Annotated in this window: 215 protein-coding genes and 10 pseudogenes (2 of these 225 running past the window's edge); 122 read left to right on the top strand and 103 right to left on the bottom strand. The window is 65.6% G+C overall.

What is annotated here, in order from left to right:
- The 7 genes and pseudogenes from QF050_RS09100 to QF050_RS09070 all read right to left on the bottom strand — a co-directional run.
- A protein-coding gene (locus QF050_RS09100) for an o-succinylbenzoate synthase (protein WP_308930157.1) crosses the window boundary here: on the bottom strand, positions 1-397 show its beginning. 641 nt of this gene lie to the left of the window's left edge; 397 of the gene's 1,038 nt are visible here — the first part of the coding sequence; it begins with the start codon at positions 395-397; the stop codon falls past the left edge of the window.
- Positions 398-421: 24 nt separating this feature from the next.
- A complete protein-coding gene (locus tag QF050_RS09095; RefSeq protein ID WP_308930156.1) occupies positions 422-1,885 on the bottom strand; it encodes an ornithine decarboxylase in 1,464 nt (487 codons plus the stop codon).
- Positions 1,886-1,976: 91 nt separating this feature from the next.
- Positions 1,977-3,329, bottom strand: coding sequence for an Nramp family divalent metal transporter (locus QF050_RS09090; RefSeq protein ID WP_308930155.1), 1,353 nt, complete (start codon positions 3,327-3,329; stop codon positions 1,977-1,979).
- 111 nt (positions 3,330-3,440) lie between these two features.
- Complete coding sequence (locus tag QF050_RS09085; RefSeq protein WP_308932136.1) at positions 3,441-4,457, bottom strand: magnesium and cobalt transport protein CorA; 1,017 nt, start codon at positions 4,455-4,457, stop codon at positions 3,441-3,443.
- 282 nt (positions 4,458-4,739) lie between these two features.
- Positions 4,740-4,847: pseudogene (locus QF050_RS09080) on the bottom strand (hypothetical protein); the annotation flags it as partial.
- Between the two features lie 98 nt (positions 4,848-4,945).
- Positions 4,946-6,568, bottom strand: a complete 1,623-nt coding sequence (locus QF050_RS09075; RefSeq protein ID WP_308932135.1) for a hypothetical protein — start codon at positions 6,566-6,568, stop codon at positions 4,946-4,948.
- A 1-nt stretch (position 6,569) separates the two neighbouring features.
- Complete coding sequence (locus QF050_RS09070; RefSeq protein ID WP_308930154.1) at positions 6,570-7,562, bottom strand: ABC transporter ATP-binding protein; 993 nt, start codon at positions 7,560-7,562, stop codon at positions 6,570-6,572.
- 52 nt (positions 7,563-7,614) lie between these two features.
- Between QF050_RS09070 and QF050_RS09065 the strand changes: the two genes are divergently transcribed.
- A complete protein-coding gene (locus QF050_RS09065) occupies positions 7,615-8,793 on the top strand; it encodes an MFS transporter (protein WP_308930153.1) in 1,179 nt (392 codons plus the stop codon).
- Between the two features lie 36 nt (positions 8,794-8,829).
- Positions 8,830-9,735, top strand: coding sequence for a phosphatase PAP2 family protein (locus tag QF050_RS09060; RefSeq protein WP_308930152.1), 906 nt, complete (start codon positions 8,830-8,832; stop codon positions 9,733-9,735).
- 18 nt (positions 9,736-9,753) lie between these two features.
- Here QF050_RS09060 and QF050_RS09055 read toward each other — a convergent pair whose 3' ends face one another.
- Together QF050_RS09055 and QF050_RS09050 are read right to left on the bottom strand one after the other, a co-directional pair.
- Positions 9,754-10,065, bottom strand: a complete 312-nt coding sequence (locus QF050_RS09055; RefSeq protein WP_308930151.1) for a hypothetical protein — start codon at positions 10,063-10,065, stop codon at positions 9,754-9,756.
- Between the two features lie 300 nt (positions 10,066-10,365).
- Positions 10,366-10,749, bottom strand: a complete 384-nt coding sequence (locus QF050_RS09050) for a VOC family protein (RefSeq protein ID WP_308930150.1) — start codon at positions 10,747-10,749, stop codon at positions 10,366-10,368.
- A gap of 152 nt (positions 10,750-10,901) precedes the next feature.
- Here QF050_RS09050 and QF050_RS09045 point away from each other — a divergent pair, with 152 nt between their 5' ends.
- Complete coding sequence (locus tag QF050_RS09045; protein WP_308930149.1) at positions 10,902-11,033, top strand: hypothetical protein; 132 nt, start codon at positions 10,902-10,904, stop codon at positions 11,031-11,033.
- 64 nt (positions 11,034-11,097) lie between these two features.
- On the opposite strand, the gene QF050_RS09040 is transcribed toward QF050_RS09045, so the two are convergent.
- From QF050_RS09040 to QF050_RS09030, 3 genes are all read right to left on the bottom strand, one after another.
- Positions 11,098-11,223, bottom strand: coding sequence for a hypothetical protein (locus tag QF050_RS09040; RefSeq protein WP_308930148.1), 126 nt, complete (start codon positions 11,221-11,223; stop codon positions 11,098-11,100).
- Positions 11,224-11,410: 187 nt separating this feature from the next.
- A complete protein-coding gene (locus QF050_RS09035) occupies positions 11,411-12,088 on the bottom strand; it encodes a response regulator (RefSeq protein ID WP_308930147.1) in 678 nt (225 codons plus the stop codon).
- Positions 12,072-13,712, bottom strand: coding sequence for a sensor histidine kinase (locus QF050_RS09030; RefSeq protein WP_308930146.1), 1,641 nt, complete (start codon positions 13,710-13,712; stop codon positions 12,072-12,074). Before QF050_RS09030 ends, QF050_RS09035 begins: the two co-directional genes overlap by 17 nt.
- 256 nt (positions 13,713-13,968) lie before the next feature.
- Between QF050_RS09030 and QF050_RS09025 the strand changes: the two genes are divergently transcribed.
- The 3 genes from QF050_RS09025 (at position 13,969) to QF050_RS09015 (ending at position 16,838) form a co-directional block, all read left to right on the top strand.
- Positions 13,969-14,754: an ABC transporter ATP-binding protein gene (locus QF050_RS09025; RefSeq protein WP_308930145.1), complete on the top strand. Its 786-nt coding sequence runs from the start codon at positions 13,969-13,971 to the stop codon at positions 14,752-14,754.
- Positions 14,751-15,635 (top strand): ABC transporter permease, encoded by an 885-nt coding sequence (locus QF050_RS09020; protein ID WP_308930144.1) that lies wholly within the window; start codon positions 14,751-14,753, stop codon positions 15,633-15,635. The genes QF050_RS09025 and QF050_RS09020 overlap by 4 nt, the downstream gene beginning before the upstream one ends.
- Positions 15,636-15,728: 93 nt before the next feature.
- Entirely contained in the window at positions 15,729-16,838 is a 1,110-nt protein-coding gene (locus QF050_RS09015; protein ID WP_308930143.1) for an ABC transporter substrate-binding protein, read from the top strand.
- A 90-nt stretch (positions 16,839-16,928) separates the two neighbouring features.
- Here QF050_RS09015 and QF050_RS09010 read toward each other — a convergent pair whose 3' ends face one another.
- A complete protein-coding gene (locus QF050_RS09010) occupies positions 16,929-17,585 on the bottom strand; it encodes a TetR/AcrR family transcriptional regulator (protein WP_308930142.1) in 657 nt (218 codons plus the stop codon).
- Between the two features lie 100 nt (positions 17,586-17,685).
- On the opposite strand from QF050_RS09010, the gene QF050_RS09005 reads away from it, so the two are divergent.
- Complete coding sequence (locus tag QF050_RS09005; RefSeq protein WP_308930141.1) at positions 17,686-18,792, top strand: NAD(P)-binding domain-containing protein; 1,107 nt, start codon at positions 17,686-17,688, stop codon at positions 18,790-18,792.
- On the opposite strand, the gene QF050_RS09000 is transcribed toward QF050_RS09005, so the two are convergent.
- From QF050_RS09000 to QF050_RS08985, 4 genes are all read right to left on the bottom strand, one after another.
- A complete protein-coding gene (locus QF050_RS09000) occupies positions 18,761-19,462 on the bottom strand; it encodes an alpha/beta hydrolase (RefSeq protein WP_308930140.1) in 702 nt (233 codons plus the stop codon). The genes QF050_RS09005 and QF050_RS09000 overlap by 32 nt on opposite strands.
- A gap of 23 nt (positions 19,463-19,485) precedes the next feature.
- Positions 19,486-20,703: an MFS transporter gene (locus tag QF050_RS08995; RefSeq protein WP_308930139.1), complete on the bottom strand. Its 1,218-nt coding sequence runs from the start codon at positions 20,701-20,703 to the stop codon at positions 19,486-19,488.
- An 80-nt stretch (positions 20,704-20,783) separates the two neighbouring features.
- Positions 20,784-21,221, bottom strand: coding sequence for a hypothetical protein (locus QF050_RS08990; RefSeq protein ID WP_308930138.1), 438 nt, complete (start codon positions 21,219-21,221; stop codon positions 20,784-20,786).
- A 138-nt stretch (positions 21,222-21,359) separates the two neighbouring features.
- Positions 21,360-21,881 carry a PAS and ANTAR domain-containing protein gene (locus QF050_RS08985; protein ID WP_308932134.1) on the bottom strand — a complete coding sequence of 174 codons (522 nt, stop codon included), beginning with the start codon at positions 21,879-21,881 and terminating at the stop codon, positions 21,360-21,362.
- Between the two features lie 277 nt (positions 21,882-22,158).
- Here QF050_RS08985 and QF050_RS08980 point away from each other — a divergent pair, with 277 nt between their 5' ends.
- Positions 22,159-22,500, top strand: a complete 342-nt coding sequence (locus QF050_RS08980) for a hypothetical protein (RefSeq protein WP_308930137.1) — start codon at positions 22,159-22,161, stop codon at positions 22,498-22,500.
- 29 nt (positions 22,501-22,529) lie between these two features.
- Here the strand turns inward: QF050_RS08980 and trxB are convergent, their stop codons facing one another.
- Positions 22,530-23,507: a thioredoxin-disulfide reductase gene (gene trxB / locus QF050_RS08975; RefSeq protein ID WP_308930136.1), complete on the bottom strand. Its 978-nt coding sequence runs from the start codon at positions 23,505-23,507 to the stop codon at positions 22,530-22,532.
- Between the two features lie 205 nt (positions 23,508-23,712).
- Here trxB and QF050_RS08970 point away from each other — a divergent pair, with 205 nt between their 5' ends.
- The 3 genes from QF050_RS08970 (at position 23,713) to QF050_RS08955 (ending at position 25,808) form a co-directional block, all read left to right on the top strand.
- Positions 23,713-24,036 (top strand): hypothetical protein, encoded by a 324-nt coding sequence (locus QF050_RS08970; RefSeq protein WP_308930135.1) that lies wholly within the window; start codon positions 23,713-23,715, stop codon positions 24,034-24,036.
- Positions 24,037-24,574: 538 nt separating this feature from the next.
- Positions 24,575-25,333, top strand: coding sequence for an ANTAR domain-containing protein (locus QF050_RS08960; RefSeq protein WP_308930134.1), 759 nt, complete (start codon positions 24,575-24,577; stop codon positions 25,331-25,333).
- Positions 25,334-25,661: 328 nt separating this feature from the next.
- The gene (locus tag QF050_RS08955; RefSeq protein ID WP_308930133.1) at positions 25,662-25,808 is read left to right on the top strand and encodes a hypothetical protein; all 147 of its coding nucleotides are present in this window, start codon (positions 25,662-25,664) and stop codon (positions 25,806-25,808) included.
- A 28-nt stretch (positions 25,809-25,836) separates the two neighbouring features.
- Here the strand turns inward: QF050_RS08955 and QF050_RS08950 are convergent, their stop codons facing one another.
- From QF050_RS08950 to QF050_RS08940, 3 genes and pseudogenes are all read right to left on the bottom strand, one after another.
- Positions 25,837-27,036 carry an MFS transporter gene (locus QF050_RS08950; protein WP_308932133.1) on the bottom strand — a complete coding sequence of 400 codons (1,200 nt, stop codon included), beginning with the start codon at positions 27,034-27,036 and terminating at the stop codon, positions 25,837-25,839.
- A gap of 28 nt (positions 27,037-27,064) precedes the next feature.
- Positions 27,065-27,568: an FtsW/RodA/SpoVE family cell cycle protein gene (locus QF050_RS08945; protein ID WP_308932132.1), complete on the bottom strand. Its 504-nt coding sequence runs from the start codon at positions 27,566-27,568 to the stop codon at positions 27,065-27,067.
- Positions 27,564-28,310, bottom strand: a pseudogene (locus QF050_RS08940) (FtsW/RodA/SpoVE family cell cycle protein); the annotation flags it as partial. The gene QF050_RS08945 and the pseudogene QF050_RS08940, both read right to left, overlap by 5 nt.
- A gap of 199 nt (positions 28,311-28,509) precedes the next feature.
- Between QF050_RS08940 and QF050_RS08935 the strand changes: the two are divergent.
- Entirely contained in the window at positions 28,510-30,042 is a 1,533-nt protein-coding gene (locus QF050_RS08935) for an LCP family protein (protein WP_308930132.1), read from the top strand.
- Between the two features lie 50 nt (positions 30,043-30,092).
- Here QF050_RS08935 and QF050_RS08930 read toward each other — a convergent pair whose 3' ends face one another.
- A complete protein-coding gene (locus QF050_RS08930) occupies positions 30,093-31,004 on the bottom strand; it encodes an alpha/beta hydrolase (protein WP_308930131.1) in 912 nt (303 codons plus the stop codon).
- Positions 31,005-31,145: 141 nt separating this feature from the next.
- Between QF050_RS08930 and QF050_RS08925 the strand changes: the two genes are divergently transcribed.
- From QF050_RS08925 to QF050_RS08915, 3 genes are read left to right on the top strand one after another with little or no spacing between them, the layout of a single operon-like run.
- Positions 31,146-31,472 carry a winged helix-turn-helix domain-containing protein gene (locus tag QF050_RS08925; RefSeq protein WP_308930130.1) on the top strand — a complete coding sequence of 109 codons (327 nt, stop codon included), beginning with the start codon at positions 31,146-31,148 and terminating at the stop codon, positions 31,470-31,472.
- Positions 31,472-32,179 (top strand): cation transporter, encoded by a 708-nt coding sequence (locus tag QF050_RS08920; protein ID WP_308930129.1) that lies wholly within the window; start codon positions 31,472-31,474, stop codon positions 32,177-32,179. Before QF050_RS08925 ends, QF050_RS08920 begins: the two co-directional genes overlap by 1 nt.
- A 3-nt stretch (positions 32,180-32,182) precedes the next feature.
- Positions 32,183-33,106: a cation diffusion facilitator family transporter gene (locus tag QF050_RS08915; protein ID WP_308930128.1), complete on the top strand. Its 924-nt coding sequence runs from the start codon at positions 32,183-32,185 to the stop codon at positions 33,104-33,106.
- 58 nt (positions 33,107-33,164) lie between these two features.
- Here the strand turns inward: QF050_RS08915 and QF050_RS08910 are convergent, their stop codons facing one another.
- Entirely contained in the window at positions 33,165-34,334 is a 1,170-nt protein-coding gene (locus tag QF050_RS08910) for an acyltransferase (RefSeq protein WP_308930127.1), read from the bottom strand.
- A gap of 142 nt (positions 34,335-34,476) precedes the next feature.
- On the opposite strand from QF050_RS08910, the gene QF050_RS08905 reads away from it, so the two are divergent.
- Positions 34,477-35,214, top strand: a complete 738-nt coding sequence (locus QF050_RS08905) for a GAF and ANTAR domain-containing protein (RefSeq protein WP_308930126.1) — start codon at positions 34,477-34,479, stop codon at positions 35,212-35,214.
- A gap of 310 nt (positions 35,215-35,524) precedes the next feature.
- On the opposite strand, the gene QF050_RS08900 is transcribed toward QF050_RS08905, so the two are convergent.
- Positions 35,525-36,997 carry an FAD-dependent monooxygenase gene (locus QF050_RS08900; RefSeq protein ID WP_308930125.1) on the bottom strand — a complete coding sequence of 491 codons (1,473 nt, stop codon included), beginning with the start codon at positions 36,995-36,997 and terminating at the stop codon, positions 35,525-35,527.
- Positions 36,998-37,612: 615 nt separating this feature from the next.
- Here QF050_RS08900 and QF050_RS08895 point away from each other — a divergent pair.
- From QF050_RS08895 to QF050_RS08880, 4 genes are all read left to right on the top strand, one after another.
- Positions 37,613-37,945 carry a hypothetical protein gene (locus QF050_RS08895; protein WP_308930124.1) on the top strand — a complete coding sequence of 111 codons (333 nt, stop codon included), beginning with the start codon at positions 37,613-37,615 and terminating at the stop codon, positions 37,943-37,945.
- A 145-nt stretch (positions 37,946-38,090) separates the two neighbouring features.
- Complete coding sequence (locus QF050_RS08890; RefSeq protein ID WP_308930123.1) at positions 38,091-38,426, top strand: YciI family protein; 336 nt, start codon at positions 38,091-38,093, stop codon at positions 38,424-38,426.
- Positions 38,426-39,694 (top strand): DUF6596 domain-containing protein, encoded by a 1,269-nt coding sequence (locus tag QF050_RS08885; RefSeq protein ID WP_308930122.1) that lies wholly within the window; start codon positions 38,426-38,428, stop codon positions 39,692-39,694. Before QF050_RS08890 ends, QF050_RS08885 begins: the two co-directional genes overlap by 1 nt.
- A 302-nt stretch (positions 39,695-39,996) precedes the next feature.
- A complete protein-coding gene (locus tag QF050_RS08880) occupies positions 39,997-40,626 on the top strand; it encodes a TMEM175 family protein (protein WP_308930121.1) in 630 nt (209 codons plus the stop codon).
- Positions 40,627-40,638: 12 nt separating this feature from the next.
- Here the strand turns inward: QF050_RS08880 and QF050_RS08875 are convergent, their stop codons facing one another.
- Genes QF050_RS08875 through pdhA (QF050_RS08865) form a run of 3 tightly spaced genes read right to left on the bottom strand, consistent with a single transcriptional unit; the run spans position 40,639 to position 44,569 of the window.
- Entirely contained in the window at positions 40,639-42,231 is a 1,593-nt protein-coding gene (locus tag QF050_RS08875; RefSeq protein ID WP_308930120.1) for a dihydrolipoamide acetyltransferase family protein, read from the bottom strand.
- 2 nt (positions 42,232-42,233) lie between these two features.
- Positions 42,234-43,346 (bottom strand): alpha-ketoacid dehydrogenase subunit beta, encoded by a 1,113-nt coding sequence (locus QF050_RS08870; RefSeq protein ID WP_308930119.1) that lies wholly within the window; start codon positions 43,344-43,346, stop codon positions 42,234-42,236.
- On the bottom strand, positions 43,343-44,569 hold the full coding sequence (gene pdhA, locus QF050_RS08865; RefSeq protein ID WP_308930118.1) for a pyruvate dehydrogenase (acetyl-transferring) E1 component subunit alpha: 1,227 nt from the start codon (positions 44,567-44,569) through the stop codon (positions 43,343-43,345). The genes QF050_RS08870 and pdhA (QF050_RS08865) overlap by 4 nt, the downstream gene beginning before the upstream one ends.
- Positions 44,570-44,912: 343 nt before the next feature.
- Here pdhA (QF050_RS08865) and QF050_RS08860 point away from each other — a divergent pair, with 343 nt between their 5' ends.
- The 6 genes from QF050_RS08860 to QF050_RS08835 all read left to right on the top strand — a co-directional run bounded on the left by QF050_RS08860 (position 44,913) and on the right by QF050_RS08835 (position 50,467).
- Positions 44,913-45,140 (top strand): hypothetical protein, encoded by a 228-nt coding sequence (locus tag QF050_RS08860; protein ID WP_308930117.1) that lies wholly within the window; start codon positions 44,913-44,915, stop codon positions 45,138-45,140.
- A 182-nt stretch (positions 45,141-45,322) separates the two neighbouring features.
- Positions 45,323-45,784 (top strand): Lrp/AsnC family transcriptional regulator, encoded by a 462-nt coding sequence (locus QF050_RS08855; RefSeq protein WP_308932131.1) that lies wholly within the window; start codon positions 45,323-45,325, stop codon positions 45,782-45,784.
- 399 nt (positions 45,785-46,183) lie between these two features.
- Complete coding sequence (locus QF050_RS08850) at positions 46,184-46,630, top strand: hypothetical protein (protein ID WP_308932130.1); 447 nt, start codon at positions 46,184-46,186, stop codon at positions 46,628-46,630.
- Positions 46,631-46,708: 78 nt separating this feature from the next.
- Positions 46,709-47,845 carry a hypothetical protein gene (locus QF050_RS08845; protein WP_308930116.1) on the top strand — a complete coding sequence of 379 codons (1,137 nt, stop codon included), beginning with the start codon at positions 46,709-46,711 and terminating at the stop codon, positions 47,843-47,845.
- 1 nt (position 47,846) lies between these two features.
- On the top strand, positions 47,847-48,335 hold the full coding sequence (locus tag QF050_RS08840; RefSeq protein WP_308930115.1) for a hypothetical protein: 489 nt from the start codon (positions 47,847-47,849) through the stop codon (positions 48,333-48,335).
- On the top strand, positions 48,332-50,467 hold the full coding sequence (locus tag QF050_RS08835) for an OmpL47-type beta-barrel domain-containing protein (RefSeq protein WP_308930114.1): 2,136 nt from the start codon (positions 48,332-48,334) through the stop codon (positions 50,465-50,467). The genes QF050_RS08840 and QF050_RS08835 overlap by 4 nt, the downstream gene beginning before the upstream one ends.
- A gap of 311 nt (positions 50,468-50,778) precedes the next feature.
- Here QF050_RS08835 and QF050_RS08830 read toward each other — a convergent pair whose 3' ends face one another.
- A complete protein-coding gene (locus tag QF050_RS08830) occupies positions 50,779-51,480 on the bottom strand; it encodes a GntR family transcriptional regulator (protein WP_308930113.1) in 702 nt (233 codons plus the stop codon).
- A 311-nt stretch (positions 51,481-51,791) separates the two neighbouring features.
- Here QF050_RS08830 and QF050_RS08825 point away from each other — a divergent pair, with 311 nt between their 5' ends.
- Genes QF050_RS08825 through QF050_RS08800 form a run of 6 tightly spaced genes read left to right on the top strand, consistent with a single transcriptional unit; the run spans position 51,792 to position 55,550 of the window.
- On the top strand, positions 51,792-52,622 hold the full coding sequence (locus tag QF050_RS08825) for an ABC transporter substrate-binding protein (RefSeq protein ID WP_308930112.1): 831 nt from the start codon (positions 51,792-51,794) through the stop codon (positions 52,620-52,622).
- Position 52,623: 1 nt separating this feature from the next.
- Positions 52,624-53,079: a hypothetical protein gene (locus tag QF050_RS08820; protein ID WP_308930111.1), complete on the top strand. Its 456-nt coding sequence runs from the start codon at positions 52,624-52,626 to the stop codon at positions 53,077-53,079.
- Positions 52,979-53,590, top strand: coding sequence for an amino acid ABC transporter permease (locus tag QF050_RS08815; RefSeq protein WP_308930110.1), 612 nt, complete (start codon positions 52,979-52,981; stop codon positions 53,588-53,590). The genes QF050_RS08820 and QF050_RS08815 overlap by 101 nt, the downstream gene beginning before the upstream one ends.
- Complete coding sequence (locus QF050_RS08810) at positions 53,587-54,351, top strand: amino acid ABC transporter ATP-binding protein (protein WP_308930109.1); 765 nt, start codon at positions 53,587-53,589, stop codon at positions 54,349-54,351. The genes QF050_RS08815 and QF050_RS08810 overlap by 4 nt, the downstream gene beginning before the upstream one ends.
- On the top strand, positions 54,257-55,036 hold the full coding sequence (locus tag QF050_RS08805) for an alpha-hydroxy acid oxidase (protein ID WP_308930108.1): 780 nt from the start codon (positions 54,257-54,259) through the stop codon (positions 55,034-55,036). Before QF050_RS08810 ends, QF050_RS08805 begins: the two co-directional genes overlap by 95 nt.
- Positions 54,987-55,550, top strand: coding sequence for an alpha-hydroxy acid oxidase (locus tag QF050_RS08800; RefSeq protein ID WP_308930107.1), 564 nt, complete (start codon positions 54,987-54,989; stop codon positions 55,548-55,550). The genes QF050_RS08805 and QF050_RS08800 overlap by 50 nt, the downstream gene beginning before the upstream one ends.
- A gap of 124 nt (positions 55,551-55,674) precedes the next feature.
- Here QF050_RS08800 and QF050_RS08795 read toward each other — a convergent pair whose 3' ends face one another.
- Entirely contained in the window at positions 55,675-57,495 is a 1,821-nt protein-coding gene (locus QF050_RS08795) for a transglycosylase domain-containing protein (RefSeq protein WP_308930106.1), read from the bottom strand.
- Between the two features lie 70 nt (positions 57,496-57,565).
- Positions 57,566-57,643 (bottom strand): annotated as a pseudogene (locus QF050_RS08790) (hypothetical protein); the annotation flags it as partial.
- A 490-nt stretch (positions 57,644-58,133) separates the two neighbouring features.
- Between QF050_RS08790 and QF050_RS08785 the strand changes: the two are divergent.
- Together QF050_RS08785 and QF050_RS08780 are read left to right on the top strand one after the other, a co-directional pair.
- Positions 58,134-59,207, top strand: coding sequence for a glucose 1-dehydrogenase (locus QF050_RS08785; protein ID WP_308930105.1), 1,074 nt, complete (start codon positions 58,134-58,136; stop codon positions 59,205-59,207).
- Positions 59,204-60,205 (top strand): aldose 1-epimerase family protein, encoded by a 1,002-nt coding sequence (locus tag QF050_RS08780; protein ID WP_308930104.1) that lies wholly within the window; start codon positions 59,204-59,206, stop codon positions 60,203-60,205. Before QF050_RS08785 ends, QF050_RS08780 begins: the two co-directional genes overlap by 4 nt.
- Here QF050_RS08780 and QF050_RS08775 read toward each other — a convergent pair.
- A complete protein-coding gene (locus tag QF050_RS08775; protein WP_308930103.1) occupies positions 60,183-60,665 on the bottom strand; it encodes a MarR family transcriptional regulator in 483 nt (160 codons plus the stop codon). The two genes, QF050_RS08780 and QF050_RS08775, sit on opposite strands and share 23 nt — an antisense overlap.
- An 87-nt stretch (positions 60,666-60,752) precedes the next feature.
- Here QF050_RS08775 and QF050_RS08770 point away from each other — a divergent pair, with 87 nt between their 5' ends.
- The 8 genes from QF050_RS08770 (at position 60,753) to QF050_RS08735 (ending at position 70,427) form a co-directional block, all read left to right on the top strand.
- Positions 60,753-61,220, top strand: coding sequence for a hypothetical protein (locus QF050_RS08770; protein ID WP_308930102.1), 468 nt, complete (start codon positions 60,753-60,755; stop codon positions 61,218-61,220).
- Complete coding sequence (locus QF050_RS08765; protein WP_308930101.1) at positions 61,217-61,870, top strand: gluconate 2-dehydrogenase subunit 3 family protein; 654 nt, start codon at positions 61,217-61,219, stop codon at positions 61,868-61,870. The genes QF050_RS08770 and QF050_RS08765 overlap by 4 nt, the downstream gene beginning before the upstream one ends.
- Positions 61,867-63,519, top strand: a complete 1,653-nt coding sequence (locus QF050_RS08760) for a GMC family oxidoreductase (RefSeq protein WP_308930100.1) — start codon at positions 61,867-61,869, stop codon at positions 63,517-63,519. The genes QF050_RS08765 and QF050_RS08760 overlap by 4 nt, the downstream gene beginning before the upstream one ends.
- A 2-nt stretch (positions 63,520-63,521) precedes the next feature.
- Entirely contained in the window at positions 63,522-65,312 is a 1,791-nt protein-coding gene (locus tag QF050_RS08755; protein WP_308930099.1) for a thiamine pyrophosphate-requiring protein, read from the top strand.
- Positions 65,313-65,315: 3 nt separating this feature from the next.
- Positions 65,316-66,422 carry an enolase C-terminal domain-like protein gene (locus tag QF050_RS08750; protein WP_308930098.1) on the top strand — a complete coding sequence of 369 codons (1,107 nt, stop codon included), beginning with the start codon at positions 65,316-65,318 and terminating at the stop codon, positions 66,420-66,422.
- Positions 66,423-66,447: 25 nt separating this feature from the next.
- Positions 66,448-67,041: a hypothetical protein gene (locus QF050_RS08745; RefSeq protein WP_308930097.1), complete on the top strand. Its 594-nt coding sequence runs from the start codon at positions 66,448-66,450 to the stop codon at positions 67,039-67,041.
- Positions 67,028-68,848, top strand: coding sequence for a glycoside hydrolase family 15 protein (locus tag QF050_RS08740; protein WP_308930096.1), 1,821 nt, complete (start codon positions 67,028-67,030; stop codon positions 68,846-68,848). The genes QF050_RS08745 and QF050_RS08740 overlap by 14 nt, the downstream gene beginning before the upstream one ends.
- 313 nt (positions 68,849-69,161) lie before the next feature.
- Positions 69,162-70,427 carry a serine protease gene (locus QF050_RS08735; protein ID WP_308930095.1) on the top strand — a complete coding sequence of 422 codons (1,266 nt, stop codon included), beginning with the start codon at positions 69,162-69,164 and terminating at the stop codon, positions 70,425-70,427.
- A 19-nt stretch (positions 70,428-70,446) separates the two neighbouring features.
- On the opposite strand, the gene QF050_RS08730 is transcribed toward QF050_RS08735, so the two are convergent.
- On the bottom strand, positions 70,447-72,915 hold the full coding sequence (locus tag QF050_RS08730; RefSeq protein ID WP_308930094.1) for a hypothetical protein: 2,469 nt from the start codon (positions 72,913-72,915) through the stop codon (positions 70,447-70,449).
- Positions 72,916-72,921: 6 nt separating this feature from the next.
- A complete protein-coding gene (locus tag QF050_RS08725; RefSeq protein WP_308930093.1) occupies positions 72,922-73,602 on the bottom strand; it encodes a peptidoglycan-binding protein in 681 nt (226 codons plus the stop codon).
- 369 nt (positions 73,603-73,971) lie between these two features.
- Between QF050_RS08725 and QF050_RS08720 the strand changes: the two genes are divergently transcribed.
- The 3 genes from QF050_RS08720 to QF050_RS08710 all read left to right on the top strand — a co-directional run bounded on the left by QF050_RS08720 (position 73,972) and on the right by QF050_RS08710 (position 77,912).
- The gene (locus tag QF050_RS08720; RefSeq protein WP_308930092.1) at positions 73,972-75,036 is read left to right on the top strand and encodes a sodium:calcium antiporter; all 1,065 of its coding nucleotides are present in this window, start codon (positions 73,972-73,974) and stop codon (positions 75,034-75,036) included.
- A gap of 46 nt (positions 75,037-75,082) precedes the next feature.
- On the top strand, positions 75,083-75,997 hold the full coding sequence (locus tag QF050_RS08715) for a multidrug DMT transporter permease (protein WP_308930091.1): 915 nt from the start codon (positions 75,083-75,085) through the stop codon (positions 75,995-75,997).
- A gap of 118 nt (positions 75,998-76,115) precedes the next feature.
- The gene (locus tag QF050_RS08710) at positions 76,116-77,912 is read left to right on the top strand and encodes a molybdopterin-dependent oxidoreductase (RefSeq protein ID WP_308930090.1); all 1,797 of its coding nucleotides are present in this window, start codon (positions 76,116-76,118) and stop codon (positions 77,910-77,912) included.
- A 26-nt stretch (positions 77,913-77,938) separates the two neighbouring features.
- Here the strand turns inward: QF050_RS08710 and QF050_RS08705 are convergent, their stop codons facing one another.
- The 4 genes from QF050_RS08705 to QF050_RS08690 form a co-directional block, all read right to left on the bottom strand.
- Entirely contained in the window at positions 77,939-78,301 is a 363-nt protein-coding gene (locus tag QF050_RS08705) for a DUF488 family protein (protein ID WP_308930089.1), read from the bottom strand.
- 94 nt (positions 78,302-78,395) lie between these two features.
- Positions 78,396-78,596 carry a hypothetical protein gene (locus QF050_RS08700; RefSeq protein WP_308930088.1) on the bottom strand — a complete coding sequence of 67 codons (201 nt, stop codon included), beginning with the start codon at positions 78,594-78,596 and terminating at the stop codon, positions 78,396-78,398.
- A gap of 180 nt (positions 78,597-78,776) precedes the next feature.
- Positions 78,777-79,289 (bottom strand): hemerythrin domain-containing protein, encoded by a 513-nt coding sequence (locus QF050_RS08695; RefSeq protein ID WP_308930087.1) that lies wholly within the window; start codon positions 79,287-79,289, stop codon positions 78,777-78,779.
- Positions 79,290-79,431: 142 nt separating this feature from the next.
- Complete coding sequence (locus QF050_RS08690; RefSeq protein WP_308930086.1) at positions 79,432-79,938, bottom strand: hypothetical protein; 507 nt, start codon at positions 79,936-79,938, stop codon at positions 79,432-79,434.
- Between the two features lie 176 nt (positions 79,939-80,114).
- Between QF050_RS08690 and QF050_RS08685 the strand changes: the two genes are divergently transcribed.
- The 5 genes from QF050_RS08685 to QF050_RS08665 all read left to right on the top strand — a co-directional run bounded on the left by QF050_RS08685 (position 80,115) and on the right by QF050_RS08665 (position 84,455).
- On the top strand, positions 80,115-80,825 hold the full coding sequence (locus QF050_RS08685; RefSeq protein WP_308930085.1) for a response regulator transcription factor: 711 nt from the start codon (positions 80,115-80,117) through the stop codon (positions 80,823-80,825).
- A gap of 12 nt (positions 80,826-80,837) precedes the next feature.
- Positions 80,838-82,310 (top strand): HAMP domain-containing sensor histidine kinase, encoded by a 1,473-nt coding sequence (locus QF050_RS08680; RefSeq protein WP_308930084.1) that lies wholly within the window; start codon positions 80,838-80,840, stop codon positions 82,308-82,310.
- Positions 82,311-82,584: 274 nt separating this feature from the next.
- A complete protein-coding gene (locus QF050_RS08675; protein ID WP_308930083.1) occupies positions 82,585-83,172 on the top strand; it encodes a signal peptidase I in 588 nt (195 codons plus the stop codon).
- 42 nt (positions 83,173-83,214) lie between these two features.
- On the top strand, positions 83,215-83,874 hold the full coding sequence (locus QF050_RS08670; protein ID WP_308930082.1) for a TasA family protein: 660 nt from the start codon (positions 83,215-83,217) through the stop codon (positions 83,872-83,874).
- A gap of 38 nt (positions 83,875-83,912) precedes the next feature.
- On the top strand, positions 83,913-84,455 hold the full coding sequence (locus QF050_RS08665) for a hypothetical protein (protein ID WP_308930081.1): 543 nt from the start codon (positions 83,913-83,915) through the stop codon (positions 84,453-84,455).
- A 403-nt stretch (positions 84,456-84,858) separates the two neighbouring features.
- Here the strand turns inward: QF050_RS08665 and QF050_RS08660 are convergent, their stop codons facing one another.
- A complete protein-coding gene (locus QF050_RS08660) occupies positions 84,859-85,332 on the bottom strand; it encodes an ATP-binding protein (RefSeq protein ID WP_308930080.1) in 474 nt (157 codons plus the stop codon).
- Between the two features lie 1,080 nt (positions 85,333-86,412).
- Here QF050_RS08660 and QF050_RS08655 point away from each other — a divergent pair.
- Positions 86,413-87,726, top strand: coding sequence for an EAL domain-containing protein (locus tag QF050_RS08655; RefSeq protein WP_308930079.1), 1,314 nt, complete (start codon positions 86,413-86,415; stop codon positions 87,724-87,726).
- 307 nt (positions 87,727-88,033) lie between these two features.
- Here QF050_RS08655 and QF050_RS08650 read toward each other — a convergent pair whose 3' ends face one another.
- The 3 genes from QF050_RS08650 to QF050_RS08640 all read right to left on the bottom strand — a co-directional run bounded on the left by QF050_RS08650 (position 88,034) and on the right by QF050_RS08640 (position 92,342).
- Positions 88,034-89,284 carry a MinD/ParA family protein gene (locus QF050_RS08650; RefSeq protein WP_308930078.1) on the bottom strand — a complete coding sequence of 417 codons (1,251 nt, stop codon included), beginning with the start codon at positions 89,282-89,284 and terminating at the stop codon, positions 88,034-88,036.
- Positions 89,285-89,625: 341 nt separating this feature from the next.
- Positions 89,626-89,772: a hypothetical protein gene (locus QF050_RS08645; RefSeq protein WP_308930077.1), complete on the bottom strand. Its 147-nt coding sequence runs from the start codon at positions 89,770-89,772 to the stop codon at positions 89,626-89,628.
- 107 nt (positions 89,773-89,879) lie between these two features.
- The gene (locus QF050_RS08640) at positions 89,880-92,342 is read right to left on the bottom strand and encodes an EAL domain-containing protein (protein ID WP_308930076.1); all 2,463 of its coding nucleotides are present in this window, start codon (positions 92,340-92,342) and stop codon (positions 89,880-89,882) included.
- Positions 92,343-92,621: 279 nt separating this feature from the next.
- Here QF050_RS08640 and QF050_RS08635 point away from each other — a divergent pair, with 279 nt between their 5' ends.
- The gene (locus QF050_RS08635; RefSeq protein ID WP_308930075.1) at positions 92,622-93,398 is read left to right on the top strand and encodes a response regulator transcription factor; all 777 of its coding nucleotides are present in this window, start codon (positions 92,622-92,624) and stop codon (positions 93,396-93,398) included.
- A 39-nt stretch (positions 93,399-93,437) separates the two neighbouring features.
- Here QF050_RS08635 and QF050_RS08630 read toward each other — a convergent pair whose 3' ends face one another.
- From QF050_RS08630 to QF050_RS08615, 4 genes are all read right to left on the bottom strand, one after another.
- A complete protein-coding gene (locus QF050_RS08630; RefSeq protein WP_308930074.1) occupies positions 93,438-93,851 on the bottom strand; it encodes an Hpt domain-containing protein in 414 nt (137 codons plus the stop codon).
- Positions 93,852-94,208: 357 nt separating this feature from the next.
- Entirely contained in the window at positions 94,209-95,348 is a 1,140-nt protein-coding gene (locus tag QF050_RS08625) for a WxL protein peptidoglycan domain-containing protein (RefSeq protein WP_308930073.1), read from the bottom strand.
- Between the two features lie 50 nt (positions 95,349-95,398).
- Entirely contained in the window at positions 95,399-95,977 is a 579-nt protein-coding gene (locus tag QF050_RS08620) for a hypothetical protein (protein ID WP_308930072.1), read from the bottom strand.
- 121 nt (positions 95,978-96,098) lie between these two features.
- On the bottom strand, positions 96,099-96,635 hold the full coding sequence (locus QF050_RS08615) for a WxL domain-containing protein (RefSeq protein ID WP_308930071.1): 537 nt from the start codon (positions 96,633-96,635) through the stop codon (positions 96,099-96,101).
- 587 nt (positions 96,636-97,222) lie between these two features.
- Here QF050_RS08615 and QF050_RS08610 point away from each other — a divergent pair.
- Together QF050_RS08610 and QF050_RS08605 are read left to right on the top strand one after the other, a co-directional pair.
- Positions 97,223-98,497, top strand: a complete 1,275-nt coding sequence (locus QF050_RS08610) for a glycosyl hydrolase (RefSeq protein ID WP_308930070.1) — start codon at positions 97,223-97,225, stop codon at positions 98,495-98,497.
- A 298-nt stretch (positions 98,498-98,795) separates the two neighbouring features.
- Positions 98,796-100,361 (top strand): DUF1565 domain-containing protein, encoded by a 1,566-nt coding sequence (locus QF050_RS08605; RefSeq protein WP_308930069.1) that lies wholly within the window; start codon positions 98,796-98,798, stop codon positions 100,359-100,361.
- Between the two features lie 113 nt (positions 100,362-100,474).
- Here the strand turns inward: QF050_RS08605 and QF050_RS08600 are convergent, their stop codons facing one another.
- The gene (locus QF050_RS08600) at positions 100,475-100,855 is read right to left on the bottom strand and encodes an Hpt domain-containing protein (protein WP_308930068.1); all 381 of its coding nucleotides are present in this window, start codon (positions 100,853-100,855) and stop codon (positions 100,475-100,477) included.
- Between the two features lie 302 nt (positions 100,856-101,157).
- Positions 101,158-101,895, bottom strand: a pseudogene (locus QF050_RS08595) (glycosyltransferase family 2 protein); the annotation flags it as partial.
- Positions 101,896-102,428: 533 nt separating this feature from the next.
- Between QF050_RS08595 and QF050_RS08590 the strand changes: the two are divergent.
- A complete protein-coding gene (locus QF050_RS08590; protein ID WP_308930067.1) occupies positions 102,429-102,647 on the top strand; it encodes a hypothetical protein in 219 nt (72 codons plus the stop codon).
- 16 nt (positions 102,648-102,663) lie between these two features.
- Here the strand turns inward: QF050_RS08590 and QF050_RS08585 are convergent, their stop codons facing one another.
- The 7 genes from QF050_RS08585 to QF050_RS08555 all read right to left on the bottom strand — a co-directional run bounded on the left by QF050_RS08585 (position 102,664) and on the right by QF050_RS08555 (position 111,148).
- Entirely contained in the window at positions 102,664-103,047 is a 384-nt protein-coding gene (locus QF050_RS08585; RefSeq protein WP_308930066.1) for an Hpt domain-containing protein, read from the bottom strand.
- A gap of 846 nt (positions 103,048-103,893) precedes the next feature.
- Positions 103,894-105,384 (bottom strand): hypothetical protein, encoded by a 1,491-nt coding sequence (locus QF050_RS08580; protein ID WP_308930065.1) that lies wholly within the window; start codon positions 105,382-105,384, stop codon positions 103,894-103,896.
- A 341-nt stretch (positions 105,385-105,725) separates the two neighbouring features.
- Positions 105,726-105,878, bottom strand: a complete 153-nt coding sequence (locus tag QF050_RS08575) for a hypothetical protein (protein WP_308930064.1) — start codon at positions 105,876-105,878, stop codon at positions 105,726-105,728.
- Between the two features lie 194 nt (positions 105,879-106,072).
- On the bottom strand, positions 106,073-107,461 hold the full coding sequence (locus tag QF050_RS08570; protein WP_308930063.1) for a hypothetical protein: 1,389 nt from the start codon (positions 107,459-107,461) through the stop codon (positions 106,073-106,075).
- Positions 107,458-108,546: a glycosyltransferase family 1 protein gene (locus tag QF050_RS08565; RefSeq protein WP_308930062.1), complete on the bottom strand. Its 1,089-nt coding sequence runs from the start codon at positions 108,544-108,546 to the stop codon at positions 107,458-107,460. The genes QF050_RS08570 and QF050_RS08565 overlap by 4 nt, the downstream gene beginning before the upstream one ends.
- Before the next feature lie 235 nt (positions 108,547-108,781).
- Positions 108,782-109,879, bottom strand: coding sequence for an acyltransferase (locus QF050_RS08560; protein WP_308930061.1), 1,098 nt, complete (start codon positions 109,877-109,879; stop codon positions 108,782-108,784).
- Positions 109,880-110,320: 441 nt separating this feature from the next.
- A complete protein-coding gene (locus tag QF050_RS08555; protein ID WP_308930060.1) occupies positions 110,321-111,148 on the bottom strand; it encodes an MBL fold metallo-hydrolase in 828 nt (275 codons plus the stop codon).
- An 891-nt stretch (positions 111,149-112,039) separates the two neighbouring features.
- Between QF050_RS08555 and QF050_RS08550 the strand changes: the two genes are divergently transcribed.
- The 14 genes from QF050_RS08550 (at position 112,040) to QF050_RS08490 (ending at position 128,473) form a co-directional block, all read left to right on the top strand.
- A complete protein-coding gene (locus QF050_RS08550; protein ID WP_308930059.1) occupies positions 112,040-113,551 on the top strand; it encodes a polysaccharide biosynthesis tyrosine autokinase in 1,512 nt (503 codons plus the stop codon).
- Positions 113,552-113,731: 180 nt separating this feature from the next.
- Positions 113,732-114,748, top strand: coding sequence for a glycosyltransferase (locus tag QF050_RS08545; protein WP_308930058.1), 1,017 nt, complete (start codon positions 113,732-113,734; stop codon positions 114,746-114,748).
- Positions 114,749-114,828: 80 nt separating this feature from the next.
- The gene (locus QF050_RS08540) at positions 114,829-116,004 is read left to right on the top strand and encodes a glycosyltransferase (RefSeq protein WP_308930057.1); all 1,176 of its coding nucleotides are present in this window, start codon (positions 114,829-114,831) and stop codon (positions 116,002-116,004) included.
- Positions 115,992-116,576, top strand: coding sequence for a putative colanic acid biosynthesis acetyltransferase (locus tag QF050_RS20330; protein WP_374121512.1), 585 nt, complete (start codon positions 115,992-115,994; stop codon positions 116,574-116,576). Before QF050_RS08540 ends, QF050_RS20330 begins: the two co-directional genes overlap by 13 nt.
- Positions 116,573-117,709: a glycosyltransferase gene (locus QF050_RS08535; RefSeq protein ID WP_308930056.1), complete on the top strand. Its 1,137-nt coding sequence runs from the start codon at positions 116,573-116,575 to the stop codon at positions 117,707-117,709. The genes QF050_RS20330 and QF050_RS08535 overlap by 4 nt, the downstream gene beginning before the upstream one ends.
- A gap of 25 nt (positions 117,710-117,734) precedes the next feature.
- Positions 117,735-118,841 carry a glycosyltransferase gene (locus tag QF050_RS08530; RefSeq protein ID WP_308930055.1) on the top strand — a complete coding sequence of 369 codons (1,107 nt, stop codon included), beginning with the start codon at positions 117,735-117,737 and terminating at the stop codon, positions 118,839-118,841.
- Between the two features lie 52 nt (positions 118,842-118,893).
- Entirely contained in the window at positions 118,894-120,129 is a 1,236-nt protein-coding gene (locus QF050_RS08525) for a glycosyltransferase (protein WP_308930054.1), read from the top strand.
- 45 nt (positions 120,130-120,174) lie between these two features.
- A complete protein-coding gene (gene gmd / locus QF050_RS08520) occupies positions 120,175-121,203 on the top strand; it encodes a GDP-mannose 4,6-dehydratase (RefSeq protein WP_308930053.1) in 1,029 nt (342 codons plus the stop codon).
- Complete coding sequence (locus tag QF050_RS08515) at positions 121,203-122,177, top strand: GDP-L-fucose synthase (RefSeq protein WP_308930052.1); 975 nt, start codon at positions 121,203-121,205, stop codon at positions 122,175-122,177. The genes gmd and QF050_RS08515 overlap by 1 nt, the downstream gene beginning before the upstream one ends.
- A gap of 49 nt (positions 122,178-122,226) precedes the next feature.
- On the top strand, positions 122,227-123,663 hold the full coding sequence (locus tag QF050_RS08510) for a sugar transferase (protein WP_308930051.1): 1,437 nt from the start codon (positions 122,227-122,229) through the stop codon (positions 123,661-123,663).
- 42 nt (positions 123,664-123,705) lie between these two features.
- Positions 123,706-125,019 carry a UDP-glucose/GDP-mannose dehydrogenase family protein gene (locus QF050_RS08505; RefSeq protein ID WP_308930050.1) on the top strand — a complete coding sequence of 438 codons (1,314 nt, stop codon included), beginning with the start codon at positions 123,706-123,708 and terminating at the stop codon, positions 125,017-125,019.
- 89 nt (positions 125,020-125,108) lie between these two features.
- Complete coding sequence (locus QF050_RS08500; protein ID WP_308930049.1) at positions 125,109-126,881, top strand: DUF4012 domain-containing protein; 1,773 nt, start codon at positions 125,109-125,111, stop codon at positions 126,879-126,881.
- A 173-nt stretch (positions 126,882-127,054) separates the two neighbouring features.
- Entirely contained in the window at positions 127,055-127,648 is a 594-nt protein-coding gene (locus tag QF050_RS08495) for an LPXTG cell wall anchor domain-containing protein (protein ID WP_308930048.1), read from the top strand.
- 417 nt (positions 127,649-128,065) lie between these two features.
- Positions 128,066-128,473: a VanZ family protein gene (locus QF050_RS08490; RefSeq protein WP_308930047.1), complete on the top strand. Its 408-nt coding sequence runs from the start codon at positions 128,066-128,068 to the stop codon at positions 128,471-128,473.
- A gap of 10 nt (positions 128,474-128,483) precedes the next feature.
- Here the strand turns inward: QF050_RS08490 and galU are convergent, their stop codons facing one another.
- The 8 genes from galU to QF050_RS08450 all read right to left on the bottom strand — a co-directional run bounded on the left by galU (position 128,484) and on the right by QF050_RS08450 (position 135,920).
- Positions 128,484-129,374 (bottom strand): UTP--glucose-1-phosphate uridylyltransferase GalU, encoded by an 891-nt coding sequence (gene galU / locus QF050_RS08485; protein WP_308930046.1) that lies wholly within the window; start codon positions 129,372-129,374, stop codon positions 128,484-128,486.
- 93 nt (positions 129,375-129,467) lie between these two features.
- Positions 129,468-130,250: an enoyl-CoA hydratase/isomerase family protein gene (locus QF050_RS08480; RefSeq protein ID WP_308930045.1), complete on the bottom strand. Its 783-nt coding sequence runs from the start codon at positions 130,248-130,250 to the stop codon at positions 129,468-129,470.
- Positions 130,251-130,275: 25 nt separating this feature from the next.
- The gene (gene paaE / locus QF050_RS08475) at positions 130,276-131,502 is read right to left on the bottom strand and encodes a 1,2-phenylacetyl-CoA epoxidase subunit PaaE (protein WP_308930044.1); all 1,227 of its coding nucleotides are present in this window, start codon (positions 131,500-131,502) and stop codon (positions 130,276-130,278) included.
- A gap of 9 nt (positions 131,503-131,511) precedes the next feature.
- A complete protein-coding gene (paaD, locus tag QF050_RS08470) occupies positions 131,512-132,036 on the bottom strand; it encodes a 1,2-phenylacetyl-CoA epoxidase subunit PaaD (RefSeq protein ID WP_308930043.1) in 525 nt (174 codons plus the stop codon).
- A 5-nt stretch (positions 132,037-132,041) separates the two neighbouring features.
- Positions 132,042-132,965 carry a 1,2-phenylacetyl-CoA epoxidase subunit PaaC gene (gene paaC, locus QF050_RS08465; RefSeq protein WP_308930042.1) on the bottom strand — a complete coding sequence of 308 codons (924 nt, stop codon included), beginning with the start codon at positions 132,963-132,965 and terminating at the stop codon, positions 132,042-132,044.
- Positions 132,962-133,342, bottom strand: coding sequence for a 1,2-phenylacetyl-CoA epoxidase subunit PaaB (gene paaB, locus QF050_RS08460; protein WP_308930041.1), 381 nt, complete (start codon positions 133,340-133,342; stop codon positions 132,962-132,964). Before paaB ends, paaC begins: the two co-directional genes overlap by 4 nt.
- Positions 133,339-134,334: a 1,2-phenylacetyl-CoA epoxidase subunit PaaA gene (paaA, locus tag QF050_RS08455; protein WP_308930040.1), complete on the bottom strand. Its 996-nt coding sequence runs from the start codon at positions 134,332-134,334 to the stop codon at positions 133,339-133,341. Before paaA ends, paaB begins: the two co-directional genes overlap by 4 nt.
- 548 nt (positions 134,335-134,882) lie before the next feature.
- Positions 134,883-135,920, bottom strand: a complete 1,038-nt coding sequence (locus QF050_RS08450; protein WP_308930039.1) for a LacI family DNA-binding transcriptional regulator — start codon at positions 135,918-135,920, stop codon at positions 134,883-134,885.
- A 166-nt stretch (positions 135,921-136,086) separates the two neighbouring features.
- Between QF050_RS08450 and QF050_RS08445 the strand changes: the two genes are divergently transcribed.
- From QF050_RS08445 to QF050_RS08410, 8 genes are all read left to right on the top strand, one after another.
- Entirely contained in the window at positions 136,087-137,022 is a 936-nt protein-coding gene (locus tag QF050_RS08445) for a dihydrodipicolinate synthase family protein (RefSeq protein WP_308930038.1), read from the top strand.
- A gap of 116 nt (positions 137,023-137,138) precedes the next feature.
- The gene (locus QF050_RS08440; RefSeq protein ID WP_308930037.1) at positions 137,139-138,536 is read left to right on the top strand and encodes an MFS transporter; all 1,398 of its coding nucleotides are present in this window, start codon (positions 137,139-137,141) and stop codon (positions 138,534-138,536) included.
- A gap of 291 nt (positions 138,537-138,827) precedes the next feature.
- A complete protein-coding gene (locus QF050_RS08435) occupies positions 138,828-140,417 on the top strand; it encodes a S53 family peptidase (protein ID WP_308930036.1) in 1,590 nt (529 codons plus the stop codon).
- 134 nt (positions 140,418-140,551) lie between these two features.
- A complete protein-coding gene (locus tag QF050_RS08430; RefSeq protein WP_308930035.1) occupies positions 140,552-141,307 on the top strand; it encodes a phosphatase PAP2 family protein in 756 nt (251 codons plus the stop codon).
- A gap of 9 nt (positions 141,308-141,316) precedes the next feature.
- Positions 141,317-141,991: a VTT domain-containing protein gene (locus tag QF050_RS08425; RefSeq protein ID WP_308930034.1), complete on the top strand. Its 675-nt coding sequence runs from the start codon at positions 141,317-141,319 to the stop codon at positions 141,989-141,991.
- A gap of 5 nt (positions 141,992-141,996) precedes the next feature.
- Entirely contained in the window at positions 141,997-142,668 is a 672-nt protein-coding gene (locus tag QF050_RS08420) for a response regulator transcription factor (RefSeq protein ID WP_308930033.1), read from the top strand.
- Entirely contained in the window at positions 142,665-143,771 is a 1,107-nt protein-coding gene (locus QF050_RS08415; RefSeq protein ID WP_308930032.1) for a HAMP domain-containing sensor histidine kinase, read from the top strand. Before QF050_RS08420 ends, QF050_RS08415 begins: the two co-directional genes overlap by 4 nt.
- Before the next feature lie 249 nt (positions 143,772-144,020).
- Positions 144,021-144,992 (top strand): type IV toxin-antitoxin system AbiEi family antitoxin domain-containing protein, encoded by a 972-nt coding sequence (locus QF050_RS08410; protein WP_308930031.1) that lies wholly within the window; start codon positions 144,021-144,023, stop codon positions 144,990-144,992.
- Between the two features lie 432 nt (positions 144,993-145,424).
- Here the strand turns inward: QF050_RS08410 and crcB are convergent, their stop codons facing one another.
- The 4 genes and pseudogenes from crcB to QF050_RS08390 all read right to left on the bottom strand — a co-directional run bounded on the left by crcB (position 145,425) and on the right by QF050_RS08390 (position 148,059).
- Positions 145,425-145,802, bottom strand: coding sequence for a fluoride efflux transporter CrcB (gene crcB, locus QF050_RS08405; protein ID WP_374121511.1), 378 nt, complete (start codon positions 145,800-145,802; stop codon positions 145,425-145,427).
- Positions 145,799-146,386 carry a CrcB family protein gene (locus QF050_RS08400; protein ID WP_308930030.1) on the bottom strand — a complete coding sequence of 196 codons (588 nt, stop codon included), beginning with the start codon at positions 146,384-146,386 and terminating at the stop codon, positions 145,799-145,801. The genes crcB and QF050_RS08400 overlap by 4 nt, the downstream gene beginning before the upstream one ends.
- The gene (locus tag QF050_RS08395) at positions 146,386-146,934 is read right to left on the bottom strand and encodes a universal stress protein (protein WP_308930029.1); all 549 of its coding nucleotides are present in this window, start codon (positions 146,932-146,934) and stop codon (positions 146,386-146,388) included. The genes QF050_RS08400 and QF050_RS08395 overlap by 1 nt, the downstream gene beginning before the upstream one ends.
- Before the next feature lie 242 nt (positions 146,935-147,176).
- Positions 147,177-148,059 (bottom strand): annotated as a pseudogene (locus QF050_RS08390) (helix-turn-helix domain-containing protein).
- An 86-nt stretch (positions 148,060-148,145) separates the two neighbouring features.
- Between QF050_RS08390 and QF050_RS08385 the strand changes: the two are divergent.
- The 3 genes and pseudogenes from QF050_RS08385 to QF050_RS08375 all read left to right on the top strand — a co-directional run bounded on the left by QF050_RS08385 (position 148,146) and on the right by QF050_RS08375 (position 150,950).
- Positions 148,146-149,033, top strand: coding sequence for an aldo/keto reductase (locus tag QF050_RS08385; protein ID WP_308930028.1), 888 nt, complete (start codon positions 148,146-148,148; stop codon positions 149,031-149,033).
- A gap of 11 nt (positions 149,034-149,044) precedes the next feature.
- Positions 149,045-150,074, top strand: a pseudogene (locus tag QF050_RS08380) (aldo/keto reductase).
- A 45-nt stretch (positions 150,075-150,119) separates the two neighbouring features.
- On the top strand, positions 150,120-150,950 hold the full coding sequence (locus tag QF050_RS08375; protein WP_308930027.1) for an oxidoreductase: 831 nt from the start codon (positions 150,120-150,122) through the stop codon (positions 150,948-150,950).
- A gap of 34 nt (positions 150,951-150,984) precedes the next feature.
- On the opposite strand, the gene QF050_RS08370 is transcribed toward QF050_RS08375, so the two are convergent.
- The 7 genes from QF050_RS08370 to QF050_RS08340 form a co-directional block, all read right to left on the bottom strand.
- The gene (locus QF050_RS08370) at positions 150,985-151,677 is read right to left on the bottom strand and encodes a PASTA domain-containing protein (protein WP_308930026.1); all 693 of its coding nucleotides are present in this window, start codon (positions 151,675-151,677) and stop codon (positions 150,985-150,987) included.
- A 76-nt stretch (positions 151,678-151,753) separates the two neighbouring features.
- Positions 151,754-151,975 (bottom strand): hypothetical protein, encoded by a 222-nt coding sequence (locus tag QF050_RS08365; protein WP_308930025.1) that lies wholly within the window; start codon positions 151,973-151,975, stop codon positions 151,754-151,756.
- Positions 151,976-152,466: 491 nt separating this feature from the next.
- Positions 152,467-153,015, bottom strand: coding sequence for a DinB family protein (locus QF050_RS08360; protein ID WP_308930024.1), 549 nt, complete (start codon positions 153,013-153,015; stop codon positions 152,467-152,469).
- 38 nt (positions 153,016-153,053) lie between these two features.
- Positions 153,054-154,421 (bottom strand): FAD-dependent oxidoreductase, encoded by a 1,368-nt coding sequence (locus QF050_RS08355; protein WP_308930023.1) that lies wholly within the window; start codon positions 154,419-154,421, stop codon positions 153,054-153,056.
- Positions 154,422-154,433: 12 nt separating this feature from the next.
- Positions 154,434-154,844: an arsenate reductase ArsC gene (locus QF050_RS08350; RefSeq protein WP_308930022.1), complete on the bottom strand. Its 411-nt coding sequence runs from the start codon at positions 154,842-154,844 to the stop codon at positions 154,434-154,436.
- A complete protein-coding gene (locus tag QF050_RS08345) occupies positions 154,841-155,542 on the bottom strand; it encodes an aquaporin (RefSeq protein WP_308930021.1) in 702 nt (233 codons plus the stop codon). Before QF050_RS08345 ends, QF050_RS08350 begins: the two co-directional genes overlap by 4 nt.
- On the bottom strand, positions 155,539-155,889 hold the full coding sequence (locus QF050_RS08340; protein ID WP_308932128.1) for a metalloregulator ArsR/SmtB family transcription factor: 351 nt from the start codon (positions 155,887-155,889) through the stop codon (positions 155,539-155,541). The genes QF050_RS08345 and QF050_RS08340 overlap by 4 nt, the downstream gene beginning before the upstream one ends.
- 146 nt (positions 155,890-156,035) lie before the next feature.
- Between QF050_RS08340 and map the strand changes: the two genes are divergently transcribed.
- Positions 156,036-156,809 (top strand): type I methionyl aminopeptidase, encoded by a 774-nt coding sequence (map, locus tag QF050_RS08335; RefSeq protein WP_308930020.1) that lies wholly within the window; start codon positions 156,036-156,038, stop codon positions 156,807-156,809.
- 7 nt (positions 156,810-156,816) lie between these two features.
- Here map and QF050_RS08330 read toward each other — a convergent pair whose 3' ends face one another.
- From QF050_RS08330 to QF050_RS08310, 5 genes are all read right to left on the bottom strand, one after another.
- Positions 156,817-157,716 carry an SGNH/GDSL hydrolase family protein gene (locus QF050_RS08330; protein WP_308930019.1) on the bottom strand — a complete coding sequence of 300 codons (900 nt, stop codon included), beginning with the start codon at positions 157,714-157,716 and terminating at the stop codon, positions 156,817-156,819.
- Between the two features lie 144 nt (positions 157,717-157,860).
- Positions 157,861-158,379, bottom strand: a complete 519-nt coding sequence (locus tag QF050_RS08325; RefSeq protein ID WP_308930018.1) for an N-acetyltransferase family protein — start codon at positions 158,377-158,379, stop codon at positions 157,861-157,863.
- Between the two features lie 49 nt (positions 158,380-158,428).
- The gene (locus QF050_RS08320; protein WP_308930017.1) at positions 158,429-159,505 is read right to left on the bottom strand and encodes a tartrate dehydrogenase; all 1,077 of its coding nucleotides are present in this window, start codon (positions 159,503-159,505) and stop codon (positions 158,429-158,431) included.
- Positions 159,502-161,007: an aldehyde dehydrogenase family protein gene (locus tag QF050_RS08315; RefSeq protein WP_308930016.1), complete on the bottom strand. Its 1,506-nt coding sequence runs from the start codon at positions 161,005-161,007 to the stop codon at positions 159,502-159,504. Before QF050_RS08315 ends, QF050_RS08320 begins: the two co-directional genes overlap by 4 nt.
- Positions 161,008-161,015: 8 nt before the next feature.
- A complete protein-coding gene (locus tag QF050_RS08310; RefSeq protein ID WP_308930015.1) occupies positions 161,016-162,998 on the bottom strand; it encodes an FAD-dependent oxidoreductase in 1,983 nt (660 codons plus the stop codon).
- Positions 162,999-163,404: 406 nt separating this feature from the next.
- Between QF050_RS08310 and QF050_RS08305 the strand changes: the two genes are divergently transcribed.
- Both QF050_RS08305 and QF050_RS08300 read left to right on the top strand, forming a co-directional pair.
- Complete coding sequence (locus QF050_RS08305) at positions 163,405-164,331, top strand: ABC transporter substrate-binding protein (RefSeq protein ID WP_308930014.1); 927 nt, start codon at positions 163,405-163,407, stop codon at positions 164,329-164,331.
- 47 nt (positions 164,332-164,378) lie between these two features.
- Positions 164,379-165,269 carry an amino acid ABC transporter permease gene (locus QF050_RS08300; RefSeq protein ID WP_308930013.1) on the top strand — a complete coding sequence of 297 codons (891 nt, stop codon included), beginning with the start codon at positions 164,379-164,381 and terminating at the stop codon, positions 165,267-165,269.
- On the opposite strand, the gene QF050_RS08295 is transcribed toward QF050_RS08300, so the two are convergent.
- Entirely contained in the window at positions 165,241-165,456 is a 216-nt protein-coding gene (locus tag QF050_RS08295; protein WP_308932229.1) for a hypothetical protein, read from the bottom strand. The two genes, QF050_RS08300 and QF050_RS08295, sit on opposite strands and share 29 nt — an antisense overlap.
- Here QF050_RS08295 and QF050_RS08290 point away from each other — a divergent pair.
- The 6 genes and pseudogenes from QF050_RS08290 to QF050_RS08265 all read left to right on the top strand — a co-directional run bounded on the left by QF050_RS08290 (position 165,374) and on the right by QF050_RS08265 (position 171,355).
- Positions 165,374-166,070 (top strand): annotated as a pseudogene (locus QF050_RS08290) (amino acid ABC transporter ATP-binding protein). The gene QF050_RS08295 and the pseudogene QF050_RS08290 overlap by 83 nt on opposite strands.
- 2 nt (positions 166,071-166,072) lie before the next feature.
- A complete protein-coding gene (locus QF050_RS08285; RefSeq protein WP_308930012.1) occupies positions 166,073-167,206 on the top strand; it encodes an FAD-dependent oxidoreductase in 1,134 nt (377 codons plus the stop codon).
- A 28-nt stretch (positions 167,207-167,234) separates the two neighbouring features.
- Complete coding sequence (locus QF050_RS08280) at positions 167,235-168,488, top strand: aspartate aminotransferase family protein (protein WP_308930011.1); 1,254 nt, start codon at positions 167,235-167,237, stop codon at positions 168,486-168,488.
- 84 nt (positions 168,489-168,572) lie between these two features.
- Positions 168,573-170,024, top strand: a complete 1,452-nt coding sequence (locus QF050_RS08275) for an NAD-dependent succinate-semialdehyde dehydrogenase (protein ID WP_308930010.1) — start codon at positions 168,573-168,575, stop codon at positions 170,022-170,024.
- A gap of 32 nt (positions 170,025-170,056) precedes the next feature.
- Positions 170,057-170,746 carry a GntR family transcriptional regulator gene (locus QF050_RS08270; protein WP_308930009.1) on the top strand — a complete coding sequence of 230 codons (690 nt, stop codon included), beginning with the start codon at positions 170,057-170,059 and terminating at the stop codon, positions 170,744-170,746.
- Between the two features lie 147 nt (positions 170,747-170,893).
- On the top strand, positions 170,894-171,355 hold the full coding sequence (locus QF050_RS08265) for a hypothetical protein (protein WP_308930008.1): 462 nt from the start codon (positions 170,894-170,896) through the stop codon (positions 171,353-171,355).
- Here QF050_RS08265 and QF050_RS08260 read toward each other — a convergent pair.
- The 5 genes from QF050_RS08260 to QF050_RS08240 all read right to left on the bottom strand — a co-directional run bounded on the left by QF050_RS08260 (position 171,324) and on the right by QF050_RS08240 (position 180,353).
- Positions 171,324-173,300: an amino acid transporter gene (locus QF050_RS08260; RefSeq protein ID WP_308930007.1), complete on the bottom strand. Its 1,977-nt coding sequence runs from the start codon at positions 173,298-173,300 to the stop codon at positions 171,324-171,326. The genes QF050_RS08265 and QF050_RS08260 overlap by 32 nt on opposite strands.
- Positions 173,301-173,442: 142 nt before the next feature.
- Positions 173,443-174,126, bottom strand: coding sequence for a response regulator (locus QF050_RS08255; RefSeq protein ID WP_308930006.1), 684 nt, complete (start codon positions 174,124-174,126; stop codon positions 173,443-173,445).
- Positions 174,123-176,696, bottom strand: coding sequence for a DUF4118 domain-containing protein (locus QF050_RS08250; RefSeq protein WP_308930005.1), 2,574 nt, complete (start codon positions 176,694-176,696; stop codon positions 174,123-174,125). The genes QF050_RS08255 and QF050_RS08250 overlap by 4 nt, the downstream gene beginning before the upstream one ends.
- A gap of 70 nt (positions 176,697-176,766) precedes the next feature.
- Positions 176,767-178,446, bottom strand: a complete 1,680-nt coding sequence (locus QF050_RS08245) for an ROK family transcriptional regulator (RefSeq protein WP_308930004.1) — start codon at positions 178,444-178,446, stop codon at positions 176,767-176,769.
- On the bottom strand, positions 178,443-180,353 hold the full coding sequence (locus QF050_RS08240) for a hypothetical protein (RefSeq protein WP_308930003.1): 1,911 nt from the start codon (positions 180,351-180,353) through the stop codon (positions 178,443-178,445). The genes QF050_RS08245 and QF050_RS08240 overlap by 4 nt, the downstream gene beginning before the upstream one ends.
- Before the next feature lie 146 nt (positions 180,354-180,499).
- Here QF050_RS08240 and QF050_RS08235 point away from each other — a divergent pair, with 146 nt between their 5' ends.
- The 4 genes from QF050_RS08235 (at position 180,500) to QF050_RS08220 (ending at position 183,389) form a co-directional block, all read left to right on the top strand.
- Positions 180,500-181,246, top strand: coding sequence for an ABC transporter permease (locus tag QF050_RS08235; protein ID WP_308930002.1), 747 nt, complete (start codon positions 180,500-180,502; stop codon positions 181,244-181,246).
- A 111-nt stretch (positions 181,247-181,357) separates the two neighbouring features.
- Positions 181,358-181,945: a hypothetical protein gene (locus tag QF050_RS08230; protein WP_308930001.1), complete on the top strand. Its 588-nt coding sequence runs from the start codon at positions 181,358-181,360 to the stop codon at positions 181,943-181,945.
- 146 nt (positions 181,946-182,091) lie between these two features.
- Positions 182,092-182,841, top strand: a complete 750-nt coding sequence (locus QF050_RS08225; RefSeq protein ID WP_308930000.1) for a YcnI family protein — start codon at positions 182,092-182,094, stop codon at positions 182,839-182,841.
- Entirely contained in the window at positions 182,838-183,389 is a 552-nt protein-coding gene (locus QF050_RS08220; protein WP_308929999.1) for a copper resistance protein CopC, read from the top strand. Before QF050_RS08225 ends, QF050_RS08220 begins: the two co-directional genes overlap by 4 nt.
- A gap of 81 nt (positions 183,390-183,470) precedes the next feature.
- Here the strand turns inward: QF050_RS08220 and QF050_RS08215 are convergent, their stop codons facing one another.
- Positions 183,471-184,016 (bottom strand): YceI family protein, encoded by a 546-nt coding sequence (locus tag QF050_RS08215; RefSeq protein ID WP_308929998.1) that lies wholly within the window; start codon positions 184,014-184,016, stop codon positions 183,471-183,473.
- 160 nt (positions 184,017-184,176) lie between these two features.
- Here QF050_RS08215 and QF050_RS08210 point away from each other — a divergent pair, with 160 nt between their 5' ends.
- Complete coding sequence (locus tag QF050_RS08210; protein WP_308929997.1) at positions 184,177-184,587, top strand: hypothetical protein; 411 nt, start codon at positions 184,177-184,179, stop codon at positions 184,585-184,587.
- A gap of 74 nt (positions 184,588-184,661) precedes the next feature.
- Positions 184,662-185,423 (top strand): CDP-alcohol phosphatidyltransferase family protein, encoded by a 762-nt coding sequence (locus QF050_RS08205; protein ID WP_308929996.1) that lies wholly within the window; start codon positions 184,662-184,664, stop codon positions 185,421-185,423.
- 147 nt (positions 185,424-185,570) lie between these two features.
- Here QF050_RS08205 and QF050_RS08200 read toward each other — a convergent pair whose 3' ends face one another.
- A complete protein-coding gene (locus QF050_RS08200) occupies positions 185,571-185,987 on the bottom strand; it encodes a DUF302 domain-containing protein (protein WP_308929995.1) in 417 nt (138 codons plus the stop codon).
- Between the two features lie 45 nt (positions 185,988-186,032).
- Entirely contained in the window at positions 186,033-186,290 is a 258-nt protein-coding gene (locus tag QF050_RS08195; RefSeq protein WP_012630939.1) for a metal-sensitive transcriptional regulator, read from the bottom strand.
- A gap of 124 nt (positions 186,291-186,414) precedes the next feature.
- Between QF050_RS08195 and QF050_RS08190 the strand changes: the two genes are divergently transcribed.
- The 6 genes from QF050_RS08190 to QF050_RS08165 all read left to right on the top strand — a co-directional run bounded on the left by QF050_RS08190 (position 186,415) and on the right by QF050_RS08165 (position 191,381).
- On the top strand, positions 186,415-187,029 hold the full coding sequence (locus QF050_RS08190; RefSeq protein ID WP_308929994.1) for a rhodanese-like domain-containing protein: 615 nt from the start codon (positions 186,415-186,417) through the stop codon (positions 187,027-187,029).
- Positions 187,026-187,784 (top strand): sulfite exporter TauE/SafE family protein, encoded by a 759-nt coding sequence (locus QF050_RS08185; protein WP_308929993.1) that lies wholly within the window; start codon positions 187,026-187,028, stop codon positions 187,782-187,784. Before QF050_RS08190 ends, QF050_RS08185 begins: the two co-directional genes overlap by 4 nt.
- Positions 187,785-187,810: 26 nt before the next feature.
- Entirely contained in the window at positions 187,811-188,152 is a 342-nt protein-coding gene (locus QF050_RS08180; RefSeq protein WP_308929992.1) for a rhodanese-like domain-containing protein, read from the top strand.
- 52 nt (positions 188,153-188,204) lie between these two features.
- Positions 188,205-188,501: a rhodanese-like domain-containing protein gene (locus QF050_RS08175; RefSeq protein ID WP_308929991.1), complete on the top strand. Its 297-nt coding sequence runs from the start codon at positions 188,205-188,207 to the stop codon at positions 188,499-188,501.
- Positions 188,502-188,602: 101 nt separating this feature from the next.
- On the top strand, positions 188,603-190,003 hold the full coding sequence (locus QF050_RS08170) for an MBL fold metallo-hydrolase (RefSeq protein WP_308929990.1): 1,401 nt from the start codon (positions 188,603-188,605) through the stop codon (positions 190,001-190,003).
- 103 nt (positions 190,004-190,106) lie between these two features.
- Positions 190,107-191,381: an MFS transporter gene (locus QF050_RS08165; RefSeq protein ID WP_308929989.1), complete on the top strand. Its 1,275-nt coding sequence runs from the start codon at positions 190,107-190,109 to the stop codon at positions 191,379-191,381.
- Between the two features lie 9 nt (positions 191,382-191,390).
- Here the strand turns inward: QF050_RS08165 and QF050_RS08160 are convergent, their stop codons facing one another.
- The 9 genes from QF050_RS08160 to QF050_RS08120 are packed head-to-tail and all read right to left on the bottom strand — an operon-like array spanning position 191,391 to position 200,492.
- On the bottom strand, positions 191,391-191,633 hold the full coding sequence (locus QF050_RS08160; protein WP_308929988.1) for a phosphopantetheine-binding protein: 243 nt from the start codon (positions 191,631-191,633) through the stop codon (positions 191,391-191,393).
- A 28-nt stretch (positions 191,634-191,661) separates the two neighbouring features.
- A complete protein-coding gene (locus tag QF050_RS08155; RefSeq protein ID WP_308929987.1) occupies positions 191,662-193,197 on the bottom strand; it encodes a 2-oxo acid dehydrogenase subunit E2 in 1,536 nt (511 codons plus the stop codon).
- On the bottom strand, positions 193,190-194,170 hold the full coding sequence (locus QF050_RS08150) for an alpha-ketoacid dehydrogenase subunit beta (RefSeq protein WP_308929986.1): 981 nt from the start codon (positions 194,168-194,170) through the stop codon (positions 193,190-193,192). Before QF050_RS08150 ends, QF050_RS08155 begins: the two co-directional genes overlap by 8 nt.
- Complete coding sequence (gene pdhA, locus QF050_RS08145) at positions 194,167-195,204, bottom strand: pyruvate dehydrogenase (acetyl-transferring) E1 component subunit alpha (RefSeq protein ID WP_308929985.1); 1,038 nt, start codon at positions 195,202-195,204, stop codon at positions 194,167-194,169. Before pdhA (QF050_RS08145) ends, QF050_RS08150 begins: the two co-directional genes overlap by 4 nt.
- Entirely contained in the window at positions 195,201-197,078 is a 1,878-nt protein-coding gene (gene acsA / locus QF050_RS08140; protein ID WP_308929984.1) for an acetate--CoA ligase, read from the bottom strand. Before acsA ends, pdhA (QF050_RS08145) begins: the two co-directional genes overlap by 4 nt.
- Before the next feature lie 21 nt (positions 197,079-197,099).
- On the bottom strand, positions 197,100-198,431 hold the full coding sequence (locus QF050_RS08135; protein ID WP_308929983.1) for an erythromycin esterase family protein: 1,332 nt from the start codon (positions 198,429-198,431) through the stop codon (positions 197,100-197,102).
- Positions 198,428-199,768, bottom strand: a complete 1,341-nt coding sequence (locus QF050_RS08130) for a phosphoribosyltransferase family protein (protein ID WP_308932127.1) — start codon at positions 199,766-199,768, stop codon at positions 198,428-198,430. The genes QF050_RS08135 and QF050_RS08130 overlap by 4 nt, the downstream gene beginning before the upstream one ends.
- Positions 199,769-199,773: 5 nt before the next feature.
- Complete coding sequence (locus tag QF050_RS08125; protein WP_308929982.1) at positions 199,774-200,124, bottom strand: CU044_2847 family protein; 351 nt, start codon at positions 200,122-200,124, stop codon at positions 199,774-199,776.
- A gap of 11 nt (positions 200,125-200,135) precedes the next feature.
- Entirely contained in the window at positions 200,136-200,492 is a 357-nt protein-coding gene (locus tag QF050_RS08120) for an SPW repeat protein (protein ID WP_308929981.1), read from the bottom strand.
- Positions 200,493-200,683: 191 nt separating this feature from the next.
- On the opposite strand from QF050_RS08120, the gene QF050_RS08115 reads away from it, so the two are divergent.
- The 11 genes from QF050_RS08115 (at position 200,684) to QF050_RS08065 (ending at position 211,226) form a co-directional block, all read left to right on the top strand.
- Positions 200,684-201,037, top strand: coding sequence for a PadR family transcriptional regulator (locus QF050_RS08115; protein ID WP_308929980.1), 354 nt, complete (start codon positions 200,684-200,686; stop codon positions 201,035-201,037).
- Positions 201,034-201,399: a DUF1048 domain-containing protein gene (locus QF050_RS08110; protein WP_308929979.1), complete on the top strand. Its 366-nt coding sequence runs from the start codon at positions 201,034-201,036 to the stop codon at positions 201,397-201,399. Before QF050_RS08115 ends, QF050_RS08110 begins: the two co-directional genes overlap by 4 nt.
- A 27-nt stretch (positions 201,400-201,426) precedes the next feature.
- Positions 201,427-202,248, top strand: coding sequence for an ABC transporter ATP-binding protein (locus QF050_RS08105; RefSeq protein ID WP_308929978.1), 822 nt, complete (start codon positions 201,427-201,429; stop codon positions 202,246-202,248).
- Positions 202,248-203,012, top strand: coding sequence for an ABC transporter permease (locus tag QF050_RS08100; protein WP_308929977.1), 765 nt, complete (start codon positions 202,248-202,250; stop codon positions 203,010-203,012). Before QF050_RS08105 ends, QF050_RS08100 begins: the two co-directional genes overlap by 1 nt.
- Before the next feature lie 164 nt (positions 203,013-203,176).
- Complete coding sequence (locus tag QF050_RS08095; protein WP_308929976.1) at positions 203,177-204,364, top strand: alkaline phosphatase family protein; 1,188 nt, start codon at positions 203,177-203,179, stop codon at positions 204,362-204,364.
- 1 nt (position 204,365) lies between these two features.
- Complete coding sequence (locus tag QF050_RS08090) at positions 204,366-206,069, top strand: alkaline phosphatase family protein (RefSeq protein WP_308929975.1); 1,704 nt, start codon at positions 204,366-204,368, stop codon at positions 206,067-206,069.
- Between the two features lie 75 nt (positions 206,070-206,144).
- Positions 206,145-206,867 carry a VIT family protein gene (locus tag QF050_RS08085; RefSeq protein ID WP_308929974.1) on the top strand — a complete coding sequence of 241 codons (723 nt, stop codon included), beginning with the start codon at positions 206,145-206,147 and terminating at the stop codon, positions 206,865-206,867.
- A gap of 203 nt (positions 206,868-207,070) precedes the next feature.
- Positions 207,071-208,120: an iron ABC transporter substrate-binding protein gene (locus QF050_RS08080; protein ID WP_308929973.1), complete on the top strand. Its 1,050-nt coding sequence runs from the start codon at positions 207,071-207,073 to the stop codon at positions 208,118-208,120.
- 4 nt (positions 208,121-208,124) lie between these two features.
- Positions 208,125-209,714: an iron ABC transporter permease gene (locus tag QF050_RS08075; RefSeq protein WP_308929972.1), complete on the top strand. Its 1,590-nt coding sequence runs from the start codon at positions 208,125-208,127 to the stop codon at positions 209,712-209,714.
- The gene (locus QF050_RS08070) at positions 209,711-210,868 is read left to right on the top strand and encodes an ABC transporter ATP-binding protein (protein WP_308929971.1); all 1,158 of its coding nucleotides are present in this window, start codon (positions 209,711-209,713) and stop codon (positions 210,866-210,868) included. Before QF050_RS08075 ends, QF050_RS08070 begins: the two co-directional genes overlap by 4 nt.
- A 115-nt stretch (positions 210,869-210,983) precedes the next feature.
- Complete coding sequence (locus QF050_RS08065; protein ID WP_308929970.1) at positions 210,984-211,226, top strand: hypothetical protein; 243 nt, start codon at positions 210,984-210,986, stop codon at positions 211,224-211,226.
- A gap of 53 nt (positions 211,227-211,279) precedes the next feature.
- Here QF050_RS08065 and nhaA read toward each other — a convergent pair.
- Positions 211,280-212,633 (bottom strand): annotated as a pseudogene (gene nhaA / locus QF050_RS08060) (Na+/H+ antiporter NhaA).
- An 86-nt stretch (positions 212,634-212,719) separates the two neighbouring features.
- Positions 212,720-213,394, bottom strand: a complete 675-nt coding sequence (locus QF050_RS08055; RefSeq protein WP_308929969.1) for a PAS and ANTAR domain-containing protein — start codon at positions 213,392-213,394, stop codon at positions 212,720-212,722.
- Between the two features lie 268 nt (positions 213,395-213,662).
- On the opposite strand from QF050_RS08055, the gene QF050_RS08050 reads away from it, so the two are divergent.
- The 7 genes and pseudogenes from QF050_RS08050 to QF050_RS08020 all read left to right on the top strand — a co-directional run bounded on the left by QF050_RS08050 (position 213,663) and on the right by QF050_RS08020 (position 222,241).
- The gene (locus QF050_RS08050) at positions 213,663-215,807 is read left to right on the top strand and encodes a heavy metal translocating P-type ATPase (RefSeq protein ID WP_308929968.1); all 2,145 of its coding nucleotides are present in this window, start codon (positions 213,663-213,665) and stop codon (positions 215,805-215,807) included.
- A 16-nt stretch (positions 215,808-215,823) separates the two neighbouring features.
- Positions 215,824-216,450 carry a DUF305 domain-containing protein gene (locus QF050_RS08045; protein WP_308929967.1) on the top strand — a complete coding sequence of 209 codons (627 nt, stop codon included), beginning with the start codon at positions 215,824-215,826 and terminating at the stop codon, positions 216,448-216,450.
- 145 nt (positions 216,451-216,595) lie between these two features.
- Positions 216,596-217,247, top strand: a pseudogene (locus QF050_RS08040) (low molecular weight phosphatase family protein).
- 125 nt (positions 217,248-217,372) lie between these two features.
- Positions 217,373-218,485: an LCP family protein gene (locus tag QF050_RS08035; RefSeq protein ID WP_308929966.1), complete on the top strand. Its 1,113-nt coding sequence runs from the start codon at positions 217,373-217,375 to the stop codon at positions 218,483-218,485.
- A 223-nt stretch (positions 218,486-218,708) separates the two neighbouring features.
- Positions 218,709-220,406 (top strand): alkaline phosphatase D family protein, encoded by a 1,698-nt coding sequence (locus tag QF050_RS08030; RefSeq protein ID WP_308929965.1) that lies wholly within the window; start codon positions 218,709-218,711, stop codon positions 220,404-220,406.
- 112 nt (positions 220,407-220,518) lie between these two features.
- Complete coding sequence (locus QF050_RS08025) at positions 220,519-221,340, top strand: histidine phosphatase family protein (RefSeq protein WP_308929964.1); 822 nt, start codon at positions 220,519-220,521, stop codon at positions 221,338-221,340.
- Positions 221,309-222,241: an NAD(P)H-hydrate dehydratase gene (locus tag QF050_RS08020; RefSeq protein ID WP_308929963.1), complete on the top strand. Its 933-nt coding sequence runs from the start codon at positions 221,309-221,311 to the stop codon at positions 222,239-222,241. The genes QF050_RS08025 and QF050_RS08020 overlap by 32 nt, the downstream gene beginning before the upstream one ends.
- Positions 222,242-222,611: 370 nt before the next feature.
- Here the strand turns inward: QF050_RS08020 and QF050_RS08015 are convergent, their stop codons facing one another.
- The 3 genes and pseudogenes from QF050_RS08015 to QF050_RS08005 form a co-directional block, all read right to left on the bottom strand.
- On the bottom strand, positions 222,612-223,424 hold the full coding sequence (locus QF050_RS08015) for an FAD-dependent monooxygenase (protein ID WP_308929962.1): 813 nt from the start codon (positions 223,422-223,424) through the stop codon (positions 222,612-222,614).
- 253 nt (positions 223,425-223,677) lie between these two features.
- Positions 223,678-224,208 (bottom strand): annotated as a pseudogene (locus QF050_RS08010) (FAD-dependent oxidoreductase); the annotation flags it as partial.
- 10 nt (positions 224,209-224,218) lie between these two features.
- Positions 224,219-224,788, bottom strand: coding sequence for a hypothetical protein (locus QF050_RS08005; protein ID WP_308929961.1), 570 nt, complete (start codon positions 224,786-224,788; stop codon positions 224,219-224,221).
- Between the two features lie 149 nt (positions 224,789-224,937).
- Between QF050_RS08005 and QF050_RS08000 the strand changes: the two genes are divergently transcribed.
- On the top strand, positions 224,938-227,160 hold the full coding sequence (locus QF050_RS08000) for a S9 family peptidase (RefSeq protein WP_308929960.1): 2,223 nt from the start codon (positions 224,938-224,940) through the stop codon (positions 227,158-227,160).
- Between the two features lie 92 nt (positions 227,161-227,252).
- Here QF050_RS08000 and QF050_RS07995 read toward each other — a convergent pair whose 3' ends face one another.
- On the bottom strand, positions 227,253-227,438 hold the full coding sequence (locus tag QF050_RS07995; RefSeq protein ID WP_308929959.1) for a hypothetical protein: 186 nt from the start codon (positions 227,436-227,438) through the stop codon (positions 227,253-227,255).
- 19 nt (positions 227,439-227,457) lie between these two features.
- Positions 227,458-227,706, bottom strand: coding sequence for an SRPBCC family protein (locus QF050_RS07990; RefSeq protein ID WP_308929958.1), 249 nt, complete (start codon positions 227,704-227,706; stop codon positions 227,458-227,460).
- Between the two features lie 162 nt (positions 227,707-227,868).
- Here QF050_RS07990 and QF050_RS07985 point away from each other — a divergent pair, with 162 nt between their 5' ends.
- Together QF050_RS07985 and QF050_RS07980 are read left to right on the top strand one after the other, a co-directional pair.
- Positions 227,869-228,075, top strand: a complete 207-nt coding sequence (locus QF050_RS07985; RefSeq protein ID WP_159630919.1) for a DUF2945 domain-containing protein — start codon at positions 227,869-227,871, stop codon at positions 228,073-228,075.
- 4 nt (positions 228,076-228,079) lie between these two features.
- Positions 228,080-228,920: the 5' portion of an FAD/NAD(P)-binding oxidoreductase gene (locus tag QF050_RS07980; protein ID WP_308929957.1), read on the top strand. Its footprint extends 356 nt past the window's final position; the window shows 841 of its 1,197 coding nt (coding positions 1-841); the start codon lies at positions 228,080-228,082; its stop codon lies off the right edge, out of view.

The following is a 228,920-nucleotide window of genomic DNA, read 5'->3' as shown; positions in this document are numbered from 1 at the left end:
GCGACTGTCCACGCTCGGCAACCTTGACCTTCACCGCGTCCACCCGGCCGAACCGGGCCAGTACCTCCGGCACCCGGTCCGCGGAAACGGCCGGCACGGTGGCGTTGACCGGCACGGACGTGCGCAGCGGCGCCGGGAAGCCCTGCCAGCCCGCTTCGATCGCGGCTGCCAGCCAGCGGGAAGCCTCGGCGTCGCCGTACTCCGGGAACGGGCAGAATTCGCCCCACCCGGCCGGCCCGTGGAGCAGCAGGGATTCCCGTTCCATGATGCCGCGGAACTTCACCCGCATGGGCAGGCTGACCACGCGCGCTCCTGCCAGCAGTTCGTCCAGCGGGGGAACGCCGTTGGAGGAGGCAGCGGGCACGGTCACGGAGGGCGGGAGGCCATGGGCGGGCATGCCGTTTACTGTAGCCGCACTTCGCTACTGCTCCCGGACCACCCGGATGGTGCCCAGTGACGGGTCCGCAGGATCGGGCAGCACCATGCCGGCTTTCAGCCCCGATTCCAGGTACTCGATGACGGCCTGGTTGATCCTCTCCCCCGGGACGAGCACCGGGATGCCCGGCGGGTAAGGGGTGATCTGCTCCGCTGCCACCCGTCCTGCCGCTTCGCTTCTGGGTACATCCTCCGTGGGGCCGAAGAACGCGTCCCTGGGAAGGGCCACGGTCTCCAGTTCCAGGTCCGACGGCGAGGGCAGGTTCACCTGCGGAGGCTCGGGAAGTGCCGGGGCCGCTTCGATGAGGGCCTGCAAAGCCTCCAGGAGGCGCCGGGCAGAGGCGTCGTCGTCGGCCATGGAGAGAGTGGCCATGATGCGGACGTGGTCGCTGAGGCCCATGTCCACGTTGCGGTTTTCGCGCAGCCAGTCGGCGGCCTGGTAGCCGCTGATGCCCAGCCCCGAGAGGTCCATCAGGATCTGCAGCCGGTCCAGGTCGTGTGAGGATTCGGCCGCCAGCAGTTCGTCCTCGAGCACATGGATGCCCGGGAGCGCGTCGATGTCCCGGCGCAGTTTCTTGGCCAGGTCCAGCGCGTTGCCGAGGAGTTCGGCCCCGTGCTGGACCATCTGGCGGCGCCAGCCGTCGATGGCGGAGTACAGGATGGCGTTCGGACTGGTGGTCATCAGCAGGTCCGCGCATTGGGACAGATGCGCAGGATCCACCAGGTCGCCCTGCAGGTGGTAGACGGAGCCCTGTTCGAAGCCGGCACCCATCTTGTGCACGGAGACCACGCAGATGTCGGCGCCCGCACTCATCGCCCAGGTGGGAAGGTCCTCGTGGAAAGGCAGGTGCGCACCCCAGGCCTCGTCCACGATCAGGGGCTTGCCGCGGTCGTGGCATATCTTGGCGATGGCGGCAATGTCCGCGCACGTCCCGTAAGGCGTGGGGCTGACGATCAGCGCCCCGGCGGCGTCCGGGTAGCGGTCCCACATTTCCTCGATGTCCGCGGCCGACGGCGGGTGGGCCAGATGCAGCTTGGGGTCCCAACGGGGACGGATCCAGCGGGGCTGGATGCCGGAGAAGACCAAGCCGGCGGTGATGGATTTATGGGCGTCGCGGCTGACCAGCAAATCACCTTTGCCGGCCGCCACGGCGATGACGGCGGCCTTTACCGAAAGGGAGCTGCCGCACGTGGAGAAGAAGGCCTGTTCTGCGCCCACGGCGTCCGCCATCAGCTGCTCTGCCTTTTTCAGGTAGCCGCCGGAGGATGACCGGTCGTCAAGGCCGGCCGAGGCAAGGACGTCAGCGCGGAAGGTATCGGCCCCGAGGATGTCCCGGACACGCGGATCCGCCCCACGGCCCTGCCTGTGGCCCGGCGGGGTAAAGCCGTAGCGGTCCAGCTTGTGGTAGCGGTCCAGGGCATCCAGCAGTGGCGCTTCGTTGTGGTCCATAGTGACTCACTTTCGGTCGGTCGGTCAGGAAGGTTTGCTAAAGGGCTGCTTGCGGAAACGATCGCCGGCGGCAGTCCCGCGGGGGGTCACCCTAGGCTCCGGTAAGGGTCGTCCAGACACCGATGCCACCCGCCACCACCATGACGGCGGCCGTGAACCAGCCCAGGGAGGCAGCCAGCCGGCCGTTCCTGTAATCGCCCATGATGGCCTTGTCCCTGGAGATCAGCATGGTGACCACGAGGAACGGGGCCGCGGCGATGCCGTTGACGGTGGCGCTGAAGACCAGGAGCCCGACGGGGTCTGCGGAAAAGAAGCTGATGAGGACACCGGCAACCATTCCCACCCCCAGCAAGCTGTAGAACAAGGGGGCCCGCCGCGGGCTGAGGTCAAGGCCCCAGTCCTTGCCAAGCAGGCCGGCCAGTCCGGCCGCACCGGAGGCTGCGAGCACGGGGACGCCCAGGATGCCCGTGCCGATGAACCCCGCCGCGAACAGGAATGTGGCAGCCGGCCCAGCCACCGGTTGCAGTGCTTTTGCCACGTCGGCTGCCGTATCCACTTCCGTCCCGTCCCTCCCCAGGGTTGCCGCCGTAGCCGCCATGATCGAGAACATGACCAGGACGGAAAAGACCATGCCGATGAAGACGTCCGCCCGCGCCTTCCGCAGGGTGTGGGCAGAAGCAGCCGGGTCCGGACGGTCGTTCAGGCCTACGGCCTCGTCCCCGCCATGTTCCTCCGCGCGCAGTTCCTGGACCCGGTGGGCGCTTTGCCAGAAGAACAGGTACGGCGAGATGGTGGTGCCCAGGACAGCGACGATCAGGCCCAGGTACTGCGGAGCGAAGCTGAACTTCATTCCCAGCAGGCCTTCCAGGACGTCAGGCCAGTTGACGTTGGCGACGAACAGGACCGCCACATATGCCAACAGCGTGACGCACAGCCACTTGAACACTTTGGCGATGACGGTGAACGAACCGCTCATGAGCGCAACGGCGATGCCGATCCCGGCAACGGCGCTCCACAGGTGGTCAGGCCCGGCACCGAGCATCTGCATCCCCTGCCCGATCGCCATCAGGTCCGCGGCGGCGTTGAGGATGTTGCCCACGAGGAGGGCGATGATCAGCACGGCAATCACCAACCGCGGGCGGCGGGAGAACTTGCGCCGCGCGAGCCTTCCCAGGCTCTCGCCGGTGGCCAGCGCCGTGCGGTCGCAGATCTCCTGGACGGCCATCATCATCGGCAGTGTCACCGGGGCGGTCCACAGCATGCCATTGGAGAACGTGGCACCCGCTTTTGCGTAGGTTGCTATCCCTGACGGATCGTCATCCGCGGCTCCGGTCACCAGCCCGGGCCCCAGCAGCGACCCGAAGCGGCGCAGGCGGGACCTGCGCGCTGCACGGAAGGCCGTGCCGCCGTTTGGCGACCGTCCGGTTGTTTCGGCCCTAGTCATCCAGTTATCTCCACTTACCATCGGTTGTAAGCCCGCCAACTGCTAAGCAAGCTTATTAGTAGGAGCCCATGGTAGAGCATGAATCTGAAAGCCAGACCTGCCCGGGAGCGCTCAGATCCACTTGTTGTGCTTGAACGCCAGGTAGAGGACAAGGCCCATGGCCACCATCAGGCCCAGCGCGTAGGGGTAGCCGTAGGTCCAGGACAGCTCGGGCATATTGGCGAAGTTCATGCCGTAGATGGATGCCACCAGGGTCGGGGCGAACAGGATGGCCGCCCAGGAGGAAATGCGTTTGACCTGCTCGTTCTGTTCGAAACTGGACTCGGTCATCCGCTGCATCTCGTCGTTCTGCCGTTGGGCCACCAGGGCGGCGTTAACCGCGAGCGCGTTCTGCAGCAGGGCCCTGAAGGAGGCCACCCGCTCGTTGAGCCGGATGACGTGGTCCAGGACGTCCCGGTAGTGGTCCCGAAGCTCGGTGGCATCGCCACGGTCCGGAGCGCCGGCCATCAGGGCCTGCAGGATCCCGGCCAGCGGACTGGTGGCACGCTGGAACATGATCACCTGGCGGGAGAGTTCGTAGATGCGGCGGGATACCTCGGGATCCGCGCCGAAGAGGTCGTCCTCGATCTCATCGATGTCGTTTTCCAGCCCGGCGGCCACGGGTTCGTATTCGTCCACTACCTGGTCCAGGATGCCGTAGAGCACCGCGTCCGGGCCGAGGGCCAGGAATTCCGGCATCGCCTCCATCCGCCGCCTGACCCTGGCCAGGTCCGGGGACTCGGCGTGCCGGACGGTGACCACATATTCTTCGCCGACAAAAACATGGATCTCGCCGAAGTCCACCTTCTCGACGTCGTCCCGGTACCGTGCCGGCCTCAGCACAAGGAACAGGCACTCACCATAATGTTCCAGCTTGGCGCGCTGATGGCCTGCGAGCGCATCCTCCACGGCAAGGGCGTTGAGGTCGAATTCCTCGCCGACGGACTCCAGTTCCGCGGCGTCCGGCCGGTAGAGCCCGATCCAGGCCATCCCCTCGCGTTGCCGCAGCAGGAAGTAGGTCTCGTCCAGGTCTTCCGGGTCCTGTGTCCGTACGCCATTCACGTAGACCGCGTTGTCAATGATGGTCACGGCTGCGCCTCCCGCTCCTTTTCCCCAGTCGTCCAGCAACTCCGGCATCCTCGATTTCAGGAAGCGGTAGAAGCGGGCCATCTCGGCCACGCGGGCACGTGCTGCTGAGCCCTCCGGGAGTGCTTCGGCAGTGGCATCCGTCAGGTCGGCCAATTTCTCGTAAATGGGACTGTTCCGCATGGACACCACGTACCACTCGTCGTCGTGCAATGCGTAAAGGTCGCGGCGGCTGCCGGGCTGGGAGACCCGGTGCACGAACCCCACGGTCTGCAGGTAACGCACCGCCCCGGACACGGCGGCGGCGCTTGCCCCCAGCCGCTCCGCGAGCTCGGCAGCCGTGAGGCTCCCCTGCTCGGATGACACCAGGGCCAGCAATGTCCGGGCGGGCATCTTGGGGAAACCGGCCGCAGCGAATGCAGCCGCGGTCCGTTCAGCGGCTGCGGCCGCCACCCCGGCGTCCCGGGCCGCAGCCAGTTCGGCGTCAGCGCTCATGCGGACCCCACCTCCCGCCGTCGCATCGCCGTGACGGCCAGCGCGCCCGCAATGACCGCGATGGCCAGCATCCACCACGCCCCGCTCCAGTCGGTTGCGTCGCCGTGCGGGACCGGGGTGTGGGTAAACGGGGACAGGTCGCGGATGCTTTGATCCAGGCCCAGCATGCCGCCGAAGATCCCCAGGAACACCCCGAGCCCCAGCAGGGACCAGCCGGCACCGATGGTTGCCGCGGGCCACAGGACGAAGACCAGGGCGGGCACGGCCAGGTAGATCAGTGCCGCCGGCAATTGGGCCACGGCGGTTTCCCAGAGCGCGTCGGCGGGCATTCCCTGGTCTCCGGACCCGGTCAGCGTGATCCACGCGCCCACACCCGTCAGGCCGATCACCAGCACGACTGCCGCGGCCCCGAGCACCAGGTAGCCGGCCAGCCAGCGGATTCGTCCCACCGGAGCGGCGAGCAGCAGTTCCGCGGTTCCTGCGGCTTCTTCCTGCCGCAGCCTGATGACGGCCTGCAGCGCGCAGGCAGCGGCAAGGATCCCGGCCATCGAGAACAGGACCGAGACCATGAGCTGGGTCAGGGAGGTGCCCTGCGACTCGAGGATGGACCTCAGGACGGCGGTGATGTTGGTATCAGGGGTATCGACGGCGGCAATCGCCTTTCCCAGCGACCCCGCCAGCAGGCCCAGGGCCAGGCCACCCAGGCCCCAGCCGATGACGGAACCGGCCTGCAGGCGCAGGGCAAGCGCGACAGGGCTGCGAAGACCGGGCCGGGCGGCGGTGCGGCCCGGCCGTGCACCCCACACACTGGCTCCGCTGTCCCGGGTGCCCAGGATGGCCCATGCCGCTCCAAGGCAGGCGACGCCGAGCCCCACCGGCAGCCACAACGGCCAGGCGCGGTTGCCGGAGAAGGCGAACGTCTGCTGGCCCCAGCCGATGGGCGAGAACCAGCTGGCGGCGCCTTCGGTCATGGACGTTCCGTCCGCGTGCGGGGTTCCGGTGGCGTCGCCAATCCCGCGCAGCACATAGGCCAGGACAACCAGGGCGGAGGAGACGCCGTTCGCGCCGCGCGACGTGCTCATGAACTGGGCCACCAGGATTCCCACGCCAAGGAAGGCAAACCCGACGGCGCCCGTGGCGGCGCCCGCGAACAGGCTTCCCTGCACGTCCAGGCCCTGGACGGTGAGTCCGGCGCAGACGGCAAGCGCCGCCAGGACATTGGCTGCTGCGCCGTGCAGGACGGTGGCAATGGTGGGCAGCAGCCGGCCGGCAGGTGTTGCCGCGACCAGTTCGGCGGCACCGGTTTCCTCGTCGGCGCGGGTGTGGCGCACGGCCAGGAAGGTGCTCATCAGTCCGGCCAGCAGGGCCAGGAAGGCGTAGACCAGGAAGAACGTGAAGGCGCCCTGGTCTGCGCCGCGGGGCAGGCCGCGCAGCATCAGGATGGCCGGGGTGGCGATGGCCACTTGGAGGATCTCGGCGCGGCTGGCCGCGTTGCCGTAGGTCTGGCTGACGGAGGAGGCGGCGAACAGGGCGAAGGCGCCAATTCCCAGGATCCAGCTCAGAAGCTGCCAGCGGTCCCGGCGCAGACGCTGGCCCCAGAGGATCATGAGGATGGGCATGTCAGCCACGTCCCCTGGCACCCAGCAGGTGCCGGCGCGCACCGTGCCGGTGGTCCCCGTTGCCGGCCCCAGCCGCGGGCTGGGCTCCCACCGTGGTATCGCCGTAGTGCCGCAGGAACAGCTCTTCGAGCGAGGGCGGCGTGATGGTCAGCCCCTTCACGGCCAGGGCCCCAAGGGTGGGAAGCACCTCCGCCACCCGGTCCGATTCGGCGCTGAACTTGACCCGGCCGGCGTCGAACGTCAGGTCATGCACGGCACCCAGCCGTGCCAGGGCGTCCGTGTCCATGCCGTCCGCGGCGAAGGATATCTCGGTCCTGGTGAGGTGGCGCAGGGAGTCCAGCGTGCCGCCGTCCACAATCCTGCCGGCGCGGATGATGCTCACCCGGTGGCACAGCACCTCCACCTCGGTCAGGATATGGCTGGAGAGGAGTACGGTGGCCCCGCGCTCGACGGCGGCGAGCAGCTCCCTGCGGAAGACCGCCTCCATGAGCGGGTCAAGGCCGCTGGTGGGCTCGTCGAGCAGGTAGAGCTCGGCGTCCGTGGCGAGGGCGGCGATCAGTGCCACCTTCTGCCGGTTGCCCTTGGAGTAGGCACGCCCTTTCTTGGCCGGATCAAAGTCGAAGGCCTCGCACAGGCGGTCCTTGCTGCGGCGGTATCCGGCACCGTCCGCTGTTCCGCCGCGAAGCCGGGAGAGCAGGTCGATGGTTTCGCCGCCGGAGAGGTTGGGCCACAGCCGGACGTCGCCGGGGACGTAGGCCAGGCGCCGGTGCAGTTCAACGGCCCGGGTCCACGGGTCCAGTCCAAGGACGGTGGCGGATCCGGACGTTGCCTTGGCCAGGCCCAGCAGGATGCGCAGGGTGGTGGATTTTCCGGCGCCGTTGGGTCCCAGGAAGCCGTGGATCTCCCCCGCCTGGACGTCGAGGTCGAGTCCGTCCAGGGCCCGGACCCTGCCGAAGTCCTTGTGCAGGCCCCTAGTTTGGATGACGGTGTTCATGGCTTAATTTTCGGAGTTTTCACAAGTTTGTGAAGGTACTAAAGTCCCAATCATGAGCACTGATGGCCAGGCTGCCCGCTCTTCCTCGGCGCCCCTGTATGCAGCGGGATTTGTCACAGCCTTCGGCGCCCACAGCATCGCGGCCGCACTGGGCTCGCAGAGTGGGAATATCGGCCTGACGCTGCTGAACCTCGGCATCCTCCTGGCCCTGTACGACGTCGCCGAGGTGTTCCTCAAGCCCGTCTTCGGTGCGCTCAGCGACCGGATCGGGGCCAAACCCGTCGTCGTGGGCGGGTTGCTCGCGTTCGCCGCGCTGTCGCTGATCGGACTTGGCGCGGCCGACCCCCTGGTCCTTGCCCTGGCACGGCTGGGACAGGGGGCGGCGGCGTCGGCCTTCTCGCCGGCGTCGTCCGCGATGGTGGCCAGGATGGCACGCGGGGGGAAGGCCGGCACCTACTTTGGCCGGTACGGATCCTGGAAGAGCCTCGGCTACATCATCGGGCCGCCGCTGGGCGCGGGGCTGATTGCGGCGGGCGGTTTCCCGCTCTTGTTCGGCGCCCTGTCCGCCCTGGCCGCGGTCACGGCGCTGTGGGTGCTGGTGTCCGTCCCGCACCTGCCGCCGCTGCCCCGGAAGCGGTACACGGTGATGGACCTTGCCCGGCAGATTGGCGAGCGCCGTTTCCTGGTACCCACGCTGGTACTGGCCGCTTCCACCGGCGCGCTGGGTGCCGCCGTCGGATTCCTCCCCGCGCTGGCCGCCCGCCACGGCATGGATGCCTTCGCCGGCACGGCCGCGGTGAGCGTGGTGGCGCTTGGTTCGGTGCTGACCCAGCCCTGGATCGGGTGGCTGCGGGACCGGAACGCCGTCACCGACAACAGGGGCACCACCGTGGGGCTGCTGCTGATTGCCGCGGGCATCGCCGTGGTCGCGGCCGCTCCGGGACCGGCGACCATTTTCGTGGCCGCAGGGTGCATCGGGACAGGCATTGGCGCCGCCACGCCCCTGGGCTTCGCACACCTGGCGGACACCACGCCGCCCGAGCGGATGGGCCGGACCATGGGCTCGGCCGAACTGGGCCGCGAACTGGGCGACGCCGGCGGCCCGCTCCTGGTGGGCGGCATCGCCACGGCCACCGCACTGCCGTTCGGCCTGGGCGTCCTCGCAGTCCTGGTGGCGGCGGCCAGCATCCCCCGGCTGGACCCCGTCAAGCCGGGTGCCACCGGCCCCTGAGCAGCCGTCCAGCTTTCTGTGTCACCCTTAACCGCGATGACTTCTTCACGGCAACTACCCACCAGGACACCGGCCCGGCCCGCTCCGGGCTCGGCTTTCCTGTTCGTGCTGTCCACTGTGGCCTGCATTGCCGGGCTGGCTGCCACCTACTGCTTCTTCGTCCAGACTGCCACGGGCCAGTTCATCGATGAGTCCGCGCTGGTGGAAGCCGTGGATATCCACGGACCCGCCGGCAAGGCCGCCACCCAGTTCCTGGACTGGCTGCCCACCATCTCCCTGGTGATGGCCGCCGTCGTGGTGCTGTTTGTCACGGTGATCCGCCGGCACTGGGCGGAAGCGGGAATCGCGGTGGCGGCGTGCATCGGCGCCAACGTGGCAACCCAGGTACTCAAGGACCTCCTGCCCGCACGCCCGGACAAAGGCGTGCTCACCCTTGAACTCAATTCGCTGCCGTCCGGCCACACCACGCTGGCGGCGTCCGCCGCGGCCGCCGTATTCCTGATGGCATCCCCGCGCTGGCGCCCCATGGCAGGCTTTATTGGCGGATCTTTTGCCATCGCGTCCGGCGCCTCCACGCTGATCAACCAGTGGCACCGGCCCGCGGATGTGGTGGCGGCGTTCCTGCTGGTGGGCGCCTTCATGATCCCGGCGGGCTGGCTGATCCTGCGCCGCGGTTCCTGGAACGAGTGGGACGGGTTCGGCAGGCATCTTGGCTCGGCCCGCATCTGGCTGACCCTTCCGGTGCTGATCGGGCTGGCCTCGGCCGGGGTGGCGGTGTATTCGCTGATCCGGATTGCGCCCAGTCCCTGGCAGGAGACCAGCACTACCAACTACTTCTGGGCAGGGATCTCGCTGATTGTGATCGCGGGGTACCTGGCCACGGTAGCAACGACGTCCCTGTTCGCGTTCGCCGCTCGACGCCGGGACGCGCCCGGGCCCTAAAGGCTCAGCGCACGCTCCTCAGTGGGTCTCACCTGGGTCAGCCTGGTCCCGGCCGATGCTTTCTTCCATGGCGGCCGCAAGCTCAACTTCGTCAAGGTAGCGGGCGGCCGGCTGGCCCGTCTCCTTTGCCAGCCGGTCCATGGTGGCCAGGTGCTGGCGTGCCAATTCGATGGCAAGCTGTTCAACGATGATGGGCCCGTTCCGCACCACCAGGTCGCTGAGGAAAGCCTGGAGCCGGCCGACGGGCCGCCCCGGAGACTGGGCTTCTGCGGCGACGAGCCTGGTGAGGGCGGCCGCGGCAACGGCTGGCTTGTCGCTGAACAGTTCCACGTTCGTTCCTCAGTAGCGGCGCCCGGATGGGTAGCGCCCGGAGCTACAATCTAGTCCTTCCGCACTGCGCCGGTAAGGGTCCTTGGCCCCGGACGGAGCATGCCATTGCGCCGGCCGCCGGGCAGCCATTGTACGGAGACTCCCGGCACACCCAGCCTCCACCCGGAAACAATTGAGCGATTCTTGCGGAATTTGTACCACGCAGCTTGAGCAGTGCCGTCAATAGTTGCAAGTGCCTGGCGGCGTCTTGAAGTGGGCGCCCCCAGGCAATCCAGTATCCGGGGCCACCGGGAGGCGTGTTCAGGGTTCGAGTGGTGCGAGCCGCCTGCGCAGGAGGCAGAACTCGTTGCCCTCCGGATCCTGCAGGACGTGCCATTGCTCCCCGCCGGTCTGCCCGACGTCGGCCGGCCGCGCACCCAGTGCCAGCAGGCGTTGCAGTTCGGCGTCCTGGTCCCGGTCCACCGGGTTGACGTCGATGTGCAGCGGAAGCCGTCCCACCCGCGGGTTGCTGCTGGGGCTGAAGATGATGGTGGGCTGCAGTCCGCCGAACCCGGCGGCCGGCCCGATCTCGATCGAACCCTCCTCCCGGTCCAGCTCGACGTAGCCAAGGACCCCGCTCCAAAACCGCGCGAGGAGTTCGGGGTCGGCGCAATTCAGGACAAGTTCACTGATCCGGCATGACATGACCGCAGTCTACCGACGCGCAAACCCATTTTCGCGGCTCATATTCCCCTGCGCGCCCCACATATCGGGGGCGTGCGGGCGGCTCCGGGTCGCAAATGAATATGGACGTCGCCAGGCCAGCTCGGCGGGAGGCGGCGCCGCTGCAAGGGGGGATGCAGCGGCACCTTCTTCCGCCGAGCTGGCGGATGGTCAACGGGGTGGTGGTCCTGTTGGCCACGACGATCTGCGACGTGATGGTCAGGGCGACCGTGCTGGTTGTCCCAAGGTTCACGGATTCGGTGTAGGACGGCCCGTACGTGCCATTCGACTGGGGCGCGGCGTAGCTCAGTGCCGTTGGCGCCGCCGTCCCTACGGCGAGTCCGGCGCCTGGAATGCCCACTTCCACACTCCGTTGACGCTCTTGACCACGTTCAGGTCGCCGGCAACAAACGTGCGGGGAGCGGCCGTTCCCTTGACCAGAGTGCTGTTCTTCATGATGTCCCCCCAGACTTTTGGTGTTCGTTTGACTGGCTGGGACCTACTTTGCAGGGCCAAGCTCAGGAAGCGAGGGGGTAAAGAGTCAACAAAAGCTCAAGGTATTTGAAATTTCAACTTCCGCTTGACCTGCGGTTATATGCAAAACCCATACTGGCGGCAACACCAACTGGCCGGCCGGTAGTATTCAGGAAACCGTGTAGGAATTCAACGGCCGGCCGGTGCTGCCGTAGGTAAGGTCCAGGACCAGGAGGCCCTTCCGTTCCAGCGTGCTCAGGTAGCGCTGGGCGGTTGGCCTGCTGACGCCGAGTTGCTCGGCAATTTCCGCGGCGTTGACGGGACCGCGGGCGGCCCGGACGGCGTCGAACACTTTCTGCATGGTCGGCTGCAGGCGCGGGGCCGGGGCCGCTGCCTTGATCCCGGCCAACCGGGCCTTGTAGAGGTTGTCAATGGTTGCCTGGTTTGCCGTCGAAACGGACTCCAGCTCCTCGCGCCACTTCTTGTAAGCCTCCAGCTGGGTGCGGAGCCGGTCGAACCCAAAGGGCTTGACCAGGTAGTAGATCGCTCCGCTGGTCATCGCGGACTTAACGGTGGCCAGGTCCTGCGCAGCAGTGATCACGATGCTGTCAATCTGCGTTCCTGCTGCCTGCAGCGACCGCAGGAGGGAGAGTCCGTCCTCGTCCGGCAGGTGGATGTCCAGCAGGAGCAAGTCCGGATGCAGGCGGGCAATGGCTTCCCGCGCGGCGGCCGCACTGTAGACCTGGCCGACGCATTCGAATCCGTCCACCCGCGCCACCCGGGCCGCATGGATGCCCGCAACCCGGAAATCGTCGTCCACCACGAGCGTCTTAATCAACGCCTGCACTCCCGTCCTCAACCGCTGCCTGCATCTTTGCCGGCAGCCACACCTCAAAGTTACCGCCGGGACCGGGAAACACATCCAGTGTTCCCCCTGCCCTGCGAACAATCCTGCTCACCAGGGCCAGCCCGATGCCTCGCCGCATCCCTGGCCGCGGGTCCTTCGTTGAGTAGCCGTCCACCATGACCTGGGCAACCTTGTCAGCGGGGACGCCGGGCCCGTTGTCCCGCACCGCAATGAAGACGCCGTCCGCGTCGTCGAACTGTACCGTCACCCGGCGTGGCCGGGGCGTATTGGCCAGCGCGTCAACGGCGTTGTCGAGGAGGTTGCCTACGATGGTTACCAGTTCGGTGGCATCCACCTCCGGATGTTCCAGCCTGGAGTCTGCGGTCACCTCCATCTCCACGTCCTGTTCGGCGGCGACAGCCACTTTGGCCAGCAGCAAGGCCGCCAGCTCCGGCGGGGAAATTGTGGCCCGCAGCCGTTCCCCCAGGGACCTGGACATATTTGATACCTGCGAAACATACCTCTTGGCCTGCTCCAGGTCCCCCATCTCCAACAGGCCGTCAACAATGTGGAGTCGGTTGGCGTACTCATGCTCCAGGGCGCGCATGGCCTCCATCAGGCCCTGGATCGAGTGGAGGTCGCGCACCAGGCCTTCAATTTCGGTCCGGTCCCGTAGCGTTACCACCGAACCAATGCTGCGGCCGGCGGTGGCGACTGGCATCCTGTTGACAACCAGCAAGGCGTCCTCTGTCAGCGCCACCTGGTCGGCCCCGGGGAGCCGGCCGGCCAGCAGGTCACGGAGGCGGCCGTGCGGAAGCAGTTCGGCAATGGGCTGCCCCAATGCCTCCCCTTCCAGGTGGAGCAGCCGCCGGGCCTCCTCATTGATCACCGTCACCTTGCCGTCGTCATCCAGCCCGACGACGGCCTCCCGGATTCCGTGAAGCAGGGCCTCTCGTTCCTGCAGGAGGGAGGCGATCTCGGCCGGCTCCAGGTCGAACGTGACACGTTTGATGCGCCGGGAGAGCAACAGGGAACCGACGACGCCCAGGGCCAGCACCAATGCAGAGAAACCCGTGATCAGCCAGATGTTCTGCATCTGGTTGCTCAGGACCTGGGTGTCCTCGATCCCCACCGAAACTTGGCCCACCACCGTGCCGTCGGCGCCGAAAATGGGTGCCTTGGCGTTCGCGGAGCGGCCCAGGCTTCCGGGGTCGAAACCAACGTGGGTTTGGCCGTCCAGGACGGCCACCGGCTCCTCCAACCGCTGGCCGATCAACGCCGGGTCCGGGTGCGAAAACCGTGTCCCCTCCCTGTCACTGACGACGACGTAATCGGTCCGGGCAGCAGTCATCACCTGATGGGCAATTCCGTTGATGACATGGTCCGGGTCCCCGGAGGCCACGGCTGAGCGGATCTCCGATATCTGCGCGGTGGTGGTCGCAATGCCCAGTGCGCGCAACTGGTACTGCTGGTCCAGCGTCTGGTTGCTGATCATCGAGAAGAGAAAACCGCCCAAGGCCACCGTGAAAATCAGCAGCGACAGTGAGGCCAGCAGGATTTGGGCGGTCAGCGTTGTAAAGCGCCTGCCGGTCCGGGGCCGCTGCGTTGCGGATGCCTGGCTCACCGCGGCTCCGGAGGCGCTGTTCTTATGCGGTGGCAGAAAATGCACAAAACGTGCACTTTTGCGGCTAAAGCACACATCTTACGGAAGTCTTTCTCGCCGGAATGATCACTTCCTAAGCTTCACACAGTTCCAGTGATCAACATCACTCGACCCGAACTACATGGACTAAAGACAGCGAGGTCTTGCAATGAACAGCACCCCCACCCCCAGGCCGCCCGGCCCTCCGCAGAGAGCCGCCGAAGGGGCAAGGATCGAGGTGACCGGCCTGACGAAGCGCTACCTGACGCCGAAGGGCGAGACCTTCACGGCCATCCGGGACGTATCCGTCACCGTCGAGGCCGGACAGTTCTGCTCCATCGTCGGGCCCACCGGGTGCGGCAAGTCCACCACCCTGGCCCAGGTCTCGGGCCTGGAGAAGCCAAGCGCCGGATCGGTGGAGGTGGGCGGCAACCTTGTGGAAGGCATCACCAACGGCGTGAGCTACATGTTCCAGGCGGACGCCCTGTTTCCCTGGAAGAGCGTGCTCGGCAACGTCATGATGGGACCCATCCTGCTCGGAACGCCAAAGCGCCAGGCCACGGACCTTGCCCGGGACTGGCTCCGCCGGGTTGGCCTGGCGGGGTTCGAGGACCGTTACCCGCACCAGCTCTCGGGCGGCATGCGCAAGCGCGTGGCCATGGCCGCAGCCCTGATCAACAATCCGCGGATCCTCCTCATGGATGAGCCGTTCGGAGCCCTGGATGTGCAGACCAAGGCCATCATGCAGAACGAACTGCTCAAGCTCTGGGAGGAACTGCGCCCCTCGGTCCTGTTTATCACCCATGACCTGGACGAGGCCGTGGCGCTGTCCGACAGGGTGGTCATCATGACCAGCAGCCCCGGCTCGGTCAAGGACGTCTTCGATATCGACCTTCCCCGGCCCCGCGGCAACGTCCAGGAAATCCGCCATGAGGAGCGGTTCCTGGAACTCCAAGGGCGGATCTGGGAATCCCTCAAGGACGAGGTTACCCGTGCCTACGCGGTGTCGGCAGGTGCGGCATGACAACCCTTACTCACAGCGAAACCCGCAAAGGCGAGAAGCCAGTGGAAACAGAGACCGCAGTGAAGAATGCCGGCCGGATCAAAGCGCGGCGCCGCTCGGCGTCCATCTGGATCGGCCGGGTAGTCCTGGCCGTGGCGGTGGTGGGCGGCTGGCAGTGGTTCACGACAGAGGGGTGGGTGGACAAATTCTTCTTCGGCCAGCCATCGGAAATATGGGCCAGCCTGGTCAAGCTCTTCACCGAAGGGACGGCATTCGGCACCATCTGGGAGAACCTGGGGGTCACCGCGCAGGAAGCATTCTTCGGTTTCCTGCTGGGCACGTTCGTGGGCGTAATCCTTGGCATCCTCCTGGGCTCCAACAAGTACCTGTCGGCCGTCGTCGGGCCCTACATCAGGATCGTGAATTCGATTCCGCGTATTGTGCTCGGCTCGATCTTCATTGTGGCGTTCGGCCTGGGTGTCTTCCCGAAAATCCTGCTCGCGGCAGTGCTGGTCTTCTTCGTGGTGTTCTTCAACGCGTTCCAGGGCGTCCGTGAGGTGGACCAGAACCTGGTGGCAAACGTGCGGGTCCTCGGAGCTTCGCCCTATCAGGTGGCGATGCACGTGACCATTCCGTCCGCCATGACGTGGATCATCGCCAGCCTCCACACCGCGTTCGGCTTCGCCATCATCGGCGCGCTTGTTGCCGAGGTGCTTGGCGCGCAGAAAGGAATCGGCCTGATCATCAGCCAGGCGCAGGGAACATTCGATCCGAATACTGTCTTCGCCTGCATGGTGATCATCGCCGTCGTCACGCTCTTTGCCGAATCGCTGATCAACCTGCTTGAGCACAGGATCCTCAAGTGGCGGCCGCCGAACCGTTCCGAGGCGCAGGTCATCTGATCCCCGATACACCCAGCTATCCAACCCCGCAATACCCAAACAAATACCACCGTCCCGTTGGGGACAAACAAAAGGATGCGTAAAACAATGATGATGAAGCGCCCTATTCTTGCCGCCGCAGCTGCCGGAGCCGTTGCCCTCAGCCTGGCAGCGTGCGGCAACAGCTCCACCCCCGCAGCCAGCGGCAGTTCCGCGGGCGGCAGTGCGTCCGCCGACACCAGCTCAATGCCCACAGTGAAGATGATGGTGGGCGGCATCGACAAGCAGATCTATCTCCCGTACCAACTGGCCCAGCAGCTGGGTTACTACGAGAAGTACGGGGTCAAGATGGAACTCTCCACGGAGCAGCAGGGCGGCGTTGGTGCCGAGGAGGCCATGGCGTCCGGGCAGGTGGACATGGCCGGAGCGTGGTACATCCACACGGTGGACTTCCAGGCGAAGGGCAAGAAGGTCACCAACCTCATCCAGCTCTCCGGCGCCCCGGGCGAGCGCATCATGTGCAGCCCCAAGGCCAACGTCCACTCCGGCGCAGACCTCAAGGGCAAGACAGTCGGCGTCACGGACCTCGGCTCAGGCACTGACGAACTCACGCAGTTCATCGTCTCCAAGGCAGGCCTGGCCAAGAGCGATTACCAGACAATCGCGGTGGGCTCCGGTGCCACCGCTATCGCCGCCATCCAGCGCGGGTCCGCCGACTGCGTCATGACCACCCAGCCAACAGTGGGCGCCCTCGAGGCCAAGAACCTTGCGGTTCCCGCCATTGACCTGGCGACGGCGGACGGCGCCAAGGCGGCCCTCGGCAGTTCGCTGCCGTCGGCAGGACTGCTCGCCCAAACGGACTGGGTCAACAGCCACCAGGATGAAGCCCAGAAGGTGGTGGACGCACTCGTGGACACCATGCATTGGATCAGCACCCACTCAGCACAGGAGATCGCGGACAAACTGCCCCCGGCATTCGTCCAGAACAGCACCATCAGCAAGGACGATTACGTCAAAGCATTGGATCAGGACAAGGGCCAGTTCCTTCCGGACGGCATCATGCCCGCCGGTGGCCCCAAGACGGTCTTCGAGGAGGAGAAGACGATTGGGGTTGACACGTCAAAGGTCAACATGGCGGACACCTTCGACCAGAAGTACGCCCAAGCGGCGCTGAAGCTCGAGGGCTACACCGCCACCACCACCCCGGCCGGCACCGACGGGTGATCCCGTCCCGGACAGGGTAGTTGCGCTCCTCCGGAAGTCCGCCAGGACTTTCCGGAGGAGCGTTTCACTTAACGGACCAGTGTCCGCGGCTCAGCCGGGATTTTGCAGCAGCAGCCGGCACCATGCATCGCTCAGCCACCCGGCGAACTGTTCCGGATCCCACCCGCGCTGGTTCACCAGCAGCCCCCAGTACTCCGGCCCGTTCATGCTCCACACAGCGTCGGCCAGCTCCGCGGCCGGTCGGTCCGTGCGCAGCTCCCCCGTTGTTGCGAGGTCCTCGATGAATTTCCGCATGTTGGCCGCGCGCCGGTCCGAGATCTCGCGCCAGAGCGCGCCGCAGTCCGGCTCGGTGCCGGCAGCATCGCGGAGCGCCTCGTAGACCGGCGCAAGCCGGGGCTGGATTTGCGCCAGGGCCTGGGCGTACAGGGAGATCTTCTCAGCCGCTCCCGTCGCCTCGCGCACGCGGATCACGTAGTCCCGGCGCTCCGCGGGGACGGCCTGGCCGGTGCCCGAGATTGCTGCCTCCACCACCCCGCGCAGGAGGTCCGGCTTCCGCCCGATCGTGGCGTAGATGGTATCGACGGCGACTCCGGCGCGCCGGGCAATGGCGGCAACGGTGGCGGCCCGGTACCCCTCGCCCACGAAAAGGTCGCGGGCAGCGGACAGCACCGCGTCACGGGTTGCCGCCGCCTGTTCCCTCCGCAAGGGCGAGTTGTAGCGACGGGCGGGGGCATTGACTTCACTCATGGCCGGGCCTAGCCTTTATTCATCCGAACGTCATTCGGATGAATTGTAGCAGGTAGCCCGGGACCGCGGCGGAGCGGGACGGACGGAAGGGCAGGCCACCATGTCGGAGCACTTCAACACCGTGGTGATCGGAGGCGGCCAGGCGGGACTGGCCATGGGCTACCACCTTGCCCGCCTCAAGCGTCCTTTCGTCATCCTGGATGAGCATGCGAAATCCGGTGACAGCTGGCGCACGCACTGGGACTCCCTCCGGCTCTTCACCCCGGCCCGGTACGACGCCCTTCCCGGCAGCAGGTTCCCCGCACCGCCGTGGTCCTTCCCCTCCCGCGAGGAGTTCGCCGACTACCTGGGCAGCTATGCGGAAGAGTTCGGCTTGCCCGTCCAGCGCAATGTCCGGGTCACCAGCCTCAGCCACAACGGCCAAGCCTTCGTCATCGATGCCGAGGGCCACCACTTCGAAGCCGACAGCGTCGTGGTTGCCTCCGGCTGGGACCGGAAGCCCCGGGTTCCCGCGTTCGCCGAACAGCTCAGCCCCGCCATCCGGCAACTGACGGCCGGGAGCTACAAGAATCCGAACGGCCTTGCACCGGGCCCGGTCCTGGTGGTCGGCGCCGGCAATTCCGGTGCGGACATCGCCCTGGAACTTGCCTCCAACCGCAAGACCTACCTATCCGGCCGCCATCCGGGCGAAATTCCCTGGCGAGTCGACGCCGTGGCCGCCCGGCCGCTGACGCTCGCCGTCTTCTTCGCCTTCTCCCATATCCTGACCCTCGGTACGCCCGCCGGCCGGAAGGCCCGTCCACGGGTCCTCTCCCACAGCGGACCACTGGTGAGGGTGAAGAACCGGGACCTGGTGCGTGCCGGCGTCGTCCGCGTTCCCAGGACGGAAGGCGTCAAAGGCGGGCTGCCAATACTGGCGGACGGCAGGACGCTGGAGGTGGCCAACGTCATCTGGTGCACGGGCTTCACGCCGGACCTGGACTGGATGGACCTGCCCGTGATGGGCGCGGACGGCCGGCCGGTCCAGGACCGCGGCGTGGCCGCCACGCAGCCCGGACTCTACTTCCTGGGCGCCACCTTCCAGCAGTCGCTGGCCTCATCCATGGTCCACGGCGTGGGCCGGGATGCAGCCTTCATCGCTAACCGGATCGCGGCCGCGGAGGCGCCAGACGTGGTCAGGCCGGCAGGCTCAGCTGCTCCACAATGATCCGCGCGGTGCCGGGATCGCCGAGGATCCGGAAGTGCCCGGCCACCGGCAACTCGATATTGGTGGCGCCTGGGAGCACGCTGCCCTCCGGGATGTGCGGATCGAACGGGCCGTAAAGGGATGTGATGCGGCTGTTGATGGTCTGTTCGCGCGCCATCTGCAGGGTCAGGGCATTGCGCGGCGAGAAGATCCGCAGGCTGGGCAGCAGCATGTACCGGGCGTAGCGGGACCCGGAAAACGGTGCACACACCGCAATCATCCGGTCGATCCGGTGCTCGGGGTCCAGGGACAGCATGGTGTACTTGCCGATCAGCCCGCCCTTGCTGTGGGCCACCAGGATGGCATTGTGGAGGCCCGCCTCCTCCAAGTGTTGGGCCACCAGCCGGGCTGCGTCAGGAACTTTGAGTTTGTTGCGCTGCAGCACCGTGACCACGTGCACGGGGTGCCCGGCGTCGTGGATGGCCCGGATGAGCGGCATCATGAACTGCCAGTTTTCGTAGACGCCGGGGATGATCACCACGGGCTGCCGGGTGCCGCTGCGGAAGGACCCCGGCTGCACGCGCGAGAGGAAACCCCGGACCTGCCAGCCCGCGGCATAGACATAGTCCTGCATCCACCACACCGCTTTGTGCAGGGGGCTGATGCGGGTGCTCACGCCGGGGTCGGTCATGAGTCGAGAATAGCCTGCCCCGGTCAGTAATTCCGGCGGTGCTTGAGGCGCGGAATGACGACGGCGAAGACGCCCGCCGCCGCGAACCCCAGGATGCCCGTGGCTGAGACCCCCGGCCCCAGTGAGGCCAGGGCCGTCACCCCGGAGAGGAGCACCGGGCCGCCGGTGGAGCCGGCATCCGCCATGAACCGCCACAGGCCCAGAAACTGCCCGCGCCCGCGGTCGGGCGAGAAGTCTGCGCCCAGGGTCATCACCAGCCCGGAGCTGATGCCGTTGCCGAAGCCGATCAGCAGCGAAGCGAGCAGCAGGCCCGTGAAGGATCCCGTGAGCGGGATCAACAGCAGCGCGGTTCCCATGAGGAGCGTGGAGGGGATGGCCACCCATTGGCGGCCCTTGCGGTCCATCAGTTTTCCGGCGGGATAGAACACCAGCATGTCGATGGCGCCGGACAGGCCGTAGATCAGGGACGCGGAGGTGGCGTCCATGCCCAGGTGGTCCGCCCAGAGCGGGATCACTACCTGCCGGGAGGACCGCAGCGCGCTGAGCAGCAGGATGCCCACGCCCAGCGAAAGGAACACGCCGGCGTGCGAGACCGCGACGCTCCGGAGCGTGGGCTGGGAGGTGCCGGCCCCGCCCGAGGGGACGTCCGGCGTCGCCAGGTCCGGGATGGTGAGGGACAGCAACGCTGCCGCCGCCATGGCCGCCACGCCCACCCAGTACGCACCGGCGATGCCAAAGAACTGCATTGCGGCGGCGCCGGCGAACGGGCCGATGAACACGCCGATGCGGTTCACGCCGCCCAGCGTGGACAGGGCCCGGGCACGGAACGCCACGGGCACGGCCTCGGTGAGGTACTTCTGCCGGGCCAGGCCGAACACCGCCCCGGACATCCCGACGACGGTCATCGCCACGGCCAGCAGCCACAGTCCGTTGGGGGCCAGGGAGGACGTTGCGGCGGCTGCCAGGGCCAGTCCGGCGGCGACGGCGGCGCCCACGATGGACCAACGCTCACCGAAGCGGAGGGTCACCAAGGACGCCGGCAGGTTGAAGAACCAGGATCCCAGGCCGATGAGCGTCACGACCAAGGCTGCCACGGCCACTGTTGCGCCCAGCTCGCGGGCTGACAACGCCACCACCGGGAGGATGGCCCCCTGGCCGATTCCGAAAAGCAGCGTGGGACCGAACGCGGCGACGGCAATACTGCGCAGGCTGAAGGGCTGGGCATCATCCGGGGAAGTCATCAGATTTATCCTATGGCCGCCGCCATCGCATCAGCGTGCGGTGTGACGCGCAGGACAAGGCGTGGCAGGTCCCCGGGACGCTAACGCCTGCCGGGCCGGGGCTCGATTCCTGCCAAGGCACGGACCAGGTTGACCAGCTCTGCCACGGCCCCAATCACCGAGCCCACCATGGCGATCACCAGGAGCACCCGCACCAGCACCGGCCAGCCGGTCCAGCCGCCGGTGAAGTCGAACGGGAAGACCTCCCAGACGCGGACTATTGCGGCCATTCCGAAGCCCAGCGCCACCAGGTTTCCCATGGCCAAAAATGCCCGGGCCCGGATCAGCACGCAGACCACGCCCACCACGATGCTGGCGATCAGGGACGCGTTGATGAGGTCCAGTGCGCGGGCCATGTCGGCGGTCAGGAAGGGCAGCACCTGCCACCCGGGCCAGATATTGATCCCGTACATGAACAGGGCGTTGACCACGGCGGAGCCAACGTTGCCGCTCCTGCCGGTGGAAGTCCTGTCCGCCATTTACCCGCCTGCCTTCTGCTCAAGGTAGTCCTGCTTCAGCCATAGCAACAGGCTCCGGCCAAACAGCCCCGGCCAGAAGAGCCGAAGGTCCCCTTGCCCATCGGGCAGGAACCGGACAACGGTGGGCTGAGCGGCGAATCAGTAACCAGCCAGCATTTCCTTGGCTTTGTTGTTTCCCGCCGCGTTGACCAGTTCCTCTGCCACGATATGCAGTTTGACGTTGGCACGCTGGCTCCTGGCGGCAAGGACCTGGAATGCCGACGCTGCGTCCACACCCTGCAGGGCCATGACAATTCCCTTGGCCTGTTCGATCACGGCCTTGTTCGCATAGGCGCCCTCGATTGCTTCAGCGGCCGCGTGCTGGGATTCGATGCGCAGGCTTTGGGATACATCCACCATGAACCCATGCGCATGTTCCACCTGGCCGGATGGCGTGGCCTCGACCTGGATGGCCGAGAACACGCGCCGCTCCCTGCCATGTACGTCGAGGACGCGATGCAGCAGGGCGCCCTGGCCGCCGGCACGCAGCAGGTTCGTCCATAACGCACGCACATGCTCGCGGTCCGATGGATGTTTGTGGGACATCAACAGCTCAAAGGTTGGAACCACTTCCCCGGGTCGGAGCCCATGAATGTGGAACATCCCCTCGGACCATTCCATCTGCCCTGTGGCAACATCCAGCTCAAACGTGCCTGACGGGCACTTTGTCCCGGGGCTGAGAGGAAAAAGGTAGCTGTCCAGCGTTGACCACATGTCTTTCTCCACGTCTGCTATAGACCGCCAGTCGGCTCTCGGCATCACAGTATCCGAACTTCTTTCCATCCGGGCCGGCAATGGTACCGGCGGTAAAAATACAGGGGTCACAAAAGGCCCGGCGAGGAGTAGCGTTCGCCTTATGGGGCGCTGATCCGTGCCCACAGCCAAGGGGAGGTCATTCATGGGTGAAGTGTGGGTTCGCACGCTGGGCAACGGGCTGGTCCGGGCAGATCGAGTCACCGAGATTTCGTCCACCCGGGGGTCCTTGCACGAGGACCGCGGGTATTCGCTGAAGGTCATTGTGGACGGCAAGGGCCACGTGCTGGTTGACGACGCCGGGCTGCAGGGCTCCCTGCCGGAGCGGCTGGAATATGCCCGGCACATGGAGGACGCCCTGTTGCTGGCCATCGACGAAGCGCGCGAGAACGACGCGTCGATGGTGATCTCCTACGAGCCGGAACGCGAACGCTGGTCCTCGGCCCCGGTCTCTGTATTAACGGGCAGGCTCCCCGAAGTGGTCTGACCCCGGGGTTCCGGCCGCCGGACTGCCCGTCAGTTGTGCGTCGGCTCCTCCACCAGCGCAGTGGCGATGCTGGCTGCGTCCTCCAGCGCGGCCAGGAAACGCTCCGCGTCCAGGGCGGCCGCGCAACCCGTGCCGGCGGCGGTGATGGCCTGCCGGTACCGGTGGTCCACAGCATCGCCGCAGGCAAAAACCCCTGAGAGGTTGGTGCAGGTGGTGGGGGCGTCCACCTTGATGTAGCCTTCCTCGTCCAGATCCACCTGGCCGGACACGAGTTCGGTGCGGGGCAGGTGCCCGATGGCCACGAAAATGCCGGTGGCGTCCTGGTGCCGGGCTTCACCGGTGCGGGTATCCGTGAGGGTGACACCGGTGACCTTGCCGTCGCCGTGGATGGCAGTGACGGCGGAGTTCCAGGCGAAGCGGATCTTGGGGTTGTCCTTGGCCCGCTGCGCCATGATGCGGGACGCCCGCAGTTCGCCCTTGCGGACGACGACGGTGACGGTCTTTCCGAAACGGGTCAGGAAGGTTGCTTCCTCCATGGCGGAGTCGCCGCCGCCAACGACGATGATGTCCTGGTCCCGGAAGAAAAACCCGTCGCAGGTGGCGCACCAGGAGACGCCGTGGCCGCTGAACTTCTTCTCCTCCGGCAGGCCGAGTTCCTTGTAGGCCGAACCGGTGGCCAGGATGACGGCCTGGGCCTCATAGGTCTCCCCGCCGCCGGTGACCACGCGCTTGACGGGACCTTTCAGGTCAACGGACGTGGCGTCGTCGTACTCAATGCGCGCGCCGAACTTTTCCGCCTGCTGCTGCAGCCCGTCCATCAGCTCCGGACCCTGGATGCCGCCCGGGAATCCGGGGAAGTTTTCCACCTCGGTGGTGTTCATCAGGGCACCGCCGGCCGTGACGGAACCGGCCAGGACCAGGGGGTTCAGCCCGGCGCGGGCCGCGTAGATGGCGGCGGTGTAGCCGGACGGGCCGGAACCGATAATTATCAGCTGTTCTTTGCTCATGGAATGTCCTTAAGGGGCGGTATGTCTTGGGGCGTGCCTTGATCACATCACGGATCGGAGCGGGAGGGCCAACACTCACTTCGATGTAATAAAGGGCGCGGTGTTGCGCACATCACATTCAGTCCCTAATCTGGTTGAGGCTTAAGCAAACAGGCCATGCAAGAAGCTGCAGCGTCGCAGCCAATGCCGGGGAAGGCTCTACAACTTGAACTCCAAGCTCAACATCGTGGTCCGGATTGACCTGGATCGCAGCAAGGCCCAGGTGATTGCAAAGGGGCATATCACCATCCACAGCATCAACGCACTCTACGTAGTGGCAAAACGTGCCAACTCCCTGAAGGGAGGCCTGGAACTGGAGCTCGATATCTCCGGCGCCTGGGTGGACGAGGATGCACTGGAGATGCTCCGGTCCGCAGCCCGGACCAGGCACCTGCCCGCAATAATCGATCCCGAACAGGCGCCGTGCACCATCAGCGTCCTGGCCGTCCGGCGACATCCTTCCGCAGCGGCCGTCCGCCTGGCCGCATAGCGAACTCCGGCCGCTCGCTGCGCCCCCGTTTCGGGCCAGAGCCGGCCGGCCACACTCTTCTCCACCGCTTTAACCAACGAAGTGCAGCTGCACCCGAATAGACGGGTGGCTGCACTTCGGGCCCGCAGGGCCAACGACTTATGGCCCGGGAAAGGGCCCGGCCGGCAGCAACCCGGATCTACAGCAACCGGGCGCTGCCGGCCAGGAATACCTGGAGTTCCAGTTCGGTCAAGCCCGCCGCATCGCCAAGGGCGTCCGGAGCGGCACCCAGCCGCGCCGGCGGCCTCTGCGTCGACGAGGTACCGCAGGGCCAGGAGGTCGGTCTCCCCCATCGCCGGCGAAGACCGGGCGCGTCGTCGCATTGCGGTCTCTAAGGTTGATCGGACGGGTGGCCGGAATCGGGCGGGCAAGTACCTTCGCGGGGCGCCGGGAAAAGTAGAGTACCGGCTACTCGTGCGCAGGCCCGGGGGGCCCAATAAATTTCATAGAAACCTGCGGCGGCCGATGCCACTGGGTACGACTTGGATGGGGGTGCGGGGTGGCGGTTGGCCCGGCGCATAACAGGGGACCCGAACGGCAAGGGTTCCTGCTGGACCTGGTAACAGATGCCGACGACGACGCAGGGTCCCTGCAGAAACTCGCCGATGCAGGGGCCAGGTGGCTCAGTACGACGGCGGGCTCAATGATTGAGTGCGGCGCCGTGCTGTACAGGCAGCGAACCTACGCCGCAGGTGCCGGAAGCACGCCGGACGCGGCCCACTTCGCAGCAACGGAGGAAGAGCACGGGGACGGGCCCACCGCACTGGGGGTAGCGCTGTCAGGTCCCGCGGTGGTCAACCCAACGGGCTCCCCCGCCCGCTGGCAGGCGTACCGGAACCGGCTACTGGACAGGGGATACGGAGCAGCGTTGGTCCTCCCCCTTGAGCTGCGGCCCGGATCGTCGGGAGCCCTGGTGTTCCTGGCCCACGGCAACTACGCCTTTATCACCAGGATCACCACCGAGGCGGCCTGGTTTGCCTCGGTGGCCTCACAGAGCCTGAAGCTGGCACTGGACGTCCATGGCGTCATCCGCTCCGGGGACAACCTGAAACAGGTCCTGGAAAGCAGGACCTCCATCGATGTGGCCTGCGGCGTGCTGATGGCCCAAAACCGGTGCTCCTATCCCGAGGCGTTCAGCAAGCTCGCCGGCGCCTCGCGGCACCGCAACCTCAAGGTCCGCAGCGTTGCGGACAGCATCCTGAGCACCATGCCAAGCGGCGCAGCAGGTACCCGGCTCGAACCTCCGGCGTTTGCCTGAGGACTGCTGCGGAAACAAGGACCGCTGCGGAAGAAGCCTAGTGGCGCGCCCGCGCCCGGATGAGCCCGGCCGCCACGAGCCCCGCACCTCCGAGTGAAGCCAACATGCCGCCAAGTGCCACGAAGTAATCGGTAATGGTCATTGCTTTGCGCTCCGTCCGTGCCCCTGTGCTACCTGCCTGATGAGCCCAAGCTACGCGCCGAATCTCAGCGTTGGCTGAAGGATCGCCAGCATGTTTGGTCAAGATCCGGTTAAGGACAGTTGCGGGCATCCACATAGTTGAGGTCCCCGATCTTCCCTTTGGCGGGGCGTTCCGTATTATTCATGCATGTGGACAAAACAAAGCCAGAGCTACTGCCCCACCTGCGGCAGGGCCACTAAACACGTCACCCATTTCCGCAAGGACGACGCCGGTTCCCTGGTTGCTGACGTCCGTTGCAGTGAATGCCCCGAGATTGAGAGTGCCGTCGCCTGAGTCCCGGGCGGCGCAACCTACTGTCAGCCTAGGGCCTGCCGGCCTGGGGACGGACGACGACGAAGATCACCATGGCAACTGCCTGCACCACGGTGATGGTCACGGCCAAAGCAAGGATCGATTGTTCGTACAGCAGGCCGATGAGGAAGCTCCCGGCAAGCCAGGCCAGGCCGTAGCAGGCGGTGAACATCCCATAAGCACTCCCCCGCCGGGCTGCGGGTGCCAACCCTGCGACGCCGGCCCGCATGGTGCTTTCCTGGACCCCCATGGCGGCTCCCCACACCAGGACCCCCGCCACGGCGAGCGCAGTGTTGTTGCTGAACCCCAGCCATGGGACCGCCGCCGCCAGGACCGGCAGGACCAGAAGAACTTTCAAGCCCACCCGGTCAAAGAGCCAGCCGGAGGCCAGGGCCGCCACGGCGTCAACGCCCATGGCCACGGCGTACAGGACCGGGACCAGCGCCGGTGGCAGCAGTCCGGTATCCACCAGGTGGTATGAGAGCAGCCCGAACGTCGCGTAGCCAAACATGGTCAGGCTGCTGAACGCGGCATAGAGCCAGTATTGCCGGGGCAACGGAGCAACCCGGTCTGACGGTGCCGCATGGCCCTCAGGGCCGCCGGCCACCGCTGCCGGCGGCTGAACCGGAACGGTCTCGTACGCATCCGGGTTGGGCACCCGCCTCTTCAGCCAGAGGAGCACCAGCATGGCGGCCGCCCCGGGAACGGCAAGCAGCAGGAATCCCGGACCGTAGCTTCCTGTCAGGGCAAGGGCCGCACCGACCAGGAGCGGCCCCACCAGGGCCCCCACCTGGTCCAACGCTTCGTGCAGGGCAAAGGCCTTCCCCTGCCCGAGCGCGGAACCGGCCTCCGCAAGCATGGTGTCCTTTGCCGGGCTGCGCACGGCCTTGCCCAGCCGCTCGGCCAGGACAAGGAGGCAGGCGATCCACAGCGCGTTACTGATGCCCAGGAGCGGCACGGACAAAGCGGTCAGGGCATAGCCGGAGATGGCCAGCGCCCACCGCAGCGCCGGCCGGTCCGCGAGGCGCCCAAACACCAGGCGGAGGACCAGGGCAACGGCTTCACCCGCGCCGGTGACCACGCTGACCAGGAGGGCCGACGCACCCAGGGCGCCAAGGTAGGGCCCGGTGACGCTCCGCGCGCCCTCGTACACCATGTCCATCAGGGCACTGACAATCCCGAAGGCCACGATGAAGCGGACGGCAGTCATGGGCACGGCCGGAACAGTCCTCCCGGCGCTACCGCTGGTACTCGTGTTCCCTCACCTGCTTTGCCGCGGCCACGGCTTTAGCCGGGGATTTAGTGCCGGGACGTTCCGGCCGGGTCACGGCCAGGATCACCCCGATGCCGGCCAGGGAGGAGACCATGGCCGAGCCGCCATAGGAAATGAAGGGCAGCGGGACACCGATTACCGGCAGTAGTCCGCTCACCATGGCGATGTTGATCACCGCCTGGCCCAGGATCCAGGTGATCACACTGCAGGCCACGATCCGCGAGAAGGTGTCCGTAGTGCGGGCAATGGTCTTGAAGACGCTGATGGCAAGGATCGCGAACAGGCCCAGGACCAGGAGGGTTCCGGCCAGCCCGAGTTCTTCGCCCAGGATAGAGAAGATGAAGTCGTTGTGGGCTTCCGGGATCCAGTTCCATTTCTGCGCGGCTCTGCCCCAGGCCCACCCCGAACCAGCCGCCGGAGGCCAGCGCGTAGGCGCCGTGCTGCGCCTGGTAGCCCATGCCCTGCGCATCCTCCTCCGACCCCATCCCCAGCCATGAGGAGATGCGCCCCATCCGGTTGCCGCTGGTGGCCGCGAGGACCAGCGCGGCCACCATGCAGATGATGCCGGCCACGGAGAACACCTTCATCCGCACGCCGCCGTAGAACATGGTGGCGGCGAGGATCATCATGATGATCATGGTGGTACCAAGGTCGTGCCCCAGCGCCACAATGATCATGATCAGCCCGCCTGCGGGACCCAGCGGAACCACGGCATGTTTCCAGTTCGCCAGCAGGGCCTGTTTCCGGTCAAGGATGGCCGCGGCCCAGACAATCAGCGCGAGCTTGGCGAACTCGGAGGGCTGGGCGGTGAAACCGCCCACGCTCAACCAGTTCCGGTTGCCGTTCACGGACATGCCGAGCGGTGTGAACACCAGGACCAGGGCAATCAGTGAGCCGATCAGCATCGGCCACCCCAGGCGCCGGATCCGGCGGACGGGCATCCGGGCCAGCAGCAGCATGATCACCACGCCTGCCACGGTCCACATGGCCTGCTTGAGGGGAAGATCGTAGGGATTGTTTCCTGCCGCCACGGATTCCACGGACGACGCCGACGCCACCTCCACGAGCCCGATCGCCGAGAGCGTGAGGACCACCGCCAGGATCAGCGGGCGGAGGCGGCCCGGCGAGTCATCCTCCAGCCAGAGGGCAAGTTTTCCCCATCTGCGCCGGGCAGGGCGGGCGGCGCCGCGTTGTTGTTGTCCTCTGTCCATCTGTCCGTTCCTCAGCTGCACCCCGGGCTTCCTCCACGGCCGGGCCCTGCTCCGGGGCGGGTACCGCCGAGAAAAAAGATTACGCCCCCGCGGGCCGGTGAGCGGACCGGCACGGCCGGAAACCCGGCATTCTAGGGGAATTGCCAGCTTGGGCCTGTAGGGTAGCCGAAACCTGTCCCCTCCCGAAGGTCATTTCGTCGTGTTCGGTTCCAGAAAATCTCCCGGCCCGGAACAGGAAGGCTCCACTCCCGTTGCCTATCCAGGCCAAGGCGAGCTGTATGCCGCCAGTTCCCGCCACAGCAGGCCGCGCCGCCGCGCGCCGCGCTGGGTCAAAGCGGTGGTTGCCGTGGTGTCTGTCCTTCTCCTCGGCGTCCTGGCATTCGGCGGGTATTGGGCCTGGCGCCTGCAGTCCAACATCAGCACAGCGGCGCTGACCGCCGGTGGTGAACGGACCGAAGGGGCGGTCAATGACAGCACGGACCGGATGCAGATCCTGGTGCTGGGCTCGGATACCAGGTCCGGAAACAACAGCGAGTACGGCAGCGCGGACGATTCCTCCGGCTACGGACAATCGGACGTGATGATGCTGCTGGACATCTCGGCGGACAACAAGCACGTCAACGTGGTGAGCTTCCCCCGCGACCTCCTGGTGAACATTCCGGCCTGCACGGACTCGAAGACCGGCCAGAAGTATCCCGCGCAGAAGGGCGCCATGATCAACAGCGCCATGAAGCAGGCCGGGATCGGCTGCGCCGTGGATACGGTGAACAAGCTCACCGGCCTGGAGATCGACCACTTCATGATGGCCGATTTCAACGCCGTCAAGGAATTGTCCAATGCGGTGGGGGGCGTGGATGTGTGCGTCAGCGACGCCGTGGACGATCCCGATTCCGGGCTGCACCTTCCGGCCGGCACCTCCCAGGTGCAGGGCGAACAGGCCCTGGCGTTCCTGCGCACCCGGCATGCCTTCGCCAACGGCGGGGACCTGGGCCGGATCAAGGCGCAGCAGGGTTTCCTGGCTTCCCTCAGCCGCAAGCTCAAGTCGGAGGGAACGCTGGCCAATCCGGAGAAGACGCTGACGATTGCCGATACGGTCACCAAGAACCTGACCGTGGATTCGGGGCTGTCCTCTGTGCCCTCGCTGTTGACCATCGCCAACCGGTTGAAGAACATCGATCCGGCGAGCGTCAACTTCATCACCACACCTACCGTCCCGGCACCGCAGGACCCCAACCGGCTGGTCCTGGACGAGCCGGCAGCGAACAACTTCTTCGCGGCACTGCGCAGCAACCCGGACCTGAGCCAACCCTCTGCCGCCCCAACCCCGGCGCCCACGACACCCGCCGCGCCGGCCTATGACAAGGCGCTGCAGCCTGTTTCCGTTGCCAACGGCACGGGCGTGACAGGCCGCAGCAACGCCATCGCCGGCCTGTTGTCCGACGCCGGCTTCGCCAAGGTGACCAAGCTCCAGGCCACCGTGCGCACCCAGACCATGGTCTACTACAGCGCCGGATATGAGGACGTGGCAGCGGATGTCGCCGCCTTGTTCGGCCTGCCCGCCAGCAGCGTCCAGCAGGTGGCCAACATTCAGGGCGTGCAGCTCTCTGCCGGCACGGACTTCGTTACGGGCACCAGACCCGCCGCACCGCCGTCGTCATCTGATTCCGGAAGCGTGGTGGCGCAGACCGGAAGCGACCAGACCTGCGAGGCCACCAACACCTCCGGCTACTAGGGCGCGCTGCCAAACACAAGGTCCACACGGGGCTCGCGTCGACGCACCGCTTACCGGCTGAGCCACGTGTCGAGCCAGGTCCGTATGTCGTCGAGTGCCGCCTTGGCCATTGGCGTCCCGTGGCCGGTGAAGCCATGTGGCGCGGCCGGATAGACCCGCAGGTCGACATCGACGCCATCCGCGGACAGCTGCGCTGTCATGGCAAGGTTGTCGCGCAACAGGATGTCCTCTTGGCCGACGACGATCAGTGCCGGTGGGAGGTTCGTGAGGTCAGCGTAGATCGGGGAGAAGTCAGGGTGGGTGCGGTCGGCCAGCCGGCCTGCGTACGCCTGGATGAAGTACTCGTCTGCGATCAGGCGCCCGGCGGGCGTCTGCCCGCTGAGGTCGTAGGTCCCGAATTGCAGCACGGCGGCCCCGTAGGCCGCTATACCCTTGTCGCGGAGGCGAATAAGTGTGGTCGCAGCCAGTGTGGCGCCTGCGGAGAAGCCCGCAATGGCGAGTCGGTGTGTTCCAAATCGGGCGGCGGCGTGCTCTGCGAGCCACAGCGCCGCCGTTTCACAGTCGTCGGGTGCCGCAGGCCATGGGTTCTCTGGCGCAAGCCGGTAATCGACGCTCACGACGACAATGCCGAGGTTGTTGGCAAGGTCATTGTTGCGGACATCGCTTCCTGCCCCGGCACCCAGGTAGAACCCGCCACCAGGGAAGTCCAGGAGCACACCCCGTGGGGCAGCCGACGCGGGGAAGTGGATCCTCACCGGGACCGTGGCCTCGTCGTGGCCTACCACTTCCGTGACCACATCAGGCCCGGATGGATTGGGACGTTGCGCCGCGTCCCGGACGGCCTGAAGCTCGTTCCAGCTGCCCGGGCCCCTGCCCATGCCCCGCTTTACATAGAACGCGCGGGTCGGGTCGGCCAGCGCAAGTTGGCGGGAATCGATCAACTGGGACAGGCCGAGCTTCATCGCCTCAGCTTATCGAGCCACCGACCCGCGCCGGATGGAATCGATTGGCGCACCGCAGGACCTGCCCTGCTGTGCCAGGTGGCCCTGCGGGCCCCCGAGTACACAGTTGCCTGAATACAGCCAGCTATGTACTTTGGGATGATGCAGACCCTCACGCAGGCTCCCGTGCTGGCCCGGTTCGGCTACGCGGTGTCAGACCCCACCCGCGCCCGCGTCCTCCTGGCGCTGTCCGAGGCCCCGTCGTACCCCTCGGACCTGGCGGACAGCCTGGGGGTGTCGCGGCAAAGCATGTCCAACCATCTGGCGTGCCTGCGCGGCTGCGGCCTGGTGGTTGCCGTGCCTGACGGCCGGCGGACCCGCTACGAGCTCGCGGATGCCCGGATCGGCCATGCCATCAGTGACCTGATCAACGTTGTGCTGGCAGTGGATCCCACCTGCTGCGGCCCCGATGCGGAGCGCGTCGCGTGATGACGGCACTTCACGTCCCCGGTACCGAACGCCGGCGCCTGCTCAGCCGCCGGATCCGGCTCTTCGCCGCGGCCACCATCACGTACAACGTCATCGAGGCCGTCGTGGCGCTGTGGGCGGGCGGCGTGGCTGATTCCTCGGCCCTGATCGGCTTCGGCCTGGACTCCGTGATCGAAGTGACGTCCGCACTGGCGCTGTCCTGGCAGTTCTCGGCCAAGGACCCGGAGCGGCGGGAGCACCTGACGCTGCGGATCATCGCCGTCTCCTTCTTTGCCCTGGCCGCGTTCGTGGCCGTGGACGCCGTCCGTTCGCTGGCAGGCGCGGGAGAGGCCCAGCACTCGGTTCCGGGCATCGTCATTGCAGCCTTGAGCCTGGCCGTCATGCCCGTCCTGTCCTGGGCCCAACGCCGCGCCGGGCGCGAACTCGGATCCAGGACAGCGGTGGCCGATTCGAAGCAGACCCTGCTCTGCACGTACCTCTCCGCCGTGCTGCTGGTTGGCCTGGTCCTGAACAGCACCCTGGGTTGGTGGTGGGCGGACGCCGGCGCAGCCCTGGTGATCGCGGGAATCGCGGTTCGTGAGGGCATCAACGCGTGGCGCGGGGACGCCTGCTGCACGGTTCCGCACGCCGCGCCGGACCAGGCCGGGGATGCTTGCTGCGGGCCGGCTCCGCAATCGCTGGGCATGCCCACCATGAGGAAGGGCTGACCCATGGGCAGCGGACACGACCACTCCCACGGCGCCGCGGACCACCACGGGCAGCGCGGGAAGCTGCTGCTGGTTTTTGCCATCACCTTCACCGTGATGCTTGCCGAAATCCTCGGAACCATCCTTACCGGCAGCCTTGCCCTGCTGGCGGACGCCGGGCACATGTTCACCGATTCCGCCGGGCTGCTCATTGCCGTGATTGCCGCGTCCCTGGCCCTGAAGCCGGCCACCCACAAACGGACCTGGGGTTACAAGCGCGCCGAAATCATCGCGGCGGCCGGGCAGGCCGCACTGCTGCTGGGCGTGGGCGGATTCGTCATCGTGGAGGGCATCCGCCGGCTTTTTGCCCCGCCCGAGGTTGGCGGCTCCCTCATGCTGTGGTTCGGCGTCATTGGCCTGGCAGGCAATGCCGTGGGGCTGCTGGTCCTCGCCTCCGGCCGGCACCACAACTTCAACATGAAGGCCGCGTTCCTCGAGGTGCTCAACGACGCCCTCGGTTCCATCGCGGTGATCCTAGCGGCGCTGGTCATTGCCCTGACCGGCTGGACCCGTGCGGACGCCGTCGTCTCCCTGCTGATCGGTGCGCTGATCATCCCCCGCACCCTCAGCCTGCTCCGGGACACCGTGAACGTCCTGATGGAAAGCACTCCCCCGGGCCTGGACCTGGCCAAAGTCCGGGAACACATCCTGGCCCTGCCGCACGTCATCGACGTCCACGACCTGCACGCCTCCCTGGTGGCCTCCGGCGTGCCGGTCCTGTCCGCCCACGTCACCGTGCAGGACCAGTGCATGCGCGACGGGCACTCCGCCAGCATCCTGGCCGACCTGCAGCGCTGCGTGGCCAAGGACTTCGACGTCAGCATCGAGCACTCGACCTTCCAGATCGAACCCGCAGCGCACCGCGACCAGGAAAGCATCCAGCACTGATGACACCGGCCGGGCGCTGACCACGCCCTGGACCGGTTGGGATGCGGGGCCGGCCCGCTCAGGCAGCCGCCGGCTCCTTGGCGCGCTCCTGGGGTGAAGGCTCGACGGCGGGCTCCAGCTTTGCGTTCGCCCATCGCCGGAGCGGCCGCTCCACAAAGCGGAAGGACGCGCACGCCACCAGCACGGTGAGGACCGCGGTCAGTGCGATGCGCAGGGGCAGCGCCGGGATCAGGCGCATCAGGAGCAGATAGACCGGCAAGTGCCAGAGGTACATCGCATACGAAAGGTCGCGGCCGGGCTTGGCAAGCCACGGGTGGCTCAGTATCCGTGCAAGGAAACCCGCCGGCTGGAGCACCAGCGCGCCTATCAACACCGCTGACAGCAGGGCGAGCACCGCGGGCCCGGCCGTCCAGAAAGCGGTAAACCACGCGCCGGGCGTGTCCGGTTCCTTCAGCAGGAACAAAGCGGCCGCCAACGTGATGGCAGCCAGGGGGGCTCCCCAACGGGCCACGGACACCAACGCACCGTGCAGCCGGGAGCCGTGCCGTAGGGAGGTGAACAGCAGGGCGAGTGCGCAGCCAATCAGCAGCTCGTCGGCCCGGGTGTCCGGGCCGTTGTAGATCCGGGCCAGCGGCTGGCCCGCGCTGACCAGCAGGAACCGGTTCAGCAGGAAGACGCCGGCCACTGCCAATGTGGCGAAGGCAACGGTGCGGACCTTCCAGAACCGGAGCATCGCCAGCAGCAGCAGGGGCCACACCAGGTAAAACTGCTCCTCGACGGCCAGGGTCCAGGTGGGGCCGAGGGTTTCCCCGGCGATGGAGTCGCCGAACATGCCAAAGTGCGCCAGGTTCATCACGTAGGCTGCGGCCGGCAGGACGAAACCGGCCTGGCCGCCCCAGCCGGAGGCCGGGAACAGGAAGCCGGCCACGAGGATCACGGTGCAGAGCGCCAGCAACGCCGGCCAGAGCCGGGCCAGGCGCTTGGCGTAGAAGATGCCCAGGTGGAGCCGGCCGGTGGAGCTCCACTCCTTCATGATCAGCAGCGTGATCACGAAGCCGCTAAGCGTAAAGAAGACGTCCACGCCGATGGATCCCCCGGGGACCTCATCGGTGGCCGTATGAAAGAAGAACACTCCTGCCACGGCGATGGTGCGAAGCCCGTCCAAGGCATGCTTGCGCCCGGCGATAAGCCCTGCTCCGGGCACTGCCGGGCGCTCCGCGGCTGACAAAATTCCACTGTTTGACCTGAAAACCACTAAGCAAGCATATATAACGTTTCCATAACTGCCCTGAACGGAAGCTGGGCGGACGCTGACAACAGGGCACAGATCATGGCTTGTGGCAGGGCGCCGCGCCTTCTACATTGAACAGATGGTGGACCAGGATATGGCAGAGGATTTCGAGCGGCTCGTCGACCTGATCGGTGCCACGGAGGACATCAAATCCGTCCTGGACGCCATCACCACCTTCGCGGCGGCCACCATGACCGAGACCACGGGCACATCGATTGACTGCGCCGTCACGCTGCGGCGGCGCAAACATACAGCCACCATTGGCGGCAGCAGCAGCAATGCCGTGGTGCTGGACAGGATTGAACAATCCCTGGGGGACGGGCCCTGCGTGGACGCATTGGAGACCGGTGCTCCCGTCCTCCTCGGCGACGTCGACTCCGACCCGCGGTGGCCGGAGTACCGCGAGGCCCTCTCGGCCGCGGGCATCGCCAGCGCACTGGGGGTCCCCATGGCACTCCAGGACGACGCCGGCGCCGTCCTGGATTTTTTTGCTCCCGCCACTGGACTCTTCAGTGAGCGCGCAGTGTCCGAGGCAGTGAGGTTCGCGGACATGGCAGGCATGGCCCTGCGCCTGGCCATCCGAATAGCATCCGCGGACCAGCGTGCCGAGCATCTGAAGGCCGCAATGGACACCCGGACAGCCATTGACGTGGCCTGCGGGATCATCATGGCGCAGAACCAGTGCAGCAAGGACCAGGCTTTCGAACTGCTCCGCCGCGCCTCCAACACACGGAACCAAAAGCTCAACGACCTCGCCCAGTCGCTGGTGGACAGGTTTACGGGTTCACGGCCCAAGGCCGCCTACTTCGATGACTGAGGCTCCAGCCGGCGGGTGTTTGTGTTGGGCGCCGACCCGGGAGCCAGCCACGCTGCTGACTCCCGGAGTGTAAGACGTGGATGTGGCCCACCCCCGAACCATGGATTTCCCTTGGGCCACATCCACGCCAGCTATGTGGGAGGCGGATGCGCGCCCGGAAGCGGCCTGGTTGTGGTGGGGAGAGCGGTCATAGATATTCCTCAGACGGTGCATCGCTGGCCGTCTGCCTGACCTTGGGCCAGCCTACAAGCGTTCCGCGCCGGGCAACAGCGCGGAACCCCACAATTTTGGGTCAAGATCAGCCAAGGAATCAGCCGGCGGCGCCACACCACAATGCCAGCGCTTCCCGCAGGCCCGCAGCTGTGTGCTGGCCAACCCAGGCCACGTAGCCGTCCGGACGCACCAGGACTGCCGTAGGCGCAGCCACCACGCCCAGCACCGGAAGCTCCCACGCGCCGTCGTACGTCCCGGCAACATGCTGCACCCGCCCGGCCCACGCGCCCGCGTCCAGGGCGGGACCGCCGAGTTCCAGCAGGACGGGACGGCCCTGGTGCAACAGTTGGTACACCCGCGTGGATCCCTCAGCGGCGGCGATGTCCAGGTCCGGCATCCGGCGCCCCAAGAGGGGGTGGCCCGTGCCGGGCCCGTAGTCAACGTCGAGCCCGGTGACCAATCCCGCAATCGGATCCCCGGCACCATCCCGGCGGAGGACCTCGTCCAGCAGGTCCCGCAGCGCCTCCTGCCGCGGATCGGCCTTCTGGAACAGGGACTGCGCCATGGTGTATTTGAGCGCCCGGGCGCCCGCCGGGTGGCGCTCCGCCTGGTAGGTGTCCAACAGATCCTCCCCGGACACCCCGCGGACCACCTGCGCCAGTTTCCAGCCGAGGTTCACGGCATCCTGGAGGCCCAGGCCGATGCCCTGCCCGCCCGTTGGGGAATGGACGTGCGCGGCGTCGCCGGCCAGCAGCACACGGCCTTTCCGGTAGGACTCCGCCTGCCGGGTGGCGTCCGTGAAACGAGAGAGCCACGCGGGGCTGTGCACGCCGAAGTCCGTGCCGAACACGTCGTTCAGAGCACGCCGCAGGTCCTCCATGGCGGGCTCGATGGCAGGGCCGAGCTCCGCTTCGGTCACCACCACCCGAACCATGCCGTCCCCCATCGGGTACAGTCCGTGGATGCCGCGGGTGTCCACTTTGCCCTGCTGCACGGGTTCGCCGGCCACCTTCACTTCGGCAATCAAGCTGCTGCGCGTGGCGTCCGGGCCGGTGAAGCTGATCCCGGCCGAGCGCCGCACCACGCTGCGCCCGCCGTCGGCGCCCACAACAAACCCGGCCCGCACGGGTCCGCCGGCGGCGAGCCGAACGTCCACGCCGTCGTCGTCCGCTGCTACCCCGGTGACCTCCACGCCGCGCCTGACCTGCACGCCCAGCTCCTCGGCCCAGCCAAGCAGCAGCCGTTCGATGTGGTTCTGGAACAGGGCCAGCGTGTAGGGGTGGCGGGTGGGCAGGCTGCCCAGGTCCAGCTGCGTGGCACCAAACGTTGCCGCCTGCACTGTCTTGCCCTCCGCGAGGAACCGCTCCGCGATGCCGCGCTGGTCCAGCAGTTCGATGGTTCGCGCATGGATTCCACCGCCGCGGGATCCGGCCAGTTCCTGGGAGGGCCGCCGTTCCAGGATTAGGGCATCCACCCCCGCCAGCCGCAGCTCCCCCGCGAGCATCAATCCCGTGGGCCCGCTCCCCACAATCACCACATCATGCATGTTGTCCCCGTTCTGTGCCTGCACTGGACCGCCCGTATGCGGCACCCAGTATGCGCCAGCCCGGGGGCCTTGCGGCAAGGCCCCCGCAGCGGGGTACTTTGGAAATAGATGGAAGATTGCCCATGACGCAGGCGTGCCGCCTTCTCCAGGTTGGGGGTCCCTGAGAAGGCGGCACTGCATCCAAAATACTGGCCGGTCATGGCGGTCGAGGCCGCTATCCCCCCGTCCGGCCGAAACTTTAACGAATCCTTTACGCCTGGCTGGATTAACCCGGACACCTGTCAAGACCTGTTCACACCGGAAGGCCTCTCCGTACGCTGGTGCGTGGGCCGCACTGCGGCCAAAGACACTACACAGCCCCGTTCCGGGGCTGCACACAGGGCACAGCCCCGACTTTGCGCGGCGAACGGTCTCCTCCCCGTCTTGGTGGTGCGCCAACCATATTGCTCGATTCAGGCAAAAATGGAGAAACCTAAAATGAGGAAAATACTTACGCGCCTGCTACTGATGGCGCTCCTGGGAACGATGGCGCTCATCGCTCCACAATCGGTTCAGGCCGCCCCGCCCGTCCCCGCTTATCCTGCTTGCCCCGGTTTTGACGTCACCCTCAGTTCAACCGGCGGAACCCAGGACGTTCGCATGACACGGATCAAGGACGGCATCATCTACACCATCGTTGCAGGCCGCGGAACGACCATCACCGTGACCAATGCCGAATCCGGAACGTCCGTGACGTTTGGCACGAAGGGTTCGGTCACCAGGAGTGCCACCGACACCGCCACAGGTGACATTACGTGGTCGCTTTCGGGCGCAAACCTGGTCCTGCTGTTCGACAAGGTTGACTTGGGCGGTCCGTCCACCATCCTGTACACGGGTGTGGTCAAGTACACCACCGACAGCAACTACACGTTGACGCAGCCGTTCCAGCAGCAGTCAGGTACGCAACGGGACATCTGTTCAGAGCTGAGCTAGCCGGCTATTCGCCTGGGCGGCGGGAGAAGTCCCGCTGCCCAGGCGATTTTTCTTGCACAGCGTTGTCGATCCGGGCTTGCCCTGCGCGTCGTATGGGTAGGGGCTCCAACAGTGGGCTCATATTGAAAAGCGAAGGGAGTTCAAAATGTCCAAGTATCTGATCCTGATTTACCAGGACGAAGCGGTGACCAGGCAGGCTGAAGGCGAGTCGATCAGCGCCAGCTACCAGGAGTTCATGGAGCGCCGCGGAGCTTCGCTGATCAGCGGGGCCGCCCTGCATCCGTCCTCGACGGCCACCTCCATCCGGCGCGACGGGGCGGGCGGGTTCCTGGTCACGGATGGGCCATTCGCCGAGTCCAAAGAGACCGTGGGCGGTTACTACCTGATCGAGGCGGCCGACCTCGACGAGGCGCTGCAGATCGGCAAAGAGGTTCCCGCCGGCGTCGGGGTTGAGGTGTGGCCCGTCCGGGTGGTCAGCTGATGGCGCGGGCCGCCGGCTCGGAGGTTGCTGCCGCGGTTGCCGATGCGCACCGCCGGGAGTGGGCCTTCGTGCTGGCGGCCACAGTGCGGATTGCCGGCGACATCGACACCGCGGAGGAGGCGGTCCAGGACGCGTACGCCAGCGCCTTGTCCACGTGGGGCGGGAACGGCATCCCGCACAATCCCGGGGCTTGGCTGACCGTGACGGCACGACGACGGGCCCTGGACATGCGCCGCCGCGCGGCAACGGCGCAAAAGGCGCTGCCCAAGCTCCTCGGCCGCGAAGACGACGATGGCGACGGCGACGGCGACGGCTTCGAAGGTGACGAAATTCCGGACGACCGGCTGCGGTTGATCTTTACCTGCTGCCACCCGGCCCTGCCCCTCGAAGCCCGGGTGGCCCTGACGTTGCGGCTCCTGTGCGGACTCTCCACTGCCGAGGTGGCGCGGGCCTTCCTGGTCCCCGAGGCCACCATGGCCGCACGCATCACCCGGGCCAAGAAGAAGATTGCCGCCGCGCGCATCCCATACCGGGTGCCGTCGTCGGATGAACTGCACGAGCGCGTGGACGGCGTGCTGTCTGTGGTGTACCTCGTGTACACCACCGGGCACACGGCGCCGTCGGGAGCGGACCTGGTGCGCCGGGACCTTGCCGAGCGGGGCGTGGAGCTTGCCCGGCTGCTGCGGGAACTGCTTCCCGCCGACCCCGATGTGGCCGGGCTCCTGGCCCTGGTCCTGCTCACCGAAGCGCGCAGGGATGCCCGGGTGGATGGGAATCAGGATCTCATCCTGCTGGAGAACCAGGACAGGTCAAAGTGGGACCAGCATGCCGTCACGGAGGGAGTGGCACTGCTGCACGAGGCCCTGGCGTACCGGCCGCCCGGCCGCTTTGCCCTCATGGCAGCGATCGCGGCCGTGCATGACGAGAGCGGGTCCTGGTCCGGCACCGACTGGCAGGAGATCCTGGGCCTCTACGACCTGCTCATGGAGCGTTGGCCCTCCCCTGTGGTCCGGCTCAACCGGGCCATTGCCCTGGGCTTCGCGGTGGGGCCGGCCGAAGGCCTGGCAGAGCTCGATGCGCTGGGCGCCGAGCCGCAGCTTGCCCGGTACCCGTACCTGGCCGCGGCGCGCGGTGATTTCCTGGTTCGGCTGGGCCGCGAGGACGAGGCGAGGGTGGCGTTCGAAGAGGCATTGATCCTTACGGACAACGAAGCCGAGCAGCGTTTCCTCCGGGCCCGCCTGGGCGGCCTGGGCGGCCTGGCCGGCTGACGCCGGTCTCCGGTTCGCAGGAGTCGGGAGCAAAGGGAAAGCCCCTCCTAGGAGGGGCTTTCAACGTAGTGGTTGTCATTTGGCTTCCGATAATGGTCGGTGTTGATGCACTCCCCCTCTCCGGACGCCCCCGGGCGCCCATCCGGACTATGACCTAAATCACTTTAGTGACCTGCGGCCAGGGCGTAAAGACCCTGGTTCAAAAAAAGTAACGCCGTTCGACGACGGCGCGCGGCCGCCGTCGAACGCCCGGCGCCCCGGTCAGGGGACGGCGCATTATGCTTCTGAAGGAGGGCAGAACTGTGAACAAGAACCGACTCGAGGCGTTCAGCGATGGCGTGCTGGCGATCATCATCACCATCATGGTGCTGGAGCTGCGCGTACCGGAGGAACCCACCTGGCATGGGATCGCCGGGGTCCTGCCAACGTTGCTCAGCTACCTGCTCAGCTTCGTCTATGTCGGGATCTACTGGAACAACCACCACCACCTGATCCAGCTGGCAGACCGGGTGAACGGCGCCATCCTCTGGGCCAACCTGCACCTGCTGTTCTGGCTCTCCCTGTTTCCCTTCACCACGCGATGGATGGATGAGTCCGGGTTCGTGGAAGTTCCGGTGCTGGTCTACGGCATCAACCTGCTCTGCGCTGCCATCGCTTTCTACATCCTGGAGCAGGCACTCATTCGCAAGCAGGGCACGGCCGGGGCCGTTGCCCAGGCCCTGGGGCGGGACTGGAAAGGCAAGGCCTCGCCGCTGATCTACCTGCTGGGCATCGCGCTGACACTCGCCCAGCCCCTCCTGGGAATCGCTGTCTACACGGTGGTGGCGCTGATTTGGCTGGTCCCCGACCGCCGGGTGGAGCACTTCGTGTACCGCGCCCACCAGCCCGACGACGTCACGGACCAGGACGTTCCCGGCCCCACCGCGCCCTAGATTTCCTCCGGTTTAGATGTCGGCCAGCAAGGACGTGGGGTTTTCTATGGCGTCCGCCACGAACCGGAGGAAGCCGCCTGCCGTGCCGCCGTCGCACACCCGGTGGTCGAACGTGAGGGTGAGTTCTGTGACCTTCCGGACGGCCACGCCGCCGTTGACCACCCACGGCTTGTCGATGATGCGGCCCACCCCGAGGATGCCCACCTCCGGGTGGTTGATGATCGCCGCGGACCCGTCCACGCCGAACACTCCGTAGTTGTTCAACGTGAAGGTGCCGCTGCCGAGTTCGGCGGGCGTTGCCTTGCCGTCGCGGGCCACCTGCGTGAGCCGGCGGATTTCCGCGTCCAGTTCCCGGGCGCTGAGTTTCTCGGCGCCGCGGACGGATGGCACCACCAGGCCGCGTTCGGTCTGGGCTGCGAAGCCGAGGTTGATGCCGTCGAATCCGACGATCTCCTGGGAGCCGTCCTCCGCGGTTTCGATCCGCGTGTTCAGTTCCGGGTACTTCTTCAGCCCTGCGGTGACGAACCGGGCGATGAAGGCGAGCAGGCCTGGCGCCTCCGCACCGTTGGCTTTGAGTCCCTCACGCAGCTCCATCAGTGCGGTGGCGTCCACGTCCACCCAGACCGTTGCTTCCGGGATTTCCGAGCGGCTGCGCGCCATGTTCGCAGCCACGGCCTTCCGGACGCCGCGGACAGGAGTGCGGGCGGAGATGGGCAGGCCGGTGCGGGAGTCGGTGGTTTCCGATGATCGAGCTTGTCGAGATCCGTGGGTTTCGACAGGCTCGGCTTCCGGTGTGGGCTTGGTTTCGACACGCTCAACCACCGGCGCCGAGATCGCTGCTTCGACGTCGCGGCGCATGATGAGGCCGCTGTCGCCGGAGCCTGAAATGTCGCCAAGGTCCACGCCGTGCTCGCGGGCCATGCGCCGGACCAGCGGTGAGATCACGGCGCCGAGCTTGCCGGGCACGCGGGTGCGCAGGAGGGTGAGGTCGTCCTCGGTGGTTTCGACAGGCTTGGTTTCGACAGGCTCAACCACCGCAACAGAAGACTTCCGCGCACGGGTCCGCCGTGCCTGGCCATGCCCACCAGGGGTGCCATAACCAATCAGGACATTCCCGGACCCCGCCTTCTCCTCCTCACGATAGGTCTCGGCTGCCGCCGCCGACGCAGCCGGCGCGGATGACGCCGCCCCGGGAGTGGCATCTAAGGAACCGGACGAGGGACCCGATGCGAGCTTGCGAGCATTGGGCAGTCCGGGACCGCTTCCTGAGCCGGCAGCATCGTCCGCAGGACGAATGCTGTCCGGCGAAGGGGCGGGGGCGGCATCATCCGCGGCGGACACCGGAGCGGCGACACCAGTGGAGAGCGGCGTCACCGAGATCAGCGGCTTCCCCACATCCAGGGTCTCCCCCGGCTTCCCGTGCAACTCGGTGACGATCCCCGCATAAGGGGACGGCACCTCCACCGCGGACTTGGCCGTTTCCACCTCGGCGATCGGCTGGTCCACAACGATCTCGTCGCCCACGGCTACATGCCAGGCAACGAGTTCGGCTTCGGTGAGGCCTTCGCCGAGGTCCGGCAACAAAAACACGCGTGGTTCGCTCATGGTCAGTTCTCCCACTGAAGGTCGTCAACGGCGTCGAGGATGCGGTCCACGCCGGGCAGGTAGTACTTCTCGAGTTTGGGTGCCGGGTACGGGACATCGAACCCGGTGACGCGGCGGATGGGGGCGGCCAGGTAGTGGAAGCAGCGCTCCTGCACCCGGGCCACGATCTCGGAGGACACGGAGGCGAAGCCATGCGCCTCGGCGATCACCACGGCCCGGCCGGTCTTGCGGACCGACTCGCACACGGTGGCATCGTCGAACGGCACAATGGTCCGCACGTCGATCACCTCCAGCGAGCGCCCCTCCAGCGCAGCTGCCTCGGCGGCGGCAAGCGCGGTGGGGACGGACGGCCCGTACGCGATCAGCGTCGCGTCCGTGCCGGGACGGGCGACGGCGGCCCGGCCCTCGGAGGTGCGTCCCGTCGTCGTGCCTTCCGCGTGGAGGCGACGCAGCTCACCCAGGTCCACCTGGTCCTTGGTCCAGTACATCTTCTTGGGCTCCATGAAGATGACAGGGTCGTCTGAGTCGATCGCTTCGCGGAGCATCCGGTAGCCGTCCGCCACGGTGGCGGGGGTGTAGACCTTCAGGCCGGCGGTGTGTGCGTAGTAAGACTCGGAGGAATCGCAGTGGTGCTCCACTCCCCCGATGCCGCCGCCGTACGGGATGCGGATCACCATAGGCAACTTGACGGCGCCCTTGGTGCGATTGTGCATCTTGGCAACATGGCTGACGATCTGCTCGAACGCGGGGTAGGCGAACGCGTCGAACTGCATCTCGATCACCGGGCGCATGCCATTGATGGCCATGCCCACGGCCATACCCACGATGCCGGATTCGGCCAGCGGGGTGTCGAAGCAGCGCTGCTCGCCGAACGTGGCAGTGAGTCCGTCGGTAATGCGGAAGACGCCGCCCAGCATGCCCACGTCCTCCCCGAACACCAGGACGGAGGAGTCGGCGTGCATGGCGTCGGCGAGCGCTGTGTTGAGGGCCTTGGCCATGGTGACGGGCTGCGGGCCGGCGGCCTCGGCGGACGCGGCGGCCGAGGCTGCGGCCCGGGCGGTGGCGGCAGAGACGTTGCCGTTGGCCTCGGACGAGGTGGTGATGGTGGGGCTCACTTGCCGGCCTCCTGGAAATCAGTAGATGCGGCGTCGCGGGCGAGTTCGTCGGCGAGCAGGGCGGATTCTTCCTTCAGCTGCGGCGTCTGCCGGGCGAAAACGTGGCGGAAGAGTTCCTGCGGATCCACCGGGACGTCCTCGCTGAGGCCTTCGCGCAGCTGCGCGGCAACGGCCTCGGCGTGCTCGCTGATCCGGGACTCGCCGTCGTCGTCCAACAGCCCGCGGTCCGTGAGGTAGGTGCGCATCCTGTTGACCGGGTCCTTGGCCCGCCACTCGGCAACCTCGCTGTTTTCCCTGTAGCGGGTGTCGTCGTCGGCGTTGGTGTGGGCCTGCATGCGGTACGTGTTGGCTTCCACCAGCAGCGGGCCGGAGCCTTCGCGGGCGAGTTTCACCGCGCGGTCCAGGACGGCGAGGAGGGCCACCACGTCGTTGCCGTCCACGCGCTCCCCCGCCATTCCGTAGCCCACGGCTTTGTGCGCGAGCGACGGCGCCACGGACTGGTGTGCCAGCGGCACCGAGATCGCGTACTTGTTGTTCTGGACGAAGAAAATCACCGGCAGGTGGAAGACGGCGGCGAAGTTCAGTGCCTCGTGGAAGTCGCCTTCGCTGGTGGCGCCGTCGCCGCACATGGCCAGCACCACGGTGTCCTCGCCGCGGAGTTTGGCCGCATGGGCGACGCCGACGGCGTGCAGCAACTGGGTGGTCAGCGGCGTGCACTGGATGCCCACCTTGTTTTCGAGGGGGTCGTAGCCGCCATGCCAGTCGCCGCGGAAGATGGTCATCACCTGTACCGGGTCCACGCCGCGGGTCATCACGGCCACTGCGTCGCGGTAGGTGGGGAACATCCAGTCCCTGTCCGACAGGCAGAGGGCCGCGGCCACCTGGCAGGCTTCCTGGCCATGGCTGGAGGGGTAGACGGCCATGCGGCCCTGCCGGACCAGGGCGGAGTTCTGGTCGTTGACGCGGCGGCCGACGACGAGCTGTTCGTACGCTGCCAGCAGTTCCTTGTCGCCGGGCACGGGGTATTCGTGGCCGGGCTGGGTGCCCTGCTCGCTTTCCGGGATGAGCCGGCCCTCCGGGTCCACCATCTGGATCTGGTGCCGGGCGGGGAGCATGTAGTCCTCCACCGTGATGCCGAACTTCTTCACAGCATCGGTCAGCGCGTTTCCTGCTGGCTCGGTGCTGGTGGTGTCCGGCGCGGTGTGGTCTGCGGAGATCGTCATTGGTCCGTCCTTCGATTGCCACTATTCGCTCCCAGTATGGTCCCGCAGCAGGTTTCGTATCCAGCAGCCAGCAGAATCGTGGAGAAGCTGCCCGGAAATGCCGACTGTTGGAGACGATTTGTCATTGTGACGTGGATTACCGAGCGGGGATGTGGACGATTTGACGGGCAAAGAAACAGGCCCTGCTTTCATCGGGACGCCAAAGGCTGGCGGGAGCTGGAAAGAAGTGCATTGACCCCTGCCTCCCGAAGGACCACACTCGGATAATGCGGGTACGCATCGTCCCGGGACATCCGGGACTGCGGCATTTTCCTAACAGCAGTGACAGGCGGGGGCGTTAGCTATGGAAATAGCCAAATTGTGGGACAAGCTCGATTCGGACACGCGGCAATGGCTGGTTGATAACCCTGGGTGCACGATCCTCCCGCGCACCGTCGCGGCGGCCATCATGAAGAGCACAGGAGTCCAGTTCGAACAGGACCGGCACGGCGAAACCGTGCTCTCCCCCGGCGACTGCGACTTCATCCGCGGCGCAGCGGAGGGGATCGAAAGCCGCCACCACATGTCCTGATCCCGGCGCCCTGATGACCTAGGGAAGGCCGCATCCGGTCAACCATGATTCTTCCAGCAGCGCTTCTGCTGCCGGTTTCGTATCCCTGCGCGCCCGGGCCACGGAAACTCTCCTCAAATCCACCTACTATGGAAGACGATTTGTATCTGTAGGGGAGATTACCGAGCGGGGATGTGGACGATTTGACGGGCAAAGATGCACCGGCCGAAGTTGCCCTGGACGAGATCGACCGGAGGATCATCGCCGAGCTCACGCGGGACGGCCGGATGTCCGTGACCCAGGTGGCCGAAAATGTGCACATCTCCCGCGCGCACGCCTACTCCCGGATCGCCCGGCTGACCGGCGAAGGTGTACTGACCCGGTTCACGGCGTTGGTGGATCCGATCAAGGCAGGGCTGAAGTCCTCCGCATACGTGACGCTGAAGCTCCGGCAGGACGCCTGGCGCGAACTCCGGGACCAGTTGGGCGCCATTCCGGAGGTGCACCACATTGCACTGGTGGGCGGCGACTTCGACGTGATCCTCCTGGTCCGGGCCGTGGACAACATCGACCTGCGGCGGGTCATCTTCGACCAGCTGCAGACCATGCCGGGAGTCCTGGATACGCAGACGTTCCTGGTTTTCGAGGACGTGGACACGCGGTAGAAGCCGGTTACTTCGATGCGCACATCCGCTGCCGACACCGATATTTGACCCCGACGCTCAGGCTCCATTTCGCGCCCCAAATAACGTGCGCGGCTGGGAAACTTTGCGTCGAAAATGCGTTTGCGCGTCGCGGGTTGTTCGTGGTCAGAGGGTTGAAGCGATAGAAGCACGACGGCGGCGCGCAGGTCAGGGCGGCGCTCACGCATGCGAGTAATCGCTTACCCAAACCAAGTAGTGGAACTCTCAAGTCACTGGAAATTCGGGTACCGCTACGTGTTGTTGCGGCCTTTTGCGTTCGCGAATATTGGGTCATCGATCCACCGGAAGGCACCTCGATGGAGCCACCTATGGGGGAACGGGTTCTCAATCACACACACAAGGAGACTTTCCGTGCGCAAAATGACCAAGAAGAACAAGATCGCCGCCGTCGCAATGTCCGCAGCCCTGGTAGCTGTTGGTGGCGGTGCCGCCTACGCCTACTGGAGCACCACGGGTGGCGGTTACGGATCCGGCACGGCAGCCGCAAGCACCAGCCCCGTAACCATCAACGTCACCGTGGACGCGGGTGTCGCCCCCGGTGCGCCCCAGACCATCACGTACACCGCAACCAATCCGAACACCAGCAACACCCAGGTAACGCTGGCCAACCCGGTGGTCACCACCGGTGTTGACGGCTGCCTGCCTGCCTGGTTCACGGCCACGGCTCCCACCGGCACCACCAACGTTCCCGCCGGCCCGACCGCCACAGCCTTGGGCACCGGAACCCTGACCCTGGTGGACAGCGCTACGGTCAACCAGGACGCCTGCAAGGGCGCTTCCATCACCGTGACCGTCACCAGCAAGTAAATAAACAGCTGGCCGGGGGCGGTGTAACTCCGCCCCCGGCTTGCCGTCATTCGCACCAAAGAACAAGGGGGGCACAGGGTGCACGAGCAGGACGGACAGCCGCGGCGTCGAACGCGGACCGGTATCAAGGCAGCGTTGATCGCGCTGTTGTTGCTGCTGGCCAGCGCGGGAGCGCTGATCGCGGCGGCAAACAATCCCAAACCGGGCATCACTGTGCAGGTCTCCCCTGCCAGCCAGTCCGTCCAACAGGGCCAGTCGGCTGCCTATACGGTGACCCTGACGTCCACCGGCGGCTTCAGCGGAGCGGTTAGCCTGGCCACCGCGGGACTTCCGGCCGGCACGGCAGGCGCCTTCACGCCGTCGTCCGTCACCCTCAACTCCGGCAGCACCGCAACCGCAACGTTGAACGCCACCACCAGCGCAACCACCCCAGCCGGCACCAACACCGTGACCATCACGGGAACCAGCGGCAAGGTATCGGGCAGCGTTGCCGCGAGCCTCACCGTGAACTACAAGATGACCACCGCGTTTTCGGTGGCGGCCACCCCGGATTCCGTCACCGTCCCACCCGGGGCCACCGCCGTTTACACCCTGCAGCTGACCCGGAACAACTTCCCCAACTCCGTCTCGTTCAGCGTCCTGGGCGGACTGCCCGCCGGCGCCACGGCAACGTTCTCGCCCAACCCGGTAACCGGCAACTCGAGCACACTGCAGGTGGCAACAACGGCCGCTTCGCCGAGCGGGAACTTCAACCTGTACCTGGTGGGGACCGGGAAGGACTCCGCCGGGAAGTCGCAGTACGCCTACGCGAACGTCCAACTGGTCCTGGATTCCACCATCAAGCAGTTCGCCCTCTCCGGGAACGTCCCCGGGACACTGTCGCCCGGATCCTCGGCGGGACTGGACCTGCAGATCAGCAACCCGAACAACAAGTCCCTGTCCCTGACCAACCTGTCCGTAGCTATCGCGGGGGTTACCAGGAGCGCGGATGCCGTGGCGAAGAACCTGGCGTGCACGGCGGCCGACTTCACCCTCACGCAGTACAGCGGGCCGTACCCCCTGGTGGCGCCGGCCGGAAGCAGTTCACTGTCCGGACTTCTTGTGGCACAGTCCGCCTGGCCGCGGGTAGGCATGCTGGATAGCTCCAGGAACCAGGACGGGTGCAAAGGCGCAACCCTCCAGCTCACGTACTCGGGATCAGGACAGGGGAACTGAGATGACCAGCATTAGCAGGAGCCGCGCCGTCAAGGCGGCCGCCCTCGCCGGCCTCCTTGTCACCGCGGGCGCCGGAACCGCCTACGCCTACTGGTCTGTGGCCGGCGGCGGCTCCGGGTCCGCCGCGGCGGCCACCATGCAGGCCGTCACCGTTGACGCCCTGATAGCCGGCGACAACCCGAAGACGGCGCTCTACCCGGGCGGCAGCGCCGACGTCGTCCTCCGCCTGACCAACCCCAACCCCTACTCCGTGCAGGTCTACAGCGTCACTGCCAACGGCCCCGCCGCCGCTGATGCCACGCATCCGGGCTGCACCACCACCGGCGTCACCTTCACCGGTGCTGCGCCGCTCACCCCCGCAACCTACGTTGCCGCGAACTCGTCAGCCCTCATCACCCTCCCCGGAGCGGCCACCATGGACACCACTTCCCTCGCCGCCTGCCAGGGCGCAACCTTCAGCGTCCCCGTGACGGCGGAGGTGCGGAAATGAGCTTCGCCATCCGTAACGCGTCCCTCTTCCTCCGCCGCCCGTCCCGCCGGCTGCCCTGGATCGTCACCGCCCTGCTGCTCCTGCTGGGCACGGGAACCGCCGCCTACGCGTTCTGGGCATCCACCACCAGCAGCAGCAACGCAGCCGCCGCCGCAGACGCACTCTCGCCAGGATCCAAGCCTGCGGTCACCGCCACCGGCGCCGCTTTGACGGTCAGCTGGGCCGGCGGGACTACCGTCAATGGCCACGCCGCCACGGGTTACACCGTGACCCGTTACTCCGCGGCCAGCGGCGGTACGGCCACTCCCGCCACCGGCGGCTGTGCCGGGACCGTCACCACGCTGACCTGCACGGAACAGTCCGTGCCCGGCGGCGTCTGGTACTACACGGTGACGCCTGCGATCGCCCTCTGGACCGGCGCCGAGAGCCCGCGAAGCAACGGCACCAGCAACGATTCCACCGCACCTGTGGCCACGGTTTCAGGTATCTCGCCCACGCCCAACGCGGCAGGGTGGAACAACACGAGCCCGGTCAGCGTGACCGTCACGGCGGATGACGGGGCTGCCGGGTCCGGCGTCGTCTCCATTTCCTACGTGCTCGACGGCGGTGCGCAGCAGACGGTGAGCGGCGCCTTGGCCGTCGTCCCCGTCAGCGGCGACGGAACGCACACGCTCACGTACTTCGCCACGGACAAGGTGGGCAATGCCGGGTCCGCGCAGAGCCAGACGGTGCGGATCGACACACAGGCGCCGGCCGCACCCGGCTTCACCACAGTCCCCCAGTACGTTTATTCGGGGAACGTTTCCTCGGTTCCGGTCAGCGGCACCGCCGAGGCGGGGGCCACAGTGTCCTTCGTTGCCAGCGACGCCGGTTCCGCGCATTCCGTGCCGGTCACGGTAACGGCCTCCGGTACGGGTAGCTGGTCTGCCAGCCTGGACTTGAGCAGCCTGAACCAGGGCACCGTCACGTACTCGGCCACGGCCACGGACGCCGCAGGCAACACCGGCCCAGCCGGGACAGCTACTTCCACGAAAGACACGCTGGCTCCGGCCGCGGCGCAGGGCCTGAGCGTGCCACCGTACGTGAACAGCGCCAAAGTTGCTTCGGTTCTTGTTTCGGGAAGCGCGGAAGCAGGGGCCACCGTCACCGTTTCGGCAATGAGCCCGGGGTCTCCAGCACCGGTCACCGGCACGGCCACATCTGTTGGAGGCGCCTGGTCGATGAACCTGAATCTCACGTCGCTGAGCGACGGGACGGTCACCTACACCGTCACGGTGAAGGACGCCGCGGGGAACACCAGTGCCCCTGCCACTGCATCGGACACGAAGGACACGGTGGCACCCGTCCTGACCCTAGATAAGCTGCCCAACGTCCTGAAGGGAAATGTCACCAGCTACCAGGTCAGCGGGACTAACGATTCCGGTTCAACCGTGAATCTAACTGTCAGCGACCCTGCCACGAGCGTCCCGGCAACGGGGTCGGGATCCAGCTGGAATACGGGCAACCTAAACCTGTCAGCCCTCCAGGACAGCAACCCCGTGAACGTCCCGAGTATCACAATTGTGGCTACTACTGCTGATCCAGCTGGAAACAGCACTACGGTCACGGCCAAGGTCATCAAGGACACCGCGGCGCCGGCCGTGGCCGGCATCGCATTGGCGAACGGTACCAACGGCGCCAAGTCAGGCACTCCCGATGCGCGTGACACAGTAACCATCACCTACTCGGAAGCAATGGATCCGGCAAAGTTCTGCGCCGGTTGGAGCGGTGGATCCCTTAGCGGCACCGCTACGATTACGAATGGTACGCCAGCAACTAACGACACCATCAGCTTCACCAGCAGCTCCTGCACTGCCCCCAACATCGGGACCATCTTGCTCGGTGGGGACTATGTGGGCACCACGGCAGCCACTTTTGGAGCCAACGGCACAGCCTCCACCTTGACCTGGGACTCTGCAACGAAGACCCTCACCATCAAGCTGGGGAACGCGCCTACCGGTCAGGGAGCGGTCAACACATCGGTTGTACCAGGGACACCCTCCTACACTCCGAACTCGAACCTCACAGACTTGGCCGGTAACCCCTTCGCAACACCGATCGCCACGTTCACCGCCTCGTCGTCGGGGTTCTGATCAGCTAAACCCCACGCAACGGCTCCCCGTCGATCCATCGGCGGGGAGCCGTTGCACGTTTCGACGCTGGTGTTCCCCTGCGCGGCCCAAATACCGTGCGCGCCAGGGAATATAGACCGCATGGATCCGCCGTCACTTCCGGCGGCGCACCACCAGCACGATGTACAGGGCGACGGCCACAGCCACCAATGCGCCGACGCTGGGTCCTAAGCTTCCGCCGCTGAGCATGCTGCACCTCTTCCGAAGACCAAATGGCTATTAAATGCAGCATACCCATCGGCGGTGCGGCTGCACCCCGCGCGTAGGTCAAACTAAGCCTGCTGTCCGAACTTGGGGAGGCTGAGCGAGCGGGACCGGATTCCCTCGATATGCGTAGCCATGGCGGCGGCGGCCGCTGCGGGGTCACCCGCCCTGAAGGCGTCGATGATGGCCTGGTGTTCCTGGACCGTATGGTCACCGCTCATGTCGTTGTGAACCAGGAGCCGGAACCGCTGGATATGGCCCTCGATGGATCCATAGGCCCGGAGCAGGAACTCGTTGTCGGTGGCTTCCACGATGCGCCGGTGGAAGTTTTCGTCTGCCTGCCAATAGGCCCGGTACCCCGCGAAGGTGTCACCGCCGTGGCGGGACGCCTCCAGGTCCCGGTGGAACCGTTCCAGATCCGCCACCAATTCCCCAGTGGAGTTGGTGCAGGCAATGCTGGTGCACGCCGGTTCGAGGATCTCCCGGGAAGTCAGAAGCGCGGCGACGTCGCCGGCTGTGGGCTCCGGCGCAACCTTGTACCCACGCAGTGCTTCCCGCCGGACCATGCCCGTGGTTTCCAGCCGCGCCAAGGCTTCCCGTACCGGCGTGGAGGACACCTTGAAGCGCTTGGCAAGTCCATCAATGCTCAGCGGAGAGCCGGTGGAGATCTTGTCATCCAGCAGGAGGGACAGGATGGCTTCGAACACCTGGTCCACCAGCATCGGCCGGCCGGGGATGATTACTTCTTCTTCAGGCGAAGCGGCGTTCATTTCGGAATCCTATGTGAATTGTCGGTCAATCGGAGGCAGGGCCAGGACCAGTCGCGCCACCGCCGTCACAATCCGGCGGGGCCAAAAGAGGTCTTGGCGGAAAATCGTGCATGATGTACGGTACATGATACCGGACAGCAAAGTGATCTGTAACACAGCTACTGCTGCCCACCAAGGTTGGAAGCTCTCCGATACCACCCTCCTCCCCCACTTCCGAAGGCGTGTAGATGAATCAGTTTCGATCGATATTGGTGACCGTCGCCGCGATTTCCATGGCGAGCGCAATACTCACGGGATGCTCCAATCCCGATATGAACACTTCTTCCAAATCCGACACCCAGAAACCCTCAACCACCGCAGCGGCCGTCAGCGTCGACGACGCCGCAGCGGCAGCCCTCCCGAAAGCGGTCCGCGACAAGGGAACCCTGACCGTCACTATGAGCCAGAGCTCACCGCCCCTGCACTTCATGGCACCGGACGGGACCACAACCGTCGGCGTGGACCCGGAAATCGCCATGGCCCTGGGCCAGACCCTGGGACTGAAGACAGAGGTTCAGAGCGGGCCGTTCGACGGCATCATCCCCGGAATTGCCGCCGGGAAGTTCGATATGGCCATCTCCCAGATGTCCCCCTCCGCCGAGCGCAGGAAAGTCCTGGACTTCGTGGACTACTACCAGTCAGGCAGTGGAATCGGCGTGGCTCCGGGCAACCCGCAGAAGCTCACAGTGGACACGCTGTGCGGCAAGCGCGTGGGCGTGCTGAAGGGTTCGTTCCAGGACCTCAAGCGCCTCCCCGCCCTGTCCGCAGCATGCACGGCTGCAGGCAATCCGGCCATTGAAGCCATGACTTACCCGGACATGCAGGCCCCCAACCTCGCGTTGACTGCCGGCCGGATCGACGCCGTCTACATTGACGGGCCCACGCTGGGCTACGCCATTAAGCAGGGCGGCCAGATTGAACTGCTCGGGGAGAAGGACCTGTCCCCCGTCAGCATTGGGTTCAAGAAGGACGCCGGGCTTGAGAAAGCCATCCAGCTCGGTATGGAGTCGCTGGCCAAGAGCGGCAAGTACAAGGAGATCCTCGATAAGTGGGGTGTAGGCAGCGGTGCAATCTCTGACTTCGCCTTCAACAAAGAGCAGTAGCGTGGACATCGCCAACACCGCCACGGAGCCGAACGCAAAGGCCACGGCAAACGATGGGCTGGACCGTCAACTCCTGCTGGGGCGTCCCCACCAGCGTCACGGCGCGCTGTGGCTGACGGCGGCGATCGTCCTGTTTGTAATCTTCCTGGTCGGCTACTCCCTGGTCACCAACCCGCGCTTTGAGTGGAACATTGTCTTCGGATGGTTCACCTCGGAGCGGCTCTTCACGGGTCTCCTGCGCACGTTGGGCCTGACTGCCATTTCCATGGTGGTCGGCATCGTCGTCGGGGTCTTACTGGCGCTGGCCAGGTTGGCTCCAAACTTCATCGTGGCCGGCGCCGCGGCCTTCCTGGTCTGTGCTCTTCCGTGGCGTTCCTGTCTTCGTCCAGCTGCTGTTCTGGGGCTTTATCGCCGCGATCTACCCGCGGATCGCCGTCGGAATCCCCTTTGGGCCTGAGTTCTTCTCCGCTGACGCCAACGTGCTCATCACTCCTTTCATGGCGGCAATCCTGGGGTTGGGCCTCAACGAAGGTGCGTACATGTCAGAGATCGTGCGCGCGGGACTCCTGAGCGTCAACCGCGGCCAGACGGAAGCGGCCACGGCCCTGGGCATGAAGCGGTTCGCCATCCTGTCCCGGATCGTTCTGCCCCAGGCGATGAAAATCATCATCCCGCCAACAGGCAACCAGACCATTTCCATGCTCAAGACGACCTCCCTGGTCAGCGTCCTGGCGTTCCCGGAACTGCTGTACTCCGCGCAGCTCGTCTACAGCGCAAACTTCAAAACCATACCCCTGCTCATCGCCGCGAGCCTTTGGTATCTGCTGGTCACCAGCATTTTGAGCCTGGGACAGTACTTCATCGAGCGGCACTTCAACCGGGGCGGAATCACGCCAGGACGGACCATCCGCCGTCGCAAACCAAAACCCGCGAGCTCCCCCACCACACCGCAGGAGGTCCAGCCGTGAGCGACGTGATGATTGAAGCCCAAGGCGTCACCAAGAATTTCGGTGACCTCAAGGTCCTCAAAGGCATCGACCTGACCATCCCCAAAGGAAGCGTCACCTGCATCATCGGACCTTCGGGTTCGGGCAAGTCCACCTTTCTGCGCTGCATCAACCAGCTGGAAACGCTCGACGGCGGGTACATCCTTGTCGAGGGACAGCCGGTTGGCGTGAAAATCAGGAAGGGCCGGCTGCACGCGCAGAACAACGCCGAGGCGGCGAGGATGCGCGAGAACATCGGCATGGTCTTCCAGAGCTTCAACCTGTTCCCCCACATGACGGTTCTGGAGAACATCTGCGAGGCCCCGGTCCGGGTGCGGAGGGAAAGCCGGAAAGCCGTGCAGGACCGGGCACGGGTCCTGTTGGAGCGGGTGGGGCTTTCCGAGAAAGTCCACGCGTATCCGGCGTCCCTTTCCGGCGGCCAGCAGCAACGCGTGGCCATCGCACGGGCGCTTGCCATGGAGCCGCGCCTGATGCTGTTCGACGAACCCACGTCCGCCTTGGACCCGGAACTCGTGGGCGAAGTGCTGGACGTGATGCGCAAGCTCGCTGATGCCGGCATGACCATGATCGTCGTCACCCATGAAATCGGCTTCGCCCGGGAAGTCGGCGACCACCTCATCTTCATGGATGGCGGCGGAATCGTGGAGCAGGGCGACCCACGGACAGTGCTGCGGGACCCGCGGCATGAGCGCACCAAACAATTCCTGGCGAAAGTTATCTAGACCTCACATTGGAGCAGGACTCTTGAGAAACAAATGGATTGTCAGCATTGACGACTATCGCAAGGCTTCCCGCAGGCAACTTCCGAAGATGATTTCCGATTACCTGGAAGGCGGCGCACTGGATGAGACCACCATGCGGGCCAACGAGGATCGGTTCGATGCCCTCATGCTTCGCCAGCGGTCAATGGTGGACCTGAGGGGCTTGAACACATCCACCACCGTGCTGGGACATTCCCTGGCCATGCCGCTGATGGTGGCGCCGATGGGGATGCTGACCATTTTCCATCCGGGTTCCGATCCCGCCGTCGCCAGGGCAGCGGTCAGGGCAGGATCCATTTTCATTCACAGCGCCTGGGCCGGATGCTCTCTGGAAGAGGTGGCCAAGGTGGCCCCGAACAACCTGTGGGCCCAGATCGCTTTCTGGAAGGACCCTGAGGAGACCGCCAGCTATATCAACCGGGCACGGGCGGTGGGGGTCGAGACGTTGGTGGTGGCCGGAGATGTTGGTTCCTCCAGCAAGCGGGAACGGGACCTGCACCATGGGCTCTCCATGCCGCCGCGCCCACCGGTGGCGGACTACTTCAACGCGGCCACGCGCCCCGCATGGCTGTGGCGCTGGCTCACCGGCGCGCAGGATGACGTACGGGAACTACCAGATCAACGGCCGCCCGCTGCGCATGGATGAGATGAACAATTGGATGGCATCCAACAAGAACCCCGGCGCCACCTGGGATGACTTCGCCAGGCTCCGCTCCGAGTGGAAGGGAAACCTGGTCATCAAGGGGATTATGGACGCCGAGGACGCAGCCCGGGCAGTGGAGGAAGGGGCGGACGGCATCTTCGTCTCCAACCACGGCGGACGGCAATTCGACTCCCAGCCCGCCACCATTGATGTGCTGCCGTCCATCGCCGAGGCAGTTGGCGGACGTGCCGAAATTTATCTCGACGGCGGCATCCGGCGGGGCCACGACATCGTCAAGGCCGTCGCGCTGGGCGCCAAGGCCGCACTCGCGGGACGTCCGTTTGCCTACGCCCTCGCAACCGGCGGCGAGCCTGCGGTGGACCGGGTGTTCGGAATCCTCCAGGAAGAACTCAAGGGTGCCATGGGATTCGTTGGCAAAGCCTCCGTGGCGGAGCTGGACACCAGCATCTTCGCGACGACGGCCCAGCCTGTGCCGGCCGAAAGCCTGCTTGTGTAGGACCTCACTGCCCATTCCGGATGCTGCCTGTCTCGATCACGAGACGGGCAGCATCCATTTTGCGACGCCCGACTGAAGCTCTGCAATCCCCTGCGCGAAGTTCGGGGTTTGGCCCACTTCCGTGTCAGTTACCCTGTGCCCGCTGTGTGGAAGGAGCGCTGATGAGGTTCTGTGGCGGCGCGTCGAAGTTTCCGTGATCGTAGAGGCCCACAACACCCTGCATGTACTGCGCCCATTGCGGGCCTGCGATGTACGCTCCGTCCACGGCGGGGTAGTACTTGCCGTTGATGGTGATGTTGCGCCCGAGCCTGGTGGGTCCGCCGTTGAAGGGGTCACCGAAGAAGGACGCCGTGGCCAGGCCTTTGGTGTAGCCGACGACCCAGGTTTGGTTGTTGTATTCGTTGGTACCGGTCTTGGCAGCGTCCGGGACCCCCAGCTTTTGGGGAATCAGGAGGCCGGAGCCTTTGGTGAGGACGTCCTGGAGGACGTTGGTGACTGTCTTGGCGACGTCCGGTTTCAGGGCTCCTGCCTGGCAGGAGGAGGTTTGTCCGCCGATCTTGTTCCCCTGGGCGTCGTCGACTTCCGTGATGGAAATGGGCGCGCAGTAGGTTCCGTTCGCGGCGAACGTGGCGAACGCGTTCGCCATGGTCAAGGGGGCCACGTTTTGGCTGCCCAGGATGTTTCCCAGGGTGGAGAGGTCGATCTTCTCGTCCTTGCCGCTGCCCAGGTGCAGGCCGATGGCATCGGCTGCGCGCTGGACGTCACACACGTCGTTGAGCCCGGCGAGGGAGGCGAAAGTGGCCGTGTTGATCGATTGGTAAATGCCTTCACGGACAGTCATGGGCCGGTACCAGTTGGGCTCATCGTTTTGAAGATCCGAAGATTGCGGCACCGTACTGTCGAACCAGCCCTGAACGGGATGGCAGGTTGTCTTCCAGGGGTAGTTGATGCCATAGCGCCGCTTGGAAGCGTCGACGACCTGGTTGGTCGATTTGCCCTCGCCAACCCAGGCGGCGAGGGTGACAGGCTTCATGGTTGAACCGGGCTGCATGCCGCCCACGCCGCCGAGGCTGTTGCCCGCAGCATCACTGCCGTCCACGTTGAAGTTGTAGTCAGAAACGAATCCGGTGCCTTCGCCGGGCAGCTTCCGTGAATTCTGCGCCATGGCCAGGACTTTTCCGGTGCCGGGCTCGATGGTCACCAGCGAGGCGCCCCATCTGTCCGGGTTTGCGCCCGTGGTGGAGTCGACCTGGTTTTGGGCCGGACCTTGCAGTCGCGGGTCCAGGGTGGTCTTGATGGTCAGGCCGCCGGCCATGATCTTCTGGTCGCGGTCGTCCTGGGTGGCTCCATAGGCCGGGTCATTCTGGATCTGGTGGAGGACGTAGTCGCAGAAGTACTGTGCCTGGGACGCGTAGGCGCAGCCTTGTTTGGGTGGATTAACCTTCAACTGGATCGGAGTGTTGATGGCGTCATCGTGTTGTTGCTGGTTGATGTAGCCATGTTCCAGCATCGCGTCCAGGACCAGGTCGCGCCGGGCTTTGGCCGCTTCGGGGTGGACCGTGGGGTCATAGAGTGAGGGGCCGTTGACCAGTCCGGCAAGCAGCGCACCTTCGGGCAGTGTCAGGTCCTTGGCATCAACGGAGAAGAAATACTGGCTTGCGGCCTGGATCCCGTACGCGTTGGCATTGAACCCGACGACGTTCAGATATCCGGCGAGGATCTGGTCCTTGGAATACTGTTCCTCCAGGCCGATGGCCAGCTTCATCTCCTGAAGCTTCTGGTTTACCCCTTTTTGTCCGTTGAGCACTACTTGGGTGTCTTTGCCCTGGGCGATCAGGTTCTCGTTGAGCATGTTGGTCACGTACTGCTGCGTCAGCGTGGAAGCGCCCTGGTGCCCACCGCCGGCGTCGATCATCACGGCGCGAAGGATCGCCTTGCGGGTCAATGCCGCCGTGCTGGTAAAAGCGGTAGTCCTCGATCGCCACAATCGCATCCTTGATGTTGGAGGACATCTGATCCAGGGATATGCGGGTCCGGTTCTCATTGAAGAGGGTGGCAATCTGTGACCCGTCGGCTGCGAGGACGCGTGTCATTTGGGGCGGCGGCGCGGCAAACACGTCATTGGGGAGGTTGGTGGTCAGCGCCTTCGAGCCGCCTGCCACCACCGTCTCCGTCAGTGCGGCCGCCGGCACCATCAAACCGGCCAGGAGGGCGCCGCACAGTGCACTGACACCAAGGAACCCCAAGAACCAGCCCACCGTGATTCCCGTCGCGCGGAACAGGTTCCTGCCCGGGAGCGCTTGTGGGGAAGATCGGAAAGGTGCTCCCTTGGACATGTACGTCTCCGGTTCTCTGCGTCGTATTCCTGCAGCAGTTGCCTGCCGGGACAGCCACTCGTCCACCGCCGAATGGAGGCAACCGTACTTTTTACCCTACTCGTTCAACTTCCCGCGTTACGGCCTGGCACGCCCGTCCACGGCAACTCCCGGGTTATTCAGATCCTATTCCCAGCAAAAATCCGTTGCGTCAACGCAATTATCGCGGGAGACTGACGATACGTGACCCTGCGCTTGAGGAGAGGCAATGCAAGCATTGACAGTTACTCCGGGGGAAAAGGACTCATTGAGGCTTCGCGGCATTCCCGAACCACCGGCCGCCCAGGGGCCGGTGCTGGTTGAAGGCCTGGCGGTGGGCCTCTGCGGGACTGACACCGAGATCATCGCGGCAGAATACGGCGAGGCTCCCCCGGGGCAGGACTACTTGGTTCTTGGCCATGAAAACCTGGGCCGGGTCCGGGAAGCCCCGCAGGGTTCCGGACTGGCGGAAGGGGACCTGGTGGTGGGCATTGTCCGCAGGCCGGACCCCGAACCCTGCAAGGCGTGCGCCGGCGGCGAGTGGGACATGTGCCTGAACGGAAAGTACACCGAGCATGGCATCAAAGGCCAGGACGGGTTTGCCCGGGAGCTGTGGCGCGCAGCCCCCGAGGCCATGGTGAAACTGGACCCAGGACTGGAGGACGTCGGCGTGCTGCTGGAGCCCACCACCATTGTGGCCAAGGCATGGGAGCAGATGGGCCGGATCGGCCGGCGCGCCTTCTTTGACCCCCACCTGGCTGTGGTGACCGGAGCCGGACCCGTTGGCCTGCTCGCGGCCCTCCTGGGTGTCCAGCAGGGGCTGGAAGTACACGTTTTCGACTTGGTCAAGGACGGCCCCAAACCGGACTTGGTCCGCGACCTGGGCGCCACCTACCATAGCGAGTCCCTGCCGGATTCCGGCCTCAAGCCTGATCTCCTGGTCGAATGCACAGGAGTTACCCCCGTGGTGCTGGACGCGCTCCGCTGCCGCGCCCAGGACGCGATCACCTGTTTGACGGGCGTTTCCGGTACCGGAAAGCAAACGGGGGTGGACGTCGGGGCCCTGAACCGCGAGGAAGTGCTGATGAACGGCGTGGTGTTTGGCAGTGTCAACGCCAACCGGCGGCACTACCACGCCGGCGCCAAGGCACTGGCGGCCGCTGACACCGATTGGTTGCGGCGGCTCATCAGCCGCCGGGTGCCCCTTGGGAACTTCGCCGAAGCCTTTGACCGCCGCCCCGATGACGTGAAGGTGGTCCTCGACCTGCAGGCTGCGGGCGACGGCGGAACGCGGCAGCCATGAGCACGGCAGCCGCGCGATCCGGCCTGAAGAAACCGGACCTGCAGACGCCTCCGGAACCCAGCGGCGGCCACCGGCTCCCGTCAGGGCGCCAGTACGAAATCCGGCACGGACGGCAGAGCGTCCACCTCACTGAGGCAGGCGGAGCGTTGCGCGAGTACCGGATGGACGGCCTCCCCCTGGTGGACGGATACGGGCCGGAGGAGATGTGCACCGGGGCACGCGGACAGTCCCTGATCCCGTGGCCCAACCGGGTCAAAGGCGGCAGGTACGCATCGGAGGGCAACACGTTCCAGCTTGACCTGAGCGAGCCGGACAAGGGCGGGGCGATCCATGGGCTGACCCGCTGGCGGAACTGGGAGGTCGAGGAACAGGCGGAGGACAGTATCTCCTTCACCTATACCCTTCATGCCTGCCAGGGCTGGCCATGGGTGCTTGACTGCCGGCTGGACTACACGCTCGACGACGACGGGCTGGCCGTGCGGACCACGGTCACCAACCGCAGCCCCGGGCCGTGCCCGTTTGGGACAGGTGCCCACCCGTACCTCAGCCTGGGACACCCGGGCCAGGTCATCGACGCAGGCCTGGTCCAGGTCCCGGGGCGGACGTACCTGCCGGTGGACGGTCTCGGCATTCCCACCGGCCACGAGCGGGTGGACGGCACGGAGTACGACCTGCGAGAACTTCAGCAGCTCGGCAGCCGGCGCATCGACGTTGCCTACACGGATCTGATCCGTGACGCGGACGGACGCGCCCGGGTAAGACTTCTGCGGCCGGACCGGTCCGGAGGAGTTGAACTGTGGGTGGATCAGTCCTATCCGTACCTGGAAATCTTCACCGGGGATACCCTCCCCCAGACCGACCGCCGGCGCACAGGCCTTGGCGTCGAACCAATGACCTGCGCCCCGGACGCCTTCAACTCCGGCGAAGGCCTCATGACCCTCCACCCCGGGCAGTCGCATACCGGGCAGTGGGGCATCACTCCGGGGAGCCCAAGGTGAAACGGCCGTCGGATGTGCCCTGGCCCCCGGCGGCGGCCGCGAAGGCCTCCATCGCTGCGGCCAGTGCCGGGCGGCGCCCGGCCGGCATCCTCGAAATGACCCCGGCGATGGCCTGCCGCCGGTGCTCAAGCACGGTGTTGACCAGGTCATCGCCTTTACCGGTGAGTTCCAGCACGACGTACCGGCGGTCGGCAGGATCCTCCCGGCGCTCAATCAGGCCTGCCGCCACCAGGCGGTCGCAGATGCGGGTGGCGTTGGAGGCGTGGACACCGAGTTCGGCGGCCACCCCGCCCAGGTTCTGCGGCCCCCGGGAGTGGATGCGGACCAGCACCCGCAACTGCGGGGTGTTGACGATGTCTTCCACCTCGGCCACCGAGCCGGCCACCACCCGCAGCAGCACATCCGCGGCCGCCAGCACGGCGTCGACTTCCCGGCTTGCCGTCCCCCCAGGCATCTCCATTGCAGCAGGTTTGTCCATACCCACCAGTTTCCCCGGTTAGTTACCAGACTGCAAAGGTTGCGCGGCGCCAGGACAATAAGGAGAACCATGAAGACCCACCAGCAGACAGACCCGGTGACAAGCACCGTCCACGGCATCGACCGGCTCATCCGGAACGTGCAGACCGGCCGGTTTGAACGCTCCCTGTCCGGCCTGACCGCGGCCGGCGCCCTGGTCACGGCGGCGGAAATCTACTTTGAGCATGACAAGGCCAGTTTCGGCAACAAGTGGATGTGGGTCCCGGTGGCGTTGGGACCGGTGGGAGCAGCCGCCGGGGTGGCAGGTGTCTTCAGCCGGCGGATGGCCAAGACAGCGCTGCCGCTGGCCAGTGCCGCCATCATCGCCAACGGGCTGCAGGGAACCTGGCTGCACCTGCGGGGCATCCGGCAGAAGCCCGGCGGCCTGTCCAACCTGCGCTACAACCTGGAGATGGGGCCGCCCCTGTTGGCACCGCTGCTGGTCACCCTGGTGGGCGGAATGGGCGTGCTGGCCTCGGTGCTCAGGCGGGAACCATGAGCAGGCTGCCCCTGGAACTGTCCGACGGCGGCGGCCGGTACCCCGGCTTCAGCGCCCTCGCCCAAGCCGGCCATTGGGACCGCACCACTGCCGCCGTCGTCGAATCCCGCCTGGGCATGCCGGCTGACATCCGTTTCTTCACGCCCGCGGAAGAGGCCGCCGCGCGGGCCCTCTTCGACCAACTGCTGGCCCAACACGGCGAACCCCGCGTGCCGGTGGTGAACTTCGTGGACGCCCGGCTGGCCGAGGAGCAAACCGATGGCTGGCACTATGACAACATGCCGCGCGACGGCGAAGCGTGGCGCGTGACGCTGGCCGCCCTGGACCGCGAAGCCGGCAGCAGGGGAGGCCGCACCTTCGCCCTGCTGGATCCGGAGCAGCAGGGCGCGCTCCTGCAGGACGTCTGCGATCTGCACCAGGAGCTGTGGCACGGCCTGCCGGCAGACCGGGTGTGGAGCCTGTGGACCCGGTACGCCTGCACCGCCTTCTACTCCCATCCCCTGGCTTGGGACGAGATCGGCTTCGCCGGCCCGGCTTATCCGCGGGGTTACAAGAACCTGGGCGTGGACCGGCTGGAGCCGTTCGAAGTACGGGACGTCCGCCCGGATGCAGACCCGACACGCGGCCCAACCCACGGGGCCGGCCGATGAACCGGGTGCGGGAGCGCAACGAATCGGCGTGGCTGCTTCCCGCCGGGCCGGGCAGCAACCCGCGCCTGCGGGAGGACATGCGGCAGTACGGCGAAACCGATGAAGTGGACATCGTCATCGTGGGCTGCGGAGCAGGCGGCGGCACTCTGTTGCAGCGCCTGGCACGCGTGGGCTGGCGTGCCGTCGCGCTGGAGGCCGGCCCGTTCTGGGAACCGGAGCGCGACTGGGTCAGCGACGAAGCCGGGTCCCACCACCTGTACTGGACCGAACCGAGGGTGATCACCGGGTCAGATCCCGTGCCGCTGGGTTCGAACAACTCGGGCCGCGGGGTGGGCGGATCCATGGTCCACTTCGCCGGCTACACGCCGCGTTTCCACCCCAGCGACTTCCGGACCTTCAGTGCCGACGGGGTGGGTGCCGACTGGCCCTTGGACTACGCGGAGCTGCGGCCGTACTACGAGGACATCGAAGGGGAACTGCCCGTCGCCGGGGAAAACTGGCCCTGGGGCGATCCACATGGCTACCCGCACCGGCCGCACCCGGTATCAGGCAACGGCGAGCTGTTCCTGCGCGGCGCCAACGCCTGCGGCATCACGGCGAAGGTGGGTCCGGTGGCCATTGCCAACGGCAGGTTCGGGAACCGGCCGCACTGCATCTACCGCGGCTTTTGCCTCCAGGGCTGCAAGGTCAACGCCAAGGCATCCCCGTTGATCACCCATGTGCCGGATGCCCTCGCGCACGGCGCGGAGATCCGGGCCCACTCCATGGCCACCCGCATCGGTTTTGACGAACGCACGGGGCGCGCCACCGGCGTCGAATACGTCCACGGGGGCGTGGTGAAGTTCCAGCGGGCCCGGATGGTGGCCGTGGCCGGATACTCGATCGAAACGCCGCGGCTGCTGCTGAACTCCACGTCATCCCGGTTCCCGGACGGGATGTGCAATGACTTCGACCAGGTGGGCCGGTACCTGATGGTCCAGGGCGCGCCGCAAACGGCGGGACGGTTCCAGTCCGAGGTGCGGATGTGGAAGGCCCCTCCCCCGGAGGTCAGCACGGAGGAGTTCTACGAGACCGACCTGGCCAAGCCCTACAAGCGGGGCTTCTCCATCCAGAGCGTGTCTCCGCTGCCGATTACCTGGGCCGAACACGTTGCCGCCCAGGGGCACTGGGGCCCTGCCCTCCGCCGCTACATGAGCGACTACCCGCACTGGGCCTGCCTGGGCGCCCTGTGCGAATTCCTCCCGCTCGAGGAGAACCGGGTGACCCTGGCGGATGAGACGGACCGCCACGGTATCCCGGTGGCCCGGTTCAGCTACAGCCAGTGCAGCAACGACCGGCAGCTGATGTCCGCCGCGCAGCAGGTCATGGAGGAAATCCTGACGGCGGCAGGGGCGGAGGAGGTCATCACCATCAACCGCTACGCGCACCTGGTGGGCGGAGCACGGATGGCCGCCACCGAGGATGCGGGCGTGGTGGACCGGAACCTCCGCAGTTTCGCTGTACCCAACCTCCTGGTCACCGACGGCAGCGTCCTGCCCACCCAGGGCAGCGCCAACCCGGCCCTGACCATCATGGCGCTGGCGGCCCGCGCCGCCCGCGTCCTGGTCCAAGGCGCCCGCCGCGGCGCCCCGAGCGCAAAGGAAGACTGATCATGGCAACCACAGTGGCCGACTACCTGCTCTCCCGCCTGGGTGAGTGGGGCGTGGACAAAGTCTTCGGGTTCCCCGGAGACGGCATCAACGGCATCCTCGCCGCCTTTGGCAAGGCGGACAACCAGCCGAAATTCATCCAGGCCCGGCACGAGGAGATGGCGGCGTTCGAGGCCGTGGGCTACGCCAAGTTCGGCGGCCGGGTGGCGGTCTGCATGGCCACCTCCGGTCCGGGGGCGATCCACCTGCTCAACGGGCTCTACGACGCCAAGCTGGACCACGTCCCTGTGGTGGCCATCGTAGGCCAGACCGCCCGCAGTGCCATGGGCGGCTCCTACCAGCAGGAGGTTGACCTGCTGACCCTCTTCAAGGATGTGGCTTCCGACTACGTCCAGATGGTCACCGTTCCACAGCAGCTGCCCAACGTCATCGACCGCGCCATCCGGATCGCCGTCGCCCAGCAGGCGCCCACCGCCGTGATCATTCCGGCCGACGTGCAGGAACTCGAATACGCCGGCCCCACCCATGAGTTCAAGATGGTCCCCTCCAGCGTCGGCGTCCAGTGGCCGGACATCCAGCCGGACAGTGCGGCGATCCGCGGCGCGGCCCAGCTCCTGAACGAAGGCTCCAAGGTGGCCATCCTGATCGGACAGGGTGCCCGCGGGGCAGCGGCAGAGGTCAACGAGGTGGCCGAACTGCTCGGCGCGGGCGTGGCCAAGGCCCTGCTCGGCAAGGACTCCCTCCCCGATGACCTGCCCTACGTCACCGGGTCCATCGGGCTGCTGGGCACCCGGCCCAGCTACGAGATGATGCGGGACTGCGACACCCTGCTCACGGTGGGGTCCAGCTTCCCCTACACGCAGTTCCTGCCCGAACCGGGGCAGGCCCGCGGCGTGCAGATCGACGTTGACCCCAAAATGATCGGCCTGCGCTACGGCAACGAATTCAACATCGTAGCCGACGCCGGCACCGCCCTGCGGGCCCTGATCCCGCACCTGGACCGCAAGCAGGACCGGTCCTGGCGGGAGAATTTGGAGTCAAACATCAGCCGCTGGTGGGAAACCATGCATGACGAGGCCATGGTCAGTGCCAACCCTGTCAACCCCATGCGGCTGTTCGCGGAGCTCTCCACCCGGCTGCCCGCGGACGCTATGCTGAGCGCCGATTCGGGCTCGTCAGCGAACTGGTACGCCCGGCAGCTGAAGTTCCGGGACGGCGTCCGGGGTTCGCTGTCCGGCAACCTGGCCACCATGGGTCCTGGCGTCCCGTACGCGATCGGCGCCAAGTTCGCCCACCCCGGCCGGCCCGCCATCGCGTTCGCCGGTGACGGTGCGATGCAGATGAACGGGCTGGCGGAGCTCATCACGGTCAAGCACTACTGGCGCGAGTGGGAGGACCCGCGGCTGGTGGTGGCCGTCCTGCACAACAACGACCTGAACCAGGTCACGTGGGAAATGCGCGCCATGGGCGGGGTGCCTGCCTTCCGCGAGTCCCAGGCCCTGCCCGACGTCGACTACGCGGGTTTCGCGGAAAGCCTGGGGCTGCAGGGCATCCACGTGGAGGATCCCGACGACGTCGGGCCGGCCTGGGAGAAAGCCCTCGCCGCTGACCGGCCCACACTTTTGGACGTCCGCACCGATCCCGATATTCCGCCGATCCCGCCGCACGCCACGTTTGAGCAGGCCCGGAAGACGGCAGAGGCCATGGTCAAGGGCGACGACAGCGCCTGGGGCGTGGTGAAGGAAGGGGTCAAGACCAAGATCCAGGAATTCCTGCCACACAAGGAGGGCTGACCCGTGTCCCCCGGCCCTGCCCCCGTCACCGCGATCAGGGCAAGTGCCTACACAATCCCCACCGACGCACCGGAAGCGGACGGCACCTACGGCTGGGACTCCACCACCCTGGTCCTGGTGGAAGCGGACGGCGGCGGGAAAACGGGCCTGGGCTGGACCTACGCCCCGGCAGCAGCTGCAGCCCTGGTGGAGGACCTGCTGGGCCCGGCCGTCCACGGCACCGATGTCCTGGACGTGCCGGCCGCTGCCGCGGCGATGGCCCGGGCGGTGCGCAACCCGGGCCGGACCGGGCTGGCCTCCTACGCCGTGTCCGCCGTCGACTGCGCCCTCTGGGACCTGAAGGCCCGGCTGCTGGGGGTGCCGCTGCACAAACTCCTCGGCGCGGTGCGGGACAGCGTGGCGGTCTACGGCAGCGGCGGGTTCACCACCTACAACGAGGACCACTTAAGGGACCAACTCCAAGGCTGGGCCCTGGAACAGCACATCCCCCGCGTGAAGATAAAGATCGGCCAGGACGGCGGAACCAACGTGGCGCGGGACCTGGAGCGGATCCGCCAGGCGCGCACCGCCGTCGGGCCCGGTACCGAACTGTTCGTGGACGCCAACGGAGGCTACACCGCCAAGCAGGCGGTCCGGGTGATGCGGGAGGTGGAAGCGGAGCACGTCACCTGGTTCGAAGAGCCCGTCTCCAGTGACGACCTCGCCGGGCTGCGGGCCGTCCGTGCCGCAGTCGACGCCGACGTGGCGGCCGGCGAGTACGGCACCGGCTTGCCCTACTTCCAGCGGATGTGCGGTGCGGACGCGGTGGACTGCCTCCAAGCGGATGTCAGCAGGTGCGGCGGGATCAGCGAATGGCTGCGCGTTGCCGCCGTCGCCGCGGCCCACGGCCTGGAGCTCTCGGGCCACTGCGCACCCCACCTGAGCGCCGCCGTCGCCGCCGCGACCCCCAACTTCCGGCACCTGGAATGGTTCCACGACCACGTCCGGATCGAAAACCTGTTCTTTGACGGGACGCTTGACCCCGACGGCGGGTGGGTGCGGCCGTCGGACGCGCCCGGCAACGGACTGGCTTTCCGCGCCGCGGACGCCGCCCCTTACCGGGTCCGGTGACAGATGACCACGATGAAAGGAAGCCATGAGCAGCAGCCCAGGCGGCGAAGACCCGTCCAACGCAAAGCCGCTTGACCCGGACCCCGCAGGCCGGGATCCAAGCGCCGAGGACCCTGGCGGGAGGCAGAAGGCGCTGCTGCAGTCGGTGATCTTCGAGGTCGCCCGGGGGGCCGAAGGCCGGAGCCTGGCGGACATCCGGGACATGCTGCAGTCAGGTTTCGCGCGCGCCGGTGTGGCGGCACCGACCAATGCATGGCTGGACTCGGTGGCATCTGCGGCGTTCTATGGCGAGCCGTACATCATCGACCTTCCCGCCGCATTGGCAGCAGATGCGGCGGTGGCTGCACCAACTGCCGGGGTACGGGATCGCTTGGCCGCGCGGCGGGAACTGCGGAAAGAGAAGCTGCCGGCCGGGATCTTTCCGCCTGCTTCCGCGTGGGAGCTGGCTGACAGCGAGGTCACCACCCGCGCGCCGGGGCCGGCCCGAGAGCCCGATAACCGCACGCCGGCCAGGCCGGGCCGCAGGCGGCTGCTGCTGCCTGCGGCTGCTTTGGGCGCCGCCGTCCTCCTGGCGTGGCGGATGACCCGTAAACCGGGAGGTACAGATGGCAGGAATTGAAGACTATGCAATCATCGGCGACCTGCACACCGCGGCCCTGGTGGCGCGCAACGGGTCCATTGACTGGATGTGCCTGCCCAATTTCGATTCACCGGCCTGCTTTGCGGCCCTGCTCGACTCCCCGGAAGCGGGGCGTTGGCGGCTGGCCCCGGCAGGGGCAGGCAACTGCACCCGGCGACAGTACCGGCCCGGCACGCTGATCCTCGAGACGGAATGGGACACCCCGGACGGAAGCGTCAGGGTCACGGACTTCATGCCGGCACGTGGTGATTCCGTGGACGTGGTGCGGATCGTGGAGGGCCTGAAGGGACGCGTCCCCATGGAAGGGGAACTGCTGTTGCGCTTCGACTACGGCCACGTTGTCCCCTGGGTCCGCCGCATGGACCACGGCATCAGTGCCATTGCCGGCCCTGACGCCGCATACCTGAGGACGTCGGCCCCGCTGAAGGGCCACCACATGCGGACCACCAGCGAGTTCACGGTCAATGCCGGAGACCGGATCCCGTTCGTCCTGCATTGGGCGCACAGCTACAAGCCCGTCCCGGACCGGACCGACCCCGAACGCGCGCTCGCCTCCACGCAGGCGTTCTGGGAGCAATGGACCGGCCGCAACACCGTCACCGGCGACTACCGGGACGCCGTGGAACGCTCCCTGATCACGCTCAAGGCTCTCACCTATGCCCCCACCGGCGGCATCGTGGCCGCTGCCACCACTTCCCTGCCCGAAGACCCCGGCGGGACCCGCAACTGGGACTACCGCTTCTGCTGGCTGCGGGACGCCACCCTGACGCTGCAGTCGCTGCTGGCCTGCGGCTACAACGAAGAAGCCGCCGCCTGGCGGGAGTGGCTGCTGCGCGCTGTCGCCGGGGATCCCGCGGACCTCCAAATCATGTACGGGCTGGACGGCACCCGCCGCCTGCCCGAGGCCGAACTTCCGTGGCTGGCCGGGTACGAGGGCTCCAAGCCGGTCCGCACGGGCAACGCCGCGGCGGCGCAGCTGCAGCTGGACGTTTATGGAGAGGTGCTGGACGGGCTGGCCATCACCCGTGCCGCGGACCCTGGGACCAAGGACGATTCCTGGGATATTCAGGTGGCCCTGATGGAATTCCTCGAAGGCGCGTGGGACCAGCCGGACAACGGGCTCTGGGAAATGCGCGGCCCCCGCCGAAAATTCACCCATTCCCGGGTGATGGCCTGGGTCGCGGCGGACCGGATGGTCAAAGCGGTCAGGGAATCCGGGCTTCCCGGACCCGGCGATCGCTGGGCTGCGCTGCGGAAGACGATCCACGATGACGTGATGACCAACGGCTTCGACGAACAACGCAACACATTCGTCCAGTCCTACGGGAGCACTGAACTTGACGCGAGCCTGCTCCTGATTCCCCGCGTCGGGTTCCTGCCCCGCGACCACCCCCGCGTGGCAGGAACGGTGGAGGCAATTCGACAAGGCCTCACGCAGGACGGCTTCGTCCTGCGTTACCGCCCGCACGCGAGCGACGACGGCCTGCCGGGAGGTGAGGGCGTCTTCCTTGCCTGCTCCTTCTGGCTTGCCGACGCCCTGGGGGGCATCGGGCGCCGGGACGAGGCCGTGGAGTTGTTTGAACGCCTGCTCTCGCTGCGCAACGATGTGGGGCTCCTCAGTGAGGAATGGGACCCCCGCAACAAGCGCCAGCTCGGCAATACGCCCCAGGCCTTCAGCCATTTCCCGCTCATCCACTGCGCCCTGCAGTTGCAGCAGGGCAACAAATGGTTGCTCAATTCGAAGAGGAACCAATCGGAGGCGGGGCCGGCTCCCGATGATCCATGAGACCAGGAGCCAGCCCCTTTTGCGGTGCCCCCCACAAAGTCCAAGGGTCCTTCCCAGCAAGGCAATAACACCGCCACTGCATATGATTCGCTATCCTGCCCAGCGAAACAAGAATAGGTTCGGGCGCGCGTCACATTGACCGCAGCCCACGACAACTGGGCCGGTTCCGCAGGACATCCCGCCGATAGGGGTAGCATCCGGGCCAGATTAGGTAGTTGATGTGCTTGTGGCCCGGTCCTGCCGTGGCTAGCGTGAGCCTACTGGACCGGTATCTGGGGGCTGGACAGGGACCACCTTGGGGGAAGGAAGCCCGATGTTCACAGCCGCCCACCGGATTATCCGCTTTGCTCCGTCGCTGGCCGTCCTGCTGTTGGCCACGGCCTGCCTGCCGCCCCAGGCATCCCCGGGCAACTCGTCCCCACCCTCTGCTCCCCCGCCGTCCTCCTCCCCCTCGGCTTCCCCTGCCGCGCCAACGCCCGTTGCCACGCCCTCATCGTCTCCCTCGCATGCCCCGGGTGCCGCACCCCCCAGGGACTGGGCGGAAACTGTTGAGCTGGTCCATTCAGGGGTGGCGCGCCTTGCCGTAACGCTATGCGACGGCGGCGGGGTGGGCACGGGCTTCCTGGTGGGACCCGATCTCATCATGACGGCGGCCCACGTGGCCAAGAATGAGGCAGCCATCAATGTATCCATGGGCGGCCAATACACATCGGCGACAGTCCTGGGCATCAACGACAACCTTGACCTGGCCCTGCTGCGGACACCGACCGCACTCACGGGGTTCAGGTTCAGCTTCGCCCGGGACCTTCCCGCACAGGGTGTTGAAGTGGCAGCACTCGGTTTCCCCTTGGACCGGGGCCTCGCCTTTACCTCAGGACGGGTCAGCGCCCTCAACCAGGAGGTCAACCTTCCCGCCGGGACAGTCGGCGGCCTGATCCAGACGGACACGGCCATCAACCCGGGCAACAGCGGCGGCCCGCTGCTCCTCATGGACGGCAGCGTTGTGGGCGTGGTCAGTTCCAAACGGGCGTGGGTCCTGGGCACACATGACCAGAATGATTACGGCGCCGAAGGCGTGGGTTACGCCGCTCCGGCACCGTCGGCAGAAGCGGCACTTTCAGATTGGGGGCGCCGCACCACGCCGCTGCCGCAGGCAAGCTGCGACAACCAGGCGCAAACGTCCAGCAGCAATATCATCACCACCAACCATTCGGACCACGAGCAGGCAGCCAAAGTCATCCAAAGCCTGCTCACCCATGGCCAGGCGATCAACCGGGCCGCCTACGACACCGCGTTTGCGGTCCTGACCCCGGAGCTGCAGAACAGCGAGGGCGGACTGGCCAAGTGGAGCTCCGGGCTGGGAACATCCTTCTGGCGCGCCCTGACCGTCAACAGCATCAGCGGTTCCGGCAACCAGCTGACGGTAGATACCGTCCTCCGCACGGAACAGTCCGCCGCCGACGGCCCAGGGGGCCAAACGTGTTCAGACTGGGGACTCCGTTACAAGATGTCCTGGGATGGAACCATCTGGCGGATGGCGGAGGCATCCACTCCCGCAGGGCCACCCAAGGCCTGCTGACCGGCTGAGGGCCCGCCAGTCAGCCGGCGCTGGAGGTGGGCGCCGGAACAGGAGTGGAGCCAAACCCGGAATCAGCGGTGGGTGCCGGCGTCGCATAGTCAACGGACGACGTCGGCTGCCCGCCTTCCCCATACTGGCCCGCCGGTGCCGTGGCCGCCCCGGCTCCTGCCGGGGCAGGTGCGAAGGTTTCGCCAGGTGCCGTCGCGGGAACTGCAGTCGGGCCGCCCGGCACCGCTGAGGTGGTGGAACCCGGAGTCGGGCCACCGCTCGTTCCCGCGGTGGCCGGGGATGTTGCCACCGAGGTCCCTCCGGCTACGGAATTCCCCTTGACGATGGCAGTGATCTGCTCCTTGTATCCGGACAGCGTCGCCTGAATCTCAGAGAGCGGCACGTCCTGGATATGCCGCCCATACTCCGCGATCTGCGCCCACAAGGCCTCGAGTTGCTGCTTGCCGGCCGCATCCAGCGGACCGTCGAGAGTGAGGACCAACTGGCTCGCCAGCGCATAGGTCAGGCAGTCCAGGCAGTTGTAGTTGGCAGCCGCGGAGAGGTTCTGCGGCACAATGACATCGGCCTGGCCCACCACCAAAACGACCTGGAACCCGACGGCCACCGCCGCGCACCCGGTGCAGTTGGCGAACGCGTAGGCCTCGTTGGTGCTGGTCACGGGATCCCCGTCCTCGGCCCACACCAGCGCGAACGCCACACTGTAGGCCACGGAGCCGTCGGTGGTGTTGACGGCGAGCGCCTGGTTTCCGTCGGCGGCCGGCGCTGCGGGCCGGTCGAACGGGAAGACCCAGGACGGTGCGGACGCGGGAGTGGCCCCGCCGGAAGCAGCGCTGGAAGTTGAACTGGGCGAGGATGCGGCAACGGGTACCAGCACCATGCTCAGCTGCGGGTTGTCCCGCGTGGGCTTGGCGGCTCCGGCAGGCCACAACGCAACGGTCCGTCCAGCACCGCCCTGCCGCAACGCCCCGTCGTCGCGAACGGGAAGGATGGCCCGGGTGGCGTCGCCCAGCGTCCCACGTTCGTACGCCTGCACCGGACGATACGTCCCGCCGTCGGGCCACCACGCCCAGGCCAGCCCGGCAAGCAGGACCGCCACGGCCGCCATGGCGACGGTCCGCTGGACCAGCTTGCCGCGGGTCTTCTGCCACAGGCCAGTCACCAGCTGCCGCAGCAGCCGGGCCACGATGTACAGCACGCCCAGCACCGGCACCGCCACCACCAGGATGGCCAGCGCCCGCACCGCAGCGCCCAGGAAGTCCCCGGCGGACAGGCTCGCAGCGAGCTGTTCCTGCTGCTTGCCGGCGCTGGCCCATCCCGTAGCCAGCAGCCGCGGCAGGGACAGCACCATCATCACCATGCTGAAGAGCAGCACCGGCACGGTGACCAGGACCCAGGCAGTGACGACGGCGCGCGCCCAGGGCTTGAGCACCTTGCTTTCCGGGTTTCCCCACCGCCACGGCAGGATCCCCAGGAGGGTGGGTTTGATGCGCTGGAAGAGGTCGGGCACACCGGTAGCATCCGCCAGGATGTGGTAACCGTCGTACTTCACCAGCGGGATCAGCTGGCGGACCATCTGCAGGATCTGGGTGACCACCACCAGCAGCAGCGCGTCGAAGCCGGTGGCCCACCACAGGGCCATGATGGCCACCGCCACGATCGCGTTGAAGTACAGGCCGCCGAGGTCGGTGCGGATCCTGCCGCCGCGGCCCAGCCGGTAGGAGTCCGTGACGTCGGTGAAGAACGCCGGCCACAAGAGGTACAGCCCGGCGCCCATGGCTCCGGGGGTTGCACCGCCCTTGCGGGTGGCCGCCGCGTGGCCGAATTCGTGGAAGCCGGCCGACAGGATGGTGACGGCGAGGATCAGCAGCAGGAGGGCGGGCTGGGCAAACGCCTCGTGGGTGGCCGAGCCCAGGCCCTTGACCATGAGCACCCACCAGCAGGCCGCCAGGAACGCCGCCGTTACAGCCATCACGATCAGCGGGTTGAACAGGACGGCGAACGGGGCGGTGATCCTGCGGGTGCGCTCGGGATCCGTCACGATGTAGCGGAACCGCAGGCCCAGCAGCGGGTTCGACTTTTTGACCTCGGGCTGGGTGCCGTCCGCAAGCCGGAGGAGACCCATCGGCAACAGCTGCGAGTCCATCAGGGTGCGGACGTTCTCCGCGCTGACCAGCCGCCCGGACCCCTCACTGGCATGCCGGGCGATTCCTTCAAGGTCCCGCGTCCCGTCCGCCGCTTCCAGCACCAGGTACAGCAACCGGGTGAGCTGGAGGGTCTGGCCGTCGCTGCGGCGCACCAGGGCGGGCGGCTCCCGGTAGCCGGAGCCCTCCGCCGTGCCAAGCAGCTGCACGCCGTCGGCCCGGGCTGGAAGGTGGGCGCCCGGCGTCGTAATTCCGTGGCCCGGCGGCTCCTGGGCGAAAGTGGCGCGTGACGACGGCGGGCCCGCCTCGGGAGGCGGCCCGCCGTGGGTTTGGGTCATCTTGGCTTACTGCTGCAGGTTGGACTGCTGGCCGGCGGTGGCGTCCGCGGCGCCGTCGATGTGCTGCGAAATGGTGGCGCTCTGGTCCGAGATGGCGTAGGACTGGCTGTCGATGGAGCCGATGTTCGCGGCCACGGCTGCGTCGATGGGGGCGGCAACGTTGGCGTTCGCGGCCACGGCACCGTTGATCGGTGCGGCGATGGCGGCGTCGGCGTCCAGGTTCACGTCCACGTTCAACAGGTTGCCGTTCAGCGCGCCCGCTGCATCCGTGACGCCACCGGTGCTCGTGGGGGCCGGTGCTGTTCCGGTGGCTCCATCCGTGGTGCCGGTGGTACCCGTGCCTGTGTCGGTGGTGCCGGTGCTGCCATCGCCCTGGCCGATCACGCTGTCCTGGGCGGAGTTGGCGTTGGCGTCGGCCACGATGCCCTGGTCAATCGCAGCGTCCTGGTGCGAGAGTGCTTGCGCGTCAGAGCCGAAGGAGAGGATGTTGGCGGAGGCCGCCGCGTCGATGGGGGCCGCCACGTTCGCGTTGGCGGCGACGGCCAGGTCAATGGGAGCCGCTGCGTTGATGCCCAGGTCCAGGTCCGCATTCAGGTCCAGGACGGATGCCACTTCCTTGTCCGGCAGGGCTGTGGCCTGCTCCGACATCAGTTCTTCATCGGTGAGGGGACGCATTTCGTTGTCCATGCTTGAGAGACCTCCGGTGCGGCGCGGGTGCTCTGCCCCCAGCGGGCAGCCCGCGCCCCACAATAGTAAGCATGATTAGCAGTTTTGCGAAGACTGCGGCACAGATCTGGGTGCGCACTGGCGACGCGCAGATTACCCTTCGACCCGCAGGTGCATTAACGCGACAAATATTCAGTGCGCGTCAGGGAATTTGCGCGGCGGAAATGCGGGTGAGCGTCGCTGATGAATTTGCGTATCGGCAATGCGGGTGTGCGTCGCCGGCGGGTTTGAGCAGCGGAAATGCAGGTGAGCGGCGGAAATGTGGGTACGCATCAAAGATGGGGGTTTGCGTCAATCGGTTGAACGTAGCCACGAGGAAAGGAAACCGGGTTGGAATCACTGCCCCTTGCAGTCCTCCTGTTGATATTTGCCGCCGCGGCGGCAGTGATCTGGGTGGCGGGGGTCCAGTTATCCAAACAGACCGACATCCTCGATGACCGCCTGCACCTGGGGTCCGCCCTGGGCGGCCTCATTCTCCTGGCGATCGCCACAAACCTGCCCGAGCTAGCCATCACGGTCTCCGCTGCCCTCTCCAACAACATCGGCGTGGCGGTGGGCAACATCCTGGGCGGCATCGCCATCCAGACCGTCGTACTGGTGGTCCTGGACGCCCTGGGCACCAAAGGCAAGGACCCCCTCAGCTACCGGGCGGCATCCCTGACGCTCGTCATCGAAGCGGTCACCGTCGTCGCCGTCCTGGGCGTGGTGATCGCGGGCAGCCAGATGCCCGGCAACCTGGTTGCCTTCCGGCTCACGCCCGCGGCAGTGCTCATCGTGGTGATCTGGATCCTGGGCCTGTTCCTTGTCCAACGCTCGCAAAAGGGCCTCCCCTGGCACGAACAGGGTGATGCCCCGGGCGCCCAGGACAAGCCCCGAGGCCACTCAAAGAAGCAGAACAGCGAGAAGAACAAGCACCTGAGCACCGGCAAGTCGGTGCTGATCTTCAGTATTGCGGCGCTGGCCACGCTGGGGTCCGGTGTGGTGCTGGAGCGCAGTGGAGATGCGATCGCCGGCCACATCGGGCTGTCGGGCGTGCTGTTCGGTGCCACGTTCCTGGCGCTGGCCACCTCCTTGCCGGAGATCTCCACGGGGCTGACGTCGGTGAAGCAGGGCGACTACAAACTCGCGTTCAGCGATATCTTCGGCGGCAACGCCTTCCTGCCTGTGCTGTTCCTGGTGGCGGTGCTGATCACCGGACAGCCGGTGCTCCCCCAGGCCCACGCGACGGACATCTACCTCACCGCGCTGGCTATTTTGCTGACCCTCGTCTACCTGCTGGGGCTTCTCTTCCGGCCCAAAAAGAAGGTGCTGGCCATGGGGGTGGACTCCCTGGTGGTGCTGGTGCTGTACCTGCTCGGCATCGCCGGACTGTTCGCCGTCGCCACCACATCGTAAGACCCTGCAACCGTCCGGAGGTGCACGCTTTGGGTAATGTCGGACCATGATCCAGGCATCGGCCGTATCGGCACTGACGTCTTATCACTGGCTCGGGATTCCGATTGCCGCAGTCGGCGCGGTCCTGCTCGCGCTGGGGACGCTGTTCCAGCACCGGGCCGTGGAAGACCAGCCGGCCGCATCCGGGCGTGCGGCGGGCAGCATGGGCGGCGGACGCCTGCAGGCGTTGATCCGCCGGCCGGTGTGGCTGGCCGGGACGGGGATGCTGGGCGCTGCGATCCTCCTCCAGCTCACCAGCCTCCGGTTCTCGCCCCTGATCGTGGTGCAGCCCATCGGTGCGGTGGCCCTGGTGGTCACCACTCTCGCTACCGCCCGGATGACCCGCAGGCTGCCCGGGCGCCGCGCCCTCACCGCCGTCGCCCTCTGCGTTGGCGGGGTAGGTGTGTTCGTCACCGTCGCGGCGTTCTCGGCGGAGGACGTGGAGATCAGCGACCGGCACCTGGTCACCATCCTGATCGTGCTCGCCGTCGTCCTGGCCTGTGTAGGCATGGCTTTCGCCCTGTGGCGCCACCGTTCGGGCGCCGTGGTGTTCACCGCCGGCGCCGGGATCCTGTTCGGTTTCGTCGCAGCCCTGGCCAAGACCGTCATCGCCCGGCTGTTCCAGGGCGACTTCGAATGGCTGTCCCTGACCTGCCTGGCGGGCCTGCTCATTGCGGCATTGGCCGGCAGCTTCCTGGTCCAGAATGCCCACACCCGGGGAACGTCAGAACTGGTAGTGGCCGGCCTGACAGTCATCGACCCACTGGTCGCCGTCGCCATCGGCATCACCATCCTCGGCGAAGCGGCCGCAGCACCCCCGCTGGCCATCGTCCTGTTCCTGCTGTCCGGAGCTACCGCCGTCGCGGGCGTTTTCCTGCTGGCCACGGTCAAGAAGCCGGTCCAGCCAAGGCTTAAACGGTGACCGTCACGCCATACCCGAACAGGGGCTGGGCACCGCTGTCCGTCGTGGAGGCGTACTCTGGGGAACAGGAAACATTCCTCCCGGAAACGGCACCGAAACTAACGGCTGAAGGCACATAGTGGCGCGTGAGGATGAGCAAGGCACCCGGGACGGTTCCCAGCCTGCTGTCCGGGGCACGGGCCGGGCAGCGCCGGCCAGCTTCCGGGAGGAACTCTCAACCAAAGCGACCACCGTCGTCGATGATTCCTGGGCAGGGTCTGTCCCTGCGCAGTACGGGGTGGCGCCGCGGGTGCGGATAGGAAGCAGCAAATGGTTCAACCTGCTGTGGCTGCTGCCGATCGGCTTCGTTTTGCTGCTCACTGCCGTGGCGGTTGCGAGGGGGCTGCGTGGTGTCCCCGGCGTGGCGGAGTTCATCAGGGAATATCCAGGCCTGGTTGTTCCGCCCGGGGCCCAAGACCGCGCCGGGTTCCCGGCCTGGATCGGGTGGCAGCATTTCTTCAACATGGTGCTCCTGATCCCCATCATCCGTTCCGGGGTGACCATCCTTGCCGATCATCCAAGGCTGTACTGGACCCGGCATTCAACCCCGGGCAAGGCGTGGTTCAGGATCCAGAAACCGGTGCCCCCGGACCCGCTGTACACGGCAAAGCAGGACTCCATTACCCTCCCCGACGGCGTAGGTCTGCCCGGCCGGCGGCACTCGATCGGGCTGGCCCGGTGGTGGCACCTGGGCATGGACACGCTCTGGCTGCTCAACGGCCTGATCTTTTACCTACTGATCTTCACCACGGGTCAGTGGCTCCGCCTGGTGCCCACCAGTTGGGACATCATCCCCAACGCCCTCTCGATGTCCATCCAGTACGCCTCCCTGGACTGGCCAACCGACAACAGCTGGGTCGCCTACAACAGTCTCCAGGTCCTGGCCTACTTCATCACGGTCTTCATCGCCGCACCGCTGGCGTTCATTACCGGGTTGGGCATGTCCCCGGCCCTGTCCACAAAATTCCGGTGGATCAGCAGGGTCCTCAGCATCCAGGCTGCCCGGTCCCTGCATTTCCTGGTCCTTGTCTGGTTCCTCTTGTTCATCGTGATGCACGTCTCCCTCGTGGTCGCGACGGATGCCTTGCGGAACTTCAACTACATGTATGCGGGCCGCAACTCCGGCGACTGGTACGGGTTCTGGATTTTCGCCGCCTCCCTGGCCGTAATGATCGTGATCTGGGTGGGCGTCACCCCGCTCACCTACCGGCATCCCCGGATGGTCCAGCGGATCGGATTTGCACTCATTGGCCCGGCGCAACGTTTGTTCGAGCACCTCGATTCAAAACCCGGCCGGTACACCGAGAATGACATTTCCCCCTACATGTGGCACAACGGAAAGTATCCCGAATCCACTGAATACAAAGCGCTCCTGGCAACAGGCTTCGCCGACTACCGCCTCCGGGTCTCCGGCCTGGTAAAGAACCCGCTGGAACTCGACCTGGCCCAGCTTCACGGCCTGGCGTACCACGAGCAGATCACCCAGCACTTCTGCATCCAGGGCTGGTCCGGAGTGGCCAAATGGGGCGGCGTCTCCATGCAAACCATCATCGACCTGGTGCGGCCGGACCCCGAGGCGAAGTGGGTGATCTTCTACTCCTTCGCCGAAGGATCCGACGGCGGCATCTACTATGACGCCCAGCCGATCGAACAGATGAGTTACCACCTCACCATGCTCGCCTACGACATGAACAACGCGCCGCTGACCTACGGACACGGCGCCCCGCTCCGCCTGCGCAACGAGGTCCAGCTCGGCTTCAAACTCGTCAAATGGGTCAAAGGCATCGAATTCGTCAAAGACTTCTCCCACATCGGCGGCGGCGAGGGCGGATACAACAACGACCACGAATTCTTCGGCTACCGCCAATCCATTTAGCACCACGATCCTCGCGCCGGGGGTGGCTACCGCCCGATCAGCTCGGCCAGGACTTGGGCCTCACTGATTTCGGCGGCTTTGGTTGCCGTCAGCAGCGTCAGCCGTTGGCCCTTGGCGAGTTCGCGCAGATGGTCAAGGGCCTGCGCCCGTGCCGGGTCTTCGAGCTCGGCTTTGTAGCGCTTGGCAAATTCGTCGAACTTGGCTGGGTCGTGGCCGTACCACTTGCGCAGCTCCGTTGACGGGGAGACGTCTTTGCACCACTCGTCCAGTGCTGCCTTGGCCTTGGTCATCCCGCGCGGCCACATGCGGTCCACCAGAACCCGTACGCCGTCGTCATCCCTGGTCCCGTCATAGACCCGGCGTACCTGGACTTCCGCTGCACTCGACATTCCCCAGCTCCTCGCTGATTGCCCACCGCGGGCAGGGCAAAAGTACGACGGCGGCACGCGCCGAAGTGCCTGCGTGCACCCGAGCAGGCCTGGGCTAGGTGATCAGGTAACTGTCCTCGGCGTCGCGCCGGGGCGCGGGCTTCACGAACGGCAGCGAACCCACCACCGTCTTCACCCCGATCAGGGGCAACAATACCGCCGCGGCCGCAACGGACAACGCAGTGAAACCTACAAGCTCCAGCGTCTCGCGCTTGGGCAGGCGGCGGCGGTGCCCACCATCCATGAGATCCATCATGGTGACGACGCTACGAGCCCGCAGTCAGGATTTCCCCGGTACCAGCTACCTGTCTTTCACGCGGGCCACTACTCAGACAGCCACCGGGAGCGCAACGCGCACTCGGCGAGGCCGATCAGCGACGCCACATTCCTTGACGACGCACGTCAGCGATTTCGAGCCCCACGGTTGTTCAGGGCCCTATTCGTTCTCGCGGACGTACTCTTCGGGGCTGACGTCCCGGGCTTTGATGCCTGCGGCGTGTTTCGATTCGAAGATGGCGAATGACAGGCCTAGGCGGTGGCGCAGTTCCAGGGACGCGTGCTGCCGGAAGTCGGTCAGGCCTTCGCGTTCTTCCTCTGCCATGTGATCGCCGTTGACTTCATCGACCTTGGCCAGGGCCGCCCACCACTCCTGCGTCCCTGCCTCATGGTGGGAGACTTCACTGATGGCGTCCCGGATTTCGTTGTGGTCGTGGATCGCATCGGTGGTCTCGTCCTCTGGGGAATCCTTCCCGCCTGCGCCCTCCCCCAATTTCAGCAACTCGGGGTAGAAGAGTTCCTCTTCACCTTTGGCGTGGACTTCCAGCAGGATGCGCAACCGGTTCCAGACAGCTTCCAGGTCCGGCGCTTCGCAGCGATGCATCTCATCGAGCAGGGCGAACAGGCGCCGCTGTTCGTGGTGGTCGTTCAGAATCACTTCAACGATGTCCATGGTGGCCCTTTCGGCGGGATATGTACCTGGCAGCACTAACTCTCAAGGTACCCATTTGTCACGCCGCCACCCGGCAGGCCACGATGCGCTGGCCGCAGTCTCCCAGCAGGAATGCTGGGAGAGTGCCGGCGCTCAGTGACGCTTATTGCTTGGTGGGTGTCTGGGCCAGCTTGGTCTGGATGGCTTTTGCCTCCTTTTGGATCTTGTCCCCGTAGCCGCCATTGAGGGCAGTGTCCTTGATCTTCGCTGCATCGCCGTCACGGTCGGAGGCCGCCGCCGCTTCAAGGGTCTTCAGGTCCTCCTGCAGGTTTGCGGGGAGCTTGGCGAAAGCAGCGGTGTGATGAATCAGCACGTACGCGATCTCGTGGGCCTTGTCTCCGAAGCCGGCCTTGGCCTCGATGTCAACTCTGAGCTCGTTGCGAAGGGCCCGTGCAAAGGGATGGGCGGCAGGGTGCTTCCCGCTGCCGGGTCCGGCCGCCGCGGCGGATGAGGCACCGGCGGACGGCGAGGGGCTTTGGCTGGCAGCCGATGCTGACGTTGCCCCAAGAACCGCTCCCCCGATGAGGACAGCTCCTGCAGCGGCCGCACCTGCGCGGACGCGCCACTGACGCACGTTGCGGTTACGGGGCGCGGTGGGATTCGTATTCATGCATGTCTCCTCGATGATTCCATGGACCTGGGACGGTTCGTGCCACGGTCTGCACTGTCCCGGTCCTTCTCACTCTGGCTTGGGGAGATCAGGTTTGTGTTCGGCGAATGTAAGAGGAACGTAAAGTCCCGCCGCGGTGCCCTCGGGACGGGGCTGCCGGAGCGTTCAATAGATACATGGAAAACCCAATACCTGCCGGCGCCCAGCCGTCCCGCGGCCTGGTGCTGGTGGTTGAGGACGAGCGCGCGATCGCTGATGTGCAGCGCATCTATCTGAGCCGGGCAGGTTTCGGGGTACACGTCGAAACTACCGGTGAAGGGGGCCTGGAACAGGTCCGGAGCCTAAGGCCGGTCGCGGTGGTGCTCGATGTAGGGCTGCCCGGCATCGACGGGATCGAAGTCTGTCAGCGGATGCGTGCCAGGAACGACTGGACGCCCATCATCTTCGTCACCGCCCGCGACGAGGAAGTGGACATGCTGCTGGGGTTGGAGCTGGGCGCTGATGACTATCTGACCAAACCGTTTTCGCCGCGCGAACTGGTCACCCGGCTCAAGACGGTCCTCCGCCGCAGCACCGGGGTCCCGGGGGGCGGCGTCCTGCGGGTGGGCTCGGTAGCCCTGGACCCGGAAACCCGCACCGCCAGCGTGGACGGCTCGCCTGTGGAGCTGACCGCGAGGGAATTCGATGTTCTCGCCTACCTCATGGCCAGCCCAGGCCGGGTATTCAGCCGCGAGCAGCTCCTCTCAGCCGTGTGGGGGCAGGCAGACTACTCGGCCGGACGTACCGTGGACGTTCATATCGCCCAGCTGCGTTCCAAGCTCGGCGCCGGCAACCCCCTGCGTACACTGCGCGGCGTCGGATACTCTGCCGACGGGGATGGCGCGTGAGCAGCAGCCCCATTGGAAAAGGCGCACACGAACGGCACCCCCGCCGCGAGCCCGGCCATACCCTTATGCTCTGGCTGCGCTCACTGGCGGGTCGTATCACTCTCGTCACCGCCGCCGTCGCCGTCCTGGCTGTCCTCGTCACCGGCAGCGTCGCCCTTTCCGCTCATCCGTTCCGCTGCCGTCACCCAAGCCAGGGAGCAGCTTTCCCGTCAGGCCGATGCGTTCAGTGCAGCGCCGGTTGCCTCCGAGGCGCTGGACCTGCGCGAGCGCCACCTCCTGGGGCCGGACAATTACGATCTCTCCACGATCACCCCTGGGGGCTCCGTCACGGGCGCGGCGGCTCGGATCCTGAGTCCAGACGAGGTACACCAGATTTTCTCGGGGCAAGAAATCTCCCGCACCCTCACCAAGGGTGGTGTCCAGTTCCTCGTGGAAGCAAGGCCCCTCGCCAAGGGCGGCGGGATCGTCCTGACCCGGTCACTCGCGGACGTCAACGCCGCTTCGGCCCAGCTCCTCCAGCCGACGCTGCTGGCCTTGGCGGCCGGGCTCCTGATCGCCGCGCTGGCCGGCACGCTGCTGGCCCGGCGGCTCTCCGGCCCGCTCGTCAGGACAGTAGCCGCAGCACGCCGAATGGCTGAGGGTGAGCGTACCGTGCACCTTGACCCTGCCGGGGCGACCGAGGTCCGCGCCGTGGGCGAAGCCATCAATACCCTGGACCATGCGTTACTGGCCAGCGAAAGCAGGCAACGAGAATTCCTGCTCTCCATTTCCCATGAGATCCGGACGCCGCTCACCGCCCTGCGGGGATACGCCGAAGCGCTGCAGGACGGACTGATACCGCCCGAAGACACCGTCCGGGTGGGGCAGACACTGTCCGCCGAAACGGACAGGCTGGACGGCTTTGTCCGTGACCTGCTCGCGCTGGCACGGCTGGAGGCGGACGACTTCACACTCAACATCCAACCGGTGGACGTCCCCGCACTCCTAAAGCAGGCGCAGCGGGCATGGCAGCCGGCCGCGGCGCAGGCGGGCGTGGATCTCACGCTCCAGCTGCCCGCTCCGGATGCCGGAGAACCCCTGCTGGCCACCACGGACGCACAAAGGCTGCGCCAAATCATCGATGGGCTCATCGGCAACGCCTTGCGCGTCACCCCGCCCGGAAAACCCCTGGTTCTTCACGCCGGAATCGAAGCTCCCTCCCCCGGCGCAGCGCAAAGCACCAACCAGCAGGGCATCGTCGCGATCCAGGTCCGTGACAACGGTCCCGGACTCACCGCCGAGGACGCCGCCGTCGCCTTCCACCGCGGCGCGCTGGCACGCAGGTATGACGGACAACGGCCCACCGGGAGCGGGCTTGGCCTGTCCATCGCTGCCCGGCTGGCCCAGCGCATGAATCTGAACCTCACCGTGGAACCGACAGACCCGGCCGAAAACGGCGCCTGCTTCTGCATCCGGCTGCCCCGGGCAACCAGCACCCAACCCTGACCACGTTCAGCAACGTCCTTCTACCGCCGGCAAGGGCGGACGACGGCGGCGCGCGCCAGAGTGCCGGACCAGCGGCGACACGCACATTCCCTTTCGACCCGCGGGCTCATTTTCGAGCCCCGCATCCGGACCGCGGGCTCGAGCCGGGAATTCCGAACACAGCGTTGATCAAAGGCTGACCAATTCTTGATTGAACGCCGCTGCCTGCCTTGAGTACTGCCCGGCAAAGTCATTGATGTTCTGCTAAACGGTCTCAACGAATGGCAACATCTCCATGAACTACACCGATACCCCCGCCACCCCACGATGGGCCGCCTCCAGCAGGGCACGGGTCATAGCTGCTTCGAGGGTGATCGGAACCTGTTTCGCAACGATTATCACCCTGGCGGTGCTGGGGTTGTTTGTTGTAGCTCCGCTGCTTCATATCGGTTTCTCCCCCGTACTCACCGGCAGCATGCGCCCGGCCTATGCGCCGGGGGACCTGCTCGTTACGGCGCAGGCGGACGTTTCGAGCCTCAACCCGGGACAGATCGCCGTGTTCACGCCTCCCGGAGAGACTGTCCCCTACGCTCACCGCATCACTGCCATAAGTGGATCGCCGGCGCAGCCGGTCCTCACCACAAAGGGCGACGCCAATCCTGCACCTGACAGCTGGCGTGCCACCCTGAGCCAACCACAGGTACCCGTCGTTATCGCCATCGTCCCGTCGGCCGGCAATGCACTGCTGTGGATCCAGAATCCCGTTCCGCGGGCCCTTCTCACTGCCCTGTTCGGCCTGACCCTCACAGGAGGTGCGGTGCGCTGGATCCTGAAGGCGGCACCACACCAGATCTCCCCCACCACCCCTGACCCAGCCGTCTGAAAAGACTCCAACCCCTGCCCCATATCCAGCAAAGGATCTGCCATGTCTGCTTTCACTTCTGCCCGTCCTTCACGCCGTCCCAACCCCCGCATGCTCGCAGCCTGTGCCGTCGCAGCAGCGGGCCTCGCCATCACCGGTGGCGGTGTCTATGCCGCGCTGAACGCCACTGCCTTCAACACGGCACCCCAAGCTGCCAGCAGCGGCACTCTCAGCCTCACCATGGCCAGCAACGGAACCGGCTTCAGCCAGGGCATCTCTAATCTTGCTCCCGGCGATACCGTCAACAGGTACATCAGCCTTACCCAGGGCGACACCATGGACGGAAAGGACATCACCCTCGGCGTGGCCGACGGGACCCCGACCCTCCTGACAACGAGCGCCACCAAGGGCCTTCATGTCACCGTCACCTCGTGCCCCACTGCGTGGACTCCGGGAACGGGTGCCGGTACCTGCAGCGGAGCCACCACCGTCCTGCTCGCCAGCACACCGTTGAGCACGCTGACGGCAGCACCGGTATCGGTGAAGTCCGGCGTCAACGCTGCCAGCAGTGTACTGAACCTCCAGATTTCCCTCGCTTTGCCCGACCAGACGGAAACTGTCACCAACGGCGTTGCCCCTGCAGGCACCATTCAGGGCCTGTCCTCCGCGCTGACCTGGACATTCGGCGAAACACAGCGCACCGCCACCGTCACCGGAAGCTAACCGCGGTGGGTGCACCCCTTTCGAGAGGGACGGCGGCGATGTTGGCCGTCACAGCCCTGCTGGCGTGCACCTCACTGACCCCGGCCGAAGCTGCCAGCACAGCGCAGGCTTCTTCGGCCAGGGTCGTGGCCGGCAGCGGCACCTGGGGAGCGGTGGCAACCACGAACACCACCGCCCCTTACGGCACCGGCGCATTAGTCCTGACCTTCCCCAACACAGGCACCAACGGGCAGCCGTTGTATCCGCCGCAGTTCTTCACTGTCGGGAATACCGGAACAATAACGCTCACCGCCGCGACATACACTGCCACCGGGACACCCTCCACGGCGACCTTCACCATTGAAGCGTGCAGTGCGGGCTGGAACGAATCAGCAAACACCTGTTCCGGAGTCATCTCCACCGTTCTGACAACAGCCACGTCCCCGCAGGCGTCCACGGTGGTCCCCCCAGGTGCTGGCCAAGGCATCAGGTTGCGGGCCAGCGTCGCCGGAACCATCCCCAGATCCACCACACCGTCGCTAACGGTAGGCATCAGCGTCACCCGCGCCCAGGCCCGGGCCGCAACCACCACGGGAAGTTGACCCGGTTTGCCAGAAACGCCCCATCCCAACTGCCCGGAGCCGGCACCAGCCCGTGACGAAAAATCAACCCTGATACCTGCTGAACAAGAGCAAACCTTTTGCACCGTCCACCTCGCAAAGCTCGCTGGCGACCTCGAAAGCGTCGCAGCGGCCAAGGCTGCTCGCAGGCCATGAGGGGCTACTTAGGACCCCCGACGACGTGTCCCTGAAAAGTGCCCCACATCGGCGCTGCTGATAGAGGGCGTCAGCAGGAACACCTGCACGGCGGTGTTGCCACCGACGCTTGAGGGCCAGTGTGGCGAGCATGCACCCCTCGGACGAGCCTATGGTGGAGCTACCAACGGTCTACGCGGATCCGGCGCCCATCCAGATCCCCACGAACGTCGGCAGGTCCAGGCGCGACTCAGTCGAGTGGAAGGGTGATGCATACCCGGGTTCCTTCGCCCAGACTGGAATCAGTGCTGATGGTGCCATTTGCTTCGTACACGGCCATGGTCATGAGGCACAAGCCGTACCCCGGTTTCTTGACGCCTGGGACTTGGCTCTCGGTGTTGAAGCCGATGCCGTTGTCCCTGATGCTGAGGCGGATACCGTGGTAGACGGCTTCCAGCCTGACAGTTACTTCACTTGCCTCCGAGTGCCTTAGGGCGTTGCTGAGTAGCTCCTGCGCCACCCGGTAGAGCAGCACGGCGCATGCTGCGGGAATTTCGAGACCGTGGTGTGGTGTCTCGAAACGCAAGCGCATGCCTTGCCTACGCAGCGGTATGGTCAGCCTGTCAATGCAGCCGGCAAGCCCCCAGCTGTGGAGGTCGAGGGTGAGATCCCCCGGGACTTCACCTACGGTGACGTCTTGGTCCAGTGATGTTGCTTGACTCATGGGATGCCTGCTTCCTCGCATGCCTTGCTGTTGTGATTCACCCGCTTGGCTCGGGTGGACCAGTGGGGCTGAGGCAAGCATGCCCCTCCACCATCAAGGACTCCGGTAGTTATCCGCAGGCTGGACAGAGGTTTCCAGCAGGTTTGGGCAAGCCAGGGAATCCGCAGTACAAAGTCTGCTGACAGGAGCACTGTGCACCGATTCAGCAGGCCGCTACTACGATTGCTTTCGTTCCGATAGGCGAATAAAGTCTTGCTCCGGCTCAAGAGGTTCGCGGAAACCAAAACAGTCCGGCTTTGAGAGCTGGGCTCCAGACCATGACCCCTATGACGAGCGGGCGCGCAAGAGGAAGATCTGGGGAAGTGGGAGCCACGAAGTGGACGCACAGCGTAATGCCTGCGCCCGCTATGGCGACGCAAACCAAACAGTGAGTGGGGGAAAAAGGGAATGCCAAAACAAACCCGCAAAGCTTTTGCCCATGTTCCCAGTGATTCATGTCCGCGGGCTACGGCCCTGCCCCGGCTTGAGAAATTAGTTCCATGTCCGTCGACTTCGCCGAATGCGTGAATGACCCCCATCGCTGTTGATCCCAGGGCTGTTCCCGCCTTCCAGCGGAACGCCGCAGCCGGGGACACCAGAAGTTCCAGTGCAGCCAGACGGTCGTTTGGCATGCTCGCCTCATACTTCGCGCATGCGCGTACTTGAAATTCAGCTCGGCCGAGCACAACCTGCTGTCACACGCTCTTGATCCAGCAATTTGCATGGCAATATGTGGAGTAGCCACTAGTTAAATGATTGACTGGTGCTTGGGGGGTAAGCCATGGCTCTGATCAACGGTAATTGTTCGTTGTTTTGTTTATACTTTTGGGGATGTCCGCGGTTTCAAAGTAAGTCCGGCCACAAGCACAAGCGGCACGGAGAAACGCAGAGGCATCCCTAATGCGGAAAGGGTTGCGGGGCAATGTACCCCGAAGCATGAAGGAAGACCCTTTTCAGTTCAACACCCGCCGGGGCCACGCACCTTGGTCCTGGCCATTCCTGTCGCCATGGTGGATGTTGTACTCGGCTTCCCTAACCATATTGATTCTCGCCCTCGCCATTCCGGCCATCCTGATTAAGGAGCCGTGGGGACCCCTCGTCCTGGCCTTGGGGATGTTGCTGGTGGCCAGTTTCTTGGTGTGGACCCTTTTGCGCAGGCAGAGCCGCGGGTTCCCCCAGCCATACGAGGCATCCGGTCTCCTGGAAGTAGTGCTCGCGACCAGCCGTGAATGGTTGTGGACGATCGGCCCGGACGGCAGGTTCACCTTCTCGGGTCCCATTTCCCGGGAACTTATCGGTTATGACCCTTCCGAGCTTCTCGGCCAGCATTACAGCCGCGTCATGGAATGCGAGGATCTGGCCGAAGCAATACGCAACCGGGCGAAAAGGGAGAAGCCTGACTCATCATGGTCTGGCCTGGTGACTGCGTGTCGACACCGGGACGGCCGCAGGATCCTCGTTGAGGTTTCCGGGAGGCCGATCCTTGACGGACAAGGACAAGTCCGGGGCTTTGAAGGGACCACGCGTGCCTTGGACGTGCCCTCCGCCCATGACGTTGCGTCGGAGGAAACCCGCGCCGGGGTTGAGGCCATGCTGATCTCCCGTACCTTGCTGACAGCCTTCCAGCCCATCCGCGCCCTAAATAATGGCAACGTAATAGGGGCGGAAGCACTGACCAGGTTTCTCAGCGCTGATGATCGCGGAATCTCCCCCGAGGCCTGGTTTGTTGGAGCCGCCTCCGTTGGGCTCGGGGTGGAACTGGAAATGCTCGCACTTGAAGCTGCCCTGTCCGCCGCAGCGTCCCTGCCGGAAGACCTCTACGTTGCGGTCAATCTCTCGCCCAAAGCGTGTCTTGACGACCGGGTACCGGCTCTCCTCCAGGGTTCTTCCATTCCGCTGGAACGCATTGTGCTGGAGTTGACGGAACACCATGAAGTGACCGATTACGGCCCCCTCGGAAAAGCATTGGCCCAACTGCGACGCGAGGGTTTGAGGATCGCAATAGATGATGCCGGGGCCGGCTTCTCTTCCATGCGGCACATCGTCGAACTCAGGCCGGACCTCATCAAGCTCGACCGGAAAGTCATCACGGGTATCAACGCCGACGCGGGCCTGCGTGCTCTGGGAGCAGCAATGGTCGCGTTCGCAGCAGACATCGGCGCTTCGCTGGTCGCCGAAGGGATTGAAACCGAGGCCGAACTTGATGCAGTGCGTCAGCTGAGCATGAATGCAGGCCAGGGGTACCTGCTCGGCCGTCCCACGGTCGCCAGGGAGGAATGGAAACTCTGGTCCGTGCCAGTCCATTTGAAACGCCCAGCCTCTGGCCCCACAACGGGGCAGCACAAGCGCCCGTAGGACCTGGATTCGCGGGGTTTGCGTACATCCCAACCGAGTGATCCAGTCCAAAGAATCGACACCCGGGTCATCAGTCTCCGAGTACGTCGGCGACGTGCCAAGCCATGTCAGAGCAGTAGCTGAAAAGCCCTATGCACCGGGATTGCCAGCGTCCATGTGGGCCGGGGCCTAGTTGATCAGGTAACTGTCTTTGGAGTCGGGACGGCGTGCGGGCTTCACGAACGGCAGCGAGCCCACCACCGTTTTCACCCCGATCACGGCGGATGCACAGCGAAAATGCAGGTGCGCGGCGAGAAAAGCGGAACCCTTACCGGTACCCGTCCACGATCGCGGCGGCAATCTCCTTGTACGCCCGCCGCGTCTCCGGCTTGAGCACGTCCAAGGTGACCAGGTCGCCGTCGGCCACGCCTCGGTCGTGCGGGACGGCGATCAGTTCGCGGCAGATCCCGGACAGGTGTTCCTCGATGGCGTCCTTGTCCACCCGGGAGGACACCTCGTCCTTGTCCGTGATCACCACGATCGCGTTCCGGGCCAGGTCCTCGTAGCCGTGGCTGGCCAGCCAGTGTAGGGTGCTGCGGGCCCGCTTGGCGCCGGATACCGCATAGCCTGCGGCGATCACCAGGTTGTCGGCCGACTGCAGGATCCCGCTCATCGCGTTGTGCGTCACGCCGGTGCCGCAGTCGGTCAGCGCCACCGAGTAGTAGCTGGAGATGAGCTTGCGGATCCGCAGGTATTCCCCGGCCGTCAGCGAGTCGGAGACTTCCGGGTCCTGCTCTCCCGCGATCAGGTGCAGCCGGCCGGCGTGGTGCATGTACCGGGCCAGGGCCGTCAGCGAGTCGATGGACTCAATGTTTTCCAGCAGATCCGTGATGGTCCGCGGGCTGGACTGCTGGTAGATCCCCTCGCCCAGGGCGCGCTCCACCAGGTCCCCGGAGTCCGGGTTGGCGTCGATGGCGCAGGGCGCGTCGCCGCGGTATTCGGCCAGGGTCAGGCCCACGCCCACCGTGGTGGAGGTCTTGCCGATGCCGCCCTTGAGGCTCAGGATCGCGGTGTTGTAGCTGCCTTGGAGCTGCCGCGAAATCCGCCGACCCAGCTCGTCCTCCTGGCGCTGCTTGGCTCCGGGGCCCAAGTTCCAGGCGCCGCCGGTCAGGTTGTACAGCGCACCGCGGAACCCGCCCACCGGCCGCGGCTTCTGCTCCTTGACGAACAGGCCGGGCGAGCTGATGAAGTCCGGCATGGGGCTTTCGGCGATCGCGTCCGCCACGGTGGGCCGGCTGCGGCGGAATGCAGGAGCGTCCGACGACGGCGCTGCCGCTTCCGGAGCCACGTCACCTGTGCGGTCGCCGGGCACGGAAGCGATGGGCGCAGCGGGGCGCCCGGACTCCGGAGGAGCAGTGGGCGGGGCCGCAGGTGCGGAGGACGGCACGCGGGCGGGGGCCGGTGCGCGGGACGGCTTGGTGGCGTCGGCTGCGGCGGCCGCTTCCGCCCAAGACATGCGGCGCGTAACCGGCACTCCGGCGTCGTCCTGGCTGGGCGTGTTGGGGGTTACTGCTGGCATGGTTCCTGTCCAGGCATCGTCCACTGTGCCATCGGCACGACGAAGGTCGCGGCGTCGGCGCAGTTGCGGCTGCCCTGCATCCTCTGCTGGGGCGCCTGCATTCTGATCCGCCGGTTCTGGCATGTCTGTCCCCCCGGACGTTCGGCAAACTGTTATGCAGTACTGGTTCAAACAGTAAGTCTAGGTGCTGGGACCGGGTTGGCCAGCCAGGCTGACTACATCAATGGTGCGTGAGGGCGGCCACCACCACGGCGATGGTGAGGACCAGGAGGACGGCAAGGACGGTGTAGCCCACCCACTTGGGACGGCCTTTGTGGGGGTTGATATCGACATAAGGCATGTCAGCGCTGGTTACCTCGGGGTGCGGGACGGACGGGGATCCGGAGTGCGCGGCGCTTGAGCCGCAGCATCTGGTAGAGGACTGCGAAGGGGATCAACAAGGTGCCGAGCAGCGCGCAAAGCGCAAGTGCGTAGTCAAGAAAAGCCACAACAGCCTCCATGGTGATAATTAGCCCCCACATGTACCCAACCATGAGTCAATGAAATTGACAAATTGCGTCAAAAGCTCAAGGTTTCCGCAAGGTCCCGCCTATGGTTAGCTCTTCACTGCAGTTTGCCGCCGGAGTGGAAGCTGGGCGAGCCAGGCTGGTATCCGATCAGGAGGTATCGGTTTGCTCCACAGGTAGCCCTGCGCGAGCGGGACGCCGAGGCGCCGCAGCTCCGAAAGCTGGGTGGGGGTTTCGACGCCTTCTGCGATAACGTCCAGCTTCAGGCTCTTCGCCATGCCCATAACCAGTTCAATGGCTGTTTCCCCGTGTGGATCGATGCCAAGGTCCTGGATGAAGGCACGGTCGATCTTCAGGGTCCGCGCAAATAGCCATTTCAGGTAGCTGAGGGATGAATACCCCGTGCCGAAGTCATCGATGGAAATGCCCACGCCGACCTGCCTGAGCCGTTCCAGTGTTTCCTTGGGCAGGTCCGGCTCATCCATCAGCACTGTCTCGGTGATCTCCAGGTGCACCGCAGCCGGGTCGATACCGGAACCCTGAAGGGCTGACTCCAGTACTTCGGGAAAGTCCCTGGCGACGAGTTGACGCCCGGAGATATTCACCGCGACTGACAGTCCCTGCGCCGCGGGCACACCGGCTCTCCACTGCTGCACCTGGCGCAGGGCTTCCTGCAGGACCCAGGTGCCGATCGGGATGATCAGGCCGGTTTCTTCCGCCACGGGGATGAACACCTCCGGGCTGATTGGTCCATGCTGCCGGTGATTCCATCGCAGCAAGGCTTCGAAGCCAACCGGAGCCTGCGCTTCGAGGTCCATGATGGGTTGGTAGTTCAGGCGCAGTTCGCCCCGGTCCAACGCCTGCCGGAGATCGGATTCCAGGTCCAGGCGCACACTGGCGTGCCGGGTCATGCGTTGCTCATAAATCACCGAGGCATCGCCGCCGGTGGACTTCGCGCGGTACATGGCCGTGTCCGCTCCCCCGAGCATTGATTCCGCGGTATCGTCAGGGCCGGCCAGGGCGATGCCAACACTTACGTTGAGGAAGACTTGCCGGCCCGCCACGTGGAAGGGCGCCCTCGTACACTGCCTGATCCGTTCAGCCAACAGTTTCGCCGACCGAAGCAGCATGTTCTCACACACCACAATGAATTCGTCGCCCCCAAAGCGGCCCACCATGTCACCAGGCCTGACCGCCGCGCCCAGACGCTCCCCGAGGAGTCCCAAAATCTTGTCTCCTCCCCCGTGGCCGATGCCGTCATTGACCAACTTGAACCGGTCAATGTCCACGAACATCACCACCGGCCGCGAACCACGGTCAAGGTAGGCCTGAAGCACCTCAGTAATCAGGTACCGGTTCGGGAGCCCCGTAAGGGCATCATGGCGGGCCTGCCATTCCAGGACCTGCTCCGCGTTCTTACGGTCCGTGATGTCCAATACAGTGTCCAGGAAACTGGTCGTTGCACCGTCCGGACCATGAACGCACCTGATGCGCGAGTGCAGCCAGCGGAGTTTCCCGCCCGGGGTGAGGATCCGGTACTCGAAGTCCGCCGAGCCGGCACCTGCCTCCAACCCCTGCCAGACGCGGCGGACAAGACCGCGATCCTCCGGGTGTGTACGCTCCAACATCACTTCCCTGTTCGCTGCCTGACCCGGCCCCAACCCGAACAGGCGCGCAAATTCCTCCGAATGCCAGGCCTGCCCCGTCCCCGCCATGTGCTCGACGCTTCCCACGTGGGCCATCTCCTGGGCGTCCAGGAGCCTGCGCCGCTCGGCCGCCGCTTCCTTTTTCAATCGTCGTATCTCCGTGATGTCCCGGGCGATCACCGAGACGCCCAGCTGCTCTCCGTCCTGGCCGTGAACCGGAGACACGGTCAACTCGACATCGACCAGGGAGCCGTCCTTGCGCCGCCACAGAGCATCCAGTCCCGTGACAAACTCGCCGCTGCGGATGCGGGCACCTACTTCATCGGCGAATTCCTCGGTATCCCGGCTGGTCAGGAGCGTATGGGTTTTCCCGATCGCCTCGGCGGCCGTCCAACCGAACATCCTGACCGCACCCGCGTTCCAGCTTGTAATTCTTCCGCTCAAATCACCGCCGATAATCGCGTCCCCGGAAGACTCCACCATCGCGGAGAACCGGCGCAGGATTGCCTCCGTATGCTTCCGGTCAGTGATGTCCTTGGAAATCGCCACGATATCCACAGGCACGGTGTGCCGCCCCGTGACCTTGCTGACCGTTCCATGAACCGGAAACTCCCGCCCTGTCCGGTGCCGCATCCACAACTCCCCCGACCAGGCCTGGCCGCGAGCAATCCTGTCGGCGATCTCCTGATCCGTCCCGCTCCGTCCCGGACCATGGAAATCACCCACGATCCCCATGTCCAAGGGATTCTGCCCGAGTGCTTCCTCCGCCGTGAATCCGTACAACCGTTCCGAAGCACGGTTCCAGTACGTGACCCGCCACTGGGAATCCAGGCCAATCACCGACTGTCCGATTTCATCCAGCAGCAAAGACTGCATCAGCAGTTCATCCGGATGCTCCCCAGCCATCAATCCTCCCGGAGGTCGATACGGCCCGCCACGCCTTACCTCTGTTGCTGAAGTATATGACCCACTGCGTTCTCCGAGATCCCCCCAAAACGGGGTGGATGGCTAATTTCTTTTGACATCGGTGGGGCGGGACGAGGCCCGGCTTCCAGAACCGTTGAGTGCCAACAAATCCAGCATCCCGAATGCAAACCATTCGATCGCGTTGTACGGTGGAAAACGTAGGGTGAAAAGACCTGCGGGCGCTGGGCCCGGGGGTACGGGGATCCCTTCGGAGGGGCCATGAGTGATCTGGGCACTGCCGTGATAGTCGAAGATGATCTGGATGTGCGGAACCTCCTGGAAGGGGTGCTCTGCCAGGCCGGCTTCATCGTCCACACTGCCTGCGACGGCCGCTCCGGAGTCCAGGCCGTGCGGGACCGAAACCCTGACGTAGTGACGCTGGACGTGGGTTTGCCGGACATCGATGGCTTCGAAGTCCTGCGCCGCATCCGCGGTTTCAGCGATGCCTACATCGTCATGCTCACCGGAAGAACCGACGAGATCGATGTATTGGGCGCGTTGCAGTTTGGGGCTGATGACTACATCACCAAGCCTTTCCGGCCGCGGGAGATGCGCGCGCGGATCGCGGCGATGATGAGGCGGCCGAGGCAGGGCGCTAATCAGCCGGGCGCGCTCCGGGACAGTGCGGCTGCGGCCAGGGAGAGCCAGGGGGTGGTGTTCCGCCACAATGGCCTTGTATTGGACGCCGGAAGCCGCACCACCGAGGTTGACGGGACGCCGCTGATACTGACGCGCAGTGAGTTCGACCTGCTGCATGCCCTCTTCCGCGCCCACGGTGCGGTTCTTTCCAGGCCACAGCTGATTCGGGCTGTCCGCGACGACGACCATCTCCCCAATGCCTACATCAGTGACTCCGACGAAAGGGCGGTCGAAGTGCATATCGGGAATCTCCGGCGCAAGTTACGCGATGATCCGGAGTCCCCGCGTTGGCTGCAGACCGTCCGCGGAGTTGGATACCGGCTGGCGCAAACAAAATCGCGGAAGATTCCCGGGTAAGGCCCCCTCCCGCTGGCACGCGCCGGGCCGGCAATCGGTTCACGCCGCGCAATAGCGCAGGCGAAGCTCCTGTATAGTCGCTTTCCCGCATTCCGCGACCGCCGGCAGGGTTGACACTGCTTCGGGCAGGGCGGCAGCGCGAATTTGCTCTTCCAGGCTGGCGGCAAGCCGGGCCAAACGCAGGGCCCCGATCATGGCCGATGAGACTTTGATGCTGATCACCGTGTCAAGGGCCTTCTCGCGGGCGTCGGGGTCTGCCAGTGCTGTTGTCAGGCGCTGGCAACGGCTCTCCCACATGAAGATGTAGTCCGCTGCAAAATTCCGGGCCAGAGGTTCCTTTACCTGGTCTTCCAGGCTGCGAAGGGCAGCAAGATCGAGCAGTGGCAGCTCAGCTCCCCGCCCTTGGGCAGCAGCGGGTTCCAAGCTGCTAAATGGGGACGCTGAAGAGGACATGAACCAACGTTATTCCCCATCTGTCCCCCGCGAGGCTGACTTCGGCAGATCTTATACAAATCCAGCGCTTTCTCTGCGGTGAACAAAAAGCCGGGGCAGTCCCATGGCTGTTCCACCATTGGCAGCCCGCGGTCAGATTCGGCCAGCAGCTAAAGTCGCCAGCCGACGAAGACCTTCAATCTTCATTCGAACTGCTAGCGCCCTCGTGGCGCACCAACAAACGTGAAACCCCTCCGCCCGCCGTCCTATCCATCCATGGACGGTCCCGCCAGCTATGAACTTAGAAGAGTGATTGCCCGGTTGAAGAGCGGGGTGCCGAAGCCTGTGGGCTGACCAGGCATGGAAGAAGGTTTTTGTTCAGTCACGGCGGGCGTGCTCTGCAGGACGGGATCGTCGGGCCCGGCGTCGTGCGCTGGTTGCCTCGTCACTGCGGCGCGGGCGCGGGTGCCGCTTTCTGCGGATGAGCAGGAACACGGCGGCTAGGGCGACGAGGATGCCGGCGCCGATGAGGTAAGGGGTGGCCCCGGTCCCGGCGTTCTGGATGATCTGCGGCAGTTGGCCGGGCTGGGCGCTGTTACCCGTGTTCGCCAGGGCTGGATCGGCGACAGTAAAAGGCAGTTCCGTGCCGGTGGCGGTTGTCTTTGTTGCCGGGTCGGTCAGGCTGATGTTGACGGTGTAATTTCCCGGCTGGAGTTTCCCGCCGAGAGTGGTTTCGACTTTGGTCTCCGAATGCGCGTAGATGGAGTCCAGGGTTACGGGAGCCTCTGCGACGGTTTTTCCATCGTGATCGTGGATAGTGAGGTTTCCGGCGGGTTTGAGGTTGATGTTGCCGGTGTTGGCTATGCCGATATCGAGCACCGAATGCTCTGCCGTGATCTTGTGTTCGGCGTGCCCGAATCCGAAGGCGGGCTGGAGCGGGCCCGGAACCCGGATGGATACAGCAACGGCCTGACGGACAATCTGGTTTAGGGCGACCGATCCTGAGCCCTGGATGGGTGCGTCATTTTCGAGGATAAGGCTGCTGATGTAGTCTCCGGGTGCGGTGCCCGGCGGAACCGTGACGGTGAAGGATCGGATGCTCGCTTGACCGGCGGGAAGTTGCAGGACTTGCCCAGGGTAGGACAACCAGGACGTGGTCCCGGACGGGTTGCTGTCGCGGTCCTTGGCGCCGAAGCCGCCGTTGATGATTGAGTAAGCGTCCGCTGCGTAGGTTCGCGCTCCGATGGGGCTGGTGCCGTGGTTTCCCAGTTCAACTTTCAGCTCCCGGCTCTGGCCCGGCTCCATGGTGAGGGCGAAGTATGAGCCGGCCTGATCCACAGGTTTGAGGCTGAGTTTGACCTGTTGCTGGTCATCGGCCACTGCCGACGCCACCGGCCACATGAGTGCGGCCAGGAGAGATCCGAGGGCCAGCAGTACCCTGACCGTCAGAATCCGGGTGCCAGGGCTGACGCCCGCAGGCATGGTCCGGGTCAGTCGCTGGCGGGACGGCAGGGGCATGTGTGTGTTCCTTCGCAGGGTGGCGGGGTGAAGACGGCCAGCAAGGCCGGTCACGGTCCGCTACTGATGGTCGTGGTGATCGTAGAGGTGTATGTGCCGGCGCGGGTATCGGCGGGGATGGTCAGGGACAGGGTGATGCCCTGGGTGTAGGTGCCGGCCCCGTACCCGGAATTGGCGTGCAGGACCATCCTGGGGCTGTCCAGTGGGCCGGTAGGGTTGAGGGCGGGCACCATGGGCCCGTTGACAGGGTCCACCGGTTGGCCGGAGGCAGCGGTCGGGGTTTCTACGGACACGATGGCCAGATTCGCAGCCGGGATAGCTGTTCCATTATTCGGGCCGCTGTAGGCCAGGGGTGATGCCTGTTCGGTGACGTGCCAGCCGGGACCCAGACCGATACCCTGGGTACCCGGGAGGACCGGAGGGGTGTAAAGCGACGTGTCGGTCACGGTAAGGACGGTGCGGCCGGTGGTGGTCCGGGCAGAATGGGAGGCCACGACGGTAGGAAGGGTCAGGGCGCCCACGGAGGCACTTTGGGCTGCGGTTGCAGGTATGGCCGGCACCACCGACACGATCGCGGCGGTGAACAGCACGGTCAGCACCGCGACCAGATGCTTACGTTGAGTGAACATGGATTTCCCCCTGATGCACTTATCGTATCTGCCGGACGCGTAAGTGGCGGGGCCTGGCCCGTTACCGGACCGGCCCCGCCACCCTTTTAGCTAGTTTGACTGCACGTTGTACCAGTGCGCCTTAGGGAGCGGCGTTGATGGTGGTGGTCAGCGTACCGGTGTAGGTACCGGCGAGGCTGTCGGCGGGCACAGTCAGGCTCGACGCGATAGCCTGCGTGTACTGTCCCACACCCGAACCGGCCGCCGCGGACACCACCTTCACCGGTGCGTCCAGGGTTCCACCGAGAGTGGGGGTGACGCCGGTCGCGGACCCGCTGACGGCGGTAACCGCTCCAGGAGTAACGGAGAAGTTTGCCGCGGGGATGTCAGCGTTCGTGCCGTTGCTGCCGTCATACACGAAGGATGAGACCTGCTGGGTGACTTTCCAACCGGCACCGGTGCCGGAGAGATCGTCCACTGCCAAGGTCCAGGAGCCGTGCCCGGTCGTAGCAACGTGGGACACGGGGACAGCGCCCAACTCTATACCGCTTACCGCCGCAGAGCGGTCGCCGCTGGTCACTCCCTGGGTGATCACGTCCGCAGCGAAGGCGGCGGGTGCGGCGAGGACGGCGGCGGCCGTGAGGGCGGAGACTGTAAGGGTCTTGATGGAAGTGCGCATGATGTGAGACCTTCTGTTCGGTGTTGCCCCGTGGCACCCAGCGTGCCCGTGGACATCGAGTGTCCCCTGCAGAAACCCCAGGGGGTCGCCGTTCTCGGCGAGGTTCATAACGACATAACGAAGCTAACAGCCCAGAAACCGCTTTAATCCGTTCCTTGGATTAACCTGCGTGAATGCTGAGGAAGTCCTCGCAATAGAGTTAGCCAAAGCACTTCCTAGGGCAAAGGAGAGCCCCCAACGCACCCTTTTGTACCGCCTGTTCGCGCATCCTAGCGCCCGGATAATCTGCGTTTCGTCAGCTACCTGCCGCAGAGGGAGAAGTCACCACTACCTACAAGGGCCGCAACGTCGTCGAACCCGGATTCAACCGGCTCAAGAACTGGCGCGGCCTCGCCATGAGATCAGACAAGACCGCACGCAACTTCCTTGACCCTGTTGAACTCGCCGCATCGCTCACTTGGCTAGGAGCGAGCTTTAGCAACGCACCCTAGTGCGCCCGGGAGCGAACCGACCTTTAGGATGGGGAGACAAAACCGCAGGCCAACAGGGGGTCCGCTTTGCCCGAAGACCAGTCAACGGACAATTCCGTGACCCGCCGTGAGGCAATGGTTGACAGGTTCAAGTCCTGGGCCCTCCCGGTAGCGGCGGCGGTACTCGCCGTGGGATTCGGCGTAGCGAGCATCACCAACGGGTTGGCTGACCGGAACCGCGCCACCCAAGCGACGGACCAGAGCACGGCAGCGGCCCAGAGCACGGCAGCGGAGGCGGACAAAACCCAGCCCGTCTGCGGGGTGGCGGACCGCGGGAGCCTGGCACCGTCGTCGGGGGCCCTGTTCGGGGTGAACCTGGATCCGGCCGCCAAGCCGCTGGCCCAATACGCCACCGAACTGGGGCACAAGCCCGCCGTGACCGTCTCCTATGTGGACTTCCCGTATACGGACCAGGACCGGACCAACCTGCAGCAGGCCGCCGCCCAGATCCGTAACGACGGGCAGATGATGCTGCTGACCCTCGAGCCCCAAAAGGGCCTCACCGCCATCACGCCCGACGCCATCGAGAGCCTCGTGAAGGACCTGGCGTCCATCAACGGCCAGGGCGTCCCCGTGGTGGTCCGGTTTGCCCACGAGATGAACGGCTTCTGGTTCCCGTGGTCGCAGCAGCCGGTGGAGTTCCGGGCGGCGTTCACGCAGGTGGCCGACGCCGTCCATGCGGGGGCGCCGGGCTCGGCGATGATGTGGGCGCCGTCCTATGCCGGCGGCTACGCCTACCCGGGCCGGGTGTACGACGTCCAGCCCGGGACGCCGGACTTCACAGCCTTGGACACAAACGACGACGGCGCCCTCACCATGGCGGACGATCCTTACGCCCCGTTCTACCCCGGGGATGCCGCGGTGGACTGGGTGGGCCTGTCCCTTTTCCATTGGGGTGGCACCTACCCGTGGGGTGCGAATGCGGTGCCTGAGCCCAACAAGTTCGCGGACCAGCTCACCGGCAACTACAACGGCACCAACGGGGACGAGCGGCTGCTCCCCGACTTCTACACCGAGTACGCGGTGAACCACAGCAAGCCGCTGGCCATCCCGGGAACGGCAGCCATGTACAACCCTGCCGCGGGCGGTCCGGCCGAAGCGGACATCAAGCGCGCCTGGTGGGAGCAGGTGTTCAGCGCCCGGACCCATGCGCAGTTCCCCAACCTGAAGATGATCAACTGGTTCGAGTGGGACAGGGACGAGGCTGAGGTGAAGGGCCGGGTGGACTGGACCGTCACCAGCACTCCGGCCATCCGGGACGCCTTCACTGCGGCGCTGCCAGACTGGCTCAAGTACGGCGCCGGGGCCGGCTGCCGCCCCGCCGGGCCCTGATTCACCGCTTCCGATCCCCCGCGGCTGATCAGGCCAGAACCACCGAAACAAACCTTGGATTGCCCTTGTGAAAGCGCATTCCCTGTGTTTGAATCGTTCCATCTTCGGGATTCGGGACACGTCAGCGGGGCTGCGGGGCCGCCATCCTTTCCCGGGCGCACCAGAACCATGGCCACCACTCCCGGCTGTTTTGTGGTGCGCACAGCGCTTTGTCACATCGATAAAGGGACATCCCTGAAGGTCTCCCCCAGAGCATTTTTTCCAGATGATTCGACATACATACAAAGGAGTAATGTGCGTGAAAAAATCGAAGCGGATAGCTGCTGCAGTGGCCGGTGCCTGTGTGATGGGGGCCCTGTTCGTCGTTGACCCCGCCAGCGCGAGTCCAGCGGACAATCCGCCGGCCCCGGACCTGTCAAAGCTCACCGCAGTGGCGGCAGCGCCCTCACCGGATGCGCACGCCTATTTCATCTCGCCGGCCGGAAGCGACAGCAACCCCGGAACACAGAGCGCTCCCTTCAAGACCCTGATGAAAGCACAGGCAGCAGCGTCGGCCGGCGATATCGTCTACATCCGCGGCGGAATCTACAACCAGTTTGAAATACCCGAGACCAACAATCCGTTCGAAGACGTCTACCACTACGTCAATGACATCTACAAGAGCGGGATCACCTACGCGGCGTACCCGGGGGACGCCCGGCCGGTTTTCGATTTCAGCAACGTTCCCACCGATCAGCGCGTGGCCGGCTTCTACATCGAAACGGCAGTGACGGGCGTGAACTTCGTAGGATTCGATGCCACCGGAGTCAAGGTGGGCCCCCAAAAGCAATCGGAGGCTTTCAGGATTGCCGGCGGCGCCAACTTCCTCAACATGGCAGCCCATGACAACGAGGCAATCGGCTTCTACTACACGTTGGACGGAACGGGCGTTGTCCTGAACAGCGACTCGTACAACAACATCGGCCCCACCGCCTTGTCGGCCGGAAATACTGACGGCTTCGGTGCGCACGCAAAGAACGTGTGGTTCATCAATGACCGGGCGTGGCACAACAGTGATGACGGCTTCGACAGCATCACGTCGGAAGGCCGGGTGGCCTACATCAATGACTGGTCGTTTGACCAGCATGGAAACCAGAACGGCGTGGGTGACCAGAACGGATTCAAGGTGGGCGGGTACGCGTACCGCACCACCGGGCTCCCTGATCCGATTCCGCTGCACACAGTTATCAACAGCCTGGCCGCCGATAACGGCGCCAACAACTTCTACGCCAACCATCAGCCGGGACAATCGGCGAATTGGATCAACAACACGGCCTACAAGCCCGGGTACGGCGCCAATTTCAACATGCTGGAGCGCGTGAGCCCAACCAGCCCGGAGAACATTCCGGGATACCGGGAGGTCCTGCACAACAACGTGGCCTTCTCCGGCCCGCTGACGTCAAACGACAACACTCCCGCGGAGAACGAGACGAACAATTCGTGGACGATTGATGGCGGCCTCAGCGTGGCTGCCGGAGACTTCGAGAGCCTGGACATGCAGCAGCTGACCGCTCCCAGGAAGGCGGACGGCGCCCTCCCGGACGTGACGTTCATGAAGCCTGTGGCTGGCAGCGCGCTGCAGAAGTACGGGTTGGGCTACCTCGCGGACAAGGGCGATCCCTTTGCGACGCTGGAGAAGCTGGTGACCGCGTACAGCAGCTCCGGAGACATTGATAACCAGGGCCTGCGGGACAGCCTCGTGAGCAAGCTTCAGGACCATGAGCTGGCCGCCTTTACCCAGGAACTGAAGGCACAGCGGCAAAAGCACGTCAGTGACTACGCCGTGGATACCTTGACCCTGGTGGCGGACGCGCTGGCGTCGTAAGAGTTGCCCGCCTGCAACCGCGGCGGGACGTTGTCCGGGACGCATCGCACAGATGCGTTCCGGACGGTTGCACTCGGCCAAGGCCAGTGGAGCAGGCCCCCACGGGCTTCACCTCACGGCTGCAGCAGGCCGTTGACGACGACGGCACCGGCCTTCAGGACGGCGGCGACGGCGGGTGCCAGCACATCGAGCAACGGTTCCGCGGCTGCCCAGTCGCCCCGGAAGACCAGCGCCTCCATGGCCTCGGCGAGCGCCGCCAGCTGCAGGGCGCCCACCATGGTGGACGTGACCTTGAGGCTGAGTGCCCGGTCCATGGCGGTGTCCCCGTCGCCGCCGCGGACGGCGTTGCGGACCTTGGCCAGCCGGTCCGGCAGCAGCTCCAGGTAGGTGCCCAGGAAGGCGTGCGCCCCGGCGGGGCTGTCCAGCTCCTCCCCCAGGTGGCGGACGCACCGCGGGTCCAGGACCGGAAGCTCCAGGGCTGAGGGGTCCAGCACGGAAAGGTGCGCGCCCACGCGGACCACCGCCCGTCGTCGTGATACTCCTCATCCAGCCCGTGCGGGGTCTTCTCCCATTTGTGCGGACTGGAGAGCATCTGCCAGGCCGCACGCCAGGCGGCCACGGCGTGCAGCACCCAGTACGCCGGGTTCAGCAGCGCGAAAATGGCGATCCGCCAGCCGTGCCGCCGCCAGGTGGCGGTGCCGGACACCAGGATCATCATGGCGTTGCCGAACAGCATGGACACCACGCCGCCGGCCAGAAGCCATTCGGGCAGCACCAGGCCCACGAAGTTGTAGCCCACATAGGTGACGATGGTGAAGCCGAGCACCAGCGGGATCAGGCCCAGGAAGCCGACGGCGCCCGCCACCCCGGTGCGCTTGACGTACCGGACGGTGTTGCGGGTGTTCACGGCCGCGGTGACCATGTACCCCTTGATCCAGCGGGTGCGCTGCTTGATCCACGCGGGCACCTGCGAGCAGGCTTCCTCCCAGGTGGTGGAGTTGATGACGCCCACCCGGTAACCTTCGACGGCGGCGCGGAGCCCCAGGTCCGCATCTTCCGTGACGTTCCAAGGATCCCAGGCGCCCACCAGGCGCAGCAGCCGGGTGTCGAAGTGGTTGGACGTGCCGCCCAGCGGCAGCGGAATGCCGGAACGGTCCAGGCCCGGGAGCATGGAATCGAACCAGTGGGTGTATTCGATTGCGAAGAGCCGGGTGAGGACGTTCTGGTCCGCGTTGAAGTAGTTCAGGGCGGCCTGCACGCAGATCAGCGGGCGGCGGTCCGGGGCCAGGTAGCGCCGCTCGAAGGCGTCCTGCCGGAACGCATCAATGGCCGCGCGGAGCTGGCCCGGGTCCGGCCGGTCCTCGGCGTCGTAAATCACCACGTACTCGCCGCGCGCGAAGGTGAGGCCGTAGTTGCATGCCCGGGGCTTGGTCTGCGGCTCGCCGCGGGGCACCACCAGGATCCGCACGTACTCCCGCGGCCGGGAGCGCTTGGCGGCCTCGATGGTCTCGGTATCGTCCTCTTCCAGCAGCACCAGCAGCCGTAGGGGGCGCTGGTGCCCACGCCGTATTCGATGTCCTTGCTGGAGACGGTGCGGAAGCCTGCGAGCCGGAGCGGGGCGTCGTTGTCGCGTTGGAGGGAGCACGCCAGCGTGGCTGCGTTGATGGTGTTTTGCTGGGCGGTAGCGCCGGCGTCGAACGCGATGGGAAGGGTGCTGCCCAGTACTTGGGGGAAGCGGGCGAAGCCGGGCTTGATGGAGTGGCCGCGCTGGGCGGTGAGTTTGCTGCCGGTGGTGTCCACGGTGAGTTCCATGGGGAGCAGGCCGGCGGGGCCGGAGCAGTCGCCGCCGGCGGGGAGGGCGGTGAGCCGCAGGCGGAGGCCGTTGCGGGACTGGATGTGGCTGGCGGGGTTGTCCGCGGTGATGTCGAAGGTGTCGCCGTCCAGGGTTTGGGAGCTGAGCAGGTAGTCGTTCCAGTAGACGGAAAGCGCGGCCTGGCCGCCGGTGGGGACGGCGGTGTGGGTGCCGCGGAGCTGGAGGCTGATGGCGGCGACGGGTGGTGGGAACAGATGTTCAGCGCCCAGACGCACGCGCAGTTCCCCAACCTGAAGATGATCAACTGGTTCGAGTGGGACAAGGACGAGGCTGAGGTGAAGGGCCGGGTGGACTGGACGGTTACAAGCACACCGGCCATCCGGGATGCCTTCACCGCAGCGCTGCGGACTGGCTGCGCTGCGCTACGGGTCCGGGGCCACCTGCCGCCCGGCCGGCTCATAGCTGGGGCCTAGGACGTGAGGGCACCGCTCACGGGTGGACCAGGGCGTTGACGACGGCGGCGCCGGCCGCCCGGACGGCCGCGACGGCGGGTGCCAGGACATCCAGCAACGGTTCCGCGCCAGGCCAGTCGCCCCGGCACACCAGGGCCTCCATGGTCCCAGCCAAGGCCGCCAGTTGCAGGGCCCCCACCATGCTGGACGTGACTTTCAGGCTGAGCGCCCGGTCCATGGCGGTGTCCTCATCGGCCGTGCGGACCGCGGCGCAAACTGACGCCAGCCGGTCGGGCAGCAGGTCCAGATACGACGCCATGAACGCCAAGGCCCCGGAAAGGCTCTCCAACTCCTCCCCCAGGACGCCGAGGCACCGCGGATCCAGGACCGGAAGGTCCAGCGCGGGAAAGTGGGCGCTCACGCGGGGTGGATGCCGCTGACCGGCGCATCGAGGACGGGCGCTCCGCGGGGCGGGACGGCCGCAAGCGGGGCGCAAGTGCGGGCATCGATCCGTGCCTGGAGACGTAAAAGCATGACTCCACCTTGCCGTGCCTCACACAATTTTCCGTGTGGGCTGATCTCAAGGTTGGCTCAAGATGCGGCGTCCTGGAAGTTCAGCGCCGTCTTGTAGGCCGCGGACTGGCGTCCTAGCGTTCCAACGCCATGAGTACCACACCGATGGTGGCGACCGCCAGAGCGGCAAGTGCCACATAGGAGATGAAACGCAGTCTGCGCTGCCGAGCATCCCGCTTCGAATAACGAACGTCGTAACTTCCCCCGTAGCGGCCCATGGGCAGAGGATAAGGAGCCAACCTGAAGGTTGCTCAAGGACAGGCCGTTTGTTACGAAGCGTCGTGGCTGTTGCGCCAGTTCCCTGGAGCCGCTTGATGAACCAGCGGGACTGTTCGGGGCCGTACGGCAGGACGGGGATGGCCGTGGTGGCGTAGGCGGTGGGCTCCACTGCCAAGAGCACTGCCACCGTTGCGGTGGGCGTCATCATGGTGATCAGCGGCCTCATCACCTCAGACGGCGCAGGTACAATCGTCTGTGGCGCGTGAGCTACAATCAAGCCGGTCTATCTGGGAATCGGTGCGGCGATAACCCATGGTGTCTACCAAACGGACTTTCCTGCACCGGGATCCAGCTTCGTGACTGTGAGCGTGCTGACCGGGTCACGCTCCGGGTTCGCCTCTACCACCGCTTTCGGTTACCCTGCCGTGGTGAACCTTACGACGGCAACTGGGGAAACGGTAGCCCAGAATCCTAACTAGACTTCCTGAGTCACAGCCGCGGCATTCTCCCGTTCGACCCCAATTCCCGCTGGGCGGCCAAACGAGCGGACGAATGCCGGCCAGCGCGGGCTCTTGCTCGCGGCTCCTTCCTTAACGAAAAGGTACGCCAGCAGGATTACCGAAAGATAAGCCATCGACTGGAGCAGCGACCCGCGCAAGAGGATCAGCATGTAGAAGGGAAGAATCGAACCCAACACCCCAGGCACTGAGCTTGTCTGCAGCGTGAGTTCGGTCGTGCGGTCCAACCGGCGGACGATAACTCCGACTAAGACCATACCAAGTAACAAGGCCACCCATCCCCCGTTAACAAGGAGCTCCCCCCAGAGCGGAGCAGACAGATTGCGGAAATCATACAACTTGAAGTCCGCAAGCAGGGAACCTGTGTCGACAGGTTTGCCAGGCCAGACACTTCGGGGCAGCCAGAAGAACAGCACGCCGAGCATTTGGCTGCCCCAAGTGTGCCCGTAGCTGTCCACGTATTCAATGGAATTGGTGACCTGTGACCAGCTATCAAAGTCGCCGCTGAGCATGGCTTCCAAGGGGTTCTGGGACTTCGCATTGGGGGTCAACGACGTGCGGAACATGTCCATGATCGGGAAAAGGTAGACCATTCCGAAGATGGCCGCCAGCGCCCCAATTCGGAATCTTCCCAGAGTGGAGAAAGCACCCATCGAAGCTAGCAACGCCAAAAGCACCGTACCGAATACATAGCGGGGGCTGCTGATCGGGTTCACGCAGATCAAGAGGCAGACCCCAGCGACGAGCGGTAGGAGTACGGCAACACGCTCACCAGCGGCTTTCCGCGCCTTAGCTACATGGATCTGAGCAACAACGGCAACGAGTAGACCCATCTGCGCAGCACCGGAAACAAGAGTCGCTGTGCTCCGGTCAGGCCAGGCAACTCCTCGTATGAAGTCAAGCTGCAAACGGCTGACGAACAGGTTCGCGACGCCGAGCTTGGATGCGTAATACGCGAAGATAAGGATCACCGCCAAAGTGAGGACATTAACTTTGCGGCTGTTGAGTTCCCTCAGCTTGAGAGCCATGTCCTCCGGCTTGCCCCGGAACAGCCACGCAGTTAGGAACGCAAGGCACCCTACGAGAACGACGGCCGTGGTTTGCCAGTCCAGGTCGTGGTTAATATTTACGGCCGTGTTCGTGTCTTGACCCAGCCGAAGCTGGATCATGGGCGCCACACCGAGGAATACGTAGACGAAAAGCCAGAACGTCATTGAGAACAACTGACGTGCCCGTGACGCGAGCACCACTGAGTAGGCGCAGGCGGAAAAGATCGTGACGAGCAGCGGCCCCACGTAACGCCCATCGGAGCTGTCATAAGGGGTTCCAAAGGTGATGAGGATAGGAGCGATCACGCTAAGGAACAGGGCTGCGACTGTTGCCAGCGCGGGATTTGACGAGCCTACTGCCTTGCCGGCATGCGTGAGTGCTGACGTTTTCCCCAACATCTGTGCCCCTTAGATCGTGATTAGCTGCCTGCCTCTGGGATGATGAACCCCATGAAACGCGCCCGACTGGCTGCCCCTGAGCCGGCTGTCGCCTCTGCCGTAGCCGGCCTTGCTGGCCTCTGCCTGCTAATCGTACCGTCGCCATCATCCTCGTCGATAAGCGCGGCCTTGGCTGTGGTCACCTTTGTCGTTGCTGGCGTTGCCCACCGCCAGTCTGAAGAAGAATCAGGTGCCCGTACGACGGCAAAGGGCCCGGACGATGATAAGCGACGTGGTGTTGGCAGAATTAGTCATCGGCGCGGGGACTATGTAGTGGCCGGGAGCTCTTCCGCATAGACGACCTAGCGGAGCGCGGTTTCTACGCGCTCCGCCATGGGCGTGTGGCCGCCGTCATTCACGTGCCCCTTGTCTGCAATGACCTTCGAAGGGTCAATGACATTGGGTTCGATCAGGCAGACGTACTTCGCATTGACGGAAGCGGCCGCGTCCTGCACGGCCCTGTCCAGACTGACGACAGGTCACCCAACTCCACATCAGCGACTTGTAAGCGAGCTTTGCCCCGTTCTTCCTCGGTGCTCTCAAAGTTCTCAGGCCTCCCGGAAGGCTAGCATCGAGCCTGGGTTGGCGGACGTCTGTCGAAGCTAGCACTTGTCAGCCAATGCAGATTCAAATGTCGGCACCAGACTCCTCAGATGCCCTTACTGACCAGGAGGCGCCGAGCCATCACGACGGTCGGGACTCCTACGAAAACAGCGTGGCAAAGGAGGCTTCCATATAGCGGACCAGATAGGCCCAAAGAATTTGTAAAATAAATCGACACAGGCAGGTTCGCTGCCGCCATTAGACACGCGGCGATGGCCTGGACTTTCACTTTATTCGCGCCGTTCAAGAGCATGCTCACTTGACTCATGCCAAATGCATAGACGTTCCACAATGCGAATGCTATAAGAAGCTCTAGAGCGGGTACTACACTCTCACCGGCCCATACCTCAACGATGAATCGACCGAGAAAAACAATCAACAATGATGCCGCAATATATAGCCCTAGGGTTATATATAAAGTCCGCGCGAAGGACTTCCTCACCCAGAGCATGTCTCCATCGGCTAATGCGTGAGCAGTGGACGCCCACATCTGTTGAAGGCCGCCAGTAAACAACGTCGTCAATCCACTGAAAAGCCTGAGAACGACGCCGAAAGTTGCGGCGCCAGCAGCACCGACTACATACATGATGACCAAGGTGTCAGTTTGATACGTTACGGCACCTGCAAATGCCAAACCCATGAAAGGGACGCCCCGCGTCAAGAGCCGACCGATCACGCTTAGCTCGCATGCTGCCCATAAAGGACTATAACGTCCCTGCCTCAAATTGAGCATCAGCACGGTTTGGGCAACGTTTGCAATCACGGGGATGCCGACAAACACAACGACGAAGAAGTAGAGGTTTTCTTGCCAAACGCTTCCGCACAATACCCCGATGAATACTCCGACAGCGGATGCGAGGTTCACATAGTTGTTTATGTAACCCTTTTGGATGCCGAGGGCAAGTCTGGAACCTAATGTTGCCGGAATGGCGACGGCCGTCGCAGCGGCGAATATGACCAGCGATATTCGTATCTGATGCTCATCCACCCCCGGGGCCTCGAATAGCAACACGCTCGGCATGAACAAAACACCGGGAATGACGAGCAACACCACAACCAACGACATGCCACTTAGAAAAGCAAGTGAGTTTGCAATAAGCTTACGAATACCGGCCGTATTTCCCCTTGCATGGAGCTGCGAAAGATCAAAAATCGTAGCATTGCCGACGCCGAAATCCAGAAATCCGAATACCGCGACAAGCCCGACAAGAGTGGTCAAGACGCCGTATTCAATATTACCGACAGCTCGGACTGCGACTGCCACGGACAAGAGGCCGAGGAGCGTGGTGCCAACCTTGGAGCCGATTCCCGTCAGGAATGCTGTCTTTACTGCTTTCGTTCTGAGACGCATGGATACCGTTGAGTCATGAGCCAGCACTTCACCTTCGCGATGATCTTGCTGAACGCCCAGGCCTCTCACGTCAGGACTTTTCATGCACTCAGTGCTAGCTGATAGCAACGTTGAGTATTTGCCGCGGTAGCTGCCCACGAAAAAAGAGAGGCCCGCTCCAAACCTCGTTCTCTCAGCAGCAAACGGAAATCGGCGTCGTCAGCCACTCTCATCATCTTTGTGGCCAGCAGTTCCGAGTCATCCGCTTTGAAATAGTCCCCAGCGTCCCCTCCGACCTCTACCAGTGCAGGGGTCTCAGCTAGCAGAGCCGGACACCCCGACGCCATCGCTTCCAGGGTCGGAAGGCCGAATCCTTCATATTTCGACGGGAAGATCAGGCCCGTCGCTCCCCTGTAGAGCTCTTCTAGCTCTCGATTGGTTGGCGAGAGATGGCGGATCCTGGATGCGAGCCCTAGACGCATAATGTGGTTATCCTCTTCGGCACTGAACGCGCCACCGCCGACAACTACCAGATCCGCACTAATCTCACGCGCCACCAGACTCATGGCCTGCAGCACAACCTCAAAATTCTTGTACCCGCCGCGGGCGCCGACGAACAGGAAATAGTTACCGTGCTCGCCTTGGTCTTCACGGTTAGGTTTGAACTCGTCGGAAACGCCCAGCCGCGTCACTACGATTGGCACGTCCAACCCCGGGTAGAAAGACAGGAGGTCCCGTTTTGTCGTTTCCGAGACGCAAGCGATCGCATCAGCGGCGAGTATGTGTTTATCCTTGAGTGCATGAGGATTTCCCGACCCAAAATGCTCCGGAAACAGCTCTGGAATCATGTCGTGGATCGTTATTACATGCCGGCTCTTAGGATGAGTTCGCCAAGGGCGATCAAAGTAATAAGTATGATGGACAACATCGGGGCGAGGCTCACGTCGAACGTGCCGGAATGCCGCTGCGATCTGGTTGGCCGTCATCAGGACAGGTCGCTTATTGAGGTGCTTTATAGGTAACGAGGCTCCCAATCCAACCTCTTTTAGATGGGCGTTCTTGGTGAGTATCGGGAAACCTAAAACATCAACTTCAAGTTTCGGGTCGTTCATATACCGAACCGCAAGGTTTACGAAGTAGTTGCTTATCCCACCACGCCTCTGGTGAGAAAAAATTTGGTCGTCGAACATGACTCGCATGTATTCCCCCGATGCTCGCGGCTTTCAGCCGCAACGTTCCCTTGGGCAATCCTACTGGTTGCGAATCTAACGGTTTGGCCCGTCGAGTAAGCAGCGTCAGTGGATGGACTCCGAGTATGATCAATAGTTGGCCTAATCATACAGTGCGGCAGCTATCGTGACGGGCTGCTCTCTTGAACTGTGGGTACGGTGGCGCAGCGTCTGGTGGACGGGAAGCCCGAAATACTTATGATGGCCTACCGGGGGCCGACGCCGTCGCGTCAGCCTTCAAGCTGGCACCTCGGCCGAGCTTACGGTCAAAGGGTAGCTCGACGTACTTATGGAGCGCCCACGCAGTCACAAAGCTCAGCACAAAGGCGATTCCGAACCCAACCCATTCATCGACACCAAGCGATTGAAATCCCGGCTGGGCGAGCCGGGCAATGAAGATGTTATGAACCAGATAGAAGCAATATGAGATTGCACCCAGGTTTACTGAAAAGCGGCCACCGAGCCAGCCATGCGTACCGGCGATGTCCCGCTGTGCGGCAGCAACTATCAGGACGGCGAACGGGACGATAACAAGTGCCACGATCCCGAAGGCCGATGGCCACAGCCCTGCCGCAAGGTACGCGGTCGCCGCCAAAGCGACTGCGAACTTCCATGAGATCGTGGGGAGAAGCCCTGCCCTGAACTGCAGCGCTAGCACTGCACCAAGAATGAATTCAGGCAGGCGCGCGGGAGGGAAGTAATAAACGGCCCACGCCGTGAACGAGCCATCATCGAGGTCTGCCGGGTTGAGCGATTGAGAAGCCATGGCAGCTAGCGCTATGGGCACAGCAACCGCTACAGCACCAGCGACCCACAAGCCTCGGCCAGACAACCTGCGGAGCGCGGCAATTACAAACGGGAACATCAGGTAGAAGAACGCCTCAACCGAGAGCGACCAGGCGGGCGTATTAACTGCGAAGTAGACGTGCTTATCGGGCACCCAGGATTGCAACAAGAATGGGGTCAGCAATCCGTTCGCAAGGCCCTTTGGGTCGCGAATAAGCCACAGCAGACCTGCGATCAGAAGCGCCGCCAGGTAGGCGGGATAAATACGAGCGAATCGTCGGCGATAGAACCCGAGAATCGTATCCCCAGGCCTAGACGACCAAGCCAGGACGAAGCCACTCAGTATGAAGAAGAATGAAACGCCGCTTCTGCCCTGGCCGAAGACCGCGTGCACCACATCCCACTCGGCACCACCAATGAACAGCAGCCCGTGAAAAACGAAAACGGCAAGCGCGGCAATGAACCTGAGGCCAGTGAGTCGGTCAAGTCGAGCGCTTTCAACGCGCATGGAAGTCCCCCAACAGTATTTGCGATCGTCCCAAGTCTATTGCCAACCGCGCGGCCTATAAGACCGGTTGAGTTTCCCCAGTTGGAAGTGCATTCCCTCTTCTGAGTTGGGGCCATATACGCGGTCAGATGCTCCTGCGCGGCCCTTCCGCGCTCGCAATGAAGTACGTTCTGCTGGATGCCAGGTGCTCATTGGCTACCGCACTGACCGTCCACGTTGAAAGTCGCGCCAGCGCGGCAGAACTGACGCGCTTTTCACATGCCGGAGGTCGAGAACAGGCCAGACCATGGGGTTCCGCCCCTTGAGTCCTGACGAAGTTCTACCAGTTAGATAAGAGTGGGCGTAGCGGATCCATTGGACCTCAGCGGCTAGAACCGACGCTCAGGGAACTCCCGCTGGAATCATTGTTGGCAGACACCCATCGTGGCGAATCTGGTTGCTCTACGACTCTCGGCCCAATTCCCCGCGGGTTTCCTGCAACCGTTTTATAAACCATCGGGACTGTTCCGGGCCGTAGGGCAGGACCGGAATGGCCTTGGTGGCGTCATCGGGGGTGTCGCGGATGGACTGGCGCGCTTGGCGGACAGCCGTGGTCATAGTGTTAGCCATGGTTTTGACGAACTGGTCGCTGCACGGCTTGCCGTGGCCGGGGATCAGGAATTCGTAACGGTGGCGCAGAGCGGAGATGTGCCGGAGAGCGTCGGCCCACTCCTCAGGATAGGAGTCCTCGAACGAGGGGTGGGCTCCCTGTTCGACAAGGTCACCCACGTAGAGAGTGGCGGGCGATCCCACCAGGAGATCACCATCGGTATGGCCGCGTCCCAAGTAGAACAGGGTTGCTGTGAGGCCACCGAGGTCCACCAGGACGGGCTGGTCTTTGACGATTGCATTGGGCACCACGAGCTCGACGTTCTCACCTTCACCGGCGGCCATCTCAGGCTCCAGCGTTCCAACGTGCCGGCGCTGCACGTTACCACGCTGGTCAATCTCGGTGGCACAGTTCTGGTGCGCCCAGAATTCGGTGACGCCGGCTTCGGCGAAAACGGCGTTGCCGAAGAAGTGGTCGTAGTGGGCATGGGTGTTGACGACGACGAGGGGCAGGTCAGTCGTCTCCCTGACTGCATCCAGAATCTCGCGCCCCTGGCGGGGACCGCACCCGGTGTCGATGACCATGGCACGTTCGGAGCCGACGATCAGGCCCGTGTTCAGCAAGGATCCTTCGGTGATCAGTACATAGTTGTCCGTGCCGACTTCGAGCCATTCCGACATTGTTTCTCCGTACCTCCGGCAAAGCAGTGTGCGTTCGTCTTGGTGACCGATTGTACCCAACCCGCTAGGTCATTTCTGGAAGACACCAGACGTTCCGGCTTGTCGGTAGGGCCGGTCATGCCGACGTTCCCGGGCAGTTTGGGAGACGTAATTATTGGGGCGCGGGACTACTAGGCACGAGGCCACACAGCAGGGTTCTCCAATCGACCACTGGAGGCAGGTTCGAACAGACTCGACCTCGTGAGTCTCAAGATTAGTTTGATGATGCTCTAATTTAAGATCGGCGCCATGCCTTTGAAAGCGCGTCTGCTATCCCGAGAAACCTGGGTACCGAAAACCAGAGTTTCGGCGGTGATGGGATAGGCGTAAAGACGGCAACCCGACGAACGCCACCGCGATCCTCGATGTGTCTTAGAACAGCCTCGATTTCGAACTGGTTGACAGTATGCTTTCTCGTTGGGTTTGCCTGCGCTCCGTCGTCCATTGGCTCAGATTATTGACTGGGGCGCCAACATCGCATGAGTAGTTGCTACCTGCTTTGAAACGGCAGCACTACTCGTTGTTGGAACCCAGACGAGCAAGATAGACGCATTGACGCGATTCAGTAAGACGTGGGGGCCAACTGGGACACCGACAGGCGCTCGACCAGCGATTCAGACCTGCAAGGGCTTCAGCGAGCTTCCGCCAGGAGGCGGCCACTCCGTCCGGCAGAAAAAGCTTTAGTTGAAGTTGAAGACACTCGGAACGCCTTTCACGCTCGGCACCGGGAGGACCCGCGACACAAGGCTGTTCGCTTCCACTTGGCGGGTACACTTGTCGTGACCGCACGAATATTGCCGTTCTAGTGGCATCCGAAGCGGCTGCCGCAGTAATCACAGGGGGACCCGGAGCTTGGATTTACGTGACTACTTGCGCATTCTGCGGCGCAACATCAAACTCATCATCGCCATTACACTGTTGGGGTTGCTGGCCGGTGGTGCAGCGTCAATCTTGGTTCGCCCGACGTACACGTCCGAGACTCAGCTGTTTGTTGCCATTCAAAGTTCAGGATCTGTAACCGAACTACAACAAGGCAACTCGTTCAGTCAAGCTCGGGTGCAGTCATATGTAAAGACCGTAGAGACACCCGTAGTCCTTCAGCCGGCTATCACCAGTCTTGGCTTGAACGTAAGCGCTGCTGAATTAGCAAGGCGTGTCACTGCAACTGCAGACCTCAACACGGTCCTTATAAAGATATCCGTCCAGGACAGCTCGCCTGTTGAGGCAGCAGCCATCGCCCAGGCAGTAGCCAACAGCCTCATAACCGCGGTCGACACGCTAGAAAAACCCAAGACCGGTGGTTCCTCCCCGGTGAGTCTCTCGGTAATCACTCCAGCTCAGGCCCCATCTGTGCCGTCTGCACCAAATACGAAGCTGAATTTGCTTCTAGGTTTTGCGGCCGGACTAGCTGTAGGAATTGGAAGCGCAATAATGAGGTCGTCGCTGGATACACGCATTCGAGGTGAATTGGACTTGCGTAGCGTCACTGATGCGCCTCTTCTCGGCGGTATTGCATTCGACGAAGACGCTTTGAAAAAGCCTCTGTTGACTCAGGCACCAGCGCGCAGCGCTCGAAGCGAATCCTTCCGCCAATTACGTACAAACCTGCAATTTGCGAACGTTTCAGGACAAGCGAAATCAATTCTTGTCACCTCTTCTTTGCCCGGTGAAGGTAAGAGCACGACCGCTACCAACCTCGCCATCTCCCTCGCGCAAGCCGGCCAAACCGTCTGCCTTGTCGACGCAGACCTACGCCGCCCCATGGTTGGTGAATACCTGGGTCTGGACCGTGAAGCCGGGCTTACTACAGCCCTCGTCGGAGCGGCAGATGTCAACGACCTCCTACAGTCTTGGGGGGAAGACGCACTATACGTGCTCACGTCTGGCCAGATACCACCAAATCCAAGTGAGCTACTTGGATCTGCAGAAATGAAACTCCTGATTTCCCGGCTGGAGGAAGTGTTCGATTCTGTAGTCATCGACGCACCGCCTCTCCTTCCCGTGACGGATGCTGCCGTGCTATCCGATCATGTTGGCGGAGTTGTCGTAGTTATAGGTACGCAAAAAGTGAAGCAACAGGAATTGTTAAAATCTCTGGACGCACTGAAATTGGTAGGTGCGCACTTACTCGGTGTCGTGTTGAACCGCGTCGCCGCAAAGGGGCCTGAGGCCTACTCATATGGCTACTATGAAGAAACGGATAGTTCGGGAAAGGGCGGCGGCAAGGACACCCGTCGATCTCCGAGGTTACGACCGAGCGATGTTGATGGAAAATTTGCTGACGTTTCGACCAGAGAGCAACAACTCGCGGATCAAGCTGCGCGAGATGCCAGAGTGTTTCCCGGGCAACGGTCCAGTAATTAGCCGGTTTTCAGCGTGTTAGCGAACTAAGGCTTATTAACGAACTAATAGGTCCACGGTAGGCGCAGGCAGTATCAGGTCCAAATTTTGCAAACAGAGGAAAGGCGAATTCCGTTGCATGCTGCACGTTCACGCCGAATCTTAGTAGTGGAACCAAATCATGACGGTCACCGACTCTCATACGTGTCGTTGCTCGTATCAGCAGCAAATGCGGTCGGGGATTATGTCGTATTTGCCACCAAGAGCCAGGTAGTCGCCAGCGGAGAATTCCAAGTGCATCTTGGAACGTTCAACTCTCAGCTGGAACTTGTAATCAAAGACGACCTTTCCTTGGTGGAAGTGGAACGGCTCTGCCGCGATCATGCTATCGATCACGTAGTTGTTCCTGACGGTGACTCTTTTGCATATGCTTTGGCCAAAGGCCACGCGTGGACGTGGAGGGGCAGCATAACTGTCCTAGTCATGAGAGAAAAGGGGCAGCCTTCACGGTTCCCCGGCGTCACATTCGCGAAGACCGTTGCCAAGGTGCTGCTCCTACAAGCAGCAAATCTTCGACCACGTATCCAGGTTCGTGTCCTAAAGAGCGCCATATGGAAAGGACACTCCCTGCTTCCCGTCTCCCGCGACCCCGTTACTTTTTCGACCTTCACTGAAACGAACAACAACTCGTTTGCGCCAATTCTCACGGATCAGTTTTTTTGGTTCGGCGTCCTTGGAAAGGTGAGCCACCGAAAGAACTTGCCTCTGGTGGCTTCTGCATTAGCTGCAGTAAACCGGGCTGACGTGGCCCTAGTTGTGGCCGGTCAGATAGAAGAGGGAGTGTTGGACCTAGCCCAGCCGGCGCTTCAGAGAATCCGTGACCGAGGGGGCTGCGTCACAATCGTGAATCGGTTACTGACCGACATCGAAATGGACGATTTGATTAGAAGGATCGATTGCGCGGTCCTGGCACACAGTAATGAAGGGCCTAGCGGCATCTTGGGCAAGGCCGCTGCAGCTGGAACCCGAGTCGTAGCCGCCGGCGCTTCGTCACTTCGTATCGACTGCCGGAATATCGGTCCGGGCGCAGAGTGGGCACCTCTGAAGGAGTCTCATCTTTCCTTCGCGCTGGCGCGTGCAATCTCCCAGCCTGGACCCCTTCCAAGTCAGAATGCATCTGCGGGCGAGTTCGCCGCCGGCCTACTTGGTCACAAACCATGACCAAGTAGCGAACAAACTGAATGTGGAACACGCTTTTCACCTAGTCCCATCAGCACTTAGCCACCATAAAGGGAACACCCATGGCCCAGCCAGGCACGCAGTTCGCTCCACAAGCAGAGCGGGCCTCCCAAAAGAAAGTCCTTTGGGTCACAAACCTGGCCGCACCCTATCGAAGACCTGTTTGGCGCAGTCTCTCAGCTCGCTATGAACTCACCGTAGGGCTTTTAGAATCAAACTCCGGCCTCCTGAGAGACTACAAAGCTAATCGCGGAGCTGACTGGCTTCATCATGAGGAAGATGGCGTTTCATACGCGGAGCTCCGCACGTGGAAATTTACGCGTCGTGAGTCGCGGTTCTATATCTTGAAAAGTTTGCCGGTACTTCATAGTTATGACCTGATAGTTTTTGGCGGCTGGGAATCGCCGGCCTATTGGCTGCTACTTCTTGCCAGCATCTTTCTGGGTATTGCCCGAGTCGGCTTCTATGAGAGTCATGAAGCGACGATCTCACGTAAAACAGGACTGTTGGCCTGGGCGCGGTCCAGATTCTTCCGATGCATGGATCGGGTAGTCGTTCCCGGAAAGGCAGCTGCTCAGGCAATGATTGGCTTCGGCGTTGACGAGGACAAAGTCGTACAAGGATTCAATGCCGTCGACGTTATGGCTTTTCACGAGGCAACGACCATGGTTGATGCCTCGGAACCTGACCCGTGCCCTCGGGGCCACCGCTATCTCTTCGTTGGCCAACTCATTGAACGGAAGCGAGTGGACGCGATCATTAATTCATTTATCAACATCGCGCTCCCTCATGATGAACTGACCATCGTTGGCAGCGGGGAGCTCCGAGAGAGTCTAGCAGCCCAGGCTCGGACGAGTCATCACCGAATCAACTTCATTGGTCAGCTTGAAAATGAAAAGCTTCCCAACCTAATGGCCGCACATCAAACTTTGGTCTTGGCCTCCGAAAATGAGGTGTGGGGCCTCGTTGTGAATGAGGCCCTCGCGGCGGGTATGCACGTCGTTGTCAGCAGCAATTGTGGTGTGGCTGAGTCCATTTCGGGCATGCGCGGCGTCTACACCGTTCTTCCAAGCTTGGTGGATCTTTCGGATAATATGCGTGTTTCCCGGTCGAATTGGAACGGAAGGATTACTGATCCGGAAATCCTGCAGTTTACACCGGAGAGTTTCGCCGCCGACTTCGACCGGGCGTTCATGGCCAGCCTTGCGACTCTAGGGACACGGGCATGCCGAACATAGGGGTAGAAAGGACTTCGAGCTTGGGGACACAGCGGAAACTAGCGCTCTTTAGCGGAGGAGGATACGAAAAGGGCAGGCCGATGTGGATACAAGCACTATGGTTATGCACCTCTTCCCTTGTAGTCGAACGAATCTGGTGCCCCTCCGCCCTTCGAGTCAAACTGCTTAGGCTCTTTGGCGCGTCCATAGGTCAACGCGTTCTCATCCGCCAAGGTGTCCGTGTCCACTGGCCTTGGAAGCTGAATATTGCTGATGACGTATGGATTGGTGTGGATGCGTGGCTACTCAATTTGGAGCCAATCACCATTGGGTCAAATGTATGTATTTCCCAAGCTGCATTGCTTTGCACCGGAAGTCACCTGTCTGATTCCGAGAGCTTCGAATTCGATAACGCCCCGATCGTCATCAACGATGGCGTCTGGATAGCAGCCAGGTCTACAGTACTGCGGGGGGTGACTATTGGCACCGGGGCCGTCATCGGAGCAACGGCGCTCGTGACCCGAAATGTTCGGCCAAACGCACGAATTCTTGCCCCCCGAGCAGTGGCGATAGCGGCGGAGGAGGAACCATGAAAATCATCCAAATTGTCACTCTCGTGACCCCTGATGGAGCATACGGCGGCCCAGTGCGGGTCGCCGTGAACCAAACTCGGGCCCTGCTGGAAGCCGGGCACGAAGTCGAACTTGTAGCCGGTGGCAGTGGTTTCGGTGCCACTTTGCCGAAACAGTTCGACGGTGTCCCTATTAACCTCTTCCATGCGCGGAGCCTACCCGGAATGGGATTCTCAGGTACATGGGCGCCAGGACTCCAAAGTTGGCTTCGTTCCGTGATTAGGACAGCGGACGCAGTCCACATACACATGGGACGTGACATGGTTACCTTGCCAGCCTCGCAGCTTGCGCGCCGCCTGCGAGTGCCTTACGTTCTCCAGACACACGGCATGATCACTAGATCATCTCACCCGCTCGCGGGCATTGTGGATCGACTCTGGACATTTCCAGCGCTAGAGAATGCAAGAAGGGTTCTTTACCTAACTCCACAGGAGTCAACCGATCTCAAATCACTCTCAAGGCCATTGCCAACACTAGAGGAGCTGCCAAACGGAGTTCCCCAATCGCAGCATTCGAAAGCAAACAAGTCCAAAGTGATTGAGGTGTTATTTCTGGCACGCCTCCACGAGCGGAAGAGGCCTCTACTCTTTATCGAACTCGCCAAAAAGCTTCATCCGATATTTCCGAACGTCAGATTTTCTATGGTTGGACCCGATGGAGGCCAAGCGTCCGACGTTACTGCGTCTATTCAAGCTTCCGGAATAAGTCACGTATTGCAGTGGGAGGGCGCAATCCCGCCGGATAAAACCGCGGCCCGGATCAGTAGATGCGACGTCTACGTGCTTCCTTCGATCAATGAACCTTTTCCCATGTCTGTCCTTGAAGCGTTGTCCCTTGGAAAACCCGTCGTCATTACCAACTCTTGTGGACTTGGTCCGGCCATCCTAAAAAAGGAAGCGGGAATGGTTGTTGATGAAACCTTGGATTCTTTGGTGGACTCAGTCACACTACTACTTGATGATGCTGAATTCCGGGATCGGGTTAGCCGGGCCGCCCTTGATTTGGCATATAACGATTTTGGAATGAAAAAGATCGTTAAGCATCTCGAGAATATTTATGACGAAGTGAGCAACAATGGCAAACGACATAAATAGGTCAAATGCTTCGCGGAAATCGGTAATGATCGTTCAACCTTATGTGCCAGAATACCGCATGTCGTTCTTTAATCGTCTTATTGAAGAATTGGACTCATATGGGGTGAGGTGTCGAGTGGCAGCCGCCTCGCCGCATGCGGAGCAGTCGGCGAGGGGAGATGCCGTACAGGCCCCCTGGATCGTGGAGTATTCGCCTCGCGAGTTTAAGCTCATGGGCAAGACGATTGGCCTCGGCGGTGCGCGCCGTCTCTGGAATGAAGAAGACGGCGTCATCGTGGGCTTGCTAGGCTCTTCTGTCGACACCACCCGAGCAATCATTGATGGGCGCCGAAAGGGTCTCAAGGTCGGCCTTTGGGGCCACGTAAAACCTTATGTAAACAACGGAAATTCAGTTGATCTAGCGATTGAAGCCTGGCAGTTGAGAAATTGTAACCAAGTATTTGCTTATACTCAGGGCGGGCGTGACTATGCCATCTCTAAAGGTGTCGACCCAAGACTTGTCACAACCGTAATGAACGCCACCGACACCTCGCGTCTAGTCAGAGCCAGGGACTCTCTTTCATCGGACTTAGTCTCTGACTTCATGCAAGCTCATAACCTCAGGAAGCATCGCACATTAGGGTACGTAGGTGGTCTTGACGGTAGTAAACGGATTGATTTTCTCGCGGAAACATTGGACCAGTTATGGATCACCGATCCTGACATAAAGATAGTGATTGGCGGACGAGGATCTGAAGCGCATTTGCTGGATACCGCGCGCTCCCGCGGCCAGGTAACCATGCTTGGGTATGCGTCGCCAGAAGATCAGGCCTTAATCGGTCGCATTTCGTCCGCCATAGTAATGCCAGGGCGAATAGGCCTCGTGGCCGTTGATGCCTTAGTTTTGCAGCTCCCTATCCTTACCACGCGGTGGCCTTATCATGCCCCCGAGTATGAATACTTAGTGGAGTCCAGTACATGCTTTTCCTCTGCCGACAACGTTTTATCGTATGCTAACTTGATTCGATCGTTCTTGGATTTGGAAGCGCGCTCAAATAGGCAGCCAAATATTACCGATTGGGAATTTCCGACTATTGACAAAATGGTTGACAACTTTAGTATCGGCACGTTGAAGATGCTAGACATAATATGATTATTCGTCATGCCCTCTCTTCGAGCCACAACGATCAAAGGTTATAGTTGCAGTGACCACTAAGCTTCGAATCTCGATACTCGGTTTGAATTATGCCCCTGAAACAACGGGCAACGCCCCGTATACCACGAGCCTAGCCGAGGGACTTTCCAAAGCCGGACATACTGTCAATGTCCTAACCGGATACCCACACTATCCGGAGTGGAGTCTTCGGGCCGGCTACTCGGGTTGGCAATCTCATGAGTTAATCAACGGGGTGTCTGTTACACGCCTTCGTCATTACATTCCGCGAAAGCCATCTGCACTTTCGCGCGTTCTAATGGAACTCACCTTCGGACTACGTCTGGTCTTTGCTCCGTGGAAAAAGCCAGACGTAGTTTTGGTCGTAAGCCCAGCACTCTTGTCGAGCGGACTCGCAGTGTTGCGGGCCCGCCTCCGTCCTCAGCGCCCTGCCGTTGGAATCTGGATACAGGATCTATACAGTCGCGGGGTTATCGAAACCGGTGGCGGCAAGCTTGGCCGAATGGCTGTGGGTCTTGAGTCAACAATCCTTCGCGCGACCGATGGAGTGGCGGCGATACACGACCGCTTCAAGGAGCACATGGTGTCGTCACTCGGCATGCCAGAGGAGCGCGTAGAAGTAATTCGAAACTGGACCCATCTGCCGACCTCGCCATCATCGGGGATCGACGAGATGCGGATCAGGATGGGCTGGGCGCTTGATGACGTGGTCGTACTCCATGCCGGAAACATGGGCAAGAAACAGGGCCTGGAGAACGTAATCGAAGCGGCTAGGATCGCGGAATCCAGCCAAAGTCGAGTGCGTTTTGTGCTAATGGGCAACGGCAACCAGCGTCAACGGCTCGAAGCAATGGCTTACGGGGTAACGAAAATACGCTTCATGGATTCTCTCCCCGAGTCTGACTTCCAACTTGCGCTCGCCGCAGCCAACGTCCTGCTGGTCAATGAGCTACCGGGGGTTAGAGACATGGCTGTGCCTAGCAAGTTGACGTCCTACTTCAACGCTGGTGTTCCTGTTGTCGCAGCAACAGACGAAGGCAGCGTCACCGCTTACGAAATTGAGCACTCCGGTGGAGGGTTACGCGTGGATGCCAACGACCCGGCCGCCCTGGTGAGAGTTGCCGAAATCCTCGCGGGTGAGCCTTTGCTGCGCGCGCGTTTGTCGGAAAGCGCGCTGCGGTTCCGACATGAAGCCTTGTCGGAATCTGCTGCGGTTGCCCACTATGATGAGTTCATCACAAGTCTTGCATCGTCGCGCGGTCGATAGGCCGGGCGACTCTTTTGTGTTCCACAACTAATTTCTGGGGGTAGCATGACCAAGCGTGCACTGATAACTGGTATCACGGGACAAGATGGCTCGTACCTGGCTGAGTTGTTGCTGTCTAAAGGCTATGAAGTACATGGGCTGATTCGTCGCGCCTCTACATTCAATACTGCCAGGGTCGATCACCTGTACGTTGATCCGCACGATCCAAAGGCAAAACTCTTCCTTCACTACGGTGACTTGAGCGACGGTGCACGTCTCGTCACCCTTCTGGCCGAAATCAAACCAGATGAGGTTTACAACCTGGCCGCACAATCTCATGTGCGTGTGTCCTTCGATGAACCCGAGCACACGGCGGACACCACAGGCGTTGGATCCATCCGGCTCCTTGAAGCAGTGAGAATGTCGGGCATCGAAACCAAGTTCTATCAGGCTTCCTCTTCCGAAATGTTCGGAGCTACTCCTCCTCCACAGAACGAAGAGACGCCCTTCTACCCCAGGTCGCCCTATGGCGCAGCGAAGGTCTACAGCTATTGGATCACCAAGAACTATCGCGAGGCTTACGGTATGTTTGCGGTCAATGGCATTCTTTTCAATCACGAATCCCCGCGTCGCGGCGAGACCTTTGTAACGCGTAAGATCACCCGTGCGGTCGCGGCCATCAAGGCTGGTAAGCAAGACCTGCTCTACATGGGCAACCTGGATGCTGTCCGTGACTGGGGGTACGCCGCCGAATATGTCGAGGGTATGTGGCGAATGCTTCAGGCTGACGAACCTGACGACTTTGTTCTTGCAACCGGCGGGAATTACACAGTGCGCGATTTCCTGCAGATTTCCTTTGAACATGCGGGACTGAATTGGGAAGACCACGTCCGCTTCGATGAGCGATATCTTCGGCCTACAGAGGTTGATGCACTAGTTGGCGACGCATCTAAGGCTCAAGAAAAGCTTGGCTGGAAGGCATCAATTCACACGCCGGAGTTGGCGCGCATCATGGTTGACGCCGACATCGAGGCTCTAAAGCACGCCGGCAACCATTGGATTGACACCGTTAACCTTGAAAGCTGGAAGAACTAGTGACAGACAAAGTCGAGTTCATAGCGGGCAAGCTGGACAGGGAGTCCACTTTCTATGTCGCCGGGCACCGCGGCCTCGTTGGGTCGGCGATTTGGCGGAAACTTGAGCGTGAAGGGTTCGTCAATCTGGTTGGTCGCTCGTCTGCAGAACTTGATCTCAAGAACCGGGAAGCAGTTTTCGCATTTTTTGCCGAAGCCAAGCCGCGCTACGTGGTGCTGGCGGCGGCTAAGGTCGGTGGAATTCTAGCCAATAACTCGTATCCAGTTGATTTCCTGAGCGAGAATTTGCGAATCCAGACGAACGTCATGGACGCGGCACTTGAACACGGCGTCGAGCGGCTCCTGTTCCTTGGGTCCTCGTGCATCTACCCCAAGTTTGCTGACCAACCCATACGGGAAGATTCACTTCTTACGGGCCATCTGGAACCGACCAACGATGCGTACGCCATCGCTAAAATCGCAGGAATAATGCAAGTCCAGGCGGTGCGCCGTCAGTACGGGCTGCCCTGGATATCAGCGATGCCGACCAACCTTTACGGACCGGATGACAATTTTTCCGCCACGGGATCCCACGTTTTGCCTGCACTTATTCGGCGTTATGACGAAGCGGCCAGGTCCGGCAATACTTCGGTAACTAACTGGGGAACTGGATCCCCTTTGCGAGAGTTCCTGCACGTGGATGATATGGCAGATGCATGCCTACATCTCCTGGAGAACTACGACGGCCCTTCTCAGGTCAACGTAGGAACGGGATCGGACGTGTCCATCAAAGAGTTAGCGGCTATCGTTGCGGGAGCCGTCGGTTATGAGGGAAGGATTGAGTGGGATCAATCCAAACCTGACGGTACGCCCAGGAAACTTCTTGATGTCTCCAAACTGTCTGAGGCTGGGTGGAAAGCATCCATAAGCTTAGAAGAGGGAATACGCTCGACAGTCGCTTGGTATCGGGCCAATATCGACAGCATCCGCAGCTAGCACGGACACACCGTCCATTTAAAAAAGCTCAAAAAGGTGGGGGACTTTGGTGAAAGATATGCGCGACTGGCGGGCCCGCTGTGGCCGGCAATTGCGTATTATCGACGCGTTCGTGATTGCTTGGGCGGTTGCTGGTGCCTACGTCATTCGCTTTGGATGGGCGTCAGATTTAGTCGCCTCAGGTCAAGAAGCTATCTATGCATGGCTGTCCCTGATTCTTGCCCTTGCTTGGTGGATCATGCTGGGGGCTTGGAACAGCAGACAAAGCCGGATTCTAGGCGCCGGCCCGGACGAATATAAACGTGTAGCGGCCGCCTCCCTTTGGCTCTTTGGCCTGGTCGCAATCGTGTCTTACGTTCTCAAACTCGACACCGCCCGTGGCTACGTGGGAGTGGCTCTGCCAGCAGGGCTTGGCGGCCTCCTTTTGGCGCGTTGGCTAATTAGGCAACATCTGAACGTGAACCGACAGTTGGGCCAAAGTATGTCACGACTTATGCTTCTCGGCGGTCCGAGCGCTGTTGCCCATCTAGCTCGCTCGCTTCGATCTGCCAAGCATGCCGGCTACTTGCCCGTCGCCGTCTATACGCCCAACGTTTCCGAGGTTCCCTCGCTTGAACCAGAGTCCGGGCTGCCTGTCGTTGGAAACTTGCCCGATGCCCCATCAATCGTCGCAGCGATCGAAGCATGCAGCGCTGACGCTGTTGCAGTTTCAGCAGGCGTGCAGTTGCATCCCCAGGTTTTGCGCCACTTAGGCTGGGAACTTGCAGCACGAAACGTCGGACTGATAATGGCACCGGCGCTGACAGATATTGCGGGGCCGCGGATTCATACTCAGCAGGTGGCTGGACTTCCGCTTATACACGTGACTACGCCCACACTGGAGGGCGGACAGCGAGTGGCTAAACGTCTTTTCGACATCAGCATTTCATCAATCTTGATCGTTGCCCTCCTACCGGTCATGGCCATAGTCGCTCTGCTCATCAAAATTCAAGACCAGGGTCCAGTCCTGTTCAAACAGAACCGTGTGGGCATGGAAGGTAAACATTTCCAAATGCTTAAGTTCCGCTCAATGGTCACGGATGCAGAAGAACGCCTAATTCTGCTCAAGGAACGAAACGAGGGCAACGGTGTTCTTTTCAAGATAAAGAACGACCCGAGAGTTACCTCTGTCGGACGCGTATTGAGAAAATTAAGTCTCGATGAATTGCCGCAACTTTTCAATATCTTCGCTGGATCCATGAGTCTGGTGGGCCCGCGTCCTCCTCTTCCTTCTGAAGTCGAGGAATACGAGCAGGACGTTCGCCGCAGGCTACTTGTCAAGCCAGGTCTCACAGGTCTCTGGCAAGTTAGCGGCCGTTCTAACCTCTCGTGGCAGGATTCCGTTCGGCTTGACCTGTACTACGTGGAGAACTGGTCATTGGCCGGCGACCTACTTATCCTCATGAAGACCTTCCGCGCTGTATTTCGAGGTGCCGGAGCCTATTAATTCTTTCGCGGCTAGTAACCGCTGGGGGAAAGGACACTACTAATGCGAATATCGGTTATTGGCTGTGGCTACCTGGGAGCCGTTCATGCTGCGTGCATGGCAACACTGGGACATGAGGTTGTGGGCATAGACACTGATGAAAATAAAGTGTCGGAACTCTCGGCCGCTCGGGCACCCTTTTTTGAGCCCGGCCTGGAAACCCTACTGAAAGAAGTCCAAGCAACAGGGCGTCTTTCATTCACAACCGACATGTCCGCAGCGCAGGGCAGTTCTGTGCACTTCATCTGTGTGGGAACTCCTCAGAAGAAGGGTGAGAACGGCGCCGACATGTCTTATGTGGATGCAGCGACGAGCGCGCTGCTGCCATATTTGTCGGCCGACGATCTTGTAGTCGGCAAATCTACTGTCCCAGTCGGCACGGCTGCGCGGTTGCACGAAATAGTTCGGAGTGCTGAGCCCACGGCGGAGTTGCTATGGAATCCGGAATTCCTTCGTGAAGGACACGCGGTGTCAGACACCCTTCACCCTGACAGGCTCGTGTACGGCGTATTGACCGGCTCCGAGGATCATCCTGCTGTTGACGTACTGGACCAGATTTACGCTCAACCGCTAAAGGACGGTACACCTCGACTCGTGATGGACCTTCCAACCGCAGAATTAGTTAAGACCGCCGCAAACTCTTTTCTGGCAACGAAGATTTCTTTCATCAATGCCATGGCTGAACTCTGCGATGCTGCGGGGGCGGATGTAAGCCTCTTGGCGGATGCCATAGGCATGGACGATAGGATCGGCCGCAAGTTTCTCAACGCAGGTATCGGGTTCGGGGGGGGATGCCTTCCCAAGGACATTCGGGCCTTCATGGCGCGAGCTGGTGAGCTCGGTGCGGACCAGGCTTTGACGTTTCTTCGTGAGGTTGACTCGATCAACATGCGTCGGAGGATCCGGGTGGTAGAACTAACGCGTGAACTTTGCGGGGGTTCCCTGTTGGGGCAGCGGATCACAGTTCTGGGCGCTGCGTTTAAGCCGGAAAGCGATGACGTTCGCGATTCGCCCGCATTGAGCGTGGCGGCCCAGTTGCAGTTACAAGGTGCAGTCGTGACGGTTACCGACCCTGAGGCACTCGTCAATGCCGCCCGCCGCTTTCCAGAGCTTCACTACGAAAGGTCAACTGACATCGCACTCCAGCGGGCTGATGCGCTTCTGCTTCTAACTGAGTGGCAGGAGTATCGTGACCTGGATCCATACGGGGCTGCTGCCCTTGTAGCAACTCCTAGGATATTGGATGGCAGAAACGCCTTAAACCCCACCAAATGGCGTGCAGCCGGGTGGACATATCGCGGACTCGGCCGTCCCTGATAATGGCCTCTGAGAATCGTAAAGATAGGGACATGTCCGGAGAGCTTACCCATGCTGGGAACAGGTCAAGTCGACTTAGAAAGTTCGCGGTGCCAGCTGTCGTTCTGGCTGCTTTCCTAAGCCTAGGAACAGCTTGGTTCGCGATCAGGGCCAACACGGTAAAGACCGAACTGGAGGCCGCGGCTGCACTTCTCCCCCAGCTCAAGCAGGAAATCCTCCTCTCGGATGAAAGATCCGCTGCCAATACCGTAGCCGCGCTGCGTCAGCACACCTCTAGCGCTCGGCAGGCTGCCGATGAACCTATATGGACATTAGCGTCGGGGCTGCCGCTGATCGGGCCAAATGCTAGTGCCATTGCAGAAGTGGCAAGATCAGCCGACGACGTTGTGAACCTGGGTCTGGCTCCCCTTGTAAGCGTTTACGAATCCCTGAACTGGGACAGCTTGTTGCCCAGCAGTTCGGGCAGCAACCTTGACCCATTAAAGACCGCCGCCCCGAGCGTCGCCTCATCGGCTTACGCCGTTCGAACCTCGTCTGAGAGGCTCAGTGCAATCGATACGTCACAGCTCTTACCACAAGTTGCGGCGCCTTTGACCGAGGCAAGTGCAGAGCTGAAACAAGCAGTTGGCGCTCTTGAATCGGCCGCAGATGCAGCTAGAGTGGCTCCAGATATGCTGGGTGCCGACGGCACTAAGAACTACCTACTCGTAATACAGAACAATGCGGAGGCCCGTGCGTCCGGCGGCATACCCGGAGCTCTTGCAATTTTGACCCTGGATAAAGGCAAACTCTCACTTGGCTCTCAGACCAGTGCAGCTGACCTCGGGGTTTTTGCGCCTAGCCTGCCTGTTGATCCAGAACAGCAGCAGATCTATTCGACCCGGCTGGGCAAGTATATGCAGGACGTGAACCTCACGCCCGACTTTCCCACCGCGGCCAGCACGGCCAAGACAATGTGGGAGAAGAAGACTGGGCAGAGAGTCGACGGGGTGCTCTCTATCGACCCAGTAGTCCTCAGCTACATCCTTCAGTCGACAGGACCAGTTGCAGTCAATGGCCCCGAATTGGCAGCTGTCAAAGCCTCAGGCCTTCCTACGGAACTGACCAGTGACAACGTTGTGCCAACTCTTCTCTCAGATGTCTATGCAAAAATCAAGCAACCAAAACTGCAGGACGCATACTTCGCTGGCGTGGCCAAGGAAGTTTTTAGTGCCTTTTCCAGCGGTAAGGGAGAAGCCAAGGGCCTGATCACGGGCATCAGCCGAGGGACAGAAGAAGGACGTGTGCTGGTTTGGTCTGCCAACACTTCCGAGCAGTCGGTAATCTCCAAGTACCCATTGAGTGGCGCTGTCTCCGGGCCCAGTGTTTCTCCCGCCCAATTTGGCGTTTACTTCAACGACGGTACGGGCGCCAAGATGGACTACTACGTAAAGCGCACGGTTCAACTCGTCAAAGAATGCCCGGCGGATGGCTATGAACAGACTACGGTCCGAGTAACGAGCACGAACACTGCGCCGACGGACGCTGCAACGTCCTTGCCCGCGTATGTCACGGGTGCCGGCATTTACGGTGTGGCGCCAGGGACAGTGCAGACCAACATCATTTCCTATGGCCCCGTTCAATCAAACGTTGAGTCAGCAACCATGGACGGCCAGAAGACTCCGTTTGCGCCGTACCTGCATGCGAACAGGCCTGTAGGAGTCGTTGCTCAACAACTTGCGCCTGGAGAAAGTAAGACCGTGGAGTTCACCTTCGGGAAGATCGTCCAACAAACCGAACCTAACTTGGTTGTCACACCCACCGTTCAACCTGTAAAGGACGTTATCCTCCCGACCGAGACTGCGTCATGCAACGAAGGATAGTGACGGACGCGTTAACACTATGTAAACCGACTGGATTGAGGTTGGTTACAACCGACCGGGGATGGTACCTTCTATCTGGGATATCTATCCGTAGTTCTGCACACGGTCTCGTGCGGAGGGGGCATCTCCCCAAAATCGGGTATCAAAACTTAAACGTCTCCGGGGGGACACTAATGAAGAAAACACTCGCTGCTCTCGCACTTGCGGGGTCAATCGCACTCATCGGTTCCGCGCCTGCCATGGCCGCAACCTACCCGGCACTTCCGCCGCAGGCAGCCGTATCCGACGGAACCGTTGGACCGGGTGAAACCTTCGTGTTCCGCGGCCAGGGCTTCCTCGCCGGTGAACGGCTCATCATCCGCGTTACGCCCGGCCAGGCTCCGGCCTCCAACGGCGCAAACATCGCCGGCAGCCGGGCGGTTGCCGCTCGCATCAATGTTGTGGCCGAGGCGCAAACCCTGACCACCACGGCGGACGCTCAAGGCGCATTCTCCCTGCCGATCGCCATCAACGAGGCCGGCACCTACTCCCTGACTGCAACAGGGGAAACCTCGGGTGTGACCGTTGGCCCCGTCACGGTCACCGTGGCTGCCTCGCTGGCCAACACCGGTGGGGGCGCTCCGCTGGCCAACACGGGCGGCCTGGCCAACACCGGCGCCGACTCCGGCCTGATCCTGTGGACCCTGGTGGGCGCAGGCGCACTGGCCGCCGGCGCAACCTCCGTTGTGGTGGTTCGCCGCCGCGCCAAGGCTGAGGTTTCCGCCTAAGTCCAAGGCTCCATAGCACCAACGAAGGTGGGTGCATCTCCGGAAACGGAGATGCACCCACCTTCTGCTTTTGGGTTTCGACAGGCTTGATTTCGACAGGCTCAATCACCGGTGAGCTCAACCACCGATGGCTTGTGGGTTTCCGGGTGTCGACAGGCTCAACCAACGACTGACGGGCTCTATCACTGTCCGATTTGTGGTAACTATTAGGGCTATGGGGAGACATTGGCGCAAAGCACCGAGAGAATACGACTTTTCCGTGCCACTCCCCCGGCCACAGGTGCTGGGCTACGCCCTCCTGATCCTCCTGGCGGCCTGCGCCCTGGCAACCGCCGCATTCGCCCTTCTGCGGACGTCCTGAGGCCCTTTTTGAAACACCTTCACAACCACCGGCTGTGGCAGCTTATCCTCGCCGCCATGGTGGTTCCCTTGGCCCTCGTCGCCTTCTGGCCAACCCCCGTGGACCAACCCGTCTCCGGACAGCTCGCCACGATGTTGAATTTCCTCCACCACCACGGCATTCCCCGCTGGTTTAACTACGACTTCGTGGAAAGATCCGCCAACATCGCCCTTTTCGTCCCCGTGGGATTTGTGGCGGGCTTGGCATTTCCCAACAAACAATGGTGGCAAATCGGCGCCTTCGGAATGCTCGTTTCCGGTTGTATCGAACTGGGGCAGCTTCTATTTCTTCACAGCCGCTTTGCAAGCCCGTCAGATGTCATGACGAATACGTCAGGGGCTGTCATCGGCGCCCTTGTGGCTGTCTTGGCCACGCAAAAAGGGAGGCCCGCCGCCTTACGGCAACGAGCCTCCCTAAAGCAGTAGAGCGTCAGAACTACCCGACGAAGCCCTTCATCCAGGTCTTCAGGTCCTCGCCGAACTCCACGCGCTCGGAAGCGAGCGTGATGACGGCCTTGAGGTAGCTCAGCTTGTCGCCGGTGTCATAGCGGCGGCCCTTGAAGACCACGCCGTACACACCGGAGCCTTCGCCCTCGCCCGCTGCGAGGGTCTGCAGGGCGTCGGTCAGCTGGATCTCGTTGCCGCGGCCGGGGGCGGTGTTCTCCAGGACTCCGAACACCGAGTGGTGCAGCACGTAGCGGCCAATCACGGCCAGGTTGGACGGTGCCTCGCCGACGGCCGGCTTCTCCACCAGGCTGTTGACGCGGACATAGTCCTCGCCCTCAACAACCGAGATGTCCGCGCAGCCGTAGGCACTGATCTGCGACGGATCCACCTCGATCAGCGCGATGACCGAACCGCCGGTCTTCTGCTGCACCTCCATCATGGTGCTCAGCAGGTTCTCGGCCTCATCGATGAGGTCGTCACCCAGGAGCACCGCGAAGGGCTCGTCTCCCACGTGCTGCTGGGCGCAGAGCACAGCGTGGCCCAGGCCCTTGGCCTCACCCTGGCGGACGTAGTGGATGGGGCCAAGGTTGGAGGCGTACTCCACCATGCCCAGCTTGTCTTTGTCCCCCTTGGCCTCCAGCGCAGCCTCCAGGCCGGGCTCGCGGTCAAAGTGGTCCTCCAGGGCGCGCTTGTTGCGGCCCGTGATCATCAGAAGATCGGTAAGGCCGGCACCCACCGCTTCCTCGACGACGTACTGGATGGCCGGGCGGTCTACAACGGGCAACATTTCCTTCGGCATTGCCTTGGTGGCGGGCAGGAATCGAGTTCCCAATCCGGCAGCAGGAATGACGGCTTTGGTGATAGCTCTCCCCATAGTCATAGCTGAACCTTAACAAATTTGTTGGAGCGGCGGACAATTATGGTTTCGTGGAGCAGGTTGAGACAGGCCTCGACAGGCTCGATTTCGACAGGCTCAATCGCCACCGAATTTTGGCTCGCGTTTCTCCTGGAATGCCCGGAATCCCTCTGCGTAATCGTCGGTCTTGCAGAGGCGTGCCTGCTCCTCGTTCTCCTCCTGCATGGCCTGCCAGAGGCCCAGCCGCTGATCGCGGATGTGCGCCACCAGCTCCTTCGACGCAACGAACGCACCCGTGGCGCCGGCTGCCACCCGCTCCACAATCGCCCGCGTGGAATCCAGCAGCTCGGCCGCCGGCAAGGCGCGGCTGAACATTCCCTGCGTCACGGCCTCGGCGCCCGAGATCAGGTCCGCCGTGTAGATCAGGTCCAGCGTCCGGTGCATGCCCAGCCGCTCCGTGAAGTACCAGTGCCCGCCCGAGTCCAGCGTGGCGCCCAGCTTGGCGAACGGCGAGCCGAACTTGGCGTTCTCCGCCACGTACACCACGTCCGTGGCCAGCAGCAGCCCCAGCCCCACGCCCAGGCAGGCACCCTGGGCCGCAGCGAACGTCGGCGCCGGGAACGCAGCCATCTTCTTCAGCAACGGCTCCACCAGGCCGCCCAGGTACGCGGCGGCGTCGTCGCTCTCCGGGGTGACCCCGGCGATGTCCCGGCCCGCGCAAAAGGCCCGGCCCTCTCCCCTTAGCAGCAGCGCCCGCACCTCACCGCGGAAGGCGGCGGCAGCAGCGTCGTCGTACGCCTGGGTTAAATCCCGCAGCGCCTGCTCATCCAGTGAGTTCAGCTTGTGCGGGGCGTCCAGGACAACCTCGGCGATGCCGTTGCTGATGGAAAGGGAAATCATTCAGACTCCTTTGTTGAGAAAAGACTTACACGTCGAAGTCGACCGTGACTTCCTTGCTGGTGGGGTGGCTTTGGCAGGTGAGGACGTAGCCCTTGTCCAGCTCGTCCTGCTCCAGCGCGTAGTTCTCGTCCATGGTCACGCTGCCGGTGACCACCTTGGCCCGGCAGGTGCCGCACACTCCCCCGGCGCACGCGAACGGCACGTCCGGGCGCACCCGCAGCGCCGCGTTCAGGATCGACTCGCGGGCGTGCGTGGGGCTGGCCACCTCGCCCTGCAGGCCGTCCAGCTTGAACGTGATCTTGTACGTCTCCTTGGACTCGTCCACCACCACGGGACGGCCGGCCTGCCCCTCCGGGCGGTCCGGCTTGCCCGACGTAAACAGCTCGAACCGCACGTTCTCCGGCTTCACCCCGCGCTCGGCCAGGGTGTCCCGGCACAGCTGCACCAGCTCGAACGGCCCGCACAGGAACCACTCGTCCACATCGTCCGCGTGCAGGGCGGTGCCCAGCAGCTGCTGCAGCTTCTCCGCATCGATCCGGCCGCTCAACAGCGGCGCGATCCGCTGCTCCCGGGAGAGCACGTGGTGGATGGCCAGCCGCTGCGGGTACTTGTCCTTCAGGTCCGCCAGCTCCTCCAGGAACATCACGTCCATGGCGGCCTTGTTGGCGTAGATCAGGTCGAACCGGGTCTCCGGGTTGGCGGCCAGCAGCGTCCGGGCGATCGCGATCACCGGGGTGATGCCGGACCCGGCGGCAATGGCCACGAAGTTCCCCGCCTCCCCCGCCAGCTCCTCCGGGTGGTTCATCGAGTTCATGACATTCTGCTCCACGGCCACACCGTCGCGGCCGTGCTTGGACACGAACGCGCCCATGGGGCTCATCACGTCCAGGGTGTCCCCGGCCTTCAGTTCGGCATTGGCCCACGTGGAAAACAGCCCGCCCAGGTCCTTCTTCACGGCCACCCGGATCTCGCTGCTGCCGTCCTCGAAGCTGCGCGGCTCAGCGCAGATGGAGTAGCTGCGGCGGATCTCCTTCGGCTCGCCGTTCTCATCCGGCAGCGTGGTGCGCAGGGCCACGTACTGGCCGGGCAGGTAGTCGAACTTGCCGGCCAGCTCCGCGGGGACGTGGAAGCTGACCTCGATGGCGTCCTCGGTCAGCCGGCGCACCTCCTGCACGGTGAGGGTATGGAAGGACGGACGACGGCGGCCGGTCACCTCAGCCTCTTCGGCGGCGGTCTGGCGGACAACAGGCATGGGCGTTCCTTACAGGACTTTGAAGTAGTCGAACGGTTCCTGGCAGTCCTGGCACACATACAGCGCCTTGCAGGACGTGGAACCGAAGCGGGTGAGTTCCTTGGTGTTCAGGCTGTTGCACTGCGGGCACTTCACGGCCATTTTTAGCCTGATTGCACCGGTGTGGCCGCCGGCCTTGGAGTTCCCGGTGGGCGGGGCGATGCCGTACTCCTGCAGCTTCTGCTTGCCGGCCTCGGTCATCCAGTCCGTGGTCCACGCCGGGGCCAGGACCAGGTCCACTTTCGTTTCCTGGTAGCCCTCCTTTTTGAAGACGGCCTGGAGGTCATCGCGGATGGCGTCCATGGCCGGGCAGCCCGAGTACGTGGGCGTGATGGTGACCGTGACGCTTCCGTCTGTGCCGACGTCGACCTTCCGCAAAATCCCCAGGTCCGCGATGGAGAGCACCGGGATCTCCGGATCCACCACCGTGGCGGCGATGTCCCACGCGCGTTGCTGCGGGGTCCGGGTGCGGGTTTCGAAGTCCGAGATGTACATGGCTGTCACCAGCTCGCGCCGGGATGCTCGCGGGCCAGGACCTGCATCTCCGCGAGGAGGTAGCCCAGGTGCTCCGAATGCTTGCCGTACCGGCCGCCGCCCGGCGCTGCGGGCACGTCCGGGACCTCCAGCTCGGCTTCGGTGAGGACGGCGGTGGTCAGGCGGTCAAAGTCTTCCCTCAGGCTGGAAGGCGCGACGGCGGCACCCGCCTGGGCGAGCCGCTGCGTCAGGTCATCATCCTGGAACAGTTCGTTGACGTACGGCCACATGAGCCGCAGGCCATGGATCATGCGTGTGCGGGACTCCTCGGTGCCGCCGGCCAGGCGCAGGACCCACTGGCTGCTGTGGTCGCGGTGGTAATCCACTTCCTTCACGGCCTTGGCGGCGACGGCTGCCAGGGTGGCGTCCGTGGATTCGGTGAGGCGGCGGTAGAGCTCGTACTGGTAGTAGCTCACCACGAACTGGCGGGCGATGGTGGCCGCGAAGTCCCCGTTGGGCTGTTCGAACAGCTGGACGGAACGGAACTCGTGCTCGCGGCGGAAGTAGGCCAGCTCATCCTCTGATGTGGCCGTGCCGTCCTCCTTGGGCATGCCGGCGCCGGCGTAGGTGAGGAAGCTGCGGGCGTGGCCCAGCTGGTCCAGGGCGATGTTGCCCAGGGCGATGTCCTCCTCCAGCTCCGGTGCACGCGAGATCCAGTGGCCCAGGCGCTGGGCGAGGATCAGGGCGTCGTCGCCGAGGCGCAGGGCGTATTCGGCGGTGTCTTCTGTCGGCTTCACCAGGCCGGTTTTGACCTCGAGGGCGATGTCCTCCGGGCGGAGGGCGTTGCCGGGGGTGATGCGTGTAGCAGATGCGTTGGAGTCGCCGCCTGCGACGCCGGTGGAGATTTCGCCGTGGCCTGTGGTTTCTGCCTTGGTTTCGGGGGTGCTCACAGGTGCTTCACCCCTTCGCTCTTGGTGTAATACGTGGCGTGCCGGTAGTCCTTGCCCTGCGGGGACTCGAAGAAGGAGCCCTTGGAATCGGGGTCGCTGGCCGCGATGGCGTCGGCCGGGACCACCCAGATGGAGACGCCCTCGTTCCGGCGGGTGTAGAGGTCGCGGGCGTTCCGGAGGGCCATGGCGGCGTCCGGCGCGTGCAGGGACCCGGCATGCACGTGGCTCAGGCCGCGGCTGGACCGGACGAAGACCTCCCAGAGGCCCCAGGCTCCGCGGTCGTGGGTTTCGGCCGGGGCCGACGAGGCTTTCGGGGCTTCGCGGTTGATTTCAGTGGCGGCGCTGGCGGGGGCGTCCGGGTTTCCGTGGGGGCTCATGCTGCGTATTCCTTCTGCTGCTTTGCTGACTGTTTTGCTGCGTAAGCCGCCGCTGCCTCTCGGACCCAGGCGCCGTCGTCGTGCGCTGCCCTCCGGCGCTCGAGACGCTGGGCGTTGCAAGGACCGCGGCCGGCCAGGACTTCCTGGAACTCGTGCCAGTCCAGGGGGCCGTGCTCCCACTTCTTGGTGTCCTCGTTGAAGCGGACCTGGTCATCGGGGAGGGTGAGGCCCAGGACCCGGACCTGCTCCACCATCATGCCCACGAAGCGGCTGCGGAGCTCGTCATTGCTGAAGCGCTTGATGTTCCAGGCCATGGACTGCTTGGAGTTGGGGGAATCGTCGTCCGGCGGGCCGAACATCATCAGGGCGGGGGCGTACCAGCGGTTCACGGCGTCCTGGGCCATCTGCTTCTGCGCAGGCGTGCCGTTGGAGAGTTCAAGGAGGATCTCGAAACCCTGGCGCTGGTGGAAGGACTCTTCCTTGCAGATGCGGACCATGGCGCGGCCGTAGGGGCCGTACGAGGCGCGGCAGAGCGGGACCTGGTTGCAGATGGCTGCGCCGTCCACCAGCCAGCCGATGGCGCCCATGTCCGCCCAGGTCAGCGCCGGGTAGTTGAAGATGCTGGAGTAGCGGGCCTTGCCGGCGATGAGGTCGTCCATCATCTTGTCCCGGTTTTGGCCCAGGGTCTCGGCGGCGCTGTAGAGGTAGAGCCCGTGGCCGGCCTCGTCCTGGACCTTGGCCATGAGGATTGCCTTGCGCTTCAGGCTGGGGGCGCGGGAGATCCAGTTGGCCTCCGGCTGCATGCCGATGATCTCGGAGTGGGCGTGCTGGGAGATCTGGCGCAGGAGGGTCTTGCGGTACGCGGCCGGCATCCAGTCGCGGGGCTCGATCCGGGAGTCCTCGGCGATGATGCGGTCGAAGTGGGCCTCCCCCGCGGCGTCCGCTTCTTGGGTTAGCTCAGCCGGCACTGACTGCAAGTTCTGCGCTGCCATGGTTGCTCCTATGCAAAGACCTACTGGGACGTCCGGAATTATTTACCGACCGTTCGTTCAGGATATGCGGGCGCGGCGGAACTCGTCAAGCGTGCACCCCTCCCCCTCCGACGCCCGCTCACCTTCGACAGCCTTTCCCCCGACGCCCGCTCAGCTTTTGCACCTTTTTCTGCAACGCCCGCTCACCTTCGACAGCCCTTTCGGGGACGCCCCATCACCTTTCGCACAAAGTGTGGGCCGTCGTCGTGCGCTGCCCGCCCAGGTCGGGGCCCGCCGTCGGGGCACTGACCGCGTGAGGTGCGGGGCCGCCGTCGTGCGCTGCTCGCGGTTCTCGACGCGCAAATCCACTTTCGACGCAGGCGCTCCCATTCGCACCCCAAATATCTGGCGCGCCAAGGAATCTGCGCCGCGGAATTGAATAGGTGCGTCGCCAGCACCAGCGTGGGCGCGCGGCGACCAGGGCGCGCCAGGGAATCTGCGGGTCGGCACGGAATTTGCGCGTCGGCGGCGCCACTCCACGTTCAGCGTGCAGCGCGGTCCGCGGGTCCTTAACGGCCCGGCGTACCGGCGAACTTCACGGGAGCCCCGCTGGATTGTCGTGGAATGAGGGTGGGCATGGACCGGCGGATGCGGGGCTCCGCGGCCGGATTGACGATGAGGTCGATCGCCGTGGCGGCGATCTGGGCGAGGGGTACTCGTACGGAACTCAGGGGCGTGGGAAGGCGGGACGAAAGCGGAATGTCGTTGTATCCGACCAGGGCGAGATCTTCAGGGATGGCGATGCCGTGCCGGTGCGCTGCCGCCATGACGCCCATGGCGATGTTGTCATTGGCGGCGAAGATTGCTGTGGGGCGATCGCCCGGGGCCTTCCCGAGAAGTGTCTCGCCGGCCGTGTATCCGTTTTCGATGCCGTAACCGGCGGCTATCAGCCACTCGTCGCGCGGTGCGATTCCCGCCTCGCCAAGCGCCCTGCGGGCACCCTCGAGGCGCGCGGTTCCGGTGGATGTGAAAGCGGGGCCGGTAACAACGGCGATGTCCCGGTGGCCCAGGTCGATGAGGTGGCGTACGGCGAGGTAGCCACCCACTTCGTCGTCTCCGAGGGCGGAGGGGCTGATGCCGTCAGTCCGGAGCACCAGGGCATGCGCTACCCGGCGCTCGCGCAGCAGCCGGGGTAGTTCGTCATCGAGGCGTGCCGTGGCGAGAATCAACCCGTCGACGTTTCTGTCCAGCAGTGTTTCGGCTGCCCGGCGTTCATCGTCGGGATCGTCGCCGCTGGTGGCGACCATGGCGAAGTAGCCGCGGGAAGACGCGGCCTTTTCAAGTTCCTCGAACATCAGGGCCATGACGGTGTCACTCAGGCGGGGGACCAGGACACCCAACGTCCTGGTCTCGCCGCGGCGAAGACTTGAGGCGAAGGAGTTCCGCCGATAGCCGAGCTCCTCGGCGATCTTACGGACGTGTGCTGCGGCCGCTGAACGGGACGTGGTGCGTTCGTCCAGGGCACGGCTGGCCGTGGAGATGCTGACGCCACTGGCAGCTGCGACGTCCTTCAGGGTGACGATCGCAGCGGGTAAGGCCCGTTCCATCGCGCTTCTCCTCTTCAGCAAGGGTGTAACAGACACTCTATTCCTCCAACTTGCAAACGTTCTCTTGACAGTGAGCTGCGACACGTGCAAACTTGAAAACGTTCCCGCAAACGTTTTCATACTAGCGGGACTACCGACCATCAAAGAAGACAAGAAGGTAGCTGTAATGACACTCGATCTCCGCGGACTCAGCCCCGCACCTGTCACCCCGTTCACCGAAGATGGCGCTGTCGACTTCGCTGCGATCCAGCGTCTGGGTTCGTGGCTCGGATCGATTGAGGGCGTGAAGAGCCTCGTGGTCTTGGGGCACGCCGGCGAAGGCACGTTCCTTACTGAAGAGGAGCAGCTGGACGTCATCCGCGCGTTCGTGGCGTCGACCGACGGCCGTGTACCGGTGGTGGCGGGTATCACGAAGGAGGGCAACAAGACCGCGGCCCTCGAGGCCAAGAAGGCCGTCGAGGCCGGCGCGTCAGCTGGTCTGGTCTACCCCTCGCACGGGTGGCTGCGCTTCGGATACCAGAAGGGCGCCCCGCAGTCGCGCTACCAGGAGATCTATGAAGAGTCCGGCCTGCCGCTGATTCTCTTCCAGTACCCCGACAACACCAAGGCCACCTACGACCTCGACACTCAGCTCGAGATCGCCGGCCAGGAGGGCGTCTTTGCGACGAAGAACGGTGTCCGGAACATGCGCCGGTGGTACACCGAGATCCCCGCGCTGCGCGCCGCGTACCCCGAGCTGCAGGTGCTGTCCTGCCATGACGAGTACCTGCTGCCGACCATGTTCGACGTCGACGGTCTGCTCGTCGGCTACGGCAACATCGCCCCCGAACTGCTCGTCGAACTGATCGAGGCCGGCAAGGCGCAGGACTACAAGCGTGCCCACGCAATTCATGAGCGCCTGCTGCCGGTGACCAAGAACGTTTACCACCGCGGCTCCCACATGGAGGGCACCGTCGCCTTGAAGTGGGGCCTGGTGAACCGCGGCATCCTTGAGCACGCCACCGTGCGCACCCCGCTCCTGCCCTTGCCGGAAGGCGCCGAGACCGAAATTGCGGAAGCCTTCGCGGCCGCAAACATCGGCAAGGTCACCGCCACTGTCTGATCCACGGATCCTGAGGATGGCGGGAGCAACACCCGCCATCCTCCCCTAGGCTTTAGCCATCTCCACTCTTGGTCAATGAGGACCCCAGCGTCACCGCTGGAGAAGGAGGACTCGCAATGCGCGAGCCGAACAACACCACAACCATGGCCGGCGGCCCCAACGCCGCCAGGATGAACGCAGAGCTCGTAGCCCGACTCGAACGGCTCCCGCTCACCCGACGGCTGACCCTGATCCGCGTGGTCATCGGATCAGCCACGTTCTTCGACGCTTACACGGTCCTGGCCATCGCCTTCGCGATGCCCCAACTGTCCACCGAATGGCACCTTACGGCCGGGGAAATTGGGATGATCCTCTCCGCCGGCTACGTAGGCCAGATCTTTGGCTCCCTGTTCTTCGGACACCTTGCAGAGAGAATCGGCCGCATGCCGGTCCTGCTCATCACCATCCTGCTCTTCGTCTCCATGGATGTCGCTTGCCTCTTCGCCTGGGGCGCCACCTCGATGATCGTCTTCCGCTTCATCCAAGGCATAGGCACCGGCGGCGAAGTCCCCGTCGCCAGCGCCTACATCAACGAATTCGTCGGCGCGAAAAAGCGCGGCAGGTTCTTCCTTCTCTATGAAGTCATCTTCCCCGTCGGCCTGATGTTCGCCGGCATCGCAGGCTACTTCCTGGTCCCGGTCGTCGGCTGGAAAGCCATGTTCATCGTCGGCATCGTCCCCGCCCTGCTCACCATCCCCATGCGCTGGCTGATGCCCGAATCCCCGCGCTGGCTCGCCTCCCGGGGACACGTCAACAAGGCTGACATGGTGGTCACCATGCTGGAGAATGAAGCCCGCAAAGCAGGCCACGCCCTTTCCGAGCCCGTCGTGCGTCCCGTGGATCCGAAGGCCACCGCACGGACCGACTGGCGTGAACTGTTCTCAGGCATCTACAAGAAGCGCACCCTGATGATCTGGATGCTTTGGATCTGCGTGTACATGGTCAACAACGGCCTCATCACCTGGCTCCCAACGCTCTACAAGCAAGCGTTCAACCTGCCCCTGCAAACCAGCCTCGCCTACGGCTGGGTGACATCAGCTGTTGGAGTTGTCGCGTCCATCCTCTGCGCACTGCTCATCGACAGGGTGGGCCGTAAGCGCTGGTACAGCGTCGCCTTCCTGGCCGCGACCGTCCCGCTGGTCATCCTTACCGCCCTCGGAGCCGTATCCGCGACGCAGGTGGTGGTGTTCGCCAGCATCGCCTACGCCATCCTGCAGACGATCTCCTTCTCGCTGTACCTCTACTCGGCCGAGCTCTACCCGACCCGGCTCCGTGCCATCGGCACAGGATTCGGGAGTGCCTGGCTCCGCGCCGGCTCCGCGATCGGGCCTATCCTGGTCGGCTGGATCGTGGACAACTACGGCATCAGCCTGGTCTTCACCGTCTTCGCAGCCGTCGCCCTCATCGGCGGCCTCATCACCATCTTCTTCGCTATCGAAACCAAGGGCCGGGTGCTTGAGGAGCTCTCCCCCTGACGGACTCTGCCGTTGTGGTTGGGCGGCGGCGCGGGTCCTGTTGAAGGGTCCGCGCCGCTGTCCGTTTTGGTGGGTAAGCCCCTGGCGGGATCGGGACGGTTCCCGACGCGCAAATGCATTTTCGAGCCCCACATTCCTATGCGCGAACCACATATCCGGCGCGCAAAGGAATGTGCGCCGCGGAATGGAATCTGCGCGTCGCCGGCGGCTCCGGAGGGACCGATGTTCCCTGTTCAATGTCAGTGACGCGGAGCACAATTGGCCTTGCCTCACCACGAACGGAGCCATCCAATGTCCGAGCACACCAATACCACCCCAGAGCACGCAGAGAGCAGGGTCCCCCTCCCCGGCTCCGAACGCGCCACAGCGGCAAGGATCCAAAACACCCTGGGTCCCGCCAATCCCGCCCACAGGATCGAGGTCACCGTGATCCTGCGCCGCCAGGAACCGTTGCCGGAGACCCCCACCGAGCCCACCGCGCCCCTGACCCGCGAAGAACTGGCGGCCCGGCACGGCGCCTCCGACGAGGACCTGCGCCTTGCCACCGAAACCTTCACCCGGCTCGGAGCTGACGTCGTCGAGGCCGACCCCGCATCCCGCCGCATACGCCTTGCCGGGACGGTGGAAGTCCTGAGCCGGATCTTCGGCACCAGCCTGGAGGAAGTCACCAGCAGCGGTCCGCACGGCCACGACGTCACCCACCGGCACAGGACCGGTGGACTGCAGATCCCCGCGGAGCTGGACGGCGTTGTCACGGCGGTTCTGGGCCTTGACGACCGCCCCCAGGCCCGCGCCCAGTTCCATGCAATTCCGCTGGCGGCAGCCGGGACCAGCTACACACCGCCCGAACTCGCCCGGATCTACGACTTCCCCGCCGGCAGCGGCGGTGCCGGCCAGACCGTGGCCATCATCGAACTCGGCGGCGGCTTCGCCCAATCCGACCTGGACGCCTACTTCTCCGAACTCGGGATCACCGGGCCCACAGTGCGGGCAGTAGGAGTCGACGGCGCCGCGAACCAGCCCGGAAAGGACCCCACGGGCGCGGACGGCGAAGTCCTCCTCGACATCGAAGTGGTGGGCGCCTTGGTGCCCCAGGCGGACATTCCGGTGTACTTCGCACCCAACACCGACGCCGGTTTCCTCGACGCCATCATCAACGCATCCCACGCCACCCCGGCGCCCACGTCCATCAGCATCAGCTGGGGCCAGAGCGAGGACGACTGGACCGCCCAGGCCCGGACAGCGTTCGACCAGGCCCTGGCCGACGCCTCGGCCCTTGGCGTGACCGTCACCGCGGCGGCAGGGGACAACGGCAGCGCAGACGGCGCCACTGACGGCAAGGACCACGCCGATTTTCCCGCCTCCAGCCCGCATGTGCTGGCGTGCGGCGGAACCCGCCTTGACGCGGACCCGGCCACGGGAACCATCACGTCCGAAACTGTGTGGAATGACGGGCCGCACTCAGCCACCGGAGGCGGCTACAGCGACACCTTCCCGGCGCCCACCTGGCAGTCCGGCCAGTCCACGCACCATGGCGGCCATCACCCCACCGGCCGGAAGGGCCGCGGAGTGCCGGACGTCAGCGGCGTCGCGGACCCCCAGACGGGCTACAAAGTCCGGGTTGACGGCAAAGACATGGTCATCGGGGGCACCAGCGCCGTAGCACCGCTCTGGGCGGCACTCATCGCTCTCCTGGCGCAGTCAACCAGCCGCACCTTCGGGCAGATCCAGCCGCTGCTGTACGGCAACAAGGCCGCATTCCGCGACATCACCACGGGAAACAACGGCACGTACAAGGCCGCGGCCGGTTGGGACCCCTGCACCGGTCTCGGCAGCCCCGACGGAACGGCACTCCTCACCGCCATCACGTCCGGCCGGTGACCTGACGGGAAGCAGCCCGGTCCGCGGTCCTGCGGCGGTCATGTTTCTTAAGCTTTTCTTAGGAACCCTCGGAGAGGATCGAAACAGAGACCAGGACAGAACCCTGTCCGCCGCAGGACCACCCCGGAGGATTCGTGAACGAACCAACCCGCGCCCACAAGACAACAGGCAAGCCCGGCACTACCGCCGCGGCCCGTGCCCAGTTCCCCGTACTCCCCCAGGCCCGGCACTGGCTGCTGCTAGGCGCGCTGCTGTGCGCCGCCGTCGTCGCGCTGGGCTTCACGGTGCAGCTCCTGCCCGGCGACGCCGCGACCGAGTTGAACGTGGACCAGGAGCTCAGCCAGCACCACGTTGCCGTGCTGACCGCCGTCGCGATGGCAATCAACCTCCTGTTCGGCCCGGTGGCGGGCCTGGGCCTCATTGCCGTCATCGCCGTCGTGGTGCTGCTGGTGCGCCGCGACCTGGCCAAGGCCGTTGCCTTCGGCGTGGTGGCATGCTCGGGCTGGGTGGCCAGCGAAGCCTTCAAGCTCATCGTCGCGCGGCAGCGACCCAACCCGGCGCTGCTGTTCGACCCGCTGGCGCCGGAGACCGGATCCAACAGCTTCCCCAGTGGCCACGTCAGCTTCGCCGTCGCCCTGGCCTTCGCCCTGTACTTCCTGGCCCGGCGCACCCGCTGGTCCAAGCTGGTCGCCGCCGCAGGAGCCGTCATGGCCGTGACGGTGGCATGGTCGCGGCTCTACGTCGGGGTGCACTACCCCACCGACGTGGTGGCCTCCTTCCTGGCGGCGAGCGCCGCCGTCGTACTGCTCGCCGGGCTCTGGAACCGCTACGCTCCCCGGCTCTTCGACCACCTGCCCGCCGCGTTCACCACACCGTCCGGCCGACGCTAAGGGACCACCATGCACGCCATGCTCACCCCTGACGTGGTCTCCGCCATGGCCACCGCGGGATCACCCTCCCTGCTGGACCCTGCCGGCCTGCTCGGCGGCCTGGGACCGGCAGCCCTGGGCGTGATCGCCGGGATGGTCTTCATCGAATCCGGCGTCCTGTTCCCGTTCCTGCCCGGTGATTCGCTGCTCTTCACCGCCGGGCTCCTGCACCAGCAGCTGCAGCTGGCCCTTCCCGTCCTCATCGGCGTGATCACGGCGGCCGCGATCGCCGGCGACCAGGTGGGCTATCTGCTGGGGCGGCGCTTCGGCCGGCGCTGGTTCAAGGACGACGCCAAGGTCCTGAAAACCGCCCACCTCACCGCCACCGAGGACTTCTTCCGCCGGCACGGTGGCGCGGCCGTGGTCCTGGCCCGTTTCGTCCCCATCATCAGGACGTTCGCCCCGCTGACCGCCGGCACCGCCCGCTACGGGTACAAATCCTTCACGCTGTGGAACATCGTGGGCGCCGCCGCCTGGGCCACATCCGTGACCCTGCTGGGGACGTGGCTTGGGCATTACGAAATCATCGCCAAGAACATCGACGTCATCGCCGTGCTTATGGTCCTGGTCTCCGTGATTCCCTGGGCCGTGGAATACCTCAAGCGCCGCCGCGCAGCCAGGCAGGACGCATTCACGGAAGAATAGGCGGCATGACCACCCCGGACCGGCCCTCCCTGCTGCTCGCCGAGGACGACCCTGCGCTGGGTCCCCTGATCGCGGAACTGCTGGAGCCGGACTACCGGATCCGGCTCGCGGCCACCGGCCAGGAAGCCCTCCACCTGGGCCTGACTCAGTCCTGGGACGTGATGGTGATTGACCGCGGCCTGCCCGTCATGGACGGACTGGCCGTCATCGCGGCGCTGCGGGCGAAAGGCATCGCCACGCCCATCCTGATCCTCACCGCCCTGGGCGAGACGGACCAGAAGGTCCGCGGGCTGGACGCCGGCGCCAACGACTACATGACCAAACCGTTCGACGCCGGCGAGCTGGCAGCGCGGCTGCGCGCACTGACGCGGACGTTCGCTCCGCCCGCGGGCCCGGTGGGCATCGGCACCTGGGACTTCGATCCGGCGTCGCGCGCTGTCCGTTCCGCCTACGGCGAGGTGGTGACACTGACCGCCAAGGAAGCCGAACTCCTGGCGGCACTGGCCGCCGAACCCGGCAGGGTGTTCACCCGCGACGACCTGCTCGCCGCGCATTTCCAGTCCACGGACCAGCCCGGCGTCATCGACACCTACGTCCACCACCTCCGCCGCAAGATCTCCCGGACCGTCATCCGCACCGTCCACGGCGTGGGCTACCAGATCGGCGATGCATCATGACCTTCTCTCACGGCTCCGGCTCTGGTTCCTCTGGCTCTGGCTCCGGCTCTGGTTCCTCCGGCTCTGGGGACGCGGACCGGGACACCCTCCGCCGCGCGTCACTCAAGGTGGCACTGCGGATCAGCGCCGGGGTGGCCGTCCTGGTCCTGGTCCTGCTCGCCGCCGCCACCGTGTTCCTCATGAACAAGCTGGCCCACCCGACTCCGCCCGACGCCACGGCCGGCAAGGCCTACACCTACCTGGATTCGAAGGACCTGATCGAGGGGATGATCCTGGCCGGGTTGGCAGGCATCGTGCTGGCCGGTGTGGTGGGGTGGATCAGTGCCCGCAGCGCCATCCGGCCGCTGGGCGATGCCCTGGCCCGGCAACGGCGCTTTGTCCAGGACGCCAGCCACGAGCTCCGCACCCCGCTGGCGATCCTTGATACCCGCATCCAGCTCGCGCAGCGCAAGGCCGAGCCCGGGTCCGAACCCGCACAGGCCCTGGCGAAGATCCGGGACGACACAGCGACGCTGACGGGGATCGTCAACGAACTCCTCCTGGCGGCGACGGGGTCGCCCGGGTCCGCTGGGTCCGATGTGGAGCCGGTGGATGTGGCGGAAGTTGCCCGGGAAGTTTCCGCGAGCCTGCAGGACCTGGCCCGGCAGCAGGGCGTCAGTTGTATCTTCTCCGGTGGCCCGGGTGGCGCTGGCGCTGGTGGCGCCGCGGCGCGTGTACGCGTGGACCCGGGGTCGCTGCGGCGCGCGGTGCTGGCCCTGGCCGACAACGCCTTGGCCCACACCCCCTCCGGCGGAAGCATCACCATCAGCACCGGTGTTGAGGGGTCCCGGGCGGTGGTCCTCGTGACAGATACAGGAACCGGAATCACGGGGGTGGACCCGGACCGGATCTTTGACCGGTTCGTCCGTGCTCCGGGCCGCGCTCCCGGCCGGTCTCCCGGCCGGTCTCCCGAGGCGGGTGAGCCTGCCGGGCGGCGGAGCTTCGGGATCGGGCTGGCCCTGGTCCGCGACATTGCCACCGCCGCCGGCGGGACCGTGGAGGTGGTCCGCACCGGGCCCGACGGGACCACCATGCGGCTCGCGCTCCCGCTCGCGCGGGGGTAGGGGCCGGGCTGCTGCGCCGCCGTCGTACTGGCCCTCGCCGCGGAACTGGTGCGCCGTCGTCGTACGCTTCTCCAACTTTCACGACGCCCAAATCCGTTTTCGACGCCGACGTTCCCCTGCGCCTCCCAAATATCTGGCGCGCCAGGGAACCGGCGCCGCGATATGTAATCTGCGCGTCGCGGAGCGCTTTTCCACATAGCGGCCGGCAACCCATTCCGGCGGGTCCGGACGGCTGTGCACCATGGGTGAATGCCAGATCTTCCACCGCTTCTGTTGTCCCGCGATTGCATGGTCCACGGGCTCACGCCGAACGAGCTCGCCAAGCGGGTGAGAGCCGGCGCCCTGGTCCGCGTCCGGCACGGCGTCTACACGGACGGTCCGGCGTGGCGGGCGCTGAAACCGTGGGAACAATACCCGCTGCGCATCCAAGCGGCTGCGGAAATGCTGCAAAAACCCACCATTTTCGCCCGCCACTCCGCCGCCAGCTCATGGGGAATCCCCACCATCGGCGTACACCCGGTGCAGGTGCTCACTTTGAAGAACGACGGCGGCCGGTCGCGCGGTGGGATCAGGCGCCACTTCGCGGCCAGGACAGACCTGAAGGTGGTCAAGCTCGGCGGTTTCCTGGTTACCGACCGCATCCGGACCGTACTGGACCTGGCAGCGTTCAGCCCGTTCTCGGAGGCCATCGCCCCGCTGGATCATGTACTGCGGGACGACCCTGTCAACGGGCTGCCCGCCCTGACCAAGGCCGAACTGGAGGCCGGGATCGGGGCGATCTACTCTGCGGCCGCGGCGCGGCGGATTCGGGCGGCCATTGCATTCGCCGATCCTGCATCCGGCTCGGCCGGGGAGTCCTGGAGCCGCGCATTGATCCACGCGGCCGGATTCGAAGCCCCCATCCTGCAGCAGAAGTTTTCGGACGCCGCCGGGCCGGTTGGCTACGCCGATTTCTATTGGAAGGAGTCCAAGGTGGTTGGCGAGTTCGACGGTGAGGAGAAGTACGTGAAGGACGAGTTCCTCAAGGGCCGCACCGCGTCGCAGGCCGTTGTGGCGGAGAAGAACCGCGAGAACCGGATCCGCGCCCTGGGATTGCACGTGGTGCGGTGGGACTGGGCCGACCTCAAGGAACCCGGGGCGCTGGAACGGAAGCTGGCAGCGGCAGGTGTGGCCCGTCGTCGGACGCGTTCTGCTGTGCTCGACGCGCAAAACCGGCTATGACGCACGCGCTACCTGGCGCACCCGAAATGTGGCCCGCGCCCAGGAATCCGGGCAGCGAAAACGGATATGAGGGTCGCAAACGGATATCGGGACCGCAGGCCGCCCGTCAGCCTCAGAGCAGGGTGGCCAGAGCCAGGCCGCCGGCGGCTGCGGCCACCGCGGCCACGGCGGTGCCGATTCCGTTGAGGAGGGCCAGTCCGGTGCGGTGGGACTGGGCCGACCTCAAGGAACCCGGGGCGCTGGAACAGAAGCTGGCAGCGGCAGGTGTGGCCCGTCGTCGGACGCGCTCTGCCGTCCTCGACGCACAAAACCGGCTATGACGCACGCGCTACCTGGCGCACCCGAAATGTGGCCCGCGCCCAGGAATCCGGGCAGCGAAAACGGATATGAGGGTCGCAAACGGATATCGGGACCGCAGGCCGCCCGTCAGCCTCAGAGCAGGGCGGCCAGAGCCAGGCCGCCGGCGGCTGCGGCCACCGCGGCCACGGCGGTGCCGATTCCGTTGAGGAGGGCCAGCCCGGTGCGGCGGGACTGGATGAGCCGCACGGTTTCAAAGCTGGCCGTGCTGAACGTGGTGTAACCGCCAAGGAAACCAGTACCGGCAATGGCCTGCAGCTCGGCCGGCGCCGCGTGGACGATCACGGCACCGGCGAGCAGGCCCAGCATGAACGACCCCGTGACGTTGATGATGATGGTTCCCACCGGCAGGGCGGTGCGGATCCTGGACCGTACCAGGCCGTCGACGACGAACCGGGTGGCTGCGCCGAGCCCGCCGGCAAGGCCGATCAGGAGGATCGTCACGACGCTCACTGGCCCTCCTTGCGCGCGCCCACGGCCTTCTCCCGGCGATCGGTTGCCCGAGCGTGATGGCCCGCCGCCAGCCAGATCCCCGCAGTGGTAGCCGCCGCGCCGGCCGCCACACTGACCCCGACGTAGAGCAGCGCATCGGCGACGCGTCCGGCCCCGAACAGGGTGTTCGTTTCCACCGCCAAAGTGCTATACGTGGTGAACGCGCCCATGAAGCCGGTGCCAACGAACAGCCGGATCAGCCGCAGCCGCCCCGTGTCAGGCCCCCTCCGAACCAGAGCCTCCAGCAGGAGGCCGAGCAGGAACGCGCCGGAAAGGTTAATGACCAGGGTGGGGACCGGCCAGCCGCCCGGGGCAGGCAGGATGCTGCTCATGCCGTAACGGGCCAGTGCCCCCAGGATCCCTCCGGCGATGACCACCAACAGGAACCCGGGGTGCAGGTGCACCGGCCGGTGGGCGCGCGCCGCACCGAGGGTCCCCTGGTCCGCTGCAGCCTGCTGGCCGCCACCCTCCGGAAGCCGGGTCCCGTCGTCGTGCCCCTGCGTGTCCGCCGTCCCCGCCTGGGCCTCGGGAACCGGCGGTTCCATCAGTGGCCCGCCTTCGGCTGGTGCCTGTGCGGCGCAAGCGGGACAACCAGGACGGGCCGGTGCTGGCGGTGGGTGAGGTGCACGGCGACAGATCCCACCAGCAGTTCCTCGAGCCGGGCTCCGAGTCCGCGCTCGCGGGTGCCCACCACAATGACTGACGCGTCGGCGGATTCCGCCAGGCGCCCCAGTGCCCTGGCAGGGTCACCGGCAAGGGTCACGAAGGACCAGTCGACGCCGGTTCCGTCGAGGGCCGCGCGGAGTTCCGCGGCGATGGTGGCACTGATTCCTTCGATGTCGTCATCAATCCCGTCCGGGTCGATCGGCCGGGCCTCCACCCTGCCGTCCGGCTCCTCAGCAAGGTAGGTGGTGACGTCCACGTAGGCGCAGACCAGCTTCACGCCGAGGCTGTAGGCCAGCTCGGCGGCACGGTGCGCGACGGCCAGCGGCTGGCCGGGCACGACGCCCATGAGCACCGGCCCACTGATCTTGCGTGCAACGTACGGCGTGCGCCCGGCAGCGGGGCTTGGTTGTTTCCCTGGCTCAGTCATGTCAACTCCTGTCAGATCCGGATTCTACTGCGCAGCCGGACATCCGAGGCATGTGGACAGCGAGTGCCAGATCTGTCACAAACGCCCATTAGAGGCAAATGAGTCATATCTGGCACAAATGAGTGAGCTGATTGAGGGCAGGACGGCCCGCCGCACACTGGCCGGATAGACGCCGGCGGCTTACCAGGCGCTGGAACTCGGGTGGCCCGCGCCAGGGAATGTGCGCCCTCGGAAACGGTGCGTCAGCTGGTTTCCCTGGCGGGGACCTCTCCCGCGCGGAGCTGCGTGGCGGCCCAGCTGGCCAGCACCTTCAGCGCGTCCTCCGACGGCGTTCCCGGCTCGGCCGTGTAGACGTTGATCCGCAGGCCGGGATCGGCGGGTAGCTCCAGGGCCTCGTAGGTCAGGTCCAGGTCCCCCACGACGGAATGGTGGAGCCGTTTGCGGCCGGTACGGTGGTACTTCACATCGTGCCGGGCCCAGCGGACGCGGAACTCCTCGCTCTGCGTCGAGAGCTCGCCGATCAGGTCCGAGAGATCCTTGTCGTACTGGATTCTTCCCGGCCGTGGACCGCAAAACAGCCACGATGTCATCCGCCGCGCGCTCCCAATCGGCGAAGAACTCCCGTGCCTTCGGGTTCAGGAAGGTGAACCGTGCGCTGTTCGGCGGGGTCACGTCGTCGGTCATCATCTCCAGGTACAGCGCCCGGCCCAGTTCATTGGCGGCCAGGACGTCACCGCGGTCATTGCGGACCCAGGCCGGCGCGGTGGTAATCGCGTCGATGACGCGCTGCACGCTGGGCCGCACCGTCAGCGGGCTGCGTTTGCGCCGCACCCGGGGAGCGGCCGTGGATGCACGTGCCAGGTCGAAAAGGTGGGCCGTCTCGGCGTCGTCCAACTGCAAGGCACGCGCCAGCGCCTCCAGGACGCTGTCCGAGGCGCCGGAAAGGTTCCCCCGCTCCAGCCGGATGTAGTAGTCGATGCTCATCCCAGCGAGCATGGCCACCTCCTCCCGGCGCAGGCCCTTCACGCGACGGTTGCCGCCGTACGCCGGCAGCCCGGCTTCGTCCGGCGTGAGCCGGGCACGGCGGGAAGAAAGGAACTTCCGCACGTCGTCGCTGTTCGTCATGGCCTCCACGCTACCGCCGCCGCGGCCGGCGAAGGAGGGACTGTCAAGCCCTCCCACAAACCTCCGCATCCCAATACCGTGAAGGAATGGTTAAGGAACTCACACTCAACAACGGCATCACCATGCCCGCACTCGGCCTCGGCGTCTTCCAAAGTCCCCCGGAAGAGACGACGGCGGCCGTCCAGACCGCGCTCGAGGTGGGCTACCGGCACATCGACACAGCCGCCGCCTACGGCAACGAGCGGGAGGTGGGCGAAGGCATCCGCCGCTCCGGCCTGGACCGCGCCGACGTCTTCATCGAAACGAAGATCTGGGTCAGCGACTACGGCTACGACCAGGCCCTGCACGCGTGGGACAAGGGCGTTGGCAAGCTCGGGGTGGACCAGCTGGACCTGCTCATCCTGCACCAGCCCGCCCCGGACCGGTTCGAGCAAACCATCGCCGCGTACAAAGCCCTGGAAACCCTGCTGGCGGACGGGCGGGTGCGGGCCATCGGCGTCAGCAACTTCATGCCGCACCACCTGAACCAGTTGCTGGCGGAAACCGACGTGGTTCCGGCCGTGAACCAGATCGAGCTGCACCCTTACTTCGCCCAGCGGAACGTCCAGGCGGCGGACGCCGCGCATGGCATCATCACGCAGGCCTGGTCTCCAATTGGCGGCATCACGTTCTACCCCGGGTGGGGCGAGAACCGGAAGAACGTCATGCGGGACCCGGTGATCGCCGGCGTCGCGCAGGCCCATGGCAAGACGCCCGCCCAGGTGATGCTGCGCTGGCACCTGCAGCAGGGCCGCTCCGCGATTCCCAAGTCCACCAACCCGAGCCGGATCGCCGAGAACTTCGACGTGTTCGGCTTTGAGCTGTCCGCCGCCGATTTGGCCGCGATTGACGCCCTGGACACCGGCGTCCGCAGCGGCCCGGACCCGGACGTTGCCCGTCCGGAGCGGTTCGCCATGGTCATTCCGGAAGCCTGAGGAGAGAACCAATGGAATACCGCCCGCTTGGCCGCACCGGGGTGCAGGTCAGCCCCCTCTGCCTGGGTGCGATGATGTTCGGCCCTTGGGGCAACAATGACCGCGCCGACGCCACCCGGATCATCCACCGCGCCCTGGACGCCGGCGTCAACTTCGTCGACACCGCTGACGTCTACTCCGGCGGCGCCTCGGAGGAGATCGTCGGCGAGGCCCTGGCCGGGCGCCGCGACGACGTCTTCCTCGCCACCAAGTTCTTCATGCCCATGAATGAGGACGACCCCAACCAGCGCGGCGGCTCCCGCCGCTGGATCATCCGCGAGGTGGAGAACTCGCTGCGCCGGCTGAACACGGACTACATCGACCTCTACCAGGTGCACCGCCCCAGTCCCGACACCGACGTGGAGGAGACCCTGGGCGCCCTGACCGATCTGGTCCGCCAGGGCAAGGTGGCGCTACATCGGTTCGTCGTCCTACTCCGGATCGCAAATCGTGGAAGCCCAGTGGGCGTCCCGCGAACGCAACCTGGAACGGTTCGTCACCGAGCAGCCGCCGTACTCCATCCTGACCCGCGGCATCGAGGAGGACGTCCTGCCGGCGGTCCAGCGGCACGGCATGGGCACCCTGACCTACAGCCCTCTCGCCGGTGGCTGGCTCTCCGGCCGGTGGCGGAAGGACTCGCCGTCCACACCCACCTCAAGCCGCCGCCCCAGCGCCCGGTTCGACATGACCAAACCCGCCAACCAGCAAAAGCTCGACATCGTCGAAGAGCTGGCCCAGGTGGCCGAATGGGCGGGAGTCACGCTCATCGAGCTGGCCATCGCGTTCGTCATCAACCACCCCGGCGTCACCTCGGCCATCGTGGGACCACGCACCATGGAACAGCTCGAGTCGTACCTACCGGCCGCGGACACCAAGCTGGCGCCCGAGGTGCTGGACCGCATCGACCAGCTGGTGGCCCCCGGCGTCACCGTCAACCCCGACGACAACAGTTACGGCGCCCACGAACTGACAGCACACGCACGACGGCGGCACGGCGCTTAAGTGCCGCACCCACCCTGTTTCAAAAACCCTCTGAAAGGAAAACCCATGGCAACGTGGCTCATCACAGGCTGCTCCACCGGACTCGGCCGGGCACTGGCGGAAGCCGTGCTCGCGTCCGGGCACAACGCCGTCGTCACCGCCCGGAACGTCGACTCCGTGCAGGACATCACCGCCGGTTTCCCGGACACTGCCCTTCCGCTCCCCCTCGACGTCACCGACAAGGCGCAGATCAGCGCGGCAGTCAAGCAGGCTGAGGAGAAGTTCGGCAGCGTGGACGTGCTGGTCAACAACGCCGGCTACGGGTACCGAGCCGCCGTGGAGGAAGCGGACGACGCCGACATCCGCCAACTGTTCGACACCAACTTTTTCGGTGCGGTGGACATGATCAAGGCAGTGTTGCCGGGCATGCGGGCCAACAAGGGAGGATCCATCCTGAACATCTCCTCCATCGGCGCCCGCATCACGCCGGCCGGTTCCGGCTACTATGCGGCGACCAAGGCGGCACTGGAGGGCATGTCCGGCTCGCTCCGCAACGAGCTGAAGCCGCTGGGCATCAACGTCACCGCGATCGAACCCGGCGGCTTCCGCACCGATTTCGCGGGCCGCTCGCTCACCCAGTCGGCGACGCCGATCGGCGACTACGCGGACACCGCAGGCAAGCGCCGCAAGGAGAGCGACACGAGCCACGGCAACCAGCCCGGCGATCCGGACAAGGCCGCCCGGGCGATCATCGCCGTCGTCGAATCCCCCACCCCGCCGGGTCTGCTGGTCCTGGGCACGGACGCGTTCGGCGCCTTCGGGATGGTGGCGGACGCCCAGCGGGCCGAACTCGATCAGTGGCAGGAGCTGAGCACCGGCACCGACATCACAGATTGACGCGGGACCGGCGTGGCTCCCGCGACGCGCGAGGTCAGCTTGTCGCCTCGTTGGCAGGTTCTTCCCGCATTGCCCGCAGGCTTCGGGGCCCTGGGGACGGTCGCCGCGGCTCGCGGTCTCCCGCTGAGCCGCCGCTGCCCAACCACAGGATCACCCGCGATCCTATGGGCACCGTCGCCCCCGATTCCGGGCTCTGGTCGGTGACGACGCCGCTGGGCCAACCCGCCGCCTCCAGGGGCAGGCCGTCTGGGTCGGGGCCGACCGCAACGAGTTTACTGTCCATCAGGACGGCCCGTGCGGAGTCGAGGGACAACCCGATGACATTCGGTACGGTGACATTTGACTGCCTTCGCCTTCCCCGGGCGGCCTGGGCGGCCAACTCGGCGGCCGCGCCAGCCTCTGCCGCCCGGGCTGTCTGCTCGCCGGAGGTAGGCAGGACGACTCCGGTCGGGATGACCTCGTCAAAGTCCCGCCAGCGTTCCCACGCAGATTGACGGGCGATGCCCAATCGGGCGGCGATTTCCGCCCATGATGAGCCGCGGCGACGCGCCGTACGAACCGCCGCGATCTCCGCCTGATCCAGCAAATACCGCAACTGCCGGACATCACTGAGCGCACCCAGGGCTGCCACATCACTCGCCGGGGCGTCCCGGGAATCGCCTAACCACGAGCGCAGGCGCTGCCACACTGACTGGCCCTCACTCCATGGATCTCGTTGCGCATCCATACTGTCAGGATAGCCTGACAGGGCGCCCGCGTCGATGGGTTTGAGTCCAGGATCATGACCGCATGCCGCCCGGCAATTACCGTTGCCGATCCAGAAACCAGGACGGATCCAGATTCGGCTCGGGGCGGCGCCGGAGCTTCCTGAACAGGGCGATGAACGGGACCAGCAACAGCTGAAGCACGCCGCCGGCGATGAGCAGGACAACGAGCAAAACGATGACGGGCAGATAGAGGAGGAACACCCCTCCCATGGCGGCGATATATCCGACGGTGTAGCCGAGGATTGTCCCGGTATCCATGACTGCTTCCTACTGCTGGTGGTCAGTGACGGATTCTGCGGAGCCTCAGCCTGCGCCTCGGCCCCGGGCTCTGGCCGGTAACGGAACGTACCCGCCGCCATGACCGGTGCGGCCGGTAGCTGATGGGGTCAGGGGGAGGCGGTGCTGCAGCGACCACCGAGGACCCTTTCCTGCGGCGCCGCAACGTCAGCAGAACAACCAGGGTCAGGCCGACCCACACAAAGGCAGCAACAAATATGAGTGCCACTGACTGGGCCGTGCTCATGGCAGGGATCGCCGGGAAACCACGGGGCGGATGAGGGGAAGCTCCTGTACTGAGCGGTCAGCGGTGGACATGATGCCGTCCTGGTTATTCGCGTGGCTACCCGTTTGGCTGACTGCATAGCGCGGTACATCAAAGTGTCCGCCCTTTGTGACGGCGCGGCAAGAGCGCGGGCACAAAGGCCGGCGGACGGAAAGTGCGGGAGAGGCCGACAGCCGCGAAAGACGTGCTACCTGCCTGCGGGCAGGGCCGGGAGCGTGGTCAAGCTCAGCTGTGCGCGGTGATGGCGGTAGTGCTTGGGTGCCCATTCCAGGACGTCCCGTCGGCTCATCCAGGGCTGGAAGTACGGGTCCCATTGCGTGGGCATCGTCATGCCGCGGTTGAGCGCCCGGCTGTCCGCGCGGCCGTACCAGTGCACGATGATCCGCGTGGTCCGGTCCATCATCCGCAGCATGCCGTGTGGCGTCAGGATCTGGCCCCCGGCGGCGCTCCCGGCCCAGTTCACCCAGTTGTAGGGACGCGCGCTTGCATTGAGGAGGCGGCTCCAGTTCCGGGACGCCGACGGCGGCAAGTGCGCGAACAGCCCGAGCAGGGGTATCCCGGCAAGTGCGATGTTCTGCCCCAGCGCCATGTGGAAGAGCAGTTGCCGGTTGGTCCACCGCGTGCCGGTCGAGGGCAGGTCCAGCTCGCCGTCTGAGACGTTCAGGATGATGCTCCGGAAGTCGGCCGCGATCCACAGCAGGTCCGCCTTCACGGGGTCGCTGTCGGGTACCGCCATCGGAGCCTCCCCTCGATCGGCATCAGCCGGTGCTCACATCATAGGCCCGCAGTTTCACCGCTGCGGCCGTGCTGGAGGCCGGTGGCGAAGCCGATCGTCACGGGCACCGGGGCGGTTGTTCCGCAGCAGGATCCTTCAGCCGCTTCCGCGGCGTCGTCCGGGATGCTGGTGGAGCAGACGCCGGTTTCAGGGAGCTCGAGTTCCACGGCGTCCGCGGCCTCGGTGTCTCCGGCCAGTGCCGCGGCGATGGAGCGGACCTGTTCGTAGCCGGTGGCCATGAGGAACGTGGGGGCCCGGCCATAGGACTTCATGCCGGCCAGGTAGAAGTCCTTCTCCGGCTGGGCCAGGATTTTAGCGCCGTGGGCGGGAACGGTGCCGCAGCTGTGGAAGTCCGGATCGATCAGCGGGCCCAGGGCCTTCGGCGCATCGACCGCCGGGTCAAGGTCCAGCCGAAGCTCCGACAGGATGGACAGGTCCGGGCGGAAGCCGGTGGCCGGAATGACCCGGTCCACAGTCACGCTCCGGCCGTCCGCGGCGGTCACGGTGACAGCGTCGCCGTGCACGTCGATGGCACACGTGTGGAAGTTGGCCAGGAGCTGGACGGCCCCGGTCTCGACGGCGGTGCGGAGCCTGGCGCCGAGCTGGCCGCGGGCGGGCAGCTGGTCGGCGTCGCCTCCGCCGTAGGCGCGGGCGGGAGTGGCAGCGCGGATGGCCCAGAAGACTTCCGTGCCGGGGTTGGCGCGGGCCAGACGGGCCAGGTCAAGCACCATGTTCGCGGCAGAATGTCCGGAGCCGATGACCAGGGTCCGGCGGCCGGCGAACCCACCACCGGCGACGTCCGGCAGCGGGCCGGTGACCAGTCCGGCAGCACGTGCTTCCGCCTCGCCGGGGACGGGCAGCCCAGAGGCTCCCAACGGTGACGGTGTGGTCCAGGTTCCGGAGGTATCGATCACGGCGCGGGCAAGCACCTCGGTGACCTCGCCGCCGTCGTGCTCCACCCGAAGGAGGAACGGGGCCTGCTCACGGCCCTGGCTGCGGCCCTTGTCCATGCCCTGCCGGGCAACGGCAACAACCCGCGTCCCGGTCCTGATCCGGTCCCTCAGCTCCGGCGTTGCGGCCAGGGGCTCCAGGTAGTCGGACACGATCTGGGACCCGTAGGGCAGCGCGGTGGGCCGGGGCGCCTCCCAGCCGTTGCGTTCCAGCAGCCGCACGGAAGCGGCGTCAAGGTTGTACTTCCAGGTGGAGAACACCCGGACGTGCCCCCATTCCCGGATGGCGGAGCCCACCGTGGGCCCGGCCTCAAAGACGAGTGGCTCCAGCCCGCGTTCGAGCAGGTGCGCGGCCGCAGCCAGGCCCACGGGCCCGGCTCCGATCACGGCAACCGGCAGGGATTCCTGGGATGGCATGCTGTCCACCTTTCAGATCTGTGCAGGAATAAGGGATGCGATGAGGGCTTCCACGCGGGTCTTGATCTCGTCGCGGATGGGCCGGACCGAGTCCACGCCCTTGCCGGCCGGATCCTCCAGGACCCAGTCCTCGTAGCGCTTGCCCGGAAAGTAGGGACATTCGTCGCCGCAGCCCATGGTGATCACTACGTCCGAGTCCTGCACCGCCTCCGTGGTGAGGACCTTGGGGATCTCGGCGGACATGTCGATGCCCACCTCCGCCATGGCCTCGACGGCGGCCGGGTTGACCTTCTCCGCAGGCTGGGACCCGGCGGAGCGGACCTCGACGGCGCCCTGGGAAAGGGTGGTGAGGTATGCGGCGGCCATCTGGGAGCGGCCGGCGTTGTGGACGCAGACGAACAGGACGGAGGGTTTGTGGCTCATGAGAGCACCTTTCGGTCAGCCGCGACGACGGCGGGAGTTACGAGAGTTGGGTAGAGGAACCGGACCAGGACGAATCCGGCGGCGCCGCCAAGGAGTTGCGCCAGGATGAAGGCAGGGGCCGACGACGGTGCGATGCCGGCGAAGGTGTCCGTGACGGTACGGGCGATGGTCACCGCAGGGTTGGCGAAGCTGGTGGAGCTGGTGAACCAGTACGCGGCGGTGATGTAGCCGCCGACGGCGAACGCAACACGGTCAGCCCGGCCGGAGCGGACCGCGCCGAAGATGACCAGCAGCAGACCCACTGTGGCGATGACCTCGCCCAGCCAGAGCCCGGCGCCCGTGCGTTCGTGCGTGGACAAGCTCACCGCGTCCAGCCCGAACATCAGGTTCGCCGCCACGGTGCCGGCCAGGCCGCCGAGCACCTGGCCCGCAATCAGGCCTGCGGCCGTGGGGGTGTCGATCATCCGCAGGGCCCGTTCCACCAGGGTCACCACCGGATTGAACGACGCCGATACCGGCTGCAGTGCCACGATCAGCGCCACCAGCGCGGCACCCGTGGCGAGGCTGTTCTGCAGGAGCTGCAGCCCGACGTCGTCCGGGGACAGCCTGGACGCCATCACGCCCGAGCCCACCACCGCCATGACAAGGAACGCCGTGCCGGTGAACTCCGCAGCGGCACGGCGGACCAGGACGCTCACGCGGCCTGCCCGCCGATCAGGGCGGCCAGGTTCTGCAGGGCCTCGATGCGGGCCCGGTAGTAGACCCAGACTCCGCGCTTCTCCCGGTCCAGCAGGCCCACCTCGTGCAGGATCTTCAGGTGGTGGCTGATGGTGGGCTGGGACAGCTCGAAGGCATCGTTCAGGTCGCAGACGCAGGCTTCGCCGCCCTGGTGGGAGGCGACCATGGACATCAGCCGGAGCCGGACCGGATCGGCCAGCGCCTTCAGCAGGGGTGCGATCCCTTCCGCGTCGGACTCGGACAGCGGCTCGCGCGCCAACGGCGAACAGCACGCCACCGCCTGGACCGGGGTCAACTCCAAAGACATAGACATACATAAATATTTACATTCATCGATGTCTTTCGCAATCGCCGCAATAATCCCGCAGGTCGGGGCCGGCTTCTTGCAGCCCTTCGCGGCAGGACAAATAGGATGGCCCCTACAGCTACTTGCCGCAGATGAAGGGCGCCCCCATGATCGAGATCCTCAACCCCGCTGAAGTGGCCCGCGCCCGCGTAACCGGCGCCCTGGTGGCTGACATCCTGCAGGCCATGAAGAGCCGGGCAACCGTGGGCACCAACCTGCTGGACATCGACCAATGGACCAAGGAGATGATCACCGAGGCCGGGGCTGAGTCCTGCTATGTGGATTACGCGCCGTCGTTCGGGCGCGGACCGTTCGGACACTACATCTGCACCGGGGTCAACGACGCCGTGCTGCACGGGCTCCCCCACGACTACGCCCTGGCCGACGGCGACCTGCTGACCCTGGACCTCGCCGTCGTCAAGGACGGGATGGCTGCGGACGCCGCCATCAGCTTCATCGTGGGCGAATCCCGCCCGGCCGGGAGCGAGGCCATGATCGAGGCCACCGAGCGGGCACTCGCCGCCGGGATTGCCGCGGCCGGGCCGAATGCCAAGATCGGCGACATCTCCTACGCAATCGGCCGCGTCCTCACCGACGCGGGCTACCCCATCAACACCCAGTTCGGCGGCCACGGCATCGGCTCCACCATGCACCAGGACCCGCACGTGCCCAACATGGGCCGGCCCGGCCGGGGCTTCAAGCTCCGGCCCGGGCTGCTGCTGGCGCTGGAGCCGTGGATCATGGCGGACACGGCGGAACTGGTCACGGACGACGACGGGTGGACCCTCCGCAGCGCCACCGGCTGCCGGACGGCCCACACCGAGCACACCATCGCCATTACGGACGACGGCGCCGAGATCCTGACCCTGCCCTCGCGGTAGGAGCTATTCAGCTCTTCACGAGCTGCGTGGGTTTGATCCCGCTGACCATGGCGGGGTAGTAGCCCTGTGAATATCCGTCAGCGGTCGGGTGGAAGTTGAACTGCGTGTACGGGCCGAGGTTGAACCACGAGCCGGAGGAACCGATTTCGTGGCCATTGAATTTGGGGGCGACATCCACGAACTGCGCGCCGGCGCCCCGTGCCTTACTCGCGAAGACCGCGTTGAGCTGGTCCGTGCCCTTGTCGAAGACCGCTGCGGCCGCTGCGGACATGACACCGCCGCCGGCGATGACTGTGGTGGACTCTCCGGCCGTCGCAAACAGCCGGGGGTACCCGAGCCAGGCGATCTTGGCATTTGCCGCGTACCCGCGGATTGTTCCGACCGTTCCGGCGACGTCGACGCTGTTCGCGAGGTCAAGTCCATGTGCTGTGGCCGCCTGGCAGTCGGTGGCCTGTGACGACGTGTCTGCAGCACACACTCCGATGATCTGGCCGAAGTTGACGTCGTTGCCGCCGGCGGTGAGGGTCACCAGTCCTGTGGTGCTGTTGAGCGCACCATCAAGGGACGCCTTCGCCGCCTGCTGGGCAATAGTAGGAATACCGGAAGTTGTTGTTCCGATAGTCGCGCCTGCACACGCATAGTCGCCGGTGAGGGCCACCGATTGCAGCTGGTCGAACAGCGCCACGTCGTCAGGGCCGCCGTGCAGGCAGGCCGGGCTGCCAAACGCCGGATTGACGGCGGCGGTTGGCGCCAGCGAGCCCCAGCCGCTTGAGTAGGAGTCCCCGAGATTGACGTATTTGACGGGGTCCTGTGCGGCGAAGGCCGGCGTGGATGCCCCTGAGAGGATAAGAGCCGTGACGGCGGCGAAAGCGGCCGCAGTGCGGCGGCAGGCTGTTGGGAATTGCATGATGTGCTCCGTACTGTCCTCGAGAATGCGTGTCCCATGACGCTAGGGCCTGGGCCGGACGCCCAGACAGGGTCCATGGACTCTGTCAAAGCGTCGACTGGAATTGCCGGCGCCTCGATCCTGACCCTGCCCTCGCGGCAAGAGCTATTCAGTCCCCGCCACGGTGCTGCGGCGTTCCAGGAGCAGCGTGTCCTGCCAGTGCCCTGCCTTGGGGCCGTTGCTGATCCGGGCGATCCGCTCCCGGGTGCCTACCACCCGGAACCCGAGCCGCTGGTGCAGGGCCAGGCTGGCCGTGTTTTCCGGGAAGATGCTGGACTGGATGGTCCAGATGCCCGCGGCCTCGGTGGAATCGATCAGCGCGCCGAGAAGGAGCCGGCCCACGCCCCGGCCGTGCGTCTGCGGTGCCACATAGATGGAGTGCTCCACCAGGCCCCGGTACACCTCCCGGGACGAAACACGGGACACGGCGGCCCAGCCCAGGACCCGGCCCGCGTCCTCGGCGATGATCCGGTGCTCAGGCAACCGGCCGGCGTCGAACGCTTCCCAGGTGGGTGGTTCGCTCTCGAACGTCGCTTCCCCCGTGGCAATGCCCGCGGCATAAATCGCGTGCACGGCGTCCCAGTCTTCGGGGCGCATCGGACGGATCATCACGGGATTGTGCATGGATCCCATTATTGATGACGCATGCTCTCCGCCTGTTATCCCCGCCGGCTCAACGCCCGCTGCGTGCAGGGGATGCCTGAATCCGACGAAGGACCTCCCTGGTGAACTCCTCGGTGGAGGAGGTTCCGCCCACGTCGCGGGTTCCGGCACCGTCGCGGAGCGCCGCTTCGAAAGCGAGTTGAAGGTGCCTGGCGGCGTCGCCGTGGCCCAAGTGCTCCAGCAGCATGGCGCCGGACCAGATCTGGCCCACCGGATTCGCCACACCCTTCCCGGCAATGTCAGGGGCAGAGCCGTGAACCGGCTCGAAAAGTGAGGGAAACCGGCGTTCAGGGTTGAGGTTGGCGCTGGGCGCCACACCGATCGAGCCGGTGACGGCGCTGCCAAGGTCGGAGAGGATGTCGCCGAAGAGGTTGGACGCCACGATCACGTCAAATGTCCATGGCCTCAGTACCAGATGCGCCGCCAAAGCATCGATCAGTTCGGAAGAGAGGGTAACACCCGGGTACTCCTGCAGGGTCTGGGCAACCACCTCATCCCAGAACGGCATGGTGTGGATAATGCCGTTGCTCTTGGTGGCGGATGTCAGCTTCCCCCGGCGCGAGCCCGCCAGCCGTGCGGCATAGTGGGCGGCGCGGGTGACGCCCATCCTGGTGAACACCGTTTCCTGCACCGCACTCTCCTGTGGCTGGCCGCGGAACATTCGGCCGCCAATCTCGGAGTACTCGCCTTCGTTGTTCTCGCGCACGATCAGGAGGTCGATCGGTTCCTGGGACGCGAGCGGCGAGGCCACGCCGTCGAGCGTCTTGACCGGACGCAGGTTGATGTACTGCTGGAATTCGCGGCGGATGGGAATCAGCAGCCCCCAGAGTGTCTCGGCGTCCGGGATCTCCGGGCTGCCCACGGCTCCGAGGAAGATCGCCTCGTGCCGGCCCAGCCGCTCCAGGCCGTCCTCCGGCATCATGCGGCCATGCCGGAGGTAGTAGTCCGAGCCCCAGTCCAGGTGCTCATATTCGAGGTTGAGGCCGTAGATCCCGGCCACCAGGTCCAGGCATTCGACCGCCGCCGGGACCACTTCCTGGCCTATGCCGTCACCGGCGATGACGGCAATACTGTGGCTGCGTCTCATGCTGCGCGCTCCGGGAGGTTGATGATGGTGCTCTTGGGTTCGGTCATCTCCAAGAGGGCGTACCGCACGCCTTCGCGGCCCACCCCGGATTTCTTGAAGCCACCGAACGGCATGGAGTCTATCCGCACATCGCTGGTTTCGTTGATCACCACCGCGCCCACCTCCAGCCGGTCCGCGATGGCCAGCGCCTGGTCCACGGACTGGGTGAAGACGCCTGCCTGCAGCCCGTACTCCGTACTGTTCGCTGCCGCCACGGCCTCGTCGACGGCCTGGAACGGGAGGATGCTGACCACCGGCCCGAAGACCTCGTCGCGGAGGACGCGGCAACCAGCCGGAACACCGGTAAGGACGGTGGGCGCGTAGAAGGCGTTCCGTCGCGCGCCGCCGGTCCGTACCGACGCACCGGCCTGGCGGGCCTCCTCCACCCATACCTCGATGCGGCGGGCTTCTTCCTCGGAAATCAGCGGCCCCACATCGGTGGTCCGATCCAGCTTTGGACCGGACCTGAGTGCAGCGGCACCCGCCGTGACGGCACCCGCCAGTTGGTCGTGCAGCGAGGCGTGAACGTAGACGCGCTGGACCGAGAGGCAGTTCTGGCCCGCCACGCCGAACGCGCCGGCCACGATCGCCTCCGCCGCCTGGGCCACGTCCGCGTCCGCGCACACGATGGTGGCGTTGTTTCCACCCAGCTCCGAGACCACCTTCCGGGCTCCGGCCGATGCGGCGATTTTTTCGGCCGTCCGCGGGCCGCCCGTGAAGGAGACCAGGTCGACGCCGGGATCAGCCACGAGTGCCTCGGCAACCCCGGGGCCGCCGGCCAGCACGGCAATGCGCCAGGAAGGAACCCCGGCGTCCAGCAGCAGCTGGACAAAAGCCAGCGCGGTCAGGGGCGTCCGTCCGGAAGGTTTAAGTACGACGCCGTTGCCTCCGATGAGCGCAGGGCCCAGTTTGTGCGCCACAAGGTTGAGGGGATCGTTGAAGGGCGTAATGGCAGCCACCACGCCCACGGGCTTACGGCTGTACCAGCCGATCTTGTGCCCGGCCGCCAGGCTGTCCTCGAAGCCGAGCGTCTCCCCCGCCAATTCCGCGGCCGCGGCCGCTGACAGCCGGAGGGTCTCCGTGCAGCGCAGGACCTCCCGTTCCGCCTCCCTGATGGTCTTGCTGCTTTCGGAGGCGATGATGGTGGCGAACCGGGGTGACTGTTCCCGCAGCAGCGCCGCGGCCCGCTCCAACGCCTCCCGTCGGGAGCGCAGCGGCCACGGCCGTCCCAGCCCGGACCGCAAGTGGGAGACCGCCTGGAGGACATCGCCCGGCGTCGACCGTGACACATGTCCGAGCACTGCCCCGTCTTCCGGGTTGCGCACTGCCTGTTCCGGGTCTGCCGGACGCCAACTGCCGGCGAAAAACGCGCCGCCCGGCAGCTCGATGCCGAAGCCCTTTGCCGGGCGGGCCCGGTCTTCCGGGGTGCCCGTCTGGTGGTCAATGCTGGCGGAGGGAAGCATGCGGCGTCCTAACTGATCCGGTCGATGATTTTTGCCGCCGCGCCAATGAACGGCAGGAACCAGGGCGGCCCGAAGTGCCCGGGCACGGGCGGGTTCTTCAGCCCTGCCCATACGTTGGCCGAAGTGTCGCCGCCCATGTAGGCGGCCATCCGCTTGCCCATGTGCGCTGCCATTTGCACGCCGTGGCCGCTGTAGCACAGCGAATAGAACAGCCCGTCGTGCTGGCCCGCGTGCACCATCTGGTCCATTGACAGGTCCACCAGGCCGCCCCAGGTGTAGTCCACCCGGGCGCTGCTGAGGTAGGGAAACAGTTCCAGCATGGCCTTGCGCAGGATTTCACCGCTCTTCACGTCCGAGTCCGGACTGGAGAGTGCAAACCGTGCCCGGCCGCCGAACAGCAGGCGGTTGTCCGGGGTGATCCTGAAGTAGTAGGTGAGCATCTTGCTGTCCGAGGCCTGGCGCCTGTTGGGCAGGATCCGGTTGACCACGTCCTCCGGCAGCGGGTCCGTGACGATGATGAAGCTGCCCACCGGAATCACGCGACGCTGCAGCCAGGGGGTAACGCCGCCCGTGTAGCCGCTGGTGGCAACGAGCACCTGCTTGGCCCGGACAATTCCGCGGGTGGTGTGGACGTCGTGGACGGTGCCCGTGACTTTCTTCAGCTCAGTCACCGCAGCGTCCTCGCACAGCGTGGCGCCGGCGTCGGACGCGGCTTTGGCCAGCCCGTGCACGAACTTGCCCACATGCAGCCCGGCGCCCAGCGGGTCCAGCATGGCGCCGTGGTAGAAATCGGTGCCGATCTCGCTGTGGATCTCCGCCTTGGGGATGGTGGTGACGTGGTAATCCGCCAGGGCGGCCAGCTGCTCCCGGGACTTCAGCATGCCCTCATAGTGCGAGGGATGATAGGCAAGGGACAGCTTGCCGTGCCGCTTGTAGTCGCAGTCGATGCCGTTGTCATGGACCAGTTTCTCGATGGTGCCGATGGCATCGTTGTATTCGCGGAACATCTCCACGGCCCGGGTGCCGCCGTAGCGCTTGACCGCGGTGTTGAATCCGATGGCCAGGCCGGTGGTGGCCATGCCGCCGTTCCGTCCGGATGCGCCCCAGCCCACGGTGTGCCGTTCCAGGACCGCCACACTGGCGCCTTGCCTGCTGAATTCCAGCGCCGCGGACAGCCCCGTGAATCCTGCTCCGATAATGGCCACGTCCACTGTTTCGGGGACCGGGTTGCGGCGGTAGTCCCCGGACGGTTCGGCCGTGTCCAGCCAATAGGGGGTGAGTTTCACGGGTGGCCTTTCGGGTCGGCAGGGACTTAGAGGCCCAGGAGCTTGTTGAGCTCGTCCAGGGAGTTGACGGTGGTGTAGTTGTAGGCCGGGCTGTGTGGATCGTAGCCACGGTCCAGCATCACTGTGTTGGTGAAGCCGAGGTCGAAGGCGGGCATGAGGTCGTACCGGGTGTGGGAGGAAACGTGCAGGCAGGACGTCCTGGGGAGCCGCATTGAGCTGGTCCAGCATGTATTCGAAAGCACCGTACCGGGGCTTGTAGAAGCCGGCCTGCTCTGCCGTGTATACCGCATGGAACTCGGCGCCGAGCCGGGGGACGCTGATGTCCAGGAAGCTGGTGTCCGCGTTGGAGAGGATAACCAGCTTGAAGTTCTCCCCCATGGTCTTGAGGGGTGCCGGGACATCATCGTGCGCGCCCCAGCCGCGGACGGCGTCCCCGAGCTGCCTGCCGGCGTCCGGGGTGAGTTCCAGGTTCCACTTTTTGCAGACGCGGTCGTACGCGTCCTGGAGGACCTGTTCGTAGGCGTAATACTCACCGCACACCTGGTCGTAGCGGTAGTTGCGGAAGTCCCGCATGAATGCCGGCATCTGTTCTTCGGGTACGCGCCCCTGCAGGAGGTGCCGGGTGGTGGGTTCGATCTGGTAGTTGATCAGGGTGCCGTAGCAATCGAAGGAGATGTATTCGGGCCGGAATTCGGTGGTTGCCATGGATCATCCGTTCGCAAGAGAGGTGCCTGGCGGCTTGAAGTGCCGGAGGCCGGAAGGGGAATCAGGGAATCAAGGTCGGCTCCGCGGGAGCTTCGCCGGGGCCGGTGGCTCCGACTCTAGGGCCGTAAATTGTAGATTGTCAACAGTTTCAATGAGTGGACCCGTGATTGTTTCGGGCCGGAAAATTGTTCAGGATTTTTTCCAAAAATCGTCGACAATCTGCAATTTGGATGATTGCATTGCCGTAGATGCCGAGGTGATCCGGACCACAAAGGCATCCAGTACACCTTTCCAGCCCTCCCACCCTCCGCGCCGCAGGCTTCCTCTCCTGCCCGGATGAAGATGGGACCCCACTGCACCCACAACAGATGCCATCCGCACCTGTTCCCGTTTGAAGGGAAGCACCATGAAGGCCAGAAACAAAGTACAGACCGCCACCGCAGGACTCGCCGTCGTGCTCGCACTCGCCGGCTGCGGCGGCACCGCCGCCAGCACCCCGGCCCCGGAGGGCTCCAAGGCGTCCAACACAGCAGACATCTCCGAGAACGTCCAGACCGACCAGGCAGCAACGGCGCTGCTCCCCCAGTCCATCAAGGACAAGGGCGAACTGACGGTTGCCATGGACCTGCATTATCCCCCCACCACATTCCTCGCCGACGACAACACCACTCCCATCGGACTGAACCCGGACATCGCGCGCCTGGTGGCCAAGAAGCTCGGACTGAAGCTGAAGTTCGAGAACACGGCGTTCGACACCATCATTCCGGGCATCGACGCCGGCCGGTACGACTTCACGGCCACCACCATGTCTCCCACGGCAGAGCGCCTGAAGGTCCTGGACATGGTGGACTACTTCAGCGACGGCGTCTCCGTTGCCGTCGCCGCCGGCAACCCGCAGAACATCAGCAACGACGACATGTGCGGCAAGAACATCGCAGTGACCAAGGGCTCCAACGCCCAACTGGTCCACCTGCCCAACGTGTCCGACTGGACCTGCACCTCCAAAGGCAAGCCGGCCATCAACGCAGTAGTGCTGCCCAACGTCCAGGACGCCCTGACCCAGCTCGCCTCCAAGCGCGTGGACGGCGTGTTCTATGACACCACCGCCCTTGCCTGGGCAGACAAGCAGCAACCCAACACCTTCAAGGTGCTCACACCCCAAGTGGATACGCGCTCCGTGGATACCGTATCCATCGGCCTGAAGAAGGGCTCTGCCCTGACGCCGGCACTGCAGAAAGCTGTCCAGGATGTCCTGGACAGCCCTGAATACAAGCAGTCCCTGGCCAACTGGGGGCTGACCAACGGGGGAATCACCGAAGCCAAGCTGAACTAGCAGGAGCGGCCATGCAGTCCGTGGTTTCCGAAGGGAAAGAGACAACAATGAGCCAGACCGACGGGATCCTCAAACCGAGGCTCCGGCGCAGGAGCGCTTTCGAATATGCCGCCTGGTGCGTGTGCATCCTGGTGGCAGCAGGAATCCTCTTCTCCGTCTCCACCAACCCCAACTTCAAATGGGACGTCGTGGCGCAGTACTTCACGCAGGAGAGCATCCTGCGTGGCCTGGTACTCACCATCATGCTCACGGTGGTGAGCATGGCACTCGGAACCCTCCTGGGCCTGGGACTGGCCATCATGCGCTCCTCGCGGATCAAGCCCATCGCAGCCACGGCCGGGGTCTACATCACCTTCTTCAGGGGGACCCCGGTCCTGGTCCAGCTGATCTTCTGGTTCAACATCGCAGCCCTGTACCCCAACCTCACCATCGGGATCCCGTTCACCAACATCCAGCAGGCGGTGGACGTCAACGCCCTCATGGCACCGATCACCGCCGCGATCGTCGGGCTGACCCTGAACGAGGCCGCCTATATGGCCGAGATCATCCGCGGCGGCTTCTCCTCCGTGGGGAAAGGCCAAATCGAGGCGGCCGATTCGCTGGGCATGGGCAGCTTCACCAAAATGCGGAAGATCATCATTCCGCAGGCCATGCCCTCCATCATCCCGGCCACCGGGAACCAAGCGATCGGCATGTTCAAGGAGACCTCCCTGGTCAGCGTCCTGGGCGTCGCGGAACTGCTGCAGAGCGCCCAGCTGATCTACGCCCGGAACTACCAGACCATCCCGCTGCTCATCGTGGCGAGCCTGTGGTACCTGGTGATGACCCTGGTGCTCAGCTACCCGCAGTCCCTGCTCGAAAAGAAATACAACCGGTCAGCTGCCACCATCCCCCGCAAGGCCAGGAAGCTCACCGCTCCGGAAGGAATCGCGCGATGACCACCAGTCCAGCATTGGCCGACGGCGGGACCGTTGCCTGCGACGGCACCGTCCTGGCCCGGGGCATCGAAAAATCCTTCGGCGCCAAGAAGGTCCTCAAGAACATCAACCTCGAGATCGCCAGCGGCGAGATCTGCTGCATCATCGGCCCCAGCGGCTCCGGCAAGTCGACGCTGCTGCGCTGCATGAACGGCCTGGAAACCGTGGACTCCGGGGTTGCTCAAAATGAACGGCGAGGACTTCGGCTACTACGAAACCGAACACGCCTACCACGCGGTCAGCCGGAAGAAACTGGCGGAACAGCGCACCCGCATAGGGATGGTCTTCCAACAGTTCAACCTGTTCCCCAACATGACCGCCCACCAGAACATCACCGCCGGTCCCGTGCTGGTCAAGCGCGGCGACAAGGAAGCAGCCGGCCGGCGGGCACACGAGCTGCTGGCCGACGTCGGACTTTCCGGATTTGGCGACTACTACCCCGCCCAGCTTTCCGGCGGACAACAGCAGCGCGTGGCCATTGCCCGGGCCTTGGCCATGGACCCGCAAATCATGCTCTTTGACGAACCCACCAGCGCCCTGGACCCCGAAAAGGTGGGCGAAGTGCTCGCCGTGATGCAGGGCTTGGCCAAGAAAGGAATGACCATGGTAGTGGTGACCCATGAGATGGGTTTCGCCCGCGAAGTGGCAGACTCACTCATTTTCATGGATGACGGCTGCGTGGTTGAGCGCGGCGACGCGCGGCAGGTCCTGGCCCACCCCCAGGAAACGCGGACCAAGTCCTTCCTCCAGAAGGTGCTGTGACCGTGGACGGGAAACTCGCCGTCGTCGGCCTCGGCAGCATCGGCAGCATGGCCCTGTGGCAGGCCTCCCGCCTCACGGACCAGGTGGTGGGATTCGAGGCAGCCACCCCCGGGCACACACGCAGCGCAGTTGGCGGGGACACCCGGCTGTTCCGCATGCTGTACCGGGGCCTCCCCGGCTACTACCCCATCATGGCGCGCTCCCGCACGCTGTGGCGCGAGCTGGAAGCCGAAGCCGGCCAGGACATCCTCCTCCGCTGCGGCGGCCTTTCGATAGGGACTGCAGGCGGGCCCTACCTGACCGCGCTGTTGGAGACCACCAGGCTCAACGGCGCCGACCATGAACTCCTTAGCCACAAGGACATGGCCGAACGCTATCCACAGCACAACCTTCGCCCGGACGACGCCGCCGTCTTCGATCCGCACGGGGGCGCTCTCCGAACCGACCGCGCCGTGACTTCTGCCGTGGCAGCGGCCCAGGCCAACGGGGCGGCCGTGCTCACCGATACGCCGATCGACGCCATCGTTGAAACGGACGACGGCGTCAGGATCACCTCGGGTGCGCGCAACTGGACATTCGAGAACGTCGTCGTCGCTTCAGGCGCCTGGTCCCGGAAGCTGATGCCGGCGGAACTGGCCAACGCCAGCGTCCCCCACCGCTGCTACCTCACCTGGTTCGTGGCCAAGGACGCGGCAAGCTTCGCTCCCGACCGCTTTCCCATCTTCATCCGCATCTCGGGTGAAAAGTCCATGTACGGGGCACCCAGTGTGGACGGCGTGACGGTGAAGGCCACCTTGGATGCCAGGACCACGCTTGCCGACACCGCAGAATCGGTAATGCGGGAACTGACGCCCGCCGAAACCCTCGAGACCACCGATACGGTGAGGGAGTTCTTTCCGGGCCTCCACCCGAACATTGTCCGTTCCGACGCCTACCCGGACCTGTTCACGTCCGACGGCCACCCCCTGCTGGGCAGGGCGCGGCAGGGCAGCGGGATCTACTACGCCACCGGCTTCTCCGGCGCAGGCTTCAAAATGGCGTCCGGATTCGGCGAAATCGCCGCCCTCGAGGCGCTGGGAAAGCAACGGATTGACGGACTGGACTTCGTCCGGCCCCAACGCTTCAGCTCGCACTGATTACTCCAACACAGAGAACGGATGCCCCATGGCAACTCTCAGCCCGCTGCTCAAGCAGGCCACCCCGGTCATCGTGGACCATGCCGCCGGCAGCTGGATCCATGCAACCGACGGCAAGCAGTACCTCGACTTCACCACCGGGATCGGCGTGACCAGCACCGGCCACTGCCACCCCGACGTGGTGGCCGCAGCCCGGGAACAGGTAGGCAGGATTGTCCACGCGCAATACACCACAGTGATGCACCAGCCCCTGCTCCAGCTCACCGAAAAGCTCGGTGAGGTGCTGCCGGTGGGCCTGGACAGCGTCTTCTACGCGACCACCGGCGCGGAAGCCGTCGAAGCCGCCGTCCGCCTGGCGCGGATGGCCACCGGGCGGCCGAACATCATCTCCTTCCAAGGCGGATTCCACGGCCGGACCGTCGGCGCAGCGTCACTCACCACTGCCGGCACCCGCTTCCGGTCAGGTTTCTCGCCGCTGATGGGGGGCGTGCACATCGCCCCCTTCCCCTACGCCTACCGCTACGGCTGGGACGTACAGACGGCCGTCGACTTCGCGTTGAAGGAACTGGACCATCTGCTGGTGTCCGTCAGCAGCCCCGCGGACACGGCGGCCTTCATCATCGAGCCCGTCCTGGGCGACGGCGGCTACCTCCCCACTCCCCCGGCCTTCCTGCAAGGCCTGCGGGAGCGCGCGGACCGGCAGGGCATCCTCCTCATCCTTGACGAAGTCCAGGCCGGCGTGGGCCGCACCGGAAAGTTCTGGGGCCACAACTGGGCCGGAATCACCCCGGACATCCTCATCACGGCCAAGGGCCTGGCCAGCGGCTTCCCCATCTCGGCCATCGCTGCCTCCACCGCCCTGATGGGCAAAGCCTGGCCGGGCTCCCAGGGCGGAACCTACGGCGGGAACGCGGTGGCGGCCGCCGCCGGTGTAGCCACCCTGGCCGTGATCGAACGGGAAGGCCTCGTGGCCAACGCCCACCAGCGCGGCGAGCAGCTCAGGGCAGGCCTGGACACCTTGGCCGGAGATTTTCCTTCCATCGGCAACGTCCGCGGCCTCGGACTGATGCAGGGCGTGGAGTTCACGGCCCCGGACAACAGCCCGGATGCGGCCACCGCCCTTGCCGTTCAACAGGCCGCAGTCGCCGAAGAACTGCTGCTGCTCACCTGCGGACCGCACGGAAACGTCATCCGCATTATTCCGGCATTGAACGTCAGCCGAGAGGAAATCGAGTCCGGGTTGGCGCGGTTTACCCAGGCACTCAAGGCCGCCACGGCCTGACCGGTCCGGCGCCTTGCGGAACCCTGGCGTTGGTGGCCGCACCGGCGTCGTCCGCTCCCCGATACTCCCAGCGAAAGTGGAACGATGAGCTTTGACCCTACCCTCCTCAAGACGGCCTTATTTATCGACGGGACATGGCGGCCCGCTGCCTCCGCAGCGACCTTCGAGGTGGAGAACCCGGCCACCCATGAGGTGATCGCGCACGTGGCCGACGGCGGCCCCGAGGACGCCAGGCTCGCCATCGAGGCGGCGGGGCGGGCCCAGCCTGCGTGGGCGGCCAGCGCCCCACGGCATCGGGCCGACATCCTGCGGCGCGCCTATGAGCTGGTGCTGAAGAACACCGATGCACTGGCGGCCATCATGACCGCGGAGATGGGTAAGCCGCTGGCGGAGGCGAAGGGGGAAGTGGCTTACGGAGCCGAGTTCCTGCGCTGGTTTTCCGAAGAAGCCGTCAGGGTCGGAGGCGACCAGACCAGCACGGTTGACGGGAACAACCGCATCATGGTCACCAAGGAGCCCGTGGGGCCCTGCGTGCTGGTCACGCCCTGGAACTTCCCCTTGGCGATGGGGGCACGGAAGATTGCCCCCGCGGTGGCCGCGGGCTGCACGATGGTGTTCAAGCCGGCCGAGCTGACCCCGCTGACCTCACTGGCGCTGGTGGAAATCTTCCGGGTTGCCGGCCTGCCGGCCGGGGTCCTGAACGTGGTCACCACGGCCCGGGCCGCCACAGTGGTGGAACCCTGGATGAGCAGCGGCATAGCGCGAAAGGTCAGCTTCACGGGCTCGACGGCGGTGGGAAAGGTCCTGCTGGAACAGGCCGCCCGGAACGTGATGCGCTCTTCCATGGAACTCGGCGGAAACGCACCCTTCATTGTCCTGCCGGACGCGGACCTGGAACGCGCCGTCGATGGCGCCCTCAAGGCTAAGATGCGGAATATGGGGGAAGCGTGCACGGCAGCGAACCGTTTCTTTGTGCACCGCACCCTGGCAGGGGACTTTGCCGAAAAGCTCGCCAAACGGATGTCCGATCTGCGGGTGGGCAACGGCGCCGTGGACGGAACCGACGTCGGGCCGCTGATCGGCCAGGCCGGTTTGGACAAGGTGGAGTCCTTGGTCTCGGACGCCGTGAAGAAGGGCGCGCGTGTCCTCACCGGCGGACGACGGGTGGAGGGCCCTGGCTACTTCTTCGAACCCACCGTCCTGGTTGACGTTCCGGAGGATGCAGAGCTGATGGGCACGGAAATCTTTGGCCCGGTGGCTGCGATCTCATCGTTCGATGGGGAGGATGAGGTGATTCGGCGCGCCAACGATACCCCGTGGGGCCTGGTGGGCTACGTCTTTACCCAGGACGTGGACAAGGCGATGCGTTTTTCCGCCGCCCTGGAGGTGGGGATGGTGGGCTTGAACACCGGTCTGGTCTCCAATCCCGCCGCACCGTTTGGCGGAATCAAGCAATCCGGCCTGGGCCGCGAAGGCGGGAAGATCGGCATCGAAGAATTCCTCGAATACAAGTACACGGCAATTCCCGTTCAGTAGCATCGGCCCGCAATCCAAGAAAGAAGACAAAGATGGCCGCATCAGGCGAACTTTTCGTGCTTCAGGGAAGACCCACCGCAGAGGTCATCGCTGACCAGCTCCGGGAGCACATCGTCCAGGGCAAGTTCCGGCCCGGTCAGCAGATCAACGAATCGTCACTGGCCACGCAGCTCAACACCTCCCGCGGCCCCCTGCGGGAAGCGCTGCAGCGGCTCTGCCAGGAGGGGATCCTGGTCAACATCCGGAACCGTGGCGTTTTTGTCCTGGAACTGTCCCAGCAGGACATCCAGGAAATCTACGATGTCCGCGAGGCAGTGGAGACGGCCTGCGCACACATGCTTTTGAGCGGCGGCCCGGAGAAAGTCAAGAAGACGGCCCAGTCCCTCAAAGCGATCATCGCCAACATGGCCAAGAATGTGGCTGCTGGCAACTGGCAGGCTCTGGCCAAGCTGGATATGGACTTTCACACCTCCTTTGTGGCCGGGACCGGGAACTCGCGGATGATCCGGATCTACGAAACACTGGCCGCCGAATCCAGGATGTGCATCCTCAGCCTGGAGGTGGCTTATCCACGCGTCGATGTGCTGGTGACGGAGCATCAGAAGCTCCTGGATCTTTTGTTGGCCGGGGACGAGTCGGCGCTCCAGGAGGCAATCCGGACACACATGCAGGGAGCCGTGGAGGACCTGACCCCGCCGCGGGAAGACCAGGAGCTGGCCTAGGCGGGGCCGTGCCGCCGCCGGGCCCGGCCCCGCGGCCGCGAACCGGGCGTAAATAATCCGTCAAAAAATCACCCCGTCCACCCCGCCCGCGCCCGTGCAGCCCTTTGATGGAGGCGTAGCCAGCAGGTGCCGAAGCGAGGAGCTCAGATGCGGTGGGATGAAGCGCCGGAGGACCGCGGCAAGGTCAAGTTTGCCGCGGCAGCCGGGGCCGTGGAGGGCTACGGCGGCCGCGGCCTGAACGGGCGTGCCCTGCATCCGGCCACCGGCTACCTCTTCCCCGACCAGGACGGCGAGGGGTGGTGGGTCATCTTCCAGCCATGGCCGCCGTCGGGGGCGCACCCGCACAAAGTCCCCGGCGACATCCTGGCCTGCAACGACTCCTACGGCGACATGGTGCACGTGGTGGTGCTTGCAGCCGGCGTGTGGGAGGACGACGCCGAGGCCGCCTTCCGCGCGAACGTCCCGCTGACCCTGGCGGACGCCGCCCGGGTTGCGGCCACGGTGGCGCACGTGGCGGGGCACGAGCACCCCGGGCCCGCCCCGGAGCACCCGGACGGGACCGCGGCGAAACCTCCCGTCAGCCCACGTGGACCCAAGGGCGCTGCGTGACATCAGGGACGGCCTCGCGCAGCACTTCACGGGTTACGGGCGCGATCTCGCCCTCGCCCAGGAACAGGAACCGCACCAGGTTGGTGATGGGGTTGCCCTCGGTCCAGCGGAAGTAGATGTGCGGCATCAGCCCGGTGACGTCCCTGATGTGCAGGAGCACGGAGGCGATGGTGTTGGGCACCACCGGCCCGTGGACTTCGAGGACGTGGTAGCCGTGGCGGTTTACGCCGCGGACGTGGAGCTCGGTTTCGAAGTCGGACGAGTCATCCACAATGACTTCCAGGAACAGGGCATCGCCTGCCAGCGGGAGGTGGCTGACCTCGATGGCCGACTCCAGCTTGTCCCGGTAGGCCTCCGCTGACAGCCGCAGCGGCTCGTGGGCAATGATCGCGATGGGGCCGTCCAGGGTGCTGGACATGAACTCCAGGGCCTGCTGGTCCAGGTGCACCCGGGTGGCGTGGAGTTCGAAGGAACGCCGGACCCTGGACAGCAGGGAGATCACGATAATGCCCAGGATGAAGATCGCGGCGATCCGGATGCCTTCGGGCCGTTCGAAGATGTTGGCCACCGTGGTGTACGCGAACACTACGGAGATGGCGCCGAAGCCGAAGGTAAGGTTCCGTTGCCCGCGCCGGCGCACCGACAATGTCACGGCCACCGCAGCGGAGGTCATCAGCACCAGGACGCCGGTGGCATAGGCACCGCCCTGGGCGTCGACGTCGGCGTTGAAGATGAAGGTGATGACGAAGCCGATCAGGGTGAAGACGAGCACCAGGGGGCGGACGGCCTTGGCCCAGGCCGGGGCCATGCCGTAGCGCGGCAGGTACCGGGGAACCAGGTTCAGCAGGCCGGCCATGGCCGAGGCGCCGGCGAACCAGAGGATGCCGATGGTGCTGATGTCGTAGACGCTGCCGAACCCCACGCCCAGGTATTCGTGCGCCAGGAAGGCCAGCGCGCGGCCGTTCGCCTGGCCGCCGGGCTGGAATTCCTGCTCCGGAATCAGGACGACGGTAATGAAGCTGGTGGTCAACAGGAACACGCTCATGATCACCGCGGCGGTGGTGAGCATTCGCCGGGCACCGCGGATACGGCCCGCCGGGTTTTCCTCGGTATCGTCCGCTGCGCCCTTGACCTGCGGCATGACGGCAACGCCGGTTTCGAAACCGGACAGGCCCAGTGCGAGTTTGGGGAACACCAGCAGCGCGATGGCCACCGCCATCAGGGGGTTGCCGTGGGATACCCACAGGTTGGTCCACCAGTCCCCCATGGCCACGGGGTGGGAGACCACCTGCATGAGGGTGGCAACCACCACCACGGCGTTCAGGCCTAGGTACAGGACCACCAGGACGACGGCGACGCCGATCGCTTCCTTGAATCCCCGCAGGAACACGGCCGCCAGCAGCGCAAGCAGGATCAGCGTGACGGGGACGTTCTGGTTTTGGAGCCACCCGGGGGCAACCGGGTTGCCGATCAGGTGCGCGGTGGCGTCGGCTGCCGAGAGGGTCATGGTGATCATGAAGTCCGTGGCGGCGAACCCGAGCAGGACCAGCACCAGGAGCTTGCCGCCCCAGCGGGGCAGCAGCCGCTCCAGCATGGCGATGGAGCCTTCACCGCGGGGGCTTTCACCGGCAACCCTGCGGTACACGGGCAGGGCACCGAGCAGGGTCACTGCCACCAGCACCAGCGTGGCCAGCGGGGAGATGACCCCGGCGGCGAGCGCGGCGATGGCCGGCTGGTACCCCAGGGTGGAGAAGTAGTCCACGCCCGTCAGGCACATGACCTGCCACCACGAGTGCTTCTTTTCGTGCTGCGTCGGCACACCGCCGGGGCCTTGATGGGTACCCTTGCTGTCCTGCAGCCCGAACAGCAGCCAGTCCTTGAGCGCCTTCCTGCCGCGTGGGTGGAGCGCGGAAGGATCCGCCGGGGGCCTGCTCAACGTGGTCATGTCTGCCTTTCCGCGCTGCCCTGTGCAGCGCGATCACTGCGAAGCTAGCACCGGCAAAAATGGCTGACGTGGGAAAAGGGGTTTTCTTAATGATTCCTTTACGCGTGATGTACGACGCCGGCGGGCGCCTTTGCGGGGCATGTCAAGGTTCGAAGCGGTAGCCCATGCCGGCCTCGGTGAGCAGGTGCCGCGGCCGGGCCGGGTCCGTCTCCAGTTTGCGGCGCAGTTGGCCCATGTAGACGCGCAGGTAGTGGGTTTCGTTCTCGTAGCCGGGGCCCCAGACCTTCCGGAGCATCTGCTGCTGCGTGATCAGCCGTCCGGGGTTCCGCGCGAGCAGTTCCAGGATGGCCCATTCCCGGGGCGTGAGCCGGACCGGGTCTCCGGCACGGGTCACCTTCCGGTTGGCCAGGTCAACCTCGAAATCCCCCACGTCGATGGCCGGACCGTTGTCCACCGCTTCCGGGGTGCCGCTCCGGCGCCCGGCTGCGCGCAGCCGGGCCAGGAGCTCGTCCAGCCCGAACGGCTTGGTCACATAGTCGTCCGCGCCGGCGTCCAGGGCCCGGACCTTGTCCACGGACCCGTGCCGGGCGGAGAGCACGATGATGGGCATGCTGCTGGTGCGGCGGATCCGGGTGATCACGTCCACGCCGTTGATGTCCGGCAGGCCAAGGTCCAGCACCATCACATCCGGATGGCCGCCCTCCGCGTGGTGCAGGGCGGATGTACCGTCCAGCGCTGTGAGCACCCGGTAGCCTTCCGCTTCCAGGTTCACCTGGAGGGCGCGCAGGAGCTGGGGTTCGTCATCGACGATCAGGATGGTCCTCATGACGTGCTGCTCCCTGCCGGCCGTCGGCGGTCCGGGGATGCGGAACCAGCGGAGAGCGGCAACCTGATGATCATGGTCAGTCCGCCGCCGGGGGTCGGTTCGGCCACCAACTGGCCGCCCATGGCTTCCGTGAAGCCCTTCGCGACGGCCAGGCCAAGCCCGATGCCCAGCCCTTCCGGGGCGTCGTCAAGCCGCTGGAACGGCTGGAACATCGCGGCGGCCGCGGCAGCGGGCACACCCTGCCCGTGATCGACGATGCGCAACTCGCCGAACCGGGCGCCGTCGTCGTCCGTCCGCCTGGTCCCGGCCGAAACGCCCACGATCACCACGTCCGACTCCGGCGCGTATTTGAGCGCGTTCTCCACGATGTTGGCGATGACCCGTTCCAGCATGCCCAGGTCGGCGTCCACGGCGGGCGTGGCGGGGGCAAGGTCAATCCGGATCCGGTCCGCCGGGAGGCCCCGCAGCGCGTCCTCGATCGCATCGCGCCAGGTGACCGGCGCTGTCAGCGGCGCCGCCGAACCGCTGGAAATGCGGGACATGTCCAGGAGATTGGAGATCAGGGCGTCCAGCCGCTCGGTGTAGGACTCGATCGTGGCGAGCATCTCGGCCTGCACCTCCTCGGGCAGCCTGCGGCTTTGGCGCCGCAGGGCCGTGACGGCGAGCTTGATCCCCGCCAGCGGGGTGCGCAGGTCGTGGCTGACGGCCCGCAGGATGGACGTTCGGACGCTGTTGCCCTCCGCCAGTTTGGTGGTGCTTTGCAGCCTGCGCTGCAGGGCCTGGCGTTGGCGCAGGAGCAGGAGGTGGGCTCCGTGGGCGGACAGGAGGAGGCGGTCGCCGGCGGTCAGGGTCCGCCCGGAGACGACCAGCGCAGTCCTGTCGTCGGCCAGTTCCACGCTGTCCGTCAACGCCGCGGCGTCCGGGGCGGGCGGCGGCGAGGCACCCGAGAAAGCTTGGAGTTCCCACGCTGCGCTGCCGTCACCGGCAATGGTGAACAGCCCGGCCTGCCGGACCTGGAAGGTTTCCCGGACCTTGTCCAGGAACGCGGCCACGGTGTCATCGGCAAGGAGGGCGTCGCGGGCCAGGTCCGCCAGGGTGGCGGCCTCGGCACGGGCGCGGGCGGCCTCCCTGGCGCGCCGGGCGGACAGGCCAACCACCAGGGAGACCGCCACGGCCGCCGCCAGGAACACCAGCAGGGCAAAGACGTTTTGCGGGTCCTTGATGTTGAACGTCCCCACCGGCTCTGTCTCGAAGAAGTTCAGCAGCAGTGAATCCAGGACGGCTGCGAGCACTGCGGGCCACAGGCCGCCAATGAAGGCCACCGCCATCACCCCGGTCAGGTGCACCAGTGCGTGGGTGGCAAGGTTCAGGTCGGGGCCGGCGGCGAGGGCTGCGGTCAGCAGGGCCGGAAGGAGTACGGCGAGGACAAACCCCACGATGGTCCGTGTCCGGCCCAACGTTGCGGTTGCAGGCTTGGGCAGGCCAACGCCGCCCTGCGGCCGGGACACGATGTGCACGTCGATATCGCCGGATTCCCGCACCACTTTGGCTCCGGCCCCCGTGCCGAGGATCCGGCTCCACAGGCCTCCGGTCGAGGCGCCGATGACGATCTGCGTGGCATTGACGCTGCGGGCAAACTCCAGGAGCGATTCCGCTGCGTCCTCCCCGGACACCGTGTGGCAGGTTCCGCCCAGGTCCGCGACCAGGCTCTGTTGGGACTCCAGTGCATGGCCGGACTCGGCGGTGCCGCCGTCCCCGCGCCGCACGTGCACGGCCAGCAGGTCGCCGCCGTGGACCCTGGACAGGATCCGGGACGCACGCCGGATCAGCAGTTCTCCGTCCGCTCCGCCGTCAAGGCCCACCACCACCCGTTCGCGCGCCGGCCACGTGGCGGTGATGCCCTGGCTTTTTCGGTACGTCGCCAACCCTTCGTCCACACGGTCCGCCAACCAAATCAGCGCGATTTCGCGCAGCGCGATCAGGTTGCCCAGCCGGAATTCGTTGGCCAGGGCGGCGTCAATCGCGTCCTTGGGAAACACCTTCCCGTCGGCAACGCGCTGGCGCAGGAGTTCGGGCGGAATGTCCACCAGCTCGATGTGCTCTGCCCGCCGCACGACCGCGTCAGGCACAGTTTCAGCGCCGGGCTGGTCCGTAATGGCGGCGACGGCGTCCCTGAGCGAGGCCACGTGCTGGACGGTGAGGGTGGTCAGCACGTCCAGCCCTGCCGCCAGAAGCTCCTCGATGTCCTCCCAGCGGCGCCCGTTCCGGCTTCCCGGGGCGTTGACGTGCGCATAGTCGTCGACGACGGCCACGTCAGGGTGCCGGGCCAGCACGGCCGCCACGTCCAACTCGGCTGCTCCCGCTCCCCCGGCGTCGGACACCCGACAGGGGGCAACGGCGTCGAGCCCGTCAAGGAACTGCACGGTGTCAGTCCTGCCGTGGTCCGCGGTGATGCCGACGGCCACGTCCCGGCCGCACGCCGCAAGGCGGTGCGCCTCGCGCAGCATGGAGTACGTTGTGCCGGCTCCCGCTGCAGCGCCCAGGAAGATGCGAAGCGTTCCCCGTGCCATACCCACAGTCTTATCCCCTCCGGCCACCCGGACCAACTCCCGGGGCCACAGGCCGGACCGCAGGAACAGGCTATTCCACCCAGCGGAGCAGCCACACCGTGGTGGCGGGCGGCAGGTACCCCTCCTCGATGGCACCGCTGCTGATCACTATGATCCCTTCTGGCAGCGGCACGGGAGTGGCACCGAGGTTGGCAATGCAGTGCCACCCGTACGGCCGGCTGAAATGCAGCAGCGCGTCATCCCGGGAGTCCTCCCAGTAGATGTAGTTGAAGGACTCCAGTTCGCTCCGCCACGCACAAGCCGCGCGGAGGAAGTCCGTCCGGCCGCCGTCGGGATCCGGACCCGCGTGTTCCGGGTCCACGGGATCCATGTCCCCAGGATCCATGTCCCCAGGATCCATGTCCCCGGGACACGGCAGCGCCAGGTTGAGGAGCAGGACCGCCCGGATCCATTGTTCGGCCAGGCCGCGGTCCCGGGGAGGCCGCCTGAGGGCGGCGTGCACGTTGAGTGAAGGCACACTTTGCTCGATTCTGTAGAAAAGTCCGCGCCGCACCGTTGCCGGCGCGTGCAAGGTAAAGGCCCGTGCGTGGTTCAGCGCAGCGACCGCTGGATGGCCAGGCAGGCGGCGCCCTTGCCCCACAGGTCGGCGTCGGCGGGCGCCACCTTGAGCCGGGGCAGGAAGTCCGCGCCTTCGAGGGCATACTCCCGAAGGGACGCCGTCAGCCCCTGCGCCAGCAGGTCGTAGGCGGCGGACCCCTCGCCGGTGATGACAATCAGTTCGGGGGCGGCAAAGGTTGCACACCACCGCCAGGCCCCGCCCGATCCAGCCGCCTGCGGCGTCGAAGGCTGCCCGGGCGGTGGCCGCCTGCTGGCCGTGGCCATCCCGCGCCAGCTGCACCGCGGTGCCCGCATCCTCTGTCCCGGCGGCGGCTGCGATCGCGGCATCCCCGGCGAGCGCCTCCAGGCAGCCGCGCCGGCCGCAGCTGCACAGCGGACCGTCAGGAACCAGCGGGATGTGGCCCAGTTCTCCGGCGGCTCCCTGGGCTCCGCCGTACACCTTTCCGTCGAACACGAGCCCCAGGCCGATTCCGGGTCCCAGCGTGACCACCGCGAAGTTGCGGGCGTTCCTGCCGTCGCCGAACAGATGCTCGGCGACGGCCAGGGCGTTGACGTCGTTGTGGACGGTGACGGGCAGAGCGATCTGTACCGCCAGGGGTGTTGCAACGTCCACCCCGCGCCAACCAAGGAGCGGGGAAAAACGGCACATCCCGGCGTCGGGGTCCACGTGGCCACTGACCGCCACCCCCACGCCCAGGGCCTTTTCCCGCGCGCCGGGCACCGAGTCGAGGAGCCGGTCCACCAGCCCGGCCACTGCCCGGAAGGTGTCCGCCGGCGCCAGCGGAACATCCACTTCCTCGCCCCGGGCCAGGACGTTCGCGCCGAGGTCCGTGACAACGCCGGAGATGATCCGGGGACCGATCTTTATTCCCACTGCGGTGTGCTTGGTGGCGACGACTTCGATCAGGCGCTCGGGCCGGCCGCGGCCGTTGGGGGTGGTGGGTGCCTCCACGACGTACCCCTGGTCCACCAGCGGCCGGAGTGTCCGGGCGATGGTGGACGGGTCCAGGGATGTCTGCCTGGCAAGCTCCACCCGGGAGATCGGCGCGTGCCGCAGCACCAGGGAAAACAATCCTGCCCGGTGCGGATCCCGAAGGGCGGGAACCCCGAAGGCCTGCGTCGGTGTGCTCACATGTCCAACTCTATCCAGTTCAGGTTGATGGCTCCCTTGTCCGTGGCGCCCCTGCCGATGGTGATCAGGTTCAGGCCGGCGTCCAGGGTGATGGTGCCATCGGCCACGCCCCAGGTGTCCCAGGAGGCGAGTCCGGGGAAGCTGACGTGCACGGGCCCGTCCACGGTGGAATGGTCGGCCTTTTCGGCGGTGACGGTCATGGTGCTGGTATCCCCGGTGGCGTTGGCATACCGGTAGCGGATGGCGTAGCTGCCGCGGTGCGGCACCTGGACCGCGAACGTCACCAAGGGGTCGGCGCCGCCGGATGCGGCCTGCAGTCCGTCCACGAAGCCGTTGCCGTCATACCCAGGGTGGTTGTTGTTGAAGCCGGCCCCGCCTCCCCAGGTGGCGAAGGCTGCGGGGTACCGGGTGGTGCCGTGAATCTTCGGCGGGGTAACCCGGTAGATGGCTGAGGAATGGGGGGCCAGTGCAGCCGAGGCTTTTGAGTCCATGCCCAGGTTCTTGTGTGCCCAGAGGTCCCGGACGTTGGCCCCGGTTGCCAGGCCCAGGTCCTTGGCGAAGTCGATGGTCTTGGAGACGGTTTCGGTGTCGCTGCGGTTGAACAGGGCAACGCCCCACGAACCATCCGGGAGCTGGCCTGCCCAGCGTTCGGTGTCCCGTGAGCCCGGGTCCTCCGAGAACGGGGTGGCGGACCGGTAGAGGGGCTTGCCCACCAGGCCGTCCGCGTTGAGCTGGAGCACTTCCTTGTTGGTGTACACCCAGCCGTTGTTGCCGATCTGCTGGTAGGTGTCACCGATAGCCAGGGGCGATCCGGCCGCGACCATCAGGTTCATCATGGTCTTGCGTTCCTCGTCGCTGGCAAACGTGCTGGCCCGCATGAAGTCGCCGTCCAGGATCAGCTGCCCGCGGCCGTTGCGGTGGGACCAGCCGGTGAACCCGCAGAACGGGTTGGCCCAGTTGGGCCAGGCGTCCTGCCAGTTCTGGCGCATCCCGCTCAGCCGGTCCCAGCCGCCCTTGTCCGCGTCTGCATTGATCCGCACCAGGTCGCCGTTGGCCAGTTCCGCGGAACCGTTCTGGAACATGTGCGGCATGACGAGCGACACTTCCATGTCCTCGCCGGCGGCCTCGTTGATCCACGAGAGGGCGAGCTCGTAGTTGGCCCGGCCGTGCGGGGCATTGACCTGCCCGATGTTCGCGTCCCTTCCGTCCTCGTACCAGGAGAGGAAGTCGATCCGCAGGTAGGGAACGCCGAGATCCTTGAAGTAGCGCACGTAGCCCTGGACGTATTCCTTGGCGCCGGGCTTGGTGGCGTCCAGCCAGTACAGCTGGTTCCCGCCAATGTCCCGGGCGAAGAAGTCCCCGGGCACCACGAGGTCCGCGATCCTGACGTCCGGCCGGCCCAGGACGGTCTTGGAGGTGTCTTCGACGGCTGCCCGGTGCACCCAGAGCGGGTTGTAGTAGACGCCCAGTTTCATCTTCCGCGCCGCCAGGTACTTGGCCCAGTACGCCCAATCGTGCTGCCAGGAGTCGTTGTAGCTGGTGATGTAGCCGTTGCCGGTGGTGCGGCTGGAACCTTCGATCCAGCCGTCCGTGCAGGCGATGTCGTAGCCGAACTCGGCGAAGTTCCCGGCCAGCCAGTCAATGTTGGCCTTCCACTCGTCTTCCGGAATGGGGGCGTTGTGCGGGAACGAGTAGCCGTAGATGTTCCAGTACCTGGGGCCGGCGCCGCTCCGGGTGAACACACTGTTCCGGCTCGCCAGGCGCAGGGGCGGCGCGGCGGTGACGGGGACGCCCGGGCGGGCGGTGACGGCGGTGGAGGCCTGCGCGGAGCTTGCCATGCCAAGGGCGTACGCGAGGGTGGCGGCGCTGCCGGTGGTGAGGAGGGTGCGGCGGGACAGGTTCATCATTGATCAGTCCTTTGGGAGGGATGTTGGGGCACACAAAAGTATTCACGGGCTATATTCGTGCGTCAAGCATTTAATTAATTACGACGCCGGGACGGCACCTCGTGCGGGCGTGCAACAGGAACCCCGGAGGTCAGTAAGCTGGGCAGATGCCCGACCTTGCCGCCCTGGCCCCCACCCTCGTGGCCATCGCCATCCTGGCGGCACTCACGGTGGGCATCCTCTGGGGCTCGCGGACGCCGTCGTACGCCTCCCCCGCCCTGGCCATCCTCCGCGGCGTACTGCAGCTGGCGGTCATCAGCCTTGTCCTGGGCGGCGTCATCACCAGCCCCGTATGGGTGGGCGCGGCCCTGCTGGTGATGTTCTCCGTGGCGTCCGTGACGGCTGCGCGGCGGCTCACCTGGTCCTGGCGGCGCTTTGCGGTGGTGGCCGCAACCATGGCGGCCGGCATCCTGGTGACCGTGGCAATCGTGTTCGGCACGGGCGCCATCGAGTTTTCGCCGCGCTATGCCCTGGCCGTGGGCGGGATCGTGATTGGCAACTCCATGACCATCGCCACGCTGGCCGGCCGCCGGTTCGTCGAGGCCGTCCTGGAGCAGTGGGAGCAGGTGGAGGGCTGGCTGGCGCTGGGCGCGACGCCCCGCCAGGCCACCCTCATCCAGGCCCGGCAGGCAGTGCATTCGGCGCTGATCCCCTCCACCGACCAAACCAAGACCACCGGCCTGGTCACGCTTCCCGGCGCGTTCGTGGGCGCCATCTTTGGTGGCGCCTCGCCCTTGGAAGCCGGGCGGTTCCAGGTAGTGGTGCTGGCGTCCATCATGGCGGCCGGGTCCATTACCGCCGTCGCGTTGATCCGTTCGCTGGGCAACGTCACAGTACGGCCCGACCCGCTGTAGGGCCCGGCTGCGGTCCGGGCGCCGGCACCGTGGGGCGCCGATTACGCGCCAGGGTGCTGCTTTCCCTAAAGTGGTGTCCGGTAAACATTGGAAGAAGGGGTGGCGATTGGCATGAGCGCGCCGTTCCGCTTCCCCCGCGCCTTTGCCTTCACGGTGGCAATGTTCGCCCTCGCCGCGGGAGCCCACGTGCTGGCCCGTGGCGTGATGCCCCAGCCGGCCATCGTCGCCGGCTTGTTTGCCTTGGTCCTGCTGCCCGTCATGGTGCTCGCGAAAATAAGGGTCAACTCCCCTGTGATGGCCGGCCTGCTCATCGGCGGCCAACTGGTACTGCACGAGGCCTTCACCACCCTGTCGGCGTCAACCGGCTTCACTCCGGCTCCCGGAACCCACGTCCATGCGGGTGAACCGGTTGCCGCCGCAGCATTGGCCGCGGCCCCGGAACACCTCCACGCGCCGGACACGCTGATGCTGGTCCTGCACGCCGTGGCCACCGTGGCCACGGCCTTGGTCCTGGCCCGCGGCGAAGCGGCCGTCTGGGCCCTGGCGGCATGGCTGCGGCCGCTGATCCGCATCCTGACTGCGGCGCTCGTCCCTGCCTGGCCGCAGCTTCCGGCACCGCACCGCCTTGTTGTGGTGCTGCGCGCCACCTTCCTCCGGCTTCCCGCGCTCCGCGGTCCGCCGCGCGCTGCCGTCTCCTGAGCGGGACCTGAACCTACCCTGCCAACCCGGCCCCACGGCGTTGCCCTTGGACAGCTGCCCTTTGCGCGCCCCGGTCAGCCATACCCCCCGCGCCCGGCCGCAGCCGCGGCCGCACTGGCGCACCCACATCTTGTGAAAGCGACATCATGAACACCTCAATCCGCCACACCCTCAAAGCCTTCGCCGCCCTCACCGCTGCAGCCGGAATGCTCGCGGCAGGCGCCGCCGCCGCATCAGCCCACGTGTCCGTGGACCCGGACGACACCGGCGCCAACGGCTACTCACACCTGACCTTCAACGTCCCCAACGAGTCCCCCACCGCCAAAACGAACAAGCTCGAGGTCAAGCTGCCCACCGACACGCCCTTCACCTCTGTGTCGGTCAAACCGGTGGAAGGCTGGACCGCCCAGGTGATCACCGGAGACCTGCCCAAGCCGGTCACGGTGGCCGGCGCAACGGTCACCAAGGCACCCATCACGGTGGTGTGGACCGCGGACGAGGCCCACCAGCTGGGGCAGAACCAGTACCAGGCCTTTTCACTCTCGGTTGGCCGCCTGCCTGCAGCCGGTACCACCGTGGTGCTGGAAGCCGCCCAAAGCTACAACGACGGGACGGTGGTGAACTGGAACGAACGCAGTGCTGAGGGCCAGCCCGAGCCCAAGCACCCGGCCCCCTCCTTCACCACCACGGCCGAGGACGGCGCCGAGGCCACACCTGCCGCCTCATCCTCTCCCGCCGCTGGCGCTTCCGAGGCCATCGAGCGCACGTCCGACGCGACGCCAATCTGGGGCGTGGTCCTCGGCGCGGCAGGGTTTGTCCTGGGCGCCGCGGCCCTAGCGCTGGTGCTGGCCGGCCGCCGGTCCCGCTCCGCAGCCAACCAGCAGGTGTCCCAATGATGTTTGCGAATCCGCTCCGCTGGCTCCGGCGATGCCTGCTGGTCATCGCCCTGACTGCGTGTTCGCTTGCGTTGGGCGCGCCCGCGCAGGCCCACGATGTGCTCGAATCCAGTGATCCGGCGAATGGATCGTCTGTCCCTGCCGTCCCCGGCCAGATCGGGCTGACCTTCGACCACACACCCATGGGCATCGGCTCGGCGATCCAGGTCCAGGATGGGACCGGCACCGACCAGGCCGACGGCGCGGTGACGATTGTGGACAACCACGTCAGCCAAGCCGTGAAAGCCGGCGCGCCAGCCGGCAAATACACGGTGATCTGGCGAGTAGCTTCCTCCGATGGCCACCCCATTGAAGGAACCTTCACGTTCACGGCCGGCGCCGGAAACTCCAGTGCAGCGCCGCCCGCTGCTGTCACGGGCCCGGGGTCGGGAGGGCCCCAGGCAGGGGTAGTCATTGCCGGCGGGGCAGCCGCCGTCCTGGTGATCGCTTTTGCCGTTGTTGCGGTCCTGGTCCGGCGGCGGCTCCGAAGCCCGGAGTCCGACGCCTGACCAGGCACCACGACAGGCTGGGGCGGGCGCGGTGCCTCACGCGCAGCGCCCGCCCCGGCCGCCGTCGGGTGGATTCCCTGGTCAGCCCTGCTTCACGAGCGCTGCTTCGAGGTTGATCTTCACCTTGTCGCTGACCAGCAGGCCGCCGGCTTCCAAGGCCGCGTTCCAGGTGAGTCCGAATTCCTTGCGGCTAATCTCGGTTTCGGCCGAGAAGCCCGCACGCGTGGCGCCGAACGGATCCACGGCAACCCCGGTGAACTCCACCTCAAGCTCAACAGGCTTGGTGATGCCCTTGATGGTCAGGTCCCCGGTCAGGGTGTATTCATCCCCGTCGCCTTCAATGGCGGTACCGCGGAATGTCATTTCAGGATATTTCTCTACGTCGAAGAAGTCTTCACCACGCACGTGCGCATCACGGTTGGCGTCTCCGGAGTCGAAGCTGGCCGTCGCCACGGTGGCGTGCAGGGTGGAATCAGCCAGGGATTCGCCTACCCGGGCCTCGGCCTGTGCTTCGGTGAAACGGCCGCGGACCTTGCTGATTCCTGCGTGCCGGACGCTGAAGCCAATCTCGCTGTGCGACATGTCCAGGGTCCAGGTTCCCGGTGTGAGTTGCTGCGGAAGGGTCATGGTCAATTCTCCTTGCTGGTAGGGCCGCAGGCTTGGTGCCCGCCAGGGGCGCAAGAGTGCGGATGGTCCTAAATATTCCGCATTGAACCCGCATTTATAAGGGGTCCGGGTGAACCGGGAGGGAACTTCGGGCGTATACATAGGCGTGGCACTAAGACTATTGACCGCCCTTGCGTTGTTCATTGATGCCGGCGTACACCTCTTCCTGGCCCCCGGCTACCAATACGCCCAGCCGGGCACCATCAGCCAGGGCACGTTGTTCCTGCTGGAGGCCGCCGTTGCGCTTCTGGCCGGGATTTTTGTCCTGTTCCGCGGCAGCCGGGCAGCCTATGCCGTGGCCCTGCTGGTGGCACTGAGCGCCTTCGCTGCCGTGATGCTCTACCGGTACGTTGACATCCCGGCCATCGGACCGATCCCCGCCATGTACGACCCCGTCTGGTTCTTCTCGAAGACCCTCAGCGCCGTCGCCGAGGGAGCCGGGGCCGTCCTGGCCGCCGCGGGGCTGGTCCGGGCGTCCGGGAAGCGGCGGTCCGCCGTCGTGAAGCGCCCGACGACGCGTCCCGGCACGTGATTCCCCGTCCGGGTTCCGCGGCACGCCGGTGGCTCGGGTCCTCCGCCGTTGTTAGCATGCGGGGGGAGGTGGCCATGACGAGCAGCGCAGCCGGGCGGGCGGTTCCCGATGCGCTGGCAGCCGCGGCCGCCTACGGTTTGTCGGCACTGTGGCTGTTATCCATCTCCGCCCCCGGGTTTCCCTTGCAACTGGCCGGGATGTTCGCCGGCGCGCTGGTCACGGGCGGCGCGGCCGCCTCCGTGCTGCGGCGGGTGCCCCGGTTCTCTACTCCGGCCGACCGCGTGACGCTGCTGCGCGCTGTCCTCGCCGCCCTCTGCGCGGCGCTGGCGGTCCCCCAACTGTTCACCGGGCCCCGGGCGGACCTGCTCATTCCAGTCCTGGGCGGCCTGGCCTTCCTCCTGGACGGGCTGGACGGGGCCGTGGCGCGACGCACCGGCACATCATCGACGGCGGGGGCGCGCTTCGATGCGGCCACCGACGCCGGACTGGTCCTTGCATTGTCCGTCGCGGCTGCGGCCCGGGTGGGTCCATGGGTGTTGGCGGTCGGGGGCATGTACTACGTCTTCGTGGCCGCCGGGCGTTTCCGTCCGCAACTCAGGGCGGTGCTGCCGCCGAGCCCGTCCAGGAAGGCAATCGGGGCCTTCCAGCCGTTCGCGCTGCTCATCTCGCTCATTCCCGGCATCCCGGCGCCGGCCGCGGTGTCCGTTCAGGCGTTGGCCCTGGCGGTGCTGGCGTTTTCCTTCACCAGGGACGTGGTGCAACTGGAGACCGGCCACCGTGCAGTGCTCCTGGAATCCGACGCAGCTAAAGTCGGGACCGGGCCGATCACACCCTGAGCTGCGCAGCTACGGTCTCGCTGCCGATATGGACTATCGACACCCACATTCCCTGGCGCCACCTGAATAATCCGCGCGTCATGGAATATGGGCGTCGCAGATTTCTATGCGCGTCGCCAGAGGGTCCAGCGGGGCCGCCGGTGACGTTTATCTCTTTGCCTCGCCCAGGCTGGCGAGGGCCTTCCGGAGGCGCGTGCCGGCGTCGTCCGCCACGTCCTTGACGGAAGGGGCTTCGCTGAGCTGCACCATGGTCTGCGGGTCGATCGCCTCAACGGTGGTCTCGTGGGCATCGGCCGTCCGGCGCACCACCACGTTGCATGGCAGCAGGGCCCCCATTTGGGGTTCGGCGGCAAGGGCCCGGCTGGCAAGGGCCGGATTGCAGGCGCCAAGGATGACGTAATCCCCAACCGCTTCCGCGGCCTCGGTGCCGAGCTTTGCTTCAAAGGTGGACCGGATGTTGATTTCCGTCAGGATCCCGAACCCCTGCGCGGCAAGGGCCTCGCGGGTGCGTTCCAGCGCTTCGGCCCAGGGAAGGGCGACGGTGGTGGCCAGCGTGTACGTCATGGTGCTCCTCGAAGTTGGGGACGGTCCGGCGCTTGTGCGGCAAGTTTAGGCAAGGGAAAGGAAGAGCTTTTCCAGCTCTTTCCGGTCCATGGTTTCGTCCTTCTGGACGATGCACTGCTCCAGGCCGGTGGCGATGATGGCGAAGCCGGCTCGGTCCAGGGCTTTGGATACGGCCGCCAGCTGGGTAACGACGTCCTTGCAGTCCCGGCCTTCTTCGAGCATGCGGGTGACGGCGGCGAGCTGGCCCTGGGCGCGCTTGAGGCGGTTGATAACAGGCGTGAGTTCGGTTGGGTTCAGTTCCATAAGGGGTTCTCCATCAGGTGGGGTGCTGCCCCAAGCATATACCCCCATGGGTGTTTTGACTACCCCCGGGGGTATCTGTAATACTCGGTGGGGTATCCGCCCGCCCCCTTCCGAGAGGCCACCCATGGCATCCCGTTCCACAGCAAACGCTGTTACTGCACTCGCCCCCGAAACCCTTCAGTCATGGTTCAACCAGCATCAGGACCTGATGGTGATCGACGTGCGTTCTGCCGCTGAATTCGAATCCATGCACATCCGCGGCTCCTACAATGTGCCGCTGCCGCTGCTCTCCGAGCACACCGGGGAACTCGCTGCCCGGCTGGGCTCGCGTGTGGTGCTGGTCTGCCAGTCCGGCGTGCGCGCCGAACAGGCACGCCAGCGCATGGCCACTGTCGGCCTCGACACCGCTTATGTCCTCACGGGCGGGGTTCCCGGCTTCGCGGCCGCCGGCGGCGACGTGGTCAAGGGCAACGACCACTGGGACCTGGAGCGCCAGGTCCGCCTGGCCGCCGGATCCCTGGTGATGCTGGGCCTGGTGGGCGGCAAGTTCGTGTCCCCCAAGGTCCGTATGCTCGCCGGCGCCATCGGCACTGGGCTGACGTTCTCGGCCGCAACGAACACCTGCGCCATGGGCAAGGCCCTCTCGGCCATGCCATGGAACAAGGCCGCCCAGGAACCCACCCGCGAAAGCGCCATCCTGCAGCTTCCCGTGCAGACCGCCGAGGACGCCGCGGCATGATTCCGGCCCTGGGTCTGGGGCTCGTCGTCGGCATCGTCCTGGGTGTTGTGGGCGGCGGCGGGTCCATCATCGCCGTTCCGGCCCTGGTGTACGGCGTGGGCATGAGCCCCACCCAGGCCATTCCCACGTCGCTGCTGGTGGTGGGAATCTCCTCGCTCGCGGCCCTGCTCCCCAGGATCCGCGAGGGCCTGAACTGGCCCGTCATAGCACTGGTCGGGGGCGCCGGTATGCCGGCGGCCTGGGCGGGCGCGGCCGTCGGCAAGCTGCTGGACCCGAACATCCTGATGCTGGTATTCGCCGTCATCATGGTGGCCGCGGGTATCCGGATGCTCAGCAAACCCCGCGAAAGCGAAGGGTCCTGCAGCACCGGGCCGCACCGGGCCTTCCGCTTCTGCGCCCCAAAGGCCGTGGGCGTTGGACTGCTGGTCGGGTACCTTACCGGACTGCTTGGCGTGGGCGGCGGCTTCCTCATTACCCCCGCCCTGACCATCTTCCTGGGCCTGCGCATGAAACAGGCCGTCGGAACATCCCTGGCAATCATCGTGATCAACTCCGCCGCCGGGTTCAGCGCCCACGCCGCGGGCTACACCATCGACTGGGCCACCACCCTGGCCTTTGCCATCCCGGCCATCGTGGGATCCATCGTTGCCGCCCGGCTTGCCCGCCACCTCCACGACAAACACATCCGTATCTCGTTCGCGGTCCTCATCTTCGCCGTCGCGGCGTGGGTCACCGCCAGCACCGTCACCACCTAGCCCAACCCACCCGAAGGAGAACCACCATGGGACTGATCGATTCCCTCAAGAAGGCTTTCAGCAAGCCCTACAAGACGATCTCCGTGGCGCAGGCCAAGGACCTCCTGGGTTCCGGCGCCACGCTCATCGATGTCAGGTCAGCCCAGGAATGGCGGACCGGCCGGGCACCGCAAGCCAAGCACGTCCCCCTTGACAGACTGCAGACCAGCACCGCCGGCATCCAAAAGACCCGTCCGTTGATCGCCGTCTGCGCCTCCGGCGTCCGCTCAGCCTCAGCAGCCCGGCTCCTCGCCGCCAAGGGGTACGACGCCTACTCGGTGCGAGGCGGCATGGCCGCCTGGCGCCAGGCCGGCGAAACCGTCCGCTAAGCAAGCACCACCTCCACACACCCAGCCACAACCACTTCGAAGGAGAAACACCATGGCTGAAATCACCATCACCGAAGCCCACGAGCGCCGCTCCACCGCCCGGATCCTTGACGTCCGGGAGGACTTCGAAGTCGCCGAAGGCATGATCCCCGGCGCCCTGCATATCCCAATGGGGCAACTGCAGGCGCGCCTGGGCGAGCTGGACCCGGCTGTCCCGGTCATCGCCGTCTGCCGCAGCGGCAACCGCAGCGCCGCCGTCGCCGATGCCCTCAACGGCGTTGGCTACAAAGCGGACACCATGGCCGGCGGCATGACCGCCTGGACCCGCGCCGGACTCCCCACCACCTAGGCCCGGATACAGGACATAACTCCACTTGTTAGATACCCCCAGGGGTATCTACCATTGGTTTCAGGACCCACACCTTTCCCCCTCCCGAAGGAGAGCACCAGATGCTACTCGAGCGCATTTACGACGAAGACCTGGCCCAGGCGAGCTACCTGATCGGCTGCCAGGCCAAGGGTGAAGCCATCGTGGTGGACGGCCGGCGCGACATCGCCGTCTACCAGGACCTTGCCGCAAAGAACGGCATGAAGATCGTGGCCGTCACCGAGACCCACATCCACGCCGACTACCTCTCCGGCACCCGCGAACTGGCCGCCGCCACCGGCGCCAAGATCTACGTTTCCGGCGAGGGCGGACCGGACTGGCAGTACGAATTCGACGGCGAACGCCTCTACGACGGCGACGCCATCACCCTGGGCAACATCAGCGTCAAGGCGGTCCACACCCCCGGCCACACCCCGGAGCACCTGTCCTTCCTGGTCACCGACGGCGCGTTCAGCGACAATCCCGGCTACCTGCTCTCCGGAGACTTCGTCTTCTCCGGCGACCTGGGCCGGCCGGACCTGTTGGATGAAGCTGCCGGCGGAATCGACACCCGCTTCGAGGGCGCCAGGCAACTCTTCGCCAGCCTGCGCCACAAGTTCCTCACCCTGCCGGACTACGTCCAGGTCCACCCCGCCCACGGCGCCGGCAGCGCCTGCGGCAAGGCCCTGGGCGCCATCCCGTCCTCAACAGTTGGGTACGAACGCCTTTACGCCTGGTGGGGCCCCTACCTGGCTGCCAACGACGAGCAGGGCTTTATCGACGAACTCCTCGACGGCCAGCCTGACGCGCACGCCTACTTCGGCCGGATGAAGCGCGAAAACCGCGTAGGGCCGGACGTCATGGGCGAACGCGCCCCGCTCAAGGAACTGGACACCGCCGATGTCGCCAAGGGCCTGGCGGAGGACACCCTGACCTTCATCGACACCCGCTCCAACGCCGAAGTCCACGAAGGCACCGTGGCCCGGTCCCTGAACGTCCCGGCCGGCAAGTCCGTGGCCAGCTACGGCGCCTGGGTAGTCAACCCGGAAACCGACAAGAACCCGCTGGTGCTCCTGGCAAAGGACCAGGACCAGGCCATGGACATGTGGGACCACCTGGTCCGCGTGGGCATCGACACCGTGGCCGGCTACCTCACCGGGATCGAGGGGCTGCCCAAGACCACCCCCAAGCTGATCCAGCCCGAGGAGCTCGAGAAGTTCGACGCCGCAATGGTCCTGGACGTCCGCAACAAGACCGAGTACAAGGCCGGGCACGTCCCGGGCTCCTACCAGCTCAGCGGCGGCCGCGTCATGTGGCACCTGGATGAACTGCCCGCCGGCGGCACCATCGTGTCCTACTGCCAGTCCGGGGTACGGAACTCCGTAGCCGCCAGCGCCCTGCGCCGTGCCGGGTACGACGTCGTCGAACTCGACGGCAGCTACGCCGCCTGGAACTCCTGGCGGAACCGCGTCCCCGCAGCCTAACCACCAAGACCGCCCGGGCAGGACCCCCCTCCTGCCCGGGCCCGGCCCGGACGCGTCCCCCGCGCGTCCGGGCCACCTTTTGCCCCATCAGAACGGAGCCACCATGCAGGGCAACACCGTCCGCGGCACCGGCGGATCCCCCGCAGCGGTGCTGGGCCTGCGGCAGAACCTGGCCCAGTTCATGCTGCTGGTGACCGTAAATGCGCTGGTGGGCGGCACCCTGGGCCAGGAGCGCACGGTCCTTCCCCTGCTCGCCGCACAGGAATTCCACCTTGACCTGTACACGGGCGCACTGACCTACATCCTCGCCTTCGGCCTGTCCAAGGCCGCCATGAACTACTTCGCCGGCACGCTCTCGGACCGGTACGGCCGGAAGCCGGTCCTTATCGCGGGCTGGCTGGCAGCAGTGCCTGTCCCGCTGATGCTCATCGTCGGCCCGTCGTGGGGGTGGATCGTGGCAGCCAACGTGCTGCTGGGCGTCAGCCAGGGCCTCACCTGGTCCACCGCCGTGATCATGAAAATGGACCTGGCGGGCCCCAAGCAGCGTGGCCTGGCCATGGGCTTCAACGAGGCAGCCGGCTACCTGGGCGTCGCCGTGACGGCACTGGCCACCGGATATCTGGCCACGGCCTACGGCCTCCGCCCGGCACCTTTCCTGTTGGGAGCGGCGTACATCGCCCTCGGCCTGGGCCTGACGGTCCTTGCCGTCCGGGAGACCCACCACCATGCCAGGACCGAGGCCTCGCAGCATGTCAGTGCGCAGGGCAGCGCCCACGCCGGCCTCACCACCGGCCAGGTGTTCACCCTCACCAGCTTCAAGGACAGGTCACTGTCCGCAGCCAGCCAGGCCGGCCTGGTTAACAACCTCAACGACGGGCTGGCCTGGGGCCTCTTCCCCGTGCTGTTCGCCGGCGCCGGGCTGAACCTGGGCCAGATCGGCATCCTGGCCGCCGCGTACCCCGCCGCCTGGGGCGCGGCCCAGCTGGTAACCGGCGCCGCCTCCGACAAATGGGGCCGGAAATGGTTCATCGCGGGCGGCATGCTGGTCCAGGCCGTGGCTCTGGGGGTTGTCGCATCAGCGCACAGCTTCGCACCCTGGCTCGCCGCCGCCGTCGTGCTGGGCCTCGGGACCGCCATGGTCTACCCCACCCTGCTGGCCGCCATCGGCGACGTCGCCCACCCGGCATGGCGGGCCCGCTCAGTGGGCGTGTACCGGCTGTGGCGCGACGGCGGATTCGCCGTGGGTGCCCTGCTGTCCGGAGTGCTCGCGGACCTTTACGGCATCCCCGCGGCCATCGCTGCCGTCGCGGTGCTCACGGCAGCGTCCGGTGTTGTGGTCGCCGTCCGGATGCGCGGGAAGGACCACGCGGCGGGGTAGCCCGGCTCCCTATCCGTGCCCGGCGACGTAGCTGACCAGCCCGTCCACGGTGGCCACGGCCGGGTAGTCCGCCTCAGGGATGTCCACCCCCGTCGATTCGGCGACGACTTCCACCAGGCGGAGGAAGTCCAGCGAGTCCAGTTCCAAGTCCTGGCGCAGCCGCGCCCCGGGTGCCAGGTCCTCGGGCTCGACGTCGGGTGCTACTTTCCCGATCGCCGCCTCCACCGCCTGGCGCGCGTCCTGTTCGTTCACGGCTCCTCCTCGTTTACGGGTCCAGTAGTCACAGCTTGTCCGGCGCTTGCAGGAGTTCGTCGATGCGGGCCAGGAACCGACCGCCGCGCAGGCCGTCGCTCACGCGGTGGTCCGCGGAGAGCGTGGCGATGGCGGCGTGCCGGATGCCGAGCATCCCGTTGTGCGCCCACGGCTGCTCCAGGACCTTGCCGAAGCCCACCATGGCCACCTGCGGCGGGTAGATGACCCCATAGACGCTTTCGACGCCGAGATCGCCCAGGTTGGTCACGGTGATGGTGGGGTCGGCCATCTCCGCCCGTTGCAGCCGGCCGGCCCTGGCGCGGCTGACCAGGTCGCGCAGCTGGTCCATGAGCTCATCCAGGCTGAGGGTGTCCGCGTCATGCAAGGCCGGGGCCACCAGGCCGCCGTGCCGCAGGGCCACCGCGACGCCCAGGTGCACGGCGCCGCTGGGCTCGAAGGCGCCCTTGATGAAGAAGCCGTTCATATCCGGCACCTCCTTGGCCGCGAGCGCCGTGGCCTTGAGCAGGAGGGCGGACGGCACCAGCCGTGAGGAGACCGGCCGCCGCTGGTTCGCCGCCTGCATCCAGGCCACCGCAGCCGCCAGGTCCAAGGTGGTGGACAGGTAGTAGTGCGGGATCTCCTTCTTGGACCGGGACATCAGCGCGCCGACGGCCTGCCGCAGGCTTTCCGCCTTCCCGCCGGCCGCAGCCCGTTCCTGCCGGGGTGCGGGCGCCGGCACGGGTTCCGCTGCCCGCGCGGGTGCCGTTGGGCGGGCTTCCGACGGCGGTGCTTCCGCTGGCTTCTCCGTACGGGGTCCCTTGGGCGGCACCGAGGAGAGCACATCGTCCTCCGTCACCGCACCGCCCGGGCCTGTCCCCGCAACGCCCTGCAGGTCCACGCCGAGCTCGGCGGCCAGCCGCCGGGCCAACGGCGACGACCGGACGCGACGGGCGTCGGCTGCCGGCATTGCCGCTGCAATCTTGTGAGCGGGTTGCTCGGCAGCCGGAACTTCGGGCGCTGGCACTTTGCCGGGAGGCGCTCCGGCGCGAGCGCCTTCGGCGACGGACGCTGCCGCGGCGCGTTCGACGTCGTCCCTGGTCACCTCGCCGCCGGGACCGCTCCCGGTGAGGCGCCCGACGTCGACCCCCAGCGTGTGCGCCAGGTGGCGGACGGGCGGCGGGACCTTTGCGCCGGGCTCCGGATGCCCGTCTGCGGCACCCGGGTGAGCGGGCGTTGCCTCTTTTGCTGCCAAAAGTGAGCGGGCGTCGCCGGAAATGCTGCCGGAAGTGAGCGGGGGTGCCGGGGGCTGGGCCGGCGGGAGTTCGGCAGGAGTGGCGGTGATCCGGGCGATGGGGGTCCCCACCTGCACGGTGTCGCCAATTTCCACCAGGAACTCGGCCACCACGCCTTCCTGGAAGGACTCGATGTCCATCACGGTCTTGTCGGTGTCCACGGCCGCCACGAGGTCCCCCTTGTGGATGTAGTCCCCCGGCTTGACCAGCCACTCCACCACCTTGCCGTGCTCCATGTCCGCGCCCAGGGACGGCATCCGGAAGTCAGCCATTGGTCCCCACAGCCCTCCGCGCGGCGGCCACGACCCGCTCCACCGACGGCAGGGCCGCCTGTTCCAAATGCTTGGCGTACGGGACGGGCACCTCCAGGCTGCACACCCGTTCCACCGGGGCGTCCAGGTCGAAGAAGGCCTGCTCGCAGATCCGCGCGGCGATCTCCGCCGAGATGCTGCCGCTGCGCCAGCCCTCGTCCACCACCACGGCCCGGTGGGTCCTGGCCACGCTGTCCAGGATGGTGTGCTCATCCAGCGGCCGGAGGGTCCGCAGGTCGATCACGTCCGCCTCGATGCCCTCGGCGGCCAGCTGCTCCGCGGCCTCCAGCACCATGGGCAGCGTGCCGCCGTAGGTGATGAGCGTCAGGCCGTCCCCGCTGCGCACCACCGCTGCCTTGTCGATCTCCACGGCGCCGGCGTCGTCGTCGAGCTCCCCGGCCACGTTGTACAGCGAGCCGTGTTCGAAGATCAGCACCGGGTCCGGGTCCTGCAACGCGGTCCAGAGCATGCCGCGGGCGTCCGCCAGGGTGGCGGGGGCCAGGATGCGCAGGCCCGGGATGTGCGCGTACCAGCCTTCCAGGCTGTGCGAGTGCTGGGCGCCGAGCTGGCGGCCGGCACCGGTGGTCATCCTGATGACGATGGGCACGTTGAACTGGCCGCCGGACATGTGCAGCAGGGTGGCCGCATTGTTGATGATCTGGTCCAGGGCCAGCAGGCTGAAGTTGACGGTCATGATTTCGACGACGGGACGCATTCCGCCCAGCGCCGCGCCGATTCCCGCACCGACGAAGCCGGATTCGGAGAGCGGGGTGTCCCGGATCCGTTCCGGCCCGAATTCCTCCAGCAGGCCCAGGCTCACGGCGAAGCTGCCGCCGTACCGGCCCACGTCCTCGCCCATGAGGAACACGCGCTCGTCCCGCTGCATGGCGTCGCGGAGGGCCGCGCGCATGGCTTCCCGGTAGGTGGTTTTCATCCTGCTGCCCCCTCTTTCCCGGCCCCGTCACCGGCGCCGGTGTGCTCTGCCCGGTCGCTGTAGACAAACCGCATGAGTTCGGACACCGGTTCCGGCGTGCCGTTCTCGGCGAATCCGACGGCGGTGCTGATCTCCGCATCCACGTCCGCCGTCAGCGTGGCCCAGGTGTCTTCCGGCAGCTGTCCCGCGGCCTGCATGGTGCCCTGCAGCAGGCTGATGGGGTCCCGTTCCATCCAGCGGCTCACCTCGGTTTTCTCCCGGTACAGCTCGGGATCGAACATGGAGTGGGCGCGGAAGCGGTAGGTGCGCAGTTCCAGGAAGTGCGGGCCGCCGCCGGACCTGACGGCATCCACCGCCCGCCGCGCGGCTTCCTCGACGGCGAGCACGTCCATCCCGTCAACGGCCCACGCGGAGATTTCGTACCCGGCGGCCTTGAGTGCGATGTCCGTCTGGGATTCGGAGCGGCCCAGCGCGGTTCCCATGGCGTAAAGGTTGTTTTCGCAGCAGAACAGCACCGGGAGCTGCCAGAGGGCGGCCAGGTTCATGCTTTCGTGGAACTCGCCTTCGGCCACGGCGCCTTCGCCGAAGAAGCAGACGGTCACGCGCTGGCGCCCGGCCATCCGGTCCGCGAGCGCCAGGCCGACGGCGAGGGGCAGGCCGCCGGCCACGATCGCGTTTCCGCCGTAGAAGCGGGTGTCCGCGTCGAAAAGATGCATGGAGCCGCCGCGGCCGCGGCAGCAGCCCTCGGCGTGGCCGTACATTTCGGCGAGGATGGCTCCGGCCGAGACGCCGCGCAACAGGGCGTGCCCGTGCTCGCGGTAGGTGGCCACCACCGCGTCATCCGGTGCCAGGGTTTCCATCACTCCGGCGGCCACGGCTTCTTCGCCGATGTAGACGTGCAGGAAGCCGCGGATCTTGGCGGCGCTGTACAGCTCGATGCATTTCTCCTCGAGCCGGCGCACCCGCAGCATTTGCCGCAACAGGTGGAGGGCGTGTTCCTGGTCCGGGACGCCCTGGTTCCGCACGGTGCTCATGGCTGCTCCTTGCCGAGGCCCGGCGCCGGTCCGGCCGGGGCCTCCAGGGTTGAGGTGTCGCCTTCGGGCAGTCCCAGCTCGCGGGCTTTCAGGAGCCGGCGCAGGATCTTTCCGCTGCGGGTCTTGGGCAGCGTGGTGGTGAAGTCCAGCAGCCGGGGAGCCACGGCAGCACCCAGCCGTTTCCGGGCGAAGCCGATGATGTCCAGCTGCAGCTCCTCGCTGGGCTGGTTGCCCGGCTTGAGTTCCACGAAGGCCTTGACCACCTCGCCCGCCACGGGGTCGGGCACTCCGATCACGCCGGCTTCGGCCACCGCCGGGTGCTCCATGAGGCAGCTTTCCACTTCGAACGGGCCAATCAGGTGGCCGGAGGACTTGATGACGTCGTCGCCGCGGCCGACGAACCAGAAGTAGCCGTCGGCGTCGCGCTTTGCCAGGTCCCCGGTGAGGTACCAGCCTCCCGCGAAGCAGCGCCGGTACCGCTCCTCCTCGTTGAGGTAGCCGCGGAACATGGACGGCCAGCCGGGGCGCAGGGCCAGCTCGCCCATGGCGCCGGGCTCGGTGACCAGCACGGCTTCACCGTCCCGGAGGACGGGTTTGCCGTCGGCGTCCCGGGCCACCAGGGCCGCTTCGATGCCGGGCAGCGGCCGGCCCATGGAGCCGGGGCGGATGTCCATGGCCGGGTAGTTGGCGATCATGATGCCGCCGGTCTCGGTCTGCCACCAGTTGTCATGCACCGGCAGGCCCAGGACCTCCTGGCCCCACACCACGGCCTCCGGGTTCAGCGGCTCCCCCACGCTGGCGATGAAGCGCAGCGCGGAGAGGTCATGGCCCGCGGCACGCTCAGCACCTGCCTTCATCAGCATCCGCAATGCGGTGGGGGCGGTGTACCAGACCGTGACGTGCTGGTCCGCAAGGATCCGGTACCAGCGGTCGGCGTCGAGTTCCTCCTCATCGACGATGGCGGTGACCCCGTGGACCAGGGGGGCGATGATGCCGTAGGACGTGCCGGTCACCCAGCCCGGATCGGCGGTGCACCAATAGATGTCATCCTGGTGCAGGTCCAGGGCTAACCGGCCGGTGGCGTAGTGGGCGGCGACGGCGTCATGGACGTGGATGGCGCCCTTGGGGGTGCCGGTGGTTCCGCTGGTGAAGTGCAGCAGGGCCATGTCCTCCGGCTGGGTGTCCTCGATGTCCTGCCCGGGAGGCTGCCCCTGATCCGGATCCGGGGCCTGCGCCAGGAGGCGGGCCAGATCCAGGGTTCCCGGTTCGGGGTTGCCGTCCGCGTCCACCAGCAGGATGTGGCGGAGCTCGGGAAGGCTGTCCCGCACCGGCGCGACCTTCTTGCGGTACAGCGCCCTGGTGGTGACCAGGGCGCGGCCCGCGCCGAGGTGCAGCCGCTGCCGGACGGGTTCTGGACCAAAAGCGGAAAAGAGCGGGCAAAAGACGCTGCCGTTCTTGAAGGTGCCCAGCACGGCGACATACAGCTCGGGGCTGCGGCCCAGGAGGGAGAAGACCCGCTCGCCGCGCCCCAACCCCAACGTCCGGAGCGCTGCCGCGAACCTGCCGGACTGCTCCGCAAGGTCACCGTAGTCCAGGGACCGGGTACCGCCGTCGGCCTTGATGAAGCGCAGGGCTTCCTTGCCGCCGCGGCCTTCTGCCACGTGGCGGTCCACCGCCTCATAGGCGATGTTCAGCCCGCGCCCGCCGGGCAGCCCGGCCAGTGCCTGCCGCGCCTGGTCCCAGCTGAAGTCCCGCCTGGCAGCCTCATAGTCCGGCATGTTGGGCGGCACCGGGAAGGCGGCCACGTCCTTGGCGATGGTGGGCCAGCGCGTGGAACCCTGGACTTCTGTGGCCGTGGTGCTCCGCTGGTCCATCATGCTCCTTTGTGATTTGGCCTAGAATCCCGTGGGCTCGGTCTCGAGCTCAGGTTCGCCGGGCAGGTCCTCGTGGTGCAGCGGACGCAGTGCTTCGGTCCGCGGATGCCAGAACAGCGCATCGTAGCGTTCCCCCATCCGGGTGGGCACATAGTTGCCCCGCTCCCGCTTGGGGTTGTACACAACCCCGATGGCGCGGTGTCCGCGCCAGGAGCTGAGCCAGGGTCCGGTGCGGTCGGCCCCGAATACCAGCACCGACCGGTGCGCCAGTGCCTCGTTCAGGAGGTCCTCGTGGCTGCCGTGGACGGCTGCCGGAACATCCATCACCCGCTCCGGGGAGCCCCATGACCCGGCGGCCGTGACGGACCCGGCATAGGACGCGAAACCGGCCAGCACCACCTCGCCGGGGTGGCGCTGGCGGAGCAACTGCCCGATGTTGACCATCCCGTCACGCGCCATGTCCGTGGCCCGGGCGTCACCGACGTGCGTGTTGTGCGCCCATACCAGTCCCTTGGATCCCGGCCCGTGGTGGCGCGCGATGCGGTCGATTGTGTCGCTCATATGGTGGTCGCGGATGTTCCAGGACTGCTGGTCACCGCGCACCATGGTCCGGTAGTACTCTTCGGCGTTGGTGGCCACGATGGCGTTCTGGAATGCGTCAAAGGCGGCCGGATCGTCCTGCATCCGGCCAAGTGCGCGCCGCCGGACTTCCGCCAGCAATGCCACCACGTCCGCTTCGCAGGACTGCGGAACCAGGCGGTTCCCCACGGCGTACCGCTGCGGATCCTCGCGGAACGGAATGAAGCAATGCCAGGCCCGCAGCGCCGCCGGGAGTGCGTCAGGGGCATTGGCCTCCAGCCAGGTGAATATTTCGCGCAGGGAATCCCACAAGGAATAGACGTCCAGGCCGTAGAAACCCGTCCGCTGTTCTTCCGGGAGGCGCAGGTTCCACTCACGGAGCCACGTCAGGAATTCGGCAACCTCGTGGTTGGCCCACATCCAGGTGGGCCAGCGTTCAAAACCGGCCAGTAGCTGGCGTGCATCCTGGTCGCGCCCGGTTTCTCCCCTGACCCAACGGTTGATGCGCCAGCAGTCGGGCCAGTCGCCTTCCACGCCTACCCAGGTGAAGCCGTATTCTTCGATCAGCCGGCGCGTGAGCAGGGCCCGCCAGTGGTAGTACTCCTGGGTGCCGTGGGATGCCTCGCCCAAGCACACGAAGCGGGACGGGGCGGCGAGGCGGACCAGCGGTTCAAGGTCATCGGCGGTGGCCAGAGGATGGGCGAGGCTGCGGATCTGCGCGGTTGCCGCCGCACGTTCCGCAGCGCCCTCCGGCCGGCCGGCGTACGCGGTCATTTCCTTGCCTCCGGCATGGACCGTCCCACCGGCGACGGCAGGAGGTAGAGCCGGAACCAGTCCGCTGCCAGCGTGGCCGCCATGGCCAGGGTGCCGGGCTCCTCGAAGAGATGGGTTGCGCCCGGGACGATCTCGAGCCGGGTGGGGGCCTGCATGCGTGCCATGGCCTGGCGGTTGAGCGCCAGGACCTGGGTGTCGGCGCCGCCAACGATCAGGAGGGTGGGGGCCTTGACCGCGGCGAGCCGCGGACCGGCCAGGTCCGGCCGTCCGCCCCGGGACACCACGGCGGCAACCTCGGTACCTGGCTCCGCGGCGGCCCACAGCGCAGCGGCCGCGCCGGTGCTCGCTCCGAAGTAGCCGATGCGGCCGGCCGAGCCGTCATGCCGCGCTTCCAGCCAATGGGTTGCGGCGGAAAGGCGCCGGGCAAGCAGGGCAATGTCAAAGACGTTGGCCCGGTTGACCTCCTCTTCCGGCGTGAGCAGGTCAAGGAGCAAGGTGCCAAGCCCTGCCCCGTGCAGGACCGAGGCTACGTAACGGTTGCGGGGGCTGTGCCGGCTGCTGCCACTGCCGTGGGCAAAGAGGACCGTGCCGTCGCAACTTCCCGGCAGGTACAGACTGCCGCGCAACACAGCACTTCCGTCCGGGATCTCGACGTCGTCGTCCAGGGTGCCGTCTTCCCTTTCGTCGCCGCGGTGGCGGGGCGACGATGCCGCTGCGTCGAGCAGCTGCACCACCTCGCCATCCTCGGTGGGCGAGAAGTCGTGGTAGTAGTAGCCCACGGCCTGGAAGTCCTGGGGCGAGAGCAGGCAGACGACGTCGTCCGGTTCCTTCAGCTCCACGATGGCGCGGGCGGGGGCAACGGGAACGGCAAGAATGACTGTTGCTGCGCCGAGTTGCCGGGCCACCTGGCAGGCGGCTCTGGCGGTGGAGCCGGTGGCGATGCCGTCGTCCACGATGACCGCCGTGCGTCCGGTGAGATCGAGCCGCGGGCGCCCTTGGCGGAACCGTGCCACCCTGCTTTCCAGCAGCACCCGCTCCCGCCGTTCCACCTCCTGCAGGTCTTCCTGGGAGACCCGGGCCATGGACATGGTGCGGGGATCCAGGACCCGGACGTTGCCCTCGCCGATGGCTCCCATGGCCACTTCAGGCTGGAAGGGGACCCCCAGTTTCCGCACTACGATCACGTCCAGCGGCGCCTCGAGGGCCTTGGCCACTTCGAACGCCACGGGCACGCCGCCGCGGGGCAGGCCCAGCACCACCACGTCCCGTCCGCGCAGGCCGGCAAGCCGTTTGCCCAGCCGCCGCCCGGCGTCGGCCCTGTTCAGGAATGCAACCATCACCCTCACCCGCCATGTGGGATTTCTTCCGCGGGCAGTGCTGCCGGCGGCTCAGGGGTCCAGGACATCCGGAGGACGAAGTGGGCGTCGGAACTGCTCCTGGCAATCACCGCCCCCGCGTCGCCCGCCAGATTCACTCCAAATTCGATTTCGATGTGTTCGGGGTACAGCTCCGCCATGGCCTCCAGTGCGGCATGGGCGGCGGGGCGGACGCTGGCGAGTGCATCTTCCAGCCGCCTGCCCGTATCCAGGATCCCCTGCTCGTTGCGGGCAGGATGGTCCACGCCGTAGCTGTTGTCAGCAGCCTCAACGAGCACCGTCCCGGATCCCACCTCATACCGCATCACTTCAGTCATGGCGGATGCCGCTAATGCGAGATGCGCAGATTGTGGTGGGCGTCAGTGCTGGGCTTTATGGCCACCGCGGTGACCACCAGCGCCACTGCCCCTGCAATCCACGACGTCCACGCTGCACCCGTCGCGCCAGTGTAAGATCCCAGCCACGGCGAGAGGATCACTACTGCGGCAATGACAGCCTGGGCGTATTCCATGACCGGTGTTCCGGGCATTGCCAGGTTGATGATGCCGCTGACCACCAGGAGCCCGCCGAAGACGAGCATGAGGGTAGTGGACATGTTTTCCTGCCGCGTGAACAGGACCGCCACCGCGGTGAAGAGTCCGGCGGCAGCCGCTACATAGTCCTGCCACCGATACCACTTTTTCACTATTTTTCCTTTCCGGTGTGGGCGGCACGCCAGTCCGTTTCCGTCCCAGGGCCTCTGCTGCCCATGGATCAAGTCAACGCCTGGCGGGGTGCACCCAATAGGGCAGAAAGACCTGCGCAGGGGCTTGCCCTTCAACTAGTCAGTGTTACTATCTACTAGTAGTCAGCATCACTAAGTACCGAAGGATTTCGATGGGCAAGCAAATGACCGAGATGCTCAAGGGCACGCTTGAAGGCATTGTCCTGGCAACCCTCGCCGCACGGCCGGCCTACGGCTACGAAATCACCGCCCGCCTGCGCGAGCAGGGCTTCTCGGACATCGTCGAGGGCACGGTGTACGCGCTGCTGGTCCGCATCGAACAACGCGGCCTGGTGGACGTGGCCAAAGTCCCGTCCGAGAAAGGACCGCCCCGCAAGGTGTACTCGCTCAACGCTTCCGGCAGCGCCTACCTGGACGAGTTCTGGAGCACCTGGAGCTTCCTCGCCGAACGGATCGAGCAGCTCCACCACAACAACCACACGCAGGAAAAAGGAGAATGGCCATGACCCAGGGATGGCTCGAGAAAGTCACCGGTTCCTTCGACGACAAAAAACGCTGGCGCCAGTACAAGGCCCGCAAGGAACAGCTGCCCGGCAACTACCGGACCACCATCGATGCCTTGGAACGCTACTTCACCTACGCCGGCGCCATCGTCAAGGGCGACGTCCTCATGCAGATGCTGGAGGACCTGGCGGACCTGGTCGAAGGGGCCGCCGCGGACGGCACGCCGGTCCGCGACATCGTTGGGGAGGACCCGGTGGAGTTCGCAGAAACCTTCATCAGCAACTACTCGGACGGCCAGTGGATCAACAAGGAGCGCAAGCGCCTGACGGACACCATCAACCAGGCCGCTGCCGGCGACGCCTGAGGAACAAATCAAGGGAAAGGACCGGCCATGGCCACAGACCAGGCCCTGCAACCCGCCATCCGGGTGCAGGGCATCGAAAAGTCGTTCAAGGACCTGCAGGTGCTGCGGGGCGTCGACTTTGATGTGATGCCGGGAAGCATCTTCGCGCTGCTCGGATCCAACGGCGCTGGCAAAACCACGCTGGTGAAAATCCTCTCCACCCTGCTGAAGCCGGACACCGGCACGGCCGCGGTGAACGGTTTCGACGCCGGCACGCAGGCTGAGGATGTACGGGGCTCCATCAGCCTGACCGGACAGTTCACCGCCGTGGACGACGTCCTCACCGGCAGGGAGAACCTGGTGCTGGTGGCCCGGCTGCGCCACCTGCCCAACCCCGGCACGGTGGCCGGCAGCCTGCTGGCCCGCTTCGGGCTGGAAGAGGCAGCCAACCGCAGGGCTGCCACGTACTCGGGCGGCATGCGGCGGCGCCTGGACATCGCCATGAGCCTGATCGGGGATCCCCCGGTCCTCTTCCTCGACGAACCCACCACGGGGCTTGATCCGCAGGCACGCATCGAGGTGTGGCGGACCATCAGGCAACTCGCGGGCCAGGGCACCACCGTGCTGCTCACCACCCAGTACCTCGAGGAGGCAGAACAACTCGCAGACCGCATCGCCATCCTGCACCGGGGCACCATCATCCAGAACGGGACGCTCGCCGAACTCAAGCAGCTCCTCCCGGCCGCCACGGTGGAATACGTGGAGAAACAGCCTTCCCTTGAGGACGTCTTCCTGGCCCTGGTGGGGGATGCACCCGAGGACCAGCAGGAACAGCCCACCAGCGCCTCCGCGACACGAAAGGAACACTGATGAGCACCCACGCCCTGCGCGATACCGGCGTGCTGACCGGCCGCTCGCTGCGGCACATCCTCCGCAGCCCGGACACCATCATCACCACCGCGGTGACACCCGTGGCGATGATGCTGCTGTTCGTCTACGTATTCGGTGGCGCCATCTCCACGGGTTCGGGAGGCTCCTACGTCAACTACCTCCTCCCCGGCATCCTCCTGATCACCGTTGCCTCCGGCGTGGCCTACACCGCCTACCGGTTGTTCCTTGACGTCAAGGGCGGGATCGTCGAACGGCTGGGATCCATGCCGATCGCCCGGCCGAGCATCCTGTGGGCCCACGTGGTCACCTCCCTGGCCGCCAACCTCGCAGCCATCGCCATCGTGATCGGCGTTGCCCTGGTCATGGGGTTCCGCAGTGGAGCCTCCGTGGCAGCGTGGCTCGCAGTCGCCGGAATCCTGGTGCTGTTCACCTTGGCGCTGACCTGGCTGGCAGTGGTTGCCGGCCTGGCCGCCAAGACCGTGGACGGTGCCAGCGGCATGAGCTATCCGCTGATCTTCCTGCCATTCATCAGTTCGGCGTTCGTTCCCACGGCCACCATGCCCGGCCCGGTCGCCTGGTTCGCCGAAAACCAGCCGGTGACTCCGGTCGTGGACACCCTCCGGGCACTCCTCGCGCAGGAACCCGTGGGCACCGGAATCTGGACGGCGCTCGCCTGGCTGGCCGGCATCCTCGCGGTGGCTTACGCGGCCGCGTCCGCCATCTACCGCCGGAAAGTGGGCTGAGCCCGGAAACCGGCCGGATTAACTGCGAACTCACAGGGTTTGCCGGTGCAAATCCGGGCCGCGGTATGCAAGAGTGACCGCAACGCTGGGGAGCCAAGACCTGCGGGCCGGGCGGCACACCGCCCGGCCGGCAGGCCTGCAGCTACGAACAAGTGAGGCCGGGCGTGAAAAACAGAGCTGTTCCCCGCACCAAGGCGGGCCGGTGGCGGGCTCCGGGCCTGCTCCTGCTTCCGGCCCTTTTGCTGCCCACACTGGCGGCGTGCACCCCGAATGGCCCCGCACCCACGCCTGGCCCGTCGGCGTCCGGCACCACAGCCGCCACCGGCAGCACACCCACTCCAAGGCCCAGCGCCACCAAGGACCCCGCGAACCACACCCGCACCCCGGGGCACGTGTTCGTCATCAACCTGGAGAACAAGGGCTACGACTCCGTGTGGGGTGACAATTCCTCCGCCCCCTACCTGTCCGGAACGCTCCGCAAGAAGGGCGTGCTGCTGAAGAACTACTACGGCATCGCCCACAACTCGCTGCCCAACTACCTGGCCCAGATCTCCGGCCAGCGGCCCAACGACAGCACCATGTTGGACTGCCACACGTACACCGAGTTCAACGCCACCGGCACCGACTCGCAAGGCACCCTGCAGGGCGATGGCTGCGTTTACCCGGCGGACACGCAAACCCTGGCGGGGCAGCTGACCGCCCAGGGCAAGACGTGGAAGGGCTATATGGAGGACATGCAGGAGCCGTGCGAACACCCGCCGCTGGGCGAGCCGGACAACCACATCAGGGCCACCGAGGAGAGCCAGTACTCCACGCACCACAACCCGTTCATGTACTTCCGCTCCATCACCTCATCACCGGACTGCGCCAAAAACGTGGTCAACTTCGCGGCCCTCGCGGAAGACCTGAAATCCGTGGACACCACGCCCACCCTTTCCTACATCACGCCCAACCTGTGCCACGACGGCCATGACGCCACCTGCGCCGACGGCACCACCGGCGGCCTGGGCGCGGTGGATGCGTGGCTGAAAGAGCAGGTGCCGGCCATCCTGTCCTCGCCGGCGTACAAACAGGACGGCATGCTGGTGATCACCTTCGACGAGGCCGAGGGCGACTCGTCCGGCCCCCCTGAGTCAGACGCGGCTGCCCCCGCAGGCGGTGCGGACGGCGGCAAGGTGGGCGCACTGGTGCTCTCCCCGTTCAGCAAAGCCGGCACGTCCTCGGACCGGGCCTACAACCACTACAGCCTGCTGGCCACCATCGAGGATTTCTTCTTCCTCCCCCGCCTCGGGCTGGCCGGCGATCCCGGGGTCGCCACCTTCGGCGACGACGTGTTCCGGAAGGAGTCCTAGGGTGAAGCCTGCATGGAACGGCCGACGGCGGACCGTCCTGGCAGGTGCCGTGGCGCTGGCGGTTTTGGTGATCCTCGCCGTAGTCCTTCCCGCCGCCCTGCGCGCCGGATCACCGGCACCGAACGCGCCCGCCTCCGCCCCGGCCTCGGCCCAGGACGCGGGCGTGGCCGCCGGCCAGGGCACGTCTTCCGACGCCGGGATCTCCAAGATCAAGCACGTGGTGATCATCACCCAGGAAAACAGGTCCTTCGACAGCTACTTCGGAACCTACCCCGGCGCAGACGGCATCCCCATGAAGGACGGCAAGCCCGCAGTGTGCCTTCCGGACCCGGCGAACGGCGGCTGCATCGCCCCCTTCTACAACTCCGCAGACAGCAATGCCGGCGGCCCGCACAGCCACGCGGACGCCACCGGGGACATTAACGGCGGCGCCATGGACGGGTTCGTAGCGCAGGCGGAGAAGGGGCTGTCCGGCTGCAGCGCCGCCAGCACCAAATGCCAGTACAGCACCACCATGCCCACCGATGTGATGGGCTACCACGACGGCCGGGACCTGCCCAACTACTGGGCCTACGCGCAGAATTTCACCCTCCAGGACCACCTGTTCGCCTCGGCAGCGTCGTGGAGCCTGCCGGCGCACCTGTACCTGGTCTCGGAATGGTCGGCCAAGTGCACCAAAGCCGGGGACCCGTCGTCGTGCGTGAATGCCCTGCAGGACCCGGACCCCGAGCCGGAACCGCAAATCATCAAGGACACCCTGATCGGCAAGTGCCAGGCCGGAATGGACCTGGACCCCTGCCGTGAGGCCTTGGAAGCCGCCGGGATCGATCCCGGCCTCGCGGCCCAGATCGACCAGCTGATCGGCACCAGCTGCCAGCCCACCGATTCCTACGCCGTCTGCCAGGCAGCCGTGGATGCCGCCCCGGTGTCCGACGACCTGAAGAAGAAACTCACGGAAGCCGCCAAGAAACTGGAACTGCCGGACTACGCCTGGACGGACCTGACGTTCCTGCTCCACAAGCACCAGGTGCCCTGGGCCTACTACGTCTTCAACGGCACCGAACCGGATTGCCGGAACGACGCCGCCACCTGCGACCCCGTCAAGCAGGACGCCAAAACCCCGGGCCTGTGGAATCCGCTGCTGTACTTCGACACCGTCAAGGAAGACGGCGAGCAAGGCAACATCAAGCCCCTGAGCGGGTTCTACGACGCCGCGCGCCAAGGCACCCTGCCGGCCGTCACCTGGGTGGCGCCCACCGACAAGGTCAGCGAACACGCCCCGGCAAAGATCAGCACCGGGCAGGCCTACGTGGCCGGGCTCATCAACGCGGTGATGAGCGGGCCGGACTGGGACAGCACCGCCATTTTCCTCTCCTGGGACGACTGGGGCGGGTTCTACGACCACGAAAACCCGCCGGTAGTGGACAACAACGGCTACGGACTGCGCGTGCCCGGCCTGGTGATCAGCCCGTACGCACGGAAGGGGTTCATCGACCACCAGGTGCTCAGCCACGACGCCTACTTCAAGTTCATCGAGGACGATTTCCTGGGCGGCGAACGCATTGACCCCGCAACGGACGGCCGGCCCGATGCCCGGCCCGACGTCCGGGAAAACAACCCGCAGCTGGGCGATCTGGCCAAGTCCTTCGACTTCAACCAGGCCCCGCTGCCGCCCCTGATCCTGCCGAACGCCACCACGTACTGATACCCCGGATTCCGCCCGTGTTAGGGGATGCAAACCTTCGTGGTAAACCCAACCGGCCGGTGGTTTACTGCCAGCATGTCTGAAACCGTGAAGCTCAGCCACAACGAACCCCACGACAGCAGCGTGGCGGCACGCCTGAACTGGCTGCGGGCCGGCGTCCTCGGCGCGAACGACGGCATCGTCTCCGTCGCCGCGACCGTGGTGGGCGTTGCGGGCGTGACCAACGACCTCGCCCCGATCCTGGTGGCCGGCACGGCCGCGGTGGTGGGCGGCGCCGTATCCATGGCCCTGGGCGAATACGTGTCCGTCAGCAGCCAGAGCGACAGCCAGCGGGCATTGATCGAAAAGGAACGCCAGGAGCTCAGGGACGATCCCGACGGCGAGCTGGCCGAACTTGCGGAGATCTACCAGGCCAAAGGACTCAGCGAAGCCACGGCCCGGACCGTTGCCGAGGAGCTGACCGCAAAGGACGCCCTGAAGGCGCACCTCTCCGCCGAACTGAACATCGACGAGGAGGAGGTGGTGAGCCCCTGGCACGCCGCCATCGCCTCCGCCATCGCGTTCACGGTGGGCGCCGTGCTGCCCATGCTGGCCATCATCTTCCCGCCCGAACAAGCCCGGATCCCGGTCACGTTCGTCGCCGTTATCCTGGCGCTCGCCCTGACCGGCACCGTCAGCGCCAGGATCGGCGGCAGCTCCAAGCGCAAGGCAACCCTGCGGCTGGTGGTGGGCGGTGCGCTGGCCATGGCCTTCACGTTCACCGTGGGCAGCCTCCTGGGCACCACCGGCATCGCGTAGCTGGCAGCACGCGGCACCCCGGGAGTTGCGAGGCAATTACGTCACGCCATGTTTGCGTAATTGATGTGAACCTCGTCACTTAAAGCGCTTTCCGGCTTGGAGCTTAGGTTTGCCTACCCTACAGTTTTTGAACATAGGCACCGCGTTCCGGTGCCCGTAAAGACTTAGGTTCACGCAGACTTTTCCCCACGAAAGCAGCCTCAATGAAGATCCGCAACAGCGCGCTGGCAGGCATCGCACTCGCCGCCACCGCAGCTCTCGGCCTGACCGCCTGCGGCGGCGGCACGCCCACCGGTGACAGCTCCGCTTCCAACGGTGCCGCCTCCGGTGAGATCACTGTCTACAACGCCCAGCACGAAAGCCTCACCAAGGAATGGGTGGACGCCTTCACGGCCGAAACCGGCATCAAGGTGACCCTCCGCCAGGGCGACGACACCGAGATGTCCAACCAGATCATCCAGGAAGGCCAGGCCTCCCCCGCGGACGTCTTCCTCACCGAGAACTCCCCCGCCATGACGCAGGTGGAGAACGCCGGCCTGTTCGCCGACGTCAACAAGGACACCCTGGCCCAGGTTCCCGCCGAGTTCGCGCCGTCCACCGGCAAGTGGACGGGCATCGCCGCCCGCTCCACCGTCCTGGTGTACAACAAGACCAAGCTCACCGAGGACCAGTTGCCCAAGTCCATGCTGGACCTGGCCAAGCCGGAGTGGAAGGGCCGCTGGGCCGCCTCGCCCACCGGCGCCGACTTCCAGGCCATCGTCTCGGCCCTGCTGGAGCTCAAGGGTGAAAGCGCCACCGAGGACTGGCTCAAGGCCATGAAGGACAACTCCAAGGCTTACAAGGGCAACAGCACGGCCATGAAGGCGGTCAACGCCGGTGAAGTGGATGCCGCGCTGATCTACCACTACTACTACTACGGCGACCAGGCCAAGACCGGCGAGAACTCCAACAACGTCACGCCGTACTACTTCAAGAACGAGGACCCGGGTGCGTTCCTGTCCGTCTCCGGCGGTGGGGTGCTCAAGTCCTCCAAGAATGCTGCCGCCGCGCAGGCATTCCTGAAGTTCATCACCGGCAAGAAGGGGCAGGAAGTCCTGAAAAACGGAACGTCCTTCGAGTACGCCATCGGCTCCGATGTGCCGGCCAACGACAAACTGGTTCCCATCAAGGACCTGCAGGCGCCGAAAATTGACGCCGCAAAGCTCAACTCCCAGAAGGTCAGCGATCTCATGACCCAGGCCGGACTCCTCTAATTCCGTGACCACCGATCTATCGGCTCCCGCCAAGCGGGGCACGACGACGGCGGGCCGGGGCAACAGCCCCCGCCCGCCTTTCGGCGTTTCCGCGGTGTCCGTCCTGGCGGTGTTGATCGCCCTCTTCTCCCTGGTCCCGCTGGGGTACGTGGTGTACATGACGGTGGCAACCGGGTGGGATACCGCCGTCGCCCTCATCCTGCGCCCCCGCGTAGGCGAACTGCTGGTGAACACCCTGCTCCTGATGGCCGCCACCATCCCGCTGTGCCTGCTGCTTGGCGTGGCGGGGGCATGGCTGGTGGAACGGACCAACCTCCGCGGCCGCCGGATCTGGGCTGTCCTGCTGGCCGCGCCGCTGGCCATCCCGGCGTTCGTGAACAGCTACGCCTGGGTTTCGGCCATCCCGTCGCTGGGGGGCCTGGGCTCGGGAATCCTGATCGCCACGCTCTCCTACTTCCCGCTGGTGTACATTCCCGCGGCAGCAACCCTGAGCCGGCTGGATCCGGCCATCGAACAGTCCGCCGCCGCCCTGGGGCTGGGCGCCTGGCGGGCCTTCTTCCGGGTGGTGCTTCCCCAGATGCGGATCGCCCTCACGGGCGGCGGCCTGCTGGTGGGGCTGCACCTGCTCGCCGAATACGGTGCGTTCGCCATGATCCGGTTCGATACCTTCACCACCGCGATCATGACCCAGTACCGCTCCACCTTCAACGGCGCCGCCGGGAACATGCTGGCCAGCGTGCTGGTCTTCTTTTGCCTGCTCCTGCTGATGGCCGAGGTCCGCAGCCGCGGCACTGCCCGCTACGCGAGAGTCGGCTCCGGGGTGCAGGCAAGGGCCCTCCGGCTCCCCCTTCACGCCTACCAGGTTCCGGGCCAGCTCTTCCTGCTGGCGCTGACGGCCCTGGCGTTCGGCCTCCCGCTGTACTACGTGCTGAAGTGGATCGTGGCCGGCGGCGCCGACGTCTGGACCGCCGCCGAATTCCTCCCGGCGCTCCTGGCCACCTTCGGGTACGGCCTGGCAGGCGCGGCGGCCACCATCGTGGTCGCGTTCCCCATGGCGTACCTCGCGGTCCGGAAGCCCGGCTGGTTCAGCAAGTCCCTGGAGCTGTCCAACTACGTCACCAGCTCGATGCCCGGCATCGTGGTGGCCCTGGCGTTCGTCACCGTCAGCATCCGCGTGGTGCCGGGAATCTACCAGAGCGCCGGCGTGCTGGTGGCGGCGTACGTTCTGCTTTTCCTGCCCCGGGCCCTGGTGAACCTCCGGGCCGGGCTGGCGCAGGCTCCCAAGGAACTCGACGAGGCCGCGCAGGCGCTGGGCAAGCCGCCGCTGCTGGCATTCATCCGCGTCACGCTGCGGCTCACCGCCCCCGCCGCTGCCGGCGGTGCGGCCTTGGTGTTCCTGGCCATCGCCAACGAGCTCACCGCCACGTTGCTGCTGTCCCCCAACGGCACCAAGACCCTGGCCACCGAGTTCTGGAGCAAGAGCAGTGAAATAGACTATGCCGGAGCCGCGCCCTATGCCCTGCTGATGATCCTGCTTTCCGCTCCCATGACCTACCTTCTCTTCCAACAGTCCAAGAAAGTAGCCGGACAGTGACAGCACCATCCACCCGGCGGCTGCCGGAACCACGGGTCTCCCCTTCCGTGGCGGCAACCACCAACAGCCACCTGCACATCACGGACGTCACCAAGAACTTTGGCTCCCAGGCGGTCCTGAGGGGCGTCAACCTGTCCGTGGCCAAGGGCGGCACCACCGCCATCGTGGGTCCCTCCGGCTCCGGCAAGACCACGCTCCTGCGCCTGATCGCCGGGTTTGAACACCCGGACACCGGCACCATCTCGCTCAACGGCACCACCGTGGCCGGTGACGGCGCGTGGCTCCCGGCGCACAAGCGCCAGATCGGCTATGTGGCCCAGGACGGCGCGCTGTTCCCGCACCTGACGGTGGGCCAGAACGTGGCGTTTGGCCTGGACCCCGCCAAGCTGGACGGCGGCCGCCGGGCTGTTGCTGCCCGGGTGGCGGAACTCCTGGAGATGGTGTCGCTGGATCCGGCCATGGCCAAGCGCCGCCCGCACCAGCTTTCGGGCGGCCAGCAGCAACGCGTCGCCCTGGCCCGTGCCCTGGCCCGGGAACCGGAACTGATGCTCCTGGACGAGCCCTTCTCCGCCCTGGATGCCGGCCTCCGCGTGGCCACCCGCCGCGCCGTGGCCAAGGTCCTGGCCGAGGCCGGGGTCACCACCATCCTGGTCACCCACGACCAGGCCGAGGCGTTGTCCTTCGCCGACCAGGTGGCCGTGATGCGCGCCGGGAAGCTGGCCCAGATCGGCAACCCGTTCGTCGTCTACACCCGCCCCGCGGACCGGGCCACCGCCGAGTTCCTGGGCGACGCCGTCATCCTGGACGCCTGGCTGGAAGGGTCACTGGCCACCTGCTCGCTGGGCGGCATCCCGGTGCGCCGCCCGCCGGCGCAGGGCAAGGTCCAGCTCATGCTGCGGCCCGAGCAGATCCGGATCGCCGAGGACGGCCCCATCCGCGGCGTAGTGGTGGACACCGACTACTTCGGCCCCGAAACCACGGTGCGGCTGAAGCTCAATGTGCCCAAAGAAGTGGCGGAGCACGCCGACCACCGGTACCCCGGCGGCGGCGAAGTGATCACCATCCGGCACTGGAACGCCTCGATCGCCCGGCCAGGGATGGAACTGTGCCTCCGGGTGGTGGGCGAGGCAGTCGCGTTCCCGCTGGACGACTAAGCTCCGGCCCCCAGCCGCCACTCCTGACACAGAAAAAACACCGGGCGGAAACACTTCGGCAACCTCTTCACGGCAAGCTGTGCTTACGGGGACACAACAGCAGGAGGCAGCTCTCATGGAGGCACCAGGAATACGTACCGCCCAGCTCCGCATCGGGGACCAGATCGAGGCCTGGCACCGGGGCAAGCTTTTCCACAGCGGCCGGGTGACCGACGTCGTCCCGGCCCTTGAACTCTTCTGGATCCTGGACGCCCGGACCGGTGCGCGGAAGCTGCTGGACCCGGAAGCCCTGGAGATCCGCCACGTGGCGGCCCCGGCCGTGCCGCCAGCCCAGGCGAAGCCGCTCGCTACGGCCTGAGCAGCCCTCCCGGCCCCCGGGCGGGCCGCCGGGCGGCCTGCCGGACCACGGGGTTAGGTGCGTTCCTGGTAGACGTCCGGGACGCCGTCGTGGTCCGAATCCACTTTCTCCAGCTCTTCGGCCAACCGGTACTGGCGGTTCCGGGTGCGCAGCACCACCGTCGCCAGCAGCGCGGCGATCAGTGATGCGGCCAGGATGCCCACCTTGGCGTGGTCGTCATGCAGGCTGCCGTGGCCAAAGCTGAGCTCCGCCACGAGCAGGGAGACCGTGAAACCGATCCCGGCCAGCAGCGCCACCCCGAACACGTCGATCCACTTGAAGGAACTGTCCAGGCTGGCCCGGGTGGCTTTCGTCAGCACCCAGGTGGTGCCCATGATGCCGATCGGCTTGCCAAGGACAAGGCCAAGGATGATGCCCAGTGCCACGGGGTCCGACAGGGCTGAGCCCAGGCCTTCCCAGCCGCCGACCATCACGCCTGCGGAGAAGAACGCAAAGATGGGGACCGCCACACCGGCGGAAATCGGCCGGAACCGGTGTTCGAAGATCTCCGCCAGCCCCGGGCCTGCCTCCGGACCGCCGGAGGCCTCGGACCTGATCACCGGCACAGCGAAGCCCAACAGCACGCCGGCCACGGTGGCGTGGATGCCGGAGGCATGCACCAGCGCCCACGTGACCATACCCAGCGGCAGCAGGATCAACCAGGCTGCGGCGGCGTGGCGGCCGAAGAACCGGCGATACCTCTGCGCCAGGAACGCGTACGCCGCCAGCGGCACGAGCGCCAGGAGCAGCGGCGTGACCTGGATGTCGCTCGAGTAGAAGAACGCGATGATCGTGATCGCGATCAGGTCATCCACCACGGCCAGCGTCAGCAGGAAGATCCGCAGCGCGCTGGGCAGGTGGGATCCGATGATGGCCAGGACAGCCACGGCGAACGCGATGTCGGTTGCCGTGGGAATGGCCCAGCCGCGCAGGGTTTCCGGGCTGGCGAGATTGACGACGGCGTAGATCACCGCCGGCACTACTACGCCGCCCACGGCGGCCGCCACCGGAACGATCGACTTGCTGATCTGCCGCAGGTCGCCGGCCACGAATTCCCGCTTGAGTTCCAGGCCAACCAGGAAGAAGAAGATGGCCAGCAGGCCGTCAGCCGCCCAGGCCCCCAGGCTCAGTTCCAGGTGCCACGGCGCATAGCCCACCTGGAGATCCCGGAGGGCAAAATAGCTCTCCGACGCCGGGGAGTTGGCCCAGATAAGGGCGATAACCCGCCGCGATGACCAGGAGGGCTCCGCCCACGGTTTCCTTGCGGAGGATTTCGCCGATCCGGAGCGCCTCGGCATAGCTGCCGCGGGAGAAGACGGTGGAGCCCTGAGGTGTGGAGGCGTTGGGCACAGGCGGGGTGGAGGTCATGGAGGCATCCTTATTTCCGGGTTCGACAAAGCCATGCCGACCAGACTTCCCGGCGCACCTGGTTCCATTCTACCGGGGCAGGAGGGTCAGCCCGCGCGGCGGCCGCCGGCGTCCCTGCTTCGTCCGTGCAGCTGGATGGCCCGCACGGCGCGGTCCAGGTAAGTCCGGCCGTCCACGGAATTGGCCAGCTGCACCAGTTCCGCGGCCACCACAACAAGCTTGACGTTCCGGTGGCTGCTGGTGGCCACCAGCAACTGGAAGGCTTCGTCCGAGCCGAGCTTCAGCAAACCCATGAGGATGCCGCGCGCCTGGTCAATCACCGTGCGGGTGGAGGTGGCTCCGGCAACGGCGTCCCGGGCGGTCTGTTCGGTCTCGCGTTGCAGGGTCCGGGTGAGGTCCACCATCACGCCTTCGAGCGCCACCACCGAGCCGTCGTCGCCGAGGATCGCTTCACCGGAGGTCATGACCCGGCGGGTGTGGCCCTTGGCGTCGTTGATGCGGTGGTACATGCAGAAGAAACCGCCGGTTTCGGCAACCCTGGCGGTGATTTCCTCGCACCGTTCGCGGTCGTCGGGGTGTTTGTGCGCAAAAACGAGCTCCCGAGTGGGTACTACCTCGCCGCGATGGTAGCCGTGCAGCTGGTACATGCCCTCGGACCAATGGAACGTCATCCCGTCCAGATCCATGCGGAAAACTCCTGCGACGCACTCGTTGTCGCCGAGGGCACTGGAGTACGTGTACAAGTCGCTTAGCTCGGTCACAAAGCCCACTTCCTTGGTATGAACCAGCCCCCAGCGGGCCGGCACCATACTCGCTCCTCCAAGTATGGGCGAACGGAGCAGTGGAAAGTAGTGCGGGAGGTCCTATGGAAGTTGCAGGCAAAATGGACTACGCACTTGCAAAGCAATACCCCAGGGGGGTATATTCGAGGTGTTGTCAGTGACGTGGTATGTCCCGGCAGGTGCCTCGCATCGCCTTCACAGCCGGTCAACCCCAGCACGAATGATCCCGCAATGGATTGGAACTGACATGAGCCTCGGGAACCACTCCCACGACCATCACAACACCCTGGGCGGCCCGCTGACACGGCCGCCGGAGCACCCGGCCGGCCACGCCCACCATGGCGGCCCCGCGGGTGACGACGACCATGCCGTCCACACCCACGGGCAGCACGCCGGTCACAGCACCGCCATGTTCAAGAACAGGTTCTGGCTGACGCTCGCCCTTTCCGTGCCGGTGGTGTACTTCAGCCCCATGATGGGCCACCTCCTGGGCTACATGCCGCCGGAGTTCCCCGGCGCCGCCTGGATTCCGCCGGTCCTGGGCACCGTGATCTTCCTCTACGGCGGCCAGCCATTCCTCAAGGGCGGCCTCCAGGAACTCAAGGACCGCACGCCCGGGATGATGCTGCTGATCGCCATGGCCATCACCGTGGCCTTTGCGGCGTCCTGGGTCACCACCCTGGGGATCGGCGGCTTCGACCTGGACTTCTGGTGGGAACTGGCGCTCCTGGTGGCCATCATGCTGCTGGGCCACTGGATCGAAATGCGCGCCCTCGGATCCGCCCAGGGCGCCCTTGACGCCCTCGCCGCCCTGCTCCCGGACGAGGCCGAGCGCATCACGGACAGCGGAACCGAAACCGTCCCCGTCTCCGAGCTGGCCCCCGGCGACCTGGTCCTGGTCCGCCCCGGCGCCCGGATGCCGGCCGACGGAACCGTGGTGGACGGGCAGTCCGAGTTCGACGAATCCATGATCACCGGCGAATCCAAGACAGTGCCCCGCGGTACCGGCGATCCGGTGGTGGCCGGGACGGTGGCAACGGACAGCAGCGTCAGGGTCCGGGTTACTGCAGTCGGCGACCAGACCGCCCTGGCCGGGATCCAGCGGCTGGTGGAGGAGGCACAAGCCTCGTCCTCACGCGCGCAGGCCCTCGCGGACCGAGCCGCGGCTTTCCTCTTCTACTTTGCCGCCGGGGCCGGCGTCCTGACCTTTATCGCCTGGACCTTGCTGGGAAGCGTCCCCGACGCCGTCACCCGGACCGTCACCGTGCTGGTGATCGCCTGCCCGCACGCACTGGGCCTGGCCATACCGCTGGTGATCGCCATTTCCACGGAACAGGCAGCACGCGCCGGGGTTCTGATCAAGAACCGGATGGCTTTGGAGCGGATGCGCACCGTCGACGTTGTCCTGTTCGATAAAACCGGCACCCTCACCACCGGGGAACCTGAACTGAAGGACATCGCCGCGGCCGAAGGAAGCAACGCCGATGCCGTGCTGGCCCTCGCCGCGGCCGTCGAATCCGACAGCGAACACCCGGTGGCGCGCGGCATCGTCCGCGCCGCCAAGGCACGCAACCTGCCGCTGCCGGCTGCCACCGGTTTTACCGCCCTGCCGGGCCGTGGCGTCCGGGCCGCCGTGGACGGCCGCACCGTGCACGTGGGCGGGCCCGCGCTCCTGCGCGAGCTCGGCGTCGTCGAACCCGAGGCCCTGGCCGCCAGGACGCACGCATGGATGGACCGCGGCGCCGCCGTCCTGCACGTGGTGGACGACGACGGCACCGTCCTGGGTGCCGTGAGCATGGAGGATGCGGTGCGGCCGGAGTCGCGGCAGGCCGTGTCAGCCCTGCAGCGCCGCGGCATCAAGGTGGCCATGGTCACCGGCGACGCGCACCAGGTGGCGCAGGCAGTGGCCGCGGACCTGGGCATCGACGAGGTGTTCGCCGAGGTCCTGCCGGCTGACAAGGACAAAAAGGTGGCCGAGTTGCAGGGCCGCGGGTTGAAGGTGGCCATGGTGGGCGACGGCGTCAACGACTCGCCCGCGCTCGCCCGCGCCGAGGTGGGCATCGCCATCGGCGCCGGCACCGACGTAGCCATGGAATCCGCCGGCGTGGTCCTGGCAGGAAACGATCCGCGGGCCGTGTTGTCCATGGTGGACCTGTCCCGGGCCAGCTACCGGAAGATGTGGCAGAACCTGGTGTGGGCTGCGGGCTACAACGTCCTGTCCGTGCCATTGGCCGCAGGCGTCCTGGCCTTTGCCGGGGTGGTCCTCTCGCCCGCTGCAGGGGCGGTACTGATGTCGGCCTCCACCATTGTGGTGGCGCTGAACGCCCAGCTCCTCCGGCGCCTGAAACTGAACCCGTCGGAGGCACCCACCACCAAGGCGCAGTCCATTTAGTCCCGGAAAGACACCTATGAACACCACATTCAAGACCCTGTCCATCACCGCTGCCCTCGCCGCTTCGCTCAGCCTCGCCGGCTGCGCCACCGGCACGAGCTCCGGCAACAGCATGCCCATGGACCACGGCAACTCCAGCCCCATGTCAAGCATGATGCCCAGTGCCGGCCAGGAGTCCGGCGCCGACCATAACCAGGCCGATGTCATGTTCGCCCAAATGATGATTCCGCACCACGCCCAGGCGGTGGAAATGAGCGGCATCATCCTCGCCAAACCGGACACGCCGGCGGAGGTCACTGCCCTTGCCACCAAGATCAAGGATGCGCAGGCACCCGAGATCCAGCAGATGACCGGATGGCTCACGGGCTGGAACATGCCAACGATGATGGGCGACGATTCCGGGCACGGCATGTCCGGGATGGTGGACGATGCCGGCATGGGCAAGCTCAAATCCGCCACCGGTACCGAAGCCGCGCGGCTCTTCCTCGAGCAGATGATCGGCCACCACGAGGGCGCCATCGAGATGGCACAGCAGGAAATCAGCGCCGGAAAGGCCCCCGATGCCGTGAAGCTGGCCCATGACATCGTGGACTCGCAGCAGGCCGAGATCGCGCAGATGAAGCAGATGCTGACCGCGCTGTAAGGCTGCCCGGCAGCGGCTCAGCAGCAAAACACCCACGGCGCGGCGGCGGCACCTGGCCCAAGGCCCGTCGTCGCGCCGTTGCGTGTTAAGTTGAAAAGCACGGGCCCACCCGGTCCTGCCACCAGCTGGGAAAGAGAACATCTCCTTGGACACTTCCGCGCCAGTCAAGATCCTGACCGTCTGCACCGGGAACATCTGCCGCTCGCCGGTGGCCGAACGGCTGCTGCAGGCAGGGCTGGACCAGGCCGTGCCGGGAGGTTTCCAGGTGGCGAGCGCCGGCACGCGGGCCATGGTGGGCGAACCGATGCAACCCATCTCGGCGGATATCGTGCGGACCTTCGGCGGGGATCCGGAAGGATTCGCGGCACGGCAGCTCACCCCCAAAATCCTGCGCGGCGTGGACCTCGTGCTCACCATGACATCCGGGCACCGCGGCGAGGTCCTGCAGCTCGACGCCTCCCTCCTCAAGCGCACCTTCACCATCCGCGAGTTCGCCCGCATGCTCGATGTCCTGGACCAGCGGGACACCTCCTCGTCAAGGGGACAACACGTCCGACGACGGCGGCTGGCTGGCCGCCCACACTGCCCGTTGGCGGGGGTTGCCGGCGCGGGCCGCCGGGGTGCGGCATCTCTCCCTTCCCACCGACCCTGCCGAGAACGACATCGTGGACCCGTACCGCCGCCCGCCGGAGGTATACCGGCAGATGGAGGACCAGTTGGCCCCCGCCATCGTGTCCATCCTGCGCCACGCCCGCCTCAACTCCCCGGTCCGCGGGGACGCCGCCGGCACGCCATAACGAATCCGCGTCCCCGGCGGCCTGGCGGCACGCCGCAGGTGACAGTTTGGACAAGCCTGTAGCCAACAGGGGCATCACTGGCGGACACTGATCCCACCCGCAACACGATGAGGTGGAGGCACCGCATGAGCACGCCTGATCCAGCAGGACCCGCCGGTCCCCCCACCGGCCCATCCGCTTCCCACCGGCCGGCCTGGATTGTGGCCCTGGGACGCCACCGCTGGATCGCCGCCCTGCTGGCCCTGGTGCTGGTGGCGGCCGCGGGGATCGCGGTGTTCAGCCTCAACCGCGCGGGCAAGGAATCCGCCCCCGCAGCCACGCAAACCCAGTCGCCGAGCGAAACGCCCACGCCCACGCCGTCCCCGACACCCCCGCCGGCGCCCGCTCCCCCGCCCCCGCCGCAGCCGATTCCGGACCTCCCGGCAGCGGAAATGAACGTCCTCATCATCGGCAGCGACAGCCGGGGGATTGCCCGGAACGAAGCAGACCACACCGCACAAACCGGTGAGCCGTCGGACCAGCGCTCGGACTCGTTGATGGTGGTCCATGTGCCCGCGGACCGCCACACGCTCTATGTCATTTCGATCATGCGCGACACGTGGGTGGACGTCCCCGGCGTGGGCGGCTCCAAGATCAACGCGGCCCTGGAATACGGCGGTATCGATCTGACCACCCAGACCGTGCAGCAACTGTTGGGCATCACCATCGACCACACGCTGATGCTCGATTTCAACGGCTTCCGGGCGCTCACGGACGGGCTGGGCGGCATCGACGTCAACGTCCCCTTCGCCTTCCAGTCCACCATCGAAACCCAGCACGCGTTCAGCCAGGGCATCAACCATCTTGACGGGCAGGCGGCCCTGGAGTTCAGCCGCGAGCGCTACGCCTTCACTGATGGCGACTTCCAGCGGGTGCAGAACCAGCGGACCATGCTGCGTGCCATCCTGGCCCGGCTCACCGGCGGCGGCGCCCTGAATGACGTGAACGCGGTCCGGTCGCTCGTGGACTTTGCCGGCTGCTGCCTCACGGTGGACAAAGGGTTCGATCCCGTCCAGGCCGCCATCCTGGCCTACAGCTTGCGGAACCTGGACGTGAACGCCATCGGCACCATGACCCTGCCCACCGCGGGAACCGGCATGGTGGCTGGCCAGTCGGTGGTGTTCCCTGATTATGGGGGCATCGCGGCGGTGGGCGCGGCGCTGCGGGAGGGCAGGATCGCCGACTTCGCGGTCCCGTAACCGGTCAGGCAGCCGCAGCAGCGATGTTCAAAGTCATCGCCGACGCGCATATTCCCTGAGGCGACCACATGTGGGGTGCGTCGGTGCCAGCAGGTGTCGCAGAGTACTTTGCGCGTCGCCAACGCGATAGCGGCCGTCCCCACCACCGCCTGTTCAGCACCGTCTCACCCCGGGTTCACCGGCAGGACAAAGTCTGTGCGTCCGCCCGGGAAAACCTTGCATCATGACTGAGAACTTCCCCGCCTCCGTTTCCCGCCGCACCGTCGTCAAAGGCTCGGTCCTGGCCGCCGCGCTCGCGTCCGTCCCCGCCGCCGCCGCCCAGGCAGCGGCGCCCGGCCAGTCTTCCGCCGGCGTCGCGCTGGTCCGCAACCGCCTCACCCTGCCCAGCGGCATCGCCACCGGGGACGTCACCTCCGATTCGGCCGTCCTGTGGTCCCGCGCCTCGGGGGCCGGCCGGATGACGGCGGTTCTGCGGGCGGTGGACGACGCCGGCCAGGTCCTGCGCGGGCGCGGCGCCTTTGAGCGGGTGCTCCGCGGCCCCCGCGCCACCCAGGCCTCAGACTTCACCGCCAAGATCCATGCCGGCAACCTGCCGTCCAACACCCGCTTCGCCCTGGAGATCAGCTTCGAGGACGACGGCGGCGCGGCCGGTGAGACGGTGAGCGGCAGTTTCCGCACGGCCCCCGACACCGGGACGGTCAACGGCAAGGGCCGCACCGGTGGCACGGGCACCGGCGGCGACGTCCCGGCGTCGTCCGCGCAGAGCTTTGTGTGGACCGGCGATACCGCCGGCCAGGGATGGGGCATCAACGAGGAGATCGGCGGGATGCGCGGCTACCTGGCCATGCACCAGACCCGGCCGGACTTCTTCATCCACTCCGGCGACACCATCTACGCAGATGGCCCCATTGTGGAGACCGTCACCGAAAAGGACGGCCAGGTGTGGAAGAACCTGGTGACCGAGGAAGTGTCCAAGGTGGCCGAAACGCTGACCGAGTTCCGCGGCCGGCACCGCTACAACTCGATGGACGCCAACATGCGCGCCCTGTTCGCTGACGTCCCGGTCATCGCCCAGTGGGATGACCACGAGACCCACAACAACTGGTACCCCGGCCAGATCCTGGATGATTCCCGCTACACCGTGCGGGACGTCAACACCCTCGCCGCCCGCGGCCGCCAGGCCTGGCAGGAAAACATGCCCATCGCGGACAGCTCCGCCCTGTGGCGGCCCGGCACGTTCGACGACGCCGGGACCTACCAGCCGGCCCGCATCTACCGGAAGATCTCCCGCGGGCCGCAGCTGGATATCTTCTGCCTGGACATGCGCACCTACAAGTCCCCCAACACGGACGGAAAAGAGCCCTACACCACGTCCATCCTGGGCCAGGAGCAGGTGGACTGGCTCATCAGCGAGGTGTCCAAATCCAAGGCAACGTGGAAGGTCATCGCCAACGACCTGCCCCTGGGCGTCGTGGTCCCGGACGGCCCCGTGAACGAAGAAAGCGTCTCCAACCGCGACCCCGGCGCCCCCTTGGGCCGTGAGCTTGAGCTGGCCGGAGTGTTCAGCGCCTTCAAGCGCAATGGCGTGAAGAACACCGTGTGGCTGACCGCCGACGTGCACTACTGCGCCGCCCACCACTACTCCCCCGAACGGGCGGCGTTCACGGACTTCGACCCTTTCTGGGAGTTCGTGGCCGGCCCCATCGCGGCAGGCTCGTTCGGCCCCAACGCCATGGACGGCACCTTTGGGCCGGAAGTGGTGTTTTCCAAGTCAGGCCGCTTCGCCGGGGAGTCCCCGCGCGACGGCGAAAACCAGTTCTTCGGCCACGTCCAACTGGGTGAGGACAACAGCTTCACCGTAAGCCTCCGGAACGCGAACGGCGCCACGGTGTTCTCCAAGGTGCTCACACCCCAGCGGTAGGTTCCACCGGCCCGCCAAGGTGCGTGCCCGCCGTCGTCCGTTATTTTCCGCCGCCCCGTGGGTACGCCGCAGATAGTGTGCATCCGGCGCGGCAAATGGACGGGGTGGTTCCTTGAAGGGCGATTCTTCGAATACGGGTTTTTCGGACGAAAGTTCGTCCGGCGACGACGGTCTGACAGCGGCCGTCCGGGCAGCCGGAGCTGTGGAGCTGCTCCTGATCAGGCACGGTGAGAGCGAAGGCAACGTTGCCGCCACCGAGGCGCATGACGCTGGAGTGGAGGTCATCGATGTTCCCGCGCGCGATGCCGATGTGAACCTCTCCGGCACCGGCAGGGACCAGGCCAAGGCGCTGGGTATTGCGCTGGCCCGGATCGCGGCGGAGCTCCGTCCCGATGCCGTGGTCTCCTCACCGTATGCGCGCGCACGGCAAACAGCTGAAATCGCCGTGGAAACAGCGGGCTGGCCGCTGCAGGTGCGCACGGATGAGCGGCTCCGGGACCGCGAACTGGGCATCCTGGACAGGCTCACCCGGCTGGGCGTGGAGAACCGCTACCCCGGCGAAGCCGAACGGCGGGACTGGCTAGGCAAACTGTATTACCGGCCGCCGGGAGGGGAATCCTGGGCGGACGTGGCGCTCCGGCTGCGGTCAGTCCTGGCAGAGCTGAATGGCCTGGGCACGGGCCACCGGGTCATGCTGGTGTGCCACGACGCCGTGATCATGCTGTTCCGGTACGTGCTGGAAGGACTCAGCGAGAAGGAACTGCTGGACCTTGCGGCCACCCAAGCCATCCTCAACGCCTCGGTAACCCGGTTCGTGCGCCCCTCCGGCGAGGGGCCCTGGACCCTGGAAAGCTTCAATGTGGCCGACCACCTGGCCGAGCAGGGCGTCGCAGTTACCGAGCATGCGGGAGACACCAGTGTCCGGCCCCAGTGACGCCGCCGGCACCACCCTGGTCACGCCTTCGCTCCTGCGCGAATGGCCGCTGCCGGCACCCGGCGCCGACAAATACTCCCGCGGGTCGGTGCTGGTGATCGGCGGCGCCCGGGCCACCCCCGGCGCAGCACTGCTGGCGGGGCTCTCCGCCCTGCGTGCCGGCGCCGGAAAGCTCACGCTGGCCGTTGCCGAGTCGGTGGCCGTCCAACTGGGCGTGGCACTACCCGAATGCGGAACGGTGGGCCTGCCGGAGACTCCGGCAGGCTCGGTCAAGCCCGAACTGGAACGCATCTCCTCCGACTTGGACCGGGCGGACACCATCCTGGTGGGGCCCGGCCTTGATGACCTGGACCTCACGGGTGAATTGCTGGCGGCTCTGCTCAAACGCGAGGGCCGCAGTGACGGTGGACCGGACGGGGGCGCCGCCGTCGTCCTTGATGCCTTTGCGCTGGGCGCGCTGGTGCCGCTTGAGGACCAATTGGAACCGTGGCGGGGCAGGCTCATCCTCACACCGAACCCCACGGAAGCCGGGATTTTGCTGGGGCGGAACGTCGACAACCTCGAAAAGGACCTGGCCGAAATCTCGGCCAGGTTCGATGCCGTGGTCAGCTGCCAGGGCGTGATCACGCAGCCGCCCGGGATGAACGCGGATGAGCCGGGCTTGTGGAAGATCACCACGGGCTACGGCGGCCTGGGCACCTCCGGCAGCGGTGATGTGTTGGCCGGAGCCATCGCCGGGCTCCGGGCGAGGGGAACCACCGGCGCGCAGGCCGCGTGCTGGGGCACGCACCTGCATGCCGCCGCCGCGGACCGGTTGGCCAGCAGGCTGGGCCCGCTGGGGTTCCTGGCCCGCGAACTCGCCGATGAGATGCCTGCCTTGATGCTGGAACTGGGCACCTGACGTCCGCGCAGGATGCCGGAGACGCGGATGGCCCCCGGCCGAAGCCGGGAGCCATCATGTCTGGAAGTACGGGCCTCAGCCGCCGATGCGCTGTCTGGCGCTGTGGCGGTCAGTCCCTGGTGGGGTCCGGCCGGAGCGGCGCCGGGCCCGGATCGGGGACGGGCAGCGGTCCGGGCGCAGGCGGCGCGGGGAACGGATTCGGCGACGGCGGCCCCGGCGGACGGGGCTGGGTGGGATCCGGGGACGTGGGCTCCGGTCCGGGTTCGGGCGGAAACGGCTCAGGTTCGTGCACTGGCGGGATGGTCATGGAACTTCCCCTCTCAGGCTGGGCGGATGTGCCTTGAACTGAACAGAATACCCCTGCGGCCCGTCAGCAACCACCTACCAGCCGCAGCCAGTCCCCCACCTGGCCCGGGTCCGCCTCCCCGCAGCGGAAGCCGATATACCCGTCCGGGCGCACGGCAACCACGCCCCGGCCCGGATGGCTGGTGAGCCGGTGGACATGGATCAGGGGGCTGTGTCCCGGCAGCGCCAGGCCGGCACCGAAGGCGTCCCTGTCGGCGTCGCGCTCCAGCAAAATGTGGACCCCCGGCACGGCGGTCAGATCATGCAGGCGCACCACCCGCCCCTCCACCGAGGCCGGTGCGTCGGGCAGCCGTTCGCCGGGTCGTGGCCACCGCCCGGACCGGGGCGTTCCATCGCGGGAGATGGCACTGCTCCGGTACCGCACGAACGGCTGGGCCAGCAGTCTGATGCCCTTGGACGTGAGCCACTGCCGGCGCAGCAGCAACGGCAGGACCGGCGCGACCGCGGGCAGGAGGTTCCGGGCCAGCCGGGCGGCAGGGTGTGGCGAGGCCTCGCCAAAAAAGATGACGTGAGTCAGGGCAAGTACCCGCCTGGCCGCGAGCCGGCGCTCCTGGCCATACGTGCTGAGCAAATCCGGGACGGGGCCACCGGCCGTCGAGGCGAAGCCGAGCTTCCAGCCGAGGTTGAGGGCATCGAGGATGCCGTTGTTCATACCCTGGCCGCCGGCGGGAGAATGGGCGTGCGCGGCGTCGCCCGCCAGGAAGACGGGGTCGCCGCCAAAGGTACTGGCGATGCGGTGTTGAAGCGGGACCTGCGCCGACCAACGGACGTCCCGGACAGCGGCGCCCAGGCCGGACTCCCGGACCAGGCGTGCCACCTCGTCCGGCGGGACGGCCGGCCCCAACTGGCCGAACGAGGCATCGGATGGCGGGTTGGCGGGCCCGGGTGGCCAGCATCCGCCAGGTTGCCCCCTCCCCCAGGGCGAAAACGAAGGCCAGCCCGGCACTGCCCACGGCGACGTGCAGCATCCCCGGGTCCAGGGTCCCCTCAAGTTCCAGGTCGGCCAGGACAGCCTCCACCCGGTAGGGACCGCCCTCCCATCGGGCGCCCGTGACGCCGCGGACAGTGCTCGACTGCCCATCACAGCCGGCCAGGAACCGGGAAACGTGCTCTTCCTGGCCGCCGTCGGCCCGGCAAAGCTCCGCCCGGACCACGCCGTTTCCGGGTTCCAAGCCGCCGCGCCCGAGCCCGCGGAATTCCACGCCCCAGTCCACCGGCACGCCGCGCGCCTGGAGCGACTGCCACAGCACGTCCTCGACGTCGGCCTGCCGGACCAGCGTCAGGTGCGGGAAGGCGGTGTCCGGGAGGTCCGCGTGGCCCAGCCGGGCTTCGACTACGCGCCGGCCCAGGTGGATGCGCGCGTCCGGGGTAGTGTCGGCGCGGCGGAGCAGCTCTCCGGTGACTCCCAGAGGCCGCAGCCCTTCCAGTGCGCGGGCATGGAGCATCATCGCCCGGGACGGGCGGACACGAAGCGGGCGGCGGTCCACCACCCGGACCGAGGCGCCATGCGCATGTGCCTGGAGGGCCGTGGCGAGCCCGGCGGGACCCGCGCCGACCACTAAGACGTCGGTGTACGGCGTCGGCCCTTGTCCATGTGCCATGCCGGCCTGGTCATCCTCCGGCGGGAAGGAGCCGCCACCAGGCGTGTTCCGGATGGGACGCCGCTTGCATCCGGGCGGGGTCGGCCAGGACCTCATCCCGGCGCAGGCCGGGGAGGACTTTGTAGCTGATGGAACCGGGGACGCTGACAAGTTCCAGGACCCGCCAGAGGGCGGCGGCGTAACTGCGCGCCCGTTCGGCGCCATCCCACTCATACAACCCCCGGTAGGCCCCGAACGTATCGTGGGCGCACCACAACTTGGAGACGAACCCCGGGAACCCCACGAACAGGGGGGTGTTCAGGAGGCTTTCGGCCTCGAAAAACCTGTGCGCCCGGCCACGCACCACGCGCAGGGTGAAGGTGACCACCAGTACGCAGGGCTCCACGGCCGGCTGGCGGGCGACGGCGGTCTCCCGGTAGACCCGCGCAGTGCTCCCGTCCGCGAACCGCAGCATCCGGCCCTCGTTCTCCGCAGGCAGGTGCACTTGCCTGCGGGCCAGCATGGCGGCGGACGTGCCCACGCATTTGGCCACGGCCAGCCAGGATTTGGCCCGGGGAGCCGGACCGGATTCAAAGGACATGGCGTCGCCTTTCCTGCAGGGGTCCCTCCAGCGTGCGGGGAACCACCGCAGGCGGCCCAGAGTCTTTCGTCCCGTACGGGCGGTGCCCCGCTCTCCCCCGGTAGCGAACGCCCTGCGGACTTCCCGGGGCTGGTCTATATATTGAATCCATGACCTCCACCCCGCTGCAGGATTCCACCCCCACGGCCGTCCCGGCGCCCCCGGTTGCCAAGAAGATCCCCACCGAACGCACCCACCACGGGGAGACCTTCGTGGACAACTACGAGTGGCTCAGGGACAAGGAATCACCGGAGGTGGTGGCGCACCTGCGGGCCGAAAACGAGTACCAGGAAGCGGTCACCGCCCACCAGGAGCCGCTCCGCGAGGCCATTTTCCAGGAGATCAAGGGCCGCACGCAGGAAACCGACCTTTCCGTCCCGCACCGGAAGGATGGCTGGTGGTACTTCAGCCGTTCGGCCGAGGGCAAGGAATATGGCATCCATTGCCGGGTGAAGGCGCAGGACACCGGGGACAAGGTGGCCGACTGGACTCCGCCGGCCGTGGAGGCCGGCGTGGGCATCCCGGGCGAGGAAGTCCTGCTCGACGGCAACGTGGAGGCAGAGGGCCAGCCGTTCTTCTCGGTGGGCGGCACCGCCGTCACCATCGACGGCCACCTCTACGCCTACGCGGTGGACAACTCCGGCGATGAGCGCTTCATTCTCCGGATCAAGGACCTCCGCACCGGCGCGCTGCTGCCGGACGTCATCGAGAACATCTTCTACGGCGTCTCCTTCTCCCCCGACGGCACCCGCCTCTTCTACACGGTGGTGGACGAGTCCTGGCGCCCCTACCAGGTGAAGTCCCACGTCCTGGGCACACCCGTGGCCGACGACACCGTGGTTTACCAGGAGGACGACCCCGCCATGTGGCTGGGCTTCGAGCTCTCGGCGGACCGGCGGTACCTGGTGCTCGGCATCGGTTGCTCGGAGTACAGCGAGACCCGGCTGCTCCGTTTCGACGACCCCACCGCAACGGTCAGCACCGTCATTTCGCGGGACGAACGCGTCCTCTACGAGGCAGAACCCTTCCTGCTGGACGGTGAAGAAAAGATCCTGCTCACCCACAACCGGGGCGCCATCAACTCCATGGTCTCCCTGGCGGACCCGGCCGAGCTGCACAAGCCGCTGGCCGAACAGGCCTGGCAGACCGTCGTCGAACATTCCGACGACGTCCGCGTCAACGGCGCGGGCGTCACCTCCACCCACCTCATCGTCTCCATCCGGAAGGACACCATCGAGCGCGTCCAGGTGATGGGGCTGCCCGGGCTGGGCACGCCCGCGCAGCAGGCGCCCGTGGAGCCGGCCTTTGATGAGGAGCTGTACACCGCCGGTGTGGGCGGCTCTGACTACGACGCCCCCGTGATCCGGCTGGGTTACACGTCCTACTTCACGCCGTCGCGCATCTACGACTTCGTCCTCCCCGCCCCGGAATTGCCCGCCGGGGAACTGCTGCTGCGCAAGGAAAGCCCGGTGCTGGGCGGCTATGACGGCAGCGATTACGTGGCCACGCGGGAATGGGCCACCGCCGGCGACGGCACGCGCATCCCGCTGTCGGTCCTGCGGCACAAGAGCGTCAGGCAGGATGCGACGGCGGCCGGCCTGGTCTACGGCTACGGCTCCTACGAGATGAGCATGGACCCGGGATTCGGCATCGCGCGGTTGTCGCTGCTGGACCGGGGCGTGGTGTTCGTGATCGCGCACATCCGCGGCGGTGGCGAACTGGGCCGGCACTGGTACGAGGACGGCAAGAAGCTCACCAAGAAGAACACCTTCACCGATTTCATTGACGCCACGGACTGGCTGGCACACTCCGGCTGGGTGGATCCGGCCCGGATCGCGGCCTTGGGTGGTTCGGCCGGCGGCCTGCTGATGGGCGCCGTGGCCAACATGGCGCCGGAGAAGTACGCGGCGATCGTGGCGCAGGTGCCATTTGTGGATCCGCTCACCAGCATCCTGGATCCGGACCTGCCATTGTCGGCCCTGGAGTGGGAGGAATGGGGCAACCCGATCACGGACCCCCAGGCCTACGCCTACATGAAGTCCTACTCCCCGTACGAGAATGTGCGGGAGGTGGCCTACCCCAGGATCGCCGCCGTGACGTCCTTCAACGACACCCGGGTCCTGTACGTGGAGCCGGCCAAGTGGGTGCAGGAACTGCGGAACAAGACCACCGGTTCCGAGCCGATCGTCATGAAGATCGAGATGGACGGCGGCCACGGCGGCGCCTCCGGCCGCTACGTGCAGTGGCGCGAGCGGGCATGGGACTACGCGTTCATCGCCGACGCCCTGGGCGCCACCGTGCTGCTTCCAGGCGCAGGGCTGAAGCAGGACTGAGGCGTACGACGGCGGGCGCGTCCCGCCGTCGTACGCCTGCGTTTGCCCGCGCTGCCTGCGTTTGCCCGCGCTGCGGCGGGCAGGGCTTCAGTTCACGTCTGCGGGTGCTCGGCCAGCCACTCGGCGAGTGTTTCGAGGTTGGCCCGGACGGTGCGTCCCTGGGCGCGCTCCACCAGCGGGTCGGCGATCTTGCCAAAGATGCCGCCCAAACCGGAGTCGGCGTCAATCCGCTGGGTGACCCGGGTCCCCCCATCGGCCGGTTCCAGTGTGAACGCCACCGTGAAGTTCAGCCTTCCCTCAACGGAGCGGGACACCAACCGCCTGGGCGGGATCAAACTCCACCACCTCGACGGTCCAGTCGAACCGGCGCCCCATGATCTTGCTTGTTCCCCGACCCCGGGTTCCCATCCCCACCGGGCCGTCCCCCACCTGCTCAGAGGCGGTAACCGAGGAATCGTAGGCTGCGGTGTTGTCGAACTTTGACAGGAAATCGAAGACTTCCTGCGGCGGCCGGGCGATGACAACGGATTCTTCTACTACTGGCATCGTGATCTCCTGGAACAGCGCCTGGTGCCGGCGCGGCTCGGCCGGCAGGTAGGCACAGCGCCAGCTTGGACCGCTGCCGGATCCCTGTCAATGCACCAATAAGCTAACCATGCTTACTATTGTGTGGCACTTGTTTTCCGCAGCGATACCAGAGGAGCGGGCATGTCACTGAGCAAGGGAACGCACGTGGAGTGGAACACCTCACAGGGCAAGACCCACGGCAGGATCGTGGAAAAGAAGACCAGCGATTTCGAACTCGACGGCAACACGCACCGCGCCAGCGAGGATGAGCCGCAGTACGTGGTGGAATCGGCAAAGACCGGTGCCCGGGCGGCGCACAAAGCCTCCGCCCTGACCGAGAAAAAGTAGTCCAGTGGCTGCCCGGCACGAGGTATTGATCATCGGCGGCGGCAACGCCGGCATCTCCCTGGCGGCCAGGTTGCAGCGCTACGGCGTGAAGGACGTTGCGGTCATCGAGCCCAAGGACCACCACCTTTACCAACCATTGTTCTCGCATATCGCGGGTGGGCGGGCACAGGCCAAGGAGGCCGTCCGGACCCAGGAGTCGGTGACACCGCGGGGCGTCACCTGGATCCGGGACGCGGCGGTGGACGTGGACGCCAACGCCAACACGGTCACCCTGGAATCCGGGGCCACCGTTGGCTACGGGCAGCTGGTGGCCTGCCCCGGGCTCCAGTATGACTGGGACGCCGTGCCGGGCCTGTCCGACGCCGTCCACTCGCCCTACGGCGCGTCCCATTACGAGTTCGAGCTTGCCCCCAAAGCCTGGACGCTGCTCAGTGCCATGACCTCCGGCACCGCCATCTTCACCATGCCGGCGGGTCCCATCAAGTGCGGCGGGGCCGCCCAGAAACCCATGTACCTTGCCTGCGACTACTGGCGGGAACAGGGGGTCCTGGACAACATCCGCGTGGTGATGGTCCAGCCGTATCCCACCGTGTTCGGGGTTCCGGAAGTGGACCGGGAACTGGACCGGAAGATCGCCGAGTACGGGATCGAGCTTCGGACCAACAGCGAACTGATTGCCGTCAACGCCGGCGAGCGCAGGGCCACCATCCGCGACCATGCCGCAAACACCACCGAGGACCTGGAGTATGACGTCCTCAACGCCGTCCCGCCGCAGTCGGCCCCGGACTGGCTGAAAACCACCGACCTGCCCGCCGCCGGCGACTCCGAGGGCTTCGTGGAGGTGG

Origin of the sequence: Arthrobacter sp. SLBN-112, assembly GCF_030944625.1 — a bacterium.
GTDB lineage: Bacteria > Actinomycetota > Actinomycetes > Actinomycetales > Micrococcaceae > Arthrobacter.
This window is presented reverse-complemented; position numbering and strand designations above follow the sequence as displayed.

Bases quoted from the DNA above. Each gene is read 5' to 3' on its own strand.
- QF050_RS08505 (WP_308930050.1), top strand. From the start codon at position 123,706: ATGCGAATATCGGTTATTGGCTGTGGCTACCTGGGAGCCGTTCATGCT.
- QF050_RS08635 (WP_308930075.1), top strand. From the start codon at position 92,622: ATGAGTGATCTGGGCACTGCCGTGATAGTCGAAGATGATCTGGATGTG.
- QF050_RS08085 (WP_308929974.1), top strand. From the start codon at position 206,145: ATGTCTGAAACCGTGAAGCTCAGCCACAACGAACCCCACGACAGCAGC.
- QF050_RS08905 (WP_308930126.1), top strand. From the start codon at position 34,477: ATGGTGGACCAGGATATGGCAGAGGATTTCGAGCGGCTCGTCGACCTG.
- QF050_RS08125 (WP_308929982.1), bottom strand. From the start codon at position 200,124: ATGACTGAAGTGATGCGGTATGAGGTGGGATCCGGGACGGTGCTCGTT.
- QF050_RS08395 (WP_308930029.1), bottom strand. From the start codon at position 146,934: ATGACTGAGCCAGGGAAACAACCAAGCCCCGCTGCCGGGCGCACGCCG.
- QF050_RS08540 (WP_308930057.1), top strand. From the start codon at position 114,829: ATGGCCCAGCCAGGCACGCAGTTCGCTCCACAAGCAGAGCGGGCCTCC.
- QF050_RS08030 (WP_308929965.1), top strand. From the start codon at position 218,709: ATGACTGAGAACTTCCCCGCCTCCGTTTCCCGCCGCACCGTCGTCAAA.
- QF050_RS08590 (WP_308930067.1), top strand. From the start codon at position 102,429: ATGTTCAGCGCCCAGACGCACGCGCAGTTCCCCAACCTGAAGATGATC.
- QF050_RS08560 (WP_308930061.1), bottom strand. From the start codon at position 109,879: ATGCGCGTTGAAAGCGCTCGACTTGACCGACTCACTGGCCTCAGGTTC.
- QF050_RS09005 (WP_308930141.1), top strand. From the start codon at position 17,686: ATGTCGGAGCACTTCAACACCGTGGTGATCGGAGGCGGCCAGGCGGGA.
- QF050_RS08990 (WP_308930138.1), bottom strand. From the start codon at position 21,221: ATGGCGGACAGGACTTCCACCGGCAGGAGCGGCAACGTTGGCTCCGCC.
- paaD (WP_308930043.1), bottom strand. From the start codon at position 132,036: ATGTACATCTCGGACTTCGAAACCCGCACCCGGACCCCGCAGCAACGC.
- QF050_RS08745 (WP_308930097.1), top strand. From the start codon at position 66,448: ATGAGCAGCAGCCCAGGCGGCGAAGACCCGTCCAACGCAAAGCCGCTT.
- QF050_RS08065 (WP_308929970.1), top strand. From the start codon at position 210,984: ATGGAGGCACCAGGAATACGTACCGCCCAGCTCCGCATCGGGGACCAG.
- QF050_RS08660 (WP_308930080.1), bottom strand. From the start codon at position 85,332: ATGAGTCAAGCAACATCACTGGACCAAGACGTCACCGTAGGTGAAGTC.
- QF050_RS20330 (WP_374121512.1), top strand. From the start codon at position 115,992: ATGCCGAACATAGGGGTAGAAAGGACTTCGAGCTTGGGGACACAGCGG.
- QF050_RS08835 (WP_308930114.1), top strand. From the start codon at position 48,332: ATGAGCTTCGCCATCCGTAACGCGTCCCTCTTCCTCCGCCGCCCGTCC.
- QF050_RS09000 (WP_308930140.1), bottom strand. From the start codon at position 19,462: ATGACCGACCCCGGCGTGAGCACCCGCATCAGCCCCCTGCACAAAGCG.
- QF050_RS08675 (WP_308930083.1), top strand. From the start codon at position 82,585: ATGAACTACACCGATACCCCCGCCACCCCACGATGGGCCGCCTCCAGC.
- QF050_RS09020 (WP_308930144.1), top strand. From the start codon at position 14,751: ATGACAACCCTTACTCACAGCGAAACCCGCAAAGGCGAGAAGCCAGTG.
- paaA (WP_308930040.1), bottom strand. From the start codon at position 134,334: ATGGCAGCGCAGAACTTGCAGTCAGTGCCGGCTGAGCTAACCCAAGAA.
- QF050_RS09070 (WP_308930154.1), bottom strand. From the start codon at position 7,562: ATGAACACCGTCATCCAAACTAGGGGCCTGCACAAGGACTTCGGCAGG.
- QF050_RS08265 (WP_308930008.1), top strand. From the start codon at position 170,894: ATGCGGTGGGATGAAGCGCCGGAGGACCGCGGCAAGGTCAAGTTTGCC.
- QF050_RS08180 (WP_308929992.1), top strand. From the start codon at position 187,811: ATGGGACTGATCGATTCCCTCAAGAAGGCTTTCAGCAAGCCCTACAAG.
- QF050_RS08320 (WP_308930017.1), bottom strand. From the start codon at position 159,505: ATGAGACGCAGCCACAGTATTGCCGTCATCGCCGGTGACGGCATAGGC.
- QF050_RS08310 (WP_308930015.1), bottom strand. From the start codon at position 162,998: ATGGCAACCACCGAATTCCGGCCCGAATACATCTCCTTCGATTGCTAC.
- QF050_RS08840 (WP_308930115.1), top strand. From the start codon at position 47,847: ATGACCAGCATTAGCAGGAGCCGCGCCGTCAAGGCGGCCGCCCTCGCC.
- QF050_RS09065 (WP_308930153.1), top strand. From the start codon at position 7,615: ATGAGCACTGATGGCCAGGCTGCCCGCTCTTCCTCGGCGCCCCTGTAT.
- QF050_RS08235 (WP_308930002.1), top strand. From the start codon at position 180,500: ATGCCCGACCTTGCCGCCCTGGCCCCCACCCTCGTGGCCATCGCCATC.
- QF050_RS08800 (WP_308930107.1), top strand. From the start codon at position 54,987: ATGACGTACGGGAACTACCAGATCAACGGCCGCCCGCTGCGCATGGAT.
- QF050_RS08365 (WP_308930025.1), bottom strand. From the start codon at position 151,975: ATGGATACCGGGACAATCCTCGGCTACACCGTCGGATATATCGCCGCC.
- QF050_RS08305 (WP_308930014.1), top strand. From the start codon at position 163,405: ATGAAGGCCAGAAACAAAGTACAGACCGCCACCGCAGGACTCGCCGTC.
- QF050_RS08860 (WP_308930117.1), top strand. From the start codon at position 44,913: ATGGAAATAGCCAAATTGTGGGACAAGCTCGATTCGGACACGCGGCAA.
- QF050_RS08950 (WP_308932133.1), bottom strand. From the start codon at position 27,036: ATGACTGCCGTCCGCTTCATCGTGGCCTTCGGGATTGTCAGTGCCCTG.
- QF050_RS08425 (WP_308930034.1), top strand. From the start codon at position 141,317: ATGCACGCCATGCTCACCCCTGACGTGGTCTCCGCCATGGCCACCGCG.
- QF050_RS08890 (WP_308930123.1), top strand. From the start codon at position 38,091: ATGTCCAAGTATCTGATCCTGATTTACCAGGACGAAGCGGTGACCAGG.
- QF050_RS08620 (WP_308930072.1), bottom strand. From the start codon at position 95,977: ATGTTCACTCAACGTAAGCATCTGGTCGCGGTGCTGACCGTGCTGTTC.
- QF050_RS08955 (WP_308930133.1), top strand. From the start codon at position 25,662: ATGTGGACAAAACAAAGCCAGAGCTACTGCCCCACCTGCGGCAGGGCC.
- QF050_RS08725 (WP_308930093.1), bottom strand. From the start codon at position 73,602: ATGGACAACGAAATGCGTCCCCTCACCGATGAAGAACTGATGTCGGAG.
- acsA (WP_308929984.1), bottom strand. From the start codon at position 197,078: ATGGACCAGCGGAGCACCACGGCCACAGAAGTCCAGGGTTCCACGCGC.
- QF050_RS08155 (WP_308929987.1), bottom strand. From the start codon at position 193,197: ATGGCTGACTTCCGGATGCCGTCCCTGGGCGCGGACATGGAGCACGGC.
- QF050_RS08330 (WP_308930019.1), bottom strand. From the start codon at position 157,716: ATGCAATTCCCAACAGCCTGCCGCCGCACTGCGGCCGCTTTCGCCGCC.
- pdhA (WP_308930118.1), bottom strand. From the start codon at position 44,569: ATGACGATCTCCGCAGACCACACCGCGCCGGACACCACCAGCACCGAG.
- QF050_RS08490 (WP_308930047.1), top strand. From the start codon at position 128,066: ATGGTGGTTCCCTTGGCCCTCGTCGCCTTCTGGCCAACCCCCGTGGAC.
- QF050_RS08150 (WP_308929986.1), bottom strand. From the start codon at position 194,170: ATGAAAACCACCTACCGGGAAGCCATGCGCGCGGCCCTCCGCGACGCC.
- QF050_RS08740 (WP_308930096.1), top strand. From the start codon at position 67,028: ATGGCAGGAATTGAAGACTATGCAATCATCGGCGACCTGCACACCGCG.
- QF050_RS09045 (WP_308930149.1), top strand. From the start codon at position 10,902: ATGCAGCGGCACCTTCTTCCGCCGAGCTGGCGGATGGTCAACGGGGTG.
- QF050_RS08945 (WP_308932132.1), bottom strand. From the start codon at position 27,568: ATGCGCAGGGCATGGGCTACCAGGCGCAGCACGGCGCCTACGCGCTGG.
- QF050_RS08355 (WP_308930023.1), bottom strand. From the start codon at position 154,421: ATGCCATCCCAGGAATCCCTGCCGGTTGCCGTGATCGGAGCCGGGCCC.
- QF050_RS08770 (WP_308930102.1), top strand. From the start codon at position 60,753: ATGAAGACCCACCAGCAGACAGACCCGGTGACAAGCACCGTCCACGGC.
- QF050_RS08495 (WP_308930048.1), top strand. From the start codon at position 127,055: ATGAAGAAAACACTCGCTGCTCTCGCACTTGCGGGGTCAATCGCACTC.
- QF050_RS08275 (WP_308930010.1), top strand. From the start codon at position 168,573: ATGAGCTTTGACCCTACCCTCCTCAAGACGGCCTTATTTATCGACGGG.
- QF050_RS09050 (WP_308930150.1), bottom strand. From the start codon at position 10,749: ATGTCATGCCGGATCAGTGAACTTGTCCTGAATTGCGCCGACCCCGAA.
- paaB (WP_308930041.1), bottom strand. From the start codon at position 133,342: ATGAGCCCCCACGGAAACCCGGACGCCCCCGCCAGCGCCGCCACTGAA.
- QF050_RS08980 (WP_308930137.1), top strand. From the start codon at position 22,159: ATGGGTGAAGTGTGGGTTCGCACGCTGGGCAACGGGCTGGTCCGGGCA.
- QF050_RS08315 (WP_308930016.1), bottom strand. From the start codon at position 161,007: ATGCTTCCCTCCGCCAGCATTGACCACCAGACGGGCACCCCGGAAGAC.
- QF050_RS08615 (WP_308930071.1), bottom strand. From the start codon at position 96,635: ATGCGCACTTCCATCAAGACCCTTACAGTCTCCGCCCTCACGGCCGCC.
- QF050_RS08100 (WP_308929977.1), top strand. From the start codon at position 202,248: ATGAGCACCCACGCCCTGCGCGATACCGGCGTGCTGACCGGCCGCTCG.
- QF050_RS09015 (WP_308930143.1), top strand. From the start codon at position 15,729: ATGAAGCGCCCTATTCTTGCCGCCGCAGCTGCCGGAGCCGTTGCCCTC.
- QF050_RS08185 (WP_308929993.1), top strand. From the start codon at position 187,026: ATGATTCCGGCCCTGGGTCTGGGGCTCGTCGTCGGCATCGTCCTGGGT.
- QF050_RS08885 (WP_308930122.1), top strand. From the start codon at position 38,426: ATGGCGCGGGCCGCCGGCTCGGAGGTTGCTGCCGCGGTTGCCGATGCG.
- QF050_RS08895 (WP_308930124.1), top strand. From the start codon at position 37,613: ATGACACGGATCAAGGACGGCATCATCTACACCATCGTTGCAGGCCGC.
- QF050_RS09040 (WP_308930148.1), bottom strand. From the start codon at position 11,223: ATGAAGAACAGCACTCTGGTCAAGGGAACGGCCGCTCCCCGCACGTTT.
- QF050_RS08775 (WP_308930103.1), bottom strand. From the start codon at position 60,665: ATGGAGATGCCTGGGGGGACGGCAAGCCGGGAAGTCGACGCCGTGCTG.
- QF050_RS08805 (WP_308930108.1), top strand. From the start codon at position 54,257: ATGGCGGCGGAATCGTGGAGCAGGGCGACCCACGGACAGTGCTGCGGG.
- QF050_RS08920 (WP_308930129.1), top strand. From the start codon at position 31,472: ATGACGGCACTTCACGTCCCCGGTACCGAACGCCGGCGCCTGCTCAGC.
- QF050_RS08930 (WP_308930131.1), bottom strand. From the start codon at position 31,004: ATGAAGCTCGGCCTGTCCCAGTTGATCGATTCCCGCCAACTTGCGCTG.
- QF050_RS08570 (WP_308930063.1), bottom strand. From the start codon at position 107,461: ATGAAAAGTCCTGACGTGAGAGGCCTGGGCGTTCAGCAAGATCATCGC.
- paaE (WP_308930044.1), bottom strand. From the start codon at position 131,502: ATGCCTGTTGTCCGCCAGACCGCCGCCGAAGAGGCTGAGGTGACCGGC.
- QF050_RS08220 (WP_308929999.1), top strand. From the start codon at position 182,838: ATGATGTTTGCGAATCCGCTCCGCTGGCTCCGGCGATGCCTGCTGGTC.
- QF050_RS08565 (WP_308930062.1), bottom strand. From the start codon at position 108,546: ATGTTCGACGACCAAATTTTTTCTCACCAGAGGCGTGGTGGGATAAGC.
- QF050_RS08730 (WP_308930094.1), bottom strand. From the start codon at position 72,915: ATGACCCAAACCCACGGCGGGCCGCCTCCCGAGGCGGGCCCGCCGTCG.
- QF050_RS08280 (WP_308930011.1), top strand. From the start codon at position 167,235: ATGGCAACTCTCAGCCCGCTGCTCAAGCAGGCCACCCCGGTCATCGTG.
- QF050_RS08985 (WP_308932134.1), bottom strand. From the start codon at position 21,881: ATGGAATGGTCCGAGGGGATGTTCCACATTCATGGGCTCCGACCCGGG.
- QF050_RS08400 (WP_308930030.1), bottom strand. From the start codon at position 146,386: ATGGAACCGCCGGTTCCCGAGGCCCAGGCGGGGACGGCGGACACGCAG.
- QF050_RS08045 (WP_308929967.1), top strand. From the start codon at position 215,824: ATGAACACCACATTCAAGACCCTGTCCATCACCGCTGCCCTCGCCGCT.
- QF050_RS08450 (WP_308930039.1), bottom strand. From the start codon at position 135,920: ATGGAACGGGCCTTACCCGCTGCGATCGTCACCCTGAAGGACGTCGCA.
- QF050_RS08480 (WP_308930045.1), bottom strand. From the start codon at position 130,250: ATGATTTCCCTTTCCATCAGCAACGGCATCGCCGAGGTTGTCCTGGAC.
- QF050_RS08225 (WP_308930000.1), top strand. From the start codon at position 182,092: ATGAACACCTCAATCCGCCACACCCTCAAAGCCTTCGCCGCCCTCACC.
- QF050_RS08415 (WP_308930032.1), top strand. From the start codon at position 142,665: ATGACCTTCTCTCACGGCTCCGGCTCTGGTTCCTCTGGCTCTGGCTCC.
- QF050_RS08530 (WP_308930055.1), top strand. From the start codon at position 117,735: ATGATCGTTCAACCTTATGTGCCAGAATACCGCATGTCGTTCTTTAAT.
- QF050_RS08650 (WP_308930078.1), bottom strand. From the start codon at position 89,284: ATGCCAGCAGTAACCCCCAACACGCCCAGCCAGGACGACGCCGGAGTG.
- QF050_RS08630 (WP_308930074.1), bottom strand. From the start codon at position 93,851: ATGTCCTCTTCAGCGTCCCCATTTAGCAGCTTGGAACCCGCTGCTGCC.
- QF050_RS08830 (WP_308930113.1), bottom strand. From the start codon at position 51,480: ATGAACGCCGCTTCGCCTGAAGAAGAAGTAATCATCCCCGGCCGGCCG.
- QF050_RS08435 (WP_308930036.1), top strand. From the start codon at position 138,828: ATGTCCGAGCACACCAATACCACCCCAGAGCACGCAGAGAGCAGGGTC.
- QF050_RS08130 (WP_308932127.1), bottom strand. From the start codon at position 199,768: ATGGTTGCATTCCTGAACAGGGCCGACGCCGGGCGGCGGCTGGGCAAA.
- QF050_RS08370 (WP_308930026.1), bottom strand. From the start codon at position 151,677: ATGGATGCGCAACGAGATCCATGGAGTGAGGGCCAGTCAGTGTGGCAG.
- QF050_RS08385 (WP_308930028.1), top strand. From the start codon at position 148,146: ATGGTTAAGGAACTCACACTCAACAACGGCATCACCATGCCCGCACTC.
- QF050_RS08555 (WP_308930060.1), bottom strand. From the start codon at position 111,148: ATGTCGGAATGGCTCGAAGTCGGCACGGACAACTATGTACTGATCACC.
- QF050_RS08440 (WP_308930037.1), top strand. From the start codon at position 137,139: ATGCGCGAGCCGAACAACACCACAACCATGGCCGGCGGCCCCAACGCC.
- QF050_RS08135 (WP_308929983.1), bottom strand. From the start codon at position 198,431: ATGACCGCGTACGCCGGCCGGCCGGAGGGCGCTGCGGAACGTGCGGCG.
- QF050_RS08035 (WP_308929966.1), top strand. From the start codon at position 217,373: ATGAGCACGCCTGATCCAGCAGGACCCGCCGGTCCCCCCACCGGCCCA.
- QF050_RS08625 (WP_308930073.1), bottom strand. From the start codon at position 95,348: ATGCCCCTGCCGTCCCGCCAGCGACTGACCCGGACCATGCCTGCGGGC.
- QF050_RS08640 (WP_308930076.1), bottom strand. From the start codon at position 92,342: ATGGCTGGGGAGCATCCGGATGAACTGCTGATGCAGTCTTTGCTGCTG.
- QF050_RS08255 (WP_308930006.1), bottom strand. From the start codon at position 174,126: ATGAGGACCATCCTGATCGTCGATGACGAACCCCAGCTCCTGCGCGCC.
- QF050_RS08110 (WP_308929979.1), top strand. From the start codon at position 201,034: ATGACCCAGGGATGGCTCGAGAAAGTCACCGGTTCCTTCGACGACAAA.
- pdhA (WP_308929985.1), bottom strand. From the start codon at position 195,204: ATGAGCACCGTGCGGAACCAGGGCGTCCCGGACCAGGAACACGCCCTC.
- QF050_RS08735 (WP_308930095.1), top strand. From the start codon at position 69,162: ATGTTCACAGCCGCCCACCGGATTATCCGCTTTGCTCCGTCGCTGGCC.
- QF050_RS08080 (WP_308929973.1), top strand. From the start codon at position 207,071: ATGAAGATCCGCAACAGCGCGCTGGCAGGCATCGCACTCGCCGCCACC.
- QF050_RS08340 (WP_308932128.1), bottom strand. From the start codon at position 155,889: ATGTCTTTGGAGTTGACCCCGGTCCAGGCGGTGGCGTGCTGTTCGCCG.
- QF050_RS08410 (WP_308930031.1), top strand. From the start codon at position 144,021: ATGCCAGATCTTCCACCGCTTCTGTTGTCCCGCGATTGCATGGTCCAC.
- QF050_RS08915 (WP_308930128.1), top strand. From the start codon at position 32,183: ATGGGCAGCGGACACGACCACTCCCACGGCGCCGCGGACCACCACGGG.
- QF050_RS08215 (WP_308929998.1), bottom strand. From the start codon at position 184,016: ATGACCCTTCCGCAGCAACTCACACCGGGAACCTGGACCCTGGACATG.
- QF050_RS08780 (WP_308930104.1), top strand. From the start codon at position 59,204: ATGAGCACGGCAGCCGCGCGATCCGGCCTGAAGAAACCGGACCTGCAG.
- QF050_RS08825 (WP_308930112.1), top strand. From the start codon at position 51,792: ATGAACACTTCTTCCAAATCCGACACCCAGAAACCCTCAACCACCGCA.
- QF050_RS08715 (WP_308930091.1), top strand. From the start codon at position 75,083: ATGATCCAGGCATCGGCCGTATCGGCACTGACGTCTTATCACTGGCTC.
- QF050_RS08260 (WP_308930007.1), bottom strand. From the start codon at position 173,300: ATGACCACGTTGAGCAGGCCCCCGGCGGATCCTTCCGCGCTCCACCCA.
- QF050_RS08105 (WP_308929978.1), top strand. From the start codon at position 201,427: ATGGCCACAGACCAGGCCCTGCAACCCGCCATCCGGGTGCAGGGCATC.
- QF050_RS08115 (WP_308929980.1), top strand. From the start codon at position 200,684: ATGGGCAAGCAAATGACCGAGATGCTCAAGGGCACGCTTGAAGGCATT.
- gmd (WP_308930053.1), top strand. From the start codon at position 120,175: ATGACCAAGCGTGCACTGATAACTGGTATCACGGGACAAGATGGCTCG.
- QF050_RS08360 (WP_308930024.1), bottom strand. From the start codon at position 153,015: ATGGCGGTACCCGACAGCGACCCCGTGAAGGCGGACCTGCTGTGGATC.
- QF050_RS08165 (WP_308929989.1), top strand. From the start codon at position 190,107: ATGCAGGGCAACACCGTCCGCGGCACCGGCGGATCCCCCGCAGCGGTG.
- QF050_RS08270 (WP_308930009.1), top strand. From the start codon at position 170,057: ATGGCCGCATCAGGCGAACTTTTCGTGCTTCAGGGAAGACCCACCGCA.
- QF050_RS08685 (WP_308930085.1), top strand. From the start codon at position 80,115: ATGGAAAACCCAATACCTGCCGGCGCCCAGCCGTCCCGCGGCCTGGTG.
- QF050_RS08535 (WP_308930056.1), top strand. From the start codon at position 116,573: ATGAAAATCATCCAAATTGTCACTCTCGTGACCCCTGATGGAGCATAC.
- QF050_RS09075 (WP_308932135.1), bottom strand. From the start codon at position 6,568: ATGCCCATCCTCATGATCCTCTGGGGCCAGCGTCTGCGCCGGGACCGC.
- QF050_RS08170 (WP_308929990.1), top strand. From the start codon at position 188,603: ATGCTACTCGAGCGCATTTACGACGAAGACCTGGCCCAGGCGAGCTAC.
- QF050_RS08755 (WP_308930099.1), top strand. From the start codon at position 63,522: ATGGCAACCACAGTGGCCGACTACCTGCTCTCCCGCCTGGGTGAGTGG.
- QF050_RS09090 (WP_308930155.1), bottom strand. From the start codon at position 3,329: ATGACTAGGGCCGAAACAACCGGACGGTCGCCAAACGGCGGCACGGCC.
- QF050_RS08190 (WP_308929994.1), top strand. From the start codon at position 186,415: ATGGCATCCCGTTCCACAGCAAACGCTGTTACTGCACTCGCCCCCGAA.
- QF050_RS08875 (WP_308930120.1), bottom strand. From the start codon at position 42,231: ATGAGCGAACCACGCGTGTTTTTGTTGCCGGACCTCGGCGAAGGCCTC.
- QF050_RS08375 (WP_308930027.1), top strand. From the start codon at position 150,120: ATGGCAACGTGGCTCATCACAGGCTGCTCCACCGGACTCGGCCGGGCA.
- QF050_RS09010 (WP_308930142.1), bottom strand. From the start codon at position 17,585: ATGAGTGAAGTCAATGCCCCCGCCCGTCGCTACAACTCGCCCTTGCGG.
- QF050_RS08760 (WP_308930100.1), top strand. From the start codon at position 61,867: ATGAACCGGGTGCGGGAGCGCAACGAATCGGCGTGGCTGCTTCCCGCC.
- QF050_RS08665 (WP_308930081.1), top strand. From the start codon at position 83,913: ATGTTGGCCGTCACAGCCCTGCTGGCGTGCACCTCACTGACCCCGGCC.
- QF050_RS08695 (WP_308930087.1), bottom strand. From the start codon at position 79,289: ATGGACATCGTTGAAGTGATTCTGAACGACCACCACGAACAGCGGCGC.
- QF050_RS08765 (WP_308930101.1), top strand. From the start codon at position 61,217: ATGAGCAGGCTGCCCCTGGAACTGTCCGACGGCGGCGGCCGGTACCCC.
- galU (WP_308930046.1), bottom strand. From the start codon at position 129,374: ATGACTATGGGGAGAGCTATCACCAAAGCCGTCATTCCTGCTGCCGGA.
- QF050_RS08670 (WP_308930082.1), top strand. From the start codon at position 83,215: ATGTCTGCTTTCACTTCTGCCCGTCCTTCACGCCGTCCCAACCCCCGC.
- QF050_RS08195 (WP_012630939.1), bottom strand. From the start codon at position 186,290: ATGGAACTGAACCCAACCGAACTCACGCCTGTTATCAACCGCCTCAAG.
- QF050_RS08295 (WP_308932229.1), bottom strand. From the start codon at position 165,456: ATGCAGCGCAGCAGCGTCGACTTGCCGGAGCCGCTGGGGCCGATGATG.
- QF050_RS09060 (WP_308930152.1), top strand. From the start codon at position 8,830: ATGACTTCTTCACGGCAACTACCCACCAGGACACCGGCCCGGCCCGCT.
- QF050_RS08240 (WP_308930003.1), bottom strand. From the start codon at position 180,353: ATGATGAACCTGTCCCGCCGCACCCTCCTCACCACCGGCAGCGCCGCC.
- QF050_RS08050 (WP_308929968.1), top strand. From the start codon at position 213,663: ATGAGCCTCGGGAACCACTCCCACGACCATCACAACACCCTGGGCGGC.
- QF050_RS08300 (WP_308930013.1), top strand. From the start codon at position 164,379: ATGAGCCAGACCGACGGGATCCTCAAACCGAGGCTCCGGCGCAGGAGC.
- QF050_RS08230 (WP_308930001.1), top strand. From the start codon at position 181,358: ATGAGCGCGCCGTTCCGCTTCCCCCGCGCCTTTGCCTTCACGGTGGCA.
- QF050_RS08200 (WP_308929995.1), bottom strand. From the start codon at position 185,987: ATGACGTACACGCTGGCCACCACCGTCGCCCTTCCCTGGGCCGAAGCG.
- QF050_RS08700 (WP_308930088.1), bottom strand. From the start codon at position 78,596: ATGATGGATCTCATGGATGGTGGGCACCGCCGCCGCCTGCCCAAGCGC.
- QF050_RS08995 (WP_308930139.1), bottom strand. From the start codon at position 20,703: ATGACTTCCCCGGATGATGCCCAGCCCTTCAGCCTGCGCAGTATTGCC.
- QF050_RS08580 (WP_308930065.1), bottom strand. From the start codon at position 105,384: ATGTTGGGGAAAACGTCAGCACTCACGCATGCCGGCAAGGCAGTAGGC.
- QF050_RS08785 (WP_308930105.1), top strand. From the start codon at position 58,134: ATGCAAGCATTGACAGTTACTCCGGGGGAAAAGGACTCATTGAGGCTT.
- QF050_RS08175 (WP_308929991.1), top strand. From the start codon at position 188,205: ATGGCTGAAATCACCATCACCGAAGCCCACGAGCGCCGCTCCACCGCC.
- QF050_RS08690 (WP_308930086.1), bottom strand. From the start codon at position 79,938: ATGAATACGAATCCCACCGCGCCCCGTAACCGCAACGTGCGTCAGTGG.
- QF050_RS08325 (WP_308930018.1), bottom strand. From the start codon at position 158,379: ATGCACAATCCCGTGATGATCCGTCCGATGCGCCCCGAAGACTGGGAC.
- QF050_RS07985 (WP_159630919.1), top strand. From the start codon at position 227,869: ATGTCACTGAGCAAGGGAACGCACGTGGAGTGGAACACCTCACAGGGC.
- QF050_RS08020 (WP_308929963.1), top strand. From the start codon at position 221,309: ATGCGGGAGACACCAGTGTCCGGCCCCAGTGACGCCGCCGGCACCACC.
- QF050_RS07990 (WP_308929958.1), bottom strand. From the start codon at position 227,706: ATGCCAGTAGTAGAAGAATCCGTTGTCATCGCCCGGCCGCCGCAGGAA.
- QF050_RS09095 (WP_308930156.1), bottom strand. From the start codon at position 1,885: ATGGACCACAACGAAGCGCCACTGCTGGATGCCCTGGACCGCTACCAC.
- QF050_RS08000 (WP_308929960.1), top strand. From the start codon at position 224,938: ATGACCTCCACCCCGCTGCAGGATTCCACCCCCACGGCCGTCCCGGCG.
- QF050_RS08925 (WP_308930130.1), top strand. From the start codon at position 31,146: ATGCAGACCCTCACGCAGGCTCCCGTGCTGGCCCGGTTCGGCTACGCG.
- trxB (WP_308930136.1), bottom strand. From the start codon at position 23,507: ATGAGCAAAGAACAGCTGATAATTATCGGTTCCGGCCCGTCCGGCTAC.
- QF050_RS08205 (WP_308929996.1), top strand. From the start codon at position 184,662: ATGACGAGCAGCGCAGCCGGGCGGGCGGTTCCCGATGCGCTGGCAGCC.
- QF050_RS08445 (WP_308930038.1), top strand. From the start codon at position 136,087: ATGACACTCGATCTCCGCGGACTCAGCCCCGCACCTGTCACCCCGTTC.
- QF050_RS08850 (WP_308932130.1), top strand. From the start codon at position 46,184: ATGACCAAGAAGAACAAGATCGCCGCCGTCGCAATGTCCGCAGCCCTG.
- QF050_RS08420 (WP_308930033.1), top strand. From the start codon at position 141,997: ATGACCACCCCGGACCGGCCCTCCCTGCTGCTCGCCGAGGACGACCCT.
- QF050_RS08005 (WP_308929961.1), bottom strand. From the start codon at position 224,788: ATGTCCTTTGAATCCGGTCCGGCTCCCCGGGCCAAATCCTGGCTGGCC.
- map (WP_308930020.1), top strand. From the start codon at position 156,036: ATGATCGAGATCCTCAACCCCGCTGAAGTGGCCCGCGCCCGCGTAACC.
- QF050_RS08705 (WP_308930089.1), bottom strand. From the start codon at position 78,301: ATGTCGAGTGCAGCGGAAGTCCAGGTACGCCGGGTCTATGACGGGACC.
- QF050_RS08250 (WP_308930005.1), bottom strand. From the start codon at position 176,696: ATGGCACGGGGAACGCTTCGCATCTTCCTGGGCGCTGCAGCGGGAGCC.
- QF050_RS08350 (WP_308930022.1), bottom strand. From the start codon at position 154,844: ATGAGCCACAAACCCTCCGTCCTGTTCGTCTGCGTCCACAACGCCGGC.